The 189,228-nt window shown below is 67.1% G+C and carries 160 protein-coding genes, 4 pseudogenes and 1 riboswitch (1 of these 165 cut by a window edge); of the genes and pseudogenes, 99 read left to right on the forward strand and 65 right to left on the reverse strand.

Translation table 11 applies throughout. The features are described from left to right. The 3 genes from ACIGKQ_RS08350 to ACIGKQ_RS08360 form a co-directional block, all read right to left on the reverse strand. Window positions 1-753, reverse strand: partial view of an MFS transporter gene (locus ACIGKQ_RS08350; RefSeq protein WP_235724346.1) — the 5' portion only. Its footprint begins 585 nt before the window's first position; 753 of the gene's 1,338 nt are visible here — the first part of the coding sequence; the start codon lies at window positions 751-753; its stop codon lies beyond the left edge, outside the window. Between the two features lie 37 nt (window positions 754-790). Then, window positions 791-1,666 (reverse strand): shikimate dehydrogenase, encoded by an 876-nt coding sequence (locus ACIGKQ_RS08355; protein ID WP_396573153.1) that lies wholly within the window; start codon window positions 1,664-1,666, stop codon window positions 791-793. Between the two features lie 147 nt (window positions 1,667-1,813). Further along, window positions 1,814-2,458, reverse strand: coding sequence for a TetR family transcriptional regulator (locus tag ACIGKQ_RS08360; RefSeq protein ID WP_396573154.1), 645 nt, complete (start codon window positions 2,456-2,458; stop codon window positions 1,814-1,816). A 79-nt stretch (window positions 2,459-2,537) separates the two neighbouring features. Between ACIGKQ_RS08360 and ACIGKQ_RS08365 the strand changes: the two genes are divergently transcribed. Beyond that, entirely contained in the window at window positions 2,538-4,325 is a 1,788-nt protein-coding gene (locus tag ACIGKQ_RS08365; protein WP_396573156.1) for a bifunctional sugar phosphate isomerase/epimerase/4-hydroxyphenylpyruvate dioxygenase family protein, read from the forward strand. A 46-nt stretch (window positions 4,326-4,371) separates the two neighbouring features. Continuing rightward, entirely contained in the window at window positions 4,372-5,748 is a 1,377-nt protein-coding gene (locus ACIGKQ_RS08370) for an FAD-dependent oxidoreductase (protein WP_396573158.1), read from the forward strand. Here ACIGKQ_RS08370 and ACIGKQ_RS08375 read toward each other — a convergent pair. Beyond that, window positions 5,738-7,039 (reverse strand): benzoate/H(+) symporter BenE family transporter, encoded by a 1,302-nt coding sequence (locus ACIGKQ_RS08375; RefSeq protein ID WP_396573159.1) that lies wholly within the window; start codon window positions 7,037-7,039, stop codon window positions 5,738-5,740. The genes ACIGKQ_RS08370 and ACIGKQ_RS08375 overlap by 11 nt on opposite strands. A gap of 262 nt (window positions 7,040-7,301) precedes the next feature. On the opposite strand from ACIGKQ_RS08375, the pseudogene ACIGKQ_RS08380 reads away from it, so the two are divergent. Further along, window positions 7,302-9,198: pseudogene (locus tag ACIGKQ_RS08380) on the forward strand (protein kinase). Between the two features lie 13 nt (window positions 9,199-9,211). On the opposite strand, the gene ACIGKQ_RS08385 reads toward ACIGKQ_RS08380, so the two are convergent. Then, window positions 9,212-10,357, reverse strand: coding sequence for a metallophosphoesterase (locus tag ACIGKQ_RS08385; protein WP_396573329.1), 1,146 nt, complete (start codon window positions 10,355-10,357; stop codon window positions 9,212-9,214). A 423-nt stretch (window positions 10,358-10,780) separates the two neighbouring features. On the opposite strand from ACIGKQ_RS08385, the gene thpD reads away from it, so the two are divergent. Further along, window positions 10,781-11,668 carry an ectoine hydroxylase gene (gene thpD / locus ACIGKQ_RS08390; protein WP_396573161.1) on the forward strand — a complete coding sequence of 296 codons (888 nt, stop codon included), beginning with the start codon at window positions 10,781-10,783 and terminating at the stop codon, window positions 11,666-11,668. A 60-nt stretch (window positions 11,669-11,728) separates the two neighbouring features. Here thpD and ACIGKQ_RS08395 read toward each other — a convergent pair whose 3' ends face one another. Beyond that, window positions 11,729-13,225 (reverse strand): MFS transporter, encoded by a 1,497-nt coding sequence (locus tag ACIGKQ_RS08395; RefSeq protein WP_396573163.1) that lies wholly within the window; start codon window positions 13,223-13,225, stop codon window positions 11,729-11,731. A 120-nt stretch (window positions 13,226-13,345) separates the two neighbouring features. Between ACIGKQ_RS08395 and ACIGKQ_RS08400 the strand changes: the two genes are divergently transcribed. The 6 genes and pseudogenes from ACIGKQ_RS08400 to ACIGKQ_RS08425 all read left to right on the forward strand — a co-directional run bounded on the left by ACIGKQ_RS08400 (window position 13,346) and on the right by ACIGKQ_RS08425 (window position 16,754). Beyond that, the gene (locus ACIGKQ_RS08400; RefSeq protein ID WP_396573164.1) at window positions 13,346-13,819 is read left to right on the forward strand and encodes a MarR family winged helix-turn-helix transcriptional regulator; all 474 of its coding nucleotides are present in this window, start codon (window positions 13,346-13,348) and stop codon (window positions 13,817-13,819) included. A 26-nt stretch (window positions 13,820-13,845) separates the two neighbouring features. Then, window positions 13,846-14,716, forward strand: a pseudogene (locus ACIGKQ_RS08405) (SDR family oxidoreductase). Window positions 14,717-14,758: 42 nt separating this feature from the next. Continuing rightward, window positions 14,759-15,154, forward strand: a complete 396-nt coding sequence (locus ACIGKQ_RS08410; RefSeq protein ID WP_266063092.1) for a nuclear transport factor 2 family protein — start codon at window positions 14,759-14,761, stop codon at window positions 15,152-15,154. Window positions 15,155-15,229: 75 nt separating this feature from the next. Next, the gene (locus ACIGKQ_RS08415; RefSeq protein WP_266063093.1) at window positions 15,230-15,598 is read left to right on the forward strand and encodes a helix-turn-helix transcriptional regulator; all 369 of its coding nucleotides are present in this window, start codon (window positions 15,230-15,232) and stop codon (window positions 15,596-15,598) included. Continuing rightward, window positions 15,576-16,100 carry an SRPBCC family protein gene (locus ACIGKQ_RS08420; RefSeq protein WP_396573166.1) on the forward strand — a complete coding sequence of 175 codons (525 nt, stop codon included), beginning with the start codon at window positions 15,576-15,578 and terminating at the stop codon, window positions 16,098-16,100. Before ACIGKQ_RS08415 ends, ACIGKQ_RS08420 begins: the two co-directional genes overlap by 23 nt. Before the next feature lie 9 nt (window positions 16,101-16,109). Then, window positions 16,110-16,754: a dihydrofolate reductase family protein gene (locus tag ACIGKQ_RS08425; RefSeq protein WP_396573330.1), complete on the forward strand. Its 645-nt coding sequence runs from the start codon at window positions 16,110-16,112 to the stop codon at window positions 16,752-16,754. A gap of 131 nt (window positions 16,755-16,885) precedes the next feature. Here ACIGKQ_RS08425 and ACIGKQ_RS08430 read toward each other — a convergent pair whose 3' ends face one another. Continuing rightward, the gene (locus tag ACIGKQ_RS08430; RefSeq protein ID WP_396573168.1) at window positions 16,886-18,868 is read right to left on the reverse strand and encodes an alkaline phosphatase family protein; all 1,983 of its coding nucleotides are present in this window, start codon (window positions 18,866-18,868) and stop codon (window positions 16,886-16,888) included. Between the two features lie 34 nt (window positions 18,869-18,902). On the opposite strand from ACIGKQ_RS08430, the gene ACIGKQ_RS08435 reads away from it, so the two are divergent. Next, window positions 18,903-19,715, forward strand: a complete 813-nt coding sequence (locus ACIGKQ_RS08435; RefSeq protein ID WP_396573170.1) for an MBL fold metallo-hydrolase — start codon at window positions 18,903-18,905, stop codon at window positions 19,713-19,715. A gap of 3 nt (window positions 19,716-19,718) precedes the next feature. Here the strand turns inward: ACIGKQ_RS08435 and ACIGKQ_RS08440 are convergent, their stop codons facing one another. Continuing rightward, the gene (locus tag ACIGKQ_RS08440) at window positions 19,719-20,462 is read right to left on the reverse strand and encodes a lysostaphin resistance A-like protein (protein ID WP_396573172.1); all 744 of its coding nucleotides are present in this window, start codon (window positions 20,460-20,462) and stop codon (window positions 19,719-19,721) included. Next, window positions 20,459-21,547 (reverse strand): NAD(P)H-binding protein, encoded by a 1,089-nt coding sequence (locus tag ACIGKQ_RS08445; RefSeq protein ID WP_396573173.1) that lies wholly within the window; start codon window positions 21,545-21,547, stop codon window positions 20,459-20,461. The genes ACIGKQ_RS08440 and ACIGKQ_RS08445 overlap by 4 nt, the downstream gene beginning before the upstream one ends. A gap of 175 nt (window positions 21,548-21,722) precedes the next feature. On the opposite strand from ACIGKQ_RS08445, the gene ACIGKQ_RS08450 reads away from it, so the two are divergent. From ACIGKQ_RS08450 to ACIGKQ_RS08460, 3 genes are all read left to right on the forward strand, one after another. Further along, window positions 21,723-22,538: a sulfurtransferase gene (locus ACIGKQ_RS08450; RefSeq protein WP_396573332.1), complete on the forward strand. Its 816-nt coding sequence runs from the start codon at window positions 21,723-21,725 to the stop codon at window positions 22,536-22,538. Window positions 22,539-22,605: 67 nt separating this feature from the next. Beyond that, a complete protein-coding gene (locus ACIGKQ_RS08455) occupies window positions 22,606-23,325 on the forward strand; it encodes a type 1 glutamine amidotransferase domain-containing protein (protein WP_396573175.1) in 720 nt (239 codons plus the stop codon). A gap of 51 nt (window positions 23,326-23,376) precedes the next feature. Beyond that, window positions 23,377-24,834, forward strand: coding sequence for an esterase/lipase family protein (locus ACIGKQ_RS08460; RefSeq protein ID WP_396573177.1), 1,458 nt, complete (start codon window positions 23,377-23,379; stop codon window positions 24,832-24,834). 16 nt (window positions 24,835-24,850) lie between these two features. Here ACIGKQ_RS08460 and ACIGKQ_RS08465 read toward each other — a convergent pair whose 3' ends face one another. From ACIGKQ_RS08465 to ACIGKQ_RS08495, 7 genes are all read right to left on the reverse strand, one after another. Then, window positions 24,851-25,729 (reverse strand): siderophore-interacting protein, encoded by an 879-nt coding sequence (locus ACIGKQ_RS08465; RefSeq protein ID WP_396573179.1) that lies wholly within the window; start codon window positions 25,727-25,729, stop codon window positions 24,851-24,853. Further along, window positions 25,726-26,826 carry a threonine aldolase family protein gene (locus ACIGKQ_RS08470; RefSeq protein ID WP_396573180.1) on the reverse strand — a complete coding sequence of 367 codons (1,101 nt, stop codon included), beginning with the start codon at window positions 26,824-26,826 and terminating at the stop codon, window positions 25,726-25,728. The genes ACIGKQ_RS08465 and ACIGKQ_RS08470 overlap by 4 nt, the downstream gene beginning before the upstream one ends. A gap of 137 nt (window positions 26,827-26,963) precedes the next feature. Beyond that, window positions 26,964-27,428, reverse strand: coding sequence for a hypothetical protein (locus ACIGKQ_RS08475; protein ID WP_396573182.1), 465 nt, complete (start codon window positions 27,426-27,428; stop codon window positions 26,964-26,966). Window positions 27,429-27,441: 13 nt separating this feature from the next. Beyond that, a complete protein-coding gene (locus ACIGKQ_RS08480) occupies window positions 27,442-28,566 on the reverse strand; it encodes a molybdopterin-dependent oxidoreductase (protein WP_396573184.1) in 1,125 nt (374 codons plus the stop codon). Further along, window positions 28,563-29,219: a methyltransferase domain-containing protein gene (locus ACIGKQ_RS08485; RefSeq protein WP_396573186.1), complete on the reverse strand. Its 657-nt coding sequence runs from the start codon at window positions 29,217-29,219 to the stop codon at window positions 28,563-28,565. The genes ACIGKQ_RS08480 and ACIGKQ_RS08485 overlap by 4 nt, the downstream gene beginning before the upstream one ends. Continuing rightward, window positions 29,216-29,890: a DUF2064 domain-containing protein gene (locus ACIGKQ_RS08490; RefSeq protein WP_396573187.1), complete on the reverse strand. Its 675-nt coding sequence runs from the start codon at window positions 29,888-29,890 to the stop codon at window positions 29,216-29,218. The genes ACIGKQ_RS08485 and ACIGKQ_RS08490 overlap by 4 nt, the downstream gene beginning before the upstream one ends. After that, window positions 29,887-30,543: a glycosyltransferase family 2 protein gene (locus ACIGKQ_RS08495; protein ID WP_396573189.1), complete on the reverse strand. Its 657-nt coding sequence runs from the start codon at window positions 30,541-30,543 to the stop codon at window positions 29,887-29,889. Before ACIGKQ_RS08495 ends, ACIGKQ_RS08490 begins: the two co-directional genes overlap by 4 nt. Before the next feature lie 113 nt (window positions 30,544-30,656). Between ACIGKQ_RS08495 and ACIGKQ_RS08500 the strand changes: the two genes are divergently transcribed. Genes ACIGKQ_RS08500 through ACIGKQ_RS08510 form a run of 3 tightly spaced genes read left to right on the forward strand, consistent with a single transcriptional unit; the run spans window position 30,657 to window position 33,841 of the window. After that, entirely contained in the window at window positions 30,657-32,042 is a 1,386-nt protein-coding gene (locus ACIGKQ_RS08500; RefSeq protein WP_396573191.1) for a hypothetical protein, read from the forward strand. 15 nt (window positions 32,043-32,057) lie between these two features. After that, window positions 32,058-32,759, forward strand: a complete 702-nt coding sequence (locus ACIGKQ_RS08505; RefSeq protein WP_235724317.1) for a response regulator transcription factor — start codon at window positions 32,058-32,060, stop codon at window positions 32,757-32,759. Continuing rightward, the gene (locus tag ACIGKQ_RS08510) at window positions 32,756-33,841 is read left to right on the forward strand and encodes a sensor histidine kinase (RefSeq protein WP_396573193.1); all 1,086 of its coding nucleotides are present in this window, start codon (window positions 32,756-32,758) and stop codon (window positions 33,839-33,841) included. Before ACIGKQ_RS08505 ends, ACIGKQ_RS08510 begins: the two co-directional genes overlap by 4 nt. Here the strand turns inward: ACIGKQ_RS08510 and ACIGKQ_RS08515 are convergent. Further along, on the reverse strand, window positions 33,821-34,864 hold the full coding sequence (locus ACIGKQ_RS08515) for an NAD-dependent epimerase/dehydratase family protein (protein WP_396573195.1): 1,044 nt from the start codon (window positions 34,862-34,864) through the stop codon (window positions 33,821-33,823). The genes ACIGKQ_RS08510 and ACIGKQ_RS08515 overlap by 21 nt on opposite strands. Beyond that, window positions 34,861-35,691 carry an S-methyl-5'-thioadenosine phosphorylase gene (locus ACIGKQ_RS08520; protein ID WP_235724314.1) on the reverse strand — a complete coding sequence of 277 codons (831 nt, stop codon included), beginning with the start codon at window positions 35,689-35,691 and terminating at the stop codon, window positions 34,861-34,863. The genes ACIGKQ_RS08515 and ACIGKQ_RS08520 overlap by 4 nt, the downstream gene beginning before the upstream one ends. 173 nt (window positions 35,692-35,864) lie before the next feature. Between ACIGKQ_RS08520 and ACIGKQ_RS08525 the strand changes: the two are divergent. Continuing rightward, window positions 35,865-36,324 (forward strand): annotated as a pseudogene (locus tag ACIGKQ_RS08525) (cupin domain-containing protein). Between the two features lie 435 nt (window positions 36,325-36,759). Then, a complete protein-coding gene (locus ACIGKQ_RS08530; protein ID WP_396573197.1) occupies window positions 36,760-36,951 on the forward strand; it encodes a hypothetical protein in 192 nt (63 codons plus the stop codon). A 24-nt stretch (window positions 36,952-36,975) separates the two neighbouring features. Here ACIGKQ_RS08530 and ACIGKQ_RS08535 read toward each other — a convergent pair whose 3' ends face one another. Further along, window positions 36,976-37,698, reverse strand: coding sequence for a hypothetical protein (locus tag ACIGKQ_RS08535; protein WP_396573334.1), 723 nt, complete (start codon window positions 37,696-37,698; stop codon window positions 36,976-36,978). 270 nt (window positions 37,699-37,968) lie between these two features. Here ACIGKQ_RS08535 and ACIGKQ_RS08540 point away from each other — a divergent pair, with 270 nt between their 5' ends. The 3 genes from ACIGKQ_RS08540 to ACIGKQ_RS08550 all read left to right on the forward strand — a co-directional run bounded on the left by ACIGKQ_RS08540 (window position 37,969) and on the right by ACIGKQ_RS08550 (window position 39,681). Beyond that, a complete protein-coding gene (locus tag ACIGKQ_RS08540; RefSeq protein WP_396573199.1) occupies window positions 37,969-38,496 on the forward strand; it encodes a Uma2 family endonuclease in 528 nt (175 codons plus the stop codon). Window positions 38,497-38,553: 57 nt separating this feature from the next. Continuing rightward, window positions 38,554-39,006 carry a PaaI family thioesterase gene (locus ACIGKQ_RS08545; RefSeq protein WP_396573201.1) on the forward strand — a complete coding sequence of 151 codons (453 nt, stop codon included), beginning with the start codon at window positions 38,554-38,556 and terminating at the stop codon, window positions 39,004-39,006. A 72-nt stretch (window positions 39,007-39,078) separates the two neighbouring features. Then, window positions 39,079-39,681, forward strand: a complete 603-nt coding sequence (locus ACIGKQ_RS08550) for an LGFP repeat-containing protein (RefSeq protein ID WP_396573202.1) — start codon at window positions 39,079-39,081, stop codon at window positions 39,679-39,681. A gap of 63 nt (window positions 39,682-39,744) precedes the next feature. Here the strand turns inward: ACIGKQ_RS08550 and ACIGKQ_RS08555 are convergent, their stop codons facing one another. After that, entirely contained in the window at window positions 39,745-40,260 is a 516-nt protein-coding gene (locus ACIGKQ_RS08555) for an HD domain-containing protein (RefSeq protein ID WP_396573204.1), read from the reverse strand. Window positions 40,261-40,544: 284 nt separating this feature from the next. On the opposite strand from ACIGKQ_RS08555, the gene ACIGKQ_RS08560 reads away from it, so the two are divergent. Together ACIGKQ_RS08560 and ACIGKQ_RS08565 are read left to right on the forward strand one after the other, a co-directional pair. Beyond that, window positions 40,545-40,973 carry a nitroreductase family deazaflavin-dependent oxidoreductase gene (locus tag ACIGKQ_RS08560; RefSeq protein ID WP_396573205.1) on the forward strand — a complete coding sequence of 143 codons (429 nt, stop codon included), beginning with the start codon at window positions 40,545-40,547 and terminating at the stop codon, window positions 40,971-40,973. Window positions 40,974-41,038: 65 nt separating this feature from the next. Next, complete coding sequence (locus ACIGKQ_RS08565; RefSeq protein WP_396573207.1) at window positions 41,039-42,577, forward strand: class I adenylate-forming enzyme family protein; 1,539 nt, start codon at window positions 41,039-41,041, stop codon at window positions 42,575-42,577. Window positions 42,578-42,587: 10 nt separating this feature from the next. Here ACIGKQ_RS08565 and ygiD read toward each other — a convergent pair whose 3' ends face one another. Then, window positions 42,588-43,382, reverse strand: a complete 795-nt coding sequence (gene ygiD, locus ACIGKQ_RS08570) for a 4,5-DOPA dioxygenase extradiol (RefSeq protein ID WP_396573209.1) — start codon at window positions 43,380-43,382, stop codon at window positions 42,588-42,590. Between the two features lie 113 nt (window positions 43,383-43,495). Between ygiD and ACIGKQ_RS08575 the strand changes: the two genes are divergently transcribed. Continuing rightward, entirely contained in the window at window positions 43,496-44,017 is a 522-nt protein-coding gene (locus ACIGKQ_RS08575; RefSeq protein ID WP_235724305.1) for a MarR family winged helix-turn-helix transcriptional regulator, read from the forward strand. Between the two features lie 12 nt (window positions 44,018-44,029). Here the strand turns inward: ACIGKQ_RS08575 and ACIGKQ_RS08580 are convergent, their stop codons facing one another. Beyond that, window positions 44,030-45,586, reverse strand: coding sequence for an APC family permease (locus ACIGKQ_RS08580; protein WP_235724304.1), 1,557 nt, complete (start codon window positions 45,584-45,586; stop codon window positions 44,030-44,032). Between the two features lie 289 nt (window positions 45,587-45,875). Further along, complete coding sequence (locus ACIGKQ_RS08585) at window positions 45,876-46,310, reverse strand: Lrp/AsnC family transcriptional regulator (RefSeq protein WP_266063492.1); 435 nt, start codon at window positions 46,308-46,310, stop codon at window positions 45,876-45,878. 111 nt (window positions 46,311-46,421) lie between these two features. Between ACIGKQ_RS08585 and ACIGKQ_RS08590 the strand changes: the two genes are divergently transcribed. From ACIGKQ_RS08590 to clpB, 3 genes and pseudogenes are all read left to right on the forward strand, one after another. After that, window positions 46,422-47,483, forward strand: a complete 1,062-nt coding sequence (locus tag ACIGKQ_RS08590) for a Glu/Leu/Phe/Val dehydrogenase (RefSeq protein ID WP_266063491.1) — start codon at window positions 46,422-46,424, stop codon at window positions 47,481-47,483. Window positions 47,484-47,493: 10 nt separating this feature from the next. Beyond that, window positions 47,494-48,257, forward strand: a pseudogene (locus ACIGKQ_RS08595) (enoyl-CoA hydratase). Window positions 48,258-48,434: 177 nt separating this feature from the next. Beyond that, window positions 48,435-50,987: an ATP-dependent chaperone ClpB gene (gene clpB, locus ACIGKQ_RS08600; RefSeq protein WP_266063489.1), complete on the forward strand. Its 2,553-nt coding sequence runs from the start codon at window positions 48,435-48,437 to the stop codon at window positions 50,985-50,987. A 269-nt stretch (window positions 50,988-51,256) separates the two neighbouring features. Here clpB and ACIGKQ_RS08605 read toward each other — a convergent pair whose 3' ends face one another. The 3 genes from ACIGKQ_RS08605 to ACIGKQ_RS08615 form a co-directional block, all read right to left on the reverse strand. Next, entirely contained in the window at window positions 51,257-52,891 is a 1,635-nt protein-coding gene (locus ACIGKQ_RS08605) for a dihydroxyacetone kinase family protein (RefSeq protein ID WP_396573213.1), read from the reverse strand. A 9-nt stretch (window positions 52,892-52,900) separates the two neighbouring features. Next, window positions 52,901-53,506 (reverse strand): ECF RNA polymerase sigma factor SigK, encoded by a 606-nt coding sequence (gene sigK, locus ACIGKQ_RS08610; RefSeq protein ID WP_396573214.1) that lies wholly within the window; start codon window positions 53,504-53,506, stop codon window positions 52,901-52,903. A 130-nt stretch (window positions 53,507-53,636) separates the two neighbouring features. Beyond that, window positions 53,637-55,484 carry a glycoside hydrolase family 15 protein gene (locus ACIGKQ_RS08615; RefSeq protein ID WP_396573216.1) on the reverse strand — a complete coding sequence of 616 codons (1,848 nt, stop codon included), beginning with the start codon at window positions 55,482-55,484 and terminating at the stop codon, window positions 53,637-53,639. Window positions 55,485-55,635: 151 nt separating this feature from the next. Between ACIGKQ_RS08615 and ACIGKQ_RS08620 the strand changes: the two genes are divergently transcribed. After that, window positions 55,636-56,457 carry a MerR family transcriptional regulator gene (locus ACIGKQ_RS08620; protein WP_235724412.1) on the forward strand — a complete coding sequence of 274 codons (822 nt, stop codon included), beginning with the start codon at window positions 55,636-55,638 and terminating at the stop codon, window positions 56,455-56,457. 39 nt (window positions 56,458-56,496) lie between these two features. Here ACIGKQ_RS08620 and ACIGKQ_RS08625 read toward each other — a convergent pair whose 3' ends face one another. Beyond that, complete coding sequence (locus tag ACIGKQ_RS08625; RefSeq protein ID WP_235724413.1) at window positions 56,497-56,841, reverse strand: helix-turn-helix domain-containing protein; 345 nt, start codon at window positions 56,839-56,841, stop codon at window positions 56,497-56,499. 83 nt (window positions 56,842-56,924) lie between these two features. Between ACIGKQ_RS08625 and ACIGKQ_RS08630 the strand changes: the two genes are divergently transcribed. The 5 genes from ACIGKQ_RS08630 (at window position 56,925) to nhaA (ending at window position 61,528) form a co-directional block, all read left to right on the forward strand. Continuing rightward, window positions 56,925-57,926, forward strand: a complete 1,002-nt coding sequence (locus tag ACIGKQ_RS08630; RefSeq protein ID WP_235724414.1) for a zinc-binding alcohol dehydrogenase family protein — start codon at window positions 56,925-56,927, stop codon at window positions 57,924-57,926. Window positions 57,927-57,987: 61 nt separating this feature from the next. After that, complete coding sequence (locus ACIGKQ_RS08635; RefSeq protein ID WP_328715025.1) at window positions 57,988-58,596, forward strand: DNA-3-methyladenine glycosylase I; 609 nt, start codon at window positions 57,988-57,990, stop codon at window positions 58,594-58,596. A gap of 199 nt (window positions 58,597-58,795) precedes the next feature. Then, complete coding sequence (locus ACIGKQ_RS08640) at window positions 58,796-59,548, forward strand: Asp/Glu/hydantoin racemase (protein ID WP_235724416.1); 753 nt, start codon at window positions 58,796-58,798, stop codon at window positions 59,546-59,548. Window positions 59,549-59,553: 5 nt separating this feature from the next. Continuing rightward, on the forward strand, window positions 59,554-59,946 hold the full coding sequence (locus ACIGKQ_RS08645) for a PPOX class F420-dependent oxidoreductase (protein WP_235724417.1): 393 nt from the start codon (window positions 59,554-59,556) through the stop codon (window positions 59,944-59,946). Between the two features lie 289 nt (window positions 59,947-60,235). Next, the gene (nhaA, locus tag ACIGKQ_RS08650) at window positions 60,236-61,528 is read left to right on the forward strand and encodes a Na+/H+ antiporter NhaA (protein WP_235724418.1); all 1,293 of its coding nucleotides are present in this window, start codon (window positions 60,236-60,238) and stop codon (window positions 61,526-61,528) included. Window positions 61,529-61,600: 72 nt separating this feature from the next. Here the strand turns inward: nhaA and ACIGKQ_RS08655 are convergent, their stop codons facing one another. Next, window positions 61,601-62,380, reverse strand: coding sequence for a maleate cis-trans isomerase (locus ACIGKQ_RS08655; RefSeq protein WP_235724419.1), 780 nt, complete (start codon window positions 62,378-62,380; stop codon window positions 61,601-61,603). Window positions 62,381-62,445: 65 nt separating this feature from the next. Here ACIGKQ_RS08655 and ACIGKQ_RS08660 point away from each other — a divergent pair, with 65 nt between their 5' ends. The 4 genes from ACIGKQ_RS08660 (at window position 62,446) to ACIGKQ_RS08675 (ending at window position 66,607) form a co-directional block, all read left to right on the forward strand. Next, window positions 62,446-63,867, forward strand: coding sequence for an amidase (locus ACIGKQ_RS08660; protein ID WP_235724420.1), 1,422 nt, complete (start codon window positions 62,446-62,448; stop codon window positions 63,865-63,867). After that, the gene (locus tag ACIGKQ_RS08665) at window positions 63,864-64,361 is read left to right on the forward strand and encodes a DUF3830 family protein (RefSeq protein ID WP_235724421.1); all 498 of its coding nucleotides are present in this window, start codon (window positions 63,864-63,866) and stop codon (window positions 64,359-64,361) included. The genes ACIGKQ_RS08660 and ACIGKQ_RS08665 overlap by 4 nt, the downstream gene beginning before the upstream one ends. 25 nt (window positions 64,362-64,386) lie before the next feature. Beyond that, on the forward strand, window positions 64,387-65,106 hold the full coding sequence (locus tag ACIGKQ_RS08670) for a GntR family transcriptional regulator (protein ID WP_235724422.1): 720 nt from the start codon (window positions 64,387-64,389) through the stop codon (window positions 65,104-65,106). Between the two features lie 121 nt (window positions 65,107-65,227). Next, a complete protein-coding gene (locus tag ACIGKQ_RS08675) occupies window positions 65,228-66,607 on the forward strand; it encodes an MFS transporter (protein WP_235724423.1) in 1,380 nt (459 codons plus the stop codon). Between the two features lie 288 nt (window positions 66,608-66,895). Here ACIGKQ_RS08675 and ACIGKQ_RS08680 read toward each other — a convergent pair whose 3' ends face one another. The 6 genes from ACIGKQ_RS08680 to ACIGKQ_RS08705 form a co-directional block, all read right to left on the reverse strand. After that, complete coding sequence (locus ACIGKQ_RS08680) at window positions 66,896-68,119, reverse strand: M20 family metallopeptidase (RefSeq protein WP_396573221.1); 1,224 nt, start codon at window positions 68,117-68,119, stop codon at window positions 66,896-66,898. Window positions 68,120-68,132: 13 nt separating this feature from the next. Beyond that, the gene (locus ACIGKQ_RS08685; RefSeq protein WP_266063475.1) at window positions 68,133-69,377 is read right to left on the reverse strand and encodes a PLP-dependent aminotransferase family protein; all 1,245 of its coding nucleotides are present in this window, start codon (window positions 69,375-69,377) and stop codon (window positions 68,133-68,135) included. A 103-nt stretch (window positions 69,378-69,480) separates the two neighbouring features. Continuing rightward, a complete protein-coding gene (locus ACIGKQ_RS08690; RefSeq protein ID WP_235724425.1) occupies window positions 69,481-70,674 on the reverse strand; it encodes a M24 family metallopeptidase in 1,194 nt (397 codons plus the stop codon). 57 nt (window positions 70,675-70,731) lie between these two features. Then, window positions 70,732-72,237, reverse strand: a complete 1,506-nt coding sequence (locus ACIGKQ_RS08695; RefSeq protein WP_328715022.1) for an NAD-dependent succinate-semialdehyde dehydrogenase — start codon at window positions 72,235-72,237, stop codon at window positions 70,732-70,734. A 2-nt stretch (window positions 72,238-72,239) separates the two neighbouring features. Then, window positions 72,240-75,365, reverse strand: a complete 3,126-nt coding sequence (locus ACIGKQ_RS08700; protein ID WP_396573224.1) for an FAD-binding and (Fe-S)-binding domain-containing protein — start codon at window positions 75,363-75,365, stop codon at window positions 72,240-72,242. Next, window positions 75,362-76,687 (reverse strand): aspartate aminotransferase family protein, encoded by a 1,326-nt coding sequence (locus tag ACIGKQ_RS08705; RefSeq protein WP_396573226.1) that lies wholly within the window; start codon window positions 76,685-76,687, stop codon window positions 75,362-75,364. The genes ACIGKQ_RS08700 and ACIGKQ_RS08705 overlap by 4 nt, the downstream gene beginning before the upstream one ends. A 171-nt stretch (window positions 76,688-76,858) precedes the next feature. On the opposite strand from ACIGKQ_RS08705, the gene ACIGKQ_RS08710 reads away from it, so the two are divergent. From ACIGKQ_RS08710 to ACIGKQ_RS08725, 4 genes are all read left to right on the forward strand, one after another. Beyond that, entirely contained in the window at window positions 76,859-77,881 is a 1,023-nt protein-coding gene (locus ACIGKQ_RS08710) for a D-2-hydroxyacid dehydrogenase (RefSeq protein WP_396573228.1), read from the forward strand. A 4-nt stretch (window positions 77,882-77,885) separates the two neighbouring features. Then, window positions 77,886-78,857 (forward strand): hypothetical protein, encoded by a 972-nt coding sequence (locus ACIGKQ_RS08715; protein WP_266063470.1) that lies wholly within the window; start codon window positions 77,886-77,888, stop codon window positions 78,855-78,857. Between the two features lie 69 nt (window positions 78,858-78,926). Further along, on the forward strand, window positions 78,927-79,493 hold the full coding sequence (gene pyrE / locus ACIGKQ_RS08720) for an orotate phosphoribosyltransferase (protein WP_266063469.1): 567 nt from the start codon (window positions 78,927-78,929) through the stop codon (window positions 79,491-79,493). Between the two features lie 6 nt (window positions 79,494-79,499). Further along, window positions 79,500-80,183 carry a TrmH family RNA methyltransferase gene (locus ACIGKQ_RS08725; protein WP_396573230.1) on the forward strand — a complete coding sequence of 228 codons (684 nt, stop codon included), beginning with the start codon at window positions 79,500-79,502 and terminating at the stop codon, window positions 80,181-80,183. A 14-nt stretch (window positions 80,184-80,197) separates the two neighbouring features. Here the strand turns inward: ACIGKQ_RS08725 and ACIGKQ_RS08730 are convergent, their stop codons facing one another. Further along, a complete protein-coding gene (locus ACIGKQ_RS08730; RefSeq protein ID WP_396573232.1) occupies window positions 80,198-81,187 on the reverse strand; it encodes an MOSC domain-containing protein in 990 nt (329 codons plus the stop codon). 114 nt (window positions 81,188-81,301) lie between these two features. Here ACIGKQ_RS08730 and ACIGKQ_RS08735 point away from each other — a divergent pair, with 114 nt between their 5' ends. Continuing rightward, complete coding sequence (locus ACIGKQ_RS08735) at window positions 81,302-82,450, forward strand: phosphatase PAP2 family protein (RefSeq protein WP_396573233.1); 1,149 nt, start codon at window positions 81,302-81,304, stop codon at window positions 82,448-82,450. Window positions 82,451-82,466: 16 nt separating this feature from the next. On the opposite strand, the gene ACIGKQ_RS08740 is transcribed toward ACIGKQ_RS08735, so the two are convergent. Together ACIGKQ_RS08740 and ACIGKQ_RS08745 are read right to left on the reverse strand one after the other, a co-directional pair. After that, complete coding sequence (locus ACIGKQ_RS08740; RefSeq protein WP_266063466.1) at window positions 82,467-83,186, reverse strand: VTT domain-containing protein; 720 nt, start codon at window positions 83,184-83,186, stop codon at window positions 82,467-82,469. 57 nt (window positions 83,187-83,243) lie between these two features. After that, window positions 83,244-84,230: a DUF368 domain-containing protein gene (locus tag ACIGKQ_RS08745; protein ID WP_372512464.1), complete on the reverse strand. Its 987-nt coding sequence runs from the start codon at window positions 84,228-84,230 to the stop codon at window positions 83,244-83,246. 148 nt (window positions 84,231-84,378) lie between these two features. Here ACIGKQ_RS08745 and fbaA point away from each other — a divergent pair, with 148 nt between their 5' ends. Then, complete coding sequence (gene fbaA, locus ACIGKQ_RS08750) at window positions 84,379-85,416, forward strand: class II fructose-bisphosphate aldolase (RefSeq protein ID WP_266063464.1); 1,038 nt, start codon at window positions 84,379-84,381, stop codon at window positions 85,414-85,416. Window positions 85,417-85,480: 64 nt separating this feature from the next. Here the strand turns inward: fbaA and ACIGKQ_RS08755 are convergent, their stop codons facing one another. Continuing rightward, window positions 85,481-85,816, reverse strand: coding sequence for a hypothetical protein (locus tag ACIGKQ_RS08755; protein ID WP_287015722.1), 336 nt, complete (start codon window positions 85,814-85,816; stop codon window positions 85,481-85,483). Continuing rightward, window positions 85,813-87,663 (reverse strand): DUF4878 domain-containing protein, encoded by a 1,851-nt coding sequence (locus ACIGKQ_RS08760; protein ID WP_396573236.1) that lies wholly within the window; start codon window positions 87,661-87,663, stop codon window positions 85,813-85,815. Before ACIGKQ_RS08760 ends, ACIGKQ_RS08755 begins: the two co-directional genes overlap by 4 nt. A gap of 241 nt (window positions 87,664-87,904) precedes the next feature. Here ACIGKQ_RS08760 and ACIGKQ_RS08765 point away from each other — a divergent pair, with 241 nt between their 5' ends. From ACIGKQ_RS08765 to ACIGKQ_RS08795, 7 genes are all read left to right on the forward strand, one after another. After that, the gene (locus tag ACIGKQ_RS08765; RefSeq protein ID WP_235724440.1) at window positions 87,905-88,342 is read left to right on the forward strand and encodes a DUF3151 domain-containing protein; all 438 of its coding nucleotides are present in this window, start codon (window positions 87,905-87,907) and stop codon (window positions 88,340-88,342) included. Window positions 88,343-88,387: 45 nt separating this feature from the next. Then, complete coding sequence (locus tag ACIGKQ_RS08770; RefSeq protein ID WP_396573238.1) at window positions 88,388-89,491, forward strand: aromatic acid exporter family protein; 1,104 nt, start codon at window positions 88,388-88,390, stop codon at window positions 89,489-89,491. 73 nt (window positions 89,492-89,564) lie between these two features. Continuing rightward, window positions 89,565-90,488, forward strand: coding sequence for a cation diffusion facilitator family transporter (locus tag ACIGKQ_RS08775; RefSeq protein WP_235724442.1), 924 nt, complete (start codon window positions 89,565-89,567; stop codon window positions 90,486-90,488). Window positions 90,489-90,542: 54 nt separating this feature from the next. Then, window positions 90,543-91,166 (forward strand): pyridoxamine 5'-phosphate oxidase family protein, encoded by a 624-nt coding sequence (locus tag ACIGKQ_RS08780; RefSeq protein WP_328715004.1) that lies wholly within the window; start codon window positions 90,543-90,545, stop codon window positions 91,164-91,166. A 292-nt stretch (window positions 91,167-91,458) separates the two neighbouring features. After that, window positions 91,459-92,406 (forward strand): alpha/beta hydrolase, encoded by a 948-nt coding sequence (locus ACIGKQ_RS08785; protein ID WP_396573336.1) that lies wholly within the window; start codon window positions 91,459-91,461, stop codon window positions 92,404-92,406. After that, window positions 92,399-94,933 carry an AMP-binding protein gene (locus ACIGKQ_RS08790; RefSeq protein ID WP_287015718.1) on the forward strand — a complete coding sequence of 845 codons (2,535 nt, stop codon included), beginning with the start codon at window positions 92,399-92,401 and terminating at the stop codon, window positions 94,931-94,933. Before ACIGKQ_RS08785 ends, ACIGKQ_RS08790 begins: the two co-directional genes overlap by 8 nt. Window positions 94,934-94,950: 17 nt before the next feature. Further along, window positions 94,951-96,804 carry a glycosyltransferase gene (locus tag ACIGKQ_RS08795; RefSeq protein WP_396573241.1) on the forward strand — a complete coding sequence of 618 codons (1,854 nt, stop codon included), beginning with the start codon at window positions 94,951-94,953 and terminating at the stop codon, window positions 96,802-96,804. 4 nt (window positions 96,805-96,808) lie between these two features. Here ACIGKQ_RS08795 and ACIGKQ_RS08800 read toward each other — a convergent pair whose 3' ends face one another. From ACIGKQ_RS08800 to ACIGKQ_RS08810, 3 genes are read right to left on the reverse strand one after another with little or no spacing between them, the layout of a single operon-like run. Next, window positions 96,809-97,657, reverse strand: a complete 849-nt coding sequence (locus ACIGKQ_RS08800; RefSeq protein ID WP_287015716.1) for an ABC transporter permease — start codon at window positions 97,655-97,657, stop codon at window positions 96,809-96,811. Next, on the reverse strand, window positions 97,654-98,478 hold the full coding sequence (locus ACIGKQ_RS08805; RefSeq protein ID WP_396573243.1) for an ABC transporter permease: 825 nt from the start codon (window positions 98,476-98,478) through the stop codon (window positions 97,654-97,656). The genes ACIGKQ_RS08800 and ACIGKQ_RS08805 overlap by 4 nt, the downstream gene beginning before the upstream one ends. Then, a complete protein-coding gene (locus tag ACIGKQ_RS08810) occupies window positions 98,475-99,410 on the reverse strand; it encodes an ATP-binding cassette domain-containing protein (RefSeq protein WP_396573245.1) in 936 nt (311 codons plus the stop codon). Before ACIGKQ_RS08810 ends, ACIGKQ_RS08805 begins: the two co-directional genes overlap by 4 nt. A 339-nt stretch (window positions 99,411-99,749) precedes the next feature. Here ACIGKQ_RS08810 and ACIGKQ_RS08815 point away from each other — a divergent pair, with 339 nt between their 5' ends. Next, entirely contained in the window at window positions 99,750-117,122 is a 17,373-nt protein-coding gene (locus ACIGKQ_RS08815; RefSeq protein ID WP_396573247.1) for an amino acid adenylation domain-containing protein, read from the forward strand. Beyond that, complete coding sequence (locus ACIGKQ_RS08820; protein WP_266059924.1) at window positions 117,119-117,982, forward strand: glycosyltransferase family 2 protein; 864 nt, start codon at window positions 117,119-117,121, stop codon at window positions 117,980-117,982. Before ACIGKQ_RS08815 ends, ACIGKQ_RS08820 begins: the two co-directional genes overlap by 4 nt. Window positions 117,983-117,987: 5 nt before the next feature. On the opposite strand, the gene ACIGKQ_RS08825 is transcribed toward ACIGKQ_RS08820, so the two are convergent. Then, on the reverse strand, window positions 117,988-118,830 hold the full coding sequence (locus tag ACIGKQ_RS08825; RefSeq protein WP_396573249.1) for a site-2 protease family protein: 843 nt from the start codon (window positions 118,828-118,830) through the stop codon (window positions 117,988-117,990). After that, a complete protein-coding gene (locus ACIGKQ_RS08830) occupies window positions 118,827-119,483 on the reverse strand; it encodes a hypothetical protein (protein WP_396573250.1) in 657 nt (218 codons plus the stop codon). The genes ACIGKQ_RS08825 and ACIGKQ_RS08830 overlap by 4 nt, the downstream gene beginning before the upstream one ends. 79 nt (window positions 119,484-119,562) lie before the next feature. Between ACIGKQ_RS08830 and ACIGKQ_RS08835 the strand changes: the two genes are divergently transcribed. Then, window positions 119,563-120,849: an adenylosuccinate synthase gene (locus tag ACIGKQ_RS08835; RefSeq protein WP_396573252.1), complete on the forward strand. Its 1,287-nt coding sequence runs from the start codon at window positions 119,563-119,565 to the stop codon at window positions 120,847-120,849. Between the two features lie 55 nt (window positions 120,850-120,904). Next, window positions 120,905-122,437 (forward strand): adenylate/guanylate cyclase domain-containing protein, encoded by a 1,533-nt coding sequence (locus tag ACIGKQ_RS08840; protein WP_396573254.1) that lies wholly within the window; start codon window positions 120,905-120,907, stop codon window positions 122,435-122,437. Between the two features lie 8 nt (window positions 122,438-122,445). Here the strand turns inward: ACIGKQ_RS08840 and ACIGKQ_RS08845 are convergent, their stop codons facing one another. Then, window positions 122,446-124,389 (reverse strand): HNH endonuclease signature motif containing protein, encoded by a 1,944-nt coding sequence (locus tag ACIGKQ_RS08845; RefSeq protein ID WP_396573255.1) that lies wholly within the window; start codon window positions 124,387-124,389, stop codon window positions 122,446-122,448. Between the two features lie 756 nt (window positions 124,390-125,145). Here ACIGKQ_RS08845 and ACIGKQ_RS08850 point away from each other — a divergent pair. The 4 genes from ACIGKQ_RS08850 (at window position 125,146) to ACIGKQ_RS08865 (ending at window position 128,591) form a co-directional block, all read left to right on the forward strand. After that, complete coding sequence (locus ACIGKQ_RS08850; RefSeq protein WP_235724456.1) at window positions 125,146-125,460, forward strand: UBP-type zinc finger domain-containing protein; 315 nt, start codon at window positions 125,146-125,148, stop codon at window positions 125,458-125,460. 81 nt (window positions 125,461-125,541) lie between these two features. Beyond that, window positions 125,542-127,410 (forward strand): formate-dependent phosphoribosylglycinamide formyltransferase, encoded by a 1,869-nt coding sequence (gene purT, locus ACIGKQ_RS08855; RefSeq protein WP_396573257.1) that lies wholly within the window; start codon window positions 125,542-125,544, stop codon window positions 127,408-127,410. 12 nt (window positions 127,411-127,422) lie between these two features. Next, window positions 127,423-127,902, forward strand: coding sequence for a DUF456 domain-containing protein (locus ACIGKQ_RS08860; RefSeq protein WP_396573259.1), 480 nt, complete (start codon window positions 127,423-127,425; stop codon window positions 127,900-127,902). Then, window positions 127,899-128,591 (forward strand): YoaK family protein, encoded by a 693-nt coding sequence (locus ACIGKQ_RS08865; protein WP_396573261.1) that lies wholly within the window; start codon window positions 127,899-127,901, stop codon window positions 128,589-128,591. Before ACIGKQ_RS08860 ends, ACIGKQ_RS08865 begins: the two co-directional genes overlap by 4 nt. Here ACIGKQ_RS08865 and ACIGKQ_RS08870 read toward each other — a convergent pair. Genes ACIGKQ_RS08870 through ACIGKQ_RS08880 form a run of 3 tightly spaced genes read right to left on the reverse strand, consistent with a single transcriptional unit; the run spans window position 128,551 to window position 131,566 of the window. Next, window positions 128,551-129,396, reverse strand: coding sequence for an ABC transporter ATP-binding protein (locus ACIGKQ_RS08870; RefSeq protein WP_396573262.1), 846 nt, complete (start codon window positions 129,394-129,396; stop codon window positions 128,551-128,553). The genes ACIGKQ_RS08865 and ACIGKQ_RS08870 overlap by 41 nt on opposite strands. Continuing rightward, the gene (locus tag ACIGKQ_RS08875; protein WP_235724461.1) at window positions 129,393-130,520 is read right to left on the reverse strand and encodes an iron chelate uptake ABC transporter family permease subunit; all 1,128 of its coding nucleotides are present in this window, start codon (window positions 130,518-130,520) and stop codon (window positions 129,393-129,395) included. The genes ACIGKQ_RS08870 and ACIGKQ_RS08875 overlap by 4 nt, the downstream gene beginning before the upstream one ends. Continuing rightward, window positions 130,517-131,566: an iron ABC transporter permease gene (locus ACIGKQ_RS08880; RefSeq protein ID WP_235724462.1), complete on the reverse strand. Its 1,050-nt coding sequence runs from the start codon at window positions 131,564-131,566 to the stop codon at window positions 130,517-130,519. Before ACIGKQ_RS08880 ends, ACIGKQ_RS08875 begins: the two co-directional genes overlap by 4 nt. 281 nt (window positions 131,567-131,847) lie before the next feature. Here ACIGKQ_RS08880 and ACIGKQ_RS08885 point away from each other — a divergent pair, with 281 nt between their 5' ends. Beyond that, the gene (locus ACIGKQ_RS08885; protein ID WP_235724463.1) at window positions 131,848-132,327 is read left to right on the forward strand and encodes a hypothetical protein; all 480 of its coding nucleotides are present in this window, start codon (window positions 131,848-131,850) and stop codon (window positions 132,325-132,327) included. Window positions 132,328-132,567: 240 nt separating this feature from the next. On the opposite strand, the gene ACIGKQ_RS08890 is transcribed toward ACIGKQ_RS08885, so the two are convergent. Together ACIGKQ_RS08890 and ACIGKQ_RS08895 are read right to left on the reverse strand one after the other, a co-directional pair. Beyond that, window positions 132,568-133,965, reverse strand: a complete 1,398-nt coding sequence (locus ACIGKQ_RS08890; protein WP_287014728.1) for an FAD-dependent oxidoreductase — start codon at window positions 133,963-133,965, stop codon at window positions 132,568-132,570. A gap of 153 nt (window positions 133,966-134,118) precedes the next feature. Continuing rightward, the gene (locus ACIGKQ_RS08895) at window positions 134,119-135,150 is read right to left on the reverse strand and encodes an ABC transporter substrate-binding protein (RefSeq protein ID WP_396573266.1); all 1,032 of its coding nucleotides are present in this window, start codon (window positions 135,148-135,150) and stop codon (window positions 134,119-134,121) included. Between the two features lie 102 nt (window positions 135,151-135,252). On the opposite strand from ACIGKQ_RS08895, the gene ACIGKQ_RS08900 reads away from it, so the two are divergent. The 3 genes from ACIGKQ_RS08900 to ACIGKQ_RS08910 are packed head-to-tail and all read left to right on the forward strand — an operon-like array spanning window position 135,253 to window position 137,365. Beyond that, window positions 135,253-135,759, forward strand: coding sequence for a DUF4878 domain-containing protein (locus ACIGKQ_RS08900; protein WP_235724466.1), 507 nt, complete (start codon window positions 135,253-135,255; stop codon window positions 135,757-135,759). Continuing rightward, entirely contained in the window at window positions 135,756-136,169 is a 414-nt protein-coding gene (locus tag ACIGKQ_RS08905; RefSeq protein ID WP_396573267.1) for a rhodanese-like domain-containing protein, read from the forward strand. Before ACIGKQ_RS08900 ends, ACIGKQ_RS08905 begins: the two co-directional genes overlap by 4 nt. After that, window positions 136,166-137,365, forward strand: a complete 1,200-nt coding sequence (locus ACIGKQ_RS08910; RefSeq protein ID WP_396573269.1) for an O-succinylhomoserine sulfhydrylase — start codon at window positions 136,166-136,168, stop codon at window positions 137,363-137,365. Before ACIGKQ_RS08905 ends, ACIGKQ_RS08910 begins: the two co-directional genes overlap by 4 nt. Window positions 137,366-137,505: 140 nt before the next feature. Here ACIGKQ_RS08910 and ACIGKQ_RS08915 read toward each other — a convergent pair whose 3' ends face one another. Further along, a complete protein-coding gene (locus ACIGKQ_RS08915) occupies window positions 137,506-138,609 on the reverse strand; it encodes an isochorismate synthase MenF (RefSeq protein ID WP_396573271.1) in 1,104 nt (367 codons plus the stop codon). An 89-nt stretch (window positions 138,610-138,698) separates the two neighbouring features. Then, a riboswitch (SAM riboswitch) is annotated at window positions 138,699-138,812 on the forward strand. 14 nt (window positions 138,813-138,826) lie between these two features. Here ACIGKQ_RS08915 and ACIGKQ_RS08920 point away from each other — a divergent pair. Beyond that, window positions 138,827-140,119 carry an aminotransferase class V-fold PLP-dependent enzyme gene (locus ACIGKQ_RS08920; RefSeq protein WP_396573273.1) on the forward strand — a complete coding sequence of 431 codons (1,293 nt, stop codon included), beginning with the start codon at window positions 138,827-138,829 and terminating at the stop codon, window positions 140,117-140,119. Between the two features lie 72 nt (window positions 140,120-140,191). Here ACIGKQ_RS08920 and alc read toward each other — a convergent pair whose 3' ends face one another. Continuing rightward, window positions 140,192-141,175: an allantoicase gene (alc, locus tag ACIGKQ_RS08925; RefSeq protein ID WP_235724506.1), complete on the reverse strand. Its 984-nt coding sequence runs from the start codon at window positions 141,173-141,175 to the stop codon at window positions 140,192-140,194. A 200-nt stretch (window positions 141,176-141,375) separates the two neighbouring features. Between alc and ACIGKQ_RS08930 the strand changes: the two genes are divergently transcribed. Beyond that, a complete protein-coding gene (locus tag ACIGKQ_RS08930) occupies window positions 141,376-141,876 on the forward strand; it encodes a MarR family winged helix-turn-helix transcriptional regulator (protein WP_396573275.1) in 501 nt (166 codons plus the stop codon). Continuing rightward, complete coding sequence (locus tag ACIGKQ_RS08935) at window positions 141,873-143,552, forward strand: MDR family MFS transporter (protein ID WP_396573277.1); 1,680 nt, start codon at window positions 141,873-141,875, stop codon at window positions 143,550-143,552. The genes ACIGKQ_RS08930 and ACIGKQ_RS08935 overlap by 4 nt, the downstream gene beginning before the upstream one ends. 179 nt (window positions 143,553-143,731) lie before the next feature. Here ACIGKQ_RS08935 and ACIGKQ_RS08940 read toward each other — a convergent pair whose 3' ends face one another. Next, a complete protein-coding gene (locus ACIGKQ_RS08940) occupies window positions 143,732-144,244 on the reverse strand; it encodes an inorganic diphosphatase (protein WP_235724473.1) in 513 nt (170 codons plus the stop codon). Window positions 144,245-144,377: 133 nt separating this feature from the next. Between ACIGKQ_RS08940 and dacB the strand changes: the two genes are divergently transcribed. The 3 genes from dacB to tilS are packed head-to-tail and all read left to right on the forward strand — an operon-like array spanning window position 144,378 to window position 147,858. Beyond that, complete coding sequence (gene dacB / locus ACIGKQ_RS08945; RefSeq protein WP_396573279.1) at window positions 144,378-145,781, forward strand: D-alanyl-D-alanine carboxypeptidase/D-alanyl-D-alanine-endopeptidase; 1,404 nt, start codon at window positions 144,378-144,380, stop codon at window positions 145,779-145,781. Continuing rightward, window positions 145,778-146,854, forward strand: a complete 1,077-nt coding sequence (locus tag ACIGKQ_RS08950; protein ID WP_266059936.1) for a zinc-dependent metalloprotease — start codon at window positions 145,778-145,780, stop codon at window positions 146,852-146,854. Before dacB ends, ACIGKQ_RS08950 begins: the two co-directional genes overlap by 4 nt. Then, window positions 146,833-147,858, forward strand: a complete 1,026-nt coding sequence (tilS, locus tag ACIGKQ_RS08955) for a tRNA lysidine(34) synthetase TilS (protein ID WP_396573281.1) — start codon at window positions 146,833-146,835, stop codon at window positions 147,856-147,858. Before ACIGKQ_RS08950 ends, tilS begins: the two co-directional genes overlap by 22 nt. Window positions 147,859-148,065: 207 nt before the next feature. Here tilS and ACIGKQ_RS08960 read toward each other — a convergent pair whose 3' ends face one another. Beyond that, window positions 148,066-148,794 carry a glycine zipper family protein gene (locus ACIGKQ_RS08960; protein ID WP_396573283.1) on the reverse strand — a complete coding sequence of 243 codons (729 nt, stop codon included), beginning with the start codon at window positions 148,792-148,794 and terminating at the stop codon, window positions 148,066-148,068. Window positions 148,795-149,171: 377 nt separating this feature from the next. On the opposite strand from ACIGKQ_RS08960, the gene hpt reads away from it, so the two are divergent. The 14 genes from hpt (at window position 149,172) to lysS (ending at window position 162,546) form a co-directional block, all read left to right on the forward strand. Further along, on the forward strand, window positions 149,172-149,768 hold the full coding sequence (gene hpt / locus ACIGKQ_RS08965) for a hypoxanthine phosphoribosyltransferase (protein ID WP_396573285.1): 597 nt from the start codon (window positions 149,172-149,174) through the stop codon (window positions 149,766-149,768). Window positions 149,769-149,959: 191 nt separating this feature from the next. Then, complete coding sequence (gene ftsH / locus ACIGKQ_RS08970) at window positions 149,960-152,473, forward strand: ATP-dependent zinc metalloprotease FtsH (protein WP_287014736.1); 2,514 nt, start codon at window positions 149,960-149,962, stop codon at window positions 152,471-152,473. Window positions 152,474-152,542: 69 nt separating this feature from the next. Next, on the forward strand, window positions 152,543-153,181 hold the full coding sequence (gene folE, locus ACIGKQ_RS08975) for a GTP cyclohydrolase I FolE (RefSeq protein ID WP_396573287.1): 639 nt from the start codon (window positions 152,543-152,545) through the stop codon (window positions 153,179-153,181). Between the two features lie 47 nt (window positions 153,182-153,228). Further along, window positions 153,229-154,122, forward strand: coding sequence for a dihydropteroate synthase (gene folP / locus ACIGKQ_RS08980; RefSeq protein ID WP_396573289.1), 894 nt, complete (start codon window positions 153,229-153,231; stop codon window positions 154,120-154,122). Then, the gene (gene folB / locus ACIGKQ_RS08985) at window positions 154,119-154,508 is read left to right on the forward strand and encodes a dihydroneopterin aldolase (RefSeq protein ID WP_235724479.1); all 390 of its coding nucleotides are present in this window, start codon (window positions 154,119-154,121) and stop codon (window positions 154,506-154,508) included. The genes folP and folB overlap by 4 nt, the downstream gene beginning before the upstream one ends. Then, window positions 154,508-155,035, forward strand: a complete 528-nt coding sequence (gene folK / locus ACIGKQ_RS08990) for a 2-amino-4-hydroxy-6-hydroxymethyldihydropteridine diphosphokinase (protein WP_235724480.1) — start codon at window positions 154,508-154,510, stop codon at window positions 155,033-155,035. Before folB ends, folK begins: the two co-directional genes overlap by 1 nt. Further along, window positions 155,032-155,559, forward strand: coding sequence for a DUF3180 domain-containing protein (locus ACIGKQ_RS08995; RefSeq protein WP_235724481.1), 528 nt, complete (start codon window positions 155,032-155,034; stop codon window positions 155,557-155,559). The genes folK and ACIGKQ_RS08995 overlap by 4 nt, the downstream gene beginning before the upstream one ends. Window positions 155,560-155,642: 83 nt before the next feature. Continuing rightward, window positions 155,643-156,833: a DUF6779 domain-containing protein gene (locus ACIGKQ_RS09000; RefSeq protein WP_235724482.1), complete on the forward strand. Its 1,191-nt coding sequence runs from the start codon at window positions 155,643-155,645 to the stop codon at window positions 156,831-156,833. 143 nt (window positions 156,834-156,976) lie between these two features. Continuing rightward, a complete protein-coding gene (locus ACIGKQ_RS09005) occupies window positions 156,977-157,978 on the forward strand; it encodes a Rossmann-like and DUF2520 domain-containing protein (protein ID WP_235724483.1) in 1,002 nt (333 codons plus the stop codon). Beyond that, a complete protein-coding gene (panC, locus tag ACIGKQ_RS09010; RefSeq protein ID WP_235724484.1) occupies window positions 157,975-158,892 on the forward strand; it encodes a pantoate--beta-alanine ligase in 918 nt (305 codons plus the stop codon). Before ACIGKQ_RS09005 ends, panC begins: the two co-directional genes overlap by 4 nt. 30 nt (window positions 158,893-158,922) lie before the next feature. Continuing rightward, window positions 158,923-159,348: an aspartate 1-decarboxylase gene (gene panD, locus ACIGKQ_RS09015; protein ID WP_235724485.1), complete on the forward strand. Its 426-nt coding sequence runs from the start codon at window positions 158,923-158,925 to the stop codon at window positions 159,346-159,348. An 8-nt stretch (window positions 159,349-159,356) separates the two neighbouring features. After that, on the forward strand, window positions 159,357-160,160 hold the full coding sequence (locus ACIGKQ_RS09020) for a type III pantothenate kinase (RefSeq protein WP_235724486.1): 804 nt from the start codon (window positions 159,357-159,359) through the stop codon (window positions 160,158-160,160). A gap of 353 nt (window positions 160,161-160,513) precedes the next feature. Then, the gene (locus ACIGKQ_RS09025; RefSeq protein ID WP_396573293.1) at window positions 160,514-160,936 is read left to right on the forward strand and encodes a rhodanese-like domain-containing protein; all 423 of its coding nucleotides are present in this window, start codon (window positions 160,514-160,516) and stop codon (window positions 160,934-160,936) included. 65 nt (window positions 160,937-161,001) lie between these two features. Then, a complete protein-coding gene (gene lysS / locus ACIGKQ_RS09030) occupies window positions 161,002-162,546 on the forward strand; it encodes a lysine--tRNA ligase (RefSeq protein ID WP_396573295.1) in 1,545 nt (514 codons plus the stop codon). 58 nt (window positions 162,547-162,604) lie between these two features. On the opposite strand, the gene ACIGKQ_RS09035 is transcribed toward lysS, so the two are convergent. Together ACIGKQ_RS09035 and ACIGKQ_RS09040 are read right to left on the reverse strand one after the other, a co-directional pair. Beyond that, on the reverse strand, window positions 162,605-162,757 hold the full coding sequence (locus ACIGKQ_RS09035) for a hypothetical protein (protein WP_235724489.1): 153 nt from the start codon (window positions 162,755-162,757) through the stop codon (window positions 162,605-162,607). 222 nt (window positions 162,758-162,979) lie between these two features. Further along, on the reverse strand, window positions 162,980-164,548 hold the full coding sequence (locus ACIGKQ_RS09040) for a FadD3 family acyl-CoA ligase (protein ID WP_396573297.1): 1,569 nt from the start codon (window positions 164,546-164,548) through the stop codon (window positions 162,980-162,982). A 42-nt stretch (window positions 164,549-164,590) separates the two neighbouring features. Between ACIGKQ_RS09040 and ACIGKQ_RS09045 the strand changes: the two genes are divergently transcribed. The 6 genes from ACIGKQ_RS09045 to ACIGKQ_RS09070 all read left to right on the forward strand — a co-directional run bounded on the left by ACIGKQ_RS09045 (window position 164,591) and on the right by ACIGKQ_RS09070 (window position 171,935). Continuing rightward, entirely contained in the window at window positions 164,591-165,859 is a 1,269-nt protein-coding gene (locus tag ACIGKQ_RS09045; RefSeq protein ID WP_396573299.1) for an acyl-CoA dehydrogenase family protein, read from the forward strand. After that, window positions 165,856-166,683 carry an SDR family oxidoreductase gene (locus ACIGKQ_RS09050; protein ID WP_266059956.1) on the forward strand — a complete coding sequence of 276 codons (828 nt, stop codon included), beginning with the start codon at window positions 165,856-165,858 and terminating at the stop codon, window positions 166,681-166,683. Before ACIGKQ_RS09045 ends, ACIGKQ_RS09050 begins: the two co-directional genes overlap by 4 nt. Window positions 166,684-166,704: 21 nt before the next feature. Continuing rightward, a complete protein-coding gene (locus ACIGKQ_RS09055) occupies window positions 166,705-167,862 on the forward strand; it encodes an acetyl-CoA C-acetyltransferase (RefSeq protein WP_266059957.1) in 1,158 nt (385 codons plus the stop codon). A 184-nt stretch (window positions 167,863-168,046) separates the two neighbouring features. Further along, on the forward strand, window positions 168,047-169,555 hold the full coding sequence (locus ACIGKQ_RS09060) for an aldehyde dehydrogenase family protein (RefSeq protein WP_396573302.1): 1,509 nt from the start codon (window positions 168,047-168,049) through the stop codon (window positions 169,553-169,555). A gap of 95 nt (window positions 169,556-169,650) precedes the next feature. Then, a complete protein-coding gene (locus ACIGKQ_RS09065) occupies window positions 169,651-170,253 on the forward strand; it encodes a TetR/AcrR family transcriptional regulator (protein WP_287014744.1) in 603 nt (200 codons plus the stop codon). An 83-nt stretch (window positions 170,254-170,336) separates the two neighbouring features. Next, entirely contained in the window at window positions 170,337-171,935 is a 1,599-nt protein-coding gene (locus ACIGKQ_RS09070; RefSeq protein WP_396573304.1) for an acyl-CoA synthetase, read from the forward strand. A 21-nt stretch (window positions 171,936-171,956) separates the two neighbouring features. Here the strand turns inward: ACIGKQ_RS09070 and ACIGKQ_RS09075 are convergent, their stop codons facing one another. From ACIGKQ_RS09075 to echA20, 4 genes are read right to left on the reverse strand one after another with little or no spacing between them, the layout of a single operon-like run. Then, window positions 171,957-173,042, reverse strand: a complete 1,086-nt coding sequence (locus ACIGKQ_RS09075) for a nitronate monooxygenase family protein (protein ID WP_266059963.1) — start codon at window positions 173,040-173,042, stop codon at window positions 171,957-171,959. Beyond that, window positions 173,039-173,824 (reverse strand): CoA-transferase subunit beta, encoded by a 786-nt coding sequence (locus ACIGKQ_RS09080; RefSeq protein ID WP_235724498.1) that lies wholly within the window; start codon window positions 173,822-173,824, stop codon window positions 173,039-173,041. The genes ACIGKQ_RS09075 and ACIGKQ_RS09080 overlap by 4 nt, the downstream gene beginning before the upstream one ends. Next, complete coding sequence (locus tag ACIGKQ_RS09085; RefSeq protein WP_396573306.1) at window positions 173,821-174,720, reverse strand: CoA transferase subunit A; 900 nt, start codon at window positions 174,718-174,720, stop codon at window positions 173,821-173,823. The genes ACIGKQ_RS09080 and ACIGKQ_RS09085 overlap by 4 nt, the downstream gene beginning before the upstream one ends. Then, the gene (echA20, locus tag ACIGKQ_RS09090) at window positions 174,720-175,508 is read right to left on the reverse strand and encodes a (7aS)-7a-methyl-1,5-dioxo-2,3,5,6,7,7a-hexahydro-1H-indene-carboxyl-CoA hydrolase (protein ID WP_396573308.1); all 789 of its coding nucleotides are present in this window, start codon (window positions 175,506-175,508) and stop codon (window positions 174,720-174,722) included. Before echA20 ends, ACIGKQ_RS09085 begins: the two co-directional genes overlap by 1 nt. 67 nt (window positions 175,509-175,575) lie before the next feature. Here echA20 and ACIGKQ_RS09095 point away from each other — a divergent pair, with 67 nt between their 5' ends. The 5 genes from ACIGKQ_RS09095 to ACIGKQ_RS09115 all read left to right on the forward strand — a co-directional run bounded on the left by ACIGKQ_RS09095 (window position 175,576) and on the right by ACIGKQ_RS09115 (window position 178,844). Continuing rightward, a complete protein-coding gene (locus ACIGKQ_RS09095) occupies window positions 175,576-176,406 on the forward strand; it encodes an SDR family oxidoreductase (RefSeq protein ID WP_266059967.1) in 831 nt (276 codons plus the stop codon). A gap of 46 nt (window positions 176,407-176,452) precedes the next feature. After that, window positions 176,453-177,349 carry an SDR family oxidoreductase gene (locus ACIGKQ_RS09100; protein ID WP_266059968.1) on the forward strand — a complete coding sequence of 299 codons (897 nt, stop codon included), beginning with the start codon at window positions 176,453-176,455 and terminating at the stop codon, window positions 177,347-177,349. Between the two features lie 2 nt (window positions 177,350-177,351). Next, on the forward strand, window positions 177,352-177,735 hold the full coding sequence (locus ACIGKQ_RS09105; RefSeq protein ID WP_396573311.1) for a hypothetical protein: 384 nt from the start codon (window positions 177,352-177,354) through the stop codon (window positions 177,733-177,735). A gap of 235 nt (window positions 177,736-177,970) precedes the next feature. Further along, entirely contained in the window at window positions 177,971-178,360 is a 390-nt protein-coding gene (locus ACIGKQ_RS09110) for a DUF5313 domain-containing protein (protein ID WP_235726307.1), read from the forward strand. A 4-nt stretch (window positions 178,361-178,364) separates the two neighbouring features. After that, window positions 178,365-178,844, forward strand: a complete 480-nt coding sequence (locus ACIGKQ_RS09115) for a MarR family winged helix-turn-helix transcriptional regulator (protein ID WP_396573312.1) — start codon at window positions 178,365-178,367, stop codon at window positions 178,842-178,844. 13 nt (window positions 178,845-178,857) lie between these two features. Here the strand turns inward: ACIGKQ_RS09115 and ACIGKQ_RS09120 are convergent, their stop codons facing one another. Then, window positions 178,858-179,514, reverse strand: a complete 657-nt coding sequence (locus tag ACIGKQ_RS09120; protein ID WP_396573314.1) for a GNAT family N-acetyltransferase — start codon at window positions 179,512-179,514, stop codon at window positions 178,858-178,860. A 205-nt stretch (window positions 179,515-179,719) separates the two neighbouring features. On the opposite strand from ACIGKQ_RS09120, the gene fadD8 reads away from it, so the two are divergent. After that, the gene (gene fadD8 / locus ACIGKQ_RS09125; RefSeq protein WP_396573339.1) at window positions 179,720-181,318 is read left to right on the forward strand and encodes a fatty-acid--CoA ligase FadD8; all 1,599 of its coding nucleotides are present in this window, start codon (window positions 179,720-179,722) and stop codon (window positions 181,316-181,318) included. Window positions 181,319-181,340: 22 nt separating this feature from the next. Here fadD8 and ACIGKQ_RS09130 read toward each other — a convergent pair whose 3' ends face one another. Then, a complete protein-coding gene (locus ACIGKQ_RS09130) occupies window positions 181,341-182,591 on the reverse strand; it encodes a cytochrome P450 (protein WP_396573316.1) in 1,251 nt (416 codons plus the stop codon). A gap of 65 nt (window positions 182,592-182,656) precedes the next feature. Beyond that, window positions 182,657-183,898, reverse strand: coding sequence for a cytochrome P450 (locus tag ACIGKQ_RS09135; protein ID WP_396573318.1), 1,242 nt, complete (start codon window positions 183,896-183,898; stop codon window positions 182,657-182,659). Between the two features lie 187 nt (window positions 183,899-184,085). On the opposite strand from ACIGKQ_RS09135, the gene ACIGKQ_RS09140 reads away from it, so the two are divergent. Then, window positions 184,086-184,697, forward strand: coding sequence for a TetR/AcrR family transcriptional regulator (locus tag ACIGKQ_RS09140; protein ID WP_235726313.1), 612 nt, complete (start codon window positions 184,086-184,088; stop codon window positions 184,695-184,697). 86 nt (window positions 184,698-184,783) lie between these two features. Here ACIGKQ_RS09140 and ACIGKQ_RS09145 read toward each other — a convergent pair whose 3' ends face one another. Together ACIGKQ_RS09145 and ACIGKQ_RS09150 are read right to left on the reverse strand one after the other, a co-directional pair. Continuing rightward, on the reverse strand, window positions 184,784-185,272 hold the full coding sequence (locus ACIGKQ_RS09145) for a nitroreductase family deazaflavin-dependent oxidoreductase (protein WP_235726314.1): 489 nt from the start codon (window positions 185,270-185,272) through the stop codon (window positions 184,784-184,786). Further along, window positions 185,272-186,435, reverse strand: coding sequence for a steroid 3-ketoacyl-CoA thiolase (locus ACIGKQ_RS09150; RefSeq protein WP_235726315.1), 1,164 nt, complete (start codon window positions 186,433-186,435; stop codon window positions 185,272-185,274). The genes ACIGKQ_RS09145 and ACIGKQ_RS09150 overlap by 1 nt, the downstream gene beginning before the upstream one ends. A gap of 262 nt (window positions 186,436-186,697) precedes the next feature. Between ACIGKQ_RS09150 and ACIGKQ_RS09155 the strand changes: the two genes are divergently transcribed. From ACIGKQ_RS09155 to ACIGKQ_RS09165, 3 genes are read left to right on the forward strand one after another with little or no spacing between them, the layout of a single operon-like run. Continuing rightward, window positions 186,698-187,987 carry a cytochrome P450 gene (locus tag ACIGKQ_RS09155; protein WP_396573321.1) on the forward strand — a complete coding sequence of 430 codons (1,290 nt, stop codon included), beginning with the start codon at window positions 186,698-186,700 and terminating at the stop codon, window positions 187,985-187,987. Next, window positions 187,984-188,436 (forward strand): nuclear transport factor 2 family protein, encoded by a 453-nt coding sequence (locus tag ACIGKQ_RS09160; protein WP_235726316.1) that lies wholly within the window; start codon window positions 187,984-187,986, stop codon window positions 188,434-188,436. Before ACIGKQ_RS09155 ends, ACIGKQ_RS09160 begins: the two co-directional genes overlap by 4 nt. Before the next feature lie 57 nt (window positions 188,437-188,493). Further along, window positions 188,494-189,036 carry a carboxymuconolactone decarboxylase family protein gene (locus tag ACIGKQ_RS09165; RefSeq protein ID WP_396573324.1) on the forward strand — a complete coding sequence of 181 codons (543 nt, stop codon included), beginning with the start codon at window positions 188,494-188,496 and terminating at the stop codon, window positions 189,034-189,036. The last annotated feature ends 192 nt before the right edge of the window (window positions 189,037-189,228 follow it).

Below are 189,228 nucleotides of genomic sequence, written 5' to 3' on the forward strand. Positions count from 1 at the left end.
GAACGCGCACAGAATGACCCGAACCACGGCGCGCCACTCGTAACGCATCAGCGGGATCAGCGGCATCTTGGCGATGGTGCCCGCTTCCTTGGCCTCGGTGAACTGCGGCGTCTCATGCAGCTGACGGCGGATGAAGTAGGCGACCACCACCACGACGGCCGACAGCCAGAACGGTACCCGCCAGCCCCAGCTGTACTTGGCGTCGTCGGGTAGGGCCATGAACGGGATCATGATCAGCGAGGCGAGGATCAGGCCGCCCTGGGTGCCGGTGAGGGTCCACGAGGTGAAGAACGCCCGCTGGTTGTCGGGGGAGTGCTCCAAGGTCAGCGAGCTGGCCCCGGCCTGCTCTCCGGCAGCCGAAAGGCCTTGCATCAGACGGCAGATCACCAGCAGGCCGGGGGCGAGCCAACCGATGGTGTCGAAGGTCGGCAGGCAGCCGATGATGAAGGTCGACACGCCCATCATCACCAACGTGAACATCAGGACACGTTGTCGGCCGATACGGTCGCCGAAATGCCCGAGGATCACCGCACCGACCGGTCGCGCGATGTAGGCGAAGCCGAATGTCGCGAACGACATCACCAACGACGCCTGGCTGTCCGACGGGAAGAACACGTGCGGGAAGATCAGCGCCGCGGCCGTCCCGAAAAGGAAGAAGTCGTAGTACTCCACGGCGCTGCCCATGAAGCTGGCCAGCGCGGCACGTTTCGGTGTTCGCTGCGGCGCGGCGTGCGGTTGAGACGTTGCGGTCATCGGGACTCCTTGATCTGATACTGCTCGGCGCGGAGGGTCAGCGGGGCTGGTTCGTGGCCAGCCGGCGGAAATGTTGGGACATGCGATCGGCGTCGGGGGTGAGTCCGGTGATCAGCGCGAAGGCGTCGACGGCCTGGTGCACGGCCATGTGACCGCCGTCGAGGGTGCGGCAGCCGGCCGCTCGGGCCGCAGCCAGCAGCGCGGTGTCGAGTGGGCGGTAGACGATGTCGGCCACCCACAGGTCGGAATGCAGCAGCGCCGGGTCGAAGGCGACGCCGGGATGTGCGGCCATCCCGGTCGGGGTCGCGTGCACCACGCCGTCGCTGTGCGGCAGCAGGATCGAGAGTTTGTCGAACGACGACGCGTCGACCTGCGCCAGCGGGTGGCGGCCGACGAGTTCACGCGCCACCGCGGAGGCGCGGTCCACGTCGAGATCCACCACGGTAAGGTGGGTGCACCCCAGCCGGAGCAGGGCGTCGGCGACAGCGGTTCCGGCGCCGCCCGCGCCCACCAGCACGACATGGTCGAGACGCGCGTCGGGGAGGCCCTCGGTGAAACCGTGGGCGAAACCGGTGGTGTCGGTGTTGTGGCCGACGGTGCCGTCGGGGGTGAACAGCACGGTGTTGACCGCGCCGAGGTCGGCCGCGACGGGATCGATCGTATCGAGGTGCTCGATGACGAGTTGCTTGCAGGGGTGGGTGACATTGACCGCGTCGAAGCCCAGCATCCGTGCCCACGTGAGTACCTCGCCCACCCGCTCCGGAGCCAGCGACAGGCTGGTCAGGTCGATCGGTCGGTACACGTAGTCGAGGCCGTGGGCGCGACCCTCGGCCATGTGCATGGCGGGGGTCAGCGATGGTCCGACGCCGGTGCCGATCAGGCCGACGAGGTGGCTGGACGTGGGGTTGCTCATGCGGGCTCTCCGTAATGTACGAACTAGTACGTTCGCAAAGTAGAGCATTGTGGTCCGGGTCGCGTCAAGGGTGAAGGTGTGATCGCGCTCTCCACAGGGCGCCCGGTGATATCGGAGCGGTGGGCCGTGAAGTCCGGTGATCTGGGGTTACGGCTGGCTGGTCAGCCAGCCCACCACCACGTCACCGATCATCCGGCGCAGATGGGCGCGCTGAGAGGTCTCCGTGAGGTCGACGTCGAACAGGAAGCCGAAGGTGTACTGATTGGCTACCTGGAACACGCAGTACGAACTGATCACCAGGTGGACGTCCAGGGCGCCGGCGTCGTCGCGGAAGACGCCGCTCGCGCGTCCGTCGTGCAGGATCTCGTCGAGCAGCGACGTGGCCGGTGCGGAGAGCTGGGGTAGATCGGCGAGCTGCCGGATGAACTCGCCGCGATGAATGTTCTCGATCGACACGAGGCGGATGAAATCGTCGTTGGCGATGTGATGGTCGAAGGTGACCTCGGCCAGCCGGCGGATGGCCTCGACTGGATTGCGGTGGTTGACCTGCAGTTTCTGCTCGGCCTCGCGGATGCCGCGGTAGGCCCGCTCGAGGACGGCGAGGTAGAGCTGCTCCTTGCCGCCGAAGTAGTAATAGATCATCCGCTTGGTGGTGCGGGTGCGTTCGGCGATCTCGTCGACGCGGGCGCCGGAGTAGCCGGACTCGGCGAACACCTCGGTGGCCACCGTCAACAATTCCGCGCGGGTGCGTTCGGCATCGCGCTGCAGTTCGGCTTTTGGCTTGGCGGCCACGTCGGCCGACTCTACTGGGTGAGCCTCCGGGGCGCGGCAACCCTTGCGGCGTTAATTAACCGATTGGTACATTGCAGTGATGAAGACCTCCATCGCCACCGTCTCGTTGTCGGGCTCACTCGTGGAGAAACTGCACGCCTGCGCGGCTGCCGGATTCGACGGAGTGGAGGTCTTCGAACCCGATCTGATCGCCTGCGAACACTCTCCGGAGGAGATCCGCGCGCTCGCCGCCCGCCTCGGTCTCACCCTGGATCTCTACCAACCGCTACGCGACTTGGAGGGCGTCGCCGACGATGTGTTCGCCGATAATCTGCGCCGCGCGGCCGCCACCTTCGCCACCGCAGGTCGGCTCGGCATCGACACCGTCCTGGTGTGCAGCAACGTCGCCACCGCGACAATCGATGACGACGCGGTCAGCGCCGCGCAACTGCGGCAGATCGGTGACGTGGCCGCCGATCACGGCGTCCGGATCGCCTTCGAGGCGCTCGCGTGGGGTCGTTTCGTCGACGACTACCGTCGCGCCTGGCGCATCGTCGAACTCGCCGACCACCCTGCAGTGGGGGTGTGCCTGGACAGCTTCCACGTGCTCTCGCGTGGGCACGATCCGGCGGACATCGAGCAGATTCCCGGCGCCAAGATCTTCTACCTGCAACTCGCCGATGCCCCCGCCCTTCAGATGGATGTCTTGTCGTGGAGTCGTCATCACCGGCTGTTCCCGGGTGAGGGGGCGTTCGACCTGGCCGGTTTCGTGCGCCATGTCCTCGCGGCCGGCTACGTGGGCCCGCTGTCGCTGGAGGTGTTCAACGACACCTTTCGGCAGACCGACCCGGACCGCACCGCCGTGCACGCGCTGCGATCACTGCTGTGGCTGCAGGACGCGCTGCACCTCGCGCCGATCGCGGATGCCAAACCGCCCAACGGGTTCGACTTCGTGGAGATCAAAGCCGAAGACACCAGCGAGGTGGAGGTGTTGCTGGGGCAGCTGGGATTTGCCCCCGGTGGCCGGCACCGCAGCAAACCCGTGACCCTGTGGCAGGCCGGCTCGGCGCGAGTGGTGCTCAACGAGCAACAGTCCCGCGACGAGGTGCCGCACGTTGCCGCCATCGGTCTGCAGGTCCCCGACGCCGACGCGACGTCGCGCCGGGCGGCCGACCTGATGGCGCCGGCCGCCTATCGCCGCACCTATGCCTCCGAGCAGCCGTTCGGCTCGGCCGTCGCGCCCGACGGCACCGAACTCTTCTGGGTTACCCAGCCGCCCACCGGAACAGCCGACTGGGTGAACGAGTTCCGCGACGGAGTACCCGCCGCCGGCGGCCCGGTCCACGCCGTCGACCATGTGAACCTGACGCAACCGTGGCAGACCACTGAGGACGCGGTGCTGTTCTTCACCAGCGTGTTCGGGCTGAGCGCCGACGACCCGACCGAGGTGCCCGGCCCCACCGGGTTGGTCCGCAGCCAGGTCTTGCGCACCGCCGACGGTGCGGTACGTATCCCGCTCAACGTCGCACCGCTCGCGGTCGCAGACGGGTCGTTGGCCCAACACATCGCATTCGCCTGCGACGACATCGTCGCGCTGGCGCGCACCGCACGCGATGCCGGACTGGAATTCCTGAGCGTGCCGGACAACTACTACGACTACGTCGCCGGACGCTTCGGGGTCGACGACGACACCGTCGCCGCGCTACGGGAACTCGACCTGCTCTACGACCGCAGTCCCGGCTCGCAGGGGCACTTCATCCACTTCTACACCCGCACGGTGGGTTCGGTCTTCTTCGAATTCGTGCAGCGGTTCGACCACTACGACGGGTACGGGGTGGACAACGCGCCGGTCCGACTCGCGGCGCAACGCAGCCGGACCCGCAGCTAACCCGCGTCGGGCGTCACCGGTCAGCCCTGACCGCTATTGTCGTCCCATGTCGGAGAACCGTCGCAGACACTGCGTGGTCGTGGGTGGGGGACTGGCCGGGCTCGCCTCGGCGGTGTGGCTGGCCGAGGCGGGACAGCAGGTGACGCTGCTGGAACGACGCGGCTCGCTCGGTGGGCGCACGATCGCGGTGCCCGTGGCGACCGTCGACGACGTCCCCGACAACGGACAGCACGTGTTCGCCAGCGGCTACGAACACCTGATGCGCTATCTCGACAGCGTCGGTACCCGCGAGCACGTCGCCTTCCCTGGACACATGACCGTCCGCATGCCCGGCGGCGCCACTCGACGCTCGGCGTTCGGCGGGCTCGACGGACTCCGAACCGCGGTGGGGGACCTACCCGGCGTCAGCGGCCTCGACCGGCTGCGCACCGCGCGCGCCCAGGCGACACTGATATGGCAGGCGATGCGGCAACCGGCCTGGCTCGACGGCATCACCGCCGACGAGTGGTTCCGACGCATCGGTATGCCGCAATCGGCACGCGACGCGTTGTGGGACGGCATCGTCATCGGGCTTACCGGCGACAAACCCACCATCTCGTCGGCCAAGGTGCCGGCGGATCTGCTGGTGACCGGCATCCGGCGGGCACGCGCGACACGGACCCCCATCTCGATCGGCTACCCCACCGTCGACCTCGACACCCTGTTCATCGACGGGGCGCAGAAAGTGTTCGCCGACAACGGTGTCGACGTGCGCCACCGCGCCGTGGTGGCGTCGATCGACGTGTCCGACGGTACTGTCGCCGGCGTCACCCTGTCCGACGGGCAGACGGTCGCCGCCGACGCGGTGATCTGTGCGGTGCCGGTGTGGGGTGTGAAGGGGCTACTCGATCAGGTGCCCGGCCATGAGGAGATCTACGCGGCGGTCGACGCGCTGACCCCGGTGCCGATCGTCAGTGTCAACCTCTACCTGGATCGCTCGATCGGGATGAGCGACTGGGGCGAGATACTTTACGGCGGTGAGGGAGTGCTGGAACAGGTCTGGGACCGCCAGCGCATGCACGGGCGTTCCGCGGAGCGCCATCATCTCTATTCGACCACGGTGTCGGCCGCCTACGATCTGACGTCGAAATCCAACGCTGAGATCACCGACATCCAGATGGCCATGTTGCGCAGGTACTTTCCGGACGCAGCCGATGCCGAGGTGATCCACAGTCACGTGGTGCGAATGCCGAAGTCGACCTTCGCGCAACGGCCCGGCACCGCCGGCATCCGCCCCGATCAACGCACCGCCGTCCGGGGCCTGGCGCTGGCCGGTGACTGGACCCGCACCGACTGGACCACCACCATGGAAGGTGCCTGTCAAAGCGCCGCGCGTGCCGTCGAGGTGGTACTGGAATCCGTTCAGCGTGGCCTCAGGGCTTAGGGTCCCGCGCCTCTTCTGTCCGAAAGTCGTTTCGCTCCAACAGCCACGCCACCGCGAGGCCGGCGAGCAGACCCCAGAATGCCGAACCGATGTTCAGCACAGTCAGGTCCGAGATCGACACCAGAAAGGTGACCAGCGCGCCCATGCTGAACCGCGAGCCGAACGCCGAGCGGAAGGCGCCCAGCAGCGCGCCCAACAGCGCAAGCCCGCCGACAGTGGCGATGAAGGCCGGCGGCATCGCCAGCATCAGTGCCACGAAGACCGGGGCCGCCAGACCGACAGCCACGGCGAGGACGCCGAAGGTGAGCGCCGCGGTGTATTGACGCCGCCGTTCGCCACCGGCGACCAACAGCGCGTTGGTCGGCCCTGCGAGGCAGGTCGAGATCGACCCGACGGCGGCCGCGAGCATCGACCACGCGCCGCACAACATCGTCACCACATTGACCGGGGTGCGATGCCCGGCGGCATTGAGCACCGCGGTGCCCTGGCCGTTCTGCACCACGATCACCGTGATCGCCAAGGGAACAACCAGCTCGAGCAGCGCGCGAAGACTGAACTCGGGAGTCTGCAGCACCGGGGTGGCGATCCACGAGGTCGGGCGTTCGGTGAAGTCGAAACGCCCGCTGACCGCGACTGCAACCACTCCGGCCAGGCAGGCCCCGATGATGGGTGGCATCCATCGCGTCAGGCTGCCGTGACATTGCAATGCGAAGAACACCAGGACGATCGGCACCGCCACCACCGGATCGGCACCGATCGACGTGACCACACCGACCCCGAACTGCAGGAACACTCCTGCGACCATCGCCATCACGATCGGTTCGGGCAGCGCCGACATGAGCCGACGCACCCGCCCGGTCATCCCGACCGCGAGGATCAGCGCTCCGGTGACCAGGAAGGCGCCCAGCACCTCCGCCCAGGACAGGTGACCCAACGCCGATCCGACGAGCACGGTGCCGGGGATCGTCCAGGCGAAGGCCAACGGCATGCGATAAATCCAGCTCGCGGCGACCGTCAGGATGCCGTTGAGCACGAATACGCCGAAGATCCACGACGACAACTGGGCCGCAGACAGCTGACCTGCCGATCCGGCCGCGAGGATCACCGCCACCGGACCCGAGGCCGAGAAGATCAGCCCGACGATCCCGTTGCTGAGGTAGGTGCCGCCGATGTCGCGCAGCGCCGTCCGCGGTCCCACCCGCGGTCGGGCGATCGGTTCCACGAACGGCTCGGAGCCCGCATCTCCGCCGGGCACCGCGCGCTGGCCCGCAATGGCGTCGGGAGCAGGCATGACGGTTCCTTCTGGTATCGCATCAGAGATGGGTTCGCGGTCGATCGTCATGCTAGGTGGCTGCGGCGCCCGGTTTAAGGACAGAGATTCGAGTGGTTGATCGACGATCCTTATCATTGCCGCGCAGGCGACTCGGCGTGTACCCGACGCGGTGGCGCCGCGCCGGGTACACGTGTCCGTTTCGGGGAGACCGTGGCCGTTATCGGACTACGCTGGATTGTGCACTGACAACGCGCCCGACGCGCGATCGAGGGCACAAACGATGGCCGAATACGATCCGCAGACCACTCAGCGCGATGTCGTACCCGACATCGCCGGTGAACTCGTGGGCGCGGGATTCGTCGAACCGATCCTGATCGGCCACGGCGGATTCGGTGCGGTCTACCGCTGTGAACAGGCCGAACTGGACCGGACGGTGGCCGTCAAGGTGCTCACCGATCACCTCGACGAGGAGAACCTCGAACGATTTGTGCGCGAGCAGCGCGCCATGGGTCGACTGTCGGGGCACCCGAACATCGTCAACATCCTCGAGGTCGGCAGCACCCCGGGCGGGCATCCCTACATCGTGATGCAGTACCACCCGCATGATTCGCTGGACTCCCGCATCCGTAAACACGGGCCGCTGGCCTGGCAGGATGTGCTGCGGCTCGGGATCAAGGTGTCCTGAGCGCTGGAAACCGCCCACCGGTCGGGCACCCTGTGACATGCCCGAGGCGATCACCCGTCTGCACAAGACGGCATCGGAGTGGTTCGCCACCCATGGCATGCCCGCCGAGGCCGTGACCCATGCCCTTGCCGCAGGCGACACCGATCGCGCGGTGGCGTTGGTGGAGGCCGGCGGTATGACGCTCATCGAACACTCGCATATGGCGACACTGCTGGGTTTGGTGGACAAACTGCCTCCGGCGGCGGTCGCCGCGAGCCCTCGGGTGCAGTTGATGTTGACGTGGGCGAATGTCCTGCTCCACCGGACCGTGACGGCCGAGGGCGCGCTGCAGCGGATAGCGGCTGCGCTCGCGGCGCGACCGGACCTCGACGATCCCGACCTCCGGGTGGAGGCCGACGTCCTCGAAGCGTGTGTCCGGGTGACCGCCGACCGCACCGACGGCATCGACGAACTGGTGGGCGAGGCTCTGTCGCGTCCGGCGACGCTGCCTGCGTTCGTCGTGTCCGCGGCGGCCAACGTGGCCACCATCGCCGAGACATTCCGCTTCGATTTCGCCGCAGCCCATCGTCGACAGGAATGGGTCAGGCCCTACCACCAGCAGAACACCGGGCCGTACGCCGTCATGTACGGCCATGCGCTCGACGGGATCGCCTACTTCGAACAGCTCGAACTCGACCGTGCCGAAGAATGTTTCCGCAGCGCACTGCGGGTCTCCATCGACACCCGGTCGGCCACCAAGTCGCAGGGCGCACGGCTGGCCTGCGCAGTGTTGGCCGATGTGCTCTACGAACGTGGTCGTGTGGACGAGTCTCGACGGTTGATCGAGGAGAGTTCCAAGCTGGGCGCCGACGAAGGCGTCATCGACATGATCAAGGCACGCTTCATCATCGGCGCGCGGCTGGCCGTGCTCGACGGGGATCGGGCCGGCGCGGCCGCGCTGCTCGACGAAGGGATCGACATCGCCGACCGGCTGGATTCACCGCGCCTACGGGCGTTTGTGGAGGCGGAATACGTGATCCACGATCTGCCGGCGCGGCGTGGCGTGCACCCTCGGGTCACCTACGACACCCGGACCTTTCCGGATGTCGGGATCGCCGCCATCGTCGCCCAACTCGATGCGGCGACCGCCATCCGGTTGCTGCGCGACAGTTCTGACGCGGCTGGTCGTGACAAGAGTTGGCGCTGGGCGCAGGACTGGGTGGACCACCTCGCGGCGACCGGCCGCGAACGTGCAAAGCTGCGCGCCGCGCGTTTGCTGGCCACCTGCCTGGCTTCGGCCGGTCGGATGGACGAGGCGAAACAGCAAGCAGCACAGGTGGTGGTGCGCTGCGTCGACACCGGTATGGTGCGCTATCCGCTCGACGGGGGAGTCACCTTCCTGCGGTTGGTTGAGGCGATCCGCTCCGACATCGGCAAGGACACCTGGAGTGATGCCACCCGCCGACCGCCGGTGCGGTTTCTGGACGAACTCCTGGGGCGGGTCGAGTCGTGACGTCATCGACCGGCTACGCGCTGCGCAACTCCAACATGCTGATCTCCGGCGGTGCGCCCACCCGCACCGGCGGACCCCACGCTCCTGCTCCGCGGGTGGTGAAGATGGTGGTGTCGCCGACCTGATCGAGGCCCTGCACGGTGGGTTGTTGCAGCGGAACGAGATACATGATCGGCCACATCTGGCCACCGTGCGTGTGGCCGGAGAACTGCAACTCCACGCCGGCGTCGGAGGCCTCCGGCGCCTGCAACGGCTCGTGTGCGAGCAGCAGGACGAATCGGTCCTGGTCGCGCCCGGCGAGCGCTGCCTCGAGGTCGGGCTCATAGGGCGCCGGCGCCGTCTCGTCGTGGACCCCGGCGAGGTCGATGGTCGCCCCGTCCACGGTGATCTCGGTGCGCTCGTTGCGTAGCGTGCTGATCCCCAGCCGTTCCCACTCGTCGAGCCAGGCGCCGCCGTCGTCGAAGTAGAACTCGTGATTGCCCGACACCCCGAACACGCCCAGGGGAGCGGATAGCTCGGCGAGGGGGGCGAGGTCGTCTCCCACCTGGGCGACGGTTCCATCGGTGAGATCGCCGGCGATGAGTACGAGGTCGGGTTCCTGGGCGTTGACATCGTCGACGACCCGCTGCACGAGGCCCGGACCGCGGGCGGGTCCGACGTGCAGGTCGGAGATGAGCGCGACGCGGGTGCCGTCGAACTGCTCGGGCAGATCCGGTACTGCGACCTCGGTGTGGGTGACCTGCGGCCGGGCGGCTTCGACGACGCCGTATCCGACGGTGGCGACCGACGCGACCACCACGACAGCGGTACCGATTTGGACGGTCCGACGGCGCAACATGTCGACGCCCGCGCGGCGATCCGCACCGCGCACCAGGCCGACCAGACGCAGCACCACGGAGATGAGCCCGACCGCCAGCAACCCGAGGACCAGGTAGACCACTGTCGCCCCCCACACCAGGCCGACGAATGCAGGTGCACGAGCCCATCCGGGATCGAACAGTCTGCCCGTCGCGAGGCCGATGAAGGCGAGTACGGCGAGGACCACCAGTGCGGTGTCGGCGACCACCGACCACGGACGTTTGAGGCCAGTGGCCCGAACGAGCCTTCGGTGCAGTCCGAACGTGATGAGGCCCAGCAGCAATGCGAGGACCGCCGCCATGATGATTGCCATGGACGCGGACATTCCTTTCGTCGGCAGGCCTACCGCATGCCGACGAGCAAACGTAGCCACAAGTGTCGCCCTCGACGGCTGTCGCTGTGTCGACGGCGGAGTCGCGAGTTTAGTCGAAGCCACGTTTGGTTAGGGGGGTGCTTGTGGCGGAAGTCTCATTTATCGCTTTTCTCGGCCGGTCGGGTGCGTGGTCGCGACGTCTTCGCAGATAAGCGCGCCCAACCGCGGAAGTCGCGCCATTGTCGGAGGTCGTCGCCATTCTAGGTCTGCCTTGCACCCCGTCTTTTCGGCTGGCAACCTCGGTGTGGCGCACGAGGCTGAAACACCACGGTGAACTGCCCGCAATATTTGCGAAACATGACAACAGAACACGGCGAAGATGCCGATTGAGGGAAAGGATCAGCGACGATCGTGATAACTCAAACAGCAACCAAACCAGTTGACGTTTACCGCACCCGGTTGGCCAAGCGTGGCCAGATCGAGCCGCGGCCGCATCCGACCGTCTGGGGAGATGCGCCGGGACGCGGACCGCTTTCGGCCGACCAGCTCGCGGCGTACGACGAACGCGGCTTCCACACAGCGACAAATGTGCTGAGCGACGGAGACATCCGGACCTGCATGGGTGAGGTTGATGCCATCACCGAGCGGCTCGGCGACGACGAGCGGGTGATCCGCGAATCATCGTCGGGCGACGTGCGGTCACTGTTCGCGGTGCACCAGCTCAGCGATGCCATCGCCGAGATCTGCTCGCGCCGCGACATCGTCGGCGTTGCCGAGCAGATCCTCGACGACGAGGTCTATGTCCATCAGAGCCGGATGAACCTGAAGCCCGGTTTCGCCGGGGGACCGTTCTACTGGCACTCCGACTTCGAGACCTGGCACGCCGAGGACGGGATGCCCAAGCCACGGGCGCTGAGCGTGTCACTCGCGCTGACCCCGAACTATGAGTACAACGGCGCACTCATGATCATCCCGGGCTCGCACAAGAAGTTCCTGACCTGCGTCGGGGAGACTCCGGGTGACTATCACCGCGAATCGTTGACCTCTTACCGGCCGCCCTTCGGCACGCCGGAGGAGGACGACGTGACCGCGCTGGCCGAGGAGCATGGCATCGACATGGTCACCGGCCCTGCGGGTTCCGCGCTGTACTTCGACTCGAATTGCATGCACGCGTCGTCGGGCAACATCACCCCATTCCCGCGGAGCAACCTGTTCGTGGTGTTCAACGCAAAGTCGAACGCCATCGGTGAGCCGTTCGCGGCCGAGCAGGCGCGCCCGGATTACCTGGCACATCGCTGACAAACACACGAGCTCCCCCTCTCAAGAGTCCTCGAGAGGGGGAGCTCGTCGTACCAGTGCTCAGGTACGCGCCGCGGTCACCGTCTCGCTCGCCTCCGGGGCGGTCTGGTGGTCGGCCTTCTTGCGTAGGACCGGGATGAACATCGTGATGGCGACGCCGACGAATGCGGCGATCGCGCCGATCAGGAAGCACCACCGGAACGCCGAGTGGCTGGGCACATCGAAGGAACCGTAGGTGACGGTCGAGCTGGTCAGCACCAGTGCCATCACCGCGGAGGCACTGGTGGTGCCGATCGAGCGCATCAACCCGTTGAGGCCCACGGCTGCGCCGGCCTCGCGGATCGGCACCGAGTTCATGATCAACGTGGGCATGGCGGCGTAGCCGATGCCGACACCCGCCGAGCAGATGACCGAGGCCAGCGCGAGCTGCCAGGGCGCGTTCATCAGTAGGAAGGCGCCGAGGTAACCCATTCCGAGCACGGTGGCGCCGATGGCCATCGTGAACTTCGCGCCGATCGTGTTGATCAGCGTGCCCGAGACCGGCGCGAACACCAGCATCATCAGGCCACCGGGAGCCATCCACAGGCCGGCGGCGAGCAGCGTCTGGCCGAGGCCGCCCATCGCCACCGGGATCTCCAGCAGCTGCGGCATCACCACGGCCTGGGCCATCATGCCGAAGCCGATGGCGATGGCGGCGATGTTGGTGAGCAGCACGGCCGGGCGGGCGGTGGTGCGTAGGTCCACCAGCGGATCGGTATGGCGCAATTCGTAGGCGCCCCAGATCAGCAGCAGCACGAGACCGCCGAACAGCAAGCCCAACGTGCTGGCCGATCCCCAGCCCCAATCGTTGCCCTTCGATACGGCGATCAGGATGCCGGACAGGCCCAGCGCAAGACCGACGGCGCCGCCGATATCGAAGTGTCCGCCGTTGCTGTCGTCGATGTGCGGGACGAGTACCGCGACCAGCACGGTGACCACCAGGGCCAGCGCGGCCGACACCCAGAACAGTGCGCGCCAGTCGAATTCCTGGGCCACCCAGGCAGACAACGGCAGGCCGATCGCGCCGCCGACACCGAGCGTGGCGCTCATCGCGGCAACCGCCATCGACGTCAGCTTGGGCGGTGTGACCTCCCGCATCAGACTGATGCCGACCGGGATGAAGCCCATGGCCAGGCCCTGCACGGCTCGGCCCACGATCATCGGGATCAATGACCCGCCGAGCGCACAGATCAGCGACCCCACCACCAGCAGCATCGCGCTGCCGAGCATGATCCGCTGTTTGCCGAACATGTCGCCCAGGCGCCCTGCGATGGGCATGGCCACCGCCGCGGCCAACAGCGTGGCGGTGATGACCCAGGACGCATTGGAGATCGACGTGTCCAGCAGTCGGGGCAGTTCCGGCTGGATCGGGATCACCAACGTCTGCATCAAGGATGCGACGAGACCGCCGAAACACAGGACAGCAACCACCGCGATCGCGGCGCCGGTGTGCTTGTCGTCGGTCAACTCGGCGTCCACCGGGACGGCCGACTGCTCGCCGGATGGCGAAGTGCTCATGGGCTCCCTTTCCTCATTCGCAAGACTCCCCGAAACTGATGTGTAGCGTACATATGTACGATGCACATACCAACTCGTGGGTAGATTGCCAGGTGTCGTGACCGGGAGGGGATGTCGGATATGCCGGAAATCGGGGACGAGTCGGTGTGGCAGACGCCGCTCTACCAAGGGTTGGCCGAAGAGCTGCTCCGGATGAGTCGACGTAAGACCCATATCGTTCCCGGGGCCATGTTGGAGGCCTCGGCGTTCGCGATTCTGTGGACGCTCTCCGACGGCGCCCCGCGCACGCTGCGTGATCTCGCCGACGAACTCGATCTGGATCAGTCAACGGTCAATCGGCAGGTCAACGCGGCCATCAAGCACGGCCACCTGGAACGTTTCGAGGTGGCCGGTCAGGCGAGTCGGCTGATCCGGCCCACTGCATCCGGCGAGACGGCGTTCGAGCACGACGGACAGCTGCGTGCCGATCGGCTCCGGCGGGTGTTCGCCGACCTCGATCCCGGGACACCCGAAGCGCTGCTGCACGAGTTGCGCGCATTCAATGACGCCTACGAGCGCACCTACGCCCGCCAGCACGAAACTGCCCAGCGGTGACCGACACCGATCCGACCGGGCCTGAGGTGGCTTCCTCCGGCACCTACCTGGTAACCGGAGCCGCCTCTGGGATCGGCCTTGCCGTCGCGGATCGGCTGTGCGTCGCCGGGCACCGGGTGATCGGTCTGGATTTGCGTGACGTCGACGTGTGCGCGGATCTGTCCACCCCCTCCGGGCGGCGCGGTGCGGTCGAAGCGGTGCTCGCCTCGGCCGGCGGCCGGCTCGATGGTGCGGTTATGGCCGCCGGTCTCGGGCCCGCGAAAGGGCGTGAGGACAGCATCGTGGCGGTGAACCTGCTCGGTGTCATCGAACTGCTTGAGGGCCTCCGTCCAGCGCTCGCGGCCGCCACCGACGCAAAAGTGGTGGTGCTGGGCTCGAACTCGGCCGCCACGACCCCCTTTGTGCCACGACGTGCCGTACGTCTGCTGCTCGACGGTGACGACTAGCGTGCGATTCGCCAGATCCGGCGGCGCCGCGGCGTGGCGGCGCCGGTGGCCTATGCCGCATCGAAACTGGCGGTGGCGAGGTGGTGTAGGCAGCGCGCGGTCGCCGATGAGTGGGCCGGTGCGGGAATCAGGTTGAACGTGATCGCGCCCGGACCGGTATTGACCCCGCTGCTCCGTGCCCAGCTCGACAGCAGCACCGGTGCTCAGGTGCGGTCCTTCCCGGTCCCGATCCGGCAATACGGCACCCCGCACCAACTCGCCGACTGGATCACGATGATGCTCTCGCCGAGCGCGGATTTCCTCGTCGGCAGCGTGCTGACCGTCGACGGCGGAACCGATGCCTTGCTGCGGCCCGACGGCTGGCCGCGGCAGCTTCCGATGCGTGCTCTTCCGCGGATGTTGTGGACGATGTACCGTGCCCCCTCGGGACGGTCGTGTCGCACAGTATTGAGGGTGCGGTCCACCGGTCGGCATCACAGGCGAGAGGACGGGCATGTCCGCATTCCGGCAGGCGATAGACGCACGCGACATGGATACGGTGGAGCAGATGCTCGCCGACGACGTGGTGTTCCGAAGTCCGGTCGCATTCAAACCCTATGAGGGCAAAGCGATCACGAGCGCGATCCTACGCACCGTCGTCCAGGTCTTCGAAGACTTCCACTATGTGCGCGAGATCGGCGAGTCGGGTGGCCGTGATCATGCTCTCGTCTTCGAGGCCAAGGTCGACGGACTGGCCATCACCGGTTGCGACTTCCTCCGATTCGACGACGACGGCAAGATCGTCGATTTCATGGTGATGGTTCGTCCGTTGCGTGCCGCGGAAGCGTTGGCCAAACAGATGGGCGAGCGGTTCGAATCGATCGTCGAGATGGCCTCGCGTAGGTCCTGATCATTCTCGACGACATTCGACCGGCGTCGCTGCTGTAGACCTTTACATTTTCCGATATAGGAATATGATGGCTGCATGGCGCGAGCGGCGACGACCTCCGACGCATTCAATGCGATTGCCGAGCCGCAGCGTCGCGAGATCCTGATCCTGTTGCGCGGCGGCGAGCGGCCGGTGAGCGACGTCGCGCAGGATCTCGGCATGAGTCAGCCGCAGGCGTCCAAGCATCTGCGCGTGCTGCGGGAGGTCGGGCTGGTACAGGTTCGCGGCGCTGGAAAACAGCGCCTGTATGACCTCGACGCCCGAGGGCTGCAACCGGTTCGCGAGTGGTTGGGCGGTTTCGAACGGTTCTGGAACGAGAGCTTCGATCGGCTCGACGAGTACGTCCACGACCTGAAGCAGGCGCGAAGAGAGGGAGATTTCGATGACAGCGAACAACGAGGCTGACGCCGCCGAGATGACCGTCGACCGTGAGGTTGTGGTGTCGCGGATGATCAGCGCACCAAGGGAATTGGTATTCGAGGCGTTCACGCAGGTTCGTCATCTGTCCCGATGGTGGGGGCCGGACGGATTCTCCACCACCACCCGATCGTTCGAGTTCCGGTCCGGAGGAATCTGGGATTTCGTCATGCACGGGCCGGACGGGACCGACTACCAGGAGTGGATCACCTGGCAAGAGATCATTCCCTCCGAGCGAATCGAACTGCTGCACGGAGCCTTTCGCGATGATCCCGACGCCTTCACCTCAGTCCTCACCTTCGAACCGATCGGTGATCAGACCCGGATCGTGATGCGCACGGTGTTTCCCACCCGCGAACTCCGCGACGAGGCGGTGCAGCGCTATCACGCGATCGAAGGCGGCGAGCAGACGCTGGGCAATCTGGCGTCCTACGTCGACGAACTCGTCCGCGACGGTGCCGCCCCGAACGCTGTCACCGGGCGCGAGTAGGACAAGCGCATATCTCTGGTTCGGGTACACAACTTCTCGGTCTCACTCGACGGTTTCGGCGTCGGCGAAGGCCAACAACTCGACGCGCCGTTCGGCCACGCCGGACATCGTCTCATGCAGTGGGCGTTTCCCACGCGGACGTTCACCCAGATGGGCTTCCACGGTGAGGGCCCGGGCGATACTGGCGTCGACGAGGCGTTCGCGAGCCGGTGGGCTACCGACATCGGCGTCGAGATCATGGGGCGAAACAAATTCGGGCCGCAGCGCGGTGCCGACGAACAATGGCGCGGGTGGTGGGGCGACGACCCGCCGTTTCACACCCCGGTCATCGTGCTCACCCACCACCCGCGTCCGACACTGCAGATGGACGGCGGCACAAGCTTTCACTTCGTCGACGCCGCGCCCGCCGAGGCATTGGAGCGGGCCAGGGAACTTGCAGAGGGCAAAGATGTTCGAATCGGCGGTGGCACCACCACAATCCGCGAGTTCCTGGCCGCGGACCTGATCGACGAGATGCACATCGTCGTCGTGCCGATCCTGCTCGGCCGAGGTGAGTGGCTGTGGGATGACCTTGAGGGGCTCGATGAGAGGTTCCACATCGAACCGGTGTCGTCGCCGAGTGGGGTTGTCCATCTGACGTTTTCGCGGCGTTAGGTGTGAGCTCGGGTTGAGGTTCGGGGACGGGTGCGGCGGGTCTGGTCTCGATACGTCACTCGCCTAGCGGCTCGTGACTACTCGACCAGCGATATGGTTGTTGGCTCAGTGGGGAGCGACGCGGGTGGTGGCTACTCGGCCGGCGATTGGGCGTCGCGCCAACCGGTCAGCACCGCGTGGACGGCTTCGGCGCCGTGCAGGGGATCGGGTGGGTGCGGGAGGTCTTTCGGGAACAGCAGGAACGGTGTGCTCTGCGGGCCGCCCATCCCGCCGTGCGAGCCTACCTGTTCCTCGAAGGCAGCGACCTCGTCGGTCTCGGGCCAATAGGCGCCACCGACCATGATGTCTGCGACATTGTCGAATGTATCTGTGCGCCGGATCTTCTCGAGTGCATCCGGGCCGAACCCGCGCAGCGGGTCGGTGCCGGTGACCGCCCCGGTGGCCACGTCGACCGAACCGTCGGCGCCGAGCACCACCGACCCGCCGCCGGGCACAGCAACCAGCAGGAAACCGACCCCGGGGTGGCCGCATAATCCAGCGAGTAAACCTGGATAGGCGTCCTCGATCGACTCGGTATCGGCGCGGCCGTCGATGCGCGGGAAGCTGATCAGGCCCAGGTTCCCGGAACCCAGCACAACCGGTCGATCAGACGGCGGGGACACGTCGGTCTTCTCACCCGCAGAACCCATACTGGCCGAGGCATAGAGCCGCCCCTCGGCATCGGCCTGCGCCGAGAGGTCTTCGGACTCCGGCCGTTCGGGATCGCCACACAGCCGGTTGACCAGCTGTGCCAGACTCTCGCCGTAGCGCCGACTGAAGGTGGCGCCCTGACTCTGCCCGTGATCGGACAGCAGCACAACCCGGTAGTCGCGGTCGGCCTGTTCCACGGTGGCCAACAGCAGTCGGATGGTCTCGTCGATCTTCGTCAGCACCGCAAGGGTTTCCGGCCGCGAAATACCCGAGTGATGCGACACCTCGTCGTAGCCGATCAGGTCCGCGTAGATGATGCTGCGACCGTCGATGAGATCGCGGACCACCGCGGCCACCGTGATGTCGTTGGCCACCACGGTGGTGAAGGCCCGCACGAACGGGTAGACGCCGCCGCGTCGGACCCGTGGCCGGATGTCGCGCCGCCGTTGATGAAACCCCTGGCGCAGTTCGCGCTGGATCTCGGCGATCATCCGCACCACTGTGCGCAGTGCGCTCGACGGGTCGAAGAAGTACGACGCGTAGCCGGCGCCGCCGCCGAGTCGGGCGCCCCGCATCCGGCTGACCACCAGCACGTTGTCGTCGGCGCCGCCGGTGAACAGGTTGCCGCGGCTGGCGCCGTCGAACGCCAGCAGCCCCGGTCGGTCGGCGCGTTCGGCCTCGCGTTGTTCGTTGTCGCGGGGGTTGCTGAACACCGCAACGGTGCCGGTGGTCTTGTCGTACCAGCGAAACGCGGGGACGTTGTGGTTGCAGCCGTGCAGGATGCCCAGTTGGGACGCACCGGTCTGGCTGCTCCAGTCGGTGTGCCAGGGCACCAGCCGGTGGGTGTCGCGGACCAGCTTCGCCATCGTGGGGGTGACCCCATCGGCGATGGCGCGCCGCAGCACGCCATGACCGAGGCCGTCGATCTGTAGGCACAGCAGACCCGGAGTGGTGGTGGCCGGTACCGAGGTGCGCCGGCGGAAACGTTGCCGACGCACCTGCATGATCCGGTAGGAGGTGTCCGAGCGGGATGCGATCACACCACCGACCACGGAACTGAACACCGAGAGCAGCGCGGCCATCACGAACAGGTCGAATGTGCGGTCCACGCTGGCGACCGGCACGAGGATCATCGACAGCATCAGCAACAGCCCGCCGGCCAAAAAGACCGCGACGAACAGCATCACCGGTCCGATCCATGCCATCGCGCGCACCACCAGCGGCCACAGGATCGCGTTGAGCAGACCGAACACCAGCGCCAACGCCAACGCCGCCGGCAGCGTGGTCGCCCGGCCGTCCACCACGACCGTGTCGAGGGTGACCCCACCGAAGACGGCGTCGAGAACCAACAGGGCGAGTGCCGAGATCAGCCACAAGACGATGAGTTCGACGACGATGCCGACGACTCGGGCGGTGCTGCGCATGGCGTCCTTTCGATTGCCCTGCGATGGTAATGGCATGAGCCATCCCGGCGACGACCCTGCGACCCGCCGCGATACCCGCCCGGACTCCGAACTGCGCTGGCTGGGTCATGCGAGCACTCTGGTCGTCGATCGGCAGACCACCGTGCTGACCGACCCCATCCTCACCGGACGGGTTGCCCATCTGCGGCGGCGACGCGGCCCCATTCCGAGCGACCCCGACGTTCGTGCTCCCGATGTGGTGCTGTTGTCGCATCTGCACGCCGACCACACGCACCTGCCGTCCCTGCGGCTGCTCGGTCAGGACGTGCCGATCGTGGTGCCGCGCCACGCGCCCGACGTACTCCCGGCCTTGCGGGCCGTCGGGGGTCGGCTCATCGAGGTCGTGGCGGGCGACGAGATCACGATCGGTGGGTTGGGGATACGGGCCGTGCCCGCCGATCACGACGGCAGGCGATGGCGTCGCGGGCCGGCCGATACCGTCGCGCTCGGCTATGTGATCAGCGGGCAGCGGACGACCTACTTCGCCGGCGACACCGACCTCTATCCCGATATCGGCGACTGGGTTCCCCACTGTGACCTCGCGCTGCTGCCGGTTGGCGGTTGGGGGCCGAACCTGGGGCCCGGGCACATGAACCCGACGCGGGCGGCCGAAGCAGCCGAGATCGTCCATGCCGGACTGGCCATTCCGGTGCACTTCGGGACTCTGTGGCCGATCGGACTCGAACGTGTGCGGCCGGACCGCTTCTTTCGGCCGGGCGCGGACTTCGTATCACTCTTAGCGGACAACGCGGTGGCCGCCATCGAGCTGCAACCGGGTGAAGGGATCGATCTGGGCGACTCCTCGTGACACTCACGTACCGAAGATCGGCGGCAGACAGAACAGGATGATCGCGCCCCAGATCACGTGGGTACAGATCGGCGCGAGGACCCCGTCGGTCGCGCGCCGCAACACCGCGCACACCGAGCCCAGCACGAGGGCGGCGAATCCGAGCATCACGTTGCCGCTGGCGAGGGTGACGACCGCGTAGAGCAGCGTCGACCAGATCAACGGTTGATGCCTCTGCACCGCCGAATACACCGCGCCCCGGAAGAAGATCTCCTCGGCCAGACCGTTGCCGAGGGTGATCGCAGTGATCAGCACCACGCTGCCCTCGTCGCGGAACGCGAGCACGTTGCGCACCAGGGAGGCCAGCACCTCGATTTCGCGGGTGATGAGCGCGCCCAGGACGAAGGCGGCACTCACGGCGAGACCCACCGCGATGCCGAGTGCGGCCGCACCGACTGCAGACGCCGACCCGGTCGACGACTTCGGCGACGTCTCGGACTCCGGCGGTCGCCACCCGAACCGCCCCAGCCGGATCGGCCCCGACAGAAACCCACCGATCAGCCAGGCGGCCGCCAACGCGATCGTCATCGGGACAAAGGATGCAGCCCCCGGTTCGGCGGACAGCGAGAAACCCAGGATGATCGCCCCGATCACCACGAAGACGGCGACGACGATCCGCCGGCGCCGCAACGCACCGGGGTCGTCGCGCTTAGTGCCGGGAGCGGGCTCGGTCAGTCGCTGGGCGAAGGTCGTGAGGTCGGCAGTCATCCTGTCAGCAGGGATACCATGCTTTGCGCTACTCGTCCCGTCGACGACATCGTCGTGGACACCGTGGAACCGATCATGCGGCGCACCCGCATCACATCTCCGCCCGCCCACATGGGGTCGGTCTCGGCCAGATGATGCAGATTCGACAATTCGCAAACCGGCCGGGGTGCGGGACTGCGCACGGCCGCGGCGATGGCCTTGCGCATAGGGGTCAGGCCGCCGGGCAGCGCCGGCACGATCTCGCGGATCGTGTGTTCGGACGCGGCCATCGGCTGATCCAGCGAGGTCACCAGGTCTTCGGTCAGCGACGTCGGTACCGGCACGATGCGTCCGGCGACCTTGCCGACCAGCCGCGTACTCACGTCGGGGAAGGGGAGGCGCAGCCGAGGTTGCCCGATGGCCCGCAGATACTCGGTGAGGACCTCGCCGTAGCGGACGCCCTCATCGGGGCCGGCGATGTCGTAGGCGCCGGCCGGGACCTCGGGCCGTGCAACAGCGGTCAGATAGTGCAGCACATCGCGTATGGAGATCGGGTCCATCGGGTTGCGGGTCCACCCCGGTTCCGGGATCACCGCGAGTCGGTCGGCGACGTAACGGATGATCTCGAACGAGGTGGACCCGGCACCCAGGATCACCGCGGCCCGCAACCACACCAGGTCGGCGCCGCCCGGGATGTTGAGCGCATCGGCGGCGTCGGCGCGACTGCGTAGATGCGGCGACAGGCGGTTGCGGTCGACGTCGGGAACAAACCCGCCGAGGTAGATGATGCGGCGAACCGACGCGTCGCGGGCGGCCAACGCCACGTTGTTCGCCGCGCGCACATCGGCATCGTCGAAGTCGTCCTGACCGATGCCGTGCACCAGGTAGTAGAGGGCGTCGATCTGGCCGGCGACCTGCAGCGCATCGTGCGCCGACCATTGGTCGTCGGCATTCATCTCGACGGCGGTCACGTCGTCGTACCAGCTGAACTGCCGCAAGGATGCGGTCCGCCGGCTGCTGACCACCACCTCGTGTCCGGCCGCGAGCAGCGAGCAGACCAGCCGCGACCCGACATATCCGGTCGCGCCGGTGACGAACAGTCTCATCGAACTCCCCCTGAGCATGATCTCTGCCGGTTGTTCATACCCCGACGCTACGAGGTTCAACCCCGACGCGTCGCGCATGCGCGCCGGGGTGCAACACGATCGCGACGGCGATCACGGCGAGGTAACGCCGGTCGCGCGACGCGGCATCGTGGTCGGCAGTGACAAGATCGACGCCATGCTCATCAGTGTGGACGAACTCACCGAAGCGATGCTCTCCGACCGGCCGCCGGTGATCCTCGACGTGCGGTGGCAGCTCGGTGACAGTCACGGTCACGAGCACTACCGCGACGGACACATCCCGGGTGCGGTGTACGTCGATCTCGACCGCGAACTCGCCGCACCTCCGTCGCCGGAGGGCGGGCGCCATCCGCTGCCCGATATCGCCGACCTGCAGGCCGCGGCCCGGCGTTGGGGGATCGACGACTCGTCGCCGGTGGTAGTCTACGACGACATCGGAAATCTTGCGTCGGCGCGGGCATGGTGGTTGCTGCGGTGGGGTGGGCACCACGACGTCCGGATGCTCGACGGTGCCCTCGGTGCGTGGCGTGCCGCCGGCCTTCGCGTCTCTGCCGGCGACACGACGCCTCGCGCCGGGTCGGTGACACTCGACGCGGGACACCTGCCGGTGGCGGAGATCGATGACGTGGCAACGACATCGGCGATCCTCGTGGACGCGCGCGCCGCCGAGCGATACCGAGGCGAGGTGGAGCCGGTCGATCCGCGCGCAGGTCATATCCCGGGCGCCATCAGCGCACCCACGGCTGCCAACCTCGGTCCCGATGGTCGGTTCCTATCCGCCGACGAACTCCGGGAGCGGTTCGTGGCCTTGGGAATCGGCGACGACGACGAGGTGATCACCTATTGCGGCTCGGGGGTCAACGCCGCCCATGCCGTCGCGGCGTTGCAGATCGCCGGGCGGACCGCGGCGTTGTACCCGGGGTCGTGGTCGCAGTGGTCGGCGAGTCCGTCTCGTCCGGCCGAGACCGGGTGACGCCCCGGCGATCGTGAGTACCGTGGGGAACATCGGAGCGCCACAGACGAGACCGAAGGAGGCCGACATGGCACAGACGGTGCTGTTCGTGATGACCGGATCCGACCACTGGACCCTGAAGGACGGAACGCGCCACCCCACCGGGTTCTGGGCCGAGGAGGCGGTGGTCCCGCTCGAAACCTTCGTCGATGCGGGCTATCAGGTGACCGTGGCCACGCCAGGCGGGGTCCGGCCACCCGTGGACGAGGGCAGTCTCAGCGCGCAGAGCGCCGGTTCCGAAGAGGCGGCCGCGCACTATCGGGATGTCATCGACAACGCGCCCGAGCTCCAGAAGCCGATCGCGTTGGCCGACGTGAAGGTCTCCGACTACGACGCGGTGTTCTTCCCGGGCGGGCACGGACCGATGGAGGATCTCGCCACCGATGCCGACGCGGCCGCCGTGCTGACCGCGGCGATCGGTGATGATGTTCCGCTCGGCATCGTGTGCCACGGTCCCGCAGCGTTGCTGTCGGCCAGTGATGCCAACGGCGAGAGCGTATTTGCCGGTCGCACGGTCACCGCATTCACCAACGCCGAGGAGCAGCAGGCCGGCCTTGCCGAACAGGCGCCGTGGTTGTTGCAGGATCGACTCACCGAAGCCGGACTGAAGGTGATCGCCGGTGACCCGTGGGCCCCGCACGTGGAGACCGACGGCGCCCTGTACACCGGCCAGAACCCGGCATCGTCGGCTCCGTTGGCCCGGGCCATCGTCGAGCGATTGGAACAAGGACAGTCGGTCGTCTCCTGACCGGAGTCGAACGGGCTAAGGCAACGAACCGGCGAGCCGGAAGGAGTTGCGGTGGCCACCATTCGTCACGGTGACCTCGTCATCGAGGTTCCCGATGATCTGTCACCGGACGAGGTCGCGGTGCGCGACCTCCCCGACGACGATCCGCTCGCGCAGGCGCTTTCCGCCGCTGACGATCTCGCGCTGGTGCACAAGGTGACAATCACAATCGACCGACCGCTGATCCGCACCGTCGAGGCGTCGACGTCGGGGCGGCCTGTCGCCCCACTGCTTCGCGTGCGGTCGGTCGGCGACGGGGACGTGCTGCTGTGTGAACGCGGCGGATGCTACTCGTGGGCCACGCATCGTGGCACACCGCCGGACGACGACCACGTCAGCGCAGTGCGGCCGACGGTGTTCGACGAACCGCGGCGCGGCGAGCCCGAGCTGAGTATCCGTCTCGCCGCAGTAGGTAGCGCGGTGCCAAACACGATGCAGGTGTTCGGCATTCGACTTCAGCGGCCGATGACCGGCGACGTGGTGGCTGCGTTGGAATCGCGGATCGTGCGGCCCTCGCTGGTCGAGATCGCCGATTCCGATCCCCGTACCTGGATGCCGATCCGCCCCGCGGACGTCGGTTTCGGTTCCGGAACCAACCGAGTGGTGCTGTTGGTCCACGGCACGTTCAGCACCACCCGCACCGGCTTCGGCTGGCGGGAGACGGGCTGGCGTGCGGTGCTCGACGACCTGATCGGCGCCGAGGACACGACCGTGCTCGGCTTCACTCACCGCACCCTGAGCGAGGATCCCGAGCAGAATGCCCGGCAACTCGTCGCGTTGCTCGACCAGTTGCGGGCCGATCGGATCGATCTCGACATCCTCACCTACAGTCGCGGCGCGCTCGTCGCGCGCAGCGCCATCGAACTGGTCGGCCTGCCCGTCGGCGTCGTAGTCCGTGACGTGACCATGCTGGGCGGGCCGAATGCCGGAACGTTGCTGGCCGACCGCAGCAACTGGTCGACGTTGCTCGACCTCTACACCACCCTGCTCGCCGACGTGATCCGTCGATTCGCCGGTGCCGCCGGAGGTGCTGCGGCGCAACGGGTGCTGACGCTGATCTTTGCGGTGGTGAAGGGCATCATCGACCAGGCTCTCGATGCCGAGCAGGTGCCCGGGCTGGCCGCCATGACGCCGGGGTCGGCCTTTCTGGACCGGCTCAACGCGGGTTCGGCTCCGGACGGCGGGGTGACGTACTCGACGGTCGTCACCGACTTCGAACCGAGCGAGGTCGCCGACATGCCGCAGCAACTCAGCGCGGCACTGGCGCGGATCGCCGACGAGGTGGTGGATCCACTGATGGGTGATGCCGCCAACGATCTGGTCGTCGACGTCGGCAGTATGTCACGCGTCGACGGCGCGGACCTCGCGACCACCGACATCTATAGGATTCCGAGTTCGTCCGGCACACATCATCTTTCGTATCTGCTCACCGACGAGTCGTTGCGCGTCGTGGCACAGCTCCTCGATTGAGACCCGCTCGCGGCAACTACAGACCGCGTTGTTCGAGCGCCTCATCGAACTCCTCGGCGGCGGCCTTCTCACCCTTGCCGGCAGCGATCGCGCCTTGATAGACGGCGAACAACTCGTCACCGTGTGCGGCGTACCGACGCGACCAGTCCTCGCCGTTGGACCGCCAGTAGCCGATGGTGTCGTAGCTGTCCCGCCCCCAATGGTGTTCGTTACGTAGCCACTTGCGCACCGCGCGGGACTCTGCGGCCTCGCCGGCGAACCAGCAGTAACCAGGTCCGGCCGGAAGTGTCAGGCGCCGCATCGTTTCCCCCAGCACACTCGGTCCGATCCCGTTGCCACTGCCGGGGACGGGCACGAGGTCTGCGTCATGGTCGACGTCGTCCAGGTAGTCGAGTTCGATGGCAGCGGGTACCTCGACGACCGCGATTGTCTGTGTGGTTTCGTTGTCCTCCTGCAGAATCCGCGCCAATGCGGGAAGTCCGGCGAGGTCGGCGGCCAGCAGTCGCCACTGGGTGGGCGGAGGTCGGTACCAGCCGCGGGCATGCGCCATCACCACCTGGTGGCCTGGCTCGGCGCGTTGCGCCCATGCGGTGGCCGGCCCGTGGGAGTGGACGACGAAGTCCACCGTCATCGTCCCGGTGTCGTGATCTATGGCGCGCACCGAATAATTGCGTGCCTCGGGGGCCGACTCCGGATCGTGGTAGCCCCAGACGCCGTCGGGGCACTCCATATCGGGTGTGGCCGTTTCGCCGGGAAGCGGGAAATAGATGCCCACCGCTTCGTCAGGGTCACCGGGCAAGGCGAGGCGGGCCAGGTCGGGGACGTGGAATTGCACCCGCCGTAGCCGCGGGGTCAGGTCGGTGGTCGCGGCGACACGCGCCGTGGAGTGCGTCATGAGTCCTGCGGGCTGTCGGTTGCAGTGGTCGTCGTGAGGTCGTCGATGGCGGAGAGAAGTCCATCGACTGCGTGGACGGTGGTGGCATGCGAGGTCACCAAGCGGGCAACGCCGGGTGCGGGGATTCCGTGATGGAAGACGTACCCCTGTGTGGTGAGGCCGTCGACGACCCGCTCGGGGAGCGCGCAGAACACCAGGTTCGCCTGCGCGGCACCCTGGACCGTGACACCGGAGGTCGTGCGCAGTCCGGATACCAGCCGCTGGGTCATCTCGTTGGCGTGTCCCGCGTTCCGCAACCACAGGTCGTCGGCCAGGTAGGCCAGCACCTGGGCCGACTCGAAACGCATCTTGGATGCCAACTGGCCGCCACGTTTGACCCGGAATCGGAGTTCATCGTGCAGGGTGGGGTCGAACGCGACGATGGCGTCGGTGGTCATCCCGCCGTTCTTGGTGATGCCGAACGAAAGGATGTCGACACCACTGCGCCAGGTCATCTCGGCCGGTGACACACCGAGGTGGACGAGCGCATTGGCGAAGCGTGCACCGTCCATGTGTATCCGCAGGCCGGCGTCACGGGCGATCGTGGTGAGAGTGCGGATCTCGTCGAGCGAGTACACCGAGCCGGTCTCGGTGGCCTGCGTCAGGCTGAGCACTTGCGGTTGCGCGCTGTGCACATCGCCGACGCGGTGCCGAACCGCGCGATGCAGCTCGTCGGGATCGATTTTGCCGTCATCGCCATCGAGGAGTACGAGTTTCGCTCCGCCGCTGAAGAACTCGGGCCCGCCGCATTCGTCGACCTCGATGTGTGCGCTGCGATGGCACAGAATCGACCCCCACGGACGCGTGAGCGCCGACAACGCAAGGGAATTGGCAGCCGAACCGGTGGACACACAGTGCAGGTCGATCTCGGTCTCGAATACCTCGGACACCCGCTCGGCCGCCGATGCGGTCTCCGAGTCGTTGCCGTAGGCCAGATGTGCCTGCGCCGATACCGCCACCACCGCGTCGACGATCTCGGCGCTGGTACCGGCGGCGTTGTCGCTGGCAAACATCATCGCCGGCGGAGTCCCGTGACTGGTCACACTCGCTGTACCCATCGCGCCCAGTGTATCGATCTGCACTCGGTCGCTGAGGAGGGCTGGAGCTGGCGGAAGCCCGCGGGTGTTGGGCCCTTCGTGACGCTCGCTCGTTCCTCGCTCGCCCTCAGGGGGCAGGGGGGACGCTCGTTGGCTCGTCAGGGAGCAGGGGGCGTGAACAGCGCGGGGTCGGGGACAGGCCGCAGACTCTCGCCCCTGTGGCGCAACCAGGTGGCTGCCCCGAACACCGTCACCCACACCGCGACGAGGACGATGGTCAGGCCGAGCCCGAAGTTGCGGTCCAGCATGGTGCTGTTGTCGATCTGATCGTCGGCGGGACGGGGGGCGATCACCGGCAGCGCCAACAGGATGAGCACATTCGTCAGACCCAACGCGATCAGGAGTGTGCGGCTCCACCACACCGGAAGACGATCCCGCAGCAGCCACGAGACGCCGAGCGCGATGGGTGCCAGGACTGCGTCGTGGGCGAACAAACCGATCGCCAGCCAGACCACGACAGACAGGCGATCGGCCGGCGTCAGCTCCCACAGCAGCCATCCGCCGTAGCCACACGCTGCGATCCCGCAGGCCACCAGGATGATTCGCGCCGATCGCTCGATCACTGCACCGCGCCCATCACAGCACCTCGATCCGCGACACCCACTTGGTCTGCATCACGCCCGGCAGGTTCGGGGCGATGAGACGGGCGGGGTAGCCGTGATCGATGTCGAGTGTCTCGCCGTTGAGCTGCAACGCCAGCAGCGTCAACGGGTCCTGCGACTGAGCCGTGGGCAGGGTGCTGACCGCATACAGTCCACGCTCCAGTGAGATCACCCGGATACCGTGTGCGCCGGTGGCGCCGACCAGTTCGGCGAGGTCAACCAACCGCACTCCCGTCCACGTCGCGCCGACGCTCCACCCCTCAACACACGCGATCGGCAGGCCGACGGTGTGCTGGGGAAGCGCGCGCAGCTCGGCCGAGGACAACTCCCGATCGGCGCCGACGCCGCTGATGCGCAGGCGGTAGTCGCCGGCGGTGGCCGCCGAGATGACTCCGGCGGCCTCGGCGGTGCGATTGATCGGCAGGCCTTGCGGGCCGTCGCCGCTGCGCGGGGCGAGGAAGGCGACCGGCCGCAGCAGAGGGATGGTCTGGCCTGCGAACGCCAGCGCGCTCAGACCGCCGGCCACCCAGGTCAGGTTGAGGAAGCCGCGCCGCGTGAGCCCGGACGGTCCGCGACGCTGTGCCGGCGGCCTGGAATCGACCGGTCCGTCGAGCGCGGTCCGGATCACCGGCATTTTCACCGCGATGTGGATGGCCAGCGCACCGATTGCCACGTAGGCCATCGCATAATGTGCCGTCGGGAAGAAGAACGACCATGGATACCACTGAGCGATGTTGAGCAACCCGGTGAGCAATTGGAAGATCCCGGCCGCCACCAGAACCGCGATCGACGCACGTTCCAGGGCGCGTGCCGGCGACCCGATCAGTGGCCGGTCGAACAGCTTCGGATACACCACGGCGAGCTTGGCCAGCAGCAGCGGGATCGCGACACACCCCGAGATCACATGCACCCCTTGGGTGACGCGGTAGAGCCAGACGGGTCGGGAGATCCACTCGAACCACGACGGTGGATGCTGGATGCCGTGGCTCAACAGTCCCGTGGCAAAGCAGATGCCGAAGCTGATGCCCAGCGCCACACCGATCCGTGCGGTGACCCGCGGGCTACGGACGCCCGCTGAGTCGTCGTCGGTGGCGGTCACGGCCGGATCATCTCCACCACTTGGCGCCCGGCATGCTCCCAGGTGCCCAGGATCGTCAAACCGCATCCGTGACAAAGACTCTCGGCGCCCAGCAAGCCGATCCGTGCCCACGGGAACCAGGTGCTGGCGTAACTCTCGCCTTCCACCCGCACTTCCTCGTACTCGATGTGTTCTACCGCCGGGTCGATCTCGACGAGCACCGTCCCACCGGGCCGGATGAGCGCAGCGGCGCGGGTGAGCACCCGATCGGGTGCACCGCCGATGCCGATGTTGCCGTCGATCAGCAGGGCGGTGGTCCATCGCCCCTCGCCGGGCAGCGGGCCGTGGATGTCACGGTGCAGCACCGTCACCCCGCGGGCACGCGCCATGGCCACCGCCACCGTGGAACTGTCGACGCCGAGCGCGATGAGACGTCGGGTGACCAACTCGTCGACCAAACGTCCCGGCCCGCAGCCGAGGTCGATCGTCGCGCCGTGACACCGGTCGGCAACCAGCGTGTCGAATTGCCGGTCGAGATCGTCAGCCGCGGAGTCTGTGTCGCACCAGCGGTGCACCGGCCACTGCTGCGCCGAACCGTCGGTGCGGCGCAGCACGGTGTGCCGTGACGCGAACATCGCGTCGAACGGATTCGGCACTCCCGCCGAAGTGGTCATCGCACTGCTCCGAGAAGTTCGGCTGTACGGGCGAACTCACTGGTGTCCGGACATTCCCGGACCACGTCGGCGATGTCGGTGGGAAGATCCACATCTGTCATCGGGTCGAGCAGGGCGACGGTCAATCCGGCGTGGCGTAACGCGGCCTGGGTTGCGATGCCGGTGTCCGGACGCGACATCGTGACGGTCGACAATGCCCGGGCCCCCCGGCCCAGTGCGGTGCCGAACGCCCACCACCCACCGTCGTCGGCGATACCCAGAACACAGCGTCGGGCGCGCGGCTCGAGTCGCCGCAGCGCGCTGCGCAGCTGGTCGGCCCGCACCTGTGGCGTATCCATCCCGATCTGGATGACTCGCTGTGCACCGGTGTCCGCGGCATCGAGATGGGCGTTGACCAGTCGCTGAGCGAACCCGTCGCCACGCTGGGTGATGAGCGTGCACCCGCTGAGCGCCTCGATGAGGTCGGCGCTGCGCACCGCGTCGGCGAGCCGGCCGGTGAGCGCCACGATCACCGAGGCCCCGGCCACTCCACGAGCGGTGCGGACGGTGTCGAGCAGGGCGGCGGCGGCCAGGGTGGCTGCGCCGACGTCACCGAACTCGCCGGCCAGTCGGGTCTTGGCGAGGCCGGGCACCGGCGCCTTGGCGACGATGAGTACTGCCGCGCTGCTCATCGCAACACCACCAGGAAGTCCCGCGCGGCCCGCGCCGACCCCCGGATGGACCCGGACACCTTGGACTCACCGGCGGTGCGCACGGTGTAGCGCACATCGCGTTCCACGACCCGCAGGCCGTGCTGCCCGGCGCGGAGCAGCAGCTCGACGGGGTATCCGCTGCGACGATCCCGGACATAGAGTTCGGCAAGCGTGTCGCGGTGGATGGCGCGCATGGGCCCGATGTCGTGGATGGGCAGACGATGGCGTCGGCGCAGGTAGGCGGCGACGGCCGCCGAACCCGCGCGTGCATGCAGCGGCCAGGTCCCGGTGTGGTCGGGGCGGCGCCGCCCGACGGCGAGGTCGGCGCCGCGATCGAGTTCCTCGACCAGGATCAACAGCTCCTGCGGGTCCATCGAACCGTCGCCGTCGATGGTGCACACCACCGGCCGACGGGCGGCGGCGACGCCGGCACCGACCGCGGACCCGTAGCCGGGTTCGGGCTCGTAGATCACCGTCGCGCCGGCCGCCCGCGCCACCGCGGAGGTGTCATCGTCGGAACCGTTGTCGACCACGATGCTCTGCACGCCGTCGGGAACCCGGGCCAGCACATCCGAGATGGACCCGGCCTCGTTCCGGCAGGGGATGATCACCGCGATCTCGCTGGCATTCACCCTGTCCACGGTAGGAGCGGGACGAGTGGAGCGACAGGGTTTCGGTGATGACAGAAGTGTGACGGGTTGAGCGTCGACGCCCGCCGACGGTGTGAAACCAATAGCGTTGCAGCATGGCCGACACGGTGACCGAGGACGAACGGGAGGGGCACAACGGCGCAGACGTTGCCGCGCCGCGTCCTGTTCGCCTGCGTCGCGACATCGTGAGTGTCTGTATCGCAGTGCTTCTGGTGTCCGTTGCCGCCCTGGTGCCACTGGTGTTCGACCGAACGCTGCTGGCCCGGATCTTCGCCGAGGCGCCACCGCTGTTCGCGTACTGGATGCCGCATACAGGTCCGGGTACCGTTCCGGCGATCGTGATCGCGGTACTGGCGGTGGTGGCCATGCCGGCGTTGGCGCAACGACTGTCCTGGGTATGGCTATACGCGGTGACCTGGGCCTGGGCGCTGGCGTGGACGGTGAGTCTCGCGCTGATCGATGGTCCACAGCGTGGCTACGCGGGACGGTTGGAGCGACCCGACGAGTACCTCTCGGAGGTGTCCGGCGTGGCGAGCATCCCGACGATGCTGCGGGAGTTCGCCGACCGCATCGTCGACGGTCAGCCCGATTCGTGGACGACGCATGTGTCCGGACACCCGCCCGGCGCGTTGCTGAGCTTCGTGGTGCTCGATCGGATGGGTCTCGGCGGCGGGGCCTGGGCGGGTACCTGGTGCATCGTGACCGGTACCAGTGCTGCGGTCGCCGTGCTGATCGCCGTGCGACGACTCGGTGACGAACGATGGGCACGACGATGCGCACCGTTTCTGGTGCTGTTTCCCGGCTGGGTGTGGGTAGGCGTCTCGGCAGACGGCTACTTCATGGCGGTCGCGGCATGGGGCGTGGCCCTGATCGCGGTGGCCGCGACCGAACGTGGCTGGCGACGAGCACTGTGGGCGACGGTGGCGGGCGTGCTGCTCGGTTTCGGGATCTTCCTCAGTTACGGACTCATCCTGGTGGGGGTGGTGGCGCTGGCGGTTCTGCTCGCCGCCCGGACCGCGCGTCCGCTGCCGTGGGCGTGTGCCGGTGCGCTCATCGCGGTGGTGGCGTTCTGGGCCAGCGGATTCTGGTGGCTCGACGGCTATCACCTGGTTGTCGAGCGGTACTACCAGGGCATCGCGAGCGATCGGCCGTTCGCGTACTGGGGCTGGGCCAATCTGGCGGCCACCCTCTGCGTACTCGGTCCGGCGGCTGCGGCCGGAGTCGGGCGCGCATTTCGGTGGCCACCGCGACGGATGTGGCACAGTGCGCCCACGGTGTTGTTGCTCGGTGGGCTCGCGGCCATCGTGATCGCCGACCTCAGCGCGCTCAGCAAGGCGGAGACGGAACGGATCTGGTTACCGTTCTCGCTGTGGGTGATGGTCGGTACCGGACTGCTGCCGATCCGGCATCAGCGAATCTGGTTGGTGCTACAGGCAACCCTGGCGCTGCTCGTCAACCATCTGCTGTTGACCTATTGGTGAGTCGAGAGGTGGGTGATGGTGCGCATACTCGTGGCCGACGACGACCGGGTGGTCGCCGACGTCGTACGGCGTTATCTGCAACGCGACGGAATGGAGGTGACGGTGGTGGACACCGGTGCCGCGGCACTTGCCCACATCGCCGCCGAGCCCATCGATCTCGCCATCCTCGACGTGATGATGCCCGAGGGCGACGGCATCGAGGTGTGCGAGACGATCCGCGCCGGCCGCCACGCCGACCTGCCCGTCATCATGTTGACCGCGCTCGGCGAAGCCGACGACCGTGTCGCCGGGCTCGAATCCGGCGCCGACGATTACGTGGCGAAACCCTTCAGCCCCCGCGAACTGAGCCTGCGGGTGCAGTCGGTGTTGCGGCGGGCACGGGCGAACCACACCGCGCCGGCGGCGTCGATCACCGACGGCGAGATCTCGGTGGACCCGGCGTCCTGTGCCGTGTTGGTCGGGACGCGTGAGATCTCGACCACCAAACGCGAATTCGATCTGTTGGAGTTCTTCGTCGCGCACCCGGACGCGGTATTCACGCGCGAGGAACTGCTCGACCGGGTGTGGGGGTGGACGTTCGGCGACATCTCGACGGTCACCGTCCACGTCAAACGGCTGCGCGCCAAACTCGGTGCGGCGGCACGGATCGAGACGGTGTGGGGTCGCGGGTACCGATGGAACGCGGCGCCGGCGCCGCGAGAGCGGAGCAACAGGTGAACACCGAGACCCTACGCATCTTCGCGGTGGCGCTGGCGATGACGGCGCCGATCGCTGCGGCGGGCGCCGCCGTGATCTATCTCATCCGGGGAATGTCGTTGCGTGCCAACATGGTCGCCATCATCCTGGTGCCGTTGGCGGCCACCTTCACCGCGATCTTCGGGGTCAGCGGGTTCATGTTCACCGACGACAGCTCACGAGTGGTCGCGGTGCTCGCGGCAGTGGCGTTGGTGACCGCACCGCTCGCCCTGCTGCTCGGCCATCTGCAGGCCAAACGCACCGTGTGGGAACGGCAGATGCGAGCACAGGAACGTGCGGCCGAACATTCGCGTCGCGAGCTGATCGCCTGGGTCAGCCACGACCTGCGGACGCCGCTGGCCGACATCAAGGCGCTGGCGGAGGCACTGTCGGATCATGTGGTGACCTCGCCGGACGAGATCGCCGAGTTCGCCCGCGAGATCGACACCAACACGATCCGGTTGTCGCAGATGGTGGACGACCTGTTCGAGATGTCCCGCATCAACTCCGGTGCGATGACCCTGGAGTTGGAACCGATCGACGTTCGTGAGGTGGTCGACGAGGTGACCACCGCGCTCGGCGGCGCCGCCCGTCGCGCGGACATCTCCCTCGGCGTCATCGCGCCAGGCGTCCCGGTGGTGGCCACAGCGAGCTCGTCGGCACTCTCCCGCGTCCTGACCAATCTGGTCGTCAATGCCATTGCCCACACCGGCCGGGGTGGGTCGGTGGATCTGGTGGTAGCCGACCTCGGCGCGAGCGTGTCGATCGCCGTGGACGACGACGGCTCCGGAATCCCCGACGAGGACCTGCCCCGGATCTTCGAGGTGGCCTACCGGGGCACCACGTCGCGGAGTCCGGTCAACGCCGACGGTCTGCCCGTCGGCTCCGGTATGGGTCTGGCGATCGCCCGCGGCCTGATCGAGGCGCACGCCGGCGAGATCGTCGCGGCCAACACCGAACGGGGCAGTCGATTCGAGGTGGTGCTGCCCCACACACCACGCGCACCGCGTGCGGATATGTCGGTTCGCGCCGAACTCGGCCGGTCAGCGCGCCGCATCACGTAGCGGCGCCGTCGCGAACTCGGCGAGGCCCTCGTCGGGGCCGATGCGCGCGGTGAAACCCAGCGTCTCCCGTGCCCGGGTCGGATCGGCGACGATGTGCCGGATGTCGCCGGGACGCACCTCACCGGTCACCACGGGAGTCGGCCCGGTGATGCGACGCGCCAACACATCGGCCACCGCGCCGATCGAGATCGGTTGTCCCGAACACACATTCAGTTCGGAGAAACCGTCGGTGTGCGCGGTGATCGCCATGGTGTTCGCCCGTGCCACGTCGTCGACGTGGACGAAATCGCGCATCTGGCCGCCGTCTTCGAACACCAGCGGGGCCTGCCCGGCGGCGAGTCGCGAGCGGAAGATCGACGCGACTCCCGCGTACGGGGTGTCCCGCGGCATTCCCGGTCCGTACACGTTGTGGTAGCGCAACGCGACCACTGCACCGCCGGTCGCGATGGACCACGCACGCGCGTAATGCTCTTGGGCCACTTTGCTCGCCGCATACAGACTGGTGGGGCGCAGCGGTGCGTCCTCACCGGTCAGTTCCCAGGAGATGAGCTGCCCGTCCTTGGTGTGATACTCGAAATCTCCGGCGTCGGTGCGGGCCGGATCGCGGACTGGGAGCTGCTCGACCCGACTACCGTCGGCTGCCCGCAACCGACCAGAGCCGTAAACCACCATCGACGACGCCAGAACGAGCCGGCCACACCCGGCGCGATGCATCGCCGCCAGCACGGCCGCGGTGCCGAGGTCGTTGTGTCGAGCGTACAGCGGTGCATCCGAGGCGGTGACGCCCATCCCGACCATCGCCGCCTGATGGCACACCACGTCGACGCCGTCGAGTAGGTCGGCGATCGCGTCGACGTCGGTCACATCCACCTGCGTCACCCCGTCCGGGGTGAGCGGCCGGCGGCCGTGGGCCTCGGCGATCATTGCGTCGACGGCCACGGTGTCGATGTCCTGCTCGCGCAACTGACCGACGATGCGTGACCCGATGAATCCGGCTGCGCCGGTGACCAGAACCCGGGTCACGAGATCTCCGCGAGCACGGCGTCCACATCGTGATCACCTGTTGCGCAGGGGCAGTGGGTTGACACATCGATTGTGCGGATCGCGTCGAGCAGCAGGCCGGCGAATGTCGGCAGATTTCGGGAGAACTCGGCGAACACCTCCGCCGCGGTCACCCCATCGCCTTCGGACACGCCGGCGTCGAGATCGGTGACCAGGCAGGCATTCGCGTAGCAGATCTGCAGTTCGCGAGCCAACGCCGCCTCGGGGTGCCCGGTCATGTTGATGACCGACCAACCCTGGGCGGCATACCAACGACTTTCGGCGCGCGTGGAGAACCGTGGGCCGTCGATCACCACCAGCGTGCCGCCATCGACCGCGTCCGACCGGGTCATCGCCGCTCGCAGCGCAGGGCAGTAGGGGTCGGCCAGCGACACGTGGATCGGCCCGTGCGAGTGGCCGGTTGGTAGCCGATCGAAGAAGGTCTGGGCGCGTCCTCCGGTACGGTCCACCAGCTGATCCGGGACGATCACCGTGCCCGGCCCGTTGTCTGGCTGCAGCCCGCCAACTGCGGATGCGCTGAGGATGCGGCGAACGCCCACCGACCGCAGCGCCCACAGGTTCGCCCGGTAAGGGACGGTGTGTGGCAGGTATTCGTGGCGCGCGCCGTGGCGGGGGAGGAAGACGATGCGCCGACCGTCGAGGGTGGCCTCGGTCAGGACCGCCGACGGATCGCCGAAGGGGGTCTGGACACGATGCTCGACGACGTCGTCGAATGCCGCCTCCTCGGCCAACCACGAATAGAAGCCCGAACCGCCGATGACCCCGATCGCTGCGTCTCGTTCGACCATGCAGCCATCATCACCGAGGAACTCCGGTCGGGGGCGCAGATTGGCACGACGGTCACACTTTCGTCACCGGCCGGGCTGTGGTTGCCGGTGGCGTGGCCGCGGACTTCGCACAGCGACCGGGCAGGTTGTCCGAACACGGTGAACGCGCCCGGTGCGCGCGGTACCTTTCGACCATGCTGCGATCCCTGCGCGTTCTCGCCGGACTGTGCGTGGTTGCGGCGCTCTCCGGTGTCGGCACCTCACCCGCGCTCGCCACACCGTCGTCGGGGATCTCCGCGGTGACGGTGGCAGAGGGGGACGTCCCGGCCGGACTGCTGCCGTTCGTTCCCGACGGCGTCCATGTGGCCGTGCGAGAGATCACGATCGCTCCGGGTGGCACCACCGGCTGGCACTATCACGACGGCGACCTGGTCGGGCTGGTGCGATCGGGGACCCTGACCCACCCCCGGCCCGGACTGTGTCCCGACGATCTACGGGCCCGGGGCGATCATCGAAGAGCCGCGCGGTCAGCAGAACACGCATGAGGGCGAGAATCTCGGCGACGTGCCCGTGGTGCTCGACGTGCTCTATCTGATCCCGCTGGGCAAGCCGTTGTCGGAGGACGCGCCGGCGCCGCCGTGCGCGCAACCGTAGTCGGCGCGAGTCACGGGAACTGACGGCGCGAACCGGGAACATTCGCGAACTCCGGCAACGTCCTACTCTCGTTCGGCCGATGGGCCGGACCCCAACCGGGTCTACGAGAGGAACACCAACGATCATCGCCATCTACAACCTGGGCATCGCCATCTGGAATCTGGTCGTGAGCATCATCTGAGCCCAGCCGGCCCGTCGGGTGACGTTGGACGCCCGGCCACGCGAAATGCGCCCCACAATAGCGCCCCTACCAGCACGTTCGTGAACACAGTGTTTGCGAACGCGCTCTGCGGGGTGCTTCTGTGGGGCGCATTTTCTGCTGGATCGACACACGGAAGGCGGGTGCTACACAGCTCGCGACCAGTGAACCTCAAGTGATCCCCAAGCGTGGTCGGCGAACCTCATCGGTGAGGACACCGAGACGAGGAGTACACCATGGCCGCGCGAACACACACGGTCCCGACGCCGCGCTGGGCGCATCGACGCTGGACGTCGATGCTGGACACCACCGCGGTCGCCGTCCCGCAGATCCTGATGATGGGACTGATCATGTTCGCCGTTGCCGAGAGCCCCGCACCTGCCGCCGAGTCGACCGAGCAGCCGCCGGTGGTCGTGGTCGCGCGGTGAGCCGATCCCGGCCGATCCGGCCACTCACTTCTTGGTGCGCCGGCTCCCGCCGTGCCAGTCCTCTTGCAACCCGGCTTCGGTGGTGTCCACCCCGAACGCGGTCAGCTGGGGACGCTCGCGCAGGCTGCGCTTCAGTTCGGCGAAACCGGGAAAGCGGGCCAGCCCGACGACGTGATCCCACAGTTCGACGGCATCTTCGTCGCTGGGCAGGCGGCTGATGACCGGGCCGAAGAACGCCACCCCCTCTGGCGGCTCGAAGTGGATGATCGGCGTGCCGACGTCGCGGCCGGTCAGCCCCAGCGCTTCGTCGGTCTCGGCCCGGATCTCCGCGTCCAACGATGTGTCGTCCAGCGCGGCGGCGTGATGGGCAGGCAGGCCCAGTTCGTCCAGCACGGGTTTCAGAAAGTTCTCGGTACCTCGATCATCGCGTCCCTCGACGATGTAGGTCCCGGTGTGCGAGTCGAAGATCCGCGTGCCGAACGCCTCGTGCAGTCGTCCGATCGGTTCTCGTCCGTGTTCGCGTCGCACGCTCGCGGCGGCCCGGAGCAGCCGAAGCCCGGCGGTGTGCCCGGCCTCGTACTCGGGCGGGAAATGACTGTCGTAGTCGATGTGCGAGTTGAGCAACCGAAGCGAGATGAACCGCCAGTCGACGCTGTAATCGCGCTGCGCCTGCACCTTTCGAACCCACTTGCTGGTCATCCAGGCAAAGGGGCAGACCGGGTCGAAGTAGAAGTGGATGTCGGACATCGGTGTCGCTTCCGGTTGCGGACGGGTCTCGGACTCGACCATAGCGCGCACGATGGGTGGCCGGCGTTTCTGCGGAATCCGGCGTTTCTGTGGAATGTTGACCAGGTTGTGCACAGATCGGGTCATCGTCTGACGATTGAGCCTCGACATGACAGATTCGGCTCCGTGGCCATTCACCCTGCAGAGCGCGAGGTCTCGTACTCGATTCGTCCGATCCGATGAGCTGCGGCCCTCCCTCCCGAGCTCACCAACCCGACTACACTCCTGAGCATGTCCGGCCCAGCCCACGCCCATTTGCTGTCGCTGGATGAGTGGTGGGAAAGCGGCGAGGACCGTGAGGTCCGAGTCGAACTGCAAGAGGGTGTGCGGATAGTGGCGCCTCGGCCGCGACCCGCGCACGCACGCGTGGTTTTGAGTCTCGCCACTCAACTCAGCGACCAGCTCCCACCGGGCTTCGAGGTGCTGATCGAGGTCGATGTCGTGATCGATCCCAACACCCCGGCCACCGTGCGCGTGCCCGACATCATCGTTCGCTCCACGACGTCCGTGGAGTTCCCGATCACCGCCGATCAGCTGGCGCTGGCCATCGAGGTGATGTCGCCGGGCTCGCGACGCACCGATCGCGTCACCAAGAGCAGCGAATACGCAGAGGCGGGCATCCCGCACTACTGGATCGTCGATGAAAACCTCTCGGTGACTGCATTGGAGCTGACGCCGGGCGGCTACGTGGCGACCGGCTTCGTCGGCGACATCGTGACGTCGACCCCGTGGCCGATGCGGATCTCGCTGGAGCGGTGACGACGGGTCGCGGCAAAGTCTCGCCAGGTCGGGCGTCCAGGCGGATACTTGCAGTCTGTGGAGACCATCGCAGTGCAGGACCGACTGTTCCCGACGATGACCTGCTTCGGTTGCGGACCGGCCAACGAGCGCGGGTTGCGTCTGAAGAGCTTCGTCGACGGCGGTTGCGTCGTCGCCACGTTCACCCCGTGGCCCGAGCACGACAACGGGATCGGGTATCTGAACGGCGGCATCATCGCGACACTGCTCGACTGCCACAGCGCGGCGGCGGTCATGAACGAGGCGTCGGTGCAGGGGTGGCACTCACTCGACGGAGCGCTGTTGCCGTTCGTCACCGCGGGTATCGACGTCCGCTATGTCCGACCGAGCCCGCTCGATCTGCCGGTCGAGCTCCGCGCGACGATCGTCGAATCGGTCGAGGCCGAGATCGTCTGTGATGTCGAACTGCGTTTCGACGAGAAGGTCCGCGCCACCGGACATGCGGTGTGGAAACGATGGCGGCCCAGGTGAATACGGCCTCCCGCGACGGATGTCCGATGCCTCACCGGCAGCCGGTTTCGGTGGGTCCGTACACTGCCGGGGATGCCGACTTCTGATCCAACTCCGCGTCCGCTGGCCCGACGAGCCCTCCGCACCACCGCGGTAGTCATGACGACTCTCGTGTTCGGTGCGCTCGGATTCATCCAACCGGCGTCCGCGGACGTGGTCCTCGGTGGCCACGCGGTAGGCGGCAAGATCGGCGAGGCCTATCTCGGCAGCGGTGGCGTGTTCAAATGGGGTGTGCCGACCTCCGACGAACGCGCCGCGGCCAAGGGCGGTCGCTACCAGACCTTCGCCCGCGACGTCACCTTCTACTGGCATCCGTCCGCCGACGGCGGCAACGCGCACCAGGTCGGCGGCGCCATCCGGCAGCGGTGGCAGGCGGCCGGCTCCGAGCGCGGACCGCTCGGATTCCCGGTCACCAACGAGTTCAAGGCCGGCAGCGGACGCGCCAACGACTTCACCGGTGGGTCGATCTGCTGGAGCAAGACCGGCGGTGCGCAGATCGTGTGGGGCGGTATCCTGCAGAAGTGGCGGGCCACGGGGGCGGCCGGCGGGTATTACGGTGTGCCGCTCGGCGGCGAGTACCGTGTCGGGTCGCGCTTCGCCCAGGACTTCGCCAACGGGACGATCTTCTGGCCGTGAGTGTCGGCGCCGGCAGCGGATGCGGCCTCGGCTCTGGCTATGTCGTAGTGGCGTTGGCCGCGGTCAACCAGCGATGAGTACGCGATGATCGACAGCGCAGTCGGCGAATAGTCGGCGTACGGCGACGCGGGCCCAGGCGCACCGGAAGTACGGTTCGCGCTGCGCGTGGGCGCGGGCGTTGACCGAGTCGGGGCCGTGGCGCGTCAGCATGTTCTGCATGCGCTCGTCGAGGGGCAGATACTGTCCCTGTGGTCCCGACGTCTGGTCGGCCACGGTCAAGGCGTCGCTGACGGCGTCTTCGGTGAACTCGAAGCTGCTGAGTTCCTCGCCGAGGCCGTGTATCTCGGCGCAGAATCGCGCTCCGGAGTGGTGGGCCACCAGAGCGCAGATCTCCGGCGACCATCCCAGCGACTCGAGGTGGTGGGCACCGTCGATCGGATGGAATCCGCAGGACGCCAATTGTGGCGCGTACCCGACGTCGTGCAACCACGCCGCCGCGATCAGCGTCGGCCGATCCGCGGCGGGTACTGTCTTGGCCAGCCCCAGCGCCCTGGACACCACGCCTTCGGTGTGCCTCAAACGTGGCAATGGTGCCAATAGTTTTCGTGACAATTCCGCTGCAGAAAGCACCAGTGGGTGCATACTCGCATCTTCACTCATGACCAACCCCCGACTATCACCCCGAAGGTTACTAGGCAGTAAGTCTCAACGCGAGTTGTGTGCACTACGTCACTACCTGGTGCATCAGACAGTCGAGAGTCGCCGTGACATCGGCCGCGTTCTGGCCGGTTCGCGCGTCCGATCGTCCCGGGCGGGGTAGGAATGGTCGCAGGGGGATCGACCGTGCGACGAAGGAAGTGACCATGAGCGAGACCGACGACTGGAATACGCAGATCATCAACGAGTTCCGTGCGAATGAGGGCAAGGTGGGTGGCCCGTTCGAAGGTGCGCCGATGGTCCTGCTGCATCACACGGGTCGCAAGAGCGGCAAGCAGAACGTCACCCCGCTGATGTTCATGCCCGATGACGACGATGCGGCGCTGATGTACATCTTCGCGTCCAAGGCCGGTGCCCCCACCCATCCCGCCTGGTATCACAACCTCACCGCGTCCGGAAGCGCCCGTGTGGAGGTGGGCACCGAGACCTTCGACGTCGCCGTCAATGAGGTCGTCGGCGACAACCGCGACCGTATCTACGCCGAACAGGCCAAGCGGTATCCGGGGTTCGCCGAGTACGAGGCCAAGACCGCAGGTGTCCGCACGATCCCGGTGCTGGCGTTGCGACGGGTCTGAGTACTCGCGCGCATCGATGCGTCGAAGCGGGGTCGTCGGCGGCTGTCCCGGAGTACAAACGAAGAATGAGTGACAGCGTCGTCATCGAGATCGGTCGTGACCGGAATCCCTTCGGCGTCTCCGGCGTCGTCCGCGACGACGATGGCGTGCCCCGGTACACGGGTCTGCCGGCGACGCTGGTCGACGTTGTCCGCGAGCGTGCCCTGTCGGCTCCGAAGGACGAGGCCGTCGTGGAACTCGGTGGACGCCGCCTGACGTACGCCCAGTTGTGGGACGAGGCGTGCCGCGTGGCGGGCGGTTTGCGAGCGCAGGGCGTGACAAAGGGCGATCGCGTCGCACTACGGTACGCGGCGGGTGTGGACTGGGTGCTGGCCTTCTGGGGCACCGTGCTGGCCGGCGGTGTGGTGGTGGCGGTCAACACTCGAATGACCGACGTCGAAGTGCAATTCGTGCTCGACGATGCCGCGGTGCGGGTGGATCTCACCCCGGACACGCCGCTGCCTGTGGGGGAGCCGTACGTCGCCGACGACCTCACGGCTCGCGACGTCGCAGCGTTCTTCTACACCTCGGGAACGACCGGCCGGCCGAAAGGGGTGCCCACCACCCACGAGGCGTTCATCACCAACGCCGAGAACATGATCCGGTGCTCTGGCATCTCCCGCGATCTGGGTTCGGATTACCGCACCCTGGTCTCGGTGCCGCTGTTTCATGTGACCGGCTGCAACTCGCAGCTGTTGGTGGCCGCTTATGTCGGCGGTACGTCGGTGATCATGCCGCAGCTCGACGTTGCGACCATGGCCGACGTCGTGGTGGCCGAGCGGATCGGCTACCTGATCACGGTTCCGGCGGTCTATGCATTGCTGTTGAGACATCCCGCCTTTGCCGGCGCGGACGTGTCCGGGGTGCGGGTCGTCGGCTACGGCGGGGCGCCGATCGCGCCCACGCTCGTCCAACAACTCCAGGCTGCTTTCCCGCGGGCGACGGTGATGAACGGCTACGGAATGACCGAGTCCGCGTCACTCATCACGGTGTTGCCCGACGCGGATGCCGTCGCCCACGCCGACTCGGTGGGCTACGCCGTACCGTCGGTGGACATCGGCATCGTGCCGATCGGCGACGACCGGAGTGTCGGCGAACTCGTGGTCCGCGGTGCCAACGTGACCGGCGGCTACTGGCAACGCCCGGATGCGGACGCGGACACCATCATCGGCGGGTGGTTACACACCGGGGACGTCGTTCGGGTCGACGATGCCGGTCGCGTGCACATCGTCGACCGGATCAAGGACATCATCAATCGCGGCGGCGAGAACGTGTCCAGCATCGAGGTGGAGGCGGTGCTGTTGTCGGCCCCCGGCGTGCTGGACGCCGCGGTGCTGCCGGTGCCCGACGACGTGATGGGCGAGAAGGTCGGTGCGGTGCTGGTGTCGGAGTCGGGGGAGCTCGACCTCGACGCCGTCCTCGACCATTGCCGGCGCAGCCTGGCCGACTTCAAGGTGCCGCAGTTTGCCGCCGTGTCGGGAGAAGCGTTGCCGCGTAACGCGGGTGGGAAGCTGCTCAAGCGCAGGATCCGGGACGAGGTGAGGTGGGGAAATCCGTTGCGGTGACGCGTACGTGTCAGTCCACCACATAGGACGTCATCGACAGCGACCCGTACGAGCAACCGTCAACGAGGACAGTTGTGGACGAGTCGTCGGAGGTGCCGGCCGCCAGGCCGGCGAGATACACCGAGGGTAGGAAGTGGTCGGGCGTGGGCACGGCCGCGGCATAGTCGTGGTGGCCGGCCAGTGTCGGGTAGTCGGCGGGGTTGGTGAGCATGACCTCGCGTGCGGCGTCGTCGAAGCGTTGTGCCCAGGCGTAGCCGGACTCCGGGACCGAGAAGTCGACGGCGCGCAGATTGTGCACGATGTTGCCGCTGCCGATGATCAACACACCCGATTCGCGCAGCGGGGCCAGTTGTGCGCCGAGATCGAAGTGGTAGTCCAGATCGCGTTCGCCGTTGATACTCAATTGGACGATCGGGATGTCGGCGTCGGGGAAGGCGTGCGCGAGTACCGACCACGCGCCGTGATCGATACCCCAGCTATCGGCATCTGTGCCCACCCAGGTGGGTTTCACGACCTCGGCGACCTCACCGGCGAGATCAGGCAATCCCGGTGCCGGATAGTCGAACTCGAACAGTTCGCGCGGGAATCCGTAGAAGTCGTGAATCGTGCGGGGCCGCGCCATGCCGGTGACCGCGGTGGCGTTGATGTACCAGTGGGCACTGATCATCAGGATGGCTCGCGGGCGGGGGACCGACCGGCCGAATTCTGCCCACGACTGGGTGAAGCGGTTGTGTTCGATCGCGTTCATGGGGCTGCCGTGCCCGAGGAACGCCATCGGCATCGTCGAGGGGGATGCAGCGGTCATTGTCGTTCCTTCGCAGTCGGTCGAGGAAGCGCATGCGAGTGTGCATGAATCTTCATGAATTCTGATCGTACGACCATCTGTATGAAAGTTCAAGAACTTGCTACGCTGCGATCATGACGCTCACTCCGGACGAACAGCGGGCGTTTCGTGGGTTCCTGACGTTGTCGATGCTGCTCGACGATGCTCTCGACGTTCAGTTGCGGCGCGACAGCGGGCTGACCCACTCGCAGTACATGATCCTGTTCCGGCTGTCGGAGGCGCCAGAGAAGACCATCGGCATGCGGCGTCTGGTGGTCCTCGCGCACAGTGAGCAGAGTCGGTTGTCGCACGCCGTCACGGTGATGGAGGGTCGGGGGTGGGTGCGACGGGTCAAGTCGTCCGACGGCAGCGACCGTCGTGCCGTGTCGGTGATGCTCACCGAAGCCGGAATGGACCTGGTGCGTGCGGCTGCGCCGAGACACAGCACCGAGGCGCAGCGACTGATCTTCGATGCCCTGGACGCCGATGATCTCGCACACCTGAACTCGGTCATCGATCGTGTGTTGCCGCACATGTCCGCACTCGGACTGGATCTGCCCTCGCCGCAGGAAGACCCGACCATGTGGGATGGTCGGGTCGACCCGCGTGATACGTGAGAGAAACGGTGGTCAGTCGTCGGTCGACGCCTGCTCTGCGCGTGCGCCGGTCGAGACGTACTCGGGCTCAGTTGTGAGTGTTGCGGGAGGAGCGGCCAGTCGCCGTCCCAGGACCGAATGGCGCCGACCGTAGATAAGGTAGACGACGACACCCAGCACCATCCATGCGACGAAGCGAATCCAGGTCTCCACGGACAGATTGATCATCAGCCATCCGCACGCGATGATCGCGATCGCCGGAACGATCGGGCTGCCGGGAACCCGGAAGCCGCGCTTCAGGTCGGGCCGCGTGCGCCGCAACACGATGACACCGGCGCAGACGAGGACGAAGGCGAACAGGGTGCCGATGTTGACCATCTGCTCGAGTGTCTCGATGGGGAACACCGCCGCGATCACCGCGACGATTCCGCCGACGAGCATCGTGATGCGAATCGGATTGCCGGACTTGTTGGTTGTGCCCCACGACCGGGGGACGAGCCCGTCGCGGGACATCGCGAACAGCACCCGTGTCTGCCCCAGCATCATCACCATCACGACGGTGGTCAGGCCGGCCAGTGCGCCGACGTTGATCGCTGTCTGCGCCCAGGTCACCCCGTGGTACTCGAATGCGGTCGCCAGGGTGGCCGTGCCGTCGTCGACGAGTGGTCCGTCGGTGCGCAGCTGTTGATAACTGACCATGCCGGTGAGGACGACGGTGACGGCCACGTAGAGGACGGTGACGATGGCCAGCGAGCCCAGAATGCCCCGGGGAATGGACTTCTGCGGATTCTTGGTCTCCTCGGCGGTGGTCGCCACGACGTCGAACCCGATGAACGCGAAGAACAGCAGGCTGGCGGCGGCCAACAGGCCGTACCAGCCGTAGTCGCTGCCGTGGGAGCCGCTGAGCAGCGAGAACAGCGTCTGCTGCAGACCGGCCCCGCTCTCGGTGTTCGCCTCCGTCGGTGGGACGAAGGGCCGGTAGTTGTCGGTGTTGATGAAGAAGGCGCCGACGATGATGACCAACAGCACCACCGCCACCTTGATGGCGGTGACGATCGCCGATACCCGCGACGACAGTTTGACGCCGAAGGCCAGCGTCAGCGTGATGGCACCGATGATCACCACCGCGCCCAGATCCAGGCTGACACCGCCGATCTCGACCGTGGTCGCAGTGCCGAGGAAGTCGGCCAGATACAGTGACCACCCCTTGGCCACCACCGAACTGGCCAGAGCGAACTCGAGGATCAGGTCCCACCCGATGATCCAGGCGATGAACTCGCCGAACGTGGCGTAAGAGAAGGTGTAGGCGCTGCCGGCGACCGGGACCGTCGAGGCGAACTCCGCGTAACACAAGGCCGCCAGGCCGCAGGCGACGGCGGCGAGGACGAAGGCCAGCGACACCGATGGTCCGGCGACGTCACCGGCCGTGCGGGCCGTGAGGGTGAAGATGCCGGCACCGATGACGACCGCGACACCGAAGGTCGTCAAATCCCGCGTGGTCAGGTCCTTGCGTAATCGACTGCGCGGCTCATCGGTTTCGGCGATCGACTGCTCGACCGACTTCGTCCGCCATATGCCGACTCCGGGCATGGTGTCTCCTCAATGCGAGTTGTGCTCGCGCAGTGTGCATCCGGCTGCCGGGAACTCCCGCTTGTGGCGGTCGGCCGGGGTGCGCGGGATCGGTGTCCGCGGGCTGCGCCCCGGCCTGTCAGGTGAGTGCCGGCAGTGCCCGCCATGCAAGCAGTGTGATGTGGCACACGCCAGATGAAGACGCGAAATCCGGGTCAGGACGCAAAGATCGTCGTATTGACCGGCTTCGTGTGGAAATTTCTTGCGCGCAGAGTCGTGACGACGCTCGCCGGGTGCCGTTGGTGCGTCGTCACCGATGCCACGAGCCGAGCACGATCATCGTCTTCGTCCCGGTCGCCTTGCCGCCCCGACGTAGATGGTTGATGACCTGCTGCAGGTGGCTGTGGTCGCGGGCGCGCACCTTCACCAGCATGTCGGGGTCGCCGGCGATCGTGTAGACGGCCTCCACCTCGGGTATCTCCGTCATCGCCTGCATCATCTCCTCGGGTTGCGACGTGCCCACGTAGCGCACCTCGGTGAAGGCGTGCACCGGCCAGCCGAGTGTCGTCTGGTCGATCGTGGCGGTGAATCCGGTGATCACCTGCTGGGCACGTAACCGATCGACTCGGCGCTTGGTCGCTGCGACGGACAGATTGACCCGGCCGGCCAGCTCCGAGAAGGTGGCGCGGCCGTCCTCGGACAGCAAGGCCAGCAGGGCCAGATCAACATCATCGAGATCGACCATGCGCAACAATTTATCGAAAGCGCTCTCCCGGTGATAAAGGTTTGCGTCACGCGGGTCAGTTCGCGCCAAGTCCTTGCGGCCGCATTTCGGTCGGTCATAGCGTCGGGCGCCATGACCACAACCTTCGCAGCATCCGACTTGACCGCCGAACTCCACCAACGCGATTTCGAACAGCTCGTCATCTGCCGAGATCCCGAGGTGGGACTGGAATCGGTTATCGCCGTACATGATACGACGCTTGGGCCATCGCTGGGCGGTGTGCGGATGCGTCGCTATCCGTCTCGGGCGGCCGCGGTGGCGGATGCGATGGATCTCGCCCAGGCGATGACCTACAAGGCCGCGCTCGCCGGAGTGCCGCTCGGCGGCGGCAAGAGTGTGATCAACGCCGATTCGCGCGTGGCCAACCGTGACGAGGTCTTGATCGCTCACGCCAAATATGTTGCGGCATTGAATGGTCGCTATATCCCGGCACTCGACATGGGCACGTCGGTGCGCGATCTGGAGCTGATCGGACGTCACGTCCCGGTGGTGTGCGCGCAGCGCGGCGACCCGTCCTACTTCACCGCGCGTGGCGTGGTGCGCAGCATCGAGGTCGCGCTGGAGGCCTGTGGTCGATCCGTCGCGGGCAGTCGCGTGGCGATCCAGGGGCTGGGGAATGTCGGTCTGCACGTCGCCCGGATGCTGTGTGCTGCCGAAGTGGAGGTGCTCGCCGCCGACATCGATCCGGTACGGGTGCACGACGCGGTCGACGAACTCGGGGTCACCGCCACGGATTTGGCCGACATTCTGTTTGCCGACGCCGATGTGCTGGCACCATGCGCCGCCGGCGGGGTCATCGACGAGCATGCGGTCCCCCGGTTGCGGGCTTCGGCACTCGTCGGTGCCGCCAACAACATGCTCACGACCCCGGCGCTCGCCCGCGATCTGCGCGAGCGTGGCATCGTGCACGTCCCCGACTTCGTCGCCAACGCCGGTGGGCTCATCGCGGTAGAAGCCGAACTCCGCGACGACGAGAGCGGCCTCGCCGACCGCGTCGATGCCATCGCGGACACGGCCCGCGACATGGTGAACCGTTCGGAGCGAAACGGTGTCGACGTGGTGAGCGCGGCGCTGTCGATGGCCACCGAGATCATCGAGGGCAATCGCAAGTATCGGCCGTGGTTCCGCGCGTAGTGTCACAGCGGTGACCGAACCGCTGCTGGTGGATGTGCGTGACGGTGCCGCACTGGTGACTCTCGATCGGCCGCAGGCGCGCAACGCGCTCAGCCCGGATCTGGCCGATGGCCTGAGCGCGGCACTGCGCCGACTCGACGCGGACGACGCGTTCGGGCGATCGTGCTCACCGGTGCCGACCCGGCATTCTGCGCGGGACTCGACCTCAAGAGCCTGGCCGCCGACGGACCCGCCTACCTCGAGGCCATCCGCGAGTCGAACTGCATCCGGCTGGTTGGTGAGCTCGCCACACCCGTGGTGGGTGCGGTAAATGGTGCGGCATTCACCGGGGGTTTCGAGCTCGCGCTCGGCTGCGACTTCCTGGTCGCCAGTGATCGAGCGATCTTCGCCGACACCCATGCCCGCGTCGGGGTGCTGCCCGGTGGCGGGATGACCGTTCGGCTGCCGGACCGTGTCGGGCCAGGCTGGGCGCGGCGGATGTCGTTCACCGGGGAAGTGGTGGATGCGGCCCTGGCATTGCGCATCGGCCTGGTGACCGAGGTCGTCGCACACGAGGATCTGCTGGGACGCGCATGGGACCTCGCACGGCGGATCGCTGATGCCGACGGTGAGATGATGCGGTCGGTCAAGCGGATCTACGACGCGGGCTGGGATGCGACAACCGGGGCGGCCCTCGATGTGGAAGGGGAGTTGGCAGCGGCGGCGGCGCCGGAGTGGTCGGCGCTGGAAGCGAATCGACAACAGGTCATGGCACGCAACCGGGCGCAGTTGTGAGTGTTGGGGCGGCCGCCTATCGCTCTCCGCAAGCGCCTACTCCTCGCGCCCGTGGACGTGTCCTGCGTCACCGATGAAGCTCAAGTTGAGTGAAATAGACTCAAGTTTGTTGGCGTTACACCTCTCGTATGGCTCATACTTGAGCCTGTTGGACTAAAGAGAGAAAGGTACACGCCCGTGGACAGCTTCAACCCGACCACCAAGACGCAGCAGGCCCTGAGCGCTGCTGTGCAGGCGGCGGCCTCTGCTGGTAATTCCGACGTGCGCCCGGCCCACATCCTGGTGGCCCTGCTCGATCAGTCCGACGGCATCGCCGCGCCGCTGCTCAAGGCGGTCGGGGTGGACCCGTCGACGGTTCGTTCGCAGGCTCAGGCACTGGTGAACCGAGCGCCGACGGTGTCCAGCGCGAGCGCGCAGCCGCAGCTCTCCCGCGAGTCGATCGCGGCAATCAGTGCAGCTCAGCAGCTCGCCGGTGAGCTCGACGACGAGTACGTGTCGACCGAGCACATCCTGGTCGGGCTGGCCACCGGAGACTCGGAGGTCGCCAAGCTGCTGGCCAACGCCGGCGCGACCCCGCAGACCCTGCGGGATGCGTTCGTCTCGGTGCGCGGTAGTGCCCGCGTGACCAGCGAGGACCCGGAGTCGACATATCAGGCGTTGGAGAAGTACTCCACCGACCTGACCGCGGCCGCCCGTGAGGGCAAACTCGACCCGGTCATCGGACGTGACACCGAGATCCGCCGCGTGGTGCAGGTACTGAGCCGCCGCACCAAGAACAATCCGGTGCTCATCGGTGAACCCGGCGTCGGCAAGACGGCCATCGTCGAGGGGCTGGCGCAGCGCATCATCGCCGGCGACGTCCCTGAATCGCTCCGCAACAAGACGGTCATTTCCCTGGACATGGGTTCGATGGTGGCCGGTGCCAAGTACCGCGGTGAGTTCGAGGAACGCCTCAAGGCGGTGCTCGACGAGATCAAGGGATCGGCCGGTCAGGTCATCACCTTCATCGACGAGCTGCACACCATCGTCGGCGCCGGTGCGACCGGCGACTCCGCGATGGACGCCGGAAACATGATCAAGCCGATGCTCGCCCGCGGCGAGCTGCGGTTGGTCGGCGCGACGACGTTGGAAGAGTATCGCCAGCACATCGAGAAGGACGCCGCGCTCGAACGCCGCTTCCAGCAGGTCTACGTCGGCGAGCCCTCGGTGGAGGACACCATCGGAATCCTGCGCGGACTCAAGGATCGTTACGAGGTGCACCACGGTGTGCGCATCACCGACTCCGCGCTGGTGTCGGCGGCGACGCTGTCCGATCGCTACATCACCTCGCGCTTCCTGCCGGACAAGGCCATCGACCTGGTCGACGAGGCCGCGTCGCGCCTGCGGATGGAGATCGATTCGCGTCCGGTCGAGATCGACGAGGTCGAGCGCATCGTGCGCCGGCTCGAGGTCGAGGAGGTCGCCCTGCAGAAGGAGACCGACGAGGCCTCGAAGGAGCGCCTGGAGAAGCTGCGCGGCGAACTCGCCGACCAGAAGGAGAAGCTCAACGAACTCTCGGCTCGCTGGCAGTCGGAGAAGACCGCCATCGATGCTGTGCGCGACGTCAAGGAGGAGCTGGAACGGCTTCGCGGAGAAGCGGATCGCGCCGAGCGCGAAAGCGATCTCGGCCGTGCCGCCGAACTGCGCTACGGCCGGATCCCGGGCCTCGAAAAGGAACTGGCGGCCGCGCTGGAGAAGACCGGCACCGACCCCGGCCAGGACGTGATGCTGCAGGAGGAGGTCGGACCCGACGATGTGGCGCAGGTCGTGTCGTCGTGGACCGGAATCCCCGCCGGCCGCATGCTGGAAGGTGAGACCGCCAAGCTGCTGCGCATGGAAGATGAACTCGGACAACGGGTCATCGGCCAGAAGGACGCCGTGCAGGCGGTGTCGGATGCGGTCCGTCGCGCCCGCGCCGGGGTGGCCGATCCGAATCGTCCGCTGGGCTCGTTCATGTTCCTCGGCCCCACCGGTGTCGGTAAGACCGAGCTGGCCAAGGCCCTGGCCGAGTTCCTGTTCGACGACGAACGTGCGATGGTCCGCATCGACATGAGCGAGTACGGAGAAAAGCACAGCGTCGCACGGCTCGTCGGCGCGCCTCCCGGCTATGTCGGGTATGAGGCGGGCGGTCAGCTGACCGAGGCGGTGCGGCGTCGGCCGTACACGGTGGTGCTGTTCGACGAGATCGAGAAAGCGCACCCGGACGTGTTCGACGTGCTGCTGCAGGTGCTCGACGAGGGTCGCCTCACCGACGGTCAGGGCCGCACGGTGGACTTCCGCAACACCATCCTCATCCTCACGTCCAACCTGGGCGCGGGTGGCGACAAGGACCAGGTGATGATGGCCGTGCGCAGTCGGTTCAAGCCGGAGTTCATCAACCGTCTCGACGATGTGATCGTCTTCGACGCGTTGAGCCCGGAGGAGCTGGTGTCCATCGTCGACATCCAGCTCGCCCAGCTGGGCAAGCGCCTGGCGCAGCGTCGCCTGGAGCTGTCGGTCACCCCGAAGGCCAAGGAGTGGCTGGCCGAGCGTGGCTTCGATCCGCTCTACGGTGCCCGTCCGCTACGGCGGCTGGTGCAGCAGGCGATCGGCGACCAGCTCGCGAAGGCGTTGCTGGCCGGCGACATTCACGACGGCGACGTGGTGCCGGTGAATGTGGGTGCCGACGGGGAGTCGTTGGTGCTCGGCTGAGCCGGCAGAGTCGCAACTGACTGAAATCGGCTCCCTCAGGTCGGACCGAGGGGATATCCCCTCGGAGCCGTCCGAGGGGGCCGATTTCAGTCACGGGCGGATTCTTGCGTTACGGGTTTCGATACGCGCCGGGCTCGCAAGCTCGCTCGGCGCTACTCCAACCCGCGGGGGTGGGGTCTGGCCGCTGCGAAACCCGCCACGGCGATGAGGCCCCCAACTCGGTGGTCGAGTAGTCGCGAGCGGCAGCGAGTGACGTATCGAGACCGGCCTCAGCTACCGATCTCGGCCGCGGCCCGATACAACCACGAGACGACCAGCGCACCCGGATCGACCACGCCGCGGGCATTCTCGCCCACATAGCTGGCCCGTCCCTTGGCGGCGGTGGTGTCGCGGGTGGATTCGGCGCCGTCCTCGGCTGCCTGCGCGACCTCATCGAGCGCCGCGCCATCGTTCAACGCGCCGGCTGCCGGGGCCAACGCGTCGACCATCGTGTTGTCGCCGACCTCGGCACCACCGAGGTCCTTGATCTCGGCGAGCGCTGCGCCCGTGCCGTCGCGCAGGGCCGCAGCGAAGTCATCGGATTCCGCGAACGCGGAGGCGAGCTGACGGAACAGCACCCCGAACACCGCACCCGAGGTACCGCCGGCGCGCACCAGGAACGAGGTGCTGATCGCCGTCAACACCTCGGCATCCGTCCCGCGAAGCGGCGCCTCGAAATGGCCGAGCGCCGCATCCATGTTGGCACCGAAGTCACCGTCGCCGGCCTGCTGATCCAGCACGGTCAGGTCGTCGATCGAATCGCGAACGCGGGTGACAAAGGTCGTCAGCCACGCCGACTCGCCGCCCTCGGAGGCGGCGTCGTCGGGTTCGGCGAACTCGACATCGCTCACCTCCGCCGGACCGCGGCCGATGTGTGACGGCCACGCCGGTGCCTCGGTGTCGGCGTCGAACAGGTTTAGGATCTCGTCGTCGTGACGGACGAGGGTGATCGAGAAGCCGGTCATGTCCAGTGCGGTGACATAGGTGCCGACCATCGAGCGATCGACCGTGACGCCGCGCTGCGACAGATCGGCGACCACCTCCCCGAACACCAGCGACAGCTCGAGCGGGTGAGCTGAGCCCAGGCCGTTCACCAGGCAGATCACCTGCTCGCCCGCGCTGAGCCCCAGTGATTCCACGATGCGATCGAGCATGCGGTGAACCAACTCCCGTGCCCCGACCTGCTGGGTCCGCGCCTCACCGGCCTCACCGTGGATGCCGACACCGAACTCCATCTGGCCTGGTTCGAGGTCGAAGGTCGCCGACTGCGCTCCGGGGATGGTGCAGGCGCGGTAGGCAACCGCGAAGCTGCGGGCGTTGTCGGCGGTCCGGCGGCCGAGTTCGGCGACTGTTGCGAGGTCGTCCCCGCGGGCGGCCGCTGCGCCACAGATCTTTTCGACGACGATGGTCGCCCCGGTCCCGCGGCGACCGGGACCGGAGTCGGACTCGGTTGCGGCGTCGTCGTCGACGAGGACGTGATCGGTGGCGACTTCCTCGCGGAGCAGGTGACGGGCGATCCGGAAGTTCATCACGTCGCCGGTGTAGTTCTTCACCACGTGCAACACGCCCTGCCCGCGGTCGGCCCACCGGGTGGCGCCGACGATCTGCAGTGCGTTCGGTGATGTGAACACCAGGCCTGGGCAGGCGGCGTCGAGCAGGCCCGCGCCGATCAGCCCGGCGTGCATCGGTTCGTGGCCCGACCCGCCGCCGGAGATCACCGCGACACCGGAGCCTGGAGCCTCGCGACGGTGCAGGAAACCGGGGTCGGGCCGCCAGGCGATGCGCGGGTTGGCGGCGAGAAAGCCGCGCAGTGCGTCGGTGATGAAGGTGTCGGGGGAGTTGAGGACGTACTGGTGTGCGGTCACGACTCCACCCTAGGCAGCGTGACCCGGCTCCAAGTGGGTGCGAAGTCTGCGCATGCCGTCGCGGATGCGGGATTTGACGGCCGGCAACCCGATGCCCAGCCGGTCGGCGACCTCGCGATAGGTCAGACCCTGAAAGTAGGCCAGCTCCACCGATTCTCTCTGCAGGTTGGTCAGCGCGTCCATGCCGTCTCGGACTTCCCGGCGTCGGGCGCGGATCTCCACGGCATCGGATACCTCGTCGACCTCGGGGCGTAGCGAGGCCAGCCCGTATTCGGTGGTGCGCCGATGCGATGCCGTCTCCGACCGCACGCGGTCCACTGCGCGGCGATGCGCCATGGTGATCAGCCACGACAACGCCGATCCCGCGGCGGGATCGAACGCCGACGCCGACCGCCACACCTGCAGATAGACCTCCTGAGTGGTCTCCTCGCTGTATCCGGGGTCGCGCAGCACACGCTGGACCATTCCGAAGACCCGCTCGCACGTGCTGTCGTAGAGGGCGGCGAACGCGTCATGGTCGCCGCCACCGACACGTCGGAGCAGGTCGGTGAGGTCAGCATCCGGACCGGCCGCCGCGCGTACCGCGGTGGCGGGCGAAACGTCGAGAACCGTCATGGATGAACCTGTCGCGTCATGAATGCTGCAGTCGATACGAAAACGCTATCGACGACCCGGGTGCACACTCGCGCTCGGCAGACCATCTGCGATGCATTTGCAACTCGGATAACGGAAAGGTAACGGCGGTTCATCCGTTGGCCAGCCGTCGATCGAGGTTGATGGCCGCACTGATCAGCGACAGGTGAGTGAAGGCCTGCGGCAGGTTGCCCAGCTGTTCGCCGGTCAACCCGATCTGCTCGGCGTAGAGGCCCAGATGATTGGCGTGGGTGAACATCTTCTCCATCGCCAGCCGGGCGTCGGCGAGACGGCCCGAGCGTGTCAAAGCCTCGACGTACCAAAACGAGCACAGCGAGAAGGTGCCCTCGCCGCCGTCGAGGCCGTCGTGGCCGTCGGTGGTGTCGTAGCGGAACACCAGCGAGTCGCTGACGAGTTCGTCTTCGATGGCCCGAAGCGTGCTCTGGAAACGGTCGTCGGTGGGCGCCAACAGTTTCACGGCCGGAATCAGGAGCAGCGAGGCGTCCAGGCGGTCGGCGTCGAGGGTCTGCACGAAGGCGCCCAGCTTCTCGTTCCAGCCGCGTTCCATGATCTGGGTGAAGATCTCGTCGCGGGCCGTCATCCAGCCGGCGATGTCGCCGGGCAGGCCGCGCTGGCGACTCATCCGGATCATCCGCTCCAGCCCTACCCAGCACATCAGCCGCGAGTACACATGATGGCGCGGTTCGGTGCGGACCTCCCAGATGCTCTGATCCGGTGCGTCCCAGTTGTCGACCAGCCAGGCCGCTACGTCGCAGAGCTGAGTCCACGACTGATACGAGATGCCCGGTCCGTACTTGTTGAACAGATACACCGAGTCGATGAGCTCGCCATAGATGTCGAGTTGGCGTTGCTGGGCGGCGGCGTTGCCGATCACCACCGGCGACGAGCCGCGATAGCCCTCCCAGTCCAACCGTGTCTCCTCCGGCGGGGGATCGCCGTCGAGGGTGTACATCAGGCGTAGCGGACCCGTCAGGTCGTCCTCGCCGTCGGCGAAGCGGCACGTCAGCCACTGCATGAACGCGGCGGCCTCGTCGGTGAACCCGAGTCGCAGCAAGGCGTACAGGGTGAACGCGGTGTCGCGGATCCAGACATAGCGGTAGTCCCAGTTGCGTTCCCCACCGATGCTCTCGGGCAATCCCGCGGTGACCGCGGACACCACCGCGCCGCTCGGTTCGTGGGTGAGCAACTTCAAGGTCAGGGCCGAGCGATGCACCATCTCGCGCCACCGCCCGGTGTAGGTCGACTGCGAGATCCAGTTTTGCCAGAAGGTAACCGTCTCGGCAACGACCTCGGGGCGACGGTCATGCGTGAAGCAGTCATCGGCGATGGATTCGGGGGCCGCGACGGTGGTCATCGATTCGCCGGTGCGGAGACTGAACACGCCTTCGAGGTCGCGGTCGTCGATGGCGTGCCACTGGGCGTCGGAGGCGATGTGCAAGCGTGTTTCAGCGGTCTCGAACGTCGCGCGGCCGTCATCGCCGACCTCGACGGTGTGGTCGGCTCGCCCGTAGTCGAATCGCGGCGCGATGCGCATTCGGAATCTCACCTCGCCGCGGACACACACCACTCGCCGCACGATGCGGGTGCGGTGCTCGGGATCGTGTGGTCGCGCGATCGGCATGAGGTCCTGGACCTCGGCTACACCGTCGTCGCTCATGAAGCGGGTCACCAGGACGTTGGAGTCGGGCAGATAGAACTGCCGGGTCGTCACATCCCCATCGATCTGCTCTATCGTCCACGCGCCGCCACGCTCGGCGTCGAGCAGCGAACCGAACACGCTCGGGGAGTAGAAACGCGGGCAGCAGAACCAGTCGATGCGTCCGTCGACCCCGACCACCGCCGCGGTGCGTAGATCGCCGATGACGCCGTGGTCGGCGATCGGGAGATACGCGGGCGTGGGGGAGGACGTGGTGGTGGCGCCGTCGCAGCGGGTGGACATATCCGCACCGTAGGCAGGCTCGCGCCCGCGGCCGCCGTCGGCCGCATACGGTCACAGAGTCGTGATCCGATGCCACGATTCGATATCGATGGGTCGTCGGGCCGCGGGCGCTTGACCCTGACACCGTGTGAGGCAGGAGTGTGATCGTGTCATGTTCACCATCGGAGATTTCGCCACGATGGGTCGGGTGTCGGTGCGGATGTTGCGGCACTACGACTCGATCGGGCTCCTGCAACCGGCACGCGTCGACGAGTACACGGGCTACCGGTACTACGAGGCCGATCAGCTGCGTCGACTCAACCGGCTCGTCGCGCTGAAGGATCTCGGGTTCACCTTGTCCGAGGTGACCCGGATCATCGACGCCGACGTCGACACCGCCGAGCTGCGCGGCATGCTGACTCTGCGGCAATCGCAGGTGGCCGCCCAGATCGAGGCCGACACCGACCGGCTCCGGCGCATCGAGGCGAGACTTCGGATGATCGAAAGGGAAGGCACCATGAGCACCACCTCTGTCACTGTGAAATCCGTCGAGGCACTCCGGATCGCGTCGATCAGCGGAGTCGCCGAGAGCACCGACTCCGCCGATGTCGCGCCCGTCATCCAACCGCTGTTCGGTCAATTGTTCGCCGCACTCGGGCCGGCCGGTGTGGAACCCGCGGGTCCGATCGTCGCGACCTATGCACCCACGGCAGACGGCAAATTGTCCGTCAGCGCGGCATGCACCGTCGCCGACGGGGTGACCGTCGACGGTCTCGTGATCTCCACCCTGCCGGCGCAGGAGCAGGTTGCTTCGTATGTGCACCACGGCGAGATGGCCAACATCGGTGAGGGTTATCAGATCCTGGCCACCTGGATCGACGACAACGGCTACATCACCGACGGCACCGCACGTGAGGTGTACCTGCTCAGTCATCCCGAGCCCGAGGAGAAGTGGCAGACCGAACTGCAGATGCCGATCACCGCGTCGGCCTGAGGCGTCGGGGCCGGGCCCGCTGGTATCCCGCGCCGGACTCTAGTGCGAAAAGCGCGGCAAGTTGTCCTCCACCCAGTCGCGAAGTGCGTCAAGCGGCACCGAGGCGTCGGCGCCCAGGTCGGTCAGTGCGTACTCCACGTGTAGCGGCACCGCCGGATACACGGTGCGCGTCAGGATGCCGTGCTCTTCGAGTCGGCGCAGCGTGGCGGTGAGCACCTTCGGGCTGATGCCGTCGAGTCGCGTGCGGAGCTCACCGAAACGCATCGGGCCCGACCGCAGGGCACCGATGATGAGGGCGCTCCATTTGTCGGCGAGGAGGTCGAGCATCCCTCGGCAGGGGCATGTGGCCGAGTAGGCGTCACCGCGGTGTTGAGCTGTGCTCATTTATCCTCCTGACGTGCATAGGTTCCCGAAGGATACCAATATCCCTTGCGGGTAACCAGGGTCCTCTGGATACTGTCAGCGCCATGCCGACAACCACATCTGCCATCGCCGCCACCGCACCCGGTCCGATCGACGCCGACACGTCGTTCGTCACGCTCGACGTCGTCGTGGACGACCCCGGCCCACATGATCTGCTCGTGGAGGTTCGGGCCGTCTCGGTCAACCCGGTCGACGTCAAGGTCCGCGCCTCGTTCGATCCCGCCGACGGACCGAAGGTGCTCGGCTTCGACGCGGCCGGTGTCGTGGTCGGGGTCGGATCGGCAGTCACCCGCTTCGCTGTGGGTGACGAGGTCTACTACGCGGGTGTCATCAACCGTCCGGGTAGCAACGCCGCTGTCCAGCTGGTTGACGAGCGCATCGTGGGGCACAAGCCGGCATCACTGAGCTTCGGTGATGCGGCGGCTTTGCCGCTCACGTCGCTGACCGCGTGGGAGGTGCTGTTCGACAAGTTGCGGCTCGAGGAGTCCTCCGCTGGAACACTTCTGGTGGTCGCCGGGGCAGGTGGCGTGGGTTCGATGGTCACGCAGTTGGCGCGGAAGCTGACGGGAGTGACCGCGATCGCAACCGCGTCGCGGCCCGGCTCGGCCGACTGGGTACGGGATCTGGGGGCACACCACGTGGTGGCTCCGCGAGAGATGCGCGATCAGGTTGGCGCCTTGGCGCCGGAAGGGGTCGACTACGTGTTCTCACCCCACTCCCGCGGCAACGTGGAGACCTACGCCGAGATCATGGGCGTGCACGGTCAGGTGGTGGCCATCGACGAACCGGAGGGACTCGACACGTTGCCGCTGAAGAGCAAGAGTCAGAGCTGGCACTGGGAGCTCATGTTCAGCAAACCGCTTTATCTTCCGTCCGACGACAGTCAGCATCGAATACTCGATGAGGTGGCGCGGTTTGTCGACGACGGCACGATCCGCAGCACGGTGAATCAGGTCTTCGAGGGATTCACCGTCGAGAATCTCCGCGAGGCGCACCGCATCTCCGAGAGCGGCGGAGCCATCGGGAAAACCGTCGTCATCCGTTGACCATCGGACGTGTCGGTGCACGGCGGTACGGTGCGGTTGATCACCGAACCCGAGGAGTGCCATGTCGTTCGTGACCACCGGAGCCGATGGCGCGACGCGCTGCGGCTGGGCCGCTGTCGAGCCGGAGACGACGTATCACGACGAGGAATGGGGATTCCCGCTCGAGGGCGACGATGCGTTCTTCGAGCGGGTCGCCCTCGAAGGGTTCCAGTCCGGCTTGAGTTGGCGCACCATCCTCACCAAGCGGGAGAACTTCCGGGCCGCGTTCGTCGGATTCTCCATCGAGAAGGTCGCCCGTTTCACCGACTCCGATGTCGACCGGCTCCTCGGCGATGCGGGCATCATCCGTCACCGTGGCAAGATCGAGGCGACCATCAACAACGCCCGCCGCGCGGAGGAGCTCATCGAGAAGGAGGGCTCACTACCGGGTTTTTTCTGGCGCTTCGAGGCGGAGGCGGAGGCGGAGCCACAGTCGCAGACCACGTCGGTGGAGTCGGTTGCGCTGTCCAAGGACCTCAAGAAGCGAGGCTGGAAATTCGTCGGACCCACCACGATGTTCGCGTTGCTGCAGGCCAGCGGGATCGTCAACGACCACGCGGTGCAGTGTGTGACGCGCGAGCGGGTCGCGGCCGCGCGGGCAGCGGCACGTCCTGCGGGTCCAATCGGCTGACGCCGGTCGGCTGGGGTCGCGCGGGCCGTCGACGACCTGCGGGAACGGAATCGACCTGCGGGAACGGTGTCGTCCCGCGTGGACCGAGAGAACCCGCGTCATCGCCATCGAAATGGGCGACTGACCAGCGTCGATCGCGTAACACAAATGTCATCTCGCACAGATTGTTGACAATCCGACAACGTGTCATCATTCCAGCATGAAACCGGTAGAGGTAACGGGTGTCCCCCAGCATCAGGTGGGCATTGGGATGGTGTGCCCGTTCGATATGGCGCTCGACCGGGAGCTGTGGCGGTGGATGCCCGACTCGGCGTCGATCTACTTCACGCGCACGGGCTTCATCGATGCCCCGGTGGATGTCGACCTGTGCCGCGACCTCAACAACCACGCAGACATCACCACCGCTGTCCGCAGCATCACTGCGGTCGGCCCGCGCGTGGTCGGATACGCCTGTGCATCAGGAAGTTTCGTCTACGGAATGACCGGGGCCAAGGAGCTGTCGCACTGCATGGTGGCCGCCGGAGCGAAGGCCGCGGTGACCACCTCGGAGGCGCTGGTGCGGGCGCTTGACGCCATGGACCTCGGCCGCATCGCAGTGGCAACCCCGTACACATCAGCGCTGACCGGCCTGCTGTGTGACTTCATCGGCGAGGCCGGCCGAACGGTGGTGTCACAGGCAGGATTGGGCCGTGACCATGAGATCTGGACGATTCCGTATGCGGTGACCTGCGACCTGATCCGGCAGGCCGACCATCCCGACGCCGATGCCATCTTCGTGTCCTGCACCAATCTCTGGACCTACGAGATCCTCGGCCTGATGGAGGCCGAACTCGGCAAGCCGGTGCTGTCGGCCAATCAGGTCACCGCGTGGGCCACCCTGTCCGAAGCGGGCCTGGTGGCCGAGTCGTTGTCCGCCGACGATGGGCAGTCGTTGTTCGCGCGCGTAGCCTGACATCCATGTCCGATGCACCGTTCGGCGAGGCCGCCGACGCCAAGTACGTCCTGCTGACCACGTTCCGCAAGGACGGCACGCCGAAACCCACGCCCATCTGGGCGGCGATGGATGGCGATCGCATGGTGATGTGGACGGAGGCCGAGTCGTGGAAGGTCAAGCGCATCCGCCGCGACGGCAGGGTCGTCGTGCAGGCGTGCGACGCCCGCGGCAAGACCACCCGTGGCGCCGCGGTCGACGGCACCGCCGAGATCCTCGACCCGGCAGCCACCGAACACGTCCGCGACCTCATCAAGGGTAAGTACGGCCTGCTGGGCAAGGTGTTGGTCACGGCGTCGACGTGGCGGCGCGGCAAGGCAGGCACCGTGGGCATCGCGATCACACCTTCGGTGACATGACGTCGGGCGCAATGATCGAGTGACTTCCGTTTCCGTTGGTGTGTTGGCAGGCAACGTATTTCGATCTGATTGAGGCATCTCTGTCGGCAATCGATGTGCGCCATCGGGATTCGTTAGGCTACACTGGGCTGCGGTGTGCCGGGAAGCCTGGTCGGCCACGAGGTGATGTCACTGTCGTGACACCCACGTGCAAGTTGTCGACGATGAAAGGCCAAGGACACCACATGTGGGTACATCATTGCTCGGTGAGCGCAAGGGATCATGATCGTGTGGCGAACGATGTGTCGCCATGACCGGGCGGGGATCGGCGGAAACCGTTGATACGCAGCACCGTCAGACGCCGACGGGACGGCTCGCCGATGTGCTGCGGCGGGACACCGTCGGCGGATTCCTGCTCCTGGGTGCGGCGCTACTGGCGCTCGTATGGGCGAACTCGCCCTGGAGTGACGGGTACGAGACCCTCGGAGACACCCAGGTCGGTGCCGACGTCGTCGGTCTGCATCTCGACCTGAGCCTCACGGCGTGGGCTGCCGACGGCTTGCTCGCGATCTTCTTCTTCGTCGTCGGACTCGAACTCAAACGGGAATTCGTGGCCGGCGATCTCCGTGACCCGCGCCGCGCGGCCCTGCCGGTTGCCGCGGCACTGGGCGGCATGATCGTCCCCGCAGCACTGTTCATCGCCGTGACCTACCGTCAGGGTGCCGACGCGATGCAGGGCTGGGCCATACCGGCGGCCACCGACATCGCCTTCGCCATCGCGATTCTCGCAGTGGTCGCAACACATCTGCCGGTCGCGCTACGGACGTTTCTACTCACACTCGCCGTCGTCGATGACCTGCTTGCCATCACCATTATCGCGGTGTTCTACAGCGACAGCATCGACCTGACCTTCCTGGGTCTGGCAGTGATTCCGTTGGTGCTGTTCGCGATTCTCGTGCAGCGGCGCATCACATCCTGGTGGCTCCTGGTGCCGCTGGCCGGGCTCACCTGGACCTTCGTGCACGAGTCGGGAGTGCACGCGACGGTTGCCGGAGTGCTACTCGGGTTCACCGTGCCGGTGTTGCGTGCCGGCACAACCGGTGATCGCGACGACGGCCCGGGGCTGGCCGAACGTTTCGAGCACACGATCCGACCGCTCTCCTCGGGCGTGGCCGTTCCGGTGTTCGCGTTCTTCGCTGCGGGGGTGGCCTTTGGCGGGGTCGGCGGTCTCGTCTCGGCACTGCAAGAGCCGGTGGCGATGGGGATCGTCGCAGGACTGGTGATCGGAAAGGTGGTGGGGATCTTCGGGACCACCTGGCTGGTGGCGTCGGTGACCCCGGCATCGCTGGACTCCAGTCTCAAGTGGGTCGATGTGATCGGGGCGGCCATGCTGGCCGGCATCGGATTCACCGTGTCGTTGTTGATCGGTGAACTCGCCTTCGCCGGCGACCCTGACCGACAGGAGTACGTCAAAGTGGGCGTGCTGTTCGGTTCGGTGGTGTCGGCGACGCTGGCAACAGTGGTCCTACGGTCTCGGAACCGTCACTATCGCCGACAGCACGAACACGAGGTGCGTGATCGGTCCGTACTGCCTGTCGAGTAGCGGGCAGCGTGGGGACGTTGTCGAGATCGGTTGCGGTGGTTGGTGGCGGCGGGCTCGCGGGCTCGCTCGCCGCTACTCAACCAGCGGGGGATGCACTCCCGCCGACGCTACTCGGGATTCGGGAACGGTGCCGCCGAACAGCGCCCCCAAGCCGTCGACGGACAGTTGTAGGCCGACTAAACGTGTTGCCTGCCAAGTGGTCACCTGATTCGCAGTGAGTACGGGTTTGCCGACCTCGCGTTCGAGATCGGCGATCCAGCCGATGGTGTGCAGCGCGGTGTCGGGAACCAACACCGCCTCGGTGTAGGCCGAGTCGGCCGCGCGGACCATCTCGAACAGGTTGTCGCCGTCCAGGATTCCCGCTTCGGTCGCGGTGTGTACGTCGTGGGCCGACGAGGACACCACCGAGATGCCTGCGCCGGCGAGGAAGGTCGTGAAACCGTCGGCGACCGGAGCGGGATACGTGGCGGCAACCGACACCGACGTCACACCGAGCTCGCGGCAGGCAGCGGCGAATGCCAGGGACGTCGAAGACACCGGCAGACCCACCTGGTCGGCCACCCGGGCGACCTGTTCATGTGCGCCCTCCCAGCCGTATAGGAAGCTGCCGGACGTGCAGGCCCAGATCAGGGCGCCCGGCTCATGGCGCATGGCGCGCTGGGCTCCCTCGCGCAGCGGGGTATCGGTTCCCACGGCGCGCATGGCCTCCACCGTGTGATCGTCGGATTCGATCTCGGTGATGACCACCGGCAGCCGGATCGCGCCGTCGAGGCCGGTCTCGGCGAGCGGGTAGTCGTCTTCGGCGGCATGACCTGGATAGAGCAATGCGACGGTTGGCGTTCTGGTTGTCACTCACAGACCTCCCGGGTAGATTGTCAACAATCTACCAAGAACCGCACGATCTGCTGAAGGAACCGATGGACACAACCGCACGCTGGTGCACCGCCACCGAGCTCGGGGCGGGGTACCGGTCGGGGGCACTCTCCCCGGTCGCCGTGACCGAAGAACTACTCGCGACCATCGACGACGAGAACCCTGTCATCAACGCATTCTGCCTGGTCGACTCCGACGCGGCGATGCGCGACGCCCGCGAGTCCGCCCGACGACACGCGGACGGCATTCCCGTGGGTCCGCTCGATGGCGTGCCGGTGAGCATCAAGGATCTCTTCCTGACAGCGGGCTGGCCCACCCTGCGGGGATCCGAACTGATTCAACCCGAGGATGACGCCTGGACCGTCGATGCTCCGGTGGTGGCACGCCTGCGTGAGGCGGGCGCGGTGCTGCTGGGCAAGGTCACCACGCCGGAGTTCGGCTGGAAGGGCGTCACCGACAGCCCGCGGTGCGGTGTCACCCGCAACCCGTGGAACTCCGACCGCACCTCTGGTGGCTCGAGTGGCGGCAGTGCGGCGGCGGTGGCGGCCGGTCTCGGTCCGCTGTCGGTCGGCACCGATGGCGGCGGATCGATCCGCATTCCCGCATCCTTCTGCGGGATCGTCGGTTTCAAACCGACCTTTGGTCGTGTCCCGCTGTATCCGGCGAGTCCCTTCGGGACTCTGGCACATGCCGGCCCGATGACGCGCACGGTCGCCGACTGCGCGACGATGCTCGACGTGCTGAGTGGATTCGATCCGCGCGATTGGTGGGCGATGCCGACACCGACCACGAGTTCGGCCGAGAAGCTCGCGCTCGCACCGGATCATCTGGACGGAGTCCGGATCGCCTACAGCCCCGATCTGGGTTTCGGAACCAACTCCCCAGTGGTGCAACGCAACACCGAGGTAGCCGTCGATGCATTGCGTGGGCTGGGTGCCTCGGTGACCGAGATCGACCTGAGCTGGTCGGACCCGGCATGGGCGTATCACATCCTGTGGTTCAGTGGCGCCGACGTGGTGGTGCGCGCGCTGGGCCCGGGCGCGCACGAGAAGATCGACCACGGTTTGGCTGCGGCATTGGCCCGTCACGCCGGTTTCTCGGCAACCGACTACCTCGATGCCACCGCCGTGCGGATGGCGCTCGGCGTCGAGATGGGTAACCTGCATCTCGACTACGACGTGCTCATCACACCCAGCACGCCGCGGGTAGCGTTCGAGGCCGGCGTCGACGTGCCGGCTGGATCTGACTCGCCGGACTGGACGTCGTGGACGCCCTATTCCTATCCGTTCAACCTGACCGGTCAACCGGCGATCACCGTGCCGAGCGGATTCGACGATGACGCGATTGCGCCGTTGCCGACCGGCCTGCAGATCGTCGGTGCCCGCCACGCCGACGACACGGTACTGCGGGTGGCGGCGGCATACGAGCGTATCGCGCCGTTCCGGACCCGGGAGGGCGCACGATGAGCGACCGCTACATCACGGTCACACTCGAACAGCGCGGTGTCACCGCGGTGGCGCGCTTGCTCGACGACGAGGCGCCGCGTACCGCGGCGGCCGTGTGGGATGCGCTTCCGTTGGGTGACCAGGTATATCACGGCAAATTCGCCCGCAACGAGATCTACACCCTGCTACCGGCCTTCGCGCCGGTCGAGCCGGGTCCGGAGAACACCACCGTGACCCCGATCCCCGGCGACCTGTGCTACTTCACCTTCGACGGCGTGCTCGACAACCCTGCTTACGGGTATGAACCCGGCGGTGCGCCGGGCGCACATCGTCTGCTGATCGATCTCGCGGTCTTCTACGGACGCAACAATCTGCTGATCAACGGGGACGTGGGCTGGGTGCCGGGCAACGTGTTCGGGACCATCACCGAGGGGCTCGACGCGTTCGCCGCGGCGTGCAACGACATCTGGATGGGCGGCGCGCGCGGCGAAACACTCTCGTATCGGCGTGCATGAGAGTAAACAACAAGGGGTAATGCAGATGAGTGGAACGCGGCAACGAGGATCCGGACGCAAACGGGTCCTGACCCCGCTCGTGCAGGAGTCGACGCCGGCGATCATCGCGCGCAAACTGCACGATGCCATCGCCAACGGCGACTTCGCGCCGGGGTCGCAATTGACCGAATCGGGGCTGGCCGCCGACCTCGGGGTGAGCCGTGGACCGCTGCGGGAAGCGATGCAACGACTCACCGCCGAAGGGTTGCTCGTCAGCCATCGGAATCGCGGCCTTTTCGTTGTGTCGATGGACAATTCGGACATACGGGACATGTACGTGGCGAGAACTGCAGTCGAACGTGCCGCGGTGGAACAGGTGATCTATCGTGGGGATCACGACGCCATCGACGACTTGAATGATGTAGTGGCACAGATGCGAGAGTTCATCGATGACCCGAACGGGGTCGAGATGGCCGACGCAGACATGCGTTTTCACCAGACGCTGGTGGATCACGCCGCCAGCCAGCGACTTTCGCGGTTGCACGAAACGATCCTGGTGGAGACGCGAATGTGTCTGCGGGCGATGCGGGGAACCTACGCATCGGGAAAGGAACGGATAGAGGAACATCAGGCATTGGTCGACGCCATCGCGGCGAAAAACGCGCCGGCGGCCGACGCGCTGATGATCGAGCACATGAACGACGGACTGCACCGACTGGTCGGAGATGACATTCCCGATCTGGCCGGCGTGGTGTCGGCGGGGTGATCGCAGCAGGTCTCTGATCGGTCCCATCTCGTCATCGTTGCTTCTCGATCGCACCACGCGTCGTTCACCTCCGTGAACCCCACACACGACAACTGGCCGAACCAAATCGAGGAAGGCTCAGATGACGAATCCCACGCCGTCCGCGGCGAATGCACACCCCAGACCGGACCCAGAATCACCCGAGGGAAAGTCGATCCTGCGCAAAGCAATCAGCGCATCGGCCATCGGCAACGCCACCGAGTGGTATGACTACGGTGTCTACGCCGCGACCGCGACGTATCTGACCGACGCCTTCTTCCCCGGCGATCTCGGCACCCTGGGCACGATGCTCGGGTTCGCCATCTCATTCGTGCTCCGCCCCCTCGGCGGCTTCGTCTGGGGACCCATCGGAGACCGCATCGGACGACGTTCGGTGCTTGCCCTGACCATCGTGCTGATCTCCGGTGCGACCGCGTTGATCGGCGTCCTTCCCACCCACGCCGTGGCCGGCGTGTGGGCTCCGGTACTGCTGATCCTGCTGCGTGTGGTGCAAGGATTCTCCACCGGTGGCGAGTACGGTGGCGCGGCAACCTTCATGGCCGAGTACGCACCCGACAAGAAGCGCGGACGCTACGGCAGTTTCCTCGAATTCGGCACTCTCGCCGGATTCGTCCTCGGATCCGCGGTGGTGTTGTTGCTCGACCTGCTGCTGACCGACGACGCGATGGCCACCTGGGGATGGCGCCTGCCGTTCTTCCTCGCCCTCCCGCTCGGCCTCGTCGGGCTCTACCTCCGTACCCAGGTCGACGAGTCGCCGGTGTTCGAGGAACTCGAGGACGAACACAAACTCGAGGCGTCACCCGGTCGTGAGCTGATCGACCTCGTCAAGACGTACTGGCAGCCCGTCGTGGTCATGTTCGGCATGGTGATCGCGCTGAACGTGGCCAACTACACGCTCTTGGCGTATCAACCGACCTATCTAGAGAACACCATCGGGATGAGTACGGACACCAGTACGGCGGTCATCCTCATCGGTGAGTTGGTGATGATGGCGGTGATCCCGTTCTTCGGTGCCTGGTCGGACCGGACCGGACGAAAACCGATGTGGTGGGCGTCGCTCATCGGCCTGTTCGTCCTCGCATTGCCGCTGTACTGGCTGATGGGCCAGGGCTTTGGCTGGGCGATCATGGGCTTCGTGATCCTGGGGCTGCTCTACATCCCGCAGCTGTCCACGATCTCGGCGACCTTCCCGGCGATGTTCCCGACGCAGGTGCGGTATGCGGGCTTCGCGATCTCCTACAACGTAGCGACCGCCGCGTTCGGTGGTACTGCGCCGCTGGTGAACGACGCGGTGGTGGAGGGGACCGGATGGAATCTGTTCCCCGCGTTGTACATGATGATCGCGTGCGCCATCGGTATGGTCGCTCTGGTCTTCCTCAAGGAGACCGCGGGAGTGTCGATCCGGGGCTCGGAGATCCCGTCCAAGGAACGCGATCTCGCGATGGCCGCACGGGCGGCCTGACGGGGTCGGCCGGGCGGGTGTGTGTTGGGGGGATCTCGATACGCACGCTCGCCTGGCGGCTCGCGGGCTACTCGATCAGCAGAGGTAGTGCGCGCTGGCTTGGCGGCTCGCGGGCTACTCGATCAGCAGAGGTAACGCGCGCTCGCCTGGCGGCTCGCGGGCTACTCGATCAGCAGAGGTAGTGCGCGCTGGCTTGGCGGCTCGCGGGCTACTCGATCAGCAGAGGTAGTGCGCGCTGGCATGGCGGCTGGTGGGTTACTCGATCAGCGGTGGTGGTCGGACCGACTCTCAGCTCAGTAGCCGCAGGGCGGTGAGTGCGTAGGCCCGGGCGGCGGTCTCCAGGTCGGCGATCGCCACCGATTCGTCGGGTTGATGTGCCTCGCTGTGGATTTCGCCCGGTCCGCAGACGATGGCCGGGATGCCCAGATCGCGGCTGACAAAGCCGCCATCGCAGGCGGCGCTCCAGCCGCCGACCGAGGTGGTGCCACCGGCATCGGTGATGGCGCCAACGGTGGTACCGACCAGCGCGTGTGATTCGTCGGTGGCGAATCCCGGCATCTCCATGGTGACCCGAACATCCACCGACACTCCGTCGGTATCGATGTGGGCCGCCGAGATCGCCCGGCGCAGTTGAGCGGCGATGCTCTGGGCATCCTCGTGCGGCATCAGCCGTCGGTCGATGCCGAGACTGCACATCGGTGCCACCACCGAGATGCCTTGGCCGCCGGCAATCGTGCCCACATTCCAGGTGCCCGAACCGAGTAGGTCGTCAGACGTCATCGCCAGCTGATCATGATCAAAACGGATCAGATCGATGATGGACGCGGCCGCATTGATGGCGCTGCGTCCGTCGGCCGGACGCCCGGAATGAGCTGCACGCCCGGTGATGTCGATCTCCAGGTAGGAGGCGCCACGGCACCCCCGGACCACTTCGAGGTCGGTGGGTTCGGCCACGATGCAGCCGGCGAACTCGTGATCGGGTTGCTGAGCGACGAAATCGCGCACACCGATCCCGTGCTCCTCCTCGTCGACCGTGCACACCAGCCGGACAGGTCCGGTCAGTTCGGCACCATAGGCGCCGGCATGTGACAGCGCCTGCATGGCGACCACGGCCGCCGCCAACCCACCTTTCATGTCGGTGGCGCCACGCCCGTACAACCGGCCGTCGGCATAGCGCGCGCGGTACGGGTCCGCCGACCAGCCCGGGCCGGCGGGCACCACATCGGAGTGTCCCAGCAACATCAACCCCGGTCCGTCACCTGCGGCCATGGTGGCCACCAGATTCGGTCGCCCCGGCTCCACTTCTCGCGTCGCGACCGAGAAACCCGCGCTGCGGCAGGCCTTCTCGAGCACCTCGACCGCTGCGGCCTCGGTGCCGCCGGGATTCTCACTGGATGCCTCGACGAGACTCGCCGTCAGCATGGCGACGGTATCGGCGTTGATGTGGGACAACACGCCGGACTCGGCTTCGGACAGGGACACGTCGCGACCTCCGGGAGCTCTTCTGGTCATCGAATGGATTCCGTCATCCAGTATGAGCCATCTTCTCCAGCGTGCCGGTCAGGCGGGCGATGCCCTCCTCGATCCGCTCCGGAGTACTCGAGGCGAAGCACAGCCGCATGGCGTTGCGGAACCGACCACCCGGCGACAGCGCGGGACCGGGGATGAACGCCACCCCGTCGGCCAGCGCCTGCTCGAACAACTCGCGGGTGTCGATCTCGGCGAACTCCTCACGCAGGGTGACCCAGAGGAAGAAGCCGCCGTCCGGGTTGGTGGTGACCACCCGATCGCCGAGATGTCGAGCGATGGAGTCCAGCATGGCCTCCTTGCGTTCCCGGTAGAGCTTGCGGATTCCGGCGAGATGATCCTCCAGGCCGCCGCGGGCGATGTACTCGGCCACGATGTGCTGGTTCGGCACATTCGTGCAGGTGTCCATCGCCTGCTTGCCGTTGATGAGCAGTTGGCGCAACGACGCGTCGGCGTCGACCCAGCCGACCCGCCAGCCCGGCGCGAGGATCTTGGAGAACGTCCGCACCGAGAAGATCAGTGGGTCCTTGGGGCTCAGCGTCTGGAACGTGGGCAGGTCCTCGCCGGCGAAACGCAGCAGGCCGTACGGGTCGTCGTCGATGATCACCGCACCCCACTTGTGGGCCAGGCGCAGCAGTTCGCGTCGGCGCTCCTCGGACAGGGTCACACCCGACGGGTTCTGGAAGGTGGGGATCGTGTAGATCGCCTTGGGCGTCTGATGGGTGTGGGAGACGAGATCCTCTAGGGTGTCGACCTGCATGCCGTCCTCGTCGGTCGGGACCTCGAGCAGCTGCGCACCGTAGGAGAGGGCGGTGGCGCTGCCGTTGGTGTACGTGGGTGACTCCACGATCACCAGATCGCCCGGATCGACGAACAGCTTGCAGGCCAGATCGAGGCCCTGCATGCCGCCGGTGGTGATGACCAGCCGGTCGAGGCTGGACGGATCCGGGGTGGTGGCCAGGTAGTCGACCAGCAGTTGTAGCAGGCGCGGTTCACCCTCGGTGGCACCGTAGGTGAACGACGAGTTGTCGAGGATCTCCCCGGCGATCTGCCGGAACTCGTCGGCCGGTACCGCTTCGTCGGCGGGTGAGCCCATCGCGAAGCGCACGATGTCGTGGGTCTGGGCCGCCAGCAGCGACGTGGACGAGTCGATCATCGAGCCGACCAGATCTTTGGCCCGGCCCGCCAGCGGCAGGGTGGGACCGGAATGGCGCAGGTTGTGGGTGTCGGCGGTGGCGGTCATCGGTTCACCTCTCTCGGCGTGGTTGGGGCCCTTCGTGACGCTCGGCTAGCGCCCCGCTCCTCAGGGGTCGGGGGGTGACGCTCGGCCGTCAGGGATCGGGGCTTCATTTTCGGATCAGCTCCCGCGGGAAACTCGTGAACGTCTCCACTCCGGTGGGGCTGACCCGCACCGATTCGGAGAGTTCGAAACCGTAGTCGTCCATCCACATTCCGCACACGATGTGGAAGGTCATGTTGGTCTCCAGGATCGTCTCGTCCTCAGTGCGGATGCTGATGGTGCGCTCGCCCCAGTCGGGCGGGTATCCGATACCGATCGAATAGCCCAGGCGGGATGGCTTTTCGAGCCCGTACTTGGCCAGCGTCCAGTTCCAGGTGGACGCCAGTTCGCGAGTGGCGACGCCCGGACGGATGGCCTCGAGGACGTTGTTGAGACCTTCCGCGGTGGCGTTGGCGACGTAGTCGAGATCTTTCGACGGTGTGCCGAGGGACACCGTGCGGGCCAAGGGACAGTGATATCGGTTGTGGGCGCCGGTGAGTTCGATGACGACCGCCTCGTCGTCGGTGAACGTGCCCTGATGCCAGGTGAGATGCGGTGTGTCGGCGGCGGCCCCGGTCGGCATCATCGGCACGATCGCCGGATAGTCACCGCCGAAGTCCGATGTCCCGGTGATCTGCGCCTGCGAGATCGCCGCAGCTGCATCGCATTGGCGAACACCGACGTCGATGGTCTCGATGGCTGCGCGCATCGCCTCCGAACACACCATGCCGGCCTGGCGCATCAACTGGATCTCGGCGTCGGATTTCACCGACCGCACCCAGTTGACCAATTCGAAGTTGTCCACCAGTTTCCATTCCGGAATGGCGTTGTACAGGGCCCGGTAGGCCTTGGGGGAGAAGAAGTGCGAATCCATCTCCAACCCCACCGACCCGGCCCGCGACGCCGGTGCGATCTGGTGGCGCTGGCGCAACGCCCATGCCACCCAGTCGAATGCGTGGACGTGCGGACGGTGCACGTAGCTCTCCGGGTAGCCGACGATCTGATCCTCGGGTAGCCATGACGTCCGGTGTGCGCCGTGCGCATCCATCTCCCGGGCGAAGAACACCATCTCGCCCTCGATCGGCACGAAGAGCATCTGTGGGGTGTAGAACGACCACGCGTTGTACCCGATGAGATAGAAGATGTTGGCGGGGTCGGTGACGATGATCGCCGAGAGGCCCTGCCGGTCCATGAGTTCGCGGACACGGGTCAGGCGCTGCTCGTACTCGCTGTCGGTGAACAGCTGAGCGCCGAGGTACATCCGTGGTCTCCTGTCGGGTCGTCCCGGCCGGTGGTGTGGCCGGTGAATACTGGTGCGTCAGCGGGCGATAGGCCGCGAGACATACTTTATGTCGAGAAACTCCTCGATGCCGAGTCGACCGCCCTCACGGCCGAGGCCGGACTGTTTGATGCCGCCGAACGGTGCCGCCGGATTGGAGACCAGGCCGGTGTTGACACCCACCATGCCGACCTGCAGATCCGTCGACAAGCGGTCGGCGCGGTCGATGTCCTGGGTGTAGAGATAACCGACGAGGCCCCAGGGGGTGTCGTTGGCCAACCGCAGCACCTCGTCGTCATCGGACTTCGCGTCACCGCCGGCGGTGCCGAACGGGATTATCGCTGCCACCGGGCCGAAGATCTCGGTGTGCATGAGGTCGGCGGCAGGATCCACATCGGTCAGCACGGTGGGCGGATAGAAATGCCCGGGTCCATCCGGTCGCTCACCGCCGCAGACGATGCGGGCGCCACGCTCGAGTGCGTCGTCGACGAGGGTGGTGACCTTGTCGGTGGCCTTCTGCTCGACGAGCGGACCCACCTGGGTGCCGTCGGCGGCGCCGTCGCCGACGACGAGCCCGCCCATACGTGCCGACAGTTTGTCGGTGAAGGCGTCGAGCACGTCGCGGTGCACAAAGATCCGATTGGCCGCGGTGCAGGCCTGGCCCATGTTGCGCATCTTGGCCACCATCACGCCGTCGATGGCCCGGTCGACGTCGGCGTCGGCGCACACGATGAACGGAGCGTTGCCGCCGAGTTCCATCGACGTGCGCATCACCGTGCCCGCGGCCTGGCCCAGCAGGATCTTGCCGACCTCGGTGGACCCGGTGAAGCTGACCTTGCGGGCATCGCCCGACGTCATCCATTCACCCACCACGGCACCGGGATCGGTGGTGGTCACCACATTGAGGACACCGTCGGGTAGGCCGGCCTCGCGCAGAATGTCGGTGAGCAGCAACGCGGTCAGTGGCGTCAGCTCGGCCGGTTTGAACACCATCGTGCAGCCCGCCGCGACGGCCGGACCGATCTTGCGGGTTCCCATGGCGAGGGGGAAGTTCCAGGGGGTGATCAGGATGCACGGGCCGACGGGCTGTTTGCTGACCACGACCCGGTTGTTGCCGTCGCCGGTGACGGTGTGGTCGCCGCCGATGCGCACGGCTTCTTCGGCGAACCAGCGGAAGAACTCGGCGCCGTAGGCGACCTCGCCCTTGGCCTCGGCCAGTGGTTTGCCCATCTCGGCGGTCATCACCGCGGCGATCTCGTCGACGCGATCCATGATGATCTGATAAGCGCGATAAAGGATCTCGCTGCGGGAGCGCGGTGAGGTCGCCGCCCAATCGGCCTGGTGTGCGGCGGCGGCTGCCAGGGCCAGGCGCGCGTCGTCGGCGGAACCGTCGGCGACCACCGTCAGCGGCGCACCGGTGGCGGGATTCTCCACCGTGAAGGTGGCACCCGAGGCGGCGGGTCGCCATTGGCCGTCGATGAACAGGTCGGTGTGCAGGCGCGCGATGGCCTGCGCGGCGTCCGTGGTGGGGATGGTGGCCGTCATGGTCACGCTCCTTCCTGGTTGTCGGGTGCTGTCGATGAGGGATCGGATTCCGTCGACGGATACCGGGGTTCTGTCGGCGCTGCGGGAGGTTCGCTCGGCGCGTTCTGGGGTTCTGTCGGCGCGCGGGGAGGTGCGGGGGAGCGGGTGAGGAGTTCGGCGAGATGAATTCCGGTGGAACGAATCTCTGGATCGGTCGCGGATAGGTGGTCCACCGACATCGCACAACTGAACCCGTCGGTGATCACCGGGCGCTCGGGTGCCGAACGCAACGCGGGTGCCAGGGCGTTCTCGGCGACCGCGACACTCACCTCGTAGTGCCCACGCTCGAATCCGAAGTTCCCGGCGACGCCGCAGCATCCGTCGGAGGTGTGCACCTGCACGCCGAGTGATTCCAGCACCGTCGCGCCGGTGCGCGCGCCGAACACCGCGTACTCGTGGCAATGCGTCTGCAGCGTCACCGATTCGGGTAGTCCGCTCGGCGTCCACCCCTGCTCGATGAGCGTCGGGAGATAGTCGGCGAAGCTGTGCACCCGCTTCGACACCCGTCGCGCCGCATCGGTGTGGACGAGTTCCGGGAGGTCCTTGCGTAGCGCTGCGGCGCAACTGGGTTCGGGTAGCACGATCGGCCGATCGGTGCCGTCGTCGAGAGCGTCGGCAGTGCGCGTCAACACTTTTCGCGCGTGCTTGAGCTGCCCGGTGGAGATCCAGGTGAGGGCACAGCAGTTGTCCGCGTGGCAGCCGACCTGTGCGCCGGTGGCACCGAGGACGTCGGCGGCGGCCGTGGCGACCTGCGGCCGGAATGCCTGCGTGAACGAATCGATGAACAAGATGACGTCGGAGGTGGAACCGACCTCGGGCAGCGCGCCCAGATGACGCCGCCGATCGCGTCGACGTGCGAAGCAGGGCATGCTGCGGCGCGGGTCGAGTCCCCCGGCCCGGGCGGCCACGCGGCGCAGCGGACTGCGCAGGCTCGCATTGATCATCGGTGCCAGCGCACCGGCGACGCCCAGCCAGGCCGGCATCCAACCCAGGGAGTAGTGCGACAGTGGTCGCCGACGCCCGGCGTAGTGATGGTGGAGGAACTCCGACTTGTAGGTCGCCATGTCGACACCGGTGGGACAGTCGGTGGAGCACGCCTTGCACGACAGGCACAGGTCGAGGGCATCGGCGACATCGGTGGACTGCCAGCCGGATTCGACGTCGGGGGCGGTGCGCACCATGTCCTGCAGCACTCGCGCACGGCCGCGCGTGGAGTCCTTCTCGTCGCGGGTGGCGCGATAGCTGGGGCACATCACGCCGCCCGACGACGCGCGGCACCGCCCGACCCCGATACAGCCCTGGACGGCGTGCACGAACGGGTCGAGCCCCGGGTCGGTCCCGACGCCACTGCTCGGGGCAGCCTGTGTGGGATCGGGGGTGCCGAGATCGAACATGGTCGACCAGGTGCGGGCCGGGACGTCGGCGAGCGCGAGGTCGGCGGTGATCGGCGGCGGATCGACGATGGAGCCGGGGTTGAGCGTGCCGGTGGGATCCCAGATCCGCTTGAATTCCGCGAAGGCGCTGAGCATGGCGGGGGAGTACATCACCGGGAGAAGAGCCGATCGTGCCCGGCCGTCGCCGTGTTCACCGGACAGCGAACCGCCATGGGCCACAACGAGATGAGCGGCGTCGTTGCAGAACCTGTCCATGGTCGCCCGGCCGTCGGCGGTGCGCAGATCGAAGGTGATGCGTACGTGCATGCACCCGGCGCCGAAGTGCCCGTACATCACCCCGGTGAGCCCGTGCCGATCGAGAAGGCCGGTGAAGTCGTCGAGATAGTCGGCCAGTCGGTCCGGGGCGACCGCGGCATCCTCCCAGCCGGGCCAGGACTCGTAACCGCTGTCGACGTTGTCGTCATCGGGGTCGGCCAGGCGTGACGAGAGTCCCGCACCGTCCTCGCGGACCCGCCAGAGGGTCTTGCGGGTCACTGGATCGGGCACCGTGGTGCCGGCGATCATCCGCCCGCCGGCCCGGAGCTCATCGAGCAGTCGCTTCGCGGTGGCCGCCACGTTGGTCTCGGATTTCTGTGCGGCGCTGTGCTCGTCGAGGTCGATGAACAGCCAGGCGGTGCACTCGCGGTCGGAGATGCCGGGCAACGCGCTCACCGTGTCGCGACCACGGCGGGCGGCCATCGTCGCGACGATCTTGCGGTCGATGCCCTCCACCGCCGACGGTGCGTACGGCAGGATGGCGGGCACATCGCGGGCGGCGTCGCTGACGCTGGGGTAGCCGACGCACAGCAACAGTGGACTGGTGGCGACCGGCACCAGCCGTACCCGGGCGGCCACCACCAGTGCGCAGGTGCCCTCGCTGCCAACCAGGGCGCGAGCTATGTCGAAACCGTTCTCCGGCAGCATCTTCGACAGGTGGTATCCCGACACCTGCCGCGGGATGGTCTCCAGGTCGGTGCGCAGGATGGCGAGGTTGCGGGTTGTGAGATCGCGGAGCTGCTCGGTGAGATCGACCGCACGTGCCGCGGCTTCGGCATCGTCCGGATCGGTGGCATGGATGCCGGTGCGGGTTGCGGTGAGCCGCAGCCCGTCGGCGGTGACGAGGTAGAGCTCCTCGACATGATCGGTGGTACGGCCGTGCCGGACTGAGTGGTTGCCGCACGCATCGTTGCCGATGGCGCCGCCGAGAGTCGCACGTGACGCCGACGATGGGTCGGGTGCGAACGTCAGCCGACCGTCGGTGGCCGCCTTGGCCTGTGCGGCCAGCGACGTGAGGACGATGCCGCTCTCGGCGACGGCGGTGCCCGATGCGGCGTCGACGGCGCGCAACCGATCCATGTGCCGGGAGAGGTCGATGACGACGCCGGTGCCGATGGCGTTGCCGCCCATCGACGTCCCGCCGCCACGCGCGATGAGCGGGATGCCGTGCGCGTGGCAGTACGCCGCGGTACACGCGACGTCGACGTCGGTGTGCGGAAAAACCACCGCAATCGGACGAATCCGGTAATTGGAAGCGTCGTAGGAGTATTCGGCACGTCGGCGGGAGGACGCATCGACCTCGAGACCGAGCGCAGCGAGTTCACCGGAGACGTCTACATCTCCGGTGGCTGCCGGCCCCCTGGTGCTGACATCGGTCATCTCTGTCCGAGCGTATCGTCTGCGAACACATCGGACAGCGTTGCGGCGAATCGTTCCAGTCCCAGGGCGATCTCGTCCTCGGTCACCACCAGCGCCGGGATCAGGCGCACCACGTTGCCGGCGGGCCCGCAGGTGAGAGTGAGTAGGCCGTGCCGGGTGGTGGCCTGCTGAACCGCCGCGGCGGCCGCGGCATCGGGCACCGGCACGTCGGCGGCGTCTGTCTTGACGAACTCGATTCCGGCCATCAGGCCAAGCCCCCGGACATCGCCGATCGCGTCGAAGCGCCCGGCGATCTCCTGCAGCCCGGTGAGCAGTTGCTCGCCCCGGACCCGGGCGTTCTCCACCAGATTCTCGTCGCGGATGACGTCGATGGTGGCCACGGCGGCGGCCGCGGCGACGGCGTTGCCGCCGTAGGTGCCGCCCTGCGACCCCGGCCACGCCTTGCTCATCAGTTCGGTGGAGGCGGCGATGGCCGAGATGGGAAAGCCCGAGGCCAGGCCCTTGGCGGTGATGAGGATGTCGGGAGTCAGATCCGACGCGTGCTGATGTCCCCAGAACTTGCCGGTGCGGCCGAAGCCGGCTTGTACCTCGTCGAGGATGAACAGGATGCCGTGGCGATCCGCGCGTTCACGCAGACCCTCCAGGAATCGCGGTGGGGTCGGTAGGTAGCCGCCATCGCCGAGCACCGGTTCGATGAGGAACGCGGCGGTGTCGTTGGGTGCAACGCGTGACTGCAGCAGGTAGTCGAGCTCGCGCAGCGCGAAGTCGACGGCGGCGTCGGTGCCCCAGCCGTAGCGGTAGGCATACGGGAACGGTGACATGTGCACGCCGGACATGAGCGGTGAGAACCCGGCCGAGAAGCGGGTGCCCGCTGTCGTGAGGCTGGCCGCGGCGACGGTGCGGCCGTGGAAACCGCCCTGGAAGACGATGATGTTGGGTCGGGCGGTGGCCATCCGGGCCAACCGGATGGCGGCCTCGACGGCCTCCGATCCGGAGTTGGCGTAGAAGACCGAATCGAGACCCAGGGGTAGCACGCCACCGAGCTTCTCGGTCAGTTCGAGCAGCGGCTGATGCATCACCGTCGTGTACTGGGCATGGATGATCTTGGTGCACTGCTCCTGCGCTGCGGCGACCACGCGCGGGTGGCAGTGACCGGTACTGGTGACGCCGATACCGGTGGTGAAGTCGAGGTAGTCGTTGCCGTCGGTTCCGCGGATCCACGAGCCCTGCGCATGGTCGACGACAACGGGCGTGGCCTGCTTGAGCGCGGGACTCAGCGACGCGGTCTGGGCGGTGTTCATGGCTTCGGCAGTGACGGTCATGCGTACACGGTGACGGTCGATCGTCGGATTGTCAACAATTAGACATCGTCCCTGGTCCGGCGCGTGCAGAGGAGGGTTTCCGGCCGCAGTTCCGGATTCCGGCTTGGCGTCCGAACTGCGGCCAGAACCCATAGGTGCGGCCAGAACCGCGGCGCCTGGTTACGGTGAGGCGTGGCCACACAACGACCGACCATCGCGATCCTCGGGGCCGACGGCGTCCCGGAGCCCGCCAACCTCGATCAGATCTCGGAGCTCGCCACCATCCGACCCTGCACCGCGCAGACCTTGCCCGCGGCGCTGAGCGGAGCCGATGTGCTGCTCGTGTGGGACTTCTTTTCCCGTGCGCTGAAGGACAATTGGGGTCCCGCGACCGCCGATCTCCGTTGGGTGCACGTATGCGCCGCCGGCGTCGACTCGCTGTTGTTCGACGATCTGCGTCGCTCTGACATCGTCGTCACCAACGCCGCCGGTGTTTTCGATCAACCCATCGCGGAGTTCGTACTGGCCTCGATCTTCGCCCACCACAAGCAGTTACACACCTCCAAGCGGTACCAGCGCGAGCGCGTGTGGCGGCATCGGGAGACCACGCGTACCGAGGGGACGTCGGCGCTTGTCATCGGCACCGGTGGGATCGGGCGCGCCACCGCCCGGTTGCTGCGGGCCGCGGGCATCCGGGTCACCGGGGCTGGCCGTACCGCCCGCACCGACGACCCCGACTTCGGCGCAGTTGTCGAGACCGCGCAGCTCGCCGACCATGTCGGTGACGTGGACACGGTCGTGGCCATCGCCCCGTTGACCCCGCAGACCGAGCGGATGATCGACGCCGCCGTGCTGGCCGCGATGCGACCTGACGCACACCTCATCAACGTCGGGCGCGGTCAGCTTGTCGACGAACCGGCCTTGATCGACGCACTGAGGTCCGGCGACATCGGTGCGGCCTCGCTCGACGTGTTCACCGACGAACCGCTCGACCCGTCGAGCCCGCTGTGGGCGATGGAGAACGTCGCCATCTCCCCGCACATGAGCGGTGACGTCGTCGGATGGCGCGACGTACTCGCCGAACAGTTCCTCACGAACCTGCGGCGCTACCTCGATGCGTCCGTACCGTTGGCCACGGTGCTCGGCAACGTCGTCGACAAGGACCGGGGTTATGTCGCCGGCGCTACACGCACCGGCGGCGATAGTAGGCTGTAGCGCGATGACCATCGTGTATTTCGTGATCGCCGTGTTGGCACTCGCCGGTGCGGTCGCCCTGTTGTGGCTCGACCGGCAGCGTTCGAGTGCTGTGCGGCATCGGCGAGCGGTCTGGGGGGACCAGCACGAGTTCAAGTTCCGTGAAACGGACACCAAGCTGCGCAAGGTCTTTCACCGCGCGACGATGAACGTGCCCGACCGTGTGGCAGTGCAGGACGTCGCATACGGGCACTACGCCGGTACCGAGGCGGCGGTGTTCGACCTCGCCGAAACGGCCACCGTGGTCGCGGTACGGCGTTCGACCCCGTCCCCGGTCGTGATCGACCTTCGCCACGAGGACGTCCTGGCGCCGGCCGAAGAAGACGTGGAGCTGCTGGGCGCGATGGGTCCGCGTGTGATGTTCTCCAACAATCTCGACGTGGCGCGTCGTGTCTGCGATCGGCGCATGGTGGCGTTGGCCAACAACGCCCCGCCGTTCATCGAGGTGCTGTGGAACGAGGGCAACTGGGTGCTCGGCTCGATGCCGCTGACCACCGAAGACGCTCAGCTCGACACCGGGCTCGAGGTGGTCCGCAGGTTCGCTGATCTGTTGCGCGTGCTACCCCCACTGGTCGATCCGCAGGATGCCCCGGACCCCCGCGACCCGCACGGCCCCACACGCGCCGAACTGGCCGACGAGAAGACCGAGTCGATGCGCGACAAGCAGCGCCGCGCGCGGATCGAGGCCGACAAACCCGCAGCTGCTGCCGCCCCGCACCAGCCGCCCACCGCGGCGCCCGAGCCGTCGACCGCCGAGGGTGACGCGGTGTCACCCGCGCCGACACGAGCCTGGAGTCAAACTCCGGAATCGGCACCCGGACGGCGCATGCAACCGATGCCTGTGCGTCGGCCGGGACCTGACGGGCGTCGTCCCTACGACATGCCGCCGGGCGCCACCCCTCCCCCCGATCGTCCCAACCGTCACCGCAAAGGCTGATGTCGTCGGCCTCGCGGCGCGCGTCGGCGCACCCGTGACCGTCCAACACTTGCAGAAATGAGCAGCGTCATGTCTTCGTCAGCGTCCGCACCCACCGTCGACGACCGCGCCCGAACCCGCCTGGCCGAACTGGTCACCGACCTGGCCGTCGTGCACGGGCGGGTGACGTTGTCGTCGGGCAAACAAGCCGACTACTACGTGGATCTGCGGCGAGCCACGCTGCACCACGAGGCGTCGCGGCTCATCGGGCAGCTGATGCGCGAACTCACCGCCGACTGGTCGTATGACGCGGTCGGTGGCCTCACCTTGGGGGCGGACCCGGTCGCCACGTCGATCATGCACGCCGACGGCCCGGCCATCGACGCCTTCGTGGTGCGCAAGGCCACCAAGACCCACGGCATGCAACGCCGTATCGAAGGTCCCGACATCGCCGGGCGCGCTGTGCTCGTCGTCGAGGACACCTCCACCACCGGTGCCTCACCGTCCGCTGCGGTCGAGGCCGCGCGGGAGGCCGGCGCCACGGTCATCGGAGTGGCCACCGTGGTGGACCGGGCGACCGGCGCCGACGAGGTGATCTCCGCCCTCGGGGTGCCCTACCGGTCGTTGCTCGGCTTGCCCGATCTCGGCCTCGGCTAGGTCCGGATGGAGCGACCCACGACCGTGGAGGAAACCGGACCCACCGAGTGGCAACCGCGGTCGACGCCGTCGGTCGGAGTGGGGCCGTGGATCGCCGAACACGACGCCCCGGCACCCACCGACGCCCGCTACGACCCCGAGCTGCTCGCCGACGGCGACACCCGCAACGTGGTCGACGCCTACCGGTACTGGACGCGCGACGCCATCGTCGCCGACATCGACTCCCGGCGTCACCCCTTCCACGTGGCCATCGAGAACTTTGCGCACGACGCCAACATCGGCACCGTGGTGCGCACCGCCAACGCCTTCGCGGCGGCGGCGGTGCACATCGTCGGCCGACGGCGGTGGAACCGGCGCGGCGCGATGGTCACCGACCGCTATCAGCATCTGATGCACCACGATTCGGTGGCCGAGCTGATCGACTGGGCCCGAGCCGAGGGACTCGCCGTGGTCGCCGTGGACAACACGCCGGGCGCGGTTCGCCTCGAGACGGCCGACCTGCCGCGCGACTGTGTGCTGCTGTTCGGGCAGGAAGGCCCCGGAGTCAGCGACGACGCCCAGACCCACGCCGACCTCACCGTGTCGATCGCCCAGTTCGGCTCCACCCGCAGCATCAATGCCGGTGTGGCGGCCGGGATTACGATGCACGCCTGGGTGCGTCAGCATGCCGATCTCGGGACGGCGTGGTAAGCGCAGCCGATGCGTCAGCCGCGACGCAGCAACTCGGCGACCCGGTTGGCGGAGTCGAAGGCCAGCACGCGGCCGCGCCGGGCCAGTCGTCGTGGCGCCGACGGTGGGCTCGGCGGTGTGATCGTCAACGAGTCGCCCACCCGGACCCGGCCCGACCGGATGACGTCGGCATACACGCCGAGGTAGCGGTCGGCGGTCGTGGCGACCGCACGGGTCAGACCGGCCTCCACCGGTAGGCCCACATGTGCCCGGCTGGGCACCACGCAGCGCACCGTCCGCATCACCACGCGCATGCGTGCGTCACCCAGGTCCAGGGTGGCGTCGGGCCACCGGGCCTCCGGGAGGCCGTCGGCGCCGAAGTCGCCGGCGAGTATCAGGTTCGGCCGGAACCGTCGGGGATCGAGGTGCTCGATACCCATCGCGGCGGCGATGGTGGCCACGCTCGTCTCGGTGATGATATGCACCGGACACAGATCGACGAACGTACCCGGCGGGGTGGCGTTGCGGGTCAACGTCGACAGCGCGCGGGCATTCATGTCGGAGACCTTCGGCAGCTTCTCGTCGGACGCGATACCCAGATCGCGGGCGAGCGCCCCCGGGGTCAGCGACGTCATCCGCTCGCGCCACGACAGCCGGTGCGCGCGCGGATCGTCGGGCAGGGGGATCAGGCGGACATCGCGGTCGAGTCGCGCGGACACGGCGGAATGGATCTGCGGGTCGTCGCTGTGATGCTCCGAGCCGTCGGGAGCGGTGAGGATCACCGCCGGTACCCGCCCCGGGCCCGCGTCGGGGCCGGGTGGCGCCGCGAACCGCGCGGAGAATCCCAAGACGGCGGGCAGCCGTCGAGCCGAGATGGTGGTGTCGCGTTCGACATCATGCAGGGCCCACAGCCGATCACCATGTACCCCACGGGGTCTCAACTCGAGCGACTCGAGCGACTCGCCACCCATCGACTTCACTGGATGGCGCCACAACTCGGTGATACGACACGGTGTGCTGCTCATCGGTCCCTGCTCTCCGGCGATTGCCCGCAACTGTGCCCGCGGCGGTGGGTCGCGCCCACGGTAACCGATCGTTCACTTGCGCAACCAACGTCCGGGACGGAAGAGTGATCACCCGTGTCGACCTCGCGCCTACGCCCCGCGCTCATCTCCGTACTGACTGCTCTGACCGTCGGTCTCGGTCTCGTCTCCGGGGGAGTCGCCGCGGCCGCGCCCACCCCGGTGGCGGCGCCGGCGGCGTTCACACCCGCCCAGCTCATCAGAGCGTACCCGTCGGACTATCCGCCGGGCGGGACGTACGTGCCGGTCCTGGACGGCTTCGATGTTCTGCGTGAACAGCGCCCCGACATCATCGACCAGAATCTGCGCACCGTCATCCGGATCAACAACTCGGCCACCCCGGCCCAGCAGGCCGACGCGATCGCGATCAACTACGACGATCGGCTGACCTCGTTGTCCGAAGCGCTCGGGAAGCGGCTCGGGCCGGTCTTCCGCAAGCTGCTCGCCGACGGCCGGGTGCCGAAGGTCGCCGCGCTCACCGAGGGCTACACGGCACGCGCCATGCTGCCGCTGGGCACCACCCTGATCGAGAAGGAGATCTTCGGCAACCCGCGTCCGTTCGTGGTGGCGCCCGGAAAGATCGAGCGCTACAACCGGCCGGGCGAGGACCTCTACGCCGACCTCGGCGGGAACGGCTCCTATCCGTCCGGACACACCAGCATGGGCTACCTGTTCGGTGGACTGATGGCGTACTGGTTGCCCGAACTCGGCCCGCAGATCATCGCCCGCGCCGGCGAGATCGGGCTGGGCCGCATCGTGCTCGGAGTGCACTACCCGCTCGACGTGATGGGCGGGCGGATCATGGCCACCGATCTCGTCTCGGCTCGATTGTCCGACCCGGGCTTTCGGTCCCTCGTCGAGCAGGCGGGACGTCAGCTTCGAGCCGAACTCGAACGTGCCGTCGGTGGGTCGCTGACGCGTTTCATCGCCGCGGACACCCCGTACATGAGCACGCAGCAGGCGGTGGCCGAGCATCGGCGGATGATGACCTACGGCTTCGCCAAGACGGCGCCGGCTCAGCGCAACCAGATCCCCGCATCGGCGGCGGCCCTGCTCGCGAGCCGATTCCCGGGTCTGACCGACGCGCAGCGTCTCGACATCTTGCAGCGGACCGCGATCGACCCCGGCTATCCGCTCGACAAGTCGGGCAGCGACGGCGGGTGGCTGCGGATCGATCTGGCTGCGGCGTACGCCTACACCCCGTAGCCGCCGGCGCGGAAGCTTATGAGGTCCGCTTCTCCGGCGTCTCCACCTCGAGCGTTTCCTCGACGACCGGCTTGCGGGAACGCAGGAACCGCTTGGCGACCTCCGCGATGATCGGGACCACCGAGACGAACACGATCAGCAGGAAGATGATGTCGATGTTGTCGCGGATGAACGCGATCTGCCCGAGGAAGTATCCGAGCAGGGTGACACCGGCGCCCCACGCGATCGCGCCGACCACGTTGTAGGTGAGGAACACCGGGTAACGCATTTTGGCAGCTCCCGCGACCAGCGGGGCATAGGTGCGCACGATCGGTACAAAACGTGCCAGGAAGATCGTGATGGGCCCATGCTTTTCGAAGAACTCGTGGGCCTCGAAGATATAGCGCTCTTTGAGCACCTTCGCGTTCGGTCGGAACAGCGAGTATCCGACGCGGTTGCCGATGAGGTAGCCGACCTGGTCGCCCAGGAATGCCGCGATCGGGATCGTCACAAGCAGCACCCACAGCGGTGCGAACGGTTCGATGTCGGTGGATTTCGCGGCGACGATCAGCCCCGCGGTGAACAGCAATGAATCGCCGGGCAACAACGGGAACAGCAGCCCCGACTCGATGAACACGACCAGCAGCAGGCCGGCGAGGATCCAGGTGCCAAACGAGTTCAGCAGATTCACCGGGTCCAGAAACCCCGGCATCAAGGCGAGGTTGGTCGTGGTGGTGGCAAGGGCGGTGTCGATCACGACGAACCAATGTACTCGCGCAACCGGAGCGGAAGGTACTTCTGCGCTGGGAGTCGGCTAAGGGGTGGCTGTGACCGAAGCCTCGGCGTCGGTGGAGTAGACCTTGTGCTGGACGAGTGCCACCAACCCCACCACGACTGCACCGAGGACGAACAACCCGAGCGCACCGGGCCAGTCGTCACCGACGCCCATCAGGCCTCCCTCGTCGGTCTGCCACGGCCACAGCGCCCGTAGCGAACCCAGCAGAAGGCCGGCGGCCGCGATCATGGCGGTGGTGTGATGGTGTTCGAGCAGCCATTCGAGCACGCGCACAAAGGTCACGATGCCCAGTAGTGCGCCTAGGGCGAAAACCGACAGATACTGCAGGTCGCGGTCGTCGACAGCGGCCATGGTGGGTGCGTAGATGCCGACCACCAGCAAGAAGAACGAACCCGACACACCGGGCAAAACGAGCGCACACACGGCCACCGCCGCGGCGCAGAACACCAGGACCAGCGGCGGATCGGCGATCTCGCTGCGCGGTAGCGAGGTGAGCACGAACACGGCGACAGCCATCATGGCGAACACTGCCGCGGCGCGGCCCTTGGCGCCGCCACCGTCGAGGTCGCCGGGCCGGACCTCGAGGAACGGGATCGCGACCGAGGCGGCGATCATGCCCATGAAGAGCGCCTTGGAGTAGACGGGCTGCTCTGTGACGAACGTCTCCATCACGCCGGCGATGGAGAAGACGGCGATGAGCATGCCAATCGCGACCGGGATGAGCAACCACCAGTCGACCTGGCGGATCTGGGCCCGCCAGTCCGAGCGCAGGACCACCGCCCGCGGGACGTCGGTGAGGTGTTTGGCCGATGCGATCAGCCGGCTGTAGATGCCGGTGACCAGTGCGACCGTTCCGCCGGAGACACCGGGCACGGTCTCGGCCAGTCCCATCAGACCGCCGCGCACCACGTTGGCGACGGTGACACCGGCCGACGGACGGTGATTGTCGGGAGATGGACGATCCTGCGGTACCCGTTTCTCCTTTGACGACGACACGGTTGCCATCGTAACGGTCAAACCGGGCGGGCCGAGCGTCGGCGGAACCGAGCCCGCGGGTCCACCTGCAGCCGCAACAGCGCGCCGCGCACCTGCCATACTGAGACGCGATGGCAGCTCGCGCCTGCGAGAACCCTACGTTCGAAGGATTTCGTCGATGCCCATTGCAACTCCAGAGCAGTACGCAGAGATGTTCGACAAGGCCAAGAAGGGGGGCTACGCGTTCCCCGCGATCAACTGCACGTCGTCGTCGACGATCAACGCAGCCATCAAGGGTTTCGCCGATGCCGGCAGTGACGGCATCATCCAGTTCTCCACCGGTGGTGCGGAATTCGGTTCCGGCCTCGGCGTGAAGGATATGGTCACCGGCGCGGTGGCGCTCGCCGAGTTCGCCCATGTGGTGGCCGCCAAGTACGACGTCACCATCGGTTTGCACACCGACCACTGCCCCAAGGACAAGCTCGACACCTACGTGCGTCCGCTGCTCGCGATCTCGCAGGAGCGCGTCGACGCCGGGAAGAACCCGCTGTTCCAGTCACACATGTGGGATGGCAGTGCCGTGCCGCTCGACGAGAACCTGGAGATCGCGAAAGATCTGCTCGCGAAGGCGGGCGCCGCCAACATCATCCTGGAGATCGAGATCGGCGTCGTCGGCGGTGAAGAAGACGGTGTGGAGAACGAGATCAACGACAAGCTGTTCACCACGCCCGAGGACTTCGAGAAGACCCTCGACGCGCTGGGCGCGAGCGACACCGGCAACCGGTACCTGCTCGCCGCGACCTTCGGGAACGTGCACGGCGTCTACAAGCCGGGCAACGTGAAACTGCGTCCCGACGTGCTGAACACCGGCCAAGAGGTCGGGGTCAAGAAGCTCGGTCTGGCCGAGGGCGCGAAGCCGTTCGACTTCGTCTTCCACGGCGGATCGGGCTCGCTGAAGAGCGAGATCGAGGAGGCCCTCAGCTACGGCGTCGTGAAGATGAACGTCGACACCGACACCCAGTACGCCTACACCCGTCCGGTCGCCGGGCACATGTTCGAGAACTATGACGGCGTGCTCAAGGTCGACGGTGACGTGGGCAACAAGAAGACCTACGATCCGCGCGGCTGGTCGAAGAAGGCCGAGACCTCGATGTCGGAGCGTGTGGTGGAGGCCTGCACCGACCTCAAGTCGGTGGGTAAGTCCATCAGCGCCTGAACGACCCGCGTAACCACTCGACAGCGCCCGGTTCGCCGGGCGCTGTCGGCCGTTCAGGAGATGGTCAGAGGGTCGCGATTCCCACCACGACGCCCACCGCGAGCGCCGCCATGACCAGCGCCGCCATCACGACCGGCGGATCGAGGCGCTGCCGGCGGGCCGGTCGGGCGGTCGGAAGCGGCCGGGCTGCCTGGCGCTCGATCCGCAACGGCCGGGTCTGGGGTTCGAAGACAGGGGACTCTGGCAGCGGCGGGACCGCCGACAGCGGCAGACCGGCCAGCGGCGCATCGGATCGACGGTAGGCCGTACCCTGCGGAGCGGAATGCGGTGCGGGACCGTTCGGGTGATGTACCCACCTCGACTGGTGTCGGAGGGGTTCCGTAGGACCGGTGCTGGTCACTGCGGCGTGCACACCTTCCACTCCTCGCCGGATTTCTGCAGGTTGATGGTCACGGTCTGCGGCTGGTCGGGGTTGGCGCTCTGCACCGCGGACACCTCGACCACCGCCTGATCGCCCTCGCCGGTCAGCTTGACCGCCTTGATCTCGTCGATGCGGACCAGTTCGTCACGGGACTTCTGACCGTCGTAGATCTTCTGGAAGTCCGCGTCGCTGATCGAGGCGTAGAACTGATGCCGCTCGCCGCAGGTGACGGATCGCAGCGTGGCCAGATCGCCCTCGTAGAGAGCGGTCGAGAACTCCTCGGCGGCGTCGGCGGCCTCGTCGGCCGGGGCCGGGGGACGCAGGTTCAGATATCCGAAGACCGCACCGGCAGCTGCGAGTACGACGACCACGGCCGCCGCGACAATCCACCATCGGCGGCCTCCGCCGGACTTCTCGCCCCCGGACTTCTCGGCTGCGGACTTCCCGGCCCCGGACTTTCCGCTCCCAGACGTGCCGGACCCGGACGTCGTGGCCCGCTCCGCATCGCTTCTGGACGGGATGACCTCCGGCTTGTGGGCGGCGGTCGACCAGCCCTCGGCTGCGGACGTCTTGGTGGTTGCCGCCCCGGCCGCCCCGGCGGCAGCAGCACCGGTCGCGGCGGCGGCCGCGGCCGGGAACGCTTTCGTCGTACCCGACTTCTCGTCGTCGTCCTGACTGTCGGAGTCGGAGTCGCTCGCGGTGGCGGCAGCGTCGTCGACGTCGACCCACTCGTCGGTCGGGTCGTCGGCGTCGGTGTTGTGGTCGTCGGTCCCGCCGGCGTCGGCCTCGGCGCCGGTGGCGTCGGCATCGGATGCACCATCATCGGGTGTATTGCCATCAGCGGGAGCTTCGTCGGATTCGCCGTCGGCTGCGGGAGACGGCGCGGCGACCGTCTCGATCGACTCGAGGTCCTCGAGTTCGTCATCGTCGGGTAGGTCATCTCGTCGGATGACGGTGGTCGCCGAATCCGTGGGCCCGATCCCACCGCCGGGCTTCGCGCGCTCGGTCGGAGCCTCCGGCTCGGTGTCAACGTCGGCCGCGGTGGTGTCCGCGTCGTCCACGGCGCTGATGCTGTCGAGGTCTTCGAGCTCGGAGATCTCGGGCAGGTCCTCGCGTCGGATGACCGCGGTCGCGGAGTCGATGCCCCGGCCACCCTTCGGCTTCGGCCGGGTGGGCTCGGTCTTCACCGGCTCGGCGTCGGTCGTCTCGGCTGGGTCGGACGCGTCGTTGTCGGGCTGTTCGGTGTCGGCAGGTTCAGACCGGTCCTCCGCGGCGTCTCCGGCCTCGTCGCCGTTTCCGGCTGCCTCGTCGAGCGCTGTCGCGTCGTCCTCGGGGGCCGCGGGCTCGGCCTCGGCATCATCGGCCGATTCGGCGTCCGACTCAGCCTCGGTCTGCTGCTCGGGGGTGTCCTCGTCTTCGTCGGCGGTCCCGTCGGAGGCCTCCGGCGCTGCCTCGTCTGTCGACGAGTCATCAGAGGGGTGGGCGTCGGCGTCGGGCTCAGCATCGGAACCGTCGTCGGTCGTGTCGCCGGCCGTGACCTCGTCCTCTGCGGATTCCGCGGCGGTGTCGCGTTCGGGCTGGTCGTCGACCGCAGCGGTCGGGTCGGTTGACTCGTTCGCGTTCGTCGACGCGTCATCCGAGGAGGATTCGTTCAGGCCGTCGTTGTTCGTCTCGTCTGTCACCGCTGCGTCGTCGCCCTTCGTACTGTCGACCCAGGAATCGTCCGGACCACGACGGCCGGGTCGGGCCGCCTGGTCGTTACCGCGATTACGCCACGCCTGCAGGGCGCGGCCGATCAACGATCCGTCGTCGCGTGCTGAAGGCATCGTCGTCTACACCCCGCTTCCCCGGATGGAATCTGATCGGCGTCGGTGAGTGTGCGACGTTCCCCGCCGAAGGGGATACGTCGTGGCCGATCGCGCCACTCACCCTAGCGAATGGCCCCCCGATTCAGCACTCGGTGGGCGGTTCACACTGCTGACGGCATTGCCTGGCCCGCCCAACAGTCGGGTCGAGTGGACCGGCCGGCTCTCCGCCCGCGCCGAGGCGAGGTGCTTGAATGGTGTGGTGACTTCTTTCGGAGATCTCCTGGGCCCGCAGCCGGTGCTGCTCACCGGCGACGACGAGGCGGAATCGGACCTGCTCAACGGCACCGCACCCGCACAGGTCGCCGCCGCACACCCGACGGCATCCATCGCCTGGGCGTACCTGGCGGATGCGGCGCTCGAGGCGTCTGCGGACGGCTCGGACATCGGCAAGGTCATCGAGGCCTACGCGTACGCGCGCACCGGGTATCACCGCGGACTCGATCAGCTGCGTCGACACGGCTGGAAGGGATTCGGTCCGGTGCCGTGGAGCCATGAGCCGAACCAGGGTTTCCTGCGGTGCGTCGGTGCGCTCGCCCGTGCGGCCAACGCGGTCGGTGAGCAGGACGAGTATCTGCGGTGCCTGGACCTGCTCAACGACAGTGATCCAAGCGCTGTGACGCACCTCGGACTGGCGTGATCGACAGCCGGCGCGACCACTGATCGCAGAGATCGACCAACCGCCGTGACCGAATGGCTGCGCGTCCGCCTCAACGCGTTGCCAACTCCGCTGCATCGACGCGTCCGCCGACTGTGGCTGTCGATCGTCCCGATCATCCAGTGTTCGCTGGCAGCCGGGGTCGCGTGGTGGGTGGCTGTGGTGGTGTTCGGCCATCCGCAGCCCTTCTTCGCGCCCATCGCCGCCGTCATATCGCTCGGACTGTCGCTGGGCAAACGATGGCGTCGCTCGGCCGAATTGGTCAGCGGTGTGGTCATCGGGATCTTGGTCGGTGATCTGCTGATCTCGGTGATCGGCTCGGGTACGTGGCAGATCATCGTGGTGGTCGCACTCGCGATGACCATCGCGGTGTTCATCGACGACGGACCCCTGATCCCGATGCAGGCCGCGTCGTCGGCGGTGTTGGTGGCCACGTTGCTGCCGCCGGGTGGCGTGGGCGGCTTCCACCGTGCGATCGACGCCCTGATCGGTGGTCTCATCGGCATCCTCATCGGGGCGCTGGTCCCGGTGAATCCGGCGCATCGGGCCCGACGCGATGCCGCCGGCCTGCTTGCCACGATGCGGGATGCGTCGAGACGCCTCGCGAGCGGTCTGCGCGAGATGGACGAGGCCGAGGTCTTCGCCGCGCTGGCGTCCGCGCGGGGCACTCAGGAGGCCATCAACACGATGCGGTCCGACATGCGCGGCGGCAAAGAGGTCAGCGCCATCTCCCCGCTGTACTGGACGTCGCGCGAGCGGCTTCAGCGCATCTCGGCAACCGCCGACCCCATCGACAATGCGGTGCGCAACTTCCGCATCATCGCCCGGCGCGCGTTGGGCATGACGCAGCGCGGGGAGGCGCTCGACCCGGCCATCATCGACATCCTCGACGACATCGGCGAGGCCTTCGAGGTGCTTCGCGCGATGATGATCGCCAAACCGGGCGAGGAACCCGACCAGGCAGATGCCGCGCGAGTGCTGCGCAGCGTCGCGCGCAAGGCCAAACCCGAGCTCGTCGCACATAGTTCGCTGTCGGAGACGGCGGTGATGGCCGAGCTCCGTTCATTGCTGATCGACATGTTGATGATCAGCGGCCTGCGGCGGTCGTCGGCTGCGGCCACCCTGCGCTGACACCACGTCACGCCCATCGTGGGGAGCGCCACTCTTGTCATATATGCGAAAACCTGCATATATTGGCGGCGAGATGGGACATTCACATTCGCATTCGCACGGGCCGACGGCGGCCACCGCGACGTCGGCGGGTCATCGCCGGATCTGGCCGATGGCACTGGCCGCCGGAATCATCGCCGCGTACTTCGTCGTCGAACTCGTGACCGGCCTGCTGGTCGACTCGCTGGCATTGATCGCCGACGCCGGCCACATGCTCACCGACGTGGTGGCCCTGCTCATGGGTCTCGTCGCATTGCTCCTGGCCAGACACGGCTCGGCCACCGACGACCGCAGCTTCGGCTGGCATCGGGCCGAGGTGTTCACCGCCGTCGCCAACGCGGTCCTGCTCATCGGTGTCGCGGCCTTCGTGCTCTACGAGGCGATCCGCCGCATCGGCACCGACCCCGAGGTTCCCGGCTTGACGCTCATCGTGGTCGCGCTCATCGGGCTCGCCGTCAACGTCGCGATGATGATGCTGCTGCGCGCCGACTCCCGGCAATCGATCGCCGTACGCGGCGCCTACCTGGAGGTCCTCGCCGATGCGGTGGGCAGTGTGGGGGTGTTGGTCGCCGGTGTCGTCGCACTGACCACGGGGTGGGGGTACGCCGATGTCGTGGTGGCGGTGCTGATCGCCCTGTGGGTGGTACCGCGGGCGGTGCGACTCGCGCTCGATGCGATGCGCATCCTCAACCAACAGGCTCCGGCACATGTCGACGTGGAGGCTCTCCGGCGCGAGTTGGCCGCCATCCCGTCGGTCGACGACGTCCACGATCTGCACGTGTGGACGTTGACCACGGGGATGGATGTGGCGACGGTGCACCTCGACAGCGATTGTTCGAACACCGATGTGCTGGCCGCCGCGCAGGTGGTCATGGCCCGCCACGGACTCGAACACGCAACCATCCAGGTGGATCCGGCCGCGGTGCAACGTCGCTGCCGCGACGAACTCACGTGGTGACTGCAATCGTTATTCGGTGGCGTGTACCGGTGTCGGCTGGGCATTCTGACACCCATGACGACCGACGAACTCGCAACTCTCACACGTAAGCCCGACCGCGCCGGTGATCGCAGACTGCTTGACGAGGTCCTCGACGAAGCGCGAGTGGGAGTGCTGTCCACGGTCACCGACGATCGCCTCCCGTGGTCGGTACCGATGCTCGCCGCCCGTGACGGTGATCGGTTGTTGATCCACGGGTCGTCGGGGGCCGGTGCGTTGCGGCACGTCGCCGCCGGTGCGCCGGTGACGTTCACGGCGTTTCTTCTCGACGGACTGGTGGTTGCGGAGACGTTGTTCGATCATTCGGTGAACTATCGGTCAGCGGTCGTGCGCGGGCGGCTGCAGCCGGTCGACGCTGACGACGCTTCCCGGGCACTCGACATCTTCTCCGATGCGATCCTGCCCGGCCGCAGTGCCGAGGTGCGTGCGCACACGCGTAGAGAACTGTCGGCGACGGCGATCCTCGCGTTGCCGATCATGGACGGGTGCTGGCTGGCGAAGGCGCGCGCCGGCGGACCCGGAGACGACGGGGCCATCGGGTGGACCGGACACGTACCGATGAAGACCGTCTACGGCGATCCGGTGACCGCGACGCCGGGTGCGGTGCCGGCGTCGGTGCGGGGTCTGCTGGAGCGGTGATTCTTGGTCTCCGGAGGGTCGGTTCTCCGACATCGCTTGCGGCTCAACGGACGTTGCACTTTTCGGGTGATTGTGCCGGTCACAGGCCCGCCGGTTTCGCGGCCCCTGCCGGGCAATGTGTGTAAGGTAGGCTAAGCTAACTTGCATGTGTAGGGGTGTTTCCGGTTTGAATCGACTGATGACATCCTCGGCGCCGTTTTCAGGGGCGCGTTGTGAAGCTCAGCGAACCTCGCCACGACGCCCGCGGTGGTTCGGGCGCACGGTGATAGCGACGATTCTGCTCACCGTGGTGATGTCACAGTTCGGGCCCGGACCGGCCGACGCGCGCGACCCCGACCAGCGCGCCACGCTCACCGGGCTGACTCAGGTCGACGGGACCCTCTGGCAGATGATCGTGCGATCGCCGGCGATGGGGATCGACATTCCGTTTCAGGTGATCCGTCCGGCCGGTGCCCCAATCGGCGCACCCACCCTATATCTGCTCAACGGCGCCGGCGGGGGAGAGGACGGGGCCAACTGGCTCGCGCAAACCGACGCCCAGCAGTTTTTCGCCGGCAAGTTCGTCAATGTGGTGATTCCTGCACGTGGTCTCGGTAGCTACTACACCGACTGGATCGCCGCCGATCCGCAGGTGGGGCAACCGATGTGGGCCACCTTCCTGACCGATGAGCTGCCCGGCGTCGTCGATGACGCATTGGGCACGAACGGTCGCAATGCCATCGCCGGACTGTCGATGTCGGCGACGTCGGTACTCGACCTGGCGACCATCGCGCCGAGCCTGTACCGGTCGGTGGCCTCCTACAGTGGCTGCGCCCGCACCAGTACCCCGGAGGGCGAGGCCGCAGTCCGGGGCATCGTCTACACCGCTGCCGGTGGCAATGCCGACAACATGTGGGGTCCGACGGGATCGCGGCAGTGGCGCGCACACGACCCGTATGTCAACGCCGAGAAACTTCGCGGAACCCACCTCTACCTGTCCAGCGGCAGTGGTGCACCGGGACGGTACGACACGCCGAGCGCGCAGGCGCCGGGTGCCCCGCCGATCGCCAACCAGATCCTGGTCGGCGGCGCGTTGGAGGCGGCCACCCGCGCGTGTACCGAGGCGATGGCGAACAGGTTGCGGCAGTTGTCCATTCCGGCGCAGGTGCACCTCCCATCCACCGGCACCCACTCCTGGGGGTACTGGCAGGACGAGTTGCACCGGTCCTGGCCGACATTGGCGGCAGGGCTCGATGGCTGAGCCGGCCACCACGGTCGCCCGGTGGCGCGCGGTAGCCGGCCGTTACGCGGATGCGATCGCGGTGCGCAGCCCGGATGGTTCGCTCACTTATGGTGCGGCCCGTGATCGCGCCGACGAACGCGGCCGCGCGCTGGCCGCCGCCGTCGACGAACCCGGCCGGCCGATCGCCGTCGACGTCGAGTCCGATGTCGACTCTGTCCTTGCCGTGCTGTCGGTGCTCTGCTCCGGCCATCCGGTGATCCTGCTGGACCCGCTGTTGCCCGCGGAGCGGCGCGAACACATCCTCGCATTGTCGGGGGCCCGACGGTTCGATCCCGCGTCAATGGCAGCGTTGCCCCCGTCCGATGCTCCGGTGCCCGAGCCCGACCCGCTCGATCCGTCGATCCTCGTCTTCACCTCCGGCTCCACCGGAAAGCCCAAGGGGCTCATCCACTCCCAACGAGGCTGGGTCAACCAGGCCACCGACGGTCGCGAGTTCCTCGGTCTCGGGCCGGGTGATCGGATGGCCGTGCTGTTGCCGATCAGCTTCGGTGCCGGCGTCGACTGCCTGGTGATGGGTTTGCTAAACGGGGCCACCCTCCTGCTGTGGGATGTGCGCCGGCGCACCACTACCGGCCTGCGTGACTGGCTGTGTGCCGAGGCCGCGACGACCGCGCACTGCACGCCGTCGCTGCTGCGGTCGTGGCTCGGTGACCTCGACACCGACGCCGCACTCCCTGAACTGCGCCTGCTGTCGACCTGTGGTGAACCCGTCCGCGGTGCCGATGTGACCCGGGTGCGGCGCACCGTGATGCCGTCCGGCACGTTCTGCAGCTGGTCGGGTTCCTCGGAGATCGGCAATCTCGCCTTCAACCTCTTCGGGCCGGACCGCGCAGTGCCCGATGGGGCCGTGGCCGTGGGCATTCCGGCCGGTGACAAGCATGTGCGGATAGTCGACGACAACGGCGACGATGTGGACGCCGGCGACGTCGGGGAGATCGTGGTGGAGTCGGGTCACCTGGCGTCGGGTTACCACAACGACCCCGAGCTCACGGCGCAGCGGTTCGAACCGATCGGAGATGGTCGGTCGCGCTTGCGCACCGGAGATCTGGGCCGTTTCGATGACAGTGGGATGCTGCATCTGCTGGGTCGGCGTGATGATGCGATCAAGGTTCGGGGCTACCTGGTGGAGCCCGCCGAGGTGGAGACCGCGCTGCGCGCGATGCCGTGGACCGTCGACGCCGTGGTGTCGGCGAATACCGAACGTACCCAACTCATCGCCCACGTCGCCGTTGATCCGTCGAAGTGGACTCCGTCGCCCGCTGAAGTTCGGACAGCGCTCGCCACGACGCTGGCGCCCTGGATGATTCCCCGTGACGTCGTCATCATGACCGACCTTCCGCGAAATGAACGCGGGAAGGTGGACCGAGCGGCCCTCCCGGCTCCCTCGCCCCGACCGACACCGAAGCCTCCTCGTGGACCGACGGAATCGACGCTGTCCGTGCTGTGGCGCGACGTTCTCGGCCTCGAGCAGGTCGGTCGCGACGAAGATTTCGTTGAGCTGGGTGGTGATTCGTTGGCCGCGGCCACCATGTTCGCGGATCTGGAGCATCGTTTCGGGGTCCGGCTGAACACCGCGATGCTCGCGACGGCGCCGACGATCGCCGACTTTGCCCCGATACTCGACGCCGCCAATGCGGAGCGCTCGGCAGCCGCGAGTGGCGAGACGCTTGTCCGCCTTCGGGAGGGCGTCTCAGAACCACTGTTCCTGGTCGCCGGTGCCGGAAGCCTCGCCACGAGTCTCACCGCGCTGGCGCGAGAACTCGATTCGGATGGGGCGATCTATGCAATCCAGGCACACGGCATCGAAGGCAGGGGGCGAGCGGATAGATCGATCCGTTCTGCAGCCCGCCGAGTGATTGCGGACATTCGCTCAGTCCAAGCCCACGGGCCCTACCGGATTGGGGGATATTCGCTGGGTGGTTTCGTAGCGATCGAAGCAGCAGCCCAGATGGCGCAACAGGGCGAGCCCGGTGGTCCGGTCGTGGTGCTGGATGCGCTCATCGACCCTGTGCTCGCCCGACGGCTGCAGGGGCGGAGATTTGGTCTGCCGAGGCGACGGAAGAGCGATACTCCCTTTCCTGCAAGGGGTATGGATGCGTTGCCCGATCGTGCCGGCACCTCACAACCCGTGGACGATAGGCCTCGGTGGCAGCGCGCCTGGAACGTGATTGCGATGAACGGGCTGATGCTGACGGCCGGAGTGGTCCGCCTGCCCACGACATTGCAGTGGGCCGTCTTCTTCGATCTGGGAACCCGGATGATTCGCCGCCACCGTCCGAGTCCGTTTGCGGGTCCCATCACAATGATCCGGGCACGCACCAATACCGACGACATGTCGCTCTGGTCGCATTTCACCACCGGCGCGGTGACGGTTGTCGATGTCGGTGGGGACCATCACTCGATGGTGCGGGTGCCCTATGTCGCCGAGACGGCCCGAGTCGTCGACGAGGTTCTGCAGGACCCGGCAAGGCAGGCGGCGCAGTGAAGGAGTGGCCATCGGTGGTGGCGGTCGTTAGTGCATTCGAGCCGGATGAGAGTCTCGTCGAAACCGTAGAATCAGTTCTCGGACAAGTTATTCAGGTAATCATCGTGGATGACGGTTCACCCTCCCTGGCTGTGGATCCGGACGGTTCGGTTCGCGACGTGCTCGACAGCTGCGCACAGATGGGTGCGACTGTCATCGAACTACCCGCCAACGGTGGCATCGCTGCTGCGCTCAACCGGGGAATCGAAGCTGCACTGGCCGACGGTGCTGATGCCGTGCTGACACTGGATCAGGACACCCGGATCGGGCCTGACTACGTTCGCCGTATGATCGACCATCTCGATCTTGCAGCTTCGCTTGGGATGTCCACAGTGATGTTGTCGCCCAGCGAGATCAACGGGGACGTCGCGCCGTTCTGGTTTGCCCACCGGGGCCTGACGCTCGCGTTCGAGCCGTTGCAGTCGGGGATGCTGTTCCCGCGTGGTCTGTTCGCCGCTGTCGGACTGTTCGACGAGAGTTTGTTCATCGACTGCGTCGAGACCGAGTTCTACCTGCGGGCAAGGGCACACGGCGCCCATGCTCTGGTGGTTCCGGGCGCTGCGATCGACCACAGTCTGGGGCGGACCGCGGTCTGGCGGCCGCCGCAACCGCTACGGTGGTTGATGCGTGGCCGCGGGGCGGGGATCGAGTTCTCCGAGGACGCCCCGTTCCGGCACTACTACATCGCACGGAATCGGTTGACCCTCTATCGTCGTTACTGGCGCTCTGAGCCGCTGTGGACGATGGTTTCACTGGTCAAGGACTCCGCGATCCGAGGTCGGGCGATGATGATCGGGTCGCGCCGAATGTCACGCATCTACCTCACTGCCAGCGGCTTCCGTGCCTCCTGGCGCGGTGAGACGGGCCGGATTCCGGCGCGAACCCTACGTCGGAGCCGAGGTCGGCGCGCAGCGGAAGCCCCGCGCGAACGGATTACCCGGCAGCGGCCGCGGACTCCGTCCTCGGTCTCCGTAGTCATCCCGGTCCGCAACGCCGTGGATTCGATCGACGGTCAGCTTGCGGCGCTGGCGGAACAGACATACCCGGGCTGGTTCGAGGTGCTGCTTTGCGACAACGGCTCGGACGATGGCCTTCGGCAGCACATTCAGCAGCATCGGTTGCGTGTCGACGTGAACATGAGAGTGGTGGACGCGTCGGCACGTGTGGGCGCATCATATGCCCGCAATGTCGGGATCTCGGAGTCCGAAGGCGATCTCATCGCCTTCTGCGACGCAGACGACATGGTGCATCCGCAGTGGTTGGAGCGGCTCGTCGCCTGCGCCGCCCACCACGACGTGGTCAGCGGAGGTATTGAGACCACGACCCTGAACGATCCCGAGGTCATAGCCTGGCGCCCCATGCCGCCGTCGGCAGTTCCTTTCGAGTTGCCTGGATTCCTACGCGTCGTCACCGGGGCGAACATGGCTGCGTGGTCGGATGTGCTGGCCGCCGCTGGCGGTTTCGACGAGGCGTACACGCGGGGCTACGAGGACGCCGACCTCGCGCTCCGAGTGCAGCTGCAGGGCGGCACGGTGGGACACGCTGCCGATGCTCTCGTCGCTTACCGCCTCCGTGACAGCCTGCGTGGACTCTGGTCGCAGTCGGTGACCTACGGCCAAGGTCTTGTCCAGTTGTTCTCGGACTACCGTGGCTATGGGATGCGTGGCAGGCCGCTGTACTACCTACTCGACCTGTTGGCTTTCTTGATCCTGCGGAACCCGCTTCTGCCCCAACGGTTGACGCGGGTTTCAGGGGGCCATTGGCTGTTTCACGCCGGAAACCTCGTCGGTCGGATCCGGGGTAGCATCCGGCATCGCCGATACTTCGTGTGAGCCGTCAGCCGCGCATCGATGCGCGGCGGTAGCCCACCATCGCCGGACCGGTGAACGCAACGAGTAGCGCGGCGGACCAGCCGAATGTGAGGAGCAAGGGACCGAGCAACGCAGAGTCGGTGGCGATCGCTTTGATGGCCTCGACCCCGCAGCTGAGCGGTTGATACTGAACGATTGGCCGGAGCCAGGCCGGGTAGGCGTCGGCGGGGACGAATCCGGTGTTGAAGAACATCGCCAGATTGGTTCCGATAGCGACCCATTCGACGATGTGTGAGTCGCGGCTGAGCAGCGCCAACGCGGTCACCATCATCGAGAACGAGAGGCCGAAAGCGAGCGACACGCCGATGATGCCCGCGAAACCGGCCGGGCCGGAATCGACGTGAAATCCGATCAGGGTGCCGACCATCAGCACGAATACGACGGTGATGACGATGCGAACCGCCTCGGCAGCGAGCCGGCCCGTCATCGGGGCGGCTCGATGGATCGGCAAGGCGCTCATCCGGGTCAGCAGCCCCGATGTCCGTTCCCGGCGCAATCCGAGTCCGCTGATCGAGGCGCCCGACATGGCGCCGATCAGCGCGACCATCGGCACCATGCCGAATGAGTATGGCGTGCCCGCGTGATCACTGACAGAACGGTCGAGCACCAGCCAGAACAGCATCACCATCAGAGCCGGGAACAGCAGGGACTGCAACAGGGTGACGGGATCCTTGGACCACTTGACAAGGATGCGGTGCGCCTGCAGTCCACTTCCGCGAACCAGCGCGCGCAGGCTGGGTTCGGAGGCGCGGCGCTCGCACCTCGGGAAGGGGAGGCGATGCGCCGTGTTGGAATCGCGGATCTCGATCGTCATGGGTACAACCGCCGATGGGTCTGCGTGTGGAATGCGGCCAAGAGGACGACCACCGCGAGCGCCGCCAACCAGATCAGTGCCGGCAGTGCGGTGTTCATCGTCAGTTCACCCGCAGCGAGGTCGCGCATCGTCGCGGCGAAGTGGGAAATCGGCTGGTTGCGTGCGAATGGCTGAGCCCAGCCGGGGAAGCTGTCCTCCGGTACGAATCCGGTCGACAGCAGACCGAGTACGAGCTGCGGCAACACCAGCAGTTGCGACGTGGCCTCGGCGTTGCGTGCTATCAGCCCCAGCGAGTCGGCGCCGATGGCGAGCACGAGGCCGACGGCGAGTGCGAATGCGATGAAACCGATCGTGTCGAGTGTGCTGCCATCGAAGGAGAACCCGAGCAGTGCTCCGAAGACGAGGGCCGCGATCACCGAGATCACCGATCTGATCATCGAGGTGCTCATCCGGGCGAACAGCGGAACGAGGGGGCGAACGGGCATCGACGCCATCCGGCGACTCATCCCGCGCAGCTTCTCCAGCGTCGCCCGTTGCGCTGCGGCGACCGCGGTGAATGCTATCGCCTGCAGCACGATGATCGGCATGAGGAACTGCGCGTAGTCGATACCCCGGTCGGCCATGATCAGCCGTAGCGGTAGATAGAAACCGAGCGCGAACACCATCGGCATCACCACTGCGATGACGAATTCGCCCTCGGAGTGGGCCGAGCGAACGGCACGTCCGGTTGCCGCGACCCACTGCCGCCAGAACACCGGACCGCGGACGAATACGGCCGGGTCGGATCGGTCCGGCCACACTACCGGGAGGCGCGCCGTCATCCGCCGACGCCCACGTGGTCACCGGGCGGGCCGGTGAGGGTCAGGAAGACGTCGTCGAGGGTCGGCTTGCGCAGACCCACATCGAGCAGCCGCACACCGGCGGTGCGCGCGAGCGCGATCACCTGCTCCATGGTCGCCACGCCGTCGGGTGCGGTGAGGGTGACCGCACCATTCGCCGAAGCCGAAGGACGATGTGCCGCACCGAGTTCACCGGCGATGGCCGCAACGAGCGTTGCACTCTGGGTGGGATCATCGAGGATCGCCTCGCAGTAGGTGCCGCCGACCTGCTGCTTGAGTGAGTCGGCACTGCCCTCGGCGACCACACGTCCGCGGTCCATCACGATGATGTTGTCGCTGAGCAGATCGGCCTCCTCCAGGTACTGCGTGGTGAGCAGGGTGGTGATGCCATCGGCGCGCAGCGTCTCCACCAGTGACCACACTGCCTGCCTGCTGCGGGGGTCGAGGCCCGTGGTCGGTTCGTCGAGAAACACCACCGATGGCCGGGTGACGAGGCCGCACGCGATGTCGAGGCGTCGGCGCATGCCGCCGGAGTAGGCGTACACGGGCCGCTTGGCGGCGTCGGTCAGCCCGAATCGTTCCAGGAGGTAGTCGGCACGTTCGCGGGCGGCGCCTCGCCGCAGACCCAGCATGCGGGCGAAGAAGACGAGATTGTCGCGGCCGCCGAGGGTTTCGTCGAGCGCCGCGTACTGTCCGGTCATCGAGATGGCGTTGCGGACGCCGGCCGGATCATCGATCAGATCATGTCCACACACCTGCGCAGACCCGGAATCGGGCTGGATCAACGTGCACAGCACGTCCACCAGGGTGGTCTTCCCGGCCCCGTTGGGCCCCAGGATGCCCAGTACCCCGCCGCGCGGCACATCGAAGGACACACCGTTGAGGGCATGGACCGATTCGAACGACTTGTGCATGTCGCGAACCTTGACGGCCAGATCTACAACTTGCGTTGAGGCTTTGTCGCCCTTGGGATTACGAGGACGGACGTCCATGGCTTTCCTACCCATCCTGCTACTCTCGACAGTGCCTCTTTCAGTGGTCAACGTAGCAAGGTTCATAGGGGCCATGAACCTCACGCTCGTTGACAGCGGGCAGACCGACACAATTGGTTAGGCTAACCTTTTCTTGGTAGGTTACCCTAACCAAATGTCATTGCGGTCTGCGTGCCACCCCAGCGCCCAGTCGGACGACTGCCAGCGGGTCCGCAGAGAGGCACTCGGAGAATGTCCCCGACAAGTGATGCGTGAGTGATGGTGAGTGATCTGTCGCCGGCCGAGAACGTGGTGCCCCTCTCGGCGGCCCAGCGCAGTATCTGGTTCGCCCAGCAGCTGGTCCCCGACGTTCCGCTGAACATCGCCCAGTACGTCGATGTCCGCGGCGACCTCGATCGGGCGCTGCTCACCGAGGTGGGCCGTCAGGTGGCCCGTGACCTGCACGTCGGCATGATGCGGCTAGTCGGTGGGACCAGACCCGACGGCGTACCGCAGCAGGTGTTCGACGACTCGCTGCGCGACGAGATGCTGCATCTGGATTTCCGCGGACGCAACGACCCCGAGGCCGACGCCCGCGCCTGGATGGATGCGGAGTTCCGTCGACCACTTGATCTGCTGCAGGACCGGCTGATCGAATCGGCGACCATTCGTATCGCCGACGATCGCCATTTCTGGTACACGCGTGTGCATCACATCGTGCTCGACGGCTACGGTGCCGCAACCTTCGCGCAACGTGCTTCCGAGGTCTACACGGCCCGCATCGACGGTGCGTCCGTGCCGCCGAGTCGCGCCGGCAACCTCGCCGAACTTCATGCCGACGATCTCGCCTACCGAGAATCGGCGCGCTATGAGCGTGATCGCGAGTACTGGTCGCACCGGCTGAGCGACCTGCCCGCCCCGGTCCGACTGGCCGATCCCGACCCGACCGTCACCCCGCGCACCCACAGTTGTGGTGACGCGCTCGACCCCGACCTCAGTGCTCGGCTCGCCGAACGCGCCGCAGCGCTGGGTACCGCGCTACCTGCCCTGGTCACCGCCGCCGCGGCGCTGTTTCTCGCACAGGGCACCGGTACCGACGATGTGATGCTGAGCCTGCCGGTGTCGGCGCGCACCAACGCACTGCTGCGCCGGTCGGGCGGCATGGTGAGCAACGTGGTGCCAATCCGCAGCACTATCACCGCCGACACCACCGTCGCCGACCTCATCGCAGGTGTGACCGCCGAGATGGGCGGCGCTCTTCGCCGGCAGCGCTATCGCTTCGAGGACATGCTCCGGGACATGACCGACGGGTCGGCCGAACGGCCGGCCGCGGCCGACGTCGGACGCGGATTCTTCGGGCCGGCGGTCAACGTGATGACCTTCCGGTCCGAGGTCGTGCTGGGGCGGTGCACCGGCCGCAGCTACATCCTCACCACCGGGCCGGTGGAAGACCTCGCATTCACGATCTACACCGGCACCGGTGCGACGCGAATCGAGTTGGAGGGCAACGCCGCAGCGTACTCGGCGGGTGAGTTGCGTGCACACCATCGGCGTTTCCTGCAGGTCCTGGCGCAGCTGATCGACGCGCCGGGAGACCGACGTGCGGTCACCCTCGACTCCTTCACCGACGACGAGCGCGCGAGCCTGATCCCGGCCGCCGGCCCGGCAGCGGCGACATCCGTCACCGTGCCCAACCTGTTCGGCGACGTGATCGACGCTCATCCGACCACGACCGCCCTGATCGCCGGCGACGCCGACCTCACCTATGCCGAACTCGGTGCCCGGGTCAACCGGTTCGCCCGGGTGCTCATCGACCGCGGGGTGGGACCGGGCAGCGTGGTCGCCGTCGTGTTGCCGCGCAGTGCGTTGTCGGTGGTCACTGAACTCGCCGTGCTGGCCGCCGGCGGTGCCTTCATCCCGATCGATCCCGAGTCGCCCCGCGACCGTATCCGATTCCTGCTCGACGACAGCGACGTCGATCACGGCATCACCGCGCCCGGCTATGACGACGCGGTGCCGCAGACCGGCGGCACAACCCGATGGTACCGGTGTCATACACCCGAGATGCTGGACCGCTACCGGGCGGCGTCGCCTGAACCGGTCACCGATACCGACCGCATCCGGCCGCTGCGTATCGACGATCCCGCATACCTCATCTACACCTCGGGATCGACCGGCGTGCCCAAGGGTGTGATGGTCTCCCACCGGGGGGTGGCCTCGCTGGCTGCCGAGCAGAACCGGCGTTACGAGGTCGGGCCTGGTTCGCGCACATTGCATTTCGCCTCACCGAGCTTCGACGCGTCGATCCTGGAACTGTTGCTCGCCTTCGCGTCCGGCGCCACCATGGTGATCGCGCCGACCGATGTGTACGGCGGTGCGGAACTGGCCGCCCTGCTGCGTGGCACCCGCGTCACCCATGCCTTCGTGACCCCGGCGGCGCTGGCCTCGGTTCCCGACACCCGCCTCGACGACCTGCACACCGTCATCGTCGGAGGTGAGGCATGTCCACCCGATCTGGTGGCGAGGTGGGCGATCGGGCGTCGCATGTTCAACGCGTACGGCCCCACCGAGACCACCGTGATGGCCGCGTTGGCCGGACCGCTGCGCAGTGGTGCCCCCGTGAGGATCGGGCGTCCGATCAGCGGTACCACCGCGGTGATCCTCGATCACCGACTCCAGCCGGTACCAGTCGGCTCGACCGGTGAACTCTACCTCGGTGGTGCCGGGGTGGCGCTGGGCTATCACCACCGAACCGCGCTCACCGCAAGTCGATTCGTCGCCGACCCCTACGGCGTGCCAGGGTCCCGCATGTACCGGACGGGGGATCTCGCGCGCTGGGACGCCGACGGTCACCTCGACTACCAGGGTCGCGTGGACCGACAGGTGAAGCTCCGTGGCTTCCGCATCGAACTCGGCGAGGTGGAGGCCGCACTGTCCGCGGTGCCGGGCGTCGAGTTCGCCGCCTGCGAGGTCCGTGGCGGCCCCGGCGCGCAGATGCTGGTCGGCTACGTGACCGGCGACGTCGACCACCTGGAGATCAAGGGCGTCCTGCGTCGACGACTGCCCGCGCACATGGTGCCGAACGCGCTGGTGACCCTGACGACGATCCCGCTGACGACGTCGGGCAAACTCGACCGCTCCGCCCTGCCCGAGCCCACCGTCGAGGTCGCCGAGTACGTGCGGCCCGAAACGGAGACCGAACGGCTGACGGCGGAGATCTTCGCCGAGGTTCTCGGTGTCGGGGAGGTCGGTCGGACCGACGACTTCTTCGCGTTGGGGGGCAACTCCCTGATCGCCACCCAGGTGGTGGCGGCGATCAACGATCGTCTGTCGACCACGGTTCCGGTGCGCTGGATCTTCGAGGCCCCCACGGTGGCGGCACTCGCCGAACGGGTCGAGCAACAACCGGGTGGCGACGACGGCCCGCAACTGCGGCCGCTGCCCGACGACGGTCGCGTCACCCCGCTGTCGCCCGCGCAGCACCGGATGTGGGTGATGAACCAATTCGATCCGGACTCGGCGATGTACAACATCCCGATCGCCTTGCGGTTGCGGGGGTCCATCGACATCGATGCGCTCAGCGCTGCGGTGGCCGACCTCATCGAGCGGCACGAACCGTTGCGCACCATGTACCCGGACACACCCGACGGGCCGGTTCAGCAGGTCCTCGACATCGCCGACCTGCCTGTCGGGCTCACTGATCTCACGCGTACCGTCCGCACGGTCGCAGAGTCCGAACTGTCCGCAACCCTGGTGGAACTCGCCGACTCCGGATTCGATGTCGCTGCCGCACCGCCGATTCGGGTACATCTGCTTCGCATCGCCACCGACCACCATGTGCTGTTCTGCGTGGTGCACCACATCAGTGCCGACGGGTCGTCGACCGCGCCACTGGCCAGGGACCTGGCGGTGGCCTACCGGGCGCGCCGCGAGGGGACACCGCCGGCGTGGCCACCGCTGCCGGTGAGCTACCGCGACTACACCCACTGGCATCACGATCTGATGGGAAGCGAGGCCGACCCCGACTCGACGGTCGCGCGGCAACTGGACTACTGGCACCACCAGCTCGCAGGCCTGCCGGAACGGCTCGAGTTGCCCACCGATCGGCCACGTCCGGCGGCCCTGCGCGGGCGGGGCGGGGAAGTGCGCACGCAGCTGTCGCCGACAGTGGTGTCAGGTCTGCGAGCGCTGGCCGAGTCCACCGGAACCACGCCGTTCATGGTGGCGCACACGGCCCTCGCGGTGACGCTGGCACGGTTGACCGGCAGCGACGACATCGCCGTCGGCACGCCGGTTGCCGGGCGTGGTCACCGGAACCTGGTCGACCTGGTCGGCATGTTCGTCGGAATTGTGGTGTTGCGCATCCGCTTGCGTCCCGGCGACGACTTCCGAACCGTGCTCGCCGCCGTCCGCGAGACCGACCTCGACGCGGTCGAACGCGCCGACATCCCGTTCGACCGGCTCGTCGACCTGATCAATCCGATGCGCTCGGCCGCGCATCACCCACTGTTCCAGGTGGGCTTCTCGTATCAGAACATGGCGCCCACCCACGTGACCCTCGACGACCTGGATGTCGAGGTGATCGAGCAGCCGTCCGGTGTCGCGAAATCCGAACTGCACCTGACCATCACCGACACCGACTCTGGGATGTCGGTGCTGTGGGACTACGACCGTGACCTGTACGACCGCTCCACCGTGGTCCGATGGCACGGACTGTTCACAGCTGTGGTCGAGGCTGCCGTCGCCGATCCGAGCTGTGCCGTCGGCGATCTCGCGGCAGTCGACATCTCCGGTGCGGCACTGGTCGCGCCCACCGCGCCCGCTGTCATCGACGGGGTACTGGTGGGAGACATGGCCGAACCCGGTGCGGACACGCTTACCGATCTGCTGGATGCGGCAGCTGACAGCTCTCCCGACGTGGTCGCGATCTGGAGTGAGGCCGCCGGCGCCGCGGTCGAATCCACCTATCGGGCAATGACATATCGGACACATCGGCTCGCCCGCCTCCTGATCGACGCCGGTGTGGGACCGGAGAGCCGGGTGGTGGTGGCCATGGCGCGCTCGCCCCGGATGGTCGAGGCGATCCTGGCCGTCTTGCGCGCCGGCGGAGCCTACGTGCCGATCGACCCGGACGCACCCGTCGACCGCACCGCCCTCATCGTCGACGCCACCGCGCCGTGCGCGATCATCACCGACGCGGACGTCTCGCACCTGAGGGTGCCGACCACCGCCGTACTGATCGACCTCCGAACCGCTGAGGTGGATAAATTCGCTGGCCACCCAGTCACCGACGCCGACCGCCGCGGGCCGTTGCGGGCCGACAACACCGCCTACGTCATCCACACCTCCGGGTCCACCGGTACCCCCAAGGGGGTGGTCGTCTCACACGGTGCCATAGCGACCCAGTTTAGATGGAAGCGCGCCGCCCATCGGATCGGTGCCGCCGACACCGTACTGCTCAAGACGCCTATCACCTTCGACTTGTCGGTGTGGGAACTGTTCTGGCCGTTGGTGTCCGGCGCACGCCTCGCGATCGCCGCGCCCGGTGGTCAGCGCGATCCGGCCTACCTCGACGCGCTGAGCACCCGCGCCGGGGTGACCGCCGCGCATTTCGTCCCCTCGCTGCTGGAGGCCTACCTCGACGCGCGTGCCGACGATCCCGGAGCCGGAGACCATGGACCCGGCACCATTCTGTGTATCGGCGAAGCGTTGCGCCCGGTCACGGCCCGCCGCGTCGCAACCGAATTCGGTGCTCGTGTGGTGAATCTCTATGGGCCCACCGAAGCCGCCGTCGGCATCACCGAACATGCCTGGCACACCGATGATCACGCGCCGGTGACGGTGCCGATCGGCCGACCGGTGACCGGCTCCGATGCGCTGGTGCTGGACCGCCGGCTACATCCGGTGCCGGCCGGGGTCACCGGCGAGCTGTACCTGGCCGGTGCACAATTGGCGGCCGGTTACCAGGGTCGTACCGATCTCACCGCCGAGCGGTTCGTCGCGGACCCGCGGGCTGTGGGACGCCGGATGTACCGCACCGGTGACCTCGTTCGGGTGAATGCCGATGGCGACCTGGAGTATCTGGGCCGAAACGACTTCCAGGTGAAGATCCGCGGACAGCGCATCGAGCTGGGGGAGATCGAACAAGCTCTCCTGCGGGACCCCGCGGTCAGCGGCGCGGCGGTGGCCGTCGCGCGTGGTGACGCCCTGATCGCCTACCTGGTCCCGTCATCGGGTGCGACCGTCGATCCCGACGACATCCTGGCGCGTCTGCGCACGGTGCTACCCGCCTACATGGTGCCGACAGCGGTGGTGTTGCTCGACGAACTGCCCCTGGGTATCCACGGCAAGCTGGACCGTTCTCGCCTGCCGGCGCCGACGTCGGCCGCGACGACGTATACCGCACCGGCCACCCACACCGAACACGCGATCGTGGATGTGCTCACCGAACTGCTCGACGGCCGGGTCGCCGACGAACAGCCGATCGGTCGGGACGACTCCTTCTTCGCGCTCGGCGGCAACTCCCTGCTCGCCACCCGGTTCGCGGCCCGGATCGGCCGCCGACTGGGCCGGGATGTCCCGGTGCGGGCGGTGTTCGAGGCACCCGTGATCGCCGACCTCGCCCGCTGGGTGGACGACGCCGCGGTCAGCGACCGGCCGGCCGTCGGATCGCTGCCCCGCCCGGAGGTGTTGCCGCTGTCGCGTGCGCAGCATCGGATGTGGCTGATGGAGCAGTTCGCGCCGGGAACCGGCCTCTACAACCTGCCGTTCGCCGTGCGGCTCACCGACACCCCCGATCCGGCCGCGTTGCGCGCCGCGCTGGCCTACGTCATCGGGCGGCACGAGGTGTTGCGGACGATCTATCCGGCCGACGGCGGGGTGCCGCAGCAGCGAATCCTGTTGACCGAAGAGGCCATCGCCGGCGCCGACATCAGTTTGGAAGCCACGGCGATCACCGAACGTGAACTGAGCGCAGTCATCACCGCGATCGCCGCCGACGGTTTCGACCTGTCGGCCGCGATCCCGCTGCGCGTGCGCGTACTGCGCACCGAGGACGACTCGACGGCGCTGGTGGTGGTGCTGCATCACATCGCAGCCGACGGCTGGTCGTTCGGACCGCTGCTGCGGGATCTCCTCGGGGGCTACCTCGGCGTGGACGACGCACCTGCGCTACCGGTGCATTACGCCGACTTCGCGGTGTGGCAGACGCAACTCCTCGGCGACGATGACCACCCGGCCCACCCGTCGCTGCAGCGCCAGCGCGAGTACTGGCGCGATGTCCTCGCCGACCCACCCGGCCCGCTGCCGCTACCCGTCGATCGGCCGCGCCCGATGCGCCCCACGCATCGGGGCGACACCATCGACACGCACCTCGATGTCGAACTGGTCGCCGCGGCCGACGACTTCGCACGCAGCCGACAGGCATCGCTGTTCCACTTGCTGCACACCGCGCTCGCCGTCACCCTCGCCCGTCTGAGTGGTACCACCGACATCGCCATCGGTACACCGGTGTCCGGGCGAGGCGCCGCCGAACTCGACGACCTGATCGGCATGTTCGTCGAAACAGTCGTCCTGCGTACCCGGATCGATGAGTCGGTGAGTGCCGATGAGCTGCTGCGGCACGTTCGCGACGTCGACGTCGCCGCGCTCGCCAACAGCGAGGTGCCGTTCGACGAACTCGCGGCAGAACACGAACCCGACCGCGGCGGTGCACATCATCCGCTCTTCGGGGTGATGCTGGCCGTCGGAGACCCGGCGCCGGTCATCGACGGAGCCGCACTGATCGATGTCGAACTCCCGGTGGCGCGTTTCGACCTGCACGCCACGGTGGATCTCCCCGCAGACGGCACGGCACCCGAGGGCGGGGTGCGGATGCGCTGGACCTACGCCACCGACCTCTTCGACCGCGCGACGGTGACGCAGGTGGCCGAGATGTTCCGCGCCGTCGTGGCCGGACTGATCGCCCAACCGGCCCGCGCGGTGCACCGGGCCGCGGCCCCGGCCACGGACGTCGCCGACACGAACCTCGCCGAGTGGGGGCGCACACCCGCACCCGCACCGGTTCTCGGCGACCCTCACCCGATGCGCACGCTCGCCGGACTGCTGCCCGTCATGGCCGCGCGCAACCCCGATGCCGTTGCGGTGGTGACCGATACCGAAATCGTCAGCTTCACCGACTTCGCGGCCCGGGTGGCGCGCACCGCCCGCAGGCTGATCGCGGCCGGCGTCGAACCCGAACGCACGGTCGCGGTGGTGGTCGAGCGGTCGCTGGACCTGCTGGTCGCCGTGCACGCCACCGTCGCCGCAGGCGGCGCCTACGTGCCCGTCGATCCGTCCTGGCCTGCCCAGCGCATCGAGGCCATGCTCGATGCCGTACGGCCCATCGTCGTGGTCGCCCGCGACGATCGTCACCTACCCGCAGACCTGCACTCGGCCGTCATCGACCCAGCAGATCCCTGCTGTGAATGGACGGACACACCGGTCACCGATGCCGACCGCCGTGCGCCGCTGCGGCCGGAGCATCCCGCCTACGTGCTGTTCACCTCCGGGTCCACCGGCACGCCGAAGGCCGTGGTGGTGCCGCATGCCGGCATCGTCAACCGCCTCGACTGGATGCAGATCGCATATCCGATCGACAACACCGACGTGATCCTGCACAAGACCCCGGCCACCTTCGACGTGTCGGTGTGGGAGCTGTTCTGGGGCTTGGCCGCCGGCGCTCGTACGTTGCTCGCACCCGCCGATGCCCACCGCGACCCCTACCAGATCGCGGAGTTGCTGCGCGATCACGCGGTTACCGTGGTTCATTTCGTACCGGCGATGCTCGACACCTTCCTCGCCGCCCTACCCGCCGATGCACGGTTCCCGGCGTTGCGGCACGTCGTGACCAGCGGGGAGGCCCTGGGCTCACCGGCGGCGGCAGAACTGTTGCGCCGCACTCCAGCTGCTCTGCACAACCTGTACGGACCGACCGAGGCCGCCGTCGACATCACCGCCACCACTGTCGACCCCGAGGACATCGTGGACCGTCCGGTGTCCATCGGCCGGCCGGTACCCGGCGGCGAGGTGATGGTGCTCGACCGCTACCTGCGTCCGGCGCCTCTCGGGGTCACCGGTGAGCTCTACCTCGGCGGTATCCAGCTCGCCCGCGGATACCACGGTCGTGGTGACCTCACCGCGGCCCGGTTCGTCGCCTCACCGTGGGGCGACGGGCAGCGGTTGTACCGTACCGGCGACCTCGTGCGCTGGCGGTCCGCCCCGCAGGAGGGTGCTGCTCCGGTGTTGGAATACTTGGGCCGCAGCGACTTCCAGGTCAAGGTCCGTGGCCAGCGGGTGGAGCTCGGCGAGATCGAGACCGTCCTGGCGGGGCATTCCGCGGTCGCTGCTGCCGTCGTGGTGGTGCACACCGATCCGCAACTGGGCGACCAACTGGTCGCCCATGTGGTGGGCCGTACCGACGCCGACCCGGTCGACGTGGCGCAACTGCGTGCGCACCTGCGGGCGACGCTGCCCGAACACATGGTGCCCGCACACATCATGCCGGCCACCGCATTGCCCATCGGCACCAGCGGAAAGGTCGATCGTCGCGCGCTGCCCGCACCCACCCGATCCGCCGCACAGGGCCGGTCTCGCGACCCGCGCACGGAGTCGGAGCGCACGGTGCTGGCGGTGTTCACCGATGTGCTCGGTGTCGACGTCGGCGTGGACGACGACTTCTTCTCCGCCGGTGGCAACTCGCTGGTGGCGACGCGAATCGTTGCCGGCGTCGAGCAGCGGCTCGGCGTGCTGATACCGGTGCGGGCGGTGTTCGACGGTCGTACCGCGGCGGCGGTGGCCGCCGCCGCCGACGCACTCGAGGCGACTGCGGACGCGACGGCCGCCGTCGTACTGCCGCCCCGGCCGGCCGAGCTGCCGCTGTCTGCGGTCCAGCGGCAGATGGTGTTGCACAACCGTATTGATCCCGACTCGGCCGCCTATCGCATCGTCGCGCCGGTGCGTGTGCCGCAGGCCATCGACATCGGCGCGCTGCAGGCCGCACTCGCCGATGTGCTCACACGGCACGAGATCCTGCGCACCGTCTACCCCGACGGCGGCAGTGGGCAGCCGATCCAGCGGATCATGGAACCGGATCGCGAGTTGAGCGCGCACCTCATCCGCGTGCTCGATGACGTGGCACCCGACAGCGGGTCGGTCGAGCAGGCGTTGATCGCCGCCGCCCTCACCGAACCGATCGATCTGAGCACCGACCTGCCCGTGCGGCTGCTGGTACACGCCGTCGACGCCGCCACTACGACGGTGCTGCTGATGGTCCATCACGTCGCGGCCGACGGATGGTCGCTACGCATCCTGGCGCGCGATCTGACGGATGCCTACACCGCACGGCTCGGTGGGCGGGCGCCCGAATGGGCGCCGCTGCCACTGCAGTATGCCGACCACGTACTGCGTACCGACGCGCGACTCGGCGAGGTCGACGACGACACATCCTTGGTGTCCGAGCACTTGCGCTACTGGCGGTCGGTGTTGGCCGGTGCGCCCGCGTTGTCGGTGCCCGAGGCGGATTCGGATGCGCAAGCGGGACCGACTGGCGCGGTGGAACGGACGGCGCTCGACCCCGCGATCTGGCAGCGTGTCGCCGATCTGGCCGATCGCCATCACACCACCGCGTTCGCGGTGTTGCACGCGGCGTTGGCCGTCACGCTGGCCCGCTCCGGCGCAGGCCGCGACATCGTGATCGGCACCCCGACCGCAGGCCGATGGGAGCCCGACGTCGCGGACCTGATCGGCATGTTCGTCTCGTTGGTGGCCCTGCGCAGTGACGTCGACGAGGCCGGCAATTTCGCTGCCGTGGTGGATCAATCGCGCGATCAGATCGTGTCGGCTATCGAGCATGCGGCCGTCGATGTGGAGCAGGTCGTCGACGACCTGGGGCGCTCGCGCGGCGACGGGCGTCACCCGCTGATCCAGGTGACATTCACCGTCGACGGTGCCGAGCACCCGGCTGCCGACCTCGAATCTGTTGCTCCGCAACGTCTGGACGTGCCGATGGCACGATTCGATCTGGAGTTCACCGCATTCGCCGGCGAAACAGGGGCGCCTGCCCTCGAACTCGTCTACCGGCCCGACGTGTATCGCGCGGACACCGCGCGCACACTGCTGACCCGATTCGCTACCGCCATCGACATGTTCACCGCAGTCCCGGACGCGACCTTGCGGACCGTCGAGATCCTCACCGCGCAGGAACGACGCGCACTCGACGGCGCCGCCGGACCCGCAGCCGTCACGCCGCGGTACCTGGCCGAGATCCTGGACACACCCGGTCACCGCCTGGTCGGCTGCGACCCGTGCGCGTCCGACCCGACGGTGCTGCGCGAGCTGGGCGAAGATGAACTGCGTTGCGCAACCGACGAACTCGCTGCGCGTCTGCGGACGGCGGGTGCCGGACCGGAGGTCGTGGTCGCGCTGTACCTGAGCCGTTCGATCCGCTTCTACACCGCGCTGCGAGCGGTGGCGTCCACCGGCGCGGCGTTCGTGCCGATCGACCCGCGCCAGCCCGACGACCGGGTCGCGTTCATGCTGCAAGACTCGGGAGCGGCCATCGTCGTCACCACCTCCCAGCAGCGGGATCGCTGCGCCGCAGAGACATTGGCCGGTGTCGGCGAGGTGATCGAACTCGACACCGTGACATCGCGCCGGTCGTCGCAGCCGCCGACCCCGGTCCGGCGACATGTCGACCAGCTCGCCTACCTGATCTACACCTCCGGGTCCACCGGACGGCCGAAAGCGGTCGCGGTCACCCATCGCGGACTGTCGGCATTCGTCGCCGAGCAGCGCCGCTACGGTGTCAGGGCCGACAGCCGGGTACTGCATTTCGCGTCCCCGGGGTTCGATGCGGCCATCCTGGAACTGCTCCTCGCCGCCGACGCCGGCGCGACGTCGGTCATCGCGCCGACGAATGTTTACGGGGCCGAGGACCTGCGCGGTGTCCTCCACGAGCAGCAGGTGACACACGCCTTCCTCACCCCCGGTGCACTCGACACGATCGAGATACCGGTGGTCGACGCGATTGCCCAGGACCCCCTACCGCGCCTCGAGGTGCTGATCGTCGGCGGTGACGCCTGCGCACCGGCCACCGCGAACCGTTGGATCGCGTTGGGCAAGAGATTCTTCAACGCCTACGGCCCCACCGAGTCGACCATCATGGCCACCGCGGCGGGTCCGCTGCCGCCGGTGTCGGGTGCGGCAGTGCCCATCGGCCGGGAGATCGCAGGCACCGCCGCGCGGGTACTCTCGCCGAGCCTGACCCGATCCGCGCCCGGGGTGACCGGCGAACTGTATGTCTCGGGTCAGGGGTTGGCCCGCGGCTATCACGGACGGCCGGGTCTGACGGCCGCCACCTTCGTGGCCGACCCGGACGGTCCGCCCGGGTCACGGCGCTACCGAACCGGCGACCTCGTCCGCCAGGTAGCCGATCCCGCCGGCAAGCTCACGCTGATCCACCACGGACGCAGTGACTTCCAGATCAAGATTCGCGGACATCGGGTGGAACTCGGCGAGGTGGAAGCCGCCGTGCGGTCGTATCCGGGCGTCGGTGCCGCCGTCGCCGTCGGCCGCCCCGGGCCGGCCGACGCGCTCGCCCTCGTTGCGTACGTGGAGCCGGCGCGATCGCAGCCGTTCGACCGGATCGCACTGATGGCCCACCTGCGGTCGCGGTTGCCGGCGTACGCGGTGCCTTCCTCGATCACCGAAGTCGATGCGCTGCCGCTGACGGCAGCGGGCAAGATCGACCGTCGTGCGCTGCCCGAGCCGCACTTCGATGTCGTGGAGCATGCGGCGGCCGCCACCACCCACGAGGAAGTGGTGGTCGCCGCGTTCGCCGAGGTACTCCGACTCGAACGTCTCGGCGTGCTGGACAACTTCTTCGAGGTCGGCGGTGATTCATTGTCGGCCACCCGGGTGGTGTCGCGGCTGCGGGGCGTCACCGGGCGTGACATCGCGGTTCGTGACCTGTTCGACGCGCCCACTGCCCGCGAACTCGCCCGGCGAATCGGGCGGGCGCAAGCAGGCACCACCCCGGCGCTCGGTTCACTGCCGCGGCCCGCGACGATTCCGCTGTCCCCGGCGCAGCAACGGATGTGGTTCCTCAACCGGTTCGACCCGTCGGCGGCCACCGAGAACATCCCGATCATCCTGCGGCTCACCGGAACGATGGAGCACAAGGCGTTCGCGGCGGCGCTGGGCGATCTCGTCGAGCGTCATGAGGCGCTGCGCACGATGTATCCGGCGGACACCGAGGGTCACCCGTACCAGGTGATCCTGTCGCCGACCGACGTCCCGGTGAAGTTGGCACCGCAGCTCGTCGGTGCCGCTGCCCTGCCCGACGTGCTGCGATCGGTGATGCGCACCGAGTTCGATGTCACCGCCGAGCCGCCGATCCGCGCGGAACTGTTCTCGGTGGAGGGTCCGGCCGCCGCGGCCGCCGAACACATCTTCGCCCTGGTGTTGCACCACATCAGCGCCGACGGCCTGTCCGTCGTCGGCCTCGCGACCGAGCTGTCGGATGCCTACCGTGCCCGACTGTCGGGGGTCGCACCCGAATTCGTGCCCCTGGCCGTGCAGTACGCGGACTTCGCGATCTGGCAGCAGGCGTTGTTGGCCGACGGTGACGGGCGCGCCGCCACCGAACTCGCCTATTGGCAGGACCGGCTGGCCGATGCCCCACCGGTGATCGAGCTGCCGACCGACCGGCCACGGCCTGCGCAGCGAAGCGGGATCGGCGCCCGGGTCGACTTCGACCTCGACGCGGATCTGCATGCCCGCATGCTCGACCATGCGCAGCGACACTCGGCGAGTGCATTCATGGTGGCGCACACGGCGTTGGCCGTGCTGCTCGGCCGGCTCGGCGCCAACCGGGATGTGGTGATCGGCACCCCGGTGGCCGGACGGGAGGACGAGCGCCTGGAACGGGTGGTGGGCATGTTCGTCAACATGCTCGCGTTGCGCACCCAGATTCCCGCGGACGCCACCGGAACAGAAGCGCTGGCGATCGCGCGTGACGCGGATCTGGCCGCGTTCTCCCGCACCACATTGCCGTTCGACCGCGTCGTCGACGGCCTCGACCTGACCCGCACCGCCGCCCGCCACCCGGTGTTCCAGGTGGCGCTGTCGTTCCAGAACATCGGGCGTCTGGCGATCGAGCTGCCGGAGCTGACGATCGAGGCCATCGACGAGGACAACGGTCTGGCCGAGTTCGATCTGCACCTCACCCTGGTCGAACGTTGGGACGGCGCGACCCCCACCGGGCTCAGTGCGCAGTTGTCCTATGCCACCGAGCTGTTCGACCACTCCACCGCGCTCAACCTGACCCGATGGTTCGTGGCCGTGCTGGACGGGCTGGTGTCCCGATCCGATTGCGCTGTCGGTGACCTCGAGATCCTCGACGACACCGAACGCGCAGGGTCGGTGACGGTGCCGGCACGCGATGAAGCGACGCACCCCGTTCGGGCCGCGCGTTTCGATCTCGCGGAGCTGTTCACCCGCCAGGTGTGCCGCACACCGGATGCGCGCGCGGTGTCGTGGGATGACTCCCACCTCACCTACCGTCAGTTCCACCGCCGGGTGGCCGCGGTGGCCGACGAACTCGCGCGGCGCGGGGTGGGCCCGGAGGACCGGGTGGCCATCGCCCTGGCACGCGGTATCGATCAGCTCACCGCGATGTTCGCGGTGGTGACCGTGGGCGGCGCCTACGTTCCTGTGGATCCCGTTCCGGTGGGTACGACCGTGGGCGGTGAACGCGCCCGGATGATCGTGGAGTCGGCCGATGCGCTGTTGGTGATCTCCGATGCCTCGGCGGGCGATTCGATGTTCGGCCGTCCGGTGCTCGATCTCACCGAGGTGGGGGATCGGCATCCGGCCGACGTCGTCGAACCCCCACGGCTGCGGCCGTTGCGACCGGAGAATCCGGCCTACGTGTTGTTCACGTCGGGGTCGACCGGCCGCCCCAAAGGCGTTGCAGTGTCCTACGGTGCGGTTGCCGAACAACTGCGGTGGATGCAGCAGACCTACGCGCTCGACGAGACCGACGCCGTCATGGTCAAGACAGCCGCCGGTTTCGACCTGTCGGTGTGGGAGTACTGGTGGGCGCTGCTGTGTGGTGCCCGGCTGGTGATCGCCGAGCCCGGCGTGGAACGCGACGGTCGTGCCCTGGGCGAAGCCATGGGGCGTTCGGGGGTGACCGTGCTGCCCACGGTGCCGTCGGCATTGTCGGTGATGCTCGACGGCGGCCGGTTCCCGGAGTCGGTGCGCACTGTCCTGTGTATCGGTGAGGAATTGCCGGCCGCGCTGGTGCGGCGCATGTCGGCGATGTCGTCGGCCGCACTCCACAATCTGTACGGACCCACCGAGGCGACCGTCAGTGTGACCGCACATCAGGTGGACCCGGAAGCCGAGGCGGATCGGATTCCGATCGGGCGGGCGCAACCGTCGGTGGCGCTGCGCGTCCTCGACGCGCGGCTGCATCCGGTGGCTCCGGGGGGCGCGGGTGAGCTGTATCTCGCCGGCGTGCAGCTGGCGCGCGGCTATCACGGCGACCCGGGACGCACGTCGGCCTCGTTCGTCGCCGATCCGTTCACCGGTGAGCGGATGTATCGCACCGGAGACCTGGTGCGCCGTGACCACAATGGTGAGTTGGAGTATCTCGGACGGACCGACCATCAGCTCAAGGTGCACGGCTTCCGCATCGAGCCCGGGGAGATCGAGGCAGCGCTGCGGCGATGTGCGGGCGTCGACGAGGCCGTGGTCGTCACGGTGGGAGAGGGCGACGAGGTGCGTCTGGTCGGGTTCGTCGTCGGTTCGAGTCCCGGTGACGTGGTGGGCCGTCAGATTCGTGACATGGTGCCCAGCTACATGATCCCGGAGGTGCATCGGCTCCAAGCGCTGCCGTACACCGCGAACGGCAAGGTCGACCGGCAGGCGTTGCCACAGCCGCCGCGTCCGCGCCGCGAGTATGTGGCACCGTCCACGCCGGTGCAGGCTGCAGTGGTGCGGGTGGTGGAATCGGTCACCGGAACCGATCGGGTCGGATTGTCGGACAACTTTTTCGGTGTCGGCGGCAACTCGCTGTCGGCGACGCGCGTCGCCGCTGGTCTCGAGACCGACCTCGGGGTGCCGGTGCCGGTTCGCGTGTTGTTCGAATCCGCGGATCTCGCGGAGTTCTCCGACGCGGTGGCGGCGCTGCTCGAGGCGGGCACCGACGACGATGCGGCGCTGGGGCGGGTCCGGGTCGACGGCCCGGCCGCGCCGATCGCGCCGGCGCAACGCCGAATCTTCGCGGCGGTCGCCGACGGCGTCGGCGCCGACTGGATTGTGCCGTTCGCGCTGCGGCTGTCCGGGGTGCTGGACGTCGCGGCGTTGCGCGCGGCGTTGCTCGACGTGGTCGAGCGGCATGAGGCGTTGCGCACGACATATCGCGACACCGATTCGGGGCCGGAACTGGTGGTGACCGACATCGATGACCTGCGTGAGGTGCTGAAGCGGGACCTCGAGCCGGTGCCGGTCGACGATGCGGACAGCGCCCGGGTGATCGACGCGATCGCCTGGTCGCCGTTGGACTTCGACGGGGTCGCGCCGTTGCGGGTGCGGCTGTTGCGGCTCGATGAGCACACCCACGTGCTGGTGGTGGTGTCCCATCACCTCAATGTCGACGGTCAGTCGATGTCGCTGCTGACACGTGACATGGTGGTGGCGTTCGCCGCCCGCTGTAACGGTGCGGTACCCGAGCTGCCCGAACCCGGCGTGCGGTTCCGCGACTACGCGCAGTGGCAGCGCCGCCTGCTGGGCGCACCGACCGCGCCGTCCGAGCACGGGCAGCGTCAACTGGACTACTGGACAGCCAGATTCGCCGACCGCAGCAACGACTTCCGGCCGCGGTTGCGGACCGATCGTCCTCGACCGGAGCGGTGGAATCCGATGGGGGCGGGGATCGAGTTCGTCGTCGAGGGCTCGGCGCATGCGACACTCGACGACCTGGCGAAGAGCCGGTCGGTGGCGCTGTTCTCGCTGCTGCAGGCGGCATTCGCGGTGATTCTCGCCGAGGGCGCCGACTCTCCGGATGTCCATGTGGCGACCGCGAACGCGAACCGTCCGCATCCGGAGCTGGCGGGAGTGGTCGGCAACTTCTCCGAGGATCTGGCGATGCGCCTGGACGTCGACGATCGGCGCACGATCGGTGAGGTGATCGCCGACGTGCACGAGCAACTGGTGGGCGGGCTGCGGCATCCAGACGTGTCTACGCCGGAACTAACTGCAGCACTGGGTATCTCGGTCACCCCGGGTGAACATCCGCTGTTCCCGGCGACGTTGATCGTGCAGCCGGAACCGGACGGGTCGGTGGATGCGGAGGTCGATCTGGGCGCGGTGCGCGTGCGGCGTGAGCCGATCGAACGCGTGGTGGCCAAACACGAGGTGGAGATCACGATGCGGGAGCGACACGCCGACGGCGTACCGGCGGGACTGACCGGGACACTGATGTATCCGACGGCGTTGTTCGATCGGGCTACTGCCGAGACGATGGTCGCCGGTTTCCGCGCGGTACTCGCAGCGCTGGCCGACCGCGGGGTGTCCATCACGGTCGCCGAGTTGCGGGGGCTGCTTCGGTGAACGCATCGGTGGTGATCGCCGCCTACCGCGGCCTGCCGGATCTCGACGTCCAACTCGATGCGCTGACCGCGCAGGACTGTTCGGCGCCGTTCGAGGTGATCCTCAGCGACAACGAGGGCAGCGACGAACTCCGGCGGCACGTGGCCACCCATCCTCATCGGCAGCGACTCGATCTGCGCTATGTCGACTCGTCGGCGGTGGCCGGTACCTCCCATGCGCGCAATGTCGGGACCCGTTCGGCACGATACGGTTTCATCGCCTATTGCGATCAGGATGACGCGGTGTATCCGGGCTGGTTGCGTGCGCTGCTGGAGGAGGGGCAGCGCTGCGACATCGTCGGCGGACCCCTGGAGCGCGACACGCTCAACGATCCGGTGGTCGCGGCGTGGCGTGAACTACCCGATCCTGATCGCGCAGCGGTGCTCGCCCGCTTCCTGCCCATCACGTTCGGTTGCAACCTCGGGGTGCGTCGGGAGGTGTTCGACGCCGTCGGCGGGTGGGACGAGTCGTATCCGACGGCCGGCAGTGACGTCGAGTTCTGCTGGCGGGTGCAGACGTCGGGCTACCGTTTCGGCTACGCGCCGGCGGCGATGGTGGCTTACCGGTATCGCACCGGGCTGCGGGAGACCTGGCATCAGGTCGTCGACTACGGCCGTGAGGAGGCGCGGGCGGCGAAGCAGTTCGGTGCGCCCGGCCGGCAGTGGTGGTGGTTTCCCGTCCATGCGGTCGTGGTGGCCGCGACCGCGCCGGTGTGGCCGTGGGGTTGGTCGCGTAAGCGCCGCGGCGCGTGGGTGTGGGTGACCGGCAATCTCGTCGGGCGCATCGCGGGCAGCGTGAAGTACCGCGTCGTGTATCCGTGACACTCTCATCGCCAGAACACGAACAGATTCCACCCGTAGGACGCGAGGACGCTGGGCACCCCGGACAGGCCGAACAGCCAGTAGACGAAGTCGAAGAAGGCGCGGTTGAGGAACGGGATGAACAGTAGTGCGAACACGATCAGGAAGCCGTACGGCGCGATCTTCTGCATCGAGAACCGGGTCTGCTCGGACAGATACGGTTCGATGGCCCCGTAGCCGTCGAAGCCGGGCACCGGCGCGATGTTGAGGACTGCGGCGGTGATCTGCAGGAATGCCAGCATCGACAGGGCGGCCCATAGATTGAGTCCGTCGGCGAAATACAGGACGTTGTCGCCTGAGTCGAAACCCTGCGATCCGTATGTGCTGGGTTGGGCGAATCTCACCACGATCAGCAGGATCGCGCCGATAGCGGCGTTGGTGAGTGGCCCGGCCAGCGACACCATCGTCCGTTGGGCCCGGGTGAAGCCGTGCTGGTGGACGTACACCGCACCGCCGGGAAAACCGATGCCACCCAACAGGATGATCAGTAGCGGCAGCCCGATCGACAGCCCGGGGTGGGTGTAGCGCAGCGGGTTGAGGGTGAGATACCCGCGCAGTTCGGCGTTGCGGTCGCCGAAGCGGAAGGCGGTTACTGCGTGGGCGAATTCATGCAGGCACAGCGAGATGACCCAGCCGGCCAGTACCAACAGCAGGGTGCCGCCGACCGACTCGAGGTTGCGGCCCGGTGCGGAGCCCGCGACCAGCCATCCGCCGGCCACGGCGGCCACCACCAGACCGAGGAACACCGGGCCGGGACGTACCGCGCGGATGATCTCGCGGGTCGTCGGACGCAACGGTGCCGAGGTCATGGCCGTACCAGGCGCAGGTCGGTGTCGTGCCGGTAGAAGGTGGATCGCTTGACCACGCGGGGATTCACCACGCCCTCCCTTTCGACGACGATGTTGGTGCCGCCGGTCTGGGCCGCGCGCCCGGTCAGCCAGCGGCCCGGCAGCAGCAACCGCTCCACCTGGGCGCGCAGGCCGGGCAGGGCAAGGGTGGGTTCGATGAGCACCGAGCGCACCTCGCCACGGAACAGTCGTTCGCTGTCGACGTAGGTCTCGCCGTGCAGTTTGGCGCCTTCGGCGCCGAGGTGTCGGGCTCGGCCGAGCAGGACGGTGGCCGCGTCGTCGCGGATCAGCGGTACCGAGGTCGCCGTGCCGTGTTCGGCGAGTTCCCGCGCTGCCGGTCCGTGCGGTAGGCCGTAGCGTGTGGAGGCGCCGGTGGCCTCCGCCGGTAGCAGGGCCACCTCCACGTCGAGGCGCTCGGCCAGCATCAACGCGGCCAGCACCTGGGCGAAGAAGGTGTCTGACTCGTCGGCGATGGTCGGGGCGACCCGCTCGGTGACGCGCGGTTCCACGAGGAGGCGGGTGACCGCGGGGTCGGCCACCGCCGTGGTGACCGCGGTGCGGATGGCGGTCTTGTCGTCGGAGCGGGAGGCCTGCGAAATCAGCGCAAAAGACACTCGAATAGCGTATCGACCCGGGCGAACAAGTAAGGTTGGCCTGTTGTTCACCCGTCCCGACTCGAAGGAGTAACCGACCATGGCCGCGATCGTGCTGATCGGCGCCCAATGGGGTGACGAGGGCAAAGGCAAGGCGACCGACCTCCTGGGCGGGAAGCTGCAATGGGTTGTCCGCTACCAGGGCGGCAACAATGCCGGTCACACGGTGGTGCTGCCGAACGGTGAGACCTTTGCTCTGCACTTGATCCCGTCGGGCATCCTCACCCCGGGAGTGAAGAACGTCATCGGTAACGGTGTCGTGGTGGATCCGGGGGTGCTGCTCACCGAGCTGGGTGGACTCGAGGACCGCGACATCGACACCTCGGGCCTGATGATCTCCGCGGATGCGCATCTGCTGATGCCGTACCACGTGGCGATCGACAAGGTCACCGAGCGTTTCCTCGGCAACAAGAAGATCGGGACCACCGGCCGGGGTATCGGGCCGTGCTATCAGGACAAGATCGCTCGTGTCGGCGTGCGGGCGGCCGACGTGCTGGACGAGAAGATCCTCGCCCAGAAGGTCGAGGCAGCGCTCGAGCTGAAGAATCAGATCCTGGTCAAGATCTACAACCGCCGCGCGCTCGAGCCGGCGCAGGTGGTCGATGAGGTGCTCGAGCAGGCCGAGGGCTTCAAACATCGGATCGCCGACACCCGGTTGCTGCTCAACAAGGCGCTCGAACGGGGCGAGACGGTGCTGTTGGAGGGGTCGCAGGGCACGCTGCTCGATGTCGACCACGGCACATATCCGTACGTGACGTCGTCGAACCCCACTTCGGGTGGTGCGGCGGTTGGCGCGGGAATCGGACCCAACAAGATCACCACCGTGTTGGGCATTCTGAAGGCGTACACGACGCGTGTCGGGTCGGGGCCGTTCCCGACCGAGCTGTTCGACGAGTGGGGTGCCTACCTCGCCAAGACCGGCGGAGAGGTCGGCGTCACCACGGGTCGGGCGCGGCGCTGCGGCTGGTTCGATGCGGTGATCGCGCGGTATGCGACCCGGGTCAACGGGATCACCGACTACTTCCTCACCAAGCTCGACGTGCTGTCCAGCCTGGACACGGTGCCGATCTGCGTGGCCTACGACGTCGACGGTGAGCGAGTCGAGGACATGCCGATGACGCAGACCGGTTTCCATCACGCCAAGCCGATCTACGAGGAGATGCCCGGCTGGTGGGAAGACATCTCCGGATGCACGACCTTCGAGGAACTGCCCAAGAATGCGCAGGACTACATTCTGCGTCTGGAAGATCTTGCCGGCGCACATATCTCGTGCATCGGGGTGGGACCGGGGCGCGATCAGACCATAGTGCGACGCAAGATCGTCTAGCTGCGTCATCGTGTAGGTGCGGTATCGGACGTCGAGTAACCGTCGAGGGGGCGGGATGGACCGGGGGAGTCGTGACTACGGATCGATCCTGCTCGGTTCGGCGTCTGAAGGCGGGTTCAAGCAGCGGGTTCGCATCCAGACCCTGCTGACGTCGTTCCTGTTGATCGCCAACCTGATCGGCGCGATTCTGGCGATCGCGTTGTCGGCGGTAGGGATTCCGGAGCCGTCGTTGTTCCAGGCGGAGCTGTGGTGGGTCAACTACATCGCGGTGCCGGTGTATGTGGCGGTGGCGTTTGTGGTGGGCACCGTGTTCGGGACCGTGGTGGTGGTGCGAGATCTGCAGTGGGCCATCCGGGATCGTCCGCCAACCGCCAAGGATGCCCGACGTGCGCAGCGCGCGCCCTGGCGACTGGTGTTCATCCAGGGTGCGTTGTGGGCGGCGGCAACCGTCATGTTCACCATCATGTACGGCGTTCTGGAACCGAATCTGATCCCGAAGATGTTCTTCGTGGTGGGGCTCAGCGGCATTGTGGTGGTCGCGATCTCCTACCTGCTCATCGAATTCGCGTTGCGGCCGGTGGCGGCCGAGGTGATCAGCGCCGGCTACCGGCGGCGTAAACGCAGTGGAGTCCGCTCGCGGTCGATCGTGTCGTGGATGGTGGGGTCGGCGATACCGATCATCGGCATCCTGCTGGTGGTGTTCTTCGGTGCTTTTCGGGATGACACGTCGAAACTCGATCTGTTCGTGGGTGTCACGGTGCTGGCCGTGATCGCGTTGTCGACAGGGTTGCTGCTGACGGTGCTGACCAGTATCAGTGTGACGGCGCCGATCCGGAGTGTGCGTACCGCGATGAACCGGGTGCAGAGCGGCCGGATCTCGGATGTCGATCTCGTTGTCTACGATGGCACCGAGCTCGGTGATCTGCAGGTGGGTTTCAACAGCATGGTGGGCGGATTGCGTGAGCGCGAACGCATGCGGGATCTGTTCGGTCGTCATGTGGGACGCGATGTGGCCGAGGCGGCGTTGGCTCAGGACCCCGAGCTCGGCGGCGCCGAGCGCACTGTGGCGGTGGTGTTCGTCGACGTGATCGGATCCACGACGCTGGCGCAGGGGCGTAGTCCGAGCGAGGTCGTCGAGATCCTGAATAGGTTCTTCGCCGTGATCGTGGCAGCAGTGGAACGTGGTCAGGGGTTGGTGAACAAATTCGAAGGGGATGCGGTGCTCGCCATTTTCGGAGCTCCGCTCGAGATCGACGATCCGGCGGGTGCGGCTTTGATGGCGGCCCGCGACATCGCGAGCGGCCTGGCGCATGAGGTTCCGGACATCTCCGCGGGCATCGGCGTCAGCTACGGGACGGTGGTGGCCGGAAATGTGGGCGCCATCGAGCGATTCGAGTACACGGTGATCGGCGATCCGGTCAACGAGAGTGCGCGGTTGTCGGAGCTGGCCAAGCGCGATCCGCGCCGTCCGTTGGCTTCCGGACGGGCTGTGGATGCAGCCGACGGTGAGGCGACGTCATGGGAACGGCAAGAAAGCACAACGCTTCGTGGACGCAGCGAAGAAACGGTGGTGTACGCGGCGCTGTAGCGCATGCGTCAGCGCGGGTAGGTGACGATGATCTGGCCGGTGCGGGCGTTGCGCCAGGTGATGGTGCGGTCGGTGTGCATGGTCGGTATCCACGGCCCGTCGTGTTTGCGGTCGTGGTCGGGTCGGCACAGGGGTGCGAGGTTGAAGGCCACGGTCCAGCCACCGGCCACCGGGTCGGCATGGCAGAACTTGGACAGGTGGTCGAGTTCGCACTCCTCAGACGGTCGGCCGCAGTAGGGGTAGCGGCAGCGTCGGTCGAGCTGGATGATCTCGGCGCGTAGGGCTGCTGACGGTTTATAGGTCAGTGCCCCGGGTGGTGGGGTGGCGAACCCGCCGTGGCCGGTGGGGTCGATGGGTGGGGCTGGTGTGCGGTTGCCGAAGATGATCAACCCGCTGGCGGTGCGGGTTTCGCTGGGGCGGGCGGTGACGGTCGTGGCGTGCGGTGCGATCCGAGCGGCGTGGGCCGGATCGATGGCGCCGTAGCCCATCAGGCGGGTGGGGTCGAGACCGGTCGGGTCGCGTAGCAGGGTCAGGCCGGGGACGATGAGGTCGGAGTCGGAGTCGGCGGAGTTGTCGGCTGCCGCGCCGTCTGCGGTGGCATCGTGATCGGTGGGTGGTGCGGTGATGAAGTCTCGTCGCGGTTCCGGGGAGGGCGCGACATCCTCAGCGGTGTCATCGGCATCGATTCCGGTGCCAGACTGTTCGCTCTCGCCCTCGATGTCACGGTCGGCGTCGATGTCGGCGAGGGTGATCGGCTGTTCTTCTGCCGCGTCAGGCCCACCCGTCGCGGGTTCGTCGGCGGTCTGGCCCGATGCGCTGGCCTCGTCAGCCGTGCTGGTGTCGACCGACGCGTCGCGCTCACCGTCGGTGACCAAACTCGGGGTGGCATCCGTGGTCTGCCCCCGGCTGCTGGTACGAGTCTGGCGGGTGGGGCAGGTGTCGTCGCCGCAGTGGCAGCGCAGCTTTGCGCCGGGGGCTTTGATGATTTCGGCGAACGCGGCCACGCGTTGGGCTTTGATGCTGCGCCCATCACGGCGACACACCCGTCGTCCGATGAGGGCGCTGATGCGGTCGCGCAGGTGTACGCCGTGTTCGGCGGGGATGCAGGCATCGACGGTCATGTGCCCGAACGCTTCGTTACCGATCGTCACATCCCCGAACAGATCGGTGATGTCATCGCGCGTCTCGGCCGCCCGATCAGGATCAAGACTGATGATGATCGCGTCGAGATCATCTCGCAGGGCGGTGTCGGTGGTGGGTCGGCTGGCCAGATCGAGCACCACATCATCGAAATCCCACGGCTCATCCTCGTCGGCATCGTCACCGGCGGGATCGTCGGTGGCGGCAGGGTCGGTCTCGGACGCAGCATCATCGGAGCCGCCATCATCAGTGCCGTCGCCGTCGGAGCCGTCACCGTCGGTGCCGGGATCGAGGTCAGATTCGGGGTCGTCGAGGTCGAGGGTGAGTTCCTCGTCGACATTGTCGGTGTCGGTATCGGTTTCGTCGGTGGTTTCGGCGTTGTCGGCGAGTTCGCCGAGTCGTGCTCGCAGATCGCCGGTGGGGCCGGTGGCGGCGCCGCGGATGGCCACACCCAGCCGGTGAGGTCTCAAATCGCCGGCACGGAAGGCGTCACGGATCTTGGGGTGCTCGTCGAGTAATTCGTCGAGACTGACCCATTCACCGGCTTGACGTCGAGAAACACCCAACTGCAGCGAGATTTCGCCTTTCGCGGCCTTGTCGGCGGCGTTGCGGATTCGGTTCGGAACGAAATCGTTGTATCCGGCGAGACGCTCGTTGTAGGTGGATTGCCCGATCTGACGGGCGATCTGCATCGCGATTGCCTGGGCTTGGTTACTCAGCCGCAACAGATCGCGACCGTACTGCGCCAATTCGTCGAGACTGCTGGAGGCCAGCAGAGCGTCGTCGGCGGCACGGTCGGTGAAGGTGAACACGAGACACTCCTTTCCGGCGAAGACGGTCTCTGAGGTCGGGATGGTTTGGTGGGGAACCGAACTGCTATCAGACTATCGGGCGGGTCTGACAACTTTGGTGCGTTGCGCGCGGGCTGTGGATGGACTTGTTCGGCGAGGTGTTGGGTTCAGGATAGCGGTGGGGTGTGACAGCTTGTCGTGGATGAGTGTGGTTGCGTCGGTGGGCCCTTCGTGACGCTTCCCTCGCAAGCTCGGACGCTCCTCAGGGATCAGGGGGCGCGGCTTTGTAGGCTCGACCGCTACTCATGGTCAGAGGCTGCGCTCGTTCCTCGACTTGTTTCTTTGGGTCAGGGCGCTTCGCTTGTTCGTCGCTGCGCTCTTTGTGGCTCATGACAAAGCCCTTCCTTTCCGATTCTCTGATTCTCGGGAAACGTTGGTGGGGAATCGAACTGCTATCAGACTATCGGGTGGGTCTGACAACTTTGGTGCGCTGCAAGTGGGCTGTGGATGGACTTGTTCGGTGAGGTTGGGTTCAGGATGCCGGTGGGGTGTGACAACTTCGTGCGTGAGTGTGGTTGCGTGGGTGGACCCTTCGTGACGCGGCCTCGCACGCTCGGACGCTCCTCAGGGATCAGAAATGCGGCCTCGCAAGCTCGGCCGCTCCCCCGGGGTAGAAGGCAGGGGACGTTCCTCGCCCGCTTCCGACGCGGCGTCAGTCGGTGCCGCTCGTTGCATAAAGCCCGACCCGGAGAGGGACGATCGGGGATGATGGTCACCATGACATTCGCCCGGGGTGCGCAATCGGACGCTGATCGGCGCTGCGTCGAACTCGCGGCCATCGGGGCCGACATCAATGCCGACCCCGAGCCGCGGAACGGTGACCGCTCGGCGTGCGAGGAATGTACTCAACTCGGTGAACACCACTGGGCGCACCTACGGATCTGTCTGACGTGTGGTCATGTCGGGTGCTGCGACTCGAGCCCGCGGCGTCACGCGGCAGCCCACTTCGACGAGACAGGTCACTCGGTGATGCGGTCGGCCGAGCCCGGCGAGGTCTGGCGATGGTGCTATGTCCATCAGTCGACGGACTGATGCGGGGTGCGGGCCGCCGACGATGCGGGACCGACGCGATCTGTTAGCGGCCGTGCACTGAACTGCACGTAGGATCTGGTCATGACGTCAGACAGCGACAACGCTTCGCAGGCGTCGGCGCCGGCGGGCGGAGAAGCCGCGTCGGCGCCGGACGCACACGCTTCCACCCCGGCAGAACACGCGTCGGTGGAGCAACCGCCGGCCGATCAGAAGCCATCCGACGCACCGGCCGACCACCAGTCGCCTGATCGTGGCCCGGAGCAGCACGTTCCGGCACCCGCGGTCGGACCGCCCGCGGTGATCGGCACGCCGCTGAGCCCGTCAGCAACCAAGGTGATGGTGCTCGGCGCCGGTGAACTGGGCAAAGAGGTCATCATCGCGTTCCAGCGCCTCGGCGTCGAGGTGATCGCCGTCGACAGGTACGCCGACGCGCCGGGTCAGCAGGTCGCACACCATGCCGAGGTCATCGACATGACCGACGCCGCGGCACTCCTGGCGCTGATCGAGCGCTACCGCCCGCATTATGTGGTCCCGGAGATCGAGGCGATCGCGACCGAGGCCCTCATCGAGGTGGAGAAGCGGGCGCTCGCCGAGGTCATCCCGACCGCACACGCTGTGGTTGCCACCATGAACCGCGAAGGCATCCGGCGCCTCGCCGACGAGGAACTCGGACTGCCCACCTCGCCCTATCTGTTTGCATCGTCGGCGGAGGAGCTCGAGGCGGCGGTCGCCGAGATCGGCTTCCCCTGCGTGGTGAAACCGGTGATGTCGTCGTCGGGCAAGGGCCAGACCGTGGTGCGTGCACCCGCCGACATCGGCGGCGCCTGGCAGAACGCGACGACCGGCGCTCGCGTGCAAGGCGAGCGGGTCATCGTCGAGGGCTTCATCGAGTTCGATTACGAGATCACCCTGCTGACGGTCCGCGCGATCGATCCCGTCACCGGTCGCCTCGCCTCCCATTTCTGCGCACCGATCGGTCATCAGCAGGTCGGCGGCGACTACGTGGAGAGCTGGCAGCCGCACGAGATGTCCACCGACGCGCTGGCCGCGGCGACCTCCATCGCGGCCCGCATCGCCACCGCGATGGGCGACGGGAAGCTCGGCGGTCGAGGTATCTTCGGCGTCGAACTCTTCGTCCAAGGCGACGACGTCTACTTCTCCGAGGTCAGCCCGCGCCCGCACGACACCGGATTGGTGACTCTCGCCACGCAACGCCTCTCCGAGTTCGAGATGCACGCGCGAGCCATCCTCGGCTTGCCCGTCGACGTCACGCTGGCCTCGCCAGGTGCGTCTGCGGTGATCTACGGTCAGCTCGACGAACCGGCCATCGGATTCGCCAACGTCGCTCGTGCGCTGGCCGTACCGGAAACCGACATCCGGCTGTTCGGCAAGCCGCAGAGCTTCCACCGGCGCCGCATGGGTGTCATCACCGCCACCGCCGACGATGTGGCCACGGCCCGCCAGCGCGCCGTCCAGGCGGCGTCGCTGGTGACGCCGGTGGCGGCGCGTCCCTTCGAACGGACTGTCCCCGAGCCGCTGGGTAACCCGCCGGTGCCGCCACCGCCCCGCCGTCCGGGGCCGCCGCCCGGTGCTCCGAATGTGCCGCCGCACGCCGGTCCACAGCAACAGCGCCCAGCTGGCGGGGCCTATCCGGCCGGACCGCGTCCGGCCGGCGCACCGCCGATTTCCGGGCAGCCGCCGCGCCCGGGCCCGGGTGGACGTCCGCCGCGGCCGACCCCTCCGGGACCGCCGCCCGGTGGCCCACGGCCCGGCCCACCGCCGCAGCGCGGACCGCAACCACCACGCGGCGGCGCGCCCGGACGCCCCGTCGGGCCGCCGCCCGGACGGCCCGGTCCGCCGCCGGGACCCACCCCTCCACCGGCATCGCGTCCGGCCGGGCCCACGGCGAATCGCCAGGCCGACGAACCGTCGCGCGCCTCGGTCGACTGACCCCAACCGACGATGTCGCTGGGTGGGGAACTGCTCATCGGAGCGGTCATCCTGGTCGGTCTGCTGGGCATCGTCTTCCCGGTGCTGCCTGGAAGCATCCTGGTGGCGCTCGCGATCGGCGTGTGGGCGGTCGCGGTCGGCGGCTGGGCGTGGGGCATCTTCGCCGCCGCCGCGGCTGTCATCGTCATCGGTGAAGTGGTCAAGTATCTGGTCGCCGGGCGGTCGTTGAAGGCCTCCGGTGTGCCGAACACCACCATCGCCGTCGGCGGGGTCCTCGGCATCATCGGGTTCTTCGTGATCCCGGTGATCGGACTGTTCATCGGCTTCGTGGTCGGCGCCATGATCGCCGAGCTGGTCCGCACCCGAAGCGCTCAGGCCGCCTGGCGGGGCACCGTGTCGTCGGCGAAGGCCGCGGCCATCACCATCGGCATCGAGTTGTTCGCCGCGTTGCTCGGCACCGCGATCTGGCTTGTCGGGGCAGGGATCTGGTGACCCGGCCGGCTGCGGGGATCATCTCTGCCGCAACGCTGCTGCTGGTCGCCGGATTCGTCGACGCCATCGCCTTCATCTACCTGCAGGCAAACTTCGTGTCCTTCATGTCCGGCAACACCACCGTGATGGGTGTGTCGCCTAGCCTGGGGCACTGGTCAGATGTGGGGATATGCGCCGGGCTGATCGCGCTGTTCTTCGCCGGTGTGTTCGTGGGCTCGGTCATCAACCGCACCCGCCGACGCCCCCGGGAATGGCTGCTGTGGACGGTGACGGGCACCATGGCTCTGGGTGCCACAGTTGCCGGCCTGCAACCGGATTCGTCGGGACAAGGCATCGCCGGGGCGGGCGTGACCGGCATGCTGGTGGTGGCGGTCGCGACCGGCATGATCAATGCGATCTTCGAACGGGACGCCGCGGTGCCCTACGGACTCACCTACGTCACCGGCACATTGGTACGTTCGGCTCGGCAACTCGCCGATACGGTGGTGACGCGCGGGGATCACACCGACGCTCCGCGTCGGGCGTGGCTGAAATCGCTGGGAATGTGGTCGCTGCTCGCCGTCGGCGCCGTCGGCGGGGGCTACGGCTTCCGATGGTTGACGTTGGCCGCGTTGTGGATTCCGGTAGTCGCACTGCTCGTCATGGCGCTCACGACCGCACTGGCGCGTGTCGTGAACCGAGCGGGATGATCATCGGCCCACCGGCGACCGGGTCCTCCATCACGTGGGCCTGGAGACCGAAGGCGTCCTCGAGGAGGTCGGCAGTGACGACGTCGTCGGGTCGACCCTGCGCGACGATCTGTCCCGCCCGCATCACGAACAGTGAATCGCTGTAGCGGGCAGCGAGATTGAGGTCGTGCAGCACCATCACCACGGTCTTGCCGTGCTCGGTGCGCAACGTGCGTACCAAATCGAGGATCTCCACGGAGTGCGCGAGATCGAGGTAGGTGGTCGGTTCGTCGAGCAACAGCAGATCGGTCTCCTGGGCCAGCGTCAGCGCGATCCACACCCGCTGTCGTTGTCCGCCGGACAACGCGTCGATGGGGCGGTCGGCCAGATCGGCGGTCTCGGTCTGCGCCAACGCCCGAGCCACCGCGGCTTCGTCCGCCGCGGTCGCCTGCTGATACCACCGCTGGTGCGGATGACGGCCGCGGATGACCAGGTCGGCGACGGTCAGACCTTCGGGCGCAACGGGATTCTGCGGCAGCAGACCCAGCGCGCGGGCCACCGATTTCGGCCGCATCCGGTTGATGTCTTCGTCGTCGAGATAGACGGTGCCGGCGCGGGGCGGCAACAACCGCGACAGCGCACGCAGCAACGTCGACTTCCCACATCCGTTGGGACCGATGATCGTGGTGATCTGGGCGTCGGGGATGGCGATGTCCAGATCGGTGATCACCGTCCGCTCGTCGTAGCCGACGCTGAGCCCTTCTGCACGCAGCCGACACCGCCCGTTGTTCGGGGAGGTGACGTCGGTGCCGAAACCGTTGGTCATACGGTGGCCTTTCGGGACATGGTGATCATGAGGTAGATGAGGAACGGTCCGCCGATCGCGGCGGTGACGATGCCCACCGGCAGGTTGCCGGGCAGCACCGTTCGGCACAGCAGGTCGCCGCCGAGGACCAGCATCGCGCCGATCAGTCCGGACGCCAGGGGCGTCGGCTGCGACGATCCGGTGAGTCGCAGGGCGATCTGCGGTGCGAGCAGCGCGACGAACGCGATCGGTCCGGCCGCCGACACGCACAGCGCGGTGACGAACACCGCGACCAGCAGCACCACTGCGGTGACCCGGCCGGCGTTCACACCGAGCCCGCGGGCGATGTCGGGTCCGAGGCCCAGCACACCGATCGGGCGCGACAACCCGAGCACCATGGTCACACCGACCGCCACCGCGATCAGCGACGGCCACACGTCGGTCCACGTCGCCTGCGACACCGACCCCACCAGCCAGGTCTGTGCGCGTGCGGCGTCGGCGATCTGCGCGCGGGTCAACATATAGCTGGTGAGCGCCTGCAGCATCCAGGTGACGCCCACGCCGATGATGACCAGCCGGAACGGGTCTATCCCCGAATTCGCCCGCCGCCCCGGCCAGGCCAGGATGTACATCGCGATCGCCGTCACGAAACCGCCGAGAAGGGCTGCCGTCGGGATGCCGAGGCCGGCGAGCCAGGCGCCCCAGCTGGTCGAGAACGCGATGGCCGCCACCGCGGCTGCGCTCGCCCCGGCAGTGATGCCGAGGATGTCGGGGGTCGCCAGCGGGTTGCGGGCGATCCGCTGGGTCAACGCGCCGGCCATGCCGAAGCCGAAGCCCACCAGCAGGGAGACGAGCGCGCGGGGCAGCGAGACGTCGAAGACCACCACGTTCTCGATGCGGGTTCCGCCGCCGAGCAGGACGCGCGCGACATCGAACGGCCCCATCGGGTAATCGCTGACACCGACGCTGAGCAGGAACAGCAGCACGGTGATCGCGGCGCCCACGAATCCCACCGTCAGCATGCGCGGCCGAATCACCCACGACGACGGTCCGATCCGCACAACGCGCCGGGTGGCCCGCCGCTGACCGGCGGTGGTCTGGTCGGGTTCGGGGGCCGGCGGCTGCGGCGCGACGTCGACGGTCATACGCTCACCAACTTCCGTCGACGCACCAGCGCGATCAAGAACGGCGCCCCGACCAGCGCGAGCACCACACCGACCTGGATCTCGCCGGGCCGGGCGATGACGCGACCCAGGATGTCACACACCAAGATGAGGATCGCACCGAGCAACGCCGAGTAGGGCACTATCCAGCGATAGTCGGGGCCGACGATCGCGCGGGAGATGTGCGGGACCACCAGGCCCAGGAAGACGATGGGGCCGCAGGCGGCCGTCGCGGCACCGATGAGCAGCGTGATGGTGAGGATGCCGACGGATCGGATCAACACCACCCGCGAGCCCAGCGCCTTGGTCATGTCCTCGCCGAGGCTGAGCACGTTGAGGAAGTAGCCGCTGCCCAGCGCCAGGATCAGTCCGAGGACGATGAACGGCAGACTCGCCGAGAACACGTCGAGGCCGCGGCCGGTGGTGGCGCCGACGTTCCAGAACCGCCAGGCATCCAACGTGACGCTGTCGGTGAGCACGATTCCCGAGGTGATGGCGAGTAGCAGCGCCGACAGTCCGGTGCCGGCCAGCACCAGTGTCAGCGGGCTCGCACCGGACAATGCGGACAGGCCGAACACCGCACTCGCGGCAATCAGGGCGCCCAGCAGACCGAAGGCCATGTAGGCGATCGGACTCTGGATGCCGAGCACGTAGACGCCGACCACCACCGCGCACGCCGCGCCGGCGTTCACTCCCAACATGCCGGGATCGGCGAGCGGGTTGCGGGTGTGGCCCTGGGCCAGCGCGCCGGCCGCGCCGATCGCGAGGCCCACGATCAGGCCGAGCACCGTACGCGGGAAACGGAGGTCCCAGACGATGCCGTACACGTCGTCGGCGCCGGGCGGGGGAGTGGGCGATTCCAGCACCAGCCACGGCACCCCGTGGAAGTCGGCGAGGGCCAGATGTGGCCAGCCGCCGGCCTGGATCGCGTCGAGAACCTCGCTCAAGCCGAGTTGGCGGGTACCGATGGCGACCGACGCGAGCAGCGCCACCACGAGAACCGCGGTGAGCAGCACAATCCCGGTCATTCGACGCACAAAGGGTTACCTTACCAACCTTTCCCGCCCCCGATGTCAGGGCCAAACGTTCCAATATCCGTTGTATAACGAATCACGCTCATGACTGTGAAGATGCTGAGCAGTGCGTAACGATTCGGCAGGCGCGGGCCGATAGTCACACCACACGTCGCAGAGACAACACGTCGCACGGACGTTGCGTCGACAGGCGCAACTCGTCGAGAAGTCGAAGCAGTCGAGAAGTCGAAGCAATCGAGAAGACAACAGTCGAGAAGACAACAGAGGAGAGGGCGATGAGAGCATCACTCAAGCGTGCGGGGGCAGCCGTGCTGGCCACGGTCGGCATCGCGGCAGGTTCGCTGGCAGGCACTGCGCCGGCACAGGCCGCGACTCCGGGTGATCTGCAGATCCTGGGAGGCATCGAATGCCATTTCGGTCAGTGGGGCCAGCCGTGGAATCAGGCCTGGTACATGTACCGCTGGATGACGGTCCGCAACATCGGTGACACCACCATGCACAACGTCATCCTCAACGAGATCAACGGCGCGTCGGTGCGCGTCAAGGAACTCAAGCCGGGTGAGTCGATGTCCAAGTGGAACGGTAACCGCTGGGTCCGTCCGATCGAGACCCGTTGGTTCGGCTGCTTCCCGTCGTCGATCTCCGGCTTCACCTTCGCCAACGAGGCCGAGAACCTGACCAACAACTTCGGCTACTGGCAGAACTTCCGCCGGATGGACAACCCGGGCCAGCAGACCCCGCCCACCGGTAGCTAGGTCTCCCGCCGTCGGCGCTGGGTAGCGCCGACGGCACCCAGTTTCGCGCCGACAGAACCCGGTTTCGCGCCGACAGAACCCGGTTTCGCGCCGACAGAACCCAAAAAATCACCGAGAGAACCCACGGTCTGTGATGACCGGCCCGCGAACTTGTGCGGGTGGGTTCTCTCGGTGATTTTTTGGGTTCTGTCGGCTGCCGTGCTGAGCGCGTTGGCGAGGTGACTCGCCAACGCTCGGGACTCAGCTGGAGGGGCGGGCGACCTTGTCGGGCTCGCTGGCGGCGAGCATGTCCTCGCGCTCGACGACCTTGACGCGTTCGCGGCCTTCGGCGGCGCCCAGGGCGCGCTCGTGCTCGTCGAGGCGGTACCAGCCGTCCCAGGTAGTGAACGGGATGCTCTTGGCCTCGAGGATCTCGATGAGGGCGTCCTCGGACGGACGGCTCGGCGAGAGCAGAGCGCCGTTGGTCATGTCCTCGAGAATGCAGTCGACGGTTTCGTTGGCGTCGCCCTTCGTGTGACCGATCAGGCCGACCGGGCCGCGTTTGACCCAGCCGGTGGTGTAGATGCCGGTGAGTTGGCTGCCCTCGTCGAACACGCGTCCGGCCTCGTTCGGGATCACGCCTGCCTGGTGGTCGAACGGGATCTGCGGCAGGTTGTCCGACAGGTAGCCGACAGCACGGTAGACCGCGCCGATCTCCCAGTCGGTGTGCTTGCCGGTCGGCTTGACGTTGCCGGTGCCGTCGAGCTGGGTGCGCTCGGTGCGCAGGCCGACGACCTTGCCGTCCTCGCCGAGGATCTCCACCGGATTCTCAAAGAAGTGCAGGTAGAGCTTGTGGATCGCGCCCTGCTTGGGGTCGCGGATGGCGTAGTTCTCGATGATCGTGGCGACCTGGTCGGTGATCTTGGACCCGCGGCGGGCCACTGCCGAACCCTCGTCGTACTCGATGTCCTCGGGTGCGACGATGACCTCGATGTTCGGGGAGTGGTCGAGTTCCTTGAGTTCGAGCGGGGTGAACTTCGCCTGCGCCGGTCCGCGACGCCCGAACACGTGCACCTCGACGGCCTTGTTGGCCTTGAGGCCCTCGTAGACGTTGGCGGGGATCTCGGTGGGCAGCAGTTCGTCGCCGGTCTTGGCCAGCACGCGCGCGACGTCGAGGGCGACGTTGCCGACACCGATGACGGCGACCTTCTCCTGATCCAGTGGCCAGGTGCGCGGGAAGTCGGGGTGTCCGTCGTACCAGGCGACGAACTGGGCGGCGCCGTAGCTGCCCTCGAGGTCGGTGCCGGGGATCCCCAGCGCGCGGTCGTCGGTGGCGCCGGTGGAGAAGATCACCGCGTCGTAGAGGTCACGGAGTTCTTCCAGTGTGATGTCGGTGCCGTAGTCGACGTTGCCGATCAGGCGGACCTGCGGCTTGTCGAGCACCTTGTGAAGCGCCGTGATGATGCCCTTGATTCGCGGATGATCCGGTGCCACGCCGTAACGGATCAGACCGAAAGGTGCCGGCATGCGCTCGAACAGGTCGATACTGACGCCTCGGTCCTTGGCGGTGTCGGACTTCATCAACGCGTCGGCGGCGTAGATCCCGGCGGGACCTGCACCGACGATGGCAACCCGCAACGGGCGGCTGGTGTCACTCATGGAATAGATGCTTTCCGTGGCTCTCTCGGTGACTTCCGGTGAAGAAGTCGGTGGCGGTGGCCGCTGACGCGGCGCCTATCCCTTCTACGGTAGGCGCTGATCGTCGTCGGCCAAAATCTCTTGTGAGGTAAACCTCACCTGTGTCCTCGGTGGTCAGCGCTGTGCGGCCGCCGAGATCGGCGCGACAGCCTGCTCGGCCACCCACGGGACGGTGAGCACAGTGGGCACCGACATCGCACTGCCCACCTGCTGATCGAGGTAGACCACGCGGCCCTCGGTAACCACCGGTAGCCGCGACCAGGCCGGATCGTTGCGCAGACGATCGTTGGCGCCGTCCCAGTCGACCGCGACCACGACGTCCACGCCGTTGAGCATGGACATGTTCTCGGCGGAGATCGAACCGTAGAAGCCGTTGGTGATGGCCGGTTGCAGTGACTCCGGAAACGTGAGCCCGTAGTCGGTGAGGGTCTGCCCGCGGCCGTCGGAGCCGGCATAGATCGACAGACCGCCGTCGGGCGAGGCCGTGACCACCACGCCGGTCTTGCCCGCGAATTCGGGATGCTGTTCGCGGATGTCGGCCAGGAATCCCTGTGTCTCGTCGATCTTGGCCTGCGCCTGTTCGGGTAGTCCCACGGCGCGACCGATCTGGGTCGTCTGCACGTCCCACGGCACCTGCCAATCGGGGTACTCGGCGGGGCGGGTGATGGTGGGTACCGCCTTCGACAGAATGTCGTATTGCTCCCGGGTCGGCGCGGCGCCGACGGCGGTGACCAGCTCCGGATCGGTCTGCAGGGCCAGCGGGATCTGACTGCCGAACTCTGCGGCGGCCTGCGGCAGGATCACCGGCTCCGCGTCGCCGAGTAGGTCGGCGTTCCAGGGTGTGCTGCGCTGGGTCGGATCGGCGAACGGCGCGATCGTCGTCGGTGTGATGCCCAGCGCCAACAGGGTATCGGCGTCGCCCACACCCATCGCCGCGACGCGTGAAGGCTGCTCGGTGACGGTCGTGGCGCCGTACTCGTGGTCGATGGTCACGGGCAGGGCGCCGGGATCGGCGGCCGGCATCGACGACGATGCGGCGTTGTCTTCATCGGGTGCGCTGCATGCCCCGACCGACAGTGCCGCGACGGCCACGAGTGACGTGATCGCGATCCGCACCGTGCGGGGGAGTGACCGATGTGCCTTCATGGGAGCCCTCACGTCGATTGGGTTGGGTACCCTAGCCTAACCGCCTGTGGCGGGCCGGTGCCGCGGCCAGGGGGTCTGACGACGGTCGATAGACTGCGCGCCATGGCCAAGCGTGCGGGTGATCAGGATCGTTCGGAGTCCGGTGGACCTTCCGACGGTCAGACCACGCCCGCGCCGACCTGGAAGGCGGCGTGGCCGTTCCTGGTGGCCCTGGGTGTGGTGGCCATCGCCGCGATCGGCATTGGCATCTCGTATCTGATCCGTCCCGCCGACGACCGCATGAGTACCGAAGCGCACATCCAGCATGCGGTCAACGATGCGTACACCGCTCGCAACGAGTTGGATTACACCCGTTACCGGGAGGCCACATGCGCTGCGGAACTCGCCTCCGACACCTTCCCGGACAAGGACACCTTCGTCGAGCAGAACCGGGTCTCGTTCGAGGAGAACGGGCAGATCGTGATCCCGGAGATCGCCGACATCACCGTGAACGGTGACCGGGCGACCGCACAGGTACATTGGCATTTCGACGAGACACCGGACTCAGAACAGGTCACGGATGTGGTCGTGGTGCGAGAAGACGGGGACTGGAAGGTGTGTACGTCGTGAGCTACGCGGGTGACCTCACGCCCCTGGAGGCGTGGAAGAAACTGGAGAACGACCCCAAGTCGGTGCTGGTGGACTGCCGCACCCGGGCCGAGTGGGCGTTTGTGGGTGTGCCGGATCTCGAGGTCATCGGTAAGAAGACGGTGTTCATCGAGTGGAACACCTTCCCCGACGGCCGCCACAATGATGCGTTCGTCTCGCAGTTGCGCGATGCGGGAATCGCCGATGACGACGAGGTGATCTTCATCTGCCGGTCCGGACATCGGTCCATCGGGGCGGCCGAGGCAGCGACCGCAGACGGGGTCGACAAGGCCTACAACGTGCTCGACGGCTTCGAAGGTGGGCTGGACTCCGACGACCACCGCGGCAACGCGGGCTGGCGGGCACAGAACCTCCCCTGGCGGCAGTCGTGAGCAAGCAACTGCCCGAAGGTGTTTCGGCTGACACCCTGGCCGTGCGGGCCGGCCTCGATCGGTCCGGCTTCTACGAGACCTCCGAGGCCTTGTACCTGACCAGTGGTTACGTCTACGACTCGGCGGAGGCCGCCGAACGCGCGTTCACCGGTGAGGACGAGCGCTTCGTCTACTCCCGCTACGGCAACCCCACAGTCGAGATGTTCCAGGAACGTCTGCGCCAGATCGAAGGTGCGCAAGCGTGTTTCGCCACAGCCAGCGGAATGGCCGCCATGTTCGTCGCGCTCGGTGCGCTGCTGAAGGCCGGTGACCGCCTGGTGGCCGCACGCAGCCTGTTCGGCTCGTGCTTCGTGGTGTGTAACGAGATCTTGCCCCGCTGGGGTGTGGAGACGGTGTTCGTCGACGGCGAGGACCTCGACCAGTGGCGCGATGCGCTGTCGACGCCCACCACGGCGGTGTTCTTCGAGACCCCGTCCAACCCGATGCAGACCCTCGTCGACGTCGCCAAGGTGACCGAGCTGGCGCACGCCGCGGGTGCGAAGGTGGTGCTGGACAACGTGTTCGCCACCCCGCTGCTGCAGCGCGGACTCGACATGGGTGCCGACGTCATCGTCTACTCCGGGACCAAACACATCGACGGCCAGGGACGCGTGATGGGCGGTGCGGTTCTCGGCGAGCAGGAGTACATCGACGGCCCGGTGCAGACCCTGATGCGCCACACCGGGCCGGCGTTGAGTCCTTTCAATGCGTGGACGATGCTCAAGGGCCTCGAGACGATGCGGTTGCGGTTGGACGCCTCGGTGTCCTCGGCGTTGCGGATCGCCGAGTTCCTTGAGGCCGATCCACGGGTGGCGTGGGTCAAATATCCCTTCCTGCAGTCTCATCCGCAGTACGAACTCGCCAAGGCGCAGATGTCGGGCGGCGGCACCGTGGTGACCTTCGAGATCGCCGACCGCGACGGCGTCGGTGGCAAGAAGCGGGCCTTCGAGGTGCTCAACGGCCTGCAGATCGTCGACATCTCCAACAATCTCGGCGACTCGAAGTCGCTCATCACCCACCCGGCCACCACCACCCATCGCGCGATGGGTCCGGAAGGTCGAGCCGCCATCGGCGTCACCGACTCGGTGGTGCGGCTTTCGGTGGGGCTCGAGGGCGTCGACGACCTGATCGCGGATCTCGATCGGGCGCTGGGGTGAGGAAGTCGGCGGGCTGATCTCGATACGGCCCTCGGCTGGCGCCTCGGACCTACTCGATCACCGGAGAGTCAGCCCAACCGCTGGGCGACGTATCGAGGAGCGACGAACCTTCCTCCGGGTTGTGGGCGATCAGGAAGTCGTCAGGCATGCGCTATACCCAATGCGTTGAGGACGGTCGCGAGTTTGGCGGTGGTCTCGTCGAGTTCGTCCTGTGGGTCGGACTGGGCCACGATCCCGCCGCCGGCCCAGGTGCGCAGACTGTGGCGATCTGCGGCAAGCTGCAGGCATCGGATGGTGACCATCCACTCGCCGTCGCCGGCGTCGTCGCACCAGCCGACCGCGCCCCCGTAGAGCCCGCGTGGGTCTTCGACATCGCGGATCAACTGGGCGGCAACATCACTCGGTGTGCCACAGACCGCGGGGGTGGGACTGAGCAGCGCCGCGAGATCCAGCGCGGTGACCGACGGATCACGCAGCGTCGCGCGGATGGGTGTCGCCAGGTGCCAGATCTCGCCCGTGGAGCGGACCTCGGGGGTCGACGGTGCATCCAGATCCGAACTCAACGGGGCGAGCCGGTCGCGGAGGTAATCGACGACGAATCGGTGCTCGGCAAGGTCTTTCGACGACGACGCGAGCGCCTCGGCGGCCGCACGGTCCGCGGTAGGGTCGGCGGATCGGCGTGCCGAGCCTGCGTACGGTCGGCAGGTGACGACCCGACCGGTCTTGCGCAACAACACTTCCGGGCTCGAGCCGAGTAGCCACGAATCGTCGCCGATGACGGCCCCTACGTCCACGGCGAAGGCGTTGTGGTCGACATTGCCGCCCGCCAGTGCGGCAAGCAGATCGGTGACCTCAACCGGCTGCCCGATCACGATGTCGACGGCGCGGGCGAGGACCACCTTGTCGACCACGCCGTCGGCGATCTGTTTGATGGCTGCGACCACCCGGTCGCGGTGGGTTCGTGGATCGGGGTGGGCCGTCATGGACACAACCTCGCGCGGTGTCGGCGGCACCGGCGTCAGCGGTGCGGCGTCCACATCGAGGACTTTTGGTTCGACGAGCGCCGCATTGTCGGCTGGGTCGAAAGGGATTGCCCCGGTGATGGCCCGAACGTCACCCGTGGAGAGGGCTGCGCGGGCGGCGGCGGTGTCGGTGAACGCACGCCGACGACCACGGGCGCGGACGGTGCCGTGGGGTCGGGACAGCACGAACACCTCGCGGTCGTCGCCGTCGGAAGTGGACATGACCTCACGGTACCGGCGCGGCTCGCCGGGTTTCGCTCACGATGATCGGAAATTGACTCATCCGGGGCCGATGGGCGACTGTTGATGCGGGTCATGAGTGCCAGTGACAAGCCCCGGCTCGCTGGCCGGCAACCCTCCTCCGCGGTGGGGTGCTCCGGGTGACGACCCGGCTGTGGTCGAGGTGGCCACGGCAAGTGCGGATTCCCTAGGAGCGTTCATGTCCACTGTGCTGTCAGACCCATTCATCACGTCACTCGCGGCTGCGCCGCTGCCCGCGTGCCCGCAGCCGACCCCGATCCCGCCGCTGGCCGAGGTCGTCGGCGCCACCGCGCACGTTCCACTGTGCTCAGGCGGGTCGGTGCGCTATGTGAACCTCGACTACGCGGCCAGTGCGCCGGCGCTGGCCGCGGTGGCCGGCGCCGTGCAGGCCGCGCTCGGCCAGTACGCGAGCGTCCATCGGGGTGCCGGACATCATTCGCAGGTCACCACCGTCAGGTACGAGTCGGCCCGCGAGTCGGTACGAGCCTTCGTGCGCGGACGGATCGACGACGCCGTGGTGTTCACCCGCGGCACCACCGACGCGATCAATCTGGCCGCCCGGGCCACTCGCGGCGATGTCGTCGTCCTGGATATCGAGCACCACGCGAATCTGTTGCCGTGGACGGCCCGCGAGCGCGCCGGGGGCGCGCGGGTGGTGCGGGCGCGGTCGACGATCGAGGACACCCTGGCTGCGCTGGAGGCGGAGTTGGCGGCGGCGCCGGCTGCGTTGCTGGCGGTGACCGCGGCGTCCAATGTGACCGGTGAAGTGCTGCCGATCGGCCGGCTCGCCGCGCTGGCCCACCGACACGGCGCCCGCATCCTGGTCGATGCAGCCCAGCTCGTCGCGCACCGGCCGGTGTCGATGGTCAGCCACGGTATCGACTACCTCGTGTTCTCCGGCCACAAGCTTTACGCGCCGTTCGGCGCCGGGGTGCTGATCGGCCGGGCGGACTGGCTCGACGCGGCCGACCCGTACCTCGCCGGCGGCGGTGCGTCGGCGGCAGTCACCCTCGACGACGCAGCGTCGGCGAGTGTCGAATGGCGCAGCGGCGCAGCTCGACACGAAGCGGGATCACCGAACGTGCTGGGCGCCATCGCGATCGCGGCGGCCTGCGAGGCGTTGGCCGGCATCGGCTTCGAGACCATTGGTACGCATGAGGCGGAGCTGTTGGGTCGCTTCGACGCCGGACTGGCCGGGATCGCCGGCGTCGAGCTGCTGCGGATCTTCGACGACTCGACCGACCGGGTCGGTATAGCCGGGTTCGTCGTGGACGGTCACGCGCCCCGTGAAGTCGCCGAACATCTCAGTGACACAGCGGGAATCGGCGTGCGCGACGGAAAGTTCTGCGCACATCCGCTGCTGCAACGGCTCGGCTTTCCCGATGGTGCGGTGCGCGCGAGCTTCGGCCTGGGGACCGGCGCAGACGACATCAACCGTTTGGTGGAGGCGCTGCACCGATTGCAGGCCTGACACATCCGCGCACCGAGCGCGCATCCGCGCACGTCTCGACATGCGCGGATGCGCGATAGATGCGCGCGAAGCTCAGGCCTCGCCACGCTCCCACTGCTCGATGAGCTCGGCCTCCGCATCGTCGGTCAATGTGCCGTACAGCTTGAACCGCGCCATCCCACCGTCGGGGTAGATGTCCATGCGCGCCTCGGTCATCGGACGATCGAGGTCGATGACGAAGCGATGGCGGGTGTCGGGCTGCAGCTCGGTGCGGGGCAGGACCTCGAACCACTCGCCGTTCTCGCCGTCGCGACCCCGAACCGTCGCCGCGCCGGGAGCGTTGCCGAGGAAGTAGCTGGTGTCGAGTTCGACGAGGCTGACCTGGCCGCGCCCGGCCAGCCGGACCTGGACCCAGTCGTTGCCGTCGTCGCGGCGCCGCGAGGTCTCCCAGCCCTCGCCCATGTTGCGGGCGCGTCCGGGCATCAGCAGATTGTTGGGGGAGCTGTAGAACATGTTGGAGCAGGCGGTGATCAGGCCGCCGTTTTCCAGTGCGGCGAGGTCGAAGTGGCCGTAGCGGAAGAAGTGCGGGTTGGGCACTCCGCGACCGTGCACGCGGAAGCGGGCCACGCCGCCGTCGGGGTGCATCGTCAGTCGCACGTGCGTGAAGCGATTCTTGGCGTCCACCTTGAACGGATTTCGGGTGTCACCCTCGGCGGGGGACTTGTCGACGATCGTGACCCACTCGACGTCGTTGAGTAGTTGATCGACCGAGACGACGCCTTCCACTGCGGCGGCCTCCACCGAGATGTGCGGTGGATAGTTGCCCTTGAACCACGACGTGTCGACCACCACGCCGTAGATGACGCCGGGCGCGCCGAGTCGGACGATCGCCTGGTCGACCCCGCTCTGCCGCCGTCGCCGGGTCTCCCAGCCGTCGTAGACCTGGCCTTTGTGACCGAACGTGGCCGGCTGGTACTGCGCCGCCGGCGTCTTGATGAGGTTCTGCGCCTCGGCGAACAGGTCGTCGTTGGTCCAGACCACCGCGCCCCCGAGATCGCGAAGGGCGAGATCGGGCATGGAGGTGAAATGCGGACGGTTGCCCGATGTGGGAGGCGGCTGAGGAGTCACGTTTTCTGATCGTAGGTAACGGTTTGCCTTCCCACGAATCCGCGCGCATACTTGCGTCCGGCAACTAGTTGCGGGACGCAACTAATCGCAAAGGGAAAGTAAAGGACTCGCGGGGGCAAGGCCCCGAAACGTGACCACACGGAGGCGTGATGCTCGGCCAGAGAGCTCTCGACGAGCTGTTCGACACTCTCGCCCGATACGTCCGCATCCGCGACCGTGCGGCGCACACCACGTTCAAGACGCCGGACGGTGAGTTCGAGTCGGCCGCCTTCAAGTCGCTCTTCCACCTGGCCCGCCAGCCCATGCGGTCACGGGAACTCGCCGAGAGTCTCAACGCCGACCCGTCGACGGTGAGTCGCTATGTGGCCCAACTCGTCGATCTCGGGCTCGTGCGCCGGGAAGCAGACCCCGACGACGGTCGCGCCACCCAGCTGGTGATCACCGACGAGGGTCGTGGCCGGGTCGAGGCGATGCGGACGGTGCGTCGCGCAGCGATGGACCAAGCGATGTCGGACTGGAGCGACGACGAACTGCATGCCCTGGTCGGGTTGCTCGGCAGATTCGTCGACGCCGCGGAGTCCGTGATCGCACCCCCGTGCGCCAAGACGGGATCCGGCTCGCTCGAAGCGCTTGTGAAAGGACAGAAATGACAGAATCCACAGCCACGGCCCGCGACGACGACGTCGCCGGCGCCGGGTTGAGTCACCGTCAGATCCTGACGGTGCTGGCCGGCCTGATGAGCGCGATGTTCCTGGCCGCGCTGGACCAGACGATCGTGTCGACATCGATCCGGACCATCGCCGACGACCTCAACGGTTACGACATGCAGGCCTGGGCGACGACCGCCTACCTGGTGACGGCGACCATCGTCACACCGCTGTACGGCAAGTTGTCGGACATGTACGGCCGCAAGCCGTTCTTCATGGTGGCCATCTCGATCTTCGTGATCGGATCGTTCCTGTGCAGCATCGCGACGTCGATGTACGAACTCGCGGCCTTCCGTGCCTTCCAAGGCCTCGGCGCCGGTGGCCTGATGACGCTGGCATTGACCACCATCGGTGACATCGTGCCGCCGCGTGAGCGTGCCAAGTACCAGGGCTACTTCCTGGCGGTGTTCGGTACCTCCAGCGTCCTGGGTCCGGTGCTCGGTGGTCTCTTCGCCGGACAGTCGTCGATCCTGTTCGTCACCGGCTGGCGCTGGGTCTTCCTGGTGAACGTGCCGATCGGGATTGCCGCGCTGGTGCTGATCTACAAGGTCCTCAACTACGACCAGCAGAAGGGACAGGGTGGCCGTACCGACTATTGGGGTGCCACCGCCCTGGCCATCGCCGTCGCGCCGCTGCTCATCGTCGCCGAGCAGGGCCGCGAATGGGGCTGGACCTCCGGAGCTGCCTGGCTGTGTTACGTGGTGGGCGTCGTCGGCATCGCCGCCTTCATCTGGATCGAGAACCGGATGGGCGACGAGGCGCTGATCCCGCTACGGGTGTTCCGGAACCCGATCTTCTTGCAGGGTATCGGGATCTCGGTGATCGTCGGTGCCGCGATGTTCGGCGGCATCTCGATGTTGCCGCAGTACTACCAGGTGCTGCGTGGATCGAGTCCGATGGTCGCCGGCCTGCAGATGTTGCCGATGGTGCTGGGCCTGATGACCGGTTCGATCCTGTCCGGTCAGCTGATCTCGCGCACTGGGCGGTACAAGATCTTCCCGATCATCGGTTCGGTGCTCATCACCGTCGGTGCATTCCTGATGCACCTCGTCGGCGTGGACACCCCGTTGTATCTGGTGATGCTCATCGCCGCGCTGATCGGCTTCGGCCTGGGCAACCTGATGCAGCCGATCATGCTGGCGATGCAGAACATCCTGCCGCCCAAGGACATGGGCCTGTCGACGGGCACCGCGACCTTTTTCCGCCAGATCGGCGGCACCATGGGTGTGGCGGTGTTCTTCTCGGTGCTGTTCTCCCTGATGGGGCCGAATATCGCCGACGAGATGAGCTCGGCCGCCACACAGCCGGAGTATCAGGCGGCGGTGGCGCAGGCCGCGCAGAGTGACAACCCGCAGACCCGTGAGTTCGCGCAAGGTCTCATTGCCGCGGCACAGAACCCCGGCCAGGCGTCGGCGTCGTCGGACGTCATGTCGGACACGTCGGTGATCCAGGAACTACCGCCGGAACTCGCCCGCCCGATCAAGGAGGGCTTCGCGAACTCGATGGACAGCGTGTTCCTGGCCGTGTCGATCATGGCGGCATTCGCGATCATCGGGACGGTGACCTGGAAGGAACTGCCATTGCGGACGGGTCGGCCGATAGGACAGAAAGCCACGTAAGTCACGCTCGCACCGTGCCCAGCACGCTTTTCGTGTCGAGTGGGCGCTGTGTTGGTGTCGAGTGGGCGTCGAACTTCCGGCAGAACGTGCGGTTCTGTGGGAAGCGACGCCCACTCGACGGAAAACAGTGCCCACTCGACCGCCGTGCTGGTGTCGTGGCCAGCCGCAGGTGCGGTTGCTTAGCCGCGGGAGGGTTCGTTGGCGTGGTCGGGATGCGCGGCGAGGCGGTCGATGGCCTGCTGGGCGACCTTCTCGGCCTCGGCCTTGCCTACCCAACCACCCGGCTGAACTTCCTTGCCCGGCTCGAGGTCCTTGTAGTGCTCGAAGAAGTGGGAGATCGGGCCGAGCTCGTACTCGCTGACGTCGGAGATGTCCTGGATGTGGTCCCAGCGCACGTCGTCGGCGGGCACGCACAGCAGCTTGTCGTCGCCGCCGGCCTCGTCGGTCATGGTGTACATGCCGACCACACGGGACTTGACGATGACACCGGGGTAGACGGACTCGGGTAGCAGCACCAGCGCGTCCAACGGGTCGCCGTCCTCACCGAGGGTGCCGTCGATGTAGCCGTAGTCGGCCGGGTAGCCGAATGACGTGTACAGGTAGCGGTCGAGGTAGACCTTGCCGGTCTCGTGATCGACCTCGTACTTGTTGCGGCTACCCTTCGGGATCTCGATGGTCACATCGAATTCCACAGTTCCTCCTGGCACAGTTGTCGCTGGTGGTGACGGCAGCCGACGAGCAGTCGCCTGCGCAGATCGCCTCAACGATACTGTGAGGCGGACATGGGGGCCCGACCCCCACGGCGATCACCGGAGGTGGCGGAGCGTGCGGCTCGGATCGACGAGGCCCGACAGCAGGTCGGGTCGTTCGCTGCGGTCGCGTCGAGGAGTGCTGTGGGCGCTGATCTCGGTGGTCATCCTGGCCCTCATCGGCGGTGGTGCCGTCGCCGTCGCCCTGCAGATCGACTCGTCCGAGGAACTGCCACCCGGCATCCCGCCGCAGCCGGCCGCCATCGCGGTGAACCCGCAGATCAACCCGGTCCCGCCGAACGCGCCCGAACCCACTCCCGCCGGGCTGCGGCAGGCCATCGAAGAGGCGGTCACCGACCCGGCTCTGGGTGAGTTCACCGGGGAGATCAGCGATGCGCTCACCGGGCAGCAGCTCTGGTCGGACTCGCCAACCGAGCCGCGGGTACCGGCGTCGAACGCCAAGATCCTCACCGCCGCCGCGGCACTGTTGGATCTGCCACACGATCAGCGGATCACCACCACGGTCGTCGCCGGCCCCGGCGGACAGGTGATCCTGAAGGGCGCAGGCGATCCCACCCTGTCGGCGCAGCCGACCGGCGCGGACACCTTCTACACGCGCGCCCCCCGCATCGCCGACCTCGCCGCGCAGATCCGCAAGGCCGGTATCGACGTCACCTCGGTGGCCGTCGACACCAGTGCCTACACCGGGCCGTCGATGGAGAGCACCTGGGACGACGGTGACATCGCCGGCGGCGACATCGCGCCCATCGAATCGCTGATGGCCGACGGCGCCCGCATAGAACCGCTCGACGAGTACTCGCCGCGCGTCGCCGACCCCGCCATCATCGCCGGGGAGTCGCTGGCCGCGGCGCTCGGCGTCGACGCCCCCGTCACCGAGCAGACCGTGCCCACCGGCGGACAGGTGATCGCGCAGGTGCAGTCGGCGCCGCTGGTGACGCGCGTCAACGACATGATGCGCTTCAGCGACAACGTGCTCGCCGAGACGCTGTCGGTCGAACTGTCGACCGCGCAGGGCGGCCCGGCGAGCCTCGCCGGCGGAGTGGCCGCCATCGAGAGCTCGCTGAGCCGGCATGGCTTCGACATGTCGGCGGTGACCCTGCGCGACGCGTCGGGGCTGTCGTACGCCAATCGGGTGCCGGCCGGAGTGTTGGACACCCTGATGGGCGCGGCGGCCGGGCCGTCGCAGCCGCTGATGCGGTCGTTGCTCGACGGACTGCCGGTGGCCGGCGGCACCGGAACCCTGACCGACCGCTTCGACCCGGACACCAATCCCGGCGCCGGATGGGTGCGCGCGAAGACGGGAACCCTCACCGGGGTGAGTTCGTTGACGGGGATAGTCCAGACGATCGACGGCCGGGTGCTGGCGTTCGCGCTCATGTCAGGAGGCACGTCCCCGGCCGATGCACGGCCCGCTCTCGATGACGTGGCCGGCGCGCTGAGGGAATGTGGGTGCCGATGAACAGCAATGACACGACTCTCGACCAGGTCGACGCCGAGTCGATCGGTGCCCGGATCGATTGGGGCCTGGCCGCGGCCACCGGACGGCGACTGGCCCGACCGGGACCCAAGACCACCGCATACACGCTCGACGCCGCCTATGCCGAACTGGCCGATGCGGCCACCCGCGCCGAGGCGCCGGTCCGCGAATTGACCGGTCTGGCCGACGGCCTGCGGGTGCCCACCACCCGCATCCTCGACCGCAAGCAATGGGTCGACGCCGCCTCCCGCTCGATGCAGTCGATGCTCGGCGTCAGCGGTGAGGCCGACACCTCCGGACTCGCCGGACTCTCCGCGAAGGCCGGGGGAGTGCAGGCGGGCGGGCTGCTCGCCTTCCTGTCCGGCGCCATCCTCGGGCAGTACGACCCGTTCACCCCCGACCCCGACACCGGTGACCCCGGCGTGCTCATGGTGGTGGCACCCAACATCATCGCCGTCGAACGGTCCCTGAAGGTTGTGCCCAGCGACTTCCGGTTGTGGGTGTGCCTGCACGAGGTGACCCATCGGGTGCAGTTCTCCGCCAACCCTTGGTTGCGCCAGTACATGATCGACAATCTGGAGATCCTCACCTCGGATGCGGGGGAATCGACCGGCGAGATCATCGGCAGAATCACCGAGACGCTGCGTGGCGACAAACCCCGCGAAAAGGGCGTGCTCGGCGCGATGCAATTGCTGCAGACGCCCGAACAGTACGAGGCGTTCAACCGCATGATGATGCTCGGCACCCTGCTCGAGGGCCACGCCGATCACGTGATGGATGCCGTCGGCCCCGTGCACGTGCCGACCGTCGCGAACATCCGCGCGGCCTTCGACAAACGACGCACCGCACCCCGCAACCCGATCCAGCGCATCATCCGGGCTCTCATCGGCATGGACGCCAAACTGGCGCAGTACATCCGGGGCAAGGCGTTCGTCGACGAAGTGGTCGGCGCAGTCGGGATGGAGCAGTTCAACACCATCTGGACCTCGCCGGAGACGATGCCGCGACCGAACGAGATCGACGAACCGCGCCTGTGGATGCAACGGGTGCTGTAACCCGCGCAGTCGCCGAATTCGCAGCTGCGTACCCGGGCGTCGGCGACGAGGTGTGCGTCGGGCTGTCCGGCGGACCGGACTCGTTGGCGTTGCTGGCGTGCGCGGTGCGTGCTGGTCTGCGGGTGCGCGCGCTGGTCGTCGACCATGGTCTGCAGGCAGGATCGGATGATGTTGCATCCGAGGCGGCTGAGGCCGCGATGAACCTGGGGGCCGAGGCGACCGTGCTGGCGGTCCGCGTGGGCTCCGCGGGCGGGATGGAAGCGGCCGCGCGCACCGCTCGCTACACCGCACTCGACGGCGCCCGCGCCGGCCGGCCCGTCCTGCTGGCGCACACCGCCGACGACCAGGCCGAGACGGTGCTGCTCGGCCTTGCGCGGGGATCGGGGACGCGATCGATCGCCGGCATGCGGCCATGGAATCCGCCGTGGGGCCGACCGTTGCTGGGTGTTCGTCGAACCCAGACACTGGCCGCCTGCGCCGAGCTCGGACTGCGCCCGCATCACGACCCGCACAACCGCGATCCCCGCTTCACCCGGGTTCGTGTGCGATCCGAGGTGCTGCCGCTGCTCGACGACGTGCTGCACGGCGGGGTCGTCGACGCGCTGGGCCGGACGGCGTCGTCGCTGCAGGACGACAACGACGCTCTCGACGCACTCGCCGACGACCTGTATGACCGGGCGGTCATCGGTGCAGACTGTGACAACACACGAACCGACATCCCAGGAACCGACATCCCAAGAGTCGACGTCCCAGAACTCGTTGCTGCAGTACTCGACGCTGCGGTCCTCGCTGACGCTCCGGCGGCGTTGCGTACCCGGGCGGTGCGTCGCTGGCTGCTCGACGTCGGCGCCACCGAGCCCACCTATCGGGTGATCGTCGCCGTCGACTCGCTGGTGTGCGATCCCACCTCCCGAGCGCAGGTCGCGATCGGCGGCGACCCCACCGCGCGCCTCGTCGCCACCCGCACCGGAACGCGGCTACACGTCACCCGCCACCCCCGCTGACGTGTGCCGCGCCGCCGCGCCGCCGCGGGCGGTGGGTCAAACAGTTCTGGCCGCAGTTGTAGGTTGTGGCCGCAGGTGCGGCTCCAAGCCGGAATCGGGAACTGCGGCCAGAAGTTCGCGACCACGGCAGGCCAACGTCGCAGACTCAAGTGACGGCCCGCCTCGTCGAGCACTGAGGCGGACCGTCGGGGTTGAAGCGTCAGCGTGTCACTTCTTGGGTGGGACGAACGGGGAGTTGATGGTGTTGAAGTAGTTGATTGCGGAGTAGATCAGCGAACCGCCGCCGCCGAGGCTGAGGCCGACGATTCCACCGAGACTCGCGCCCAGCGGGATCGCGGGGAGGCACCCGACGATTGCCGCGATCAGTCCCGTGAGGCAACCGACGACGCCACCTACGATCGCACCCAGCACAGTCCCGACCAGTGACGAGATCGACAGACCAGCACTCAACTCCTGATTGAACCGAGCCAGCGCCTCGTCATCCCGCTCCTGCTTCGTCTGCGGGCCGGCCGCCTTCTGCTGCCTGGCAGCCTCCACCCGCAGCCGCTCCACCTCGGCCGGATTGACCGGAACGGCCCGCGCAACGTCACGGGAAGGTATCAGCGTGGCGCTATTTCCCGAGGTCCGGGCATCGATGGGGAATTGCAGATACTCCTTGCGGTAGTTCAGGGGCATCTGAAATGCGGTCGCACCGGCGTTATTGCGAATGGCGAGCACACCGTTATTGGTGCTGATCGAGCCGTTGTGCACGGTGATGGAGAACGACGTCGCTGTCGTATGAATGTCGTACGTCGTCGGCGCGGGCTGGGTCGGAGCGGCCTGCGCGACCCCGGCGAACGCCGTAATCGCCACGGTGACAAAGGAAAAGGCGGTCAGTAGGCGGAGGTGGCGACGAAGCCCGCGGCTGCGGGTGCGGGTGCCTGGGTGTGCATGCATATGTGGTGTCTTTCAGGTCATCGACTCCGCGACGAGAGTCGGGGCTGGGCAGGCTGCATGAAGGAATCTCGTTCGCAGAACAAATGACCAGGCCCCCTGTAATCACAGCGTCTGCGGACGAATTTCACTTTCACAAATATCGGTTCACGGCTGGAGAAAAGTGTGTCGCGTGTGAATCATGTTGTCATTCGTGATCTTAGTGTGATGCGCGACATCCCGTTCCCACAAAAAATGTCGTACGAACGACCTACATCGTTACCAGGCCCACTGGGACGGTTGACCAACGCCACGCCGACGGCAGCGAATCCACCCGAGATTCGCGCGCGGATCCGGGTGGTCGTGGGCGTGCTCCGGCCGGGACATGACAAGCTGGAAGCGTGCAGTCCCCACACGGATCCGACACCACACCTGTCGACAACTCGCACGCGTACGGCGACGACATCGAGGCGATCCTCATCACCGAGGATCAGATCAAGCTCCGCACCCAGGAGCTCGCCGAGTCGGTGGCGGCGCGCTACGCCGACATCGAGCAGGACCTCGTGTTGATCGGGGTGCTCAAGGGTGCGGTCATGTTCATGACCGACTTCGCGCGGGCTCTGAGCATCCCGTCGCAGATGGAGTTCATGGCCGTCTCGAGTTACGGGTCGTCGACTTCGTCGTCGGGAGTGGTGCGCATCCTCAAGGACCTCGACCGCGACATCACCGGCCGTGACGTGCTCATCGTGGAGGACATCATCGATTCCGGGCTCACGTTGTCGTGGCTGATGAAGAATCTCGCGACCCGCTCGCCGCGATCGTTGGAGGTGTGCACGCTGCTGCGCAAACCCGAAGCGGTGCGTTCGCCGGTCGACGTCGCCGACGTCGGCTTTGACATCTCCAACGAGTTCGTGGTCGGTTACGGCCTCGATTTCGCCGAACGCTACCGCGATCTCCCCTTCATCGGTCGGCTACGCCCGACGGTGTACCAGAACTGACCGTGTACCTGCGGTGAGCAGCCGCGGACGGTGGGCGGAACGGTTTTCCCCGGAAGTTCGTTGACCGGTAGCCTCTACAAATACGGACAGCTGCGCTCGCGACGCGCGGCAGGCCGCGACGTCGACCGGGAAGGACAGTGGGAACGGCGCGGGCAGGACAGCCAGACCGGCCCGAACCACCACCAACACGCATGAACCGAAAGTCAGTCTTCCGCAACCTCGCCATCGTGGCGTTGATCGTGCTCGCCCTCTGGGGCTGGAGCGTGATGCGTGACTCCGGCCGCGAGTATTCGTCCGTGGACACCTCGGTCGCGTTGACGCAGCTCAACGTGAAGAACACCGACCGCATCGACATCGATGACCGCGAGCAGACGCTGCGGATCGAGTTGAAGAACCCGATCCAGGTCGACGGCCAGGACGTCACCAAGATCAGCGCCAAGTATCCCGCCGCGGCCGGCGACGAAGTGTTCAACACCGTCACCCAGACCGGCGCGCCCTATCAGACGAACGTGACCGAGGAATCGGCGCTCTGGCAGATCCTGATCTTCATCCTGCCGATGCTGCTGCTGTTCGGACTCTTCTTCTTCGTGATGAACCGCATGCAGGGCGGTGGTCGCGGCGGCGTGATGGGCTTCGGCAAGTCCAAGGCCAAGCAGCTCACCAAGGACATGCCCAAGACCACCTTCGCCGACGTCGCGGGCGCCGACGAGGCGGTCGAAGAGCTCTACGAGATCAAGGACTTCCTGCAGAACCCGACGCGCTATCAGGCGCTCGGCGCCAAGATCCCCAAGGGTGTGCTGCTGTTCGGCCCGCCCGGAACCGGTAAGACACTGCTCGCCCGGGCCGTCGCCGGCGAGGCCGGAGTGCCCTTCTTCACCATCTCCGGTTCGGACTTCGTGGAGATGTTCGTCGGTGTCGGCGCCTCGCGCGTGCGTGACCTGTTCGAGCAGGCCAAGAACAACAGCCCCTGCATCATCTTTGTCGACGAGATCGACGCCGTCGGTCGCCAGCGTGGTGCCGGCCTTGGCGGCGGCCACGATGAGCGCGAGCAGACGCTCAACCAGCTGCTCGTCGAGATGGACGGCTTCGGTGATCGCTCCGGCATCATCCTGATCGCCGCCACCAACCGCCCTGACATCCTCGACCCGGCGTTGCTGCGGCCGGGCCGCTTCGACCGGCAGATCCCGGTCGGCAATCCCGACATCGCCGGTCGCCGCGCGATCCTGAAGGTGCACGCGCAGGGCAAACCGATCGACGACGACGCCGACCTCGACGGACTGGCCAAGCGCACTCCCGGCATGTCCGGCGCCGACCTCGCCAACGTCGTCAACGAAGCGGCGCTGCTGGCCGCTCGCGAGCACAAAGACACCATCACCGCCGAGATGCTGGAAGAGGCCGTGGACCGCGTCATCGGCGGCCCGCGCCGCAAGAGCCGCATCATCAGCGAGCACGAGAAGAAGGTCGTCGCCTATCACGAGGGCGGACACACCCTGGCGGCCTGGGCGATGCCCGACCTCGACCCGATCTACAAGGTCACCATCCTGGCCCGCGGCCGCACCGGCGGCCACGCTCTCGCGGTGCCCGAGCAGGACAAGGACCTGATGACGCGCTCGGAGATGATCGCGCGTCTCGTCATGGCGATGGGCGGTCGGGCCGCCGAGGAACTCGTGTTCCACGAACCCACCACGGGTGCGTCGAGCGATATCGACCAGGCCACCAAGATCGCGCGTGCGATGGTCACCGAGTACGGCATGAGCGCAAAGCTCGGCGCCGTGCACTACGGCCAGGAACAGGGCGATCCGTTCCTGGGCCGGTCGATGGGCAATCAGGCGTCGTACTCGGCCGAGATCGCCAGCGAGATCGACGAAGAAGTGCGCCGCCTGATCGAGGCCGCGCACACCGAGGCGTGGGCCATCCTGTCGGAGTACCGCGACACGCTCGACGTGCTCGCCTCGGAACTGCTGGAGAAGGAAACGCTCACCCGCAAGGACCTCGAGGGGATCTTCGCCGAGGTGCACAAGCGTCCGCGCATCACCACCTTCAACGAGTTCGGTGATCGCACCCCGAGCGACAAGCCGCCGGTGAAGACGCCGGGTGAAATGGCGATCGAACGTGGTGAGCCGTGGCCGCCGCCGGCGCCCGAGCCGGTTCCGGAACCGGTCGGCGCGGGCGGTCCGCCCGGACATCCGGGTGCCGCACCCGGCTACCCGAATCCGACACCGGGCCAGTCGTATCCACCGTCCTACCCGCCGCAGTCCGCGCCCGGCCAGCCCTACGGTGGCTCATCGGGTGGATATCAGGGGTCGGGTGGCTACTCCGGTCAACCCACCCACGGCACCCGGCCCGACTACGGCGCCCCGCGCGACTGGTCGGCACCGGGCTGGCCGCCGCGGGACGCTCCGCAGGGCGGCCCCAATGGGTCATCGGGCGGCTATGGCGGTCAGGGCTACCCCGGCGACCAGGGCTACCCCGGAAACCAGGGCCGCCCCGGCAACCAGGGCTACCCCGGCAACCAGGGCCGCCCCGGCAACCAGGGTGCCGGACACCACGGTGGTGGCCAGGGGCAGCAGCCCCAGGGGCAGCAGAACGGACACGGGTACCCCAACGGGACCAACGGCCACGGTGCCGGATACGGGTCTCCCGACCGGAATCCAGACGACCGGGGACCCGATGACTCCGGCACGAACGGTGCCGGATACCGGTAACGACCCGCGACACCAGGCGTCAGACCCCGCCGACGGCACCGACGTTCCCAGAACGGACCAGATGACACGATGACCATCAGTGAGCAGCAGGACATGGATCGCGCAGTCGACGAACTCGCCCCGCGCACGCCGAGCGGGCGACACTTCGATCAGCCTCGCGCCGAGGCCGCGATCCGAGAACTGCTGATCGCGGTGGGGGAGGACCCCGACCGCGAAGGGCTGCAACGCACCCCCACCCGCGTCGCCAACGCCTACCGGGAGATGTTCGCGGGTCTCTACACCGACCCCAGCGAAGTGCTGGCCACCATCTTCGACGAGAACCACGACGAACTGGTGTTGGTCAAGGACATCCCGATGTACTCGACCTGCGAACACCACCTCGTGTCGTTCCACGGCGTCGCGCACGTCGGATACATCCCCGGCGAGGGTGGCCAGGTGACCGGGCTGAGCAAACTGGCGCGGGTCGTCGACCTGTACGCCAAGCGTCCGCAAGTCCAAGAACGTCTCACCAGCCAGATCGCCGATGCCATCGTCAATCGGCTCGAGCCGCGCGGGGTGATCGTGGTGATCGAGGCCGAGCACCTGTGCATGGCGATGCGCGGTATCCGCAAACCGGGTGCCACCACCACCACATCGGCGGTGCGCGGGTTGTTCAAGACCAGCGCCGTCTCGCGTGGCGAGGCGCTCGACCTGATCTCGCGGACCTGAGCGGCCATCGCGACCCGATGCGTCTGGATGCCGACCGTACCCTCGTGATGGGGGTCATCAACGTCACCGCGGACTCGTTTTCCGATGGCGGCCGCTACCTCGACCTCGACGCGGCGATCGCCCACGGGCACCAACTGGTCGCCCAGGGCGCCGACCTCATCGACGTCGGCGGCGAATCCACCCGACCGGGCGCCAGCCGCGTGGACCCGGAGGTGGAGGCGGCGCGGGTCGCGCCGGTCATCAAGGGCCTCGCCGACGCCGGTGTGCCGCTGTCGGTGGACACCATGCGGGCCGCGGTGGCCGAGGCCGCCATCGACGCCGGTGTCACCGTCATCAACGACGTTTCCGGCGGACGCGCCGACGCCGACATGGCGCGGGTGGTGGCCGACTCGGGCCTGCCCTGGATCCTGATGCATTGGCGTCCGGTCGACCGGGTCGCCGCTCATGCCGGTGCACCGTTCACCCACGGCGTCGACGACGCCGGCGGGTACCGCGACGTGGTCGCCGAGGTCAGCGGGGAACTGCTGGCCCAGGTCGACGCGGCCGTCGATGCCGGTGTCGACGCCGATCGGATCATCCTCGATCCGGGCCTCGGCTTCGCCAAGACCGCCGATCACAACTGGGCGCTGCTACACGCCCTGCCCACCCTGGTCGGTCTCGGTTTCCCGGTGCTGGTGGGGGCGTCGCGCAAACGCTTCCTGGGCACCCTGCTGGCCGACGACGGCGAGAGCCGGCCACCGGCGGGACGTGAGATCGCGACCGCGGCCATCTCCACCCTCGCCGCTGCCGACGGTGCCTGGGCGGTCCGTGTGCACGATGTGGCCAAGAGTCGCGATGCCATCGCCGTCGCGAGCGCCTGGCGCCGTGGCGGACGCCGCCGACCCACCGACGCCGGGTCGGCCGACCCGATACGTCCGACCAGAGCGAGGAACAGCCGATGACCGACCGCATCGAGCTGCGTGGCCTCGTCGTCCGGGGTAACCACGGTGTCTTCGAACACGAACGCCGCGACGGGCAGGACTTCATCCTCGACATCATCCTGTGGCTCGACCTGACCGCGGCGGCTGCCTCCGACGACCTCGACGACACCGTCGACTACGGTGCACTCGCCCAACGCGCTCACGACATCGTGGCCGGCGAACCGCGCAACCTGATCGAGGCCGTCGGCGGTGAGGTGGCCGACGCGCTGATGGACGACGAGCGGATCGCTGCTTGCGAGGTGACGGTGCACAAGCCGTCGGCGCCCATCCCGCTGCAGTTCGCCGACGTCGCGGTGGTGACGCGACGCTCCCGGAAATCGATGAGTTCCCGAAAGTCGATGAGTTGATGACGTATTCACGTGTCGTCCTCTCGGCCGGGTCCAATATCGGTGACCGCACGGCCCACCTGGCCGGTGTGGTCGAATGTCTCGCCGACGACCTCGTGGCCGTCTCGCCGATCTACTCCACGGCGCCATGGGGTGGCGTTGCACAGGACGATTTTCTCAACGTGACGATCATCGCGGAGGGCGAGCGTTCCCCCGAGCAGTGGCTCGAGATCTGTCACGAACTCGAGCAGGCCGCCGACCGTACCCGCGAGGTGCGTTGGGGGCCCAGAACTCTGGACGTCGACGTGATCTCCGTCAGCCGGGACGGCCACGTCGTAACCAGCGCCGATCCCGCGCTGACGCTGCCCCATCCCCGTGCGGCCCAACGCGCCTTCGTGCTGGTGCCGTGGCTGGCCGTCGAGCCCGACGCCACACTGTGGACCGCGCAGGGCGAGCGGCCGGTGGCCGACCTCGTCGCCGAACTCGACCCCGACGAACGCGCCGGAGTCGTGGTGGTCGACGAACTGCCCACACCGAGGCGGCGATGACCGCACCGAAACGTCCACCGGAGGAGAACCAGGAATCCGGGCTCGGCCCCACCCGGGTGCGAGACCTGACCGCCATCGCTGTCGTCGTGGCGATCGTGGCGTGGATACTGGTTCGCTACAACTACGGCAGCCTGCCGCCGATGCCCTTACTGGCCGGCCTGGTGCTGTACATCCTGGCCGCGCTCGAGGCGGTGATCGCGTTCATCGTGCGCGCCCGGGTCGCCTCGCGTGATGTCGGGCGCGCCCGCGGGCAGTTGCATCCGCTGACCGCGGCACGGGTGTTCGCACTGGCGAAATCGTCGGCGATCCTGGGCGCCATCGCGGTCGGGGTGTGGGCCGGGTTGCTCGTGTTCCTGTGGACCCGACACGATCTCGCCGCCGCGCAGCACGACCGGCCCGGCGCGATCGTCGGACTCGTCGGCGGCATTGTGTTGGTGGCGGCCGCCCTCTGGCTCGAATATTGTTGTCGTGCACCCGACGACCCGACCGATGACGCTGTCGAAGGGCATCCGGGGCCTGCTTGACCTCGCCCATAGCACCCGAGGGATTCGTGACTCTCCGCGGTGCTTGGGCAACTTCAGTGCGGTCAGGCGGTAAGTTCACGATCATGACGACCTCGAACGGCCGTTCCACGGAGCCGCGGCGCTCCGGAAGATCGGTGGGACAGTGGCTGCTGGGTCTGCTCATCGTGCTCGCCATTGTGGCCAGCATCCTGATGGTCTTCACCGATCAGTTGTCGATCAGTGGATCGCTGGCGGTGATCGCAGCGCTGTGGGCGGCCGTGATCGGCGCCATCCTGGTGACCAAATTCCGTCGGCAGGCCGAGAGTGCAGAGGCCAAGAGTCGCGATCTGCGGCTGGTGTACGAACTGCAGCTCGAGCGCGAGATCGCGGCCCGGCGCCAGTACGAGCTCGACGTGGAGACCACGATCCGCAAAGAGGTCAGCGCCGAGTCCAACGAGGAGCTCGCCGAACTCAAGGCCCAGGTGCTGGCGCTGCGGTCGAGTCTGGAGACCCTGCTCGGTGAGTCGTTGCCGGATCCGCGGGTCGCACTGCCGAGTGAGAAGTTGCGGGAGCTGGCCTCGGGGATCGGTCAGCCCGGCGGCTACGGCTCCGGATATGGGGGCGGAACCGGTTTCGGCGCGGACTTCGCCACCGACGACAGTGTGCGCGCCGCGCAGGACTTCGCCACCACCGCCCCGGCCGCGGACTCCGGTCGGCGTATCCCGGCCGACGTCGATCCGAACGAGATGACCGAGGTGATCCCGGTGATCACCGATGAGGCGCCCATCTCCGGACGCATCGCGACCGAGGTGCCCACCGACGTCACCGACGATCAGGTGCAGGATGCCGTCCTCGCCGACGAGGAGGCCGGCGCCGAGACGTCCGCGACCGCCGACGCCTACGTCGACGAGTCGCCGACCGACGAGTGGCCGCCCGCCCAGTCTGCGGCTCCGGCATCCGCTGCTCGCGAGTCTGCTACTCCAGAGTCTGTGGACGACCTGCCGGCCGACGCCGGGACCGATATCCCGGAGGCTGCCGACGAGGAGTCGGCCCCCGCCGAACCCGCACCGGGCAACACCCGTCCCGACCCGTCGCCGGAGTCGGCGTCGTTCGCTGCGATAGGACGGCACGAGGGCAGCGGCGACGAGTCGAACCCGGCCCTGCAGGGGCGTCGTCGGCGGCGGGGCGAGGACAGCGAGAGTGCGCACTCCGCCGGCCTGCCGGTCTCCGAGCTGCTCAGCCAGCTGCGTCAGTCGGGTGCGCCCGGCGGTGGTCGGCGGCGTCGGGAGGACTGACCGACCGCGTGCCGTGACGCGTGTCATCACGTGAAGCCTGTCACAGGCGTTGGCCCCGGGCGGTGTCGAGGGCCTAGTCTTGCTCTGCAACGTCTGGTACCCGAGCTCAGCCGGGACTGGAACATTTTCAGCGGAGGACAGTGGTGACCTCACCGAGCGATGATCTCGGCCCGTCCGGGCTGCACGGGGATGCCCCGTACCTGTCCGGCGTTTCCAATCTCCCCACCCCTGCGCGTCTGACCGTCGGATTGATCTCGGCCGGCCGAGTCGGAACCGCACTCGGTGCCGCTCTCGAACAGGCCGGTCACGTGGTGGGCGCGGTGGTGGCCCGTTCCGAGGCCTCCCGACGCCGCGCCGCCGACCGGCTCCCCGAATCCGAGGTCATGGACCTGCAGTCGGTGGTCGCCCGGTCGGAGCTGCTGATCCTGGCCGTCCCCGATGCGGCGCTCGGTGCCGTGGTCGACGAGATCGCCCACAGCGGGGCGCTGCGGCCCAACACGCTGGTTGCGCACACGGCCGGAGCCAGCGGCGTCGCCGTACTCGCGCCGCTCGCCGAACTCGGCGCCCTGCCACTCGCCATCCACCCGGCGATGACCTTTGTCGGCACCGCCGACGACACCACACGGCTGCGGCAGGCCTGTTTCGGTGTGACCGCCGCCGACGAGGTCGGGTATGCGATCGCGCAGGCGCTGGTGCTGGAGATGGGTGGCGAACCGGTGCGCATCGCCGAAGCCGACCGCGTGCTCTATCACGCCGCGTTGGCGCACGGCGCCAACCATCTGATCACCCTCATCACCGACGCGGTGGCCGCGCTCGACGCCGCGATCGACGGGCCCGCCGGCCAGGCCGGGCGGGCCGCGGCCACCGTCGACGGCAGCGGCGCGATGCTCGCCGAACGCATCCTGGGCCCCCTCGTGACGGCATCTCTGCAGAACGTGTTGGAGCTCGGGCCGCGCGCGTTGACCGGGCCGGTCGCCCGCGGCGACGCAAAGGCCGTCGCCGATCATCTCGGCGCGCTGCGGGGGCTGCCCGCCGACGACGCCGGTGCCACCGACATCGCTGAGGCCTACCGCGTGCTCGCCCGTCGGACCGCAGCCCACACCGCTGCGCCCGCCGAACTCATCGACGTGCTGGAGACGACATGACCACCGACCTCGGCGACAAGCCGTACACGCCAGGCGAACTCACCGTGCATCGGGATCCGGCGACGCTGCACCGGATCACGTCCGCGCTGCGTCGCGCGGGCAAGCGGGTGGCGCTGGTGCCCACCATGGGCGCACTGCATGCCGGCCACCTCGAACTGGTCCGGACCGCGAAGGCCAGCGGCAATACCGTCGTCATCGTGTCGATCTTCGTCAACCCGCTGCAGTTCGGGGCCAACGAGGACCTCGATGCCTACCCGCGCACGTTCGACGCCGACTGCGAGTTGCTGCGGCCGCTCGGGGTGGAGGTGGTGTTCGCGCCCACGGCCGCCGACATGTATCCCGACGGGCAGCGCACGATGGTCCATCCGGGCTCGGCCGGCGCCGTGCTCGACGGCGCGTCTCGGCCCACCCATTTCGCCGGCATGCTCACCGTGGTCCTCAAGCTGCTCACCATCGTCGCGCCGCATGCGGCGTACTTCGGGGAAAAGGACTACCAGCAGCTGGTCCTGATCAAGCAGATGGTCGACGACCTGAACCTCGACGTCGACGTCGTGGGCGTGCCGACGGTGCGGGAGAGCGACGGTCTGGCGATGTCGTCGCGCAACCGGTACCTCGACGAGGAGCAACGCGAGCTGGCGACCACGTTGTCGGCGGCGCTGGTCGCCGGTGCCCATGCCGCGGCCGGCGGACGCGACGCGATCCTCGCCGCTGCGCAGTCGGTGCTCGACGCCAACCCAGAGATCGAGGTGGACTACCTCGCGCTCACCGACCGTCAACTCGGCGAACCACCCGAACTCGGCGACGGACGGCTGTTGGTCGCCGCCCGGGTCGGCGCGGCACGCCTCATCGACAACGTGGGCGTCGCGATCGGCACCGGTTTCGCCGGCCGCGACCCCGAACAGATCCACCACTGACACCAGATCACCCACCGAAGGGAATCGCATATGTTCCGCACCATGATGAAGTCGAAGATCCACCGGGCCCGGGTCACCCAGGCCGACCTGCACTATGTGGGATCGGTGACCATCGACCAGGATCTCCTCGACGCCGCCGACCTGCTCGAGGGTGAACAGGTCACCATCGTCGACATCGACAACGGTGCCCGCCTCGAGACCTATGTCATCGCCGGCGAACGCGGCTCCGGTGTCATCGGCATCAACGGCGCCGCAGCGCATCTCGTACACCCCGACGATCTGGTGATCATCATCGCCTATGGCATCTTGAACGAGCAGGAGCTGCGCGAGTACTCGCCCTCGGTCGTGTTTGTCGATGACCGCAACCGTGTCCTCGAGGCCGGCGACGACCCGGCCCGTGTGCCCGCCGGCTCAGGGTTGCGTGACCCGCGCGAGCTCGTCGACACCGCGGTGTAGTCGCGTCCATGCTGCTGACCGTCGACATCGGGAACACCAACATCCATCTCGGGGTCTTCGCCGGCTCGGGCGAACACGCAACAATGGTGCGCGACTGGCGTATCCACACCGAGCCGAACCTGACCTCCGACGAGCTCGCGCTGCTGATCCGCGGCCTGCTGGGCTCCGACATCGAGCAGGTGACCGGTGTCGCGGCGCTGTCCACGGTTCCGTCGCTGCTGCGTGAGCTGAGAGTGATGGTGCCGCGCTACTTCGGCGACGGCCATCACCACATTCTGCTGGAACCCGGTGTGCGGACCGGCGTTCCGCTACTGGTGGACAACCCCAAAGAGGTCGGCACCGACCGTGTCGCCAACTGTGTTGCCGCCCACCACAATTATCCGAAGGCGCCGTGCATCGTGGTGGCCTTCGGCACCGCCACCGTGGTGGATGCGGTGTCGGCGAAGGGGGAGTTCCTCGGCGGTGCCATCGCCCCCGGCGTGAACCTCGCGGTAGAGGCGCTCTCCGAACACACCGTCACGGTGCGAAAGGTGGAGTTGATGCCCCCGCGCAGCGTGCTGGGCAAGAACACCGTCGAGGCGCTGCAGTCGGGCATCCTGTACGGGTTCGCCGGTCAGGTCGACGCGCTGGTGGACCGCGTGCGTGACACCGTCGCCGGCTTCGACGGCGACGACGTGTCCGTGGTGGCCACCGGCTTCCTGGCGCCGTTGATGTTCGACGAATGCGAAACGCTCACCGCCCATCACCCGTACCTGACCCTCGACGGGTTGCGGCTGGTGTACGAGCGGTCAAAGCAGCAGCGTCGGCGCTGAGGTTCCGATTGTCGCCGAACCTGATCTCGATACACTCCTCACTCCGTTCGTCGCTACTCGATCAGCGGAGTGGGTGCCTGTCGGTGCGCGAAGAGCGAGGCGTCAGCCGCCCTACGTGACGACTCTCCGCAGGGGTCGGGGTGCGACCCTCCGCAGGCTCCGGGTCTCAGGGGCCGGGGGTGACGACTTCCACCACGTTTCGGATCTGTGCAGGTCTGGTGCAGCGTGTGGATCTGTGGCACACTGTTCGCCGTGATCAAGAGCTGTCTGGAGTGTTGTCAGGGCTGAGTTCCGCATCTGCGGCCGCCCTTCTTCGACGACCCCCGCTCACTCGATTACTTTCAGGACCTCACATGACCGCCGTCCTCGGTACCCCCATCACCACTGTCACAACGTCCGCCGACGCCACGCCGCTGTCGGCCCAGGCCGCCGACTACGCGAGGCTGGTGGGCTCCGGCCACACACCCGTCGACGTCCGTAGCCAGCGCAAACGCCAGGCCGACGGTGTGCTTTCCGGCGCGCTGGCCGTCGACGCCGCCGAACTCCTCACCCGTCTCACCCCGGGGACGCCGGAGTCCCTGCGTACCGCCCATACCGACGCCCGCTGGCTGCTGATCAGCGACGACGGTCACGAGGCCGAGTGGCTGGCCTGGCATCTGCAGGCGCGCGGCATCGCCGGGGCGGTGTTCGTGGTCGGCGGGTTCCGTGCCCTGCGCCGGGCGCATGTCGCCGGCACCATCAGCGAACAGGAACTCGCCGCGATCTCCGCCCACTGAACCGGCGCGGCGGGCTGCTCGACCGGGCAACGGGCGCGACACCTGATTCCGATAAGGTCTCGGGGGTGAGCAACTCCCCGACCACGCAGAACGCGCCCGTAGACACTGCCGACGACAACGCTCCGGAACAACTCCGGATCCGTCGGGAGAAGCGCGACCGCATCCTGGGCGAGGGGCGCGAGGCCTACCCGGTCTCCATCGCGCGTACGCACAGTCTGTCGGAGATCCGGGCCGCCCATCCCGACCTCGAGGCGGGCACCGAGACCGGCGAGATCGTCGGGGTGACCGGCCGCATCATCTTCCTGCGCAACAAGGGCAAGCTGTGTTTCGCCACCCTGCAGGAGGGGGACGGCACCCAGTTGCAGGCGATGATCAGCTTCAACGGTGTCGGCGAAGAGGCGCTGACCCGATGGAAGGCCGATGTGGACCTCGGTGACATCGTCTTCGTGCACGGCGAAGTGATCAGTTCACGCACCGGCGAGTTGTCGGTGATGGCCGATTCCTGGGAGATGGCGTCGAAGGCGTTGCGTCCCTTGCCCGTCGCGCACAAGGAGATGAACGAGGAGACCCGGGTCCGGCAACGCTACGTGGACCTCATCATGCGGCCGGAGGCGCGAGCGAATGCGCGAACCCGCATCGCGGTGATGTCCGAACTGCGAAATGCGTTGTCCCGCAGAGACTTTCTCGAGGTCGAGACCCCGATGCTGCAGACGCTGCACGGGGGTGCCGCAGCCCGTCCGTTCGTGACGCATTCGAACGCCTTCGACATGGATCTCTATCTGCGGATCGCGCCGGAGCTGTTCCTCAAGCGGTGCATCGTCGGCGGGATCGAGCGGGTCTTCGAGATCAACCGCAACTTCCGCAACGAGGGCGCCGACTCCACCCATTCGCCGGAGTTCGCGATGCTGGAAACCTATCAGGCCTACGGCACCTACGACGACGCTGCGGTGATGACTCGCGAACTGGTGCAAGAGGTCTCACAGGGAGCGCTGGGCACCCTGACGCCGACGATGGCCGACGGTACCGAGTACGACCTGTCGGGGGAGTGGACGTCGCTGCAGATGTACCCGTCGCTGTCGGAGGCGCTGGGGAGCGAGATCGTCCCGATGAGCGGCGATGCCGGCACCAGCGTCGACGAACTGCTGTCGATCGCCGAGCGGGTGGGACTCGAGGTCCCCAAGGACAAGGGCTATGGGCATGGCAAGCTCGTCGAAGAGCTCTGGGAGCACATGGTGGGGCAACATCTGTCGCAGCCGGTGTTTGTTCGTGACTTCCCGGTCGAGACATCGCCGCTGGTACGAGCGCACCGCACCGTCGCGGGGGTGGTCGAGAAGTGGGACCTGTATGTGCGCGGCTTCGAACTCGCCACCGGCTATTCCGAGCTCGTCGACCCGGTCATCCAACGGGAGCGGTTCGTCGATCAGGCGCGGCTGGCCGCGGCCGGCGACGATGAGGCGATGCGTCTGGACGAGGAGTTCCTCGCCGCGATGGAGTACGGCATGCCCCCGACCGCCGGCACCGGCATGGGCATCGACCGCCTGCTGATGGCGCTGACCGGTCTCGGGATCCGCGAGACGATCCTGTTCCCGCTGGTCAAGCCGCGTTCGTGAGCCTGCCGTCGCGCGTCGGGAGTTCGCCGGTGACCAACCCCCGACGCGCAGAGACCGGCTAGCTGTTGGTGGTCCAGAGTGGCGGCAGGAACGGGAAGAGCGCGTTGTGGGTACCCGCGATCACATCCCAGATCGGCAGCCACACATTGTTGTAGACATCGGTGCCGGACAGCCAATAGCCGAGCTCCAGAATTGATTCCGTACTTCCCACGTCACTTGCCCTTCTGCCCAGGTCGGTGTGCACGATTCGGCACGGTCGGAACAATATCGGACACCGATCTGCCGACCGGCAGTGGGGTTAGGTTTGCCTAGCCAATACTAAGCAACGACGCCTGTGGATCGCAACCACACGGAGAACTGGCATCCACACAGGTTGTAACCGCCGTGGATGTCAGTTCCCCGTGTGGTTTGCGTTGCGTCCCCGCCTGCGTGGTCACGCGAGTGTGGGTAGTTGCCGTTTGAGGATCTTGCCGGCCGCGTTACGCGGAAAGGCTTCGACGAACACCACCGATCGGGGCACCTTGAAGTTGGCCAGGTGCTCCCTGGCGTAGGCGATGACCGACGACTCGTCCAGCTTGGTGCCGTCGCGCACGGTCACGTAGGCGCGGCCGACCTCGCCGAGGCGTTCGTCCGGCACCCCGATCACCGCGGATTCGGTGATCCCGTCCAGTCGTGCGAGGGTCTGCTCGATCTCGGCGGGATAGACGTTGAAGCCTCCGCAGATGTACATGTCCTTGAGGCGGTCGGTGATCTTCAGATTGCCACGGTCGTCGATGGTGCCGATGTCGCCGGTGTGCAGCCAGCCGTCGTCGTCGATCGTCTCCTTCGTCGCGGCCGGGTCGTCGAGGTAGCCGCGCATCACCATGGTGCCGCGTGCCAGCACCTCACCCTGCTCCGACAACGCGATCTCCATGCCCTCGAACGCTCGGCCGCAGGTATTGGCGACGGTCTCGTCGTCGTCATCGGGAGTGCAGGTGGACACGAACCCGCTGGCCTCGGTCAGTCCGTATGCGGTGATGACGGTGTCGACGCCGAGGTCGCTCTGGAGTCGCTCGATCAGGACGACCGGCACGATCGCGGCGCCGGTCACCACCAGCCGCAGCGACGAAAGGTCGTGCTCGGCCCGCGTCGGGTCGTCAAGGATCGTCTGGAAGATGGTGGGCGCCCCTGGGAAGACGGTGGCGCGCTGGGTTGCGGCGAGCCTCATGGCCTCGGCCGGCGAGTACACCGCCAGCGGCAGCATCGTCGAACCGACCAGCGTGCACGGCAGGATGCCGGCCTTGTAGCCGAAGGTGTGAAAGTACGGGTTCACCATCAGGTAGCGGTCGTCGGCGTTCAGTCGGCCGTTGGCGCCCCACGCGTGCGAACCGGCGATCGTCTGCTGGTGTTCGGCCAGTACACCTTTGGACTTGCCGGTGGTGCCAGAGGTGAACAGGATGTCGGAGATGTCGTCGGGGGCCACGGAATCCGCGCGTTTCTCGGCTTCTGCGCGTGTCTCCGGGGTGGCGCGATCGAGAAAGTCCGTCCACTCGACGGCGCCGTCGGGAATGGTGGAGGAGTTCTCGAATACCACGCCGACGACGGTGTCGGGCATCGCGGCGCGGTGATCGCGCATCAGGTCGGCCAGGTGATCGCCGCCCAGGAACTCGGAGGACACGATCACCGCGCGGGCGGCGGAACGCTCGATGATCTCGATCGCCTCACCGGCGGTGTAACGGGTGTTCAGCGGCACCAGCGTCGCGCCCGCATACTGCACACCGAGCGCGGCGATCGGCCAGTGATAGCTGTTCGGAGCCCAGATGGCGACGCGATCACCCGCGCCGATGCCCGACGCGATCAGCGCGGCGGCGCAGGTGCGTACCTGATGGGCGAATTGTGACCAGGTCAATTCCAGATGTGGTGTGTCCGACGATGTCCACTGGTCGTCGATGATGGCGGTGCGTGCCGGCCAGGTCTGTTCGGCCCTGCGCAGGGCAGCAGGGGTCGTCAGGATCGCCTCCATGCCCCCAACCTAGCACTTGCTTGGTGCGCTAAGCTAGCGGCCATGACCTCGATCAACCTGGCCGACCGGGCGGTCGACCTCGGCGAATGGGCGCAATCTGTGCCAGATGCCGATGAACAGTTCGCTCGTGCCGTGCGGACGTGGCTCGACGAGAACCTCGTCGGCGAGTTCGCACACCTCAAGGGGCGCGGCGGTCCGGGCAGCGAGCACGAGTTCTTCAGCGAGCGACTTGCATGGGATCGTCATCTGGCTCGGTCGGGCTGGACCTGCCTCGGCTGGCCGGCCCGATACGGAGGCCGGGGTGCCACGTTGGAACAGCGCATCATCTTCCATCAGGAGTACGCGCGCGCCGACGCCCCGGCGCGCGTCAACCACCTCGGTGAAGAGCTCCTGGGGCCCACCCTGATCGAGTACGGCACCGAGGAGCAGAAGCGACGCTTCCTGCCCGGCATCGTCGACGTCACCGAGTTGTGGGCGCAGGGCTACTCCGAACCCGGCGCCGGGTCCGACCTCGCCGGGGTCTCGACCAACGCTGCGCTCGACGACGCCGGAGAGCGGTGGGTCATCAACGGGCAGAAGATCTGGACGTCGCTGGCCCACGTCGCGCAGTGGTGTTTCGTCATCGCCCGGACCGAGAAGGGCTCATCGCGGCACGCCGGGCTGAGCTTCCTGCTGGTACCGCTCAAGCAGCCTGGTGTCACCGTCCGACCCATCCAACAGCTCACGGGTACATCGGAATTCAACGAGGTGTTCTTCGACGACGCGGTGACCGAGGCGGACCTCATCGTCGGCGAACCGGGTGACGGTTGGAAGGTCGCGATGGGCCTGCTGCAGTTCGAGCGGGGTGTCTCCACCCTCGGTCAGCAGGTCGGCTTCGAGCGGGAATGGCGCAACCTGGCCGAGATCGCACGACGCAACGGAGCGGCCCACAACCCGGAGATCGCTTCACGGTTGACGCGCGCCTGGATCGGTTTGAAGGTGATGCGCGCCAATGCCCAACGCACCCTCGCCGGCGACATCGTCTCCGGCGCCGGCGCCGCCTCGGTGTCGAAACTGTTGTGGGCCAACTGGCATCGCGACCTCGGCGAACTCGCGATGGCGATCATCGGTGCACCGTCGCTGATCGGCCCGACCCACACCGCCGAAGGCAGCGAGAACGACATCACCGACCCCGATCACGTCGAACTCGACGAATGGCAACGCCTGTTCCTGTTCACCCGCGCCGACACCATCTATGGCGGTTCGAACGAGGTGCAGCGCAACATCATCGCCGAGCGCGTGCTCGGCCTACCGCGAGAGGCCCGATCGTGACAGAAACCGCTGTCGATCCATCCGTCGTCCGTTCGCCGCTGGCAACACCGCCGGCCGAGACACCCGGACACGGACTGCTCCTCGGCCGCAAAGTCGTGGTGACCGCCGCCGCCGGCACCGGCATCGGCTTCGCCACCGCGCGCCGCGCGCTGCTCGAAGGCGCCGACGTGGTGATCAGCGATTGGCACGAACGCCGACTCGGCGAGGCGCAGGAAAAGCTGGCGGCCGAGTTCACCGATCGCACCGTCGGTCAGATCGTCTGCAACGTCCAGGAATCCGTGCAGGTCGATGCGCTGATCGAGGCTGCGGCAGGCGAACTCGGCCGCATCGACGTGCTGGTCAACAATGCCGGCCTCGGCGGCGAGACACCGGTCGCCGACATGACCGACGAGGAATGGGACCGCGTCCTCGACATCACGCTCAACGGGACCTTCCGTGCCACCCGTGCGGCGCTGCGCTACTTCCGTGGCGTCGATCACGGCGGGGTCATCGTCAACAACGCATCGGTACTCGGTTGGCGCGCCCAACGCGGCCAGGCGCACTATGCGGCGGCCAAGGCCGGCGTGATGGCGCTGACCCGCTGCTCGGCCGTGGAGGCCGCCGACTTCGGTGTCCGGATCAACGCGATCGCACCGTCGATCGCCAAGCATCCCTTCCTGGCGAAGGTGACCAGCGACGAACTCCTCGACGAACTCGCTGCCAAGGAAGCGTACGGGCGGGCCGCCGAGGTCTGGGAGGTCGCCGCCACCATCGCCATGCTCGTCAGCGACTACACCACCTATCTCACCGGCGAGGTCGTCTCGATCTCCAGCCAGCGTGCCTGACCACAGAACAGGAGCCATGACATGACCACACCGCAGGCCTACATCGTCGACGCCATCCGCACCCCGGTCGGCAAGCGCAACGGTTCGCTCGCCAAGACCCACCCGGCGGATCTGGGCGCCCACGTGCTGACCTCTCTCGTCGAACGCACCGGGATCGACCCGAACGTGGTCGACGACGTGGTGTTCGGTTGCGTGGATGCCATCGGACCGCAGGCCGGCAACATCGCGCGCACCGCCTGGCTGGCCGCGGGGCTCCCGCTCGCCATACCGGGGACCACCGTGGATCGGCAGTGCGGGTCGTCGCAGCAGGCCATCCACTTCGCCGCGCAGGGCGTGATGAGCGGAACACAGGACGTCGTGGTCGCCGGCGGTGTGCAGAACATGAGCGCGATCCCTATCTCGCAGGCCATGATCGCCGGCCAGGAACTCGGCTTCACCACGCCTACCGCAGAATCCGCAGGGTGGCGCGAACGCTTCGGCGATGCCGCGATCTCCCAGTTCAACGGCGCCGACATGATGGCCAACAAGTGGGATATCTCCCGCGAGGACATGGAGCGCTGGGCGCTGCAGTCCCACGAGCGCGCTCGTGCCGCGATCGCCGAGGGCCGTTTCGACAACGAGACCGCGGCGCTCGGGGACTGCGTCGTCGACGAGTGCCCGCGCGAGACGTCGATGGAGAAGATGGCCGGGCTCGCCCCGTTGGCTGAGGGATCGCGGCTGACCGCGGCGGTGTCGTCGCAGATCTCCGACGGCGCGTCGGCCACCCTGGTGGTCTCGGAGAAGGCGCTCAAGGAGTACGGGCTGACGCCGCGCGCTCGCATCCACCACATGTCCGTGCGCGGCGACGACCCGGTGATGATGTTGTCGGCGCCCATCCCGGCGACCGCCTACGCGCTGCAGAAGACCGGGCTGTCGATCGACGACATCGACGTGGTCGAGATCAACGAGGCGTTCGCGTCGGTGGTGCTCTCGTGGCTGAAGGAGACCGGCGCCGATCCGGCAAAGGTCAATCCGAATGGCGGCGCCATCGCGCTCGGACACCCGCTGGGTGCCACCGGGGCCAAGTTGTTCGCCACCCTGCTCAACGAACTCGAGCGGTCGGGTGGTCGCTACGGTCTGCAGACCATGTGTGAGGGCGGCGGTACCGCGAACGTGACCATCGTCGAGCGGCTGAGCTGACTGCGCCCCGTCGCCTGGTTGTTGGAGGGCCGGCGATCGGGGGCCACCATCGTCGGCCGGGGGCTTCTGACTACGCATGTAGTCGTATATCCTGCTGTGACGCACTGCATAGTATGCTGGAACAAGTGCGGGGGATTGTTTCAAACAGGCCCTCGTGTCGACCGGCACTACACGAAGGATCGCAATGACCAAACCAGCAGAGGTGAACACCGCGGCCGCCGGCCGGGTGTCGTCGGAAGCCCACTCCATGACCGAGCTGCTGGAGATCCAGCGCGCGGCGTTCCTGCGTGACGGCATCCCGGACGCGAAGACCCGCATCGATCGCATCACTCGCCTGTCGTCGCTGCTCCTGGACAACTCGGAGGAGATCGCGGCGGCCCTGGAGGCCGACTTCGGATCGCGGCCCCGTGAACTGTCGATGGCGACCGACATCGTCGGCTGCATGATCGACCTCACCCACCAGCGGCGGCACGCCGAGAAGTGGATGAAGGAGGTCAATGTCGCCAAGGGGCAGGGCCTGGCCGGCTTCAAGCAGCGACTGCGCCACGACCCGCTCGGCGTCGTCGGCATCATGGGCCCGTGGAACTTCCCGCTGAACCTGACCTTCGTGCCCGCCGGCTCGGCATTCGCCGCCGGTAACCGGGTGCTGATGCGTCCGTCGTCGGTCACCGCGCGCACCACCGACGTGATCGCCAAGCATGCGCCGGACTACTTCCCCATCGAAGAACTCGCCGTCATCACCAGCAAGCACGGCTCGGGGTCGGACTTCGCGAAACTGAAGGTCGACCACATGTTCTTCACCGGTTCGCCGGAGGTCGGTTCGTCGGTCGCGCAGGAGGCTGCGAAGAACCTCGTGCCGGTCACCCTGGAACTCGGTGGCAAGAACCCGGCGGTCGTGGACCCCGACGCCGACATCGACAAGGCAGCGAAGTTCTTGGCCGACGCGCGCATGGTCAACGGCGGGCAGGTCTGCCTGTGCCCCGACTATGTGTTCGTCCCCGAGGCCAAGCTCGGCGAGTTCACCGACAAGGTGATCGCGAGGTGGAAGGAAAAATTCCCGACGATCCGGTCGAACTCCGAGTACACCTCGACGATCAACGAGAAGAACTTCACCCGCATCGTCGGTCTGATCGAGGATGCCGAGCAGTTGGGCGCCACCAAGCATCAGGTGATCCCGGCCGGCGAATCATTGCCGGACGCCGAGGCACGCAAGATCCCGCCGACGCTGCTCACCGGGGTCAAGGCCGGCATGAAGATCGAAGAGGACGAGGTCTTCGGCCCGGTGCTGACGGTGTATCCGTACCGGGAGCTGTCCGAGGCGATCAGCCACATCAGCAGCCACCCGCATCCGCTGACGATGTACTGGTCCGGCGACGACAACGCGAACTACAAGAAGCTCATCGACGGCACCCGCAGCGGTTCGGTCAACGCCAACGACTTCGCCACGCATCTGTTCAGCTTGGAACTGCCGTTCGGCGGTGTCGGCAAGAGTGGCATGGGCGCCTACCACGGCCGCACGGGCTTCGAGACGTTCAGCCACGCGCGCGCGGTGACGGTGTCGACGCTGCCGGTCTCGATCGCCGAGATGATGTCGCCCCCGTTCACCAATCGGGACAAGAAGATGACCAACGGTCAGCTCAAGATGTGGGCGCGCTTCAACCGCAAGGCCATCAAGAAGAACAAGAAGCGCTGACGTAAGTTTCTCTCACAGGACTTCTCACCGGGAGTCGCTCGCTTGGCCGGGTTCGCATCGCGCGGGCCCGGCCAAGCGCTTGCTAGGGTGAACCCATGGCCCCACGTACCGGCACCGTCACCGGCTCCACCAGACGTGACGAGCTGCTGGCCACGGCCGGCCAGATGTTCGCCGAACAAGGGCTGCGATCCACCACGGTGCGCGACATCGCCGATGCCGCGGGGATCCTGTCCGGAAGTCTGTATCACCATTTCGACTCCAAAGAGTCGATGGTCGACGAGATCTTGCGCGGCTTCCTCGAGGATCTGTTTGCCCGGTACCGCGAGATCGCCGCGGCCGGTCTCACCGCCGCGGAGACGTTGCGTCGGCTCGTCGTCGCGTCGTTCGAATCGATCGATGCGCAGCGCAATGCGGTCGCCATCTATCAGGACGAAGCCAAACGTCTTGCGGCGCAGGAGCGATTCGGCTACATCGGTGAACTCAACACCGAGTTCCGGCAGCTCTGGCACGCGGTGCTGCGGCGCGGCGTGGACGACGGTGAGTTCCGTGCCGACCTCGACGTCGAACTGGCCTACCGCTTCCTGCGCGACACCGTCTGGGTGGCAGTGCGCTGGTACCGGCCCGGAGGTGCGTTGTCGGCCGACGACATCGCCGAGCAGTATCTGTCGATCGTGCTGGACGGAATGCTGCCGCGCTGATCCCCCGAGCTTGCGGGCGTCACCACGCGGTCCCTGCGGAGCCGTTGATAGTGTGACCTGCGTTACGAGCAAAGGGGCACGCCATGACAGAGCGCTACACACCCACAACCGCCGCAGCCATCGACACGGTCCGCCAGCACACCCTCGGTGACCTGCTGCGTCGCACTGCATTGCGCGTGCCCGACAAGGTCGCGGTCATCAGCGGTGACACGACGCTGACCTACGCCGACTTCGACCGTGCGGCGAACCGGTGCGCGAACGCGCTGTCGTCGCGTGGCGTGGTCAAGGGCGACCGGATTGCGCTTGTCAGCCACAACTGCTGGCAGTTCGCAGTCCTGCACTATGCCTCGGCGCGTCTGGGCGCGGTGCTCGTCCCGGTGAACTTCGGCCTCGGACCCGAGGAGATCAGTTTCATCCTCGACCATTCGGGTGCGAGTGTCGTGGTGACCGAGGACGCGCTGGCGCCGACGGTCAGCAAGGCGATGGAGTTGTCGGGATTGACCGACGCCGTCCGCGGCTGGATTCCGATGGGTGGGGTATCCGCGGAGGCGGGCTGGGAGAGTGTCGACGAATGGATGACCACCGGTGACGAGTCCGTGCCGCAGGTGGCCATCGCCGATGACGACCCGCTGCGTCTGATGTACACCAGCGGCACCGAGTCGCGACCCAAGGGTGTATTGCTGTCATCGAAATCCTTGATCAGCCAGTATGTCTCGTGTGCCATCGACGGCGGAATGAGTGGTGACGACGTAGAGATCCACTCCTTGCCGCTGTTCCATTGCGCGCAGCTCGACTGCTTCCTGTCGGTCGACGTCTACCTCGGCGCCACCAGTATCATCCTGCCCGGGCCCGACCCCGCGGCGATGCTCGAGACGATCGAGCAACGGAAGGTGACGAAACTCTTCTGTCCGCCCACGGTGTGGATCTCGCTGTTGCGGCACCCGGACTTCGACCGGCGTGACCTGTCGTCGTTGCGCAAGGGCTACTACGGCGCGTCCGCCATGCCCGTCGAAGTACTCCGTGAACTCGGCGAGCGACTCCCCGACGTCTCGCTGTGGAACTTCTATGGCCAGACCGAGATGTCGCCGTTGGCAACGATTCTGCAGCCACACGAGCAACTCGACCGAGCGGGCTCGGCCGGTCGTGCCGCGCTCAACGTGGAGACCCGGGTCGTCGACGACGAGGACAATCCGGTCCCCACCGGTGAGGTGGGCGAGATCGTGCATCGCAGCCCGCACGCCTCGCTCGGCTACTACAACGACGAGGACAAGACCGCGGACGCCTTCCGCAACGGCTGGTTCCACTCCGGCGACCTCGGCATCATCGATGCCGACGGCTATCTCTCGGTGGTGGACCGAAAGAAGGACATGATCAAGACCGGCGGTGAGAACGTGGCCTCGCGCGAGGTGGAGGAGGCCATCTATCTGCTCGACGGAGTCGCCGAGGTGGCGGTGTTCGGTGTGCCGCACCCGAAGTGGATCGAAGCAGTGGCCGCAGTCGTCGTGCCCAAACAGGGGGTGACGCTGACCGAGGAGCAAGTGTCCGACCATGTGGCGGGCGTTCTCGCCGGCTACAAGCGACCCAAATACGTGGTACTCGCCGACGCGCTGCCGAAGAACCCCAGCGGGAAGATCCTCAAGAAGGATCTGCGAGTGCGGCACGCGGACATCGCCGAGGCCTGAGCCGGCTCACGGCGCCCGCCGTCACCCCAACGTGCCGAGCGCCTTCAATCGGCCCTGCGCCTGCGTCATGATCGACTGGACCAGTTCGTCGCAGCTGGGCAGATCGTCGATCATGCCCACCACCTGACCGGACGCGAGCACCCCGGCCCGGGTGTCTCCCTGGACGAGACCGGCCCGCAACAGCATGGGGGTGTTGCCGGCCATGATGATCTGTTGCCAGCTGCGCTCGCCGGACTTGCGCATCGTGCGTCCGTCGCGGAGCATCGTCGTCCACTTCATGCCGGTCAACTGTTTGAACTCGTTGGCGTTGCGGGCCGCTGCGATCAACGCCTTGGCGCGGCTGCCACTCTCGAGGGCCTCGACCAGAGGAGTGCGCAGGACGCGATGCGGCATGCCGTCGACTTTCACTGACACCACGGTGTCACCGAGACCGCGGCCCAGGTATTCCTGTTTGACGGCGTCGGGGACGGCGCTGTCGGCAGTCAGCAGGAATCGGGTGCCCATCGCGACTCCCTCGGCGCCGTATGACAGCGCAGCCACCAGGCCGCGGCCGTCGAAGAAGCCGCCCGCTGCCACCACCGGTATACCGTTGCTTCCCAAAGCGTCCAGCACCGACGGCAGCAGCAGGGTGGTGGCCACCGGGCCGGTGTGCCCGCCGCCTTCACCGCCCTGCACGATGACCGCATCGGCGCCCCACGAGGCCACCTTGACCGCGTGCTTGGCAGCGCCGATGGACGGGATCACCACGACCCCGTTCTCCTTCAGCTTCGCGATCAACTCCTGCTTCGGTGCGAGGGCAAAGGACGCCACTCGCACCCCTTCGCGGATCAGCAGATCGATCCGCTGCGGTGCGTCGGTGGCATCAGCCCGGATGTTGACGCCGAACGGCTTGTCGGTCAACGACTTCGTCTTGGCGATCGCCGCTTCGAGTTCGTCGTAGGTCATCGTCGCCGAGGCGAGGATGCCCAGCCCGCCGGCATTCGAGGTTGCCGAGGTGAGCGACGGCCCGGACACCCAGCCCATGCCGGTCTGCACGATCGGGTACTCGATGCCGACGAGTTCGGTGAATCGGGTCGACAATCCCGCCGCACGTGCTGCGGCACTCATTTCACTTCTCGATTCCGTACACCCTTGGGATCGAGGACATCCCGGATCAGAGCCAGCTCCTCATCGGAGGGTAGACGTGTGTTCGGAGCGTCGGCGAGACCGGCGATGTCGAACCCGGTGTTCTCCGCGACCTCGTCGGCCGTGACGCCCGGATGCAACGACCGTGCCCGCATGGTGTGTTCTGGGCCCTCGAAGTCGAAGACGCCCAGATTGGTGACCACCCGCGGGATGTTCAGATAGCGAAACGCCGGATTGTCGGGATCGACCTTGTCGTAACCGACCCCGGAGACGATGTCGACGTGCTCGGTGAACACCCGCGTGGTGTGGCGGGCCACCCAATAGCTCGTCGGGTGATTGATGGTGTTGCCGGGCGCGCCGCGCACGCCGAACATCTGGCGGGTCGGATGCTGCAACGGCCCGAAGGCCGACAGGTTCTGATTGCCGTAGCGGTCGATCTGGTTGGCGCCCATCACCACGTGGCGACGTCCCGAGGCGACCACGTCGAAGACTTTCCGGAACGGCATCCAGCCCTCGATGGGTCCGGACTTGCCGATCGGCGGGGTGTCGGCGAGGACGAGTGCCTCACCATCGGTGATGAGCAGGTCGGGTTCGATGGTCAGTCGGGCCAGGCGGGCGCCGATCAACGGGGTCGGTGCCATCGGCGAGGCCATGATCTCGCCTGCGCCGGAGAAGATCTCGGCACACGCCACGACGCAGATCTCGGCGCGGGTGATTTCGACTGGCTCGGTCGGTGAAGAACTCGTATCGGCGGCGGTGCTCATTGCTTGTCCTCCTGCTCGCTGCGCCATTCGGTGACGGCGCGCTGATAGTCGGCCTCGTCGACCTCGAGGAAGCGCTTGGCAAAGGCCGCCCACGTCTCCGGGTCTTTGGCCGATTCCACGTAGAACTGCTGGAACTTCTCATCACGGCCGTACTCGCCGGCAAAGCTGAAGTGTGCGCCGTTCGGTGCATGCACGACGCGATCGACATTCATCCGGTTCAGTAGCAGTCGTTGCGTGGGAACGGTTTTCACGAGCACCTCGGTGGACACGATCTGGTCGGTCTCCAGGTAGCGACGTTCGGCGGCACCGCAGAAGATGTCGTCCATGTACGGATCGACGCCGGTATAGGCGGCGTTGCCGCGATTGTCGGCGAGATCGAGATGGACGAATGCGGCATCGAGGCGCAGCGCGGGCATGGCGATCAGGGTCTCGGTCCTCCCGTCGGCCGCCGGGTAGGGGGAATCGACTGTCTTCAGTTCGCCGTCCCAGAAGTTGGGCACGTCCGAGCCGAGTCCGGCGCGGATCGGCAGGAACGGCAGTCGTGCGGCGGCGGCCTCGAGACCGCACTTGACCATGCCCTCATCCATCTCACGGGCCTCGAGCGTGCCCGACGTGCGGGCCTTTGCGAACCACGGGTCGTAGAACGGCGCCGAGTCCAAGGACACGAAGCCGTAATAGGCGCGTCGGACCTTGTCTGCCGCGCAGAGCAATCCGAGATCCGGGCCGCCGTAGGTGACGACGGTCAGATCCTTGACGTCGGAGCGGGCGAGCGCACGGACCAGCGCCATCGGCTTGCGCCGCGAGCCCCATCCGCCGATGCCGATCGTCATGCCGTCACGCAGTTCGCCGATGACGTCGTCGAGGGAACTGGTCTTGTCGGTCGGGGTGGCCGTCATCAGGCGCGTCCTCCGTTGCTGTTCGATCCGGCGCTGTCGAGGGCCTTACCGGTGCTGACGAATGCGTCGCGGTGCTCGTCGGCGACGCCGGCGAGGTTCAGTTCGAAGGTGAAGCCCTGCTCGAGTCGGTAGCTGCTCTTCACGTCGACCGGATCGATGTGATTGATGGCCTCCTTGGCGGCTCGGATCACTCGGGTGTCCTTGGCGGCGATCTGCTCGGCGACCTCCATCGCCGCGTCCAGCAGGTCGGGCCGGGACACGACGCGGTAGACCGAACCGAAGTGTTCGAGCTGCTGGGCGGTCACATTCTGCGCGGTGTAGTAGAGCGTGCGCATCATGTGTTGCGGTACCAGCCGGGCCAGGTGAGTGGCCGCCCCGAGGGCGCCGCGGTCCACCTCGGGCAGGCCGAAGACAGCATCGTCGGAAGCGATGATGACATCGGCATTGCCGACCAGTCCGATCCCGCCGCCCACGCAGAAGCCGTTGACCGCCACGATCACCGGCACCTTGCAGTCGTAGACGGCGGAGAAGGCAGCCGCGCATCCCCGATTGGCGCCGATCAGTGCGTCGAACCCGTCGGTCGCCTGCATCTCCTTGATGTCGACGCCGGCGTTGAACCCGCGCCCCTCGGCTCGGAGGATCACCACATGGGTGGCCATGTCCTCGCCGGCTGTGGTGATGGCGTCGGCCAGCTCGAACCATGCCGCCGACGGCAATGCGTTGACGGGCGGGTAGTCGACGGTCACCGTCACGATCCCGTTGTCGGTGCGTGTCGTGGTGATCGGCACACCTGCTCCTCTCGGGTCTGCGAAACACAACCAAGCAAGTGCTTGGTTGTTTGGTAGGGTAGCACTCATGAAGGCAGACGGGCAGGCCGCTGGTCAGGGCGTCGTCGGCGCCGGTGCCGTTTCGGTTGCCGCGCGTGGACCGGACTTGGGTTTGGACAAGAAGGTCGTGCTCGTCACCGGCGGGACGCGCGGGGTCGGTGCGGGCATCACGCGCGTGCTGGCCGAGTTCGGCGCGGTTCCGGTGGTGTGCGGTCGGCACCCCGGAGCCGACTCGGACGTCGAGTTCATCGCCTGCGACGTGCGCGATGCCGACGCCGTCGATGCCATGGTGCGTGACATCGTCGAGGCGCACGGTCGGCTCGACGGGGTGGTGAACAATGCCGGGGGCTCGCCGTTCGCGCTGGCCGCCGAGGCCTCGCCGCGGTTCACCAGCAAAATCGTGGAGCTGAACCTGCTCGCCCCGTTGTCCGTCGCGCGCGCGGCACACGCAGTGATGCATGAGCAGTCCGGCGGCGGTGCGATCGTCAATGTGTCGAGCGTCAGCGGCCACCGGCCGTCCCCGGGCACGTCGGCCTATGGTGCGGCCAAGGCGGGACTGGACAACGCGACGACGTCACTGGCCATCGAATGGGCGCCACGTGTGCGCATCAATTCCGTGGTGTGCGGATCGGTGCTGACCGAACAGGCGCATCTGCACTTCGGTGACGATGCCGGCATCGCAGCGGTCGGGGAGACGATCCCGATGCAGCGACTCGCGATGCCCGAAGACGTCGGCAACGCCGTCGCGTTTCTGCTCAGTCCGCTGGCCGGTTACATCACCGGTTCAACGCTGACCGTGCATGGTGGTGGTGAGCGACCGGCCTTCCTGGCCGCGGCGACCGCCGACAACAAGGTATGAGCAACCGCCCGACTTCGGTCGAGGCGAATGATGAAGGGGAGAAGTGTTGGCTGACAAGCTGAATGAGGGACGTGTCGCCATCGTGACCGGTGCCGGGCAGGGCATCGGTCGAGCGCATGCACTCGCGTTCGCCGCAGAGGGGGCACGCGTGGTGGTGAACGACTTCGACACCAACTCGGCGCATGCCGTGGCCGACGAGATCGTCGCCGCCGGCGGTAAGGCTGTTCCGGTCGTGTCCGATGTGGCCGACTGGGATGCGGGCAAGGACATGATCGCCGGCGCCGTCGACACCTTCGGTGGGCTCGACATCATCGTCAACAACGCAGGATTCGTGCGCGACCGGATGCTGGTCGCCATGTCCGAAGACGAGTGGGACGCTGTGGTGCGGGTTCATCTCAAGGGGCATTTCGTGACACTGCATCATGCCGCCGCATACTGGCGCGCCGAATCGAAGGCCGGTCGTCCGCGAACCGCTCGGATCATCAACACCTCATCGGGCGCAGGCCTTTTCGGGTCGGTGGGGCAGGGCAACTACGTGGCGGCGAAAGCCGGTATCACCGCTCTGACCATTCAGGCGGCGGCCGAGCTGGCCGGCTACGGGGTGACGGCCAATGCGATCGCGCCGTCCGCGCGGACTCAGATGACCATGGGTGCCGGCGAGGCGATGGCAGCGCAGATGGCCGCACCCGCCGACGGCTCCTTCGACGCCATGGATCCCGCGAACATCTCGCCGCTGGTGGTGTGGCTCGGCTCGCCGGAGTCCGCCGGGGTCACCGGACGGGTCTTCGAGGTCGAGGGCGGGAAGGTCACCGTCATCGACGCATTCCAGCGCAGTGCCGAGCAGGACAAGGGATCGCGCTGGGCGCCGGGCGAACTGGGTGCGGTGGTCGAAGAACTCCTTGCGAAGTCGCCGGTGCCCGTTCCGGTCTACGGCGCGCGGTAGACGTGACGCCGGACCTGGACCCCGAACGGGCGGCGCAACGCGTCGCCGCCGCGCGTGCCTACGTCGACGCGCTCGTCAGCCACGATCCGTCCGGGGTGTCGCTGCATCCGGAGTGCACCCGGGTCGAGCTGGCCCTCAAGACCGGCCGCAACGGGCCGCACATCGCGCGCGGTCTCCGGCGGGGGCCGCAATTCCGGCTGATCCACCGGATCAGTGAGTTCTCGGCGGATGTCGACGGCCACATGGTGGCCACGCGGTACTGGGTGCATGTGCGGCCCAAGATGCTCGGGTTGGCCGCGCATGTGCACGAGTCGTTCGTGGTCGACGAGGACAACCGGATCCGGGCGATCGTCGCGAGATTCGGGGTGCCGCGCAGGCGCGGGTAGGGGCGCTCGGGTGCTGTGGTCTCGATACGCATGCTCGCCCAGGGGCTCGCAGGCTACTCGACCAGCGAAGGTGGGGCTCGCAGGCTACTCGACCAGCGGCGAAAGGGGCTCGCGGGCTCTGTGACCACCGAGCATTCCGTGAGGGGCGTTTGTCCGGTGATCGAGTAGCCGACGAACGGAGTGAGGAGGCGTATCGAGATCACGCCCGCACAATTCGATCGTGTACGATCAATTCGTGCAAACGTCACCATCGGCCGATCGTCCGCGCGGGCTGCAATACATCCGCTACATCTACGGCGCGAGGATGCCGAGGTCCATGAACGACTGGGTCGCCAACGACCTGGCCGGTCGGCACGCGACCCTGCGGATGGTGGTCCGCTGGGCCGTGCCCGTCCTCATCCTGATGTTGCCGTTCCTGTTCGTGCCGGCATCGTGGGATGTCCGGATCACCATGGCGCTACCGATCCCGATCGCGTACGTGTTCTTCACCTTGGCGCTCAACCGGGTCTACCGTCGCCATCGGCTCGAACAGCACGGTCTCGATCCCGATCTGATCGACAAGCGCGAGAAGGAGCGCAACGCAGACCTGTACCAGGAGTATCACCGCAAGTATCGCGGGCGGTGACGGCATGTCCGAGGTGCACATCGCAGGTGCAGAGGCGAATCCGCTGCTGCTGGAACGGCAGGTGTGTTTCGCTCTCGCGGTCGCCAACCGGTCGGTGCTGAAGATCTATCGTCGACTACTCGAGCCCCTGGGGCTGACCCACCCGCAGTATCTGGTGATGTTGGCACTCTGGGAGGACTCGCCGCGTGCGGTCAAGGATCTCGGACAGGTGTTGCAGCTCGACTCGGCGACGTTGTCGCCACTGCTCAAACGGCTCGAGTCGTCGGGCCTGGTCCTGCGGCAGCGTCGCGGCGATGACGAACGCAACGTCGACGTCGCGCTCACCGACGATGGACGAGCGTTACGAGAGCAAGCCCTGGACATCCCGCCCGCCGTGATCGACGCGCTCGGCGTCGACCTCGGCGTCCTCGAGGAACTCCACGGGGTGCTGACCCGCGTGAATGCCGCGGCCACCCGGGCCGAAGGGATGGCAGCCCGGGGCTGACCGGGGGTCGGGACTACGCGCTCGGCGCCCGGACCACCATGTGCGCGCCGGGAAAGTACGCGGCCATCTCCGAGCGTGACTTCCGCAGGCAGGCGGTGCCGTAGCCCTTCTTGCGGTGGTCGGGATGAATCCAGATGCGCACGTCGACCTCGCCGCCGGTCAGTTCGCCGAACACGAATCCGACCTTCTCGCCGCCGTCGATGCCGACGAGCCACACTGCGTCTTCGTTGTGGACGCGCTCGGTTGCCTTGGCGATCTCGTCGGAGATTTCACCGGCAGGTGTGCCCGAACCGTCGCCGGCGACCTTGAGCTCCTCGGTGCGCGTTGCGAACAGATCGGCGTCGGCGGTCGCGTCGAACGGTCGCAGCTCCAGCGAATCACCACTGCTGGCGGGACGCTCGGCGAGGGTGAAGGTCAGCGCATTGTTGAGGTCGTCGAGTTCGGCCTGGTTCTTGCGCCGCTCGTCCTTGGTGAGCTGGTAGAACGACATGCTGAGAATGGCCTCGGCGCCCAGGGTGGACTTGTCGAGCAGCTTGGCGACGGCATCGACGGCCTCATTGCGGTTGTCGGCGTCGACGATGGCGTCGAGTACCTCGTGACGGCGCTCGAGTGCAGTCAGCAGGGCATCGGTGATGTCGCGGCGGGAGGTGGCCAGATCCAGATCGGTCATGGTCACCGATCTTAGTTCAGGCTCCGCGACGTGGGGTGATGAGTGCGGCGAACGACTGAAAGCAAAAAATGCAACATGTTCTAGTCAGTATTATACGTGCGCAGCGATAGGTCCATGCACTTCATAGACGATCTTTGTCGTCTTTTCTTCCGAAAATCTGAAACACGTCCTAGTCTGGATGACCATGACCGATCTTCAGGATTCGATGACCGAGTTCGACCATCTGCGCGGCGGCACCCATCTCGGTGACCTTTTGGTGGCCGCATTGCGTCGCCATGCCGACCGCAAGGTGCTGTTCCTCGGCGACACCGAACTCACCGGTCGGCAGATGGCCGACGCGGTCAGTCGCTATCAGCAGGCCTTTGAATCCCTCGGTGCGGGCACCGGGTCGACGGTGGGATTGCTCGCACTCAACCGTCCCGAGGTGTTGCTGGTCATCGGTGCCGGGCAGACGCAGGGCTGGCGGCGCACCGCGCTGCACCCCCTCGGCTCGCTCGACGACCATGCGTATGTGCTGTCCGATGCAGGGGTGACGACTCTGGTCATCGACCCTGTGCCGATGTTCGTGGAGCGAGCGGTGGCCTTGGTCGACCGCGTCGAGAGCCTCAAGCAGGTGCTCACCCTCGGCCCCGTCCCCGAAGAACTCGCCGCCTACGGTCGCGACGTCATCGCCGAGGCCGATAACTTCTCGCCCAGGCCGCTGGCCGCCGCCGAACTCCCGCCCGAACACATCGTATCGATCACCTACACCGGTGGTACCACCGGCAAACCCAAGGGGGTCGTCGGCACCGCACGGGCGATGTCGACGATGACCCAGGTCCAACTCTCCGAATGGGAGTGGCCGGAGAATCCGCGCTTTCTGATGTGCACGCCGCTGTCGCATGCGGGTGCGGCATTCTTTGTCCCCACCCTGATCAAGGGTGGGTGCATGGTGGTGATGGGCAAGTTCGACCCGGGCGAGGTGCTGCGCGTCATCGAAGAAGAACGCATCACCGCGACGATGCTCGTACCGTCGATGCTGTACGCGCTGATGGATCACCCGGACTCCAAGACCCGCGATCTCTCGTCCCTGGAGACCGTGTATTACGGTGCCTCGGCGATCAATCCGGTGCGCCTCGCCGAGGCCATCGAACGGTTCGGTCCCATCTTCGCCCAGTACTACGGGCAATCCGAGGCGCCGATGGTGATCAGTTACCTCGGCAAGAACGACCACCCGAAACCCGGCGAGGATCCGCGCCGCCTGAGCAGTTGCGGGCGTCCGTCGGCGTTCCTGCGGACCGCGTTGCTCGGACCCGACGACAAACCCGTCTCCCAAGGGGAGCCCGGTGAGATCTGTGTGGCGGGACCGCTGTTGGCCGGAGGCTACTGGGGTCTGCCCGAGCAGACCGCGGAGACCTTCCGGGACGGCTGGTTACGGACTGGTGATGTGGCCCGCGAGGACGCCGACGGATTCTGGTACATCGTCGACCGCACCAAGGACATGATCGTGACCGGTGGCTTCAACGTCTTCCCGCGCGAGGTCGAAGACGTGGTGGCCGAACATCCTTCGGTCAGCCAGGTAGGGGTGATCGGTGTGGCCGACGACAAGTGGGGTGAGGCTGTCACCGCCGTGGTGGTGTTGCGGTCCGATGCCGAGCGCGACGATGCTGCCAAGGAGCGGATCACCCGCGAGATCCAGGAATCGGTCAAAGAACGCAAGGGCTCGGTGCAGTCACCCAAACAGGTCATCTTCACCGACTCGCTGCCGCTGACTGCGTTGGGTAAGCCCGACAAGAAGGCGCTGCGCGCGCAGTTCGCGGCGTAGGTCTTGGCGCGATCGCGGCTGTTCAGCCGGCGGTTGACGCCTGGCCGTAGGACACCTGCAGGTCCTTGACGCCGTTGAGCCAGCCGGAGCGGACGCGTTGCGGTTCAGCGATTTTGGTGATGTCGGGGACCAGGTCGGCGAGCGTGTCGAACAGGGTTCGGACCTCCAGTCGCGCGAGGTTGGCGCCGATACAGAAGTGGGCGCCGTTGCCGCCAAAACTCAAGTGCGGGTTCGGATCGCGGGTGATGTCGAACGTGAACGGGTCGTCGAACACCTCCTCGTCGTAATTTGCTGAGCTGTAGAACAATCCGACTCGCTGGCCGGCTGCGATCGGAACTCCCGACACCTCGGTGTCGACGCGTGCCGTGCGCTGGAAGCAGTGCACGGGCGTCGCCCACCGGATGATCTCGTCGACCGTGGTGGCCGGCCGCGACCGCCGATAACGCTCCCACTGATCCGGATGATCAAGGAAAGCGTTGAGACCGTGCGAGATCGCGTTTCTGGTGGTCTCGTTGCCCGCGATGACGAGCAGGATCACGAAAAAGCCGAACTCGGACTCGTCGAGGGCGTGGCCGTCGATGTCTGCCTGCACCAGGGTCGTCACGATGTCGTCGCGGGGGTGCGCGCGGCGGTCCTCGGCCATCGCGTAGGCATAAGACAGCATCTCGACGTGAGCGGTGAACGGGTCGTGCCTGCTGTCCGGGTCGTCCGGGTTGACCATGGAATCGGCCAACTCGCAGAGGTGTTCATGGTCGGCGGTGGGCACACCGAGCAGGTTGAGGATGGCGCGCAGCGGGACATGGACGGCAATGTCCTCGACGAAGTTGCCTGTCCGGTGTGTGGCCGCCGCGGTGATCAACTGGTGCGCATGTGCGCGCAGCCCGTCGTCGAGGGAGGCGACCGCCCGCGGAGTGAACATCCGTGACACGATCTTGCGCATCCGGGTGTGCTGTGGCGGGTCCATGTTCAGCAAGAACATGCGCCCGGCATCCACCTGTTCGCGGGTCGAGGATTCCGGCATCCGCATCACCGCACCCTTGGCCCAGTTCGACCACGTGTCGGTGTCCTTGGAAATCGCGCGAATATCGGCGTGGCGACTGATCACCCAGAATCCGTCGTCGTCGAAGAACCGCTGACTGTTGGGTTGCGGATTCCACCACACCGGCGCCGTGGCGCGGCGTTGCGCGAACTCGCGCAACGGCAGTCCGCGCTCGAGTAATGCCGGATCGGTGAAATCGATCTGGTGAGCACTGTCTTCGGTCGAGAGAGTCATGAGGTCCTCGCGATCCCCACACCACCGCAGTGTGGCCTACCTCACACGACGGTACCTGACGCCGGTCAACTCGAATAGCGGACAGGCAAGTCCTTCACTCCGTTCAGCCAGCCGGAACGGACGCGACGCATGTCGCCGATGCGGGTGATGTCGGGTAGTTCGTCGGCGATTGCGTTGAAGATGAGATTCAGTTCGAGGCGGGCGAGGTTGGCGCCGATGCAGAAGTGTGCACCGCTGCCCCCGAACGCAAGATGCGGGTTGGGATCGCGCGTGATGTCGAAGGTGAACGGATCGGTGAACACTGCCTCGTCGTAGTTTGCTGAGCTGTAGAACAGGCCGACGCGCTGGCCCTTCGCGATGTCCTGATCGCCGATCCGGGTGTCGGCGAGAGCGGTGCGCTGAAACGCGTGCACCGGCGACGCCCACCGAAGAATCTCGTCGACGGTGGTCACCGGGCGCTCGGCCTTGTAGAGATCCCACTGCGCGGGGTTGTCCATGAATGCGTTGAGGCCGTGGGTGGTCGCGTTACGGGTGGTCTCATTGCCGGCAGTGATCAACAGGATGACGAAGAAACCGAACTCCGCCTCGTCGAGTGCCTCGCCGTCGAGATCCGCTTCGATCAGCGTCGTCACGATGTCGTCGGTGGGATTGCGCCGACGCTCCTCGGCCATCTGATAGGCGTACCCGAGCAGCTCAGCATTCGCTGTGGTGGGGTCGATGGTCTGGTCGGGGTCATCGCTGTTGATGATCGCGTCGACCAACTCGTGGATCCGAGGGCGATCGGGCTCGGGAACGCCGATGAGGTCGAGGATCGCCTGCAAGGGCAGGTGCACGGCGATGTCGTCGACGAAATTGCCCGAACCCTTCTCGGCCGCCTCGCGCACGATACGTCGGCCCGAGGTGTACAGGTTCTCCTCCAGCATCGACACCGCTCTCGGGGTGAAGATGCGCGAGACGATCTTGCGCAGCCGGGTGTGCTCGGGCGGGTCGTGATTGACCAGCAACGCCTTGGTGAACTCGATCTGATCCGGCGTGACGTAGTCGGGCAGCCGGATGATTGCACCGTTGGCGTTGGTCGACCAGAGTTGGTTGTTCTTCGAGATCTCCCGAATGTGCGCGTGTTTGGAGATCACCCAGAATCCGCCGTCACTGAACCCGGAGGTGCCCTCGGGCTGGGCGTTCCACCACACCGGCGCGGTTCTGCGCAGCGTGGCGAACTCGCGGATCGGGATGCCCTGCTCCAGCACGTCGGGGTCGGTGAAGTCGAATCCCGGGCGGATGGTGCCCAGGCCGGTGGCTGTGCTCAAAGGAAACCTCCTGATGACGGCGGCAGTGCGCGCCGACGACAACGACATGTGTCAGCTGTCACCACACCATACACTAGGAAGAAATATGTATGGTCTCGCGGAAGTCGCCGGTTCTTTGTGCCTCGCCGGTAGGCTGACTCGTCATGAGCTGGCGTGGTGGGGTAGGCGGCGACGGGGCACGTGGCTGATGCGTACCCACGGTTGGGGCGGACAGGTGCCCGTCAACGACGCCGAGGCGCGGGCCCGCATCCTGGAGGCGACCCGGACAACCATCGACCGTCGGGGTGCCGCCACCAGCCTGGCCGACGTGGCCCGTGAACTGGGGGTCACCCGGCAAACCGTCTACCGCTACTACGCCGGTACCGACGAACTGCTCGCCGCCACCGCGGTGGTCGCCGTCGACGCGCTACTCGACCGGATGGCGGCACGGCTGCGTGGCATCGATGCCCCCGATGTCGCGGTGGTCGAGGGGCTGACCGGCGTGCTCGCAGAACTGCGTGACGACGACTATGTCGGCCTGCTTCTACGAGCGGACCGGGTGAGCGCGCCGATCGTCGGCGAGTTCACCTCGGAGCTCGGCCGGAACTTCGCCCGGTCCATCATCGACCGGATGGATGTCGACTGGTCGGCGCGTGGCTATGGCGACGACGATCTGGAGGTGATCATCGAGATCGTTCTGCGCACACTGCAATCAATGGTGCTCGACCCGGGTGGGTCGCAGCGCTCGGTCGACGATGTGCGGGGTTTTCTCGACGCGTGGGCAGGTGCGGCGGTGCGGGCGATGCCTGCCGGCCGGTGAGTATCACGAAGCGTCAGCGGGGCTCGCAGATCACCACCGGAATCGTCCGCTCCGTCGGTGGGATGGGTGGACGGGAGCGGACGAGTTCAGCGGGGCTCGCAGATCACCACCGGAATCGTCCGCTCCGTCCAGGCCGCGTAGGTGTCGAAGTCGGCATAGGTGTCGACGAGCTCTGGCCACAGCTCGGCGCGCTCGGACTCCGATGCCGTACGGGCCGTGAGATCGAAGGTCTCCGTCCCGAGTTGGATCGTCACCCGGGGATCGGCGACCAGATTCAGATACCACGCGGGATTCTTGGGCAGCCCACCCTGCGACGCGACAAGTATGAACGTGTCGCCCTTGCGGAGAAAGATCAGCGGCGCCGTGCGCGGTTCACCCGATTTGCGGCCGGTGGTGGTGAGTAGACATACCGGAACCGGTTTGCCGAACCCGGCGCCGACCCGCCAGTACTTGCCGAGTCGGCCGCCGGTTGCCTTGTACAGCTTGGTGTTCAGGCGTGAACCCACCTTGATGAGGCGTTGCACCACCGGCGACCCCAGCTGTTTGGGCCGGTTGGTCGGATCCATGACGGGCATCAGATGCGCTCGATGATGGTGCCGGTCGACAGCGCCCCGCCGGCACACATGGTGATCAACGCGGTCTGCTTGTCGCTCCGTTCGAGTTCGTGCAGGGCGGTGGTGATGAGTCGGGAACCGGTGCTGCCCACCGGATGTCCCAATGCGATGGCGCCGCCATTGACGTTCACCTTGTCCATGTCGGCCTTGTGAACCTGCGCCCAACTGAGGACCACCGATGCGAAAGCCTCGTTGATCTCCACGATGTCGATGTCCGACAACGACATCCCCGACTTCTCCAACACTCGCTCGGTGGATTGCACCGGGCCGTCGAGATGGTAGTGGGGCTCGGCGCCGACGAGTGCCTGTGCCACGATCCGTGCGCGCGGCGTGAGACCGAGTGCGCGAGCCTTGGCCTCATCCATGATCAGGATCGCCGCGGCGCCGTCGGAGATCTGTGATGACGTGCCTGCCGTGTGGATGCCGCCCTCGATCACCGGCTTCAACGCTGCCAACGAGTCCATCGTGGTGTCACGCAGTCCCTGGTCGCGGCCGACATCGAGGATCTTTCCGGTGAGCTCACCGTCCTTGGTGCGCTCGGGAGCCTTGAGGGAGAGCACCTCCCGGTCGAACCGGCCTTCGGCCCACGCCTGCTTGGCCAATCGCTGACTGCGTTCGCCCAGTGCGTCGGTGTCTGCCCGGGTGATGCCGCGTCGCTCGGCGATCCGTTCGGCGGATGCGAACTGGTTGGGCATGTCGATGTTCCACGAGTCCGCGTGGTACGGACCGGCATCAGTGCCGACATTCGCGCCCAGCGGGACCATCGTCATGGTTTCGACGCCACATGCGATGCCCACATCGATGGTGTCACTGGCAATCAGCCCGGCGATCAGATGATTGGCCTGTTGGGCTGAACCGCACTGGCAGTCGATGGTTGTCGCACCCACGTGGTCGGGCAGTCCCGCCGACAACCATGCCTTGCGGGTTATGTTGCCAGCCTGCGCCCCGGCCTGCGTCACGCAACCGCCGATGGTCTGCTCGACGATCGCCGGATCGATCCCAGCCTTCTCGATCACCCCACGCTGGGTCATCCCCAGGAGTTCCTCGGCATGCAGACCCGACAGCCATCCGGCCCGCTTGCCGATCGGCGAACGCGCCGCCTCCACGATCACCGGCACACCCATGCCTGACTCCTCTTCTGTGTGGTTTCGATCTCGCATCCAAATTAGAACAAGTTCTCATTCGAGTCCACGGACGGGTTCGGCGAACGCCGGGCCGATGCCGCGGATCGGATGTGGCAATGCTGATTGCTACCATCGCCCCACGTCACGAACTGCGCGCAGTGAGAAGACTAGAACAAGTTTCAATCTAGGACTGTCATCGGCGTCACAATGTGCTCTAATGAGATTGAAACAGGTTCTAAATCTCAGAGCGAGGTGGTGTGACGTGACCCAGGCACAGGGTGCGACGACCGGCGCCGAATCGGGGGGCGCTATGGCTGATTATCCGTTCATGGAGCAGGAGGGCTGGGACTTCACGAATCCGGAATTGCTCGAGAAGGGCATTCCGGTGCAGGAGTTCGCACAGCTCCGCAAGACGGCACCCGTCTGGTGGAACGCCCAGTTGCCGGGGAAGGGCGGCGGCTTTCATGACGGCGGGTACTGGGTGGCGTCCAAGCACGCTCATATCCGCGAGATCTCGAAGAACAACGACGACTGGTCGACAGCCACCAACGGCGTCATCATGCGGTTCGACGACGAGATGACCCAGGATCAGCTCGACGTCACCAAGGCGCTGCTGATCAACCACGATCCGCCGGACCACACCCGGCTGCGCAAGCTCGTCTCCAAGGCGTTCACGCCGCGCGCGGTGCATTCGTTGGAGGAGAAGCTCGACAACGCTGCCCGCACCATCGTCAGCAAGGCCGCCGAGAAGGGTACGGGCGACTTCGTGCATGACGTCGCCGTCGATCTTCCGTTGCTGGCCATCGCCGACCTGCTCGGTGTGCCCGAAGAAGACCGCGGCAAGCTGTTCGACTGGTCGAACAACATGATGAACTACGACGATCCGGAATTCGGCGAGGACCCGCAGATGGCGTCGGCCGAGATTCTGGGGTACGGCTACACGATGGCCGAGGCGCGGCGGAAAGACCCGGTCGATGACATCGTGTCGGTACTCGTCAACGCCGACATCGACGGTCAGAGCCTCGACGAGACCGAGTTCGGCTTCTTCTTCATCCTGTTGACCGTGGCCGGCAACGAGACCACGCGCAACGCCATCAGTCACGGTATGAATGCCTTCCTCGATCACCCGGACCAGTGGGAGCTGTTCAAGACCGAGCGGCCCGCCACCGCGGTCGACGAGATCGTCCGCTGGGCGACCCCGGTCAACTGCTTCCAGCGAACTGCCAAGCGGGACACCCAGATCGGCGGCGTCGACATCCAGGAAGGCGAGCGCGTCGGACTCTTCTACGGCTCGGCCAACTACGACGAGGACGTCTTCGACAAGCCGTTCGACTTCAACATCCTGCGCGATCCCAACCCGCATGTCGGTTTCGGCGGCAACGGCGCCCACTTCTGCGTCGGCGCCAACCTGGCGCGCATGGAGATCAACTTGATGTTCAACGCGATCGCCGACCTCGTGCCCGACATCAGTAAACTCGAATCGCCGCGCCGCCTACGTCACGGCTGGATCAACGGTGTGAAAGAACTCCAGGTCGATTACGGCACGAAATGACCACGCAAGAAAAGGAATCGCCGGCCTACCTGAACATCGACCGGGAGAATCATCCCGCGGTCCTGGCCGGTCGGCGGTCCCGCGAGTTCGTCATAGCGCGCGACAAGCAGGCGTGGGTGGACAACTTCGCCGCCGAGGGGTCGGTGGAGGATCCGGTGGGGCCGTCGATGTTCGATCCGGAAGGTAAGGGCTTCCGCGGACACGAACAGATTGCGGAGTTCTGGGACAAGTCGATTGCCACCACCGAGAGCATCGAGTTCGTCTTTGCCGACGAGATCATCTGCGGCGACGAGGTGGCCTATGTGGGAAAGATCGTCACCCACATCGCCGGCCACGTGTCCGAGGCGCACGGTGTGTTCACTTATCGCGCCGATGCGGACGGGAAGATGAGCGCGTTGCGCGCATTCTGGGAGGTCGAGAAAACGATCAACTCGGTTCGACCCGCCTGACCTGGTATTTCCGCGCCCTCAGCACGGAGGCCGCGAAAAGGGCGTTAGTGTCGGGCGATGCGCGCACTCAATCGAATCCGTGGTTTCGGCAGAGCGTTTCGGTCATCACAGCGACACCGGGGCGATCTGGTCGGGTGGCTTCGCCGCCGTCCGCAGATCGGTGCGGCCACCGGCCTCTACGAGACTGCGCTGTTGCTCAGCAATGCGCTCGAGCCGAAGCTCAAAGAACTCGCCGAACTGAAGGCGGCCGGCCTGATCAGCTGTGAGTTCTGTCTCGACATCGGCTCTGCGCTCGCCCACGACAGCGGCGTCAGCGAGCGGCAGATCCGCGACCTGCCGCGGTACCGTGACAGCAGCGCATACTCCGAGCTGGAGAAGCTCGTCATCGGCTACGCCGAAGCCATGACGCTGACACCTGCCGTCGGGGGCGACCTCGCTAATCTACGAGAAGCATTGTCGCGCCATCTATCGCGACGTCAGATCGCTGAGCTCGCGATGACCATCGCGTGGGAGAATCAGCGCGGTCGGCTCAACCAGGCCCTCGGGGTGCGACCGATGGGAATGTCGGACGGCCAGGCGTGCGCGCTCCCCGAGACGTAACCTCACCTCCCCACGCGCCCAGCACGGAGGCCGACCCCTTTCGCGCCGACAGAACCCAAAAATTCGCCGAGAGAAACCTCCCCGGCTCGCCGACGGATGGCGGATTCAACCGGTCGCTGCAACAGGATCGGACGGGTCTGATCGTAGTAGCTCGTCGAGTTTGGCGGCGGGCGTGAGCCAGCCGTGTCGTTT

Origin of the sequence: Gordonia sp. NPDC062954 (genome assembly GCF_044543825.1) — a bacterium.
GTDB lineage: Bacteria > Actinomycetota > Actinomycetes > Mycobacteriales > Mycobacteriaceae > Gordonia > Gordonia tangerina.

What these genes read in the sequence shown, in the direction of transcription:
- ACIGKQ_RS08355 (WP_396573153.1), bottom strand. Translation starts at nt 1,666, where the DNA reads ATGAGCAACCCCACGTCCAGCCACCTCGTCGGCCTGATCGGCACCGGC.
- ACIGKQ_RS08365 (WP_396573156.1), top strand. Translation starts at nt 2,538, where the DNA reads ATGAAGACCTCCATCGCCACCGTCTCGTTGTCGGGCTCACTCGTGGAG.
- ACIGKQ_RS08370 (WP_396573158.1), top strand. Translation starts at nt 4,372, where the DNA reads ATGTCGGAGAACCGTCGCAGACACTGCGTGGTCGTGGGTGGGGGACTG.
- ACIGKQ_RS08375 (WP_396573159.1), bottom strand. Translation starts at nt 7,039, where the DNA reads ATGCCTGCTCCCGACGCCATTGCGGGCCAGCGCGCGGTGCCCGGCGGA.
- ACIGKQ_RS08385 (WP_396573329.1), bottom strand. Translation starts at nt 10,357, where the DNA reads ATGGCGGCGGTCCTCGCATTGCTGCTGGGCCTCATCACGTTCGGACTG.
- ACIGKQ_RS08395 (WP_396573163.1), bottom strand. Translation starts at nt 13,225, where the DNA reads ATGAGCACTTCGCCATCCGGCGAGCAGTCGGCCGTCCCGGTGGACGCC.
- ACIGKQ_RS08400 (WP_396573164.1), top strand. Translation starts at nt 13,346, where the DNA reads ATGCCGGAAATCGGGGACGAGTCGGTGTGGCAGACGCCGCTCTACCAA.
- ACIGKQ_RS08410 (WP_266063092.1), top strand. Translation starts at nt 14,759, where the DNA reads ATGTCCGCATTCCGGCAGGCGATAGACGCACGCGACATGGATACGGTG.
- ACIGKQ_RS08415 (WP_266063093.1), top strand. Translation starts at nt 15,230, where the DNA reads ATGGCGCGAGCGGCGACGACCTCCGACGCATTCAATGCGATTGCCGAG.
- ACIGKQ_RS08420 (WP_396573166.1), top strand. Translation starts at nt 15,576, where the DNA reads ATGACAGCGAACAACGAGGCTGACGCCGCCGAGATGACCGTCGACCGT.
- ACIGKQ_RS08430 (WP_396573168.1), bottom strand. Translation starts at nt 18,868, where the DNA reads ATGCGCAGCACCGCCCGAGTCGTCGGCATCGTCGTCGAACTCATCGTC.
- ACIGKQ_RS08435 (WP_396573170.1), top strand. Translation starts at nt 18,903, where the DNA reads ATGAGCCATCCCGGCGACGACCCTGCGACCCGCCGCGATACCCGCCCG.
- ACIGKQ_RS08440 (WP_396573172.1), bottom strand. Translation starts at nt 20,462, where the DNA reads ATGACTGCCGACCTCACGACCTTCGCCCAGCGACTGACCGAGCCCGCT.
- ACIGKQ_RS08445 (WP_396573173.1), bottom strand. Translation starts at nt 21,547, where the DNA reads ATGAGACTGTTCGTCACCGGCGCGACCGGATATGTCGGGTCGCGGCTG.
- ACIGKQ_RS08450 (WP_396573332.1), top strand. Translation starts at nt 21,723, where the DNA reads ATGCTCATCAGTGTGGACGAACTCACCGAAGCGATGCTCTCCGACCGG.
- ACIGKQ_RS08455 (WP_396573175.1), top strand. Translation starts at nt 22,606, where the DNA reads ATGGCACAGACGGTGCTGTTCGTGATGACCGGATCCGACCACTGGACC.
- ACIGKQ_RS08465 (WP_396573179.1), bottom strand. Translation starts at nt 25,729, where the DNA reads ATGACGCACTCCACGGCGCGTGTCGCCGCGACCACCGACCTGACCCCG.
- ACIGKQ_RS08470 (WP_396573180.1), bottom strand. Translation starts at nt 26,826, where the DNA reads ATGGGTACAGCGAGTGTGACCAGTCACGGGACTCCGCCGGCGATGATG.
- ACIGKQ_RS08485 (WP_396573186.1), bottom strand. Translation starts at nt 29,219, where the DNA reads ATGACCACTTCGGCGGGAGTGCCGAATCCGTTCGACGCGATGTTCGCG.
- ACIGKQ_RS08490 (WP_396573187.1), bottom strand. Translation starts at nt 29,890, where the DNA reads ATGAGCAGCGCGGCAGTACTCATCGTCGCCAAGGCGCCGGTGCCCGGC.
- ACIGKQ_RS08500 (WP_396573191.1), top strand. Translation starts at nt 30,657, where the DNA reads ATGGCCGACACGGTGACCGAGGACGAACGGGAGGGGCACAACGGCGCA.
- ACIGKQ_RS08505 (WP_235724317.1), top strand. Translation starts at nt 32,058, where the DNA reads ATGGTGCGCATACTCGTGGCCGACGACGACCGGGTGGTCGCCGACGTC.
- ACIGKQ_RS08520 (WP_235724314.1), bottom strand. Translation starts at nt 35,691, where the DNA reads ATGGTCGAACGAGACGCAGCGATCGGGGTCATCGGCGGTTCGGGCTTC.
- ACIGKQ_RS08530 (WP_396573197.1), top strand. Translation starts at nt 36,760, where the DNA reads ATGGCCGCGCGAACACACACGGTCCCGACGCCGCGCTGGGCGCATCGA.
- ACIGKQ_RS08535 (WP_396573334.1), bottom strand. Translation starts at nt 37,698, where the DNA reads ATGTCCGACATCCACTTCTACTTCGACCCGGTCTGCCCCTTTGCCTGG.
- ACIGKQ_RS08540 (WP_396573199.1), top strand. Translation starts at nt 37,969, where the DNA reads ATGTCCGGCCCAGCCCACGCCCATTTGCTGTCGCTGGATGAGTGGTGG.
- ACIGKQ_RS08550 (WP_396573202.1), top strand. Translation starts at nt 39,079, where the DNA reads ATGCCGACTTCTGATCCAACTCCGCGTCCGCTGGCCCGACGAGCCCTC.
- ACIGKQ_RS08560 (WP_396573205.1), top strand. Translation starts at nt 40,545, where the DNA reads ATGAGCGAGACCGACGACTGGAATACGCAGATCATCAACGAGTTCCGT.
- ACIGKQ_RS08565 (WP_396573207.1), top strand. Translation starts at nt 41,039, where the DNA reads ATGAGTGACAGCGTCGTCATCGAGATCGGTCGTGACCGGAATCCCTTC.
- ygiD (WP_396573209.1), bottom strand. Translation starts at nt 43,382, where the DNA reads ATGACCGCTGCATCCCCCTCGACGATGCCGATGGCGTTCCTCGGGCAC.
- ACIGKQ_RS08575 (WP_235724305.1), top strand. Translation starts at nt 43,496, where the DNA reads ATGACGCTCACTCCGGACGAACAGCGGGCGTTTCGTGGGTTCCTGACG.
- ACIGKQ_RS08580 (WP_235724304.1), bottom strand. Translation starts at nt 45,586, where the DNA reads ATGCCCGGAGTCGGCATATGGCGGACGAAGTCGGTCGAGCAGTCGATC.
- ACIGKQ_RS08585 (WP_266063492.1), bottom strand. Translation starts at nt 46,310, where the DNA reads ATGGTCGATCTCGATGATGTTGATCTGGCCCTGCTGGCCTTGCTGTCC.
- ACIGKQ_RS08590 (WP_266063491.1), top strand. Translation starts at nt 46,422, where the DNA reads ATGACCACAACCTTCGCAGCATCCGACTTGACCGCCGAACTCCACCAA.
- sigK (WP_396573214.1), bottom strand. Translation starts at nt 53,506, where the DNA reads ATGACGGTTCTCGACGTTTCGCCCGCCACCGCGGTACGCGCGGCGGCC.
- ACIGKQ_RS08615 (WP_396573216.1), bottom strand. Translation starts at nt 55,484, where the DNA reads ATGTCCACCCGCTGCGACGGCGCCACCACCACGTCCTCCCCCACGCCC.
- ACIGKQ_RS08620 (WP_235724412.1), top strand. Translation starts at nt 55,636, where the DNA reads ATGTTCACCATCGGAGATTTCGCCACGATGGGTCGGGTGTCGGTGCGG.
- ACIGKQ_RS08625 (WP_235724413.1), bottom strand. Translation starts at nt 56,841, where the DNA reads ATGAGCACAGCTCAACACCGCGGTGACGCCTACTCGGCCACATGCCCC.
- ACIGKQ_RS08630 (WP_235724414.1), top strand. Translation starts at nt 56,925, where the DNA reads ATGCCGACAACCACATCTGCCATCGCCGCCACCGCACCCGGTCCGATC.
- ACIGKQ_RS08635 (WP_328715025.1), top strand. Translation starts at nt 57,988, where the DNA reads ATGTCGTTCGTGACCACCGGAGCCGATGGCGCGACGCGCTGCGGCTGG.
- ACIGKQ_RS08640 (WP_235724416.1), top strand. Translation starts at nt 58,796, where the DNA reads ATGAAACCGGTAGAGGTAACGGGTGTCCCCCAGCATCAGGTGGGCATT.
- ACIGKQ_RS08645 (WP_235724417.1), top strand. Translation starts at nt 59,554, where the DNA reads ATGTCCGATGCACCGTTCGGCGAGGCCGCCGACGCCAAGTACGTCCTG.
- nhaA (WP_235724418.1), top strand. Translation starts at nt 60,236, where the DNA reads ATGACCGGGCGGGGATCGGCGGAAACCGTTGATACGCAGCACCGTCAG.
- ACIGKQ_RS08660 (WP_235724420.1), top strand. Translation starts at nt 62,446, where the DNA reads ATGGACACAACCGCACGCTGGTGCACCGCCACCGAGCTCGGGGCGGGG.
- ACIGKQ_RS08665 (WP_235724421.1), top strand. Translation starts at nt 63,864, where the DNA reads ATGAGCGACCGCTACATCACGGTCACACTCGAACAGCGCGGTGTCACC.
- ACIGKQ_RS08670 (WP_235724422.1), top strand. Translation starts at nt 64,387, where the DNA reads ATGAGTGGAACGCGGCAACGAGGATCCGGACGCAAACGGGTCCTGACC.
- ACIGKQ_RS08675 (WP_235724423.1), top strand. Translation starts at nt 65,228, where the DNA reads ATGACGAATCCCACGCCGTCCGCGGCGAATGCACACCCCAGACCGGAC.
- ACIGKQ_RS08680 (WP_396573221.1), bottom strand. Translation starts at nt 68,119, where the DNA reads ATGACCAGAAGAGCTCCCGGAGGTCGCGACGTGTCCCTGTCCGAAGCC.
- ACIGKQ_RS08685 (WP_266063475.1), bottom strand. Translation starts at nt 69,377, where the DNA reads ATGACCGCCACCGCCGACACCCACAACCTGCGCCATTCCGGTCCCACC.
- ACIGKQ_RS08690 (WP_235724425.1), bottom strand. Translation starts at nt 70,674, where the DNA reads ATGTACCTCGGCGCTCAGCTGTTCACCGACAGCGAGTACGAGCAGCGC.
- ACIGKQ_RS08695 (WP_328715022.1), bottom strand. Translation starts at nt 72,237, where the DNA reads ATGACGGCCACCATCCCCACCACGGACGCCGCGCAGGCCATCGCGCGC.
- ACIGKQ_RS08700 (WP_396573224.1), bottom strand. Translation starts at nt 75,365, where the DNA reads ATGACCGATGTCAGCACCAGGGGGCCGGCAGCCACCGGAGATGTAGAC.
- ACIGKQ_RS08705 (WP_396573226.1), bottom strand. Translation starts at nt 76,687, where the DNA reads ATGACCGTCACTGCCGAAGCCATGAACACCGCCCAGACCGCGTCGCTG.
- ACIGKQ_RS08715 (WP_266063470.1), top strand. Translation starts at nt 77,886, where the DNA reads ATGACCATCGTGTATTTCGTGATCGCCGTGTTGGCACTCGCCGGTGCG.
- pyrE (WP_266063469.1), top strand. Translation starts at nt 78,927, where the DNA reads ATGTCTTCGTCAGCGTCCGCACCCACCGTCGACGACCGCGCCCGAACC.
- ACIGKQ_RS08725 (WP_396573230.1), top strand. Translation starts at nt 79,500, where the DNA reads ATGGAGCGACCCACGACCGTGGAGGAAACCGGACCCACCGAGTGGCAA.
- ACIGKQ_RS08730 (WP_396573232.1), bottom strand. Translation starts at nt 81,187, where the DNA reads ATGAGCAGCACACCGTGTCGTATCACCGAGTTGTGGCGCCATCCAGTG.
- ACIGKQ_RS08745 (WP_372512464.1), bottom strand. Translation starts at nt 84,230, where the DNA reads ATGGCAACCGTGTCGTCGTCAAAGGAGAAACGGGTACCGCAGGATCGT.
- fbaA (WP_266063464.1), top strand. Translation starts at nt 84,379, where the DNA reads ATGCCCATTGCAACTCCAGAGCAGTACGCAGAGATGTTCGACAAGGCC.
- ACIGKQ_RS08760 (WP_396573236.1), bottom strand. Translation starts at nt 87,663, where the DNA reads ATGCCTTCAGCACGCGACGACGGATCGTTGATCGGCCGCGCCCTGCAG.
- ACIGKQ_RS08775 (WP_235724442.1), top strand. Translation starts at nt 89,565, where the DNA reads ATGGGACATTCACATTCGCATTCGCACGGGCCGACGGCGGCCACCGCG.
- ACIGKQ_RS08780 (WP_328715004.1), top strand. Translation starts at nt 90,543, where the DNA reads ATGACGACCGACGAACTCGCAACTCTCACACGTAAGCCCGACCGCGCC.
- ACIGKQ_RS08785 (WP_396573336.1), top strand. Translation starts at nt 91,459, where the DNA reads ATGTCACAGTTCGGGCCCGGACCGGCCGACGCGCGCGACCCCGACCAG.
- ACIGKQ_RS08790 (WP_287015718.1), top strand. Translation starts at nt 92,399, where the DNA reads ATGGCTGAGCCGGCCACCACGGTCGCCCGGTGGCGCGCGGTAGCCGGC.
- ACIGKQ_RS08800 (WP_287015716.1), bottom strand. Translation starts at nt 97,657, where the DNA reads ATGACGATCGAGATCCGCGATTCCAACACGGCGCATCGCCTCCCCTTC.
- ACIGKQ_RS08805 (WP_396573243.1), bottom strand. Translation starts at nt 98,478, where the DNA reads ATGACGGCGCGCCTCCCGGTAGTGTGGCCGGACCGATCCGACCCGGCC.
- ACIGKQ_RS08810 (WP_396573245.1), bottom strand. Translation starts at nt 99,410, where the DNA reads ATGCACAAGTCGTTCGAATCGGTCCATGCCCTCAACGGTGTGTCCTTC.
- ACIGKQ_RS08825 (WP_396573249.1), bottom strand. Translation starts at nt 118,830, where the DNA reads ATGACCTCGGCACCGTTGCGTCCGACGACCCGCGAGATCATCCGCGCG.
- ACIGKQ_RS08835 (WP_396573252.1), top strand. Translation starts at nt 119,563, where the DNA reads ATGGCCGCGATCGTGCTGATCGGCGCCCAATGGGGTGACGAGGGCAAA.
- ACIGKQ_RS08840 (WP_396573254.1), top strand. Translation starts at nt 120,905, where the DNA reads ATGGACCGGGGGAGTCGTGACTACGGATCGATCCTGCTCGGTTCGGCG.
- ACIGKQ_RS08850 (WP_235724456.1), top strand. Translation starts at nt 125,146, where the DNA reads ATGACATTCGCCCGGGGTGCGCAATCGGACGCTGATCGGCGCTGCGTC.
- purT (WP_396573257.1), top strand. Translation starts at nt 125,542, where the DNA reads ATGACGTCAGACAGCGACAACGCTTCGCAGGCGTCGGCGCCGGCGGGC.
- ACIGKQ_RS08860 (WP_396573259.1), top strand. Translation starts at nt 127,423, where the DNA reads ATGTCGCTGGGTGGGGAACTGCTCATCGGAGCGGTCATCCTGGTCGGT.
- ACIGKQ_RS08870 (WP_396573262.1), bottom strand. Translation starts at nt 129,396, where the DNA reads ATGACCAACGGTTTCGGCACCGACGTCACCTCCCCGAACAACGGGCGG.
- ACIGKQ_RS08875 (WP_235724461.1), bottom strand. Translation starts at nt 130,520, where the DNA reads ATGACCGTCGACGTCGCGCCGCAGCCGCCGGCCCCCGAACCCGACCAG.
- ACIGKQ_RS08880 (WP_235724462.1), bottom strand. Translation starts at nt 131,566, where the DNA reads ATGACCGGGATTGTGCTGCTCACCGCGGTTCTCGTGGTGGCGCTGCTC.
- ACIGKQ_RS08885 (WP_235724463.1), top strand. Translation starts at nt 131,848, where the DNA reads ATGAGAGCATCACTCAAGCGTGCGGGGGCAGCCGTGCTGGCCACGGTC.
- ACIGKQ_RS08890 (WP_287014728.1), bottom strand. Translation starts at nt 133,965, where the DNA reads ATGAGTGACACCAGCCGCCCGTTGCGGGTTGCCATCGTCGGTGCAGGT.
- ACIGKQ_RS08895 (WP_396573266.1), bottom strand. Translation starts at nt 135,150, where the DNA reads ATGAAGGCACATCGGTCACTCCCCCGCACGGTGCGGATCGCGATCACG.
- ACIGKQ_RS08900 (WP_235724466.1), top strand. Translation starts at nt 135,253, where the DNA reads ATGGCCAAGCGTGCGGGTGATCAGGATCGTTCGGAGTCCGGTGGACCT.
- ACIGKQ_RS08915 (WP_396573271.1), bottom strand. Translation starts at nt 138,609, where the DNA reads ATGTCCACTTCCGACGGCGACGACCGCGAGGTGTTCGTGCTGTCCCGA.
- ACIGKQ_RS08920 (WP_396573273.1), top strand. Translation starts at nt 138,827, where the DNA reads ATGTCCACTGTGCTGTCAGACCCATTCATCACGTCACTCGCGGCTGCG.
- alc (WP_235724506.1), bottom strand. Translation starts at nt 141,175, where the DNA reads ATGCCCGATCTCGCCCTTCGCGATCTCGGGGGCGCGGTGGTCTGGACC.
- ACIGKQ_RS08930 (WP_396573275.1), top strand. Translation starts at nt 141,376, where the DNA reads ATGCTCGGCCAGAGAGCTCTCGACGAGCTGTTCGACACTCTCGCCCGA.
- ACIGKQ_RS08935 (WP_396573277.1), top strand. Translation starts at nt 141,873, where the DNA reads ATGACAGAATCCACAGCCACGGCCCGCGACGACGACGTCGCCGGCGCC.
- ACIGKQ_RS08950 (WP_266059936.1), top strand. Translation starts at nt 145,778, where the DNA reads ATGAACAGCAATGACACGACTCTCGACCAGGTCGACGCCGAGTCGATC.
- ACIGKQ_RS08960 (WP_396573283.1), bottom strand. Translation starts at nt 148,794, where the DNA reads ATGCATGCACACCCAGGCACCCGCACCCGCAGCCGCGGGCTTCGTCGC.
- ftsH (WP_287014736.1), top strand. Translation starts at nt 149,960, where the DNA reads ATGAACCGAAAGTCAGTCTTCCGCAACCTCGCCATCGTGGCGTTGATC.
- folE (WP_396573287.1), top strand. Translation starts at nt 152,543, where the DNA reads ATGACCATCAGTGAGCAGCAGGACATGGATCGCGCAGTCGACGAACTC.
- folP (WP_396573289.1), top strand. Translation starts at nt 153,229, where the DNA reads ATGGGGGTCATCAACGTCACCGCGGACTCGTTTTCCGATGGCGGCCGC.
- folB (WP_235724479.1), top strand. Translation starts at nt 154,119, where the DNA reads ATGACCGACCGCATCGAGCTGCGTGGCCTCGTCGTCCGGGGTAACCAC.
- folK (WP_235724480.1), top strand. Translation starts at nt 154,508, where the DNA reads ATGACGTATTCACGTGTCGTCCTCTCGGCCGGGTCCAATATCGGTGAC.
- ACIGKQ_RS08995 (WP_235724481.1), top strand. Translation starts at nt 155,032, where the DNA reads ATGACCGCACCGAAACGTCCACCGGAGGAGAACCAGGAATCCGGGCTC.
- ACIGKQ_RS09000 (WP_235724482.1), top strand. Translation starts at nt 155,643, where the DNA reads ATGACGACCTCGAACGGCCGTTCCACGGAGCCGCGGCGCTCCGGAAGA.
- panC (WP_235724484.1), top strand. Translation starts at nt 157,975, where the DNA reads ATGACCACCGACCTCGGCGACAAGCCGTACACGCCAGGCGAACTCACC.
- panD (WP_235724485.1), top strand. Translation starts at nt 158,923, where the DNA reads ATGTTCCGCACCATGATGAAGTCGAAGATCCACCGGGCCCGGGTCACC.
- ACIGKQ_RS09020 (WP_235724486.1), top strand. Translation starts at nt 159,357, where the DNA reads ATGCTGCTGACCGTCGACATCGGGAACACCAACATCCATCTCGGGGTC.
- ACIGKQ_RS09025 (WP_396573293.1), top strand. Translation starts at nt 160,514, where the DNA reads ATGACCGCCGTCCTCGGTACCCCCATCACCACTGTCACAACGTCCGCC.
- ACIGKQ_RS09040 (WP_396573297.1), bottom strand. Translation starts at nt 164,548, where the DNA reads ATGGAGGCGATCCTGACGACCCCTGCTGCCCTGCGCAGGGCCGAACAG.
- ACIGKQ_RS09045 (WP_396573299.1), top strand. Translation starts at nt 164,591, where the DNA reads ATGACCTCGATCAACCTGGCCGACCGGGCGGTCGACCTCGGCGAATGG.
- ACIGKQ_RS09055 (WP_266059957.1), top strand. Translation starts at nt 166,705, where the DNA reads ATGACCACACCGCAGGCCTACATCGTCGACGCCATCCGCACCCCGGTC.
- ACIGKQ_RS09060 (WP_396573302.1), top strand. Translation starts at nt 168,047, where the DNA reads ATGACCAAACCAGCAGAGGTGAACACCGCGGCCGCCGGCCGGGTGTCG.
- ACIGKQ_RS09065 (WP_287014744.1), top strand. Translation starts at nt 169,651, where the DNA reads ATGGCCCCACGTACCGGCACCGTCACCGGCTCCACCAGACGTGACGAG.
- ACIGKQ_RS09070 (WP_396573304.1), top strand. Translation starts at nt 170,337, where the DNA reads ATGACAGAGCGCTACACACCCACAACCGCCGCAGCCATCGACACGGTC.
- ACIGKQ_RS09075 (WP_266059963.1), bottom strand. Translation starts at nt 173,042, where the DNA reads ATGAGTGCCGCAGCACGTGCGGCGGGATTGTCGACCCGATTCACCGAA.
- ACIGKQ_RS09080 (WP_235724498.1), bottom strand. Translation starts at nt 173,824, where the DNA reads ATGAGCACCGCCGCCGATACGAGTTCTTCACCGACCGAGCCAGTCGAA.
- ACIGKQ_RS09085 (WP_396573306.1), bottom strand. Translation starts at nt 174,720, where the DNA reads ATGACGGCCACCCCGACCGACAAGACCAGTTCCCTCGACGACGTCATC.
- ACIGKQ_RS09095 (WP_266059967.1), top strand. Translation starts at nt 175,576, where the DNA reads ATGAAGGCAGACGGGCAGGCCGCTGGTCAGGGCGTCGTCGGCGCCGGT.
- ACIGKQ_RS09115 (WP_396573312.1), top strand. Translation starts at nt 178,365, where the DNA reads ATGTCCGAGGTGCACATCGCAGGTGCAGAGGCGAATCCGCTGCTGCTG.
- ACIGKQ_RS09120 (WP_396573314.1), bottom strand. Translation starts at nt 179,514, where the DNA reads ATGACCGATCTGGATCTGGCCACCTCCCGCCGCGACATCACCGATGCC.
- fadD8 (WP_396573339.1), top strand. Translation starts at nt 179,720, where the DNA reads ATGACCGAGTTCGACCATCTGCGCGGCGGCACCCATCTCGGTGACCTT.
- ACIGKQ_RS09130 (WP_396573316.1), bottom strand. Translation starts at nt 182,591, where the DNA reads ATGACTCTCTCGACCGAAGACAGTGCTCACCAGATCGATTTCACCGAT.
- ACIGKQ_RS09140 (WP_235726313.1), top strand. Translation starts at nt 184,086, where the DNA reads ATGCGTACCCACGGTTGGGGCGGACAGGTGCCCGTCAACGACGCCGAG.
- ACIGKQ_RS09145 (WP_235726314.1), bottom strand. Translation starts at nt 185,272, where the DNA reads ATGCCCGTCATGGATCCGACCAACCGGCCCAAACAGCTGGGGTCGCCG.
- ACIGKQ_RS09150 (WP_235726315.1), bottom strand. Translation starts at nt 186,435, where the DNA reads ATGGGTGTGCCGGTGATCGTGGAGGCGGCGCGTTCGCCGATCGGCAAG.
- ACIGKQ_RS09160 (WP_235726316.1), top strand. Translation starts at nt 187,984, where the DNA reads ATGACCACGCAAGAAAAGGAATCGCCGGCCTACCTGAACATCGACCGG.
- ACIGKQ_RS09165 (WP_396573324.1), top strand. Translation starts at nt 188,494, where the DNA reads ATGCGCGCACTCAATCGAATCCGTGGTTTCGGCAGAGCGTTTCGGTCA.